This window comes from Paenibacillus sp. 7516, assembly GCF_002272715.1.
Lineage (GTDB): Bacteria > Bacillota > Bacilli > Paenibacillales > Paenibacillaceae > Paenibacillus > Paenibacillus illinoisensis_A.
Genome location: NZ_NPBI01000006.1, coordinates 115,344 through 346,029, shown reverse-complemented (window position 1 = coordinate 346,029; position 230,686 = coordinate 115,344). Strand labels below are relative to the sequence as shown.

Below are 230,686 nucleotides of genomic sequence, written 5' to 3'. Positions count from 1 at the left end.
TTAACCATTTGATTGTAGAGACTCAGCAAGTGTACATTTGCGTTTTTTTTATGACAAGCAAGTTTGCAGAGTATTCGACATAGAATCAGCTATCCCAACTAATGAGGTGATGGTTTGTTTTTTAATATCAAAGAATTGCAGTATCATGCGAAACCGGATCGTCCGGACCCCGTATTCGCGAGAAAACTTCAGGAAGTCCTTGGGGGACAGTTTGGTGAGATCACTGTTGCTATGCAGTATTTATTCCAGGGCTGGAATGTACGCGGGGATGGAAAATATAAAGATTTACTTATGGACACGGGGACAGAAGAACTCGCCCATGTGGAGATGCTCGCTACAATGATTGCGCGTTTGTTGGATAATGCACCTCTGGCAACATTGGAGGAAGCCGCTAAAGATCCTGTCATCAACGCAATCCTCGGGGGGAGCAATCCCCAACATGCCATTGTGACTGGATTGGGAGCAGCACCAACAGATAGCAACGGTTATCCATGGAACGCCAAATATACAATTGCAAGCGGTAATCTGCTTGCTGACTTCAGACATAATCTGGCTGCGGAGTCTCAAGGGAGGTTGCAGGTTGCCAGACTGTATGGAATGACCAATGATCGCGGGGTCAGAGATATGCTATCCTGGTTACTTGCACGAGACACGATGCATCAAAATCAATGGATCGCAGCTATTCAGGAGCTGGAAGAAAAAGAGGGTGTTGTTGTTCCCACAACCTTCCCGAGAGAATTGGAGAAACAAGAGGTATCCTACGTGCTATTTAATTTCTCGCGAGGAGACGCAAGTGCAACTGGACGCTGGGCTCATGGACCAAGCATGGATGGCCAAGGTGTGTTTCAATATGTACAGCATCCCCAGCCGCTCGCAGCTGCACCCAAATTGCCTCCTGCACCTCCATACATTTATAATACACCGCCATATGCTCTCAGGAAGGAGAATGCGGAGAGCTTGCCGCCCATGGTTTAGCCGGTACCATTGAATGGTTAGTATGTATTCGGAACATGAACAGCGAGCAGGCATTCGAATTCCCCGAAAGCCTGCTCATCGTTGTAGGGTTCATGGTTATAGCGATATTGCTTTGTTTGCCATGGCTACATCGTTCGCCAGCAGCTTCGGAAGATCATAGGAAGGGTAGAATCCCTGTTCAAGCATAAAGTAAAACACTTTACCATGCAGTTGAATGGCGCCGTTTAATTGTTTTTGTAACGTTTCCCGCAGTTGGGGAGTAGCCGTCTCGGTGATTCCAATGGCATAGCTCCGAACGGACGTCTTAGCGAATCCGAGCAACTGGCCCGCGTAGAACGCGGTCATGTCCTGATCATTTCCGCTATTTCTGTTTCCTTGGGGGGCTAGCGGGAAATACTGAAGGAGCTCCTTCAGGTTCTGTTCGATGCTCATGATGGCTTCCTTGTACAAGGCTTGCAAAGTCGGGTTCTTCACATCGTTAATTACCATTTTGAAATGAGTCAACTGGTTGCTCTGAAATGCAGTTAATTCGTGGAGCTCGAGTGTCTCGTGCCATGCCAGATGCTGTTGCCGGTTAGCTTCATAAGTATACAACTAAAATCCCTCCTAAACGGTATGCATTAGCCTATGCAGGACATTAGCAAGGGTTACTGATCCGTTGAAATGCATAAAAAATTTAAACAACCTTCTGCATATCCTTGGTCCATAAAATCAATAATAAACTTCGGACTGCGCCCAAAAGCAGACAAATATGAGGAGGTAATTCTACATGCAATTGCAAAATCATCAAAACATTGAAACAGGAACGATCCCACCACAACTCAACCATGGCGGACATGAGATGTTTGATGTCCATGAGGTGCTTGCAGGAGCCATCAATACGTTAAATACCTATACGATGCTGAGTCAACATGTCCAAGATCCGGAACTGCGCGATATTTTGTTGCGTCAAAAGCAATTCATGTCCGAAGAGTACAACATTACGCTGGAATGCTTCAGAACAGGACAAGACCCATCCAAACCGACGCAAAGTTATAAGATGTCACAGGGCAACGACTTCACGTATGGCATGAAACCAAGCCAACCGAAGAAGCCAATGCTCTCTGCAACTGAAATTTGTGACCAAAGCATCTCTCTGAGCATGTTGAATGCAGTAAAATCGGGAGCAGTAATGAAAACAACGGCTGCGCTTGAATCAACAAACCCGGTGGTACGTCGTGTGCTGGCAGATTCACTGCCGAACTGTATCGAGATGGCGTATGAGATCTCCATTTATCAAAATAAAAATGGTTTCTATCAGGTGCCGCAACTGCCTCAGCAGGATATGCAGCAAATGCTGAACGGGTATGCGCCATCCATGATTGCATCACAAACAGCTGGAAACTTGCCACACTAATCTTTAACGTGTAGAACCAGACCCCATAGAGGACATCATTCATGTCTACTATGGGGTTTGTCATGCGCTTGTTCGTGTACATAAATATTAAATATTTTACTTAAGTAATATCCGATCAGAATTGAGCAATAAAAAAGAAACACCGGGCTGAACGTCCGATGTTCCTTTGAAGGGTTAGCTATTAAAGTTACAAAAAGATAAGCAATAAGGTTCCGGCAATAAAACAGTAGTACGAGAAATATTTCAAGTTCCCTTTAGCCATAATGCCCATGAACCATCTCATTGAGAAATACGTGACTACGAGTGTTGTTATGAAGGCAATCAGATAAGGAATGGCAAGCTCTGATCGATTGGGATCGTTTGCGATGTCGGATGCTCCCATGACCAGTCCACCCAAGCTTATCGGGATATAGAGCATAAAGGAAAATCTCAGGGCCGTTTCCTGTTTCATGCCGACCGCTATGGAAGCTATTACAGTTGCTCCGGAACGACTGATCCCGGGAATCAGCGCTACGGCTTGAGCCAGTCCAACCAGAATCGCATCTTTGGTAGACAAATCTCCATCACGTTTACGGCCGCGCAGATTACGAATGAGCCATAGGGCAACACCGGTTACTAATAGAGCAATGGAAACGGTATGTACGGAAGCGAAAACTTCTTCAATTCGATCCTTGAAAAACACTGCAGCGAGCGCTGCAGGAATTGTGCCAATAATGATGTATACCACAAACATAAATTCTGCCCTGTATTGTTGGTCCCGTGTACGAAGGTATTGAACTGCGCCAACAATCAGCTTTTTGATATCTTCACGAAAGATAAAAACAATAGCTATTAGCGAAGCTGTGTTGGTTAGAATTTCAAACGATAATCCATTTTGTTTCATGCCCATCAGCCGCTGTGCAATGATCAGGTGTCCGCTAGAAGAAACAGGGATTGGTTCTGTTGCTCCTTGGACCACACCCAAAAAGAAATACTTCAACCACAAAATAATGTCTTCCATCTTCTCCTCCTTGACGTTATTTCAAGAAAATATACATAGGTTTTCATTCTATCATGATCATAGCTTTTTCCCTTGTTGAGTTGCAAGTTTTAATATAACATGCACGAATTTACTTGAAATCATTGGTTGATTTTAAGGAAGGCCAAAGGCTATACTAGACCATATCTTTTGAATTGAGGTGAAATGAATGTCTTATCGTATCGTTCGAAGTAACTAGTTTTCGGGCCGGATCAAAACGCGTACCGGCTATCAAGGGGTTCGTCTGCCCATTTGATCGTATGAAACTGGAGACTTTGGATGGTGCCCAGGCAATCATTTTGTTCGCAGGCCAGGACACATCAGATCTATGGAACCTACAATGACCTTCTCATAGAGAAGGACTTGCACAGTTCCTTGACTGAATTTGTGCTGGCCTTTTTCTCATTTTAAAAGATAAAGGGGCAGGAGAACGGTGTTAAAACAATGTTTATTTCAATTAAAATGGTGGATTTTCCTATACATTGCCTTAGGCTGGGGCATTCAACTATTCAGCAGCCTAGGGATTTTCTTCTTCCAGAAGATATTGGATACGGCGATACAGGTTAATCGGATGGACGATATGATCCATATGATCATGATCTACGGAGCATTTCTGCTGGGGACGGTCATTCTGAACTACGTGGATGAGTACCCAAGCGTTTATCTGTCCAAGCGGTTGACCGAGCAATTAAAGATCATGGCACTGGCCAAAATAGCAAAAATCGATTATCAGGCATATCAAAACGTGGGAACTGGACAAATGATCAAAGTCATCGAAAATGGTGCAGAAGCAGGGAATGAGATCATTTATGGTTTTTACCTTAAAACATTGCATGAACTGCTGCCAACGATTTTGTTCAGTCTGCTGTTTATCAGCTTTTACGATCCACGGATTATGATCATTATTGCGGCTGGATATATCGTCGTTTTTGGAGTAACGAACCTGATCTTGAAATTTCTGTACCGAATGAAATCAACGATATTGAACGAACAGGAGTCCATCTCCAGATACTCTATACGCGGATTCATGGAACTGGTCGTATTTCGGACAAACAAGCGATATGAGAAGGAAATGGCGAAACTCAGCGCATCAGCACGGCTAATGATTAACAAAAGCGCACAGCTGCGGATGATTCATGAAGCTTTTTTTGCCATATTTGAGGTGTTTATCACCGTCATTAAGCTTGTAATCCTGTTCTTTGGGGTTAAGAGCGTTATTACAGGAGACTCCTCCATTGGTGTGATTGTGGCATTGTTTCTTTTCATAGAAAAGATTTACACACCTATCGCCATTTTCAATGTGCTGTTCGTGGATTATCGGTTGAATCAAGTGACCTATAAGCGGTTTGAAGCATTCATTCAAGCTCCGGAGGACCGCAACCTGGATCGTGGTCATGAAGTGATGGGGCTCAAGGGGAAGATGGAGTTTCGCGACGTATCATTCGGTTATGGAGGGGATAGTATCTTACATGATATCTCGCTGACCATTCCCCAAGGTTCCTCCGTTGCACTGGTTGGCATGAGTGGGAGCGGAAAATCAACGTTGATCAAGCTGTTAACCGGCCTGTTAAAAAAGAACACCGGCAAGCTGCTGGTGGATGGCGTTGATATCGACGAACTGAAGCTGAATAGCTACTATGACCATATCTCATATTTGTCACAGGAGACGCCAATCTTCGATGCGACCATCCGGGACAATGTTTGCTTTGATCAATCGATTTCGGATGAAGCTATCTACGAATTGTTGGATAAAGTTCATCTTAAAAATACCATTCTGAAATGGCCGGAGGGATTAAACACACTTGTTGGCGAGAAAGGGTTAAAGTTATCCGGCGGGGAACGTCAGCGGCTTGCCTTTGCCCGAATCCTGTTACAGCGCAGAAACGTGTTGATTCTGGACGAACCGGTGTCGGCTCTGGACAATATTACGGAGAAAAGCATCATGGAAACGATTCTGAAAGAGTTCAGTGGCAAAACGGTCATTATCGTCGCACATCGATTGAACTTCATCCGGCAGGTCGACCAGATCGTGGTTATGGACCAAGGAAAAATTGTCGGTCATGGACCTTTCGACAAATTGATTCAGAACTGCGAACCATTCCGTGAGCTGTGGCTAAGAAAGGACGTGGAGCAAGCTTTGCAGCCGATTGAATGAGGGTGATCGGAAGATCCATTTCATGTATAGCTCGTATAGTTTCAGAACAGATGAGAAGATACAAACAACAAAAAAAGGATTTCCGTCATTGGACGGAAGTCCTTTTTTATTTTACTGCTTAATCCATATCCTGGAAATGTCCATAAAACCGAAGTCCGATGTCTGCAGACCTGAAAGGCTCTGATTGAGCTGAGCCCTTTTGTTCACATGAGCCCCATGCAATAACCAGTAATTACGGCGTAGTAAATCCTCAGCTTCATCCAGCAGGCTTATTCGAGCAGGTTCATCCAGCTGTGCAAAAGGCTCCAGCTTATCATCCAATAGGGACATCTGCTCATGTGACATGCAGACATTGAACTGATTGGACGACGTCTTGAAATAGTGAATCATGCCGTATTGCCAATCCTGCTCCAGAATCTCCTCGGCCATGATCAAATCCGCAAATGATGTCTCTTCAGGTTGGAGGTTGTCGATGGAAGCAGCCACCTCAATGTGCAGTCCAATTGCTGCTGCACGTTGCTGTATCCAATGCGCAACACGCATATCCTTGTTAACGGTACAAGACAGAATCAAGGTCTCGCCATGATAACCGCTGCTGTCCAGCAATTCACGTGCATGGTCAAGCGATGCTTCCGACCAATGCTGCTGTGCACTTCTCCATGGAAGGAAGCTGCTAGCGGGGGTAATCAGATTATCGCCCAGTTCAGCGACCAGAGCTGCAGAGTCATACACCATTCTCAGTGCTTGCCGAAAATGGGGATGATGGTGGATGCCAGGCTTCTGGAAGTTAAACAACAAATACTGGCATCCGAGTGCAGGATAATCAATATCTTTCGTCGCTTCATCATTTGAAGGTTTATTCAAGCGTTCGGTTCCTTGCAATTCGTAATGTCGGTATTGGCTCCCCAAGTCCGGTACAAACCAGATATATACCTGATCGAGGAGGGGACGAAGTCCATAATAGCTGTCAAATGCACGAAGTACGAGCACTTCATTATTTAGTTCACTAATCTGGAATGGACCTGTACCGATCAGTTGATTGGAACTGTCAACATCATAGGGGAGAATTGTCATGGGAATGCAGCTGAACAGGTGCAGAAAAAAACGATTGGGTCGATGGAGATAAAAACGAATGCAGTAGTCACCCTCTAATTCGGTGTGCTCGATATCCCGGTACAGCCATAGCGAAGGACTTTGGACATCATGCAGACGCTGCCACGTTGACTGCACATCTGCTGAAGTCATGACGCGTCCGTGATGGAACCTGACACCCTTACGCAGATAAAAGACCCATATCTTGTGATCCTCACTGCATTCCCACGCGTGTGCAAGGCTTGGCTGAAATGTCCCGGACTGAGCATCGAAGGTAAGTAATGTGTTGCATATCTGCCCAAGCAGATAAGTCTCAAAAGCCGTATAGACTGAAGCCGGATCCAGGTCCCCCAGACGGCGCGAACGCATCATTCGAAGTACATCCTGACCCGAGCTTGTTTCCGTATGGCTGTGAAAACCCATCTCCTGGTTCAACAAATGCAGCAATCTTTGCCTGATCACACCATTCATATCCCAAGATTCCAACGTACCGATGAGTTCGACAGCTTCATTCATTTTGCCATTGCTTATTAAGCCAAAAAAGTGATCCTCCATTACTTCGTCCATACTCTTTAGAAGTGTCAATTTGGAATGATGTCCCCTGCCGATCCCCGGCTGCCAACGAATGAAGCCGGCAGCCTCCAGCTTACGCAATATAAATTTGACATTCCGTGGAGTACAAAATAGCGCGTTCGAGAGGATTTCTATGGTTATCGCAGCAGGTTCATTCACTTTAAGGGACAGCTGCTCTGATGTGACAAGCCGAAGGTAGTGTGTGATGGATGTATCCATAGGTCTGCTCCTTTATAAAAGGTGAAATGTAAAATGAATTGCTTACACTTTTATTTCCCCCTTTGATCCTTACAATTATAACTAATGAAAGTGACATGCGCAGTCCTTTTTTAATCACCCGGAATAGGAGATATACCTTATGAAGCAGCTTCTTCGGCAAATACACCCTTTGGCGTGGACCATCATTATCGGTACCATGTTCGGACGTCTGGTGACATCCATGAGCATTCCGTTCTTATCCATCTATCTAACTCGCGTATTGGAGGCTTCACCGACAGAAACGGGCCTAACCGTTGCAGTAAGCTCTCTGGCTGGCGTACTCATTAGCTTCTACGGAGGATACATCTCGGATCGGATAGGTCGTCCAATTGTCATGCTGGTCTCGGTGTTTAGCTGGGCAGGCGTTTTTTTCATCTTTTCATCGGCGCAGCATTTATGGGTATTTTTCATTGCCAACACACTAAATGGCTTATGCCGTGCTTTTTTTGAGCCGACTTCACGCGCTTTATTGTCGGATATTACTCCTTCACAGCACAAGCTGCTCGTTTATAATCTGCGCTATGCCGCGATTAATCTTGGTGTTGTTTTTGGCCCAATAATCGGACTTTACCTTGGATCGGCTGAATCGACATTTCCGTTTATCCTAGCAGGCATGGTATATGTGATGTACGGCATGGTCTTGTTGTTTCAGTTTAGAGTTAGGCGTACCGATCTCCCTAAGCCAGTCCACACTCTTGCACCAAGCCTGAGAGCCGCTCTGAGTACAACCACCAGAGACCGGGTATTCCTGATGGTCCTCATTGGAACCACCTTTTGTGAACTGGGCTTTGGACATTTTGGTTCAACATTAGCTCAGTATCTGACCTTGAATCCGAATATAGAGGACGGAAGCCGAATTTTCTCCTACATGTTCTCCCTTAACGCCATGACCGTGCTCCTCGTCCAATACCCGATTGTGCGGATGGCCAGGCACTATTCACCAATTGCCTCGCTTATTCTTGGTAATATGCTTATCGCCGGAAGCTTGCTGATGTTCGGATGGGCGGACGGTCTGGTGCTGCTATTCATTAGCGTTATCCTATTTACCATTGGAGAAGTGCTGCTGTTTACCATGATGGACTTGTTCATTGACCGGATTGCTAAACCGGAGAATAAAGGGATCTATTTTGGAACCATTGGCTTTAATCATTTGGGCAGTGTGATAGCACCTGTGTTTGGAGGTCTGCTTCTTGGCCATTTTGGGGCAGCGAATGGGGTGCTCGTCTTTGTTCCGCTGGCACTTGCAACAGCGCTGGGTCTCCCTTTTCTATGGAAGGCACGTCAACATCAAATTTCGAGGGAACGTCAAGAAAAAGTGTTTCAAGCGAGTGCTTAATAAGGTAATGGAAGGTGCGCCTGTTGACAGTTATAAGTACATGGTTGAGACGAAACATTTTTGATTGAAAGAGGGATTATTGTAAATGATAAACATATTCCGGATGAATCCCGTAAGAAAAAACACAAATTCATCACTCACCAAAAATTGGTCGGGTAGTGGAATGAACGAAAGGACGAGTGCGCTTTACAACGCTAAATAAAGAGTGAATGCGAAAAGAACCTTCATCAGTTACACGGGAAGCATCCTATTGGAAAAGAAATCGATACTTAAAATTTAAAATGTTTATTTTCACAAAAACAATATGACTGTATAATGAGCAATACGTCTGAAAAAAGTGTAACACAGTTAACGTAGTAGACCGAGAAGGGGAGGACATATGAAAACAACAAAGGTCTCGTTTTTTGTACTTTCGCTAGTGCTGCTCTTGGTAACCGGACTATCCGGTTGGGCGGGGGCTGCTGATGCAGAGTCCAACACCAGCAAAACCTATGTCATCGGCACAGACATTACCTTTGCTCCGTTTGAATTTCAGGATGTGAATGGTAATTTTGTCGGAATCGACATGGATTTGCTCGATGCCATTGCCAAAGATCAAAATTTTAAGTATGAAATTAAAGCTCTCGGATTCAACGCCGCCGTGCAGGCACTTGAGGCAAATCAGGTCGATGGTGTTATTGCGGGAATGAGTATTACCGATGAGAGAAAGCAAAAGTTTGATTTTTCTGAATCATATTTCGAATCAGGCGTGGTTATGGGCGTTAGTGCCAATAACGATACCGTAAAAAGTTACGAGGACCTCAGAGGTAAAAAAGTTGCTGTGAAAACGGGAACAGAGGGATACACTTTTGCAGAGTCTGTGGCCTCGAAGTATGGCTTCACAATTGTTCCATTTGATGATTCCTCACAAATGTATGATGATGTAAAAACCGGTAACTCTGTCGCCTGTTTTGAAGATTTTCCCGTACTTGCTTATGGGGTGAAACAGAATAATGGCTTGAAGATTGTTACCGAAAAAGAAGAAGGAGGTTCCTATGGGTTCGCCGTAAGCAAAGGCAAGAATCAGGAACTTCTGCAAATGTTCAATGATGGACTAACAAATATCAAGGCAAACGGAGAGTATAAACGCATTACTGAGACATATATTGGTGAAAATGCTTCGACAACTGCCGATATGGGGCGCTGGGAGTTGGTTCAGAAATCCCTGCCATCCCTGATCAAAGGTCTAGGTAACACGCTCTTATACACCATTGTTTCATTGTTTTTTGCCTTTATTCTGGGTTTGGTCTTCGGATTTATGAAAGTGGGACATAATAAATTCCTTCGCGGTGTTGCCACCGTATTTGTGGATGTATTCCGCGGTGTTCCGTTGATTGTCCTGGCTTTCTTTATCTACTTCGGGATTCCGCAGGCGCTGGGCTTTACTATGCCTCTGTTCCTGGCAGCCATTCTGACGCTAAGTTTGAATGCCGGAGCATATGTTACCGAAATTATTCGCGGGGGGATTCAATCGATTGATCGTGGACAGATGGAAGCTGCCCGTTCACTGGGTCTGCCTTACCGCAAAGCGATGATGAAGATCGTTATCCCTCAGGCCATCCGGATTATGATTCCTTCATTCATCAATCAGATGGTCATTACACTGAAGGATACGTCGATCTTGTCTGTCATTGGTCTGGTGGAGTTGACGCAATCGGGTAAAATTGTCATCGCAAGAACGTTCGCCTCTTTTGACATCTGGTTAACTGTTGCGATCATGTATCTGATTGTCATCATTGCATTGACTAAAATCGCTGACCATCTGGAGGTGAGAGTTCGCCGTGGGTAAAATTAAGGTTGAAGGATTGAAGAAAAGTTTTGGCTCGAATCAGGTTCTAAAAGGTATTGATATGACGGTCTCCGAGGGTGAAGTGGTCTGTGTCATCGGCCCGTCCGGTTCGGGGAAAAGTACGTTTCTGCGCTGTATAAACCAATTGGAAGAGATCACTGCAGGCCGGGTTATCGTTGATGACCAGGATCTGAATGATCCGAAAACCAATATCAATAAAGCTCGTGAAAATATTGGCATGGTATTTCAGCACTTTAACTTGTTTCCACATTTCAACGTGCTCAAAAATATCATGTTCGCACCAAGAGAGCTTGGTAAGTTGAACGAGCAGCAAGCTCGGGAAACCGCGCTGCGCTTGCTTGAGCGGGTAGGCTTGTCGGATAAGGCGGACAGTTACCCTAACAAGCTTTCGGGTGGTCAAAAACAACGGGTCGCCATTGCTCGCGCGCTTGCGATGAATCCAGACGTCATGTTATTTGATGAACCGACTTCCGCGCTGGATCCCGAGATGGTTGGTGAGGTTCTGGGTGTAATGAAGGACCTCGCAAGCGAGGGAATGACGATGATGATCGTAACCCACGAGATGGGATTTGCCCGTGAAGTTGCAGATCGGGTGATCTTCATGGATGGCGGATATATCATCGAGCAGGGTACACCTGCAGAAATCTTCGGTAATCCGAAGCATGAACGCACCATCAGCTTTTTGGAAAAAGTACTTTAATATTTGGCGGAAAAACCTTCAAGACACGGTGCTTGAAGGTTTTTTTGTTATATATAAATCAGAAAATGGGAGGTTAAATATGGTAATGTTAGTATAGTTTTATTTTTCTAATAAGTTGTTTTAAATAACAAGGGGGTTCGGAGATAATGAAACTTCAAATAAAAAGACGGATTGGGATACCTTTAGTTGTGATTATTCTCTTGATCTCCTCATTTTTATCTTATGTCTATCTTAACGATAGACCGGGTGGATTTTCAGATCAACGGATGTCTAGATTGCTGGGAATGGATGAGACCATACATATCCCTACTGGGATAACTCCGGAAATAGCGATTCAAAAGTATAGAACAGAACAGTTACCATCACAAATTATCCATGAAGAGCCAGTGGAAGGCGGTATGATTGTATTTACACAAAGAGCAAGCTCGGAATCCAGCAACCTTCAGATAGAATATGTACGAAAGAGGATTTTCGGTTGGAAATGGGGATGGGGTGGAGGATACGGGATTAGTAAATCTTCTTCAAATTTACCCGCAATGGACTATATGAGTATGCCTCGCTTGGAGCATATCGAATCTCCTTTTCCCATCATATTCGGAAATGTACTGAACCCTGCAATCAAGCGGATAACGGTCGAAACGAAGGGAAATGGAGCACAGATTTCTACTGAAGCTAAATTGGTTGAGGTGGGGGCTGAAAGAAACATATGGTTTGTATTGCTTCCCTCGACTGCAAGCACTCCACTCAACATAAAGGCATTGAACGAGGAAGGAATTCTTATTGCAAGTAAGGAGATTGAGGATCCAAACGACATCGGATCTCTACTGATGGAAGACTGATTACACTCAGCCTGTTAAGAAATGCAACTCAAACAAAAGCATAACTGCTGCGTATCTTAGGTCGCCTCATATGGCGGCCTTTTTGATGATTATACCCGTACCAACCGATTCTCCACCGAATGAACCGATCCTGCAAAAGCTTGCTGTGTAAGCGATTGGTTCATGATTTGGCCGATTGCACGATTGTTGATCATGCTGCTCGCCCATATGATGTGAACAGAGGATCCTGCTCATCATTCACACTATTAACTGCTAAAGGGGGCCCAAGATCGTATGGCTGAGCTCACGGAAACACCTGCACGGCAACCCGGAGTTACAGTGGGCAAACGAGTCAAAAAAGGGTATTTGCGAAACATGAGGAAACATTGGATGCTGTATGTCATGATCTTACCCGGTATTTTGTTTTACATTATTTTTAAGTATATCCCTTTGGGAGGAAGCGTCATTGCATTTCAGAATTTTCAGATCATGAAAGGGATCTGGAGCAGCCCATGGGTGGGCCTGGATAACTTTAAGTTTATTTTTACGTATCAGGACTTCTATAATGTACTTCGAAACACAGCTCTGATTGCGTTCTACAAGCTGGTCGTCGGATTTCCAGCTCCCATCCTGCTTGCGCTGCTGTTTAATGAGGTACGGAAGATGCTGGCCAAACGTTTCCTGCAAAGTCTGTTTTATTTACCACATTTCCTCTCTTGGGTCGTTGTAGGTGGAATCGTCTTTGAAGTTCTTGCCTCGGGTGGTTTTGTGAACGCTGTCCGTGGATGGTTTGGCTTCGAGCCCATTCTGTATATGCAGCAGGAGCAATATTTCCGGCCCATTGTTGTCTTGTCTTCCATATGGAAGGAAGTCGGGTGGGGGACCATTATTTATCTTGCAGCCATCAGCGGCGTTGATCCAACCCAATATGAAGCTGCCGTCATGGACGGAGCTAATAAGTGGAAACAGGCGATTTATATTACGCTGCCCGCGTTGTTCCCAACCATCCTGATTCTGTTCCTGCTGAATATCGGCAATTTCCTGGAGCTTGGTTTCGATCAGGTGTATAACCTGTTGACCCCAATGACCTATTCGGTAGGGGATATTATTGAGACATACGTATACCGCTCTGGTGTGCTGCAGGGGCAGTATAGTGTCACGACAGCCATTGGACTGTTCCAATCCGTCATCGGGTTTATCCTGCTCTGGGTCTTCAATCGATTGGCCAAAAAGACAGGGGAGGGGTTGTGGTGATGAAACAAACCTTTGGTGAAAAATGCTTTCAAGTCGCCAACTATGTGTTCTTGACAGCTGCAGCCTTAACCATGATCCTGCCATTGCTACATCTGCTCGCGGTATCCCTGAGTTCGCCGGTTGCCGCCGATTCCAAGGAAGTTTTTCTGTGGCCGGTCGGCTTTACGATGGCTTCCTGGAAACATATTTTACAGAGTTCGGGACTTTGGCAATCGTTTGGTGTAACCGTATTCATAACGGTAGCAGGGACAGCGCTGAGTATGCTCTTTTCCGTGCTGACCGCCTTTCCGTTATCACGCAAAGAATTTCTAATCCGCAAACAGGTCATGCTCGGAATTGTCATCACGATGATCTTCAATGCACCGATGATTCCCTTCTTCCTGACGGTCAGAGAGCTGGGTATGATGAACTCCATATGGGCACTGATTATTCCGGGGGTCATCGGTACGTTCAACATGGTCATTTTGCGCACGTTCTTCATGAACTTGCCGAAGGAATTGGATGATACTGCCCGGATTGATGGCTGCCACGATTTTCGAATCCTGTTCCAGATCTATCTGCCGCTGTCCAAACCGGTTCTTGCCACAGTCAGCCTGTTCTATGCCGTAGGATACTGGAATACGTTCCAACGCGCCGTACTCTTCGTTCGGGATCCTGATCTATGGCCGCTTCAAATGAAGCTGCGTGCCTATTTGACCAGTCCGGAAGAACTGGCTCAGGTCAATATGTTCCTTGATGATTACGACTTCAACACCACCACATTGAAAGCAGCAACGATTCTTTTTGCAAGCGTTCCCATTATATTGGTGTATCCTTATTTACAGAAATATTTTGTCAAAGGTTCGCTGCTTGGATCGCTGAAAGAATAAATCATGATCAAGGGGATGATTCAATGAGAAGACGACTGACCCAAAAGTTTGTACCGATTGTGCTCAGTATGGCCATGCTGGTAGTCGCCGGCTGCAGTTCCAATACCAGCGATTCAGGGAGTGGTTCTTCTGAAGGTGGTTCCGGTATCCCAATCGTGAAAGTATTCAAGAGTCATATGGGCATGGGGAGCATGCCTGCAGCTGATGATCCACACGTGAAATATGTAGCTGAGAAGACGGGCGTTCAATATGAGCTGATTACGACGCCTCCCGGATCAGAACCCTCGGAATATCTGAACCTGATGATCGCTTCCGATGAGCTGCCGGATATTCTGCGCCCGATCGGAGGCGTAGAACAAACGTTGATCCAACAAGGCGGAGCGCTGCCGCTGGATGATCTGCTCCCTGAGTACGCTCCGCATGTCTGGGAAAGTATTCCTCAAGAAGCCTGGGATATTGTTCGCTCAGCTTCTCCTGACGGCAAAATTTATTATGTACCTAAAGTATTCCTTGTCCCGGAACGGGCACCTTTGATTCGAAAAGATTGGCTGGATAAGGTAGGCATGGAAATGCCAGCAACCGTTGACGAATATGTTGAAATGCTCAAAGCCTTCCGTGACAAGGACCCGAACGGCAATGGCAAAGCAGATGAACTGCCCACAAGCGGAAGAGAATTCGGAAGGTGGATGGACCATCTATTTGCCATGTACGGAGTCGCCATGTGGGAAGGATATCCGGAATGGGATGAATACAACGGCAAGATTCAGTATGCCGGGACAACGGATAACATGAGAGAAGCAATTAAATTCATCCGGATGTTATATGAAGAAAAACTGCTTGATAATGAAACGTTTTTGAACAAAGGGGAAGTATGGCAAGCCAAAATTAACAATAACCTGGTGGGCAGCTGGTACCACTTGCCGGCGAATGTACGCGATCGTCTTAACGCCATGCTGACACAGGCACCGGATGCTTATATCGCAGCGATGCCGCTGCCTAAAGTCGAAGGCTTCGAAGCGTTCGTGACGCAGAAGAGCATGGGTGAGCCGGAATGGATGATTCCGGCCGTGAAGCAAGATAATGCGCCTAATGCATTGAAGCTGCTTGATTTCTTTTACAACCCTGAAAATGATGAATTTGTCCGTTTCGGCCTAAAAGGGGAGCAGCATGAAGTCAAAGACGGACGCAAAGTCATTCTTCCACCTGCCGACAACAAACCGCTTGCCTTGGGTATGAAGAACCTGACTACTGCAGAGGACATGAACAAACGTATTGAAGAGACTTATCCGGAGGACCAACAGCAGATGGTGAAAGACATGTTCGTTGTGAGCACAGCCGATGCCCGGCAAATTGCGGGTGATGGTCTCCCGGCTTCCGTGTATGAAGGGTTTCCTGATATCCAGTCACACAAACTGTTTCAGGAAGTATTGACCAAGATCGTTATCGGAGAGCTTCCTCTGGAGGCTTATGATGAATACGTGAAGAAATGGAATGCCTCTGGAGGCGAAGTGGTCACCCAGCGGGTCCAGGAATGGTATGAGAAGGTGAAGAAGTGAAAAAAAGATATGCTATATGCGGAGTGAGCGGCAGAGCTTTGGGGCAGTTCGCCAAGCCTATACATGAGCTATTCACTCACAATTCGGAGATCGTGGCATTGCTGGATACGGATCCCGCGCGTTTCGAAGCTTATCGTGCGCGCTTTCCGCATCACTCCGAAGTTCCTGTGTATGGAGCTTCTGATTTTGCTTCCATGGTGGAGCATACCAAGCCAGACTGCATTATTGTCGCCGGCAGGGATGATACCCATGTCCACTATATAACCGCAGCGCTGAAGCGGGATTTGGACGTAATTACCGAGAAACCAATGGCGACAACCGGAGCGGACGCCAGGCGAATATTGGATGCTGAAGCGGTGAGTAAAGGTAAAGTCATTGTAACATTTAACTACCGATATATGCCCATTCACATGCGGATCAAGGAAATGATACAGGAAGGCAAGATTGGCCGAGTCACTTCCATTGATCTCAACTGGTATATTGATACGCATCACGGGTCCAGCTATTTCAAGCGCTGGAATCGTGAGCGGGCTTATTCGGGTGGACTGTCCGTTCACAAAAGTACCCATCATTTTGACCTGGTCCAGTGGTGGATTAACCAAAAGCCTGTGGAAGTTTTTGCTTATGGAGCGCTCAATTATTATGGTGCAGATGGGGAGTGGAATCCGGCACGGGAAGATGGGCGGCATTGTCATACGTGCAATGTCTCGGAAGACTGTGCGTACTACTCCCGTTGGACACCGCGCAGTCGGCAGATCCGCGTTCCGGATGATCATCTGAACCTGCTGGGTTCGGCCACCACGGATTTCCCATACACAGCATATCGTCCGGATCAATGCATTTTTGATTCCACTATCGAGATCGAAGATACGTATACAGCATCTGTGAGATATAGTGGCGGGGCACTCATGAGTTATTCGGTCAATTTTTCCCTTCCCTATGAAGGCTATCGGCTGGCTGTGAACGGTACGAAGGGGCGCCTGGAGACACTTGAATACCATATGCCTGCACGTACTCCTTTTCCGACTCCGGTTCAAACCATCGACTATTTCCCCCTGTTTGGTTCCAAAGAGACCATACATGTCGTACATCGGGAAGGCGGACATAGTGGAGGGGATCCATTACTTCTAGAGGATATCTTTCTTGGAGAAGATCAACATCGTCCTTTCCGGATTCTCTCCGGAGCCGTGGATGGAGCTTACTCCGTCGCAGCAGGCGAAGCCGTATGGCGTTCTATCTCCGAGCATCGTCCCATAACCATAGAAGCGGTGCTAGGAGGCTGGGGGAATAAGGTGTCTGTGCAGAATTCGAGAAGTGAGTGAACATTTAATTACATTAAATGATGGTGAATAACAGCCAAAACAGCGGGCAAGTGTGAGATCGAGATGCTTGAAGAAGTCAAAATAGGCTGTTAGGCCGGGTCGCACCGGGCAGGGGTAAACTGTATAATTGCGGTATATTGCACATAAGGTGGGAGATATCTGTGACCCTTTCCTTTTTGAAGTGGTTAAAATTCAATTTCACCAATACCCAGACCCGGCTGCTGCTTATTTTGACCATTGTTGTCTTCACGATTATTATTGCAGTAGGCATGACAACGTATTATTCGGCCAAGTCGGTATTACAACAGGAGCTCAGTGAACCGCAGCACCAGATGCTGCGGATCAGCATGAATGATATTGATGAAGTCATTCGGGAAAGCGACCAGATTGCTGTAAAAATTGCACTGAATAATCATGTGTATAAATTTCTCACGAGTGAGGTACAGGGGTCATACCGCAATGTCACCGAATTGGTACAGTTTCTTGAAACCTTGACTAGCAGTACTCCATTTATTAAAAGCGCTTACATTTATGATGTGGAAAGGGAGAGCATGGTCGCTTTTCCTCAGGGATATAGTTCAAGCAAAGTCAATTTTCCCGATTCGGGCTGGGTGGGTGTGGCTGCTGAATTAGATGACCGCCCCATGCTGGTGAAGCGGAGGGAGATTGCTGCAGGTTCAGGAGTTCCTGCCTCCCAGATTACACTTTATCGCAAGATTATGCTGGCGGGTCAACTTAAAGGGATCATTGCCATCAATTTCAAAACAGATCAAATGTTCAAGCACATGCTTCTCTCTTCTGTCTCTGATCTCGATAATCATCGTTTCATTCTGGATGCCGACAATAAACTATTATATGATCTTGGAAATTATCCAGTAGGAGAGGAAGCGGTGGACCAGGTCCTCTCGACTCTGGAAGGAGAAAAGCTTGGTGAGTTCAAGCACGAGGGGCAATTGCTGCTCGCTTCACAGACGATGTCCCCGTATACAGGTTGGCGCTATCTTTCAATTATTTCCCAGGAAAGTTTACTGTCCAATGCCCAGAAGATTAGAAACATTGTGTTCATCGTTTCACTGTTGGCACTTGCCGCAGGCGCCGCTACGATTGCTTTTTATAACAGAGCAGCCTTTAAACCGGTGAAACGGATGAGACAACTGCTTAGCGGATATGACCGTCACCGTATCAGTCCAGAGTTGATTGATCTCGAGAAAATAACAGGGCAACTGCTGACAGACCATGCACAGCAAGCCATTAATCTCAGACAAACACTTCCTGAAGCATCCTCCAAATTTCTGACCGATATCTATGCGGGACACATAACGGGTTATCGGGAAATTGGTGAAAAGTGGAATCGATACTTCAAGGAATGGAGTGATAGTCCGCTGACCATTGCTATGTTGTCTATTGATAATTATCACGCATGGTGCGAAAGGTTTAAGAAGTCGGATCAATCCCTTCTGAAGTTTGCCATTGCCAATATCATTGCAGAACTGCTGTCAGGGGAGTGGCGTCTCATTCCTGCAGATCTGGGCAGGGACCGAGTAATAGTCATGCTGCAACCGCTTGATCCCTGCAGAAATGTGGATGCATCCACTTCAATTGATGAAGTGCTGAAAATGATTCCGAAACTGCTTAAGTTCCAGGTCTCCGCAGGCATAAGCGAGGAGCAGGACGGATTCAAGGAGCTTCAACAGGCGATGCAGCAAGCGGACAGCGCTCTGGGTTTCAGGTTGTACCGCGGATATGAACAAGTGATACGGTTTGAGGACATTTCTGGTCACGAAGAACCTGGACGTGCAGAGGAAAATGAATTCATGTCCCAATTGACTGAAACGATCGAAGCCGGCAGTGGCGAAGATGTAATCAGGCTCATGGATAAAAGATTTAACCGAATGAAGAGTGAACGGTGGCACCCTTCCTCGGCGATATCCTTTCTTGAATCTGTAGCGGAGACGCTGGAACGAATTCGCATGAAACGGGAACCTGAGGCTTGCGGGTTCCGTGTTTCCGGATTGCGGACGATGAATCTGGAGTCTGCGTGGTTACTGCTGCGCAATGAGGCAGAAGGGCTCGCAGCCTGGTATGACAGCATGCAGCTCAGGAAGGATTATATCGTTTGCCAAACGATGATTGCATTCATGAATGACCATCTGGAAGACCCGGTTAGCATCCAGGACATTGCTGAGCATGCGGGTATCGGTTCCAGTTTGGCAAGTCAGCTGTTCAAGCAGGAAATGAACGACACCATTCTTGGTTACTTCACGAAGCTGCGTATGGACCGGGCTTGTGAGCTCCTGAGGGAAACTGACTACAGAATATCTGAAATCGCTTCCATGGTGGGGTATCAGCATGAGAATAGTTTTATCCGTGTATATCGCAAAACCAAGGATATTACACCGGGGAAATACAGAGAGATGATGCGGGCTCGCAGGGATTCCTTGTTTGAATCCTAGTCCCCCATCCCAATAAGAGAAGGAGGAACGGCTTACATGAACCGTAAAGCCATTGTCACTCGAAACCATCCGGTATTGACCCAGCTTGAGCCCAGGTCTCCTTTGTCTGTCGGCAACGGTGAATTTGCGTTCAGTGCTGATTTTACCGGCCTTCAGACCTTTCCGGAGTCATATCAAATACCTCTTGGCACGCAGTCCAATTGGGGGTGGCATTATACCGGAGGGCATGAGGTTTTCGCCGATGAGGATATCGTCTACCAGTCGTTTGAAACGTATGGACGGAAGGTGGCGTATCCCATGAAACCTGAGAACCGGGAAGAGGCTTATCACTGGCTGCGGCAGAATCCGCATCGTCTTCAACTGGGACGCCTCGCGTTTCGGATATTGAAGGAAGATGGAGTAGAAGCAGATACGTCACATGTGAATCCGGTACGACAGGAATTAAATCTGTGGACAGGTACACTTCACAGTGAGTTCACCGTAGATGGGTTCAGGGTTCAGGTAGAGACTGCCTGTGATCCGGAAAAGGATGGCATCGGCCTTCGTGTACATTCCGAATTAATCCGCAAGGGGCGGCTGCATTTGTTCCTTGCTTTCCCCTGTCCGGATATGACACATCGGAGCTGGTCCAAATCTGTTTTTCCTGATTGGGAACAGGACAGCAGGCATCGCACTGAGCTAATGGAGAACGATTCGGTTTCAGCCTCACTGAAACGGATTTTGGATGAAGACGAATATGGAGTGAGGTGGATCTGGGACAAGGGGCGTCTGGAGCAGACCGGAGCACATGAGTTCACGCTTATTCCTGAAGCGTTGCAGCATTCAGATAGCTGGTCTTGCAGTGTTGCTTTTGCTGCGTCAAATCCATCAGTTCAACCAGCTGAGGCCGTATTCCAAGCCAGCTCGGTCCACTGGGAGCAGTTCTGGAACAGTGGAGCAGCCATGGATCTATCCGGCAGTAAAGATCCCCGAGCAGCAGAACTGGAGCGACGAATTGTGCTGTCCCAGTTCCTGTGTGCCGTACACAGTGGTGGCTCCATGCCGCCTCAGGAAACGGGCTATATGTATAATAGCTGGTTCGGTAAAATGCATCTGGAAATGCACTGGTGGCATGCTGCACATTTTCCTCTGTGGGACCGTACAGATCTGCTTCGTCGAAGTATGGATTGGTACATCTCCATTTTGCCCAAGGCTCGTGAACTGGCACGTTCACAGGGATATACTGGTGCGCGCTGGCCCAAAATGGTCGGATATAACGGTGGGCAGAGTCCGTCACCGGTAGCACCAGGGTTAATCTGGCAGCAGCCTCATCCGATGGCACTTGCTGAGATGTGTTATTTGGCCCGGCCTGAGAGGTCTGTATTGGAACGGTATAAGGACATCGTATTCGAGGCAGCTGATTTTATGGTGTCTTTTGCCCACTGGGATGCAGAAAAAGAAGCATATGTACTTGGACCGCCGTTGATTCCGGCTCAAGAGAATCATGCCATGAATGAAAGTCTGAATCCGCCATATGAACTGGAATACTGGAAGTTTGGGCTGGAGATTGCCGCTATGTGGGCGGAGCGGCTGGAGCGGCCAGCGAACCCGGATTGGAAAAAGGTTGCAGCTCATATGGCAAGTCCAGTGCATGAGAATGGTGTTTATCTTGCGCACGAGAATTGTCCTGACACATTTACTGCCAAGAACCATGATCATCCTTCCATGCTCGGAGCGCTCGGCCTGCTTCCTGGAACGCTGATCGACGAAAAAATCATGAAAAATACACTTCTCAAAGTGAAAGAATGCTGGGATTGGGAATCCGCATGGGGGTGGGACTTTCCGATGTGTGCCATGACAGCGGCAAGGCTGGGCGAACCTGAGCTGGCCGTTGACTTTTTATTGATGGATGCCACCAAAAACACCTATTTGCCCAATGGACACAATTATCAAAGGCCAGGATTATGGGCGTATCTGCCGGGGAATGGTGGACTGTTAACTGCAGTAGCGATGATGGCTGCCGGATGGAGCGGTCAGGTAGGTGGGAACAATCCGGGATTTCCGCAGGACGGGAGCTGGTCAGTTCAATGGGAGGGGCTGCACCCCTTGACCTGATCCGATTAAGTGAATCGTTTGTTCACACGTTGAGAAGTCGGGATTGGCTTGAGTAATAGAACGCGAGCGAAAAAGGAGCGATTACGTTGGTTGAAACGTTAACAAAGGTCTCTACTCAGAATCGCAGAATGTCTGCCAAAATTGCGGATACGCTGGTCTCCGAATGCCGGGATGGCAATCACCCCAAAATTGCAGGGAAGTGGGGGTACGTTGCCGGAATGACGCTTCTGGCCCTGAAACGTGCCGCAGAATGGAACAGTGAACCTCGATATAGTGAACTGGTTCTCCATCATATGGATGGCCTGATCGATAAAAATGGCACCATCAGGAACTACAAACTTGAGGATTATAACCTGGACATGATCAATGAAGGTAAAAATCTTTTTTCCATGTGGAAGCAAACTGGGGAAGAGAAATACCAACAAGCCATTTTGCGACTCGTCGCCCAGCTGAAAGGGCAGCCTCGAACCAGTGAGGGCGGATTCTGGCACAAAAAAATATATCCGTTCCAGATGTGGCTTGACGGGATCTATATGTCTTCTCCATTTCTGGCTGAGTATGGCCGTGTGTTCGATCACCCTGAGAGCTTCGATGAAGTCGCGCGTCAGATCCTGCTGATTGAGCGGAAGACCCGTGATCCGCGAACCGGTCTGCTGCACCATGCATGGGATGAGAGCAGGGAACAGCGCTGGTGTGACAAAGACACGGGTCAATCGTTCCATGTCTGGGGCAGGGCGATGGGGTGGTATGCGATGGCGGTAGTGGATGCATTGGAGCATTTTCCAATTGATCATCCTCAGCGCGGCCAGATCATGGGCATCTTCGAGAGGATGGCCTATGCAATCGCCCATGCACAGGATCAGGAGAGCGGACTGTGGTATCAAGTCATGGACCAGAACGGCAGGGAAGGCAACTATTTGGAAGCATCGGCTTCGTGCATGCTGACCTACGCTCTCGCCAAGGGTCAGCGTCTGCATTATTTGGCTGAACTGGATCGCAAAGTTGTTGATCTGGCGTATGCCGGTATACTCAGTCACTTTGTCACGGAGGATGAACAGGGGGTGCACCTGCACCGCATTTGTCATGGGGCTGGTCTCGGAGGCAAGAAATATCGTGACGGTTCTTATGCCTACTATATTAGCGAACAGATCGTCAGCGATGCTCAAATGGGAGTTGCGCCATTCCTGCTGGCCAGTATTGAAATGGAGATGCGGGGAGCAGAAGCGTGAGGAAAACAAACGAATCTCAATCGAGCAGACCCGACAAAAACAAAATGATTCTAAAGTATCCCGCTTCATGGTGGAAGGGGATGTGGAGGGAGGCGCTTCCTTCCGGTAATGGAATAATGGGTGCATCTGTGCGAGGTGGTATACATCAAGAAGTGATTTTACTGCAGCATGGTGAACTATGGCATTGGGGAAGAAAGGATGAACTCCCCAACGTCAGTCACACATTGCAGGAGACCCGGAGACTTATGGATGCTGGGGAATATTCGGAGGCAAGCTGGCATCTGACCCGTGCTGTGCAAGCAGTAGGATATGCTTCCAAACTATCCTCCCGTTTTCCTCTGGCTGAATTGTCGCTCATCATGAATGGTGACTACGCTTTTCACCATTATCGCAGGGAACTGGATATGGAAACGGGAGAAATTCATGTCTGCTGGGAGGAAGGGGAACGAAAGATTTCAAGGAGTCTTTTTGTCTCTCGTGCAGATGATTGTGTGGTGTTCAGAATAAACGCTGAAGTACTGAGCACGAACGATTCGCCGCAGCTTCGGGAAACAGGAAGTACGCCAATGATATCGGGAAGTGTGGGGCTTCAATTTCCGCCTGGTGACCGGGAACGGGGAGATGAAGAGTTTAAAGAACTGATCATGTCCGTCACGGTCAGAACGGATGAAGATGAACAATATATATTTTATGGTGGCAGAAATGACGATGGACAGGATTATGGCGCTGTAATGCGTCTAATCTGTGTGGGAGATGAACCTGGGGCTGGAGTGTTGCCTTCCCGTAGAGCATTACATTTCCCGGGAAAAGGGGTTGCTATTCCAGACAAGGATCAGCGAGATGACAGCGAAAAACAAGCAATTCACGCAGAACTCCCGTTCGAAACGTCGGGCGATGTGCTCGTTCTCGTTAAAATGTTTGTTACAGGCAAGCGAGAAGAGGAATGGGCACGACTGAAGCAGGAGTTGGCAGGGTTAGAGGCTGATTATAATTCAATACTATCCAGACATACAGAGCTGCATCAGCCCCTGTTTCAATCCGCAGAGCTTGATCTGGATGATGCGGCTGATGACAGACTCAGCAATGAAGAGCTTCTGCTAGATGCCTATGAAGGCGAAGCTCCCTTGGGGTTAATTCGCAAGATGTGGGCATATGGTCGATATTTATTCATTAGCGGAACCTCTGAGGGAGGCAATATACCTTTTGGGCTTTACGGGCTGTGGGGAGGAGATTACCGATTAATCTGGGGTCATCACATGGCGAATGAAAATGTTCAGATGATGTATTGGCATTCGGCGGTTGGTGGTTTATCCTGCATGAACCTGTCTTTGTTTCGGTATTACACCGGTTTATTGGATGTCTTCAAGGAAAATGCACGCAAGCTCTATGGCTGTCGCGGAATTTATATCCCCGCTGGAACTATGCCAGGCATAGGCATTCCTAATCAGATTGTTCCTGTAATCATGAACTGGACTGGAGCAGCCGGGTGGCTGGCCAGACATTATTATGAGTATTTTTGGTACACCGGTGATATGCAATTTCTGCGTGAGCAGGCGCTGCCCTTTATGAGAGAGGCATTACAGTTTTATGAAGATTTTCTGGTGCTGGACGATGAGGGCTTGTATATGATATACCCATCCGTTTCACCCGAGAACACACCGCAGAATTTCATGCCAAAGGATGGTAAACAGCTCGCACATCCCATGCCTACAGCCATTAATGCCACAATGGACGTCGCTATCATCAAGGAATTATTGACACATACCATACAAGCGAGTCGGATAATCGGTGCTAACACCAGCAAATTACCAGAGTGGGAAGCCATGCTTACACGTCTGCCTTCCTACATGTTGAATGAGGAGGGGGCTGTCAAGGAATGGCTCCATCCTGCGTTTGAGGATCGGCAAGATCATCGTCATCTGTCCCATCTATACCCTGTTTTTCCAGGACAGGAAGTCAGTAGGGAAGAGGACCCGCTACTATTCGAAGCCTTCGAGAAAGCAGTAAACCAGCGGAAACTTGGAGCACAGAGTGGATGGTCCCTGGCTCACATGTCATCGATCTATGCCCGGCTGGGCGACGGAGAACGGGCTCTGGACAGCCTGGATCATCTTGCCCGCTCCTGTGTTCTATCGAACGGATTCACACTCCATAACGATTGGCGCAATATGGGAATTTGCCTGACGTTAGATGCAGCTCCAGTTCAGCTGGATGCCAATATGGGCTGGGTTAATGCCGTACAAGAAATGCTGCTTCAGGTCTCGCCTCAACGGATCAAGCTGCTCCCGGCACTTCCTGCCAGAATGCTGCGTGGAGAGCTGCAGAATTGGCGTATACCCGGTGGCGCTCTGTCTCTTGCATGGGACCGCAAGTCAGGGATATTTCAAGCCGAGTTAGCCGCCACTCGGCGAATATCCTCGAAAGTTCAGCTCCCAGACTGGGTCGATATCTCTTTATGTAAACAGCACGGAGATAAAAAATTCAAATCAATCTCCATGGAAAACGGTGCATTCCAACTTCATTTAGAAGAGGGGGAAAGGTGGTCCGTGGAACTGGACACGGTGTAATATAAGACGCTTCAGAAGTCGCCCAAATGGCGGCTTCTTTTATTTTGTTAATAGACCATAAAATCTATGGAGGATTTGTAAAAGTTAATATTATTAATATATTTTCGCTGTTTGTATTAAGAAAATAAATTGAAAAACGGTTAAAACTTTATATTGTTAACTTTCGGATTGTCTGTTATACTTCGGTTCATAACAAGTTAACTAATATGACATGGGAAGATGACAGGAGGAGTTATGAATGGGAAATCGATTGAAATGGAAGGTTTTCGCTGCTTTATCCATTGGTTCACTGCTAATACCAGCTGTGAATGTAGTTAATGCTGACATTGATCAAGTGTCGCTCAAGCCAAAGACGCATGTCCTGAAGGCAAATTCTGAAAATGTCCGGTGGGGTAACATCGGCAAGGGTGAAGCAGTACTAACCGTCAACTCCGGAGATATCGTTACGGTGGATGCGATTACTCACCATTCCGGCGACGATTATGAACGAATGATCAAAGGTGACGCAGGTGTCGAAGATATTTTTCATTGGACCGAATCCGAGAAGACGGAAGCAGATCGTGGTCCGGGAGTACATATCATGACAGGCCCAATCGCGGTAGAAGGAGCCGAACCGGGAGATGTACTGGAAGTGAAGATTTTGGATATGAAACTTCGTCCTAATGGTAACGGCGAATATGCAGGCAAAACATATGGTTCCAACGTGGCTGCAAACTGGGGGTTTCTATATGGAGAGATGGAAGAAGAACCGGTGACACGTGAGGTTGTGACGATTTACGAAATGGATTCAGAAGGCGGTACGGACTACGCTAAGGCACTATATAGCTACAGATGGACTCCTCAAACCGATCCGGATGGAAATGTGCATCCTACAATAGATTATCCAGGTGTGGTTGTCGACCATACAACGGTGGAGGAAAATCACAATGTCCTGAAAGACGTTCGAGTGCCTGTTCGGCTCCATTTCGGTACCATGAGCGTAGCGCCGAAGGAAGCGGATATCGTTGATTCGGTTCCGCCTTCCTATTATGGCGGAAATATCGATGACTGGCGTGTTACCGAAGGAGCAACCATGTACTATCCGGTTTCCGTCCCGGGAGCGCTGCTGTCGATCGGTGATCCGCACGCAGGGCAAGGAGACTCTGAATTGAATGGAACAGCCATTGAAACTTCTGTTACCGGAGATGTTCAGATTATTCTTCATAAAAAGGATAAGCTGGATAACAAATTAAAGGCGTTAAACTTCCCGCTGCTGGAAAATGAGAACGAGTGGGTAGTCCATGGTTTTAGCTACGCGAACCATCTTGAAGAACTGGGTGAGGATGCCCAGAAGGAAATCTTCGAAAAATCTTCCCTCGACAAGGCGATGAAAGATGCAGCGCATAAAACCAAGGCGTTTCTAATGAGAGGCATGGAACTAACCGAAGACGAGGCTTACTCTTTAATGTCGGTAACCACCGATTTTGGAGTTACACAGGTAGTCGATGGGAACTGGGGAGTTCATGCGATTATTGACAAAAAGTTGTTTGGGGACGCTGAGCGGAGTATGACACCATTGCGCAGCAGCTTTGAACAATTCGGTGCCAAGATCGAATGGGAGCCGAATACGAAAATGGTTTCAATCCTGTATAATGGCAATACACTGTCAGCGAAAATTGGAGAAACGAAGGCTGCATTCAATGGAGAAACCGTTAGACTGATTGCTCCTATTCAATTAAATGCCCAGAAGTCAGCGGAGGTAAGCGAGTACTTCGTCGATTTCTATCAAGCCAAGCTTTCCAAGACAAACTAACTCATTTCATAAAGCAATAATACCTTCATATTCATAACAAGAACCGTTGGTCTTTATGCCTGACGGTTCTTGTTTTTTAAATATTCAATCCATCTTGATTTTTGTGTCGTTTCATCAGAATCTGTGTTTCAGCGCGGACGATACCTCTCAGCGAGTATATGGATTCGTTCATGAATTGTTCCATCTCTTCAATACTCTCGACAAGAATATGTATATGGAGGATGCATGGGCCAGTCATTTCGTATAACACAGCAACTTTATCGTTTTGTTTCAACGCCTCTATGATCTCATTCAAATGTGCAGGCTCCACTTCAAGCTCCAAATAGGCAGATATCTTTTTGCCGAGCTTTTCAGCGCTAATTACAATGGAAAACTGTTCAATGATTCCTTGATTGACAAGCCGGTCTATACGCTCTTTGACGGCAACACCAGACAATCCAACCTCTTTAGCCAAATCAGTATAGGATATCCGGCTGTTTTGAGCCAGTCTCCGTAAAATATGACTATCAATTGAATCTAACATGAGTTTCACTCCTTTCCGCTTCATATTGTAACAGAAAAAAAGACAGCCCGCCCGTGCGAGGTACATAATCCCTGAAATTTGGAACACACTAACAACCGTATTAGGATGAAGTGTTTCCGTTGAGTTGCTTCAATATTTCCGATTAATATTACTCAGAATGTAAACTAGCAAATATATAGTAACTTGACAATGCTCATTAACAGGAGTACGATTAATTGTGTCAAATAAACGACAAAACTTACGTCATGACGATATCATATGATTATGGTTACATATAAAATCGCGTTAGTTTTGTCTAAAATACAACAATTACTGGAGGAATCACCATGACCAATCTTAAAGACAAAGTAGCGATCATTACAGGCGGAGCTTCCGGAATTGGTTTGGCTACAGTAAAAGCCTTCTTGGCTAAAGGATCGAAGGTTGTTATTGCAGATTATAATGAAGAGCACGGCAAAGCTGCCGAGCAGGAATTGAAATCAACATATAATGATAATGTAGTGTTCATCAAAGTTAATGTTGCCGACGAAAAACAAGTCGAAAACCTGGTAGCCGAGACAGTGAAGCAGTTTGGTAAACTGGATGTCATTTTCAATAATGCAGGCATTGGTGTTCAAAAGCCTTCGCACGAATTGACTGACGAAGAATACAAACGTGTCATTGCAATCAACCAGGACGGCGTATTCTACGGCGCGAAATATGCGATCCGCGAAATGCTGAAAACGGGCGGAGGATCTGTAATCAGCACTTCTTCGATCCTAGGCTCCGTTGGTGAACCAACATCCATGCCTTATGCGGCTAGTAAAGGTGCAGTCAACCAAATTACGAAATCACTCGCTCTGGAGTATGCTGACCGTAACATCCGTGTCAACGCAGTTGCTCCTGGATTTGTAGAAAGTGGCATGGTAAACAAAGAAGCTCTTGGTGAATTCTATGATGGCCTGGTTGCCAAACATCCACTTGGACGTCTGGGCAAACCGGAAGAAATTGCACATGCAGTCGTATTCCTGGCTGAAAATGATTTCGTTACAGGAACAACGGTCTTCGTAGACGGCGGATATCTTGCTAAATAAATATGGATTCGAATATGAAGGAGGTTCCCTTAAAGGGAGCCCTTTTTTAATTTTTATTTTGTTTTGTTGTCATTTTAAATAGGTGCTCACATTATTTCGAAATTCTCTGGGTGTAATTCCATACATGGCTTGAAAAACGCGATTAAATGTCCGCTGGCTTTCGAAGCCTGCACTGCTGCTTACAGTGGTTAAGGATACATTCGTAGTTCGGATTAATTTTGCTGCATATTCGACCCGCAACATGGAGAGGTAATTGCGAAAATTCATCTGTATCCGTGTGGAAAAGATGTGGGATATATAATATTTACTCACATTGAACTCGGCAGCAAGTGTGTCCAGCGAGAGGGGCTCCGTAAAATGATTAGCCATGTATTCCATAATTTTATGAGGCATATCCAGTACAGGAGTTCGTTGACGCTGTTCCAGCTGGGTGTTAGACAGCAAATGCGACAAGATAATATGGGCCCAACCAAGCTTGATGGCATAGTCATCTTCTTTTTTTACCTTCCTAAATGCATACACCGCATCTTTATGTACATATTTCTTCAAAACAAAGGGAGTTACAGGCTGAAGCTGATTGAAATCGGGGAAAATGCCCTCAAATACTTTGGGATTAATAATAAGCAGAATGGCATTTGCAGTTTGTTGACCACTTTTAACATATCGGTGAATGATATCCGGAAAAATGACAGCTGCGTCACCTGGTTGCAATTCATAAGAAACGTCGCTAATCTCGACAGACTGTGTGCCTGAGAAGACGTATAATACCTCAATTGCACTGTGCATATGTGTGGGAAAAGCGATTTGTCTGGCATTGCGGATAATTGCAAAATCATCTTTGCGAATCTCGTAAAATGGCAGCATGATTCAATCACTCCTGTGCAATATTTGGCTAATTTCTAATACGTTATGTCTAAACTCATATCATTTGCTGTGTTAAAATTCAAGTGAATATTACCAAATGGAGGGAGAAAACGAGAATTTCTTCTCTTTTATTTGTAATCGCTTACACTAAAAAACTCATTATATCTTCGGTATTTGTATGCCGTTGGATAATCAGTGAATAACGCCACAATGTTGGAAGGAGGGAACTATAATTTGAGAAAAAGTAAAACGTTTTACAATATTTTTATTCCGGTTCTGCTCCTCAGTGTTGGTATTGTTATCAGCTTTGGAAGTTACATCTATATTTCTACCACCAATTCAGTCGTGGACCGGGTTGGGGACGGCCAACAGAGCCTCATCACACAGATTCGTAATACGCTGGAGCAGAAAATCCAAACCATAGAATATGCGTTTGCTACCTATAGCACGACTCCGTCATTTCGATCAGTCATCAATAGCCCGATGACGGAACAGGAATTTGAAGCGTACCGGGAATTGAAGTCCCAACTGGGCTATATTGCTACCATGGGCCTTGAGGGTGTTCAATACACGTTAGTCAGCTTGCAGCAGAAGTGGAGTTTGTCCAACGGTACGGTGTTCCGATTGACTTCTGAAGAGACACAGGAGTATCAGAATCAGTTCGCAGAGCAGGAAGGCAGCGGCTTATATTGGACGAAAACGGCAGATGGTATCCGGCTTCTGCAAGGACTTCCTGTACATTCCAAGAAAAAACAGGCCATTGCCTTGTCAGATCTCTCCCTTCAGACGCTTAATCGTTCGCTTTTGGTTAAGCCGAATACATCCATCTATATTTTAAACAAACAAGGGGAGGCCCTGTACACAACGAAGTCGGATCAAGAGCACTTATCCAACCAGCAAATGAAACTCATCAGCGAGCGTACCGTCAATCAATCACAGACTGGGCAATTGGAACTGCCAGGCACATCGGGGGATAAAATCATCGCCCTATACGCACGTTCAGATTACAATGGCTGGACGTATGTTACGCTGCTTGACCCCAAAGAAGTCAGCGGCGCCTTAACGCCAATCCGAATAGGTCTTATTGTGATGGGGATCGTGATCATGGGGCTCATGGTCATTATAGCCTACATCATTTCCATCTATCTCACCAAGCCTTTTCGCAAAATTCAAAAGAGTCTGGCAGACACTTCCAAGCCAATGGTCAAGGATGAAGTCGATTGGATTATTCAGTCGATCGATTCAATCGTATCCGAGAAAAAGGATCTGGAACAACTCATTCAGCTTGAAAAACCTAAACTCGAATCCCAATTTGTTCTTAATTTACTACAGAACCGCCTGACAAGAGAAGAAGTAGAGAAGAATCTGGAGCGATTCGGATATAACATCGACAGCAGTACGGTCTTCATCACGATGCTCATCCAAGTGGATCGATGCGGTGAAGGGTCACTGTCGGACAAAGATGTTCTTTTACTTACAGTAAACCAATTGGTACAAGAGATTATTCCGGCGACAGAACGCATGCTTCCCGTCGTATTGAACGAGCGCACTCAAGCGACGTTATTGTTTTGCAGTTCTGACAAGGTAGCTGAGATGCGGAACCTGATCTCGCAATATGCGAAGAAGTTGATCATCTCTTCTAGAGATTATTGGAATGCCTCGGTGAGTGTGGGTGTTAGTGCACCTTATGAGGATCTAATGAACAGCCGTGAAGCATGTGCAATGAGTCTTGAAGCGTTATATCAGCGTTTGAAACTGGGTAAGGAATCCGTCATCTTTTATGAAGATATCTCTAGAGGGAACACCGGACCAACGTTACTTCATTACCCCAAGGAGCTGGAATCCCAGCTGTTTGATGCCATTCGGCTTGGAGACAAGGATGAAGCAACACGAACGCTGTATCCTCTTCTCGCCGACATGATGAAGCATAGTCAGAATCCAATGAACCTGGAGATCACACTGATTCGATTCGTGAACAACCTGATCCATCTGGAGCAGCTGATCGGAGCAGAAGTTTTGTTAACTCAGAGCAATGCCACGCTGTACCAGAGACTTCTGAATACGCTTAACCCGGAGGAAATCGAACATATTCTGGTTCATGAAGTCATCTATCCAATGGTTGTTAGTATGCAGGAAAAGGCGAACCACCAATTTCGTTCGGTCGCTGATCAGATCGCTGCTATTGTGCGTACGGAATATGATCAAGATCTTTCACTCGAATCCATTAGCGAACGGCTGCATTATACCCCCAATTATCTCAGCAGCATATTCCGCAAAGAGTACGGGATGACCTTCAGCGATTATTTGATGGGGTTCCGGCTTGAAGTGGCAAGGAAATGGCTGGTTGATACAGACATGCCAATCAAGGACATCGCAGAACGTCTCGGCTATCAGAATTCGCAGAACTTTATTCGTTCGTTCCGCAAAAAAGAGCATGTCACGCCAGGCGCCTATCGAAAAATGAAGCTTGAGCTGTAAAGGTAAGGGAGTTATTCCAACATGGCGATAACGTTTGGAGTAATGTAAGCAAACCAATCCCCTTAGGTCATTGGCCTAAGGGGATTGGTTTTATATTCAAAAGCAGCATATTGATCAACCTTTCACTGATCCGAGTAAAGCTCCTTTTGTGAAATGTTTCTGTACAAAAGGATAGGCGATGAGCATGGGGACGGTTGCAACGACGATTACACTCATCTTAATGGTCTGTGACGGAGGTACAATATCAACCGCAGAACTATTGCCTTCCATTCCACTCGATACAATGACGATTTGACGAAGAAGTACCTGCAGCGGCCACATTTTCGATTCATTGAGATACAGAATGGCGTTCATATAAGTATTCCAGTAGGACACACCGTAAAAAAGAGATAATGTGGCAATCGATGGCAGAGCTAGTGGAAGCATGATCTGCCACAATATGCGGAAGTCATTTGCACCATCAATTTTGGCGGATTCCTCCAGGCTGTCCGGTAGGGCTTGGAAAAAGTTGCGCATGATAATCAGGTTAAACGCGTTAATTGCTGTAGGAATTATCATGGACCAGTAGGAGTCGATCAACCCGGCTGCTTTTACGATTAAAAAGGTGGGGATCATGCCACCGCTGAACAACATGGAAAATACAACGATAAAGTTGATGACGTTTCTCCCCAGAAGATAGCGTCGGGATAATCCGTATGCCATAAGTGCTGTAAGTGTCATGCTGACAGCCGTACCAACGAGGGTGATGAAGATGGAAACACCGAGTCCTTTGAAGATGGTTGGAGTGGACAGGATATACCGATAGGCGTCGAGCGAATATGACGTTGGAAACAAAATGAATTTCTTCTGCACAATCTCCTGGGTTGAGGCAAATGAGCTTGCAACCACATTAATGAAAGGCAAGAGACAGGCAAGGGCAAAAAGGAGAAGAAGTGTATAGTTCACTACGTTAAATATGACGCTTCCGAGCGTTTCCTTCTTGAGTACGGCTTTTGACATGTCGATAGGTTCCTCCTTAGGAATTGATCTCTTCCCACCATATCAAGGGTTATGGATAACGTATATAATCATATCCTAAGACCTTGCTGCGGCCGGTTTGAGAGGGGAGTTCGAGGGGAATCAGCGTGATAATCATTAACCGAGTTAATAATCATAAGCTACAATCCACACGGGAAAAAGCCTTGTCACAAGCCCTTATATCACGATTAACGGAAGCATGATAGCTAATGATTATGTACGGAATGAATCTGAGCGGATATGCTTGACTTCGAACACATGTTAACCGATCAAGGAGGTCAGCGAGCAGTGAAAGATTCCAATTCCTCAGTTGTTTCGTTACAAGGCAAACTGCATCGAAAAACGGGAATCGGTCATCAATTAAGAAGTGTTGCCGCCAACAAACTTCTATACCTGATGATTCTTCCGGGGTTTGTCTACTTTGTTATCTTCAAGTATTTTCCGATGGGTGGACTGATCATTTCATTCCAGGACTATCAGCCGTATCTCGGTATTAAGGATAGCCCGTGGGTCGGATTCAAGCATTTCATTCGGCTGTTTACCGAACCAACCTTTGCCATGCTGCTCAGCAACACACTAATATTGTTTGCACTTGAATTGATTATTTTTTTTCCGATTCCCATTATTCTTGCGCTGATGCTAAATGAAGTCAGACATAAGATGTTCAAAAATTCAATTCAGACGATTGTGTACATTCCACACTTCATGTCCTGGGTCATCATCGTATCCATTACCTATGTATTTCTGAGTGTGGATGGCGGGGTTGTTAACGAGATGATTGCTGCTTTTGGCGGAAACAAAATCAGCTTCCTTACCTCGCCAGAATGGCTTCGTCCCATGTACATTCTGCAAATTATCTGGAAAGAGGCCGGATGGTCCACCATCATTTATCTTGCAGCGATTACCGTAGTAGACACGCAACTTTATGAAGCAGCAGATATGGACGGCGCGAGCCGGTTACGTAAAATGTGGCATGTGACCTTGCCGGCCATTCGGCCCGTTATTATTACGTTGTTAATTCTGAAAATCGGCAATACGCTTGAGCTTGGCTTTGAACATATGTATTTGCTTCTTAATTCACTCAATCGGGAAGTTGGAGAGATCTTCGATACGTACATCTTCACGGCCGGCTTGAAGAACGGACAATTAAGCTTTAGTACCACGGTTGGCTTGTTCAAAGGCTTGGTTGGACTGATTCTGGTGATCATAGCCAATAAGCTCGCCAAAAAGTTTGGTGAAGATGGGGTCTATTAACTCGCTTAGAATAGCTGAAATAGATAACAACAAAACTTAAAACATGTAAAGGGGATAGGTACATGAAATTCCGTTACGCCAAGTTGATAGCGCTTTCGATTTGTGGCAGTCTACTGCTCAGTGCCTGCGGGGGAGAGAATGCAGAGCCGCAAACGAATGCAGATGGAAGGCCTATTATTAGCTGGTTGAACATACTGCATTCTGCTTCGCCGCCAACGGATACCGTGTTGAACAAAATTGAGGAACTGACGAATACGGATATTCAATTTTCCTGGATTCCGGATGCCTCGAAGGAGGAGCGTTTGAACACCTCTTTAGCCTCTGGCTCACTGGCTGATATTGTTTCACTCACGATTCTGGAGAATTCATCGGTTCGAAATGCACTGAAGGCCGGTGTCTTCTGGGAAGTGGGGCCTTATCTGGACGAATTCCCGAATCTGAAAGAGATCTCTGCGGATATGAGAAGCTCAGCTTCGATTGATGGGAAGTTGTATGGGATACCCATGCAGAAACAGGTTTCCCGTAACGGTGTCATCATTCGCAAAGACTGGCTCGATAACGTGGGATTACCTGTACCCAAAACGACTGCAGAGCTGATGGAAGTTGCCAAAGCATTTACCGAACAGGACCCTGATGGTAATGGCATCAAAGATACGACCGGTTTCATTGATCGCAGCGATCTTGTATTCGGTGCTTTCAAGACACTGGGTTCATACTTTGGGACTCCGAGCGGATGGGCGGTCAGCGAGGATGGCAAGGTAACGCCAGAGTTTGAATCCGAAGGTTACGTTAAAGCCATGGATTATATGAAGGAGCTGTACAACAATGGCTATATCAACCAGGACTTTGCAGTAACGGCCAAAAAAGATCAGCAGGAGGGCTTTGCTCAGGGTAAAGCGGGAATCTATGTTGGTGCGCTGTTTGATAGCAAAAACCTGCTTAACCTGGCCAAAGGTGTACAGGATGACATGGATTTGATCATGGTGAACGACATTACTTCAACGGGTAAAGAAAGTGATCGTGCCATCTGGTCCACGTCCAATGGTGTAGGCGGATTGCTGGCATTCCCCAAATCGGAAGTGAAGGACGAGGCGGAGTTAAAGCAGGTCTTGAAATTCATGGACGATCTGATGAGCGAAGAAATATATACATTAATGACTTTTGGTATTAAGGATGTACACTACAGCCTGGAGGGCAATGCGGCAACAATTACCGATACCAAGCTCTGGGAACAGGAAGTGCAGCCGTTCTCTTCATCACGTCCGAATGAAAATGGGTATGATATTCATGATTCAGATCCATTACGGGTGGAATCCGATCGTTTAATTCAGGAGAACACGAAATTTGCAGTACTTAATCCGATGTACTCTATGGAATCTGCGACGTTCTCGGAGCAAGGATCGGAACTGCAAAAAATCATCACGGATGCCACGTACAAATACATTCTCGGCAAACTGGATTTGCAAGGATTCCAGGATGCAGTACAGACCTGGAGAAAGTCCGGCGGTGACAAGATAATTACGGAATATGAGGCTGCATATCAAGCTGTGCAGAACAAATAAAATCATGACTCATTGAAGGAGGAAGAGAAGCCATGATTCAGATTCAGTCTCCGTGCCTGTGGGCAATGCATACCGCAGATACCATTATGGAGCGTACGCCCAGACTGTATGAGGCAAACGGATATCATGGAAAATGGTCGTATGATTATGGGGTTATTCTGAAGGGATTCGAGCTGCTGTGGAAAGTGACCGGCGAAAGCAAGTATGCAGAGTACATTCGGGACAACATGGATTACTTCATACAACGTGATGGAACAATCCGCGGGTACCGCCAGGATGAGCATAATATTGATCATCTGAATAACGGCAAGCTGTTGTTTGGATTGGTTCAGATGACTGGCGAAGAGAAATACCAAGTGGCTGCCTCTCTTCTAAGAGAGCAGCTTCGTAGTCACCCGCGTACGTCAGAAGGGGCATTCTGGCATAAGCAAGTGTATCCTTATCAGATTTGGCTGGATGGATTATATATGGGCGCACCGTTTTATCTTGAATATATGCTTCAGTTCGAACAGGAAGATGAGCAGGATCTGGATGATGTGACAAGGCAATTTATTCTCTGCGCACAACACAACCGTGACGGGAAGACAGGTCTGCTCTACCATGCCTGGGATGAGAAGCGTACGCAGCCTTGGAGTGATCCGAATACCGGACAATCGCCCAACTTCTGGGGCCGGTCCATGGGTTGGTTCGTCATGGCGCTGGTTGATGTACTGGAATTGCTTCCGGACACTCATCAGGACCGCACGAAGCTGATTGAGATTCTGAATGATACGATGTCAGCACTGCGAAGTTTCCAGGACTCTTCTTCCGGGGTGTGGTACCAGGTAATTAATGAAGGAACTCGAAAAGGAAATTATCTGGAAGCTTCTGCGTCCAGCATGATCGTGTATGCCATGGCCAAAGGCATTCGACTCGGTTGGTTACAGGACGAAAACTGGGTGAACTCGCTGGACCATGCCTACGCCGGCTTAATTTCAGAATTTGTCATGGAAACCAAAGAAGGCTGGGTCAATCTGTACAAAAACTGTCAGGTTGCAGGTCTTGGAGGAGAACCGAGACGGGACGGTACCTATGCTTATTATATAAGTGAACCGATTATTACCAACGATCAAAAGGGGCTGGGAGCTTTCTTGCTGGCCTGCACCGAATATGAATATATGTTAAATCGAAAGGGATAGTTCATTCTACCTGTAAATGCCCGTATCCGTTAAATGGATCAAAACGATACGGGCATAACATACTCCTTACACCTTTTTTGTTCACGGGACAATACGGGTTATTCAATTTGATTAATTGTGATAACGCTTACATCGAATAAAGGAGGTGATTGGATCTGCTGAAAGGTTAATAGCCTCTCAGTGCTGCGTTTGGCCATTGGAGTATACGAAATCGGAGGAGGAAGATTTTATTGAAAAGGATTGTGTCACTCATCTTGATCGTATCGATGCTGTTCAGTGTTTTGCCGGGAATGGCTGCTGCGGAAGAAACAGGAGATTCAGGTATGCTGCCTGCTTTTCCTGGAGCTGAGGGCGGTGGGATGTATACGACTGGCGGCAGGGGAGGTGCAGTTTACGAAGTAACTACCCTGGCTGACTCGGGCCCCGGCTCTCTTCGCGAAGCCGTTAGTCAAAATGATACAACCGTCGTATTCAAAGTGGGTGGAACCATTCATCTGGAATCTCCTCTGGCAATAACGGGTTCCAATATTACGCTGGCAGGACAGACTGCGCCTGGAGAAGGGATTACCGTCTCCGATTACTGGACCACATTTCAGGCAGACAATATTATTGTAAGACACATGCGGTTCAGGCTTGGAGACAAACATCCAAGTGAGGATGACGTATTTGGAGGACGCTATCACAAAAACATTATTATAGATCACAGCTCATTCACCTGGTCTGTGGATGAAGTCCTCAGCATGTATGCCAACGAAAACACCACGGTGCAATGGTCCGTCATTGCCGAGAGCATGCTGATGACGACCCATCAAAAGGGCAGGCATGGATATGCCGGCATTTGGGGCGGAAACAATACCTCATTCCATCATAATATCATCGCCCACAATGTAAGCCGTAATCCGAGATTTGCCGGGTCTCCCGGATTTAATATCGAATCATACAACAATGTCGTATACAACTGGGGGTTTTTCTCTGCCTATGGCGGTGAGGAAGGCAACTACAATTTGATGAACAATTATTACAAATACGGCCCTAATACGTATCGTTCCGTACGGGATCAGCTTTTCCTTGATGTAGGAGCCAATACCCGTCTTCATGTTAGCGGCAATATTGTAGACGGATATCCGGAGATTACTGCGGATAACTGGCTTGGGGTCGGGACTCTGGCGAATCCGGAATCGAAGCTTGAATCTCCGGTTGTCATGGCCAATCCATCACCAATGGATGATGCGGAAACGGCGTATGATCGTGTCCTTGCCGAAGCTGGAGCTGTTTTACCGAGAAGGGATGCGATTGACGCAAGAATCGTTAATGATGTTAAAAATCGTTCCGGTCAGCATATCAATTCCCAAAAAGAAGTGGGAGGATATGTGGAGTTTGAAGAAGTGTTATCCACACTGGCAGATGATGATCATGATGGAATGCCGAATGATTGGGAAATCGCTCAAGGGTTGAATCCAAACGATGCCTCTGACCGAAATGAAATTCATGAATCGGGTTATACCCATCTTGAAATGTATCTGAACAGCATAACAGGTAATGGGTCAGCGAACCCTGTTACTTCAATTGATTCTCCTGCCAACGATACGATTGCGACAGAGGGTTCTTCCATTGAAATTGTGGCCTCTGCCTCTGATCCGGATGGCACAATCTCCAAGGTGGAATTTTATCAAAACGATATTAAGTTGGGTGAAGATGATACGGCTCCATATACTTGGAGCTGGGACAATGTAAAAGATGGTACACATTATCTCACGGTTCGAGCCATTGACGATACCGGAACGGCAACCCAATCGAATAATGTCTCCGTACATGTGAATAAGGAAGGCAGTATTGCACCATGGGCTTCAACAGACATTGGAGCACCTGGCATTGCCGGCTATACACAGCTTGGTGCCTTAGAAACGGATGTAACTGTAAAATCATCAGGTGACATTGCCGGCACTTCGGATCATTTTCACTATGCCTACCAGACACTGGAGGGTAATGGTGAGATCGTCGCTAGAGTCGATCACGTAACGGCCACGGATGATGGAGCAGAAGCAGGTGTAATGATCCGCGAGAGTCTGGACGCTTCCTCTCCATTTGTCGCCCTAATGACGTCATACGTCAAAGGCGGGCAAAAGGCGATTCATTTGACGCGTGAAACCGAAGGGGCGGATGTCTCCGTTCAGGAACCAGAGACGTTTATCACGCTTCCATACTGGGTGAAGCTGGTCAGGCTCGGTGATCAAGTTACATCTCTCGTCTCCAAAGACGGAGCAGACTGGTCCGTCGTGAATGCTGTAGACTTCCCCGTAAGCAGCACCGTTTACGTCGGACTTGCGGCGGATGCTTCCAAACCGGACGACGAAGTGGATAAACTGAATACATCTGTATTTTCTGGTGCAGCTGTTCAGCAGCTGGATGCAGATTTCCCTGCGGCACCTACACAACTAATAGTAGAAGCAGGACCCAAATCGATCACATTATCCTGGGATGAGGTGAACAATGCTGCCTCGTATTCCGTTTTTCGTGCCGAAATTTCCGGAGGGCCATACACGGAGCTCCAGAGCGGAATAACATCTGCTTCCTATACGGATCCGGACCTGACTGTCGGGAAGACGTACTATTACGTCGTCAAAGCAGTAAATGACAAAGGAACGAGCTTCTCCTCTAAAGAAGCGTACGCCGTTCCCGAAGGTGAGCTTGAAACCATCGATTATATTCATGATGACTATGAAGGACTTGAGGTTAACCAAACACCATCCGGGTATGTCGTGCTCCCTGATCCTCAAGATGCGGACCATCGGGTTGAGGTGGCGGAAGTACCTTCTGGAACCACCGGTAATACGTCGACAAAGTCTTTAAAACTGTATGATAATGCCCCAGGCACAACACAATTTACACGTGCATTTCAACCTCAGCTCGGCAGCTTTGTGTTGGAAACGGATCTCATGTCACCTTCCTGGCCTGGAACAGCCTATGTATTGCAGCTGCAGAATAACGCAGGGACCCGCACGCCTCTTTCGATTGAAATTCGCAAACCGGCTGCTCCCACAGCAGAAGACACCTATACGCTGGTTTATAAGAAAGACGGTGTGGATCATAAACTGATAGACGCCCCTGCAAACAATCAATGGTACAACCTGAAGATTACTGGCAATGTAGCTATGCAAAAAGCGGATATCTATATCGACAATGTACGAGTAGCGGATAACATTCCGTTCCAGGCGGATGTGCTCTCCGATGGAATTGGTCGCATTCTGGCCAAAACCCCTGGTACAGGTAAAGGAACCATATATTATGATAACCTTCGTCTCTACGTTGAACCTGTGGCAGCACCTAAAGGGCTCACTGCTCAGCCCGGAAACGGAATGGTTAGACTCAACTGGGACGAAGCCGAAGGAGCATCAACCTACAATATTAAACGAAGCACAGGAGGAGAGTCAGCTTACGAACCAATTGCTTCTGAAGTGGCAGACACCAGCTATATCGACGACACTGTTGTAAATGGTACAACATACCATTATGTCGTCACTGCACTGGGTACTTCAGGAGAAAGCGGACCCTCCAACCAAGTGGAAGTCACACCTTCAGAGGATGCCGTGAAACCCGAAGCACCAGAGAAACTGGAGGGGAAATCCAGAAATGCACAGGCAGAATTGGCATGGCAGCCCATCGAACAGGCGAGCCATTACACGGTTAAACGCAGCGTTCAGGCAGATGGCCCATTTACTTCTGTAGGAGCTAAACTGACCCAACCTTCCTTCCGGGATGGCGGGCTGGATAACGGGGTCACCTATTATTATGTAGTCTCGGCAACTGGCATTGGTGGTGAAGGAGTAGATTCAGCGCCTGTTGCTGTTACACCGTCCAGAGCGTTGTCTACACCTGAGCCTGTCGTAAAACCTCAGCCTAATTCAATCGAGGTGGAGTGGCAGCCGATTGAAGGAGCGGCAACCTATCAGATCAAGCGCTCAACCGATTTAAACGGAACATATGAAGTGGTAGCTGAAGCGCAGTCCCAAACTTCATACACAGATACAGGACTCATGAACGGTGTACCTTACTATTACAAAATTATTGCTGTAAACGGAGATACGCATAGTCTTGAGTCTGCCCCAACAGGAGCAAGACCGTCCGCTGATGACGGAACTCTCATGTCTCCAACAGGATTGCATGCAGAGCCGCAAGATGGCGGCATCACTTTAACCTGGGAAGGCGTGCAGGGAGCAGACAGCTATGCTGTAAAACGCAGTGATTCCGCCGATGGGTCTTACGCATCGGTTGCTGCGGAGGTGACCGAAACATCTTATACCGATTCGGGTCTAACCAACGGGAAGACTTACTATTATTTGGTTACAGCAAATAACGATGCGGGAGAGGGGATGTCATCTGTTTCAGTTTTTGAAACTCCGGCAGTCACTTTAACCGTTGCTTCCGATGGTAGTGGGGAATTCGAGCGAGTGCAGGAAGCTATTGATGCAAGTCCTGACAACGCGACTATACCTACCATTATCCGAATCAAAGATGGGGTCTATCGTGAAAAATTAAATGTGCCATCGAGTAAAACCCACCTGCGGATGATCGGAGAGAGCCGTGAAGGGACCATTTTGGTCTATGGAGATTCGGCTAGCACACTAGACGGGAATGGCAATCCGCTCGGTACATCGAACAGCTACAGCTTCAGGGTTCAAACGAATGATTTTACAGCTGAACATCTGACAATACAGAATGATGCGGGTGATCATGCCGGGCAAGCGGTAGCGCTATTGGCACGTGGGGATCGCCTTGTGTTTCGGGATGTCAGTCTGAAAGGCTGGCAGGATACGTTATATGTCAATGACGGCAGACAATACTATGTTGACAGTTACATCGAAGGCGATGTCGACTTCATATTTGGTAATGCCGCTGCTCTCTTTGAGAACAGCATCATCCATAGTCTGAGTAACGGCTATGTGACTGCGGCCTCCACAGCCGAAGGCAAGCCAGGGTATGTTTTTCTAAACAGCCGAATTACTGCCGAATCTGGACTGACAGGCAATGTGGCTCTTGGCAGACCGTGGCGGCCGAACGCAAGTGTTGTCTACATTAACAGTTATTTGGATGATCATATCAGTCCTGCAGGTTGGAATAATTGGAGCAATGCTGATAATGAAAAGACCGCCCGTTTCGCTGAGTATGCCAGTTATGGACCCGGTGCCAATGCCAAAGGAAGAAGTAACTGGTCCACTCAGTTAACTGCGGAAGAAGCGGAAAAATACCTTCCGGCCAAGCATTTTTCAGGATCAGACGCATGGAATCCATCATTAGGGGGTTCTTTGGTTCATGCGAATCGGGATCTGGCCAGTTTGTCCGTGAATGGTAAACCCCTGTCGGGATTTAACTCGTCTCAGAAGAACTATGAGGTTGAAGTTATAGCGGGCAGCGCCCTGCCTCTTGTTTCAGCGGATGCTGTATCCGGCGGCAGATCTGTTGTTGAAGTGAAGCAAGCTGCGGCTGTACCAGGTCAGGCTGTGGTGAAGGTTACGGGGCAAGACGGTGGCGTGAAATCCTATATCATCAACTTCTCGGCGGAAACCGCTAGAGATACCACGCCACCTGTGCTGCAGCTCAAAGTGAATAAACCCGTTCTGAAAGAAAATGCAAACAAAATGGAGACCATCCGTGTTACAGCGGATGCCACCGATCAAGGAACAGGGGTAGCCTCTGTCAAACTGATATCCATTACAAGCAACCAACCGGATAAAGGCAAGGGACATGGTAACAAATCACCTGACATCCAGGGAGCAGCGTACGGCACTCCTGATTTTGAATTTAAGCTTCGTGCCGAACGTACAGGAAAGGGTAAAGGTCAGGATCGTGTCTACACGATTACTTATGAGGCAGCAGATCAAGCAGGGAATACTTCACGATCATCGGTTAAAGTCGTTGTAAAAAAGTAATCCATACTGAATTGACCTGGAACGGTTTGAGTAAGTAGAGCTTAAAGGTTAGTTTTCTAGAAGAAAAAGAATTCAGTCAGTCACAATAAAGGACGCCAGTATTGGCGCCCTTTTTGTGTTGTTATTGAGGAATAAGCTTCAAGAAAGCCTTGTTATCAAAATCGTCAGCTTGTATTTATCAGTCTTAATACTTAGTTAGGGCCACTGCCAGTTCGATTGGCTTTGACATATTTAAGCTGGGCGACAATGATGACGCTAATGATCACGAGCAGGAACCACGAGCTGATTTTGCTGAAACTAACCAATTGCCAGGCATCGTGCTGGTCAGGGTATTTCCAGCCATTAAAGAATGTAGCAATATTCTCGGCAGCCCAGATGAAGAAACCTACAATGACAAAAGCAAGCGATAAAGGCATTCGATATGTCTTGGTCCGTACCCGGTAGATGATCCATGTTTTCCAAAAAACGATGAAGACCAGAGCCGTGAGCCACCAACGGAAATCAGGAATGAAATGGTGGGTGAAGAAGTTGAGATAGATGGCTCCTCCGAGCAGAAAGGAGGGTGCAAAACCAGGCCATCCTGTCATGTCCATGCGTAACCTGCGCCAGATTTGACACATAAAGCTTGCCACACTCGCATACATGAAGCCGCTGTACAGCGGCACTCCAAATATTTTGGTGAATCCAGGCTCTGGATAGGACCATGAACCCATGCTTACTTTGTACAGTTCAAGTACCAGTCCAATAATATGAAACACACATATGACTTTAATTTCATCCTGGGTCTCCAACCCACTACGGTACATGAGATACTGGACGCCAAGCAAGATCAGTAGAATGGCATCGTAGCGATGAAAGAACGGAACCTCGATCACGCTGGTGATGGCTAGGGTGCCGAAGATGGCCACAGGGAAAATGCAGCTCATCGCCTGATGATAGCCGAAATGCAGCAATTGAATAAAAGATTTCAAATCGGGAAATCTCCTTCCGGTACTTGTTCTAAAAATATTCTGGGATTCATGTTTGTCTTCTATAAGTACATATGTAGAGCTATCGTTAATCATACAGAGACGAAACCGAAGAAAAAAGAGAAATTAAATGATGAATCTCTTCTTGTTTTCGTTTATGCATATACGTGTCAAAAGACCTAAAATGGTTTAAATCTATATACAAAAGTTTCTTCATGAGAGAAAATTAGGATTTCTACATATGAGAGAGAGGAAGATTAGGTTTGAAGAAATGGCACTACACTTTATTAACATTCATGCTTTTCGGATTTCTTGTGGCTTGTGGGGGGCAAACGGGGATAACCCCGGAAGTGTACAAACAAATTCAGGAAGGCATGAGCCAGCAAGAAGTAGAAGAACTGGCGGGTCAGCCCGCTGAGAAAGAAACTAATAATCCCTATGATGTATGGATTTATGATGGACAAGATGGAATTGAACGAGGCGCAACGGTGCGCATTGAATTTTCCAAAGAGGAACAGGTTCTCTTTAAATCTCAGAAAAAGCTGTTTGAGGCGCCCAAGGCCGAAGAGAAAAAATACACTCCGGAAGGAGAGCTGAAGGAGTTCATCACCGCATTCAACAAGCTTGTCAGTCAAAATGAAGACGTGGAGTTCCTTCAGCCGATTTCGACGGAAGGCCTGGATTTCAAGAGAACAACCTTTTACGATGGACAAGGCACGATCATTACGGTATCCGATCCAGCAATGATTAATGATGCCAATCAATATACGAACAAGATGCATTTTGAAATCGAAGAAGATGGGACTTTAAACGAAATCTATTATATTGGTTCAGATCTTGAATATCCTGTTCTGGTATTACATGCCCTGAACGTTAGTGAGGAAACCATTGATCAAATCCTGACAAGTTATAAGGACATTGATATGGAGACCCTGGAAAGTAAAAGCTTTAACTTTAATGAAGAGCCTTACTCAATTTCCATAAAGAATGGATCACCTAAAACTTTAGTCGTTACCAAGAATGATAGCGAGTAAAAGTGTCCAGCGTACTGTCAGACCCGGCAACTTTTGTTGTCGGGTTTTAGTTGTTGAATAAAACTTAGGTGATCATTCAAGTCATAAACCGTAGGTACGGATCACGGTAAGTTATGATACAATATATTGGATTCTCAAGTGTGAATATATAGCGTGATAGACTAAAAATGATCGTGGAGCCATTATGAAAATCAAATCACTGATTTTACTAAGTTTCAAAATTATCCTTATATTCCTGATCGGTTATACCATTTCGCACTTCCTACGGGAGTGGATTAATGAGGTTTGTTATTCCCTAGGAGTAGCTAACGAAGTGCGTATTATCGTATCCAGATTTAGTGTGATCGCATACATAGTTCCTTTCCTTATGATTAATGTGCGCAGCATTTTTTCTGCTGAAGTTCTTCGAGTAGGAAACTTCCGGGCAAGCATTTCCTTTCCATTGATATGGCGAGGAAAAGAAGACCCGGTGTGGAGATTTCTTGGCATTTTTGCAGTTGTGATGGTGATCGGAACAAGTTATTTTATCTACTCCTATGCAAGTGATTTGAATAGTAACGAATTCAGGCTGCTGTTGTATTATGGACTGATATTTTCTCTCGTAAACTCCATTTTAGAGGAGTGGGTCTGGAGGGGCGTCGCACTTAGCCAATATATAAAATGGTCTGGTAGCGTTTATGGATTAATTGTTACAAGTCTGCTTTTTGGGATGTCCCATTATGACTTGGGTTTCTCCATTTGGGTATGCATTGCCTTTTCAATCGGCGGGTTCTTTATGGGGGGAGTCGCCATTCGATCTAAGGGAATCGTTGCTTCCATTCTGATGCACATCTATATGAATATCATTTTTACGATGACGGGTATGATCTTTAGTTGAACCAGGAATCTGGATTGCAAAAAAGTACAACTATCATACGGCAGAAACACTTGAGAAAATCAGTAAAGTAACCGATGAGGAAGATCCTGCTAAGGTGCAGAAACTCATCGAACTGGCCAAGAACCAAGCAGAAGAAACTGATTACTACCTTCGAACACTTATTGAGTTTAGTGATAATTATGTAAATGACATTGATCCTCAATTCATGGTTAATCAAACGGTTATGACTTCGAAGAAGCAGGAGGATCTGTATATCCTTGCGCACGAGTTCAAGGAAATGGCTGTTTACACTATTGAGTGGGGAGAATTTTCAACCTAAGAGCAGATTAAGGATCTCACTCAGAGAGCCATTAAGCCTCATTTGGAGAAACTAATCAAAATGAAGAGCGAGTTTGGAGGATAATCCAGTTATGCTACAGAAAGACGTATAATGTTCCATAAGTAAAATAGATCCCAGGATAGACGATATAAGTCGCCGTTTTATGGCGGCTTCTTTTCGATTACGTCGACAGTTTCGTGTTTTTTCCATAATAGATGTGACGTATGAATATATATCCTTTATAGTAGAAAATAAAAGCAAGATCCGAGGAGTCCTTATATGAACAAACAAGCAGTACCGTTAAATTCGTTGACCAGTGTCACGGACGGAGGCCATATCATTTATTTGTTCGAGGATTTCGATCGTTATGTTGATAATGCAGTATCGTATATTCTAACGGGTATAGACCAAGGTCATCACATCTTATTGATAGAAGAAGCAGACACATATCTTGATATTTATAACAAGCTCAACGATGTTATCTCTGGTGACCAGCTTCAGTATCTTCATTATGCTAACAACGTGGATTATTACGGATCACAGGGGGATTTTAGTTTTCAGCATATTCTCACTCATTTTCATCAGGTAATGGGGATCGTACAAGAGAATAACATGTCCATTCGAACGTGGGCCAATGTAATGACGTGGGGGGAGCATAGCGAAGACAAGATCCAGGGGAATTTGGTCAATTATGAGCGACAAACTTGCAATGTAGTCCGTGAATACGGGATGGTATCCGTATGCGCATATAACGCGACTGCCATTTCTTCGTCATTGCAGCTTAAGATGATGAGAGAGCATGAGTACATGATGACTGACGTTGAATTTGTGAAATCACCCTTATATAGTCATCTGCCTTCGGAAGAGGTCATCTTCCCTTCACTTTCAGTACAGAGAAGATTGCTGAACGAACAGAAGCATCTCTTAATCGAGAAGGAAGCCATGGAAATGGCCAACCAGGTGAAGAGCGAGTTTATAACCACCATGAATCACGAGATTCGGACCCCGATGAATGGCGTGATGGGAATCACGGATTTGTTGGCTGCAACCGATCTTACCGACAAGCAGAAGGAATATGTGGTCACACTGCAAAAAAGCGGGAAGTCTCTGCTGCGTATTGTCAATGATATTCTGGATTATAGCAAATTGGATTCAAATCATGAACAGCTCCTGAAGGAAGCCTTTAGCATCAGGGAAGCCATAACGGATACGCTGGACATTCTTAAGGTTGGAATTCTGAATAAGAAACTGCAAGTCCACGTTTCCATTGATCCGGATATTCCAGAGATTCTGATTGGGGATGATGGAAGATTCAGGCAGGTGATTCTTAATTTGCTGGGAAACGCAGTGAAATTCACGGATGAAGGTGATATTTCCTTGGTGGCCAGACTGCTCTACACAGATGCGGGTAAGGTCCGTCTTCAGTTTACGGTCAGAGATACAGGGATCGGAATTCCTCAGGATAAACGGAGTCAGTTGTTTATTCCATTTCACCGAGTGGATAACAGTGTTACTCGCCGGACGGAAGGTACAGGTCTCGGATTAGCGATATGTCATCGAATTGTACAGTTAATGAATGGTGAAATTGCTATTGAAGCGGAAGATCCGACGGTGTGCGGAACCACAATTACCTTCACAGTGGAATTTGGTACGTATACAGCATAATGAATGCAATAAACCTAACCACTTAGAGGCTCATTGAGGGAACATACTAGTGCTCACCGATGGATTGTAAACGGTTAGGTGATTACGAATTGTTATTTCTCCATGAACATATGGTAAAATGAATGAAGTATTTATCTTTCAGACCACATAAGGAGATTACTATGCAACTTATACAACCTCAAGATGTCCAAGCCCGGCTCAATGGTTTCATTGATCAGGATCTATACTTACACCTTGAAATGACGACAGGTGCGTACGCCAATCACTACGATAGTACTCGTCACCCTGCCTCGGCTTTCATTTCCAATGCGGCTATTCGATACACACAGGGATCAATTTCAGGCACGAATCCATACCGGGTTGGCTTAAAAACGACGACGGGTTGGGTTTATGCGGAAGGCCTTACCCATATTGATGAAAATGAAAAGGATCGACTGATTTTGGCGGGTCACGACAGCCAGGGTAAATTGGTTGTGGCCTTTCAACTTAGTCGGGAGAGTTTCTGATGGAAGCGGAGGATCGAAACAGCATGAACAATAAGTCATACGAAAATGAACGTATTTTAGTGATATATCCCCACCCTGACGACGAGGCTTTTTCCGTTGCCGGAACACTCGCAAAATATATTGATGGCGGTGCTTACGTTACGTATGCCTGCCTGACCTTAGGTGAGATGGGACGCAATATGGGCATTCCGCCATTTGCGAACAGGGTCACTCTGCCTGCCATCCGCAAGGTGGAGCTCGAAGAGTCTGCTCAGGCAATTGGTATTCAGGATTTGAGAATGCTTGGTTTTCACGACAAGATGATCGAATTCGAGGACGCTCATCTGCTCGATAGCCGCATCATGGATTTGATAGAGGAGCTTAAACCTACCATCGTCTTTACCTTTTATCCAGGTTATAGCGTGCATCCCGACCACGATGCTACGGGTGCTGCAGTCATACGGACTATTTCCCGGCTGCCGGCAGAAGAGAGACCCATCGTATATTGTGTAGCCTTCTCCAAAAACCATGAGCAGGCCATCGGAAAGCCAGATGTACATGTTGATGTAAGGGGATATCTGGAGCAAAAAATGGGAGCCATTCAGGCTCACCGTTCGCAATTTCAGGCTGCAGAGCTTGTCGGCAACCGGAAATTGGATGACGAAGAAATCCAGCGCAGATTCGGCAGAGAAGCATTCTGGACGTATCGCTTTGAGTAAAATGTCTTAACACTTATCAACCAAAGAACAGCGGAGCCGCCTTCATGGCGGCTTTTTCATTTTTAACAGAGAAGGACGTACGGATCAGAAAACATTAGATTGACAAAGGTTCAAATTAGGGATATTCTTCTTAAAGAATATTAATAGGCTATGCTAGTATTTCAGGGAGGGCTTACCTGATGTCGACTCATCAAGAGAAAGATCCCATTGGATTGTTACTATCCAGAACGTACTTTGTCCACAAAAAAAGAGTTACCCATCTACTGCAGGATTACGGCATAACACCTGAACAATATGGGATGCTCGAACAACTTTATCAGAACGAAGGCATTACACAGAAGAAGTTATCCGAACTCCACGGTAAAGATCAGACGAGTGTCGGCAAGACATTGGAGCGCTTGGAACATAAAGATCTTATTATTCGAAGCACCGATCCTGTTGATCGGCGAGCCATCCTGCTGCGGCTTTCCGAGGAAGGGAAAGAGCTTTATTTACAGGTAGTTCCTCTGATGAATGAAATGGATCAGTCATTAAGGGAGTTAATTACCCCGGAAGGGGCAGAACAACTTGCCGTACTGCTCAACAAAATTTATGAAGGAATATCCAGCTGATGCGTCAGCTGACTTTTTTTGCAGAGATACATGCATAGCCTATTATATGCTAGCCTATTAATTTGCATCTGGAGCTTTTCCAAGAAGGAGAGAAATTCATGTCTGTTTTTTCAGTATTAAAAGATTTTTTGAAGATTCTACAAACCAAGATCGGGTTGGTCTTTGCTTTGGTCGTCCCACTGATATTCACCATTGTCTGGTTAACGGGATACAACGGAGCAACTGAACGAGTGGATCAACTTAAAATAGGTATTATTAACTCGGACGGAGCGAATGGACAGAAAATAGAAAAGATCATTCAGGAAACAGTCCCTTTCAAAACAGAAAGCTATGCATCTCTTGAGGAAGCTGAGCAAGTCATGAATGATGGGGATATTGGCATGATCGTAAGCATTCCTGCCCAGTTCGCTGCGAACCTGGACAAAGGGGAAGGGCAATTAACGTATTATGTCAATCAGGCAGCATCGGAAGTTTCGAGATCCATATTGGAGGGTTCGGCTGAAGGGATATCTACCAGCGTAGGCGCTCAGCTATCAGGAATCGTTCAAAAAGAAGTGGTCACGACAAATGTGGTCAAGTCTAACAACATCACCAATTTTGCACTCAGCATGCTGCCCATGATCCTTGGGTTTATCACATATATCGCAGTGATGACCATGAATATTCAATTGAATCTGTCGACCATGATGCTTAGTCGCAAGTACGACCGATGGAAAATTTTCTGGGCCAGACAGCTTCTGTTATTGATGGTGTGTATCGTAGCACCTCTCATTATAACGACTGTAGCCATGTTGTTTGTCACACCTGTCGCTTCCTTCTGGGAAATGTGGGGATTCCATATTCTCGTATACATTGCCTGCGTATGCCTGACTCAAATGTCATTTGTATTATTTGGTGGAGTGGGCGCACTGTTTAACGTAGCCATGATTCCTTTCCAGCTCATGACAGCAGGCAACATTATCGCAACCGAAATGCTCACACCATTCTATCGTCACATCGGGGATTTCCTGCCTGCATCCAACGCTGTTCTGGGATACGTCCGACTCATCTATAGCGGAGCACCAGTAACTTCAATCGTAATTAATCTTATTTTGATTGCCCTGGTTACATGGGGAATAACCTGTGCACGTGTGGCCTTGCATAGAGCACCAGCACCTGGCGTAGCAACCACTAACGCTCATTAAACATGACAAGCATTATACGCACAGAAAATAGAAATATGTTTGCATGATAAGTCGCCTAGCAGGCGGCTTTTTTTGCTAGAATGACAGGTGTCATTTCGAAGGTTTTTTGCTGTATTCAGTTCAAATGGCATACTCCATCTAATTCTTGGGTACGATTGACAATTAACGTTTGCACATGTAACCTTTAAATAGTAACAAACAAAAATATAATAACTAACGGAGGGATTTTCCTTGGCTAAAGTAAATGTAGGCGAAGAGAATGCACAACCAATCGAACTGTACTATGAAGATCATGGCGCGGGAAAACCCATCATCCTTATTCATGGATGGCCTTTGAGCGGGCGTTCCTGGGAGAAGCAAGTACCTGCCCTGATCGAAGCAGGCTACCGTGTTATTACGTATGACCGTCGTGGCTTTGGTCAGTCTTCCCAACCTTGGGATGGTTATGACTATGATACCTTTGCTTCGGATTTACATAAATTGATTCTGCAACTTGATCTGCGCGATGTTACACTGGTCGGGTTCTCCATGGGAGGCGGCGAGGTAGCTCGCTATGTCGGAACTTACGGAACCGAACGTGTTTCCAAAGCCGTATTTGCGGGAGCAGTTCCTCCTTATCTCTATATAACAGAAGACAATCCTCAAGGTGGATTGGATGATGCAACGATTGCAGAATTCCAAAATGGCGTAAAAGGGGATCGTCTCGCATTCCTGGATGGTTTCACAACTAACTTTTTCACTGCAGGAGACCGTACGGACCTCGTGAGCGAACCGTTCCGTATTTATAACCGGGATATTGCAGCTCTGGCTTCCCCTAAAGGAACATTGGATTGTATTGCTGCCTTTGGCCTTACCGATTTCCGTCAGGATCTGGAGAAATTTAATATTCCGACACTGGTTATCCATGGTGATTCAGATGCCATCGTTCCGCTGGAAGTGAGTGGACAACGTACTCATCAATCCATCCCTGGCAGCCGTCTGGTGGTTGTAGAAGGTGGACCACACGGATTTAATGCGACGCACCCTGAACAATTTAATGCAGCATTGATTGATTTTTTACAGGGTTAAGGTTAACTGAACTGATAACATTAGAAAAAAATTAGAAATGAAAAAGAGCAGGACACCCCATATGAAGGAGGGGCGTCCTGCTCTTTTTTAATTTATACGGCTTGGATGGCATGATGTTGTTCGCGAGCAATTTGGGTTGCTTCAACCATGTTACGCAAGGAGGCGATCGTTTCTTCGCGTCCACGGGTTTTCAGGCCGCAATCGGGATTAATCCAGAACAGCTTGGGATCCAGCACACGCAAGGCGCGCTCAATCATGGTTGTCATTTCTTCCACGCTCGGGATACGAGGGCTATGGATATCGTACACACCCAGCCCGATGCCGAGTTTGTACGTATTTAATTCAAAGCTGTGAATGAGCTCTCCGTGACTTCGTGATGTTTCTATGGAGATGACATCAGCATCCATGGCTTCAATAGAATCGATCATGTCATGGAATTCACAGTAACACATATGGGTATGAATTTGCGTTGTTTCTTGTACCGTACATGTAGAGATGCGGAATGCTTTGACTGCCCAGGCCAAATAATCTGCTTGCTCATTTTGTTTGAGTGGAAGGCCTTCACGAACAGCAGGTTCATCCACCTGGATCATGCCAATACCCGCCTGTTCAAGAGCTTCCACTTCCTGTCTGAGTGCATAAGCCAGCTGATAAGCAATGTGCTCGCGCGGAATATCATCCCGGACAAACGACCAATTCATAATGGTTATCGGTCCGGTCAGCATGCCTTTTACCGGACGCTGGGTCTTCGACTGGGCGTACTTGGTTTCTTCGACCGTCATTGCCTGAACAAAGGCTACGTCACCGAAAATGATCGGTGGTTTTACACACCGGGAACCGTAGGATTGTACCCAGCCATACTGAGTAAAGGCAAATCCTGCGAGTTTCTCACCGAAGAATTCCACCATATCTGTGCGCTCAAACTCCCCGTGAACGAGGACATCCAGTCCGATCTCTTCCTGAATTTGAATCCAGGCATCAATTTGCTCCCGAATAAACTGGGTATATTGCTCGTTGCTCAACTCACTCTTGCGCCATAGTTGCCGAGTCTTGCGTACTTCTGCAGATTGAGGAAAACTGCCGATCGTAGTTGTCGGAAAAAGAGGCAGCTTCCATTTTTTCTGCTGAGCATTATGACGTTTAGCGAACGGAAGTGAACGCGCAGGCTCTTGTAATCGGAGTGCTGTAACAGCCTGCTGCACATCGAGGCGATTACGTTCTTGTGACTGCTTAAGAGGCAGCAGCGCCTGATCTGCTTTATCAATCGCATCCAGAATGTCGGCATGTCTTGATGTGCATGCTTTTGTCAGAAGAGCAATTTCCTTCAGCTTCTCATCTGCAAAGGCGAGCGAGCTCTTGAGCGCAGGGTCGAGGTTCGACTCGCGTTCTGTTGTAACAGGTACATGCAGCAGACTGCAAGACGATTGTACGATTATGCTCTCAGGTGCAACCTGTTCGATCAGCTCATCAAGCAGTGACAGTTTCTCTTGAAGTGACTCCTTCCAGATTCCACGACCGTCAATAATGCCTGCGCCCAAAATCTTGTCAGCCGGGAAGCCATTTGTCTTAATGGATTGCAGATTGCCCGAGAGCCCTTGGACGAAATCCAGTCCAATTCCTTGTACGGGAAGGGTAATGATGTCGCTATAATTCTCCACGGATTCAAAGTAAGTTTGCAATAAAATGTTTAAATTAGGGACTGCGTCTGCAAACGTCTTATAGATGTTCTGGAGCAATTGTAGGTCATCCTTGCTTAACTGGGTAACCAGAACGGGTTCATCAATCTGAACCCACTGTACGCCTTCTTCTGCAAGTTCCCGAAGCACCTGTGTGTAGAGTGGAAGCAAGCGTTCCAGCCAGGCTTCCGTCTCGGATTTGTCGTAACCTTTGGAGAGCTTCAGGAAGGTTAAGGGTCCGACGATCACCGGCTTGCCTTCAATCCCGAGCTTCTTTTTGGCTTCGCGGTAAGCGATAAGAGGTTTATTCTCGGTAAGTGTGGGTGTTACATCATTCAGCTCCGGGACGATGTAATGATAGTTGGTGTTGAACCATTTTGTCATTTCGCTGGCTGCAGCATCCTTCGTACCTCGTGCGATGCCATAATACACAGATAAAGGAACGGCCCCGCCGTCATATGTAAATCGTTTGGGAACAATACCGAACATCACGGCCGTATCAAGAATGTGATCATAATAACTGAAGTCGTTGACCGGAATGAGATCGATTCCTTGATCATGCAGCTTGCGCAAATGGTTTAATCGGATCTCCTGTAAACGGGTGTGAAACGTGTCTTCATCCAGTTTGCCCGACCAGAAGGCTTCGAGTGCTTTTTTCCATTCCCGATCAGCGCCAATTCGCGGGTAACCTAATACACTGCTTTTTGTCATCAACATAACCCCTCTTCAAATGTGTTACAGAAAAGTTATCACAGATGTGAAGTTATAATGTAATTCCATTAAATTATATCTAGCTATAGCTTGAAACTATATCAAAAGAGCGGAGATTGGTGGAAAAAGAATTGGAAGTTTACTCCATATGGCATGATTACCTAGATGCATACACAAACATTGACTCTGTTAAGAATAAGTCATCGATCTAAACCATTGGAGGGGAAATGATGAAGAACAAAGATCAAGAAACTCCCGAGATGATGAGAGAGCGACTACAGCGAGAAGAGCAGCGTGATCATGCTGGGGGTACGTTCAAGAATGGATTGGACCGTGCGCAATTTGGTAATCTGGGGGAACTGGCAAGCAGTCTGGGATGGATCGGTATAGGAGTGGTTATCGTATTAATAATAGCTGGTTTTGTATGGTTAAAATAATTCACTTCCTTATACAAAAGATCTATCGATGGAGCAATTGACGCTGCGATCAACTAATGTTATTTTATACACATCCGTAATACCAATAAAACCAATAAAGTAAAGGGGGATTGACATATGTCGTTGGTTGTACAAGCGGCTGCTGAGGACGTACGCAGTGAGGATTCTGTACAGTTGATCCGGGAATTAAGCAGTGAGCTGGGCTTGTTATACGGCGGGGATGGAACCGCAGGCTTTCAACCATCAGATGTCGAAACGCCTCGTGCTGCTTTTATTGTAGCCAGACTGGATGGGCATCCGGTAGGGTGCGGAGCTATTAGGCCGCTGGATGATCAATCCGTTGAGGTGAAACGTATGTACACAAGGCCCGGTTATCGTCGTAAAGGCGTTGCTCAGGCCATACTTGGGGAAGCTGAACGTCTTGCTGTGGAATTTGGTTATACCAATCTGAAGCTTCAGACGGGTCCACTTCAGCCAGAAGCTGCAGCGCTTTATGAGAGGGTAGGGTATTACAGCATTCCGATTTTCAGTGGAGACTGGGACAGGGTTCTTGCCTTTCAGAAAGACCTGGTGCATCAGCGAGTGAATTGAAATGGTTGAAGTAATGAACAAACATAATCTGTGAACACGTTATAAATAATTGAATGGATTAGATATGTTTAACAGAGTACGAAAATTGCAGAAATAAAGCACTCTCAAGGCTTTTTATTTGTCGTATGACAAGTAGAGGCCAAGAAAGTGCTTTATTTTGGTTTGATCGCTGCTAATAAGATTCAACAAATCATGTGCTTATAACGTAGGAGATGAGTCCAGTTTTGTCGCAACAGACAGGTGAAATCTGATCCTAATTATCTTACTGTTTTTCCTTTGCATTCAGTTCAGCGATGAGCTTGTCACCTTCCACATCGAGGTTAGGAAGCGAGCGATCCAGCCATTTTGGCAGCCACCAGGCTTTATCTCCAAAGAGAGACATAACTGCAGGAACCAGCGCCATCCGAACAACGAATGCATCAATCAAAATACCCAAGGCCAAGGCGAATCCAATCTGTTTAATCATAATATCATGTGTGAAAATAAAGCCTGCAAATACGGATACCATGATAATGGCAGCTGCAACCACAACGCGGCTGGCCATCTGATAGCCATTCATAACGCTTTGGTTACCACGATTTCCGTGTACATAGGATTCTCTCATCGAAGAAACAAGGAAGACCTGATAATCCATAGCCAGACCGTAAAGAATTCCTGTTACCATGATTGGAATGAAACTGAGCAGAGGACCGCCCGTGTCAAAATCAAACAACGCCTTCGCCCAACCCCACTGGAATACGGCAGTGGTCAGACCGAATGTAGCCAGAATACTAAGCAGGAATCCAATCGTTGCCTTGATCGGAACCAGGATGGAGCGGAAGACCAGAAGCAGGATGACCAGAGACAGGACAACGATAATTCCGATATATACCGGGAAGACTTCAGCCAATTTGGCTGACATATCAATATTGACCGCTGTAAGTCCGGTAACGCCAAGCTTCATATCGTGATTGGTTGCAATGGTAGAGTCGGGAGAACGCAATTGTTCAACCAGCTGTTTGGTTGCTGCGTCGGTTGGACCCGAATCTGGAATGAGACTCAGAATAGCCATTTTGCCATCTTCACTCACACCTGCTGGTGTAACGACAGAGACATGTTCAAATTGTTGCAGATCCTGGGCGATGGCGCCCAATGTTTGTAATGATACGGTTTGGGAAGCGTCAGTAGGTTCAGCAACAATGAGCAGGGGACCGTTGAATCCTTCACCAAAACCTTTTGAAATGGCATCGTAACTTTGCCGTGCAGTAGTATCCAGGTTAGCGGTAGCGCCAGAAGGCATGCCCAGTTCCATTTTGGCTACCGGGATTGCAGCCGTACCCAGAACGACAATAACAGCGACAATGACAAGCCAGCGGAATTTAACGACACCAGAGATCCAGCGATTTGCAAACCCATTTGATTTTTTGTGTGCGTTGGCCTGATTTTTCTCTCTTGCTTTACGAGAGCAGATGCGCTCACCCAGTAGACCCAGCAATGCAGGGAGAAGAGTAAGGGCAATCAGTACGCTGAACAGTACGGTAACCGATGCAACGATAGCCATCATGCTCAGGAAGGTGATACCAATAACCAGCATTCCACAAAGTGCAATGATTACCGTTAATCCAGCAAAGAACACGGCACTTCCTGCTGTTCCTACAGCTCTGCTGGCCGCTTCGCGGGCATTCAGGTTCTGGTCGAAAATCAGTCTCCGCTGACGATTGACGATGAATAATGCATAGTCAATACCAACGGCAAGTCCGATCATGAGAGCGAGTACAGGCGTAAAGGATGTCATGCTGACAAAGTTGGAGACAGCAAATGCTCCACCAACACCAGCCGCAACCCCGAACAGGGCAATGACAATCGGCAAACCTGCGGCAACAACGGATCCCAGTGTCATGAACAACACAATTGCCGCAATGACCAATCCGTAGATTTCGTTGGTTCCAATCGGTATGCCCACTTCTTTCAGGGAATCACTTGGCAAAACCGAGATGTTTGTACCTTGTTCGGCTTCGCTTACTGCATTCACAACCGAATCCGTGACACCTTTAGGCAGGGAGTTTTGCTGCACTGTGAATTGGAACTGGAACAGCGCAACATCTCCAGCGTTTGAGATCAACACGCCAGGTACTGGCATTCCTTCAATCATGAGTGGTCCATAAGGAGGCAGGTTACTTGGATCCGCACTTTGCTCGCCTGCTCCAGCAGCACTCTGACTGGCCTGTTCCTGCATAGCTGAGGCATCGGCGCCACTGGCAGCAGCGAGCTCAGCAGGGTTAATAACATAATCCAGTTTGTAAACTTCACTTACTGCCTTACTGATGGCTGCCAAATTCTCAGGCGTATCCAAACGCTCGCCTTCAGGGATATTAAATATTACGCTGCCCTGACCACCAGAGGCTTGAGGAAGCTCCTTTTCCAATTTGTCCAAGACGTTCTGGGATGCTGTTCCTTCGAGTTTGATGTCTGAGGAAACGTGCACTCCGTTTATGCCAAGTGCCGTTCCTACAATGCCGAGCACCAAAATCCAACCCATAATGAAATACCACGGTTTATCGTAAGCCGTTTTCCCCAGCCTGTAGAGTAATTTTGACATCGAATTGATTTCTCTCCTTCTATCTCTAAAGTTCGCCTCTTCTAAAATCCATCTCGCAAATACGTAAACATAGAATCTATATACTCATCGAATGAAATAGATTCTTCCTTATCTCCTGAAGGAAGCCCAGGAAGTTGTACGTGTACACTCCCATCCAGCATAGGGATAATTGCCGCACAAACAGCGCCAGCAAGAAAGTGATTATACCCCGCCGGGTAACGATCACCGAATAGTTCACTTAACATCAATTTAGCACCGTTTTGCAAGCGATTCAGCAGGGTTAGCGTATGAGGCATTAAGCTTGGATAAATCTTTGAAAGTTCCAAAATCTGATAAATACGACGAAGGACTTCTTCAGTCAATTGCATCTTAATGAACTGATACATCACCTCCAGTGGTGTTGTATCCTCAGGCAGCTGACTGATCATTTCGAAGTATTCCTCCATTCTGTGAAAGTGTTCACCAGCCATAACCACGGCTTCTTCCTTACAGGAAAAATGATTAGCGAACGTTCTTCGCGAGTATCCGGCACGCTGCACAACATCCTCAACCACAAATCCGTCCATTCCATGCTCTAATGCAAGTTGGAATGCAGCTTCAGATAGGGCACTTGCAGTCGCTTCCTTTTTAATGGCTCGCAAACTCTGTTTCAAATAGTCTCACCTCCAGTTCCTCAATGGATTTGCGAATGGTTCTATCATATCAATTCATTGCCCATTGTGCAATTTTACCCAAAGGGTAATTTTGCTCAAAAGGAATTTAATCATTTTATTAAGACTATGCTTGCGGAAATCTGTGGACAGTGTTGTGAAAATCAATTATGTTAATACTTAACGAAAGTATTTTCATAAGTGTGAGAGGTGAGAAGAATTACAAAAGGACCCATTACGAACAACACCATGCGAGTGAAGAAGATGAATGAGGAATTGGTGCGGCAAACATTAAGGACAATGAGACAAGGTACCAAATCCATGGTTGCACAAGCAACAGGGTTAAGTGTCGCTACCTGCCGCAGCATATTAATCGATCTGTTGAATGCAGGTGAACTGGTGGAACTGGATATGGAGCAATCGAGTGGGGGCAGGCCCGCTCAGATTTATAAGTACAACGAAAACTATGCCTACATCGTGTGTCTCATCGTGAAGGCAGGAATCAGTCATCACTCTATCACTTATGGCGTGGTTAATCTGGCAGGGGAAACTGTGGAAAAAGGGGAACTGAATACGGAAACGGATCAAATGAATGAAGGCTTCATCATTCAGCTTATGGATAGCCTCATCGATAACCATCCGCAGATCCGAGCTGTGGGTATCGGTGTTCCAGGTGCTGTTCATCAAGGCATCATTAATGTGTCGGATATCCCCAACCTGGTCAATGTTCCACTGGCGGATTCCATCCGAAAAAGACATGGGGTCGAGGTTATTGTAGAGAACGACATGAACCTGATGGTGTACGGTCTATATCAGAAACAGGAATACGAAGATGAGGAGTCTATTATTGTCGCGACCTTCATTGAAGGCTCCTTACCAGGTGCAGGAATCATGATTGATGGGCATATTCACAGGGGGAATACCCAGTTTGCCGGGGAGATCGCCTTTTTGCCATTCGGTCTCTCCCACGATGAGCAGTTCAGATTACTACATAATCGGAATACATTCCATTCGATTGCTGCACGTGCCGTATCAAGTCTGATTGCTGTGATGAACCCCGAGACCCTTGCATTGACTGGCACGTTGGTACAGCCGGAGGATGTAGAGATTATCTGGAATGAATGCTTGAAGTACATACCAGAGATGCATATGCCTCAGATGAGACTATTGAATGACCCAGATGAGAATTATATGTTTGGATTAATATCAATGACTCTGGAAAGCCTCTCATATTCGCTGCAGCTTGTGGAAAAACGGAGGTAACGTGAACTATTACAATACGGAGAGGGATGTTAGATATATGGATACAAAGACGGAAAAACAGAAGATGCTCGCTGGAGAGCTCTATAAAGCTTGGGACCCTGAACTGACGCGTGATCGAGCGTACGCAAGACGAATGACTCGTATGTATAATCAGAGTACCGAAACGGATGAGGAACTTCGAACAGATATCCTGAAAAAATTGCTGGGCTCAACGGGTGAGCATCTGAGCATGGAGCCTAATATCCGGTTTGATTATGGCTACAATATCCATGTGGGTGATCACTTCTACACCAATTTCGATTGCACCATCTTGGATGTGTGTGAGGTGAGGATCGGCAGTCACTGCTTGTTTGGGCCAGGAGTTCATATTTATACGGCGACACACCCGATTGATCCTTTGGAGAGAAATGAAGGCCCTGAATATGGTAAGCCGGTAACAATCGGAGATAACGTGTGGGTAGGTGGACGAGCGATCATCAATCCTGGAGTCACCATTGGCAATAATGTAGTCATTGCATCCGGAGCCGTGGTAACCAAGGACGTTCCGGACAACGTGGTTGTTGGGGGAAATCCAGCCAAGGTGATCAAGAACATTGAATTTTCGCAGTAACCTCCTATGCTGTAATGAAAGCTGAGAACGCATATCTTTGTAACAGGTTTTTGTTATGAGATTCGTGGAAGACAGCTAAATCTGCATGATGGGATGATAAAATTAAATCGAAGCCGATATGGAGAGCGTTCCATATTGGCTTTTTTGCATCTGGGCAATTGAATCCATCTTGTGTTAACATGTGCACTAACTAATCCTATACCATGCTTATAAAGGGGAACCCATGTCCATTCGAATAAAGATGCTGCTGTCCTTCACGGGCATGCTCGTGATAAGTCTGCTGTTTATCCTGCTTACGGCAAGTCTGTATACGATTGCGGCAACAGGAGATCTGCAGAGTTTTCGTGATATTTATAAGGTGCATTATCAGATCAACCCACTGACTGAACAGGGAGAATCGATCTTTCAAGAGATGAAGTTTATGGCCAAAAATGAACCGGATGAGCTGCAAAACAAAGATTTGCTGCGTGAATACGACATGAAACTTCGAGCCGAGAAGTCAGGTCTCTATGTCAGACGTGAGGACAGTCAGATCTTCGAATCGCTGACCTTCAATCAGCCTGAACTGAAGCAGGCACTGCCTGCTTATGATCTGAACAACTATCAGATACGCAGCACGTTTAATATTGGTGAACGCTTCTATGCCTATGCCAAATTTGACTTTAAGTATACGGACGGGGAACGGGGAAGCATTTTCGTCATTCGTGAACGGAGTCCTTTTGCCGAACTGACCCGTAAGCTGCTGCCCGTGATGTCAATCCTGCTTATCGGGGTGCTCATTATTGCCAATCTGCTGCTGTTCCGCTGGATTACTCGCAGCTTCATTAAACCGCTGAATCAGCTGAAGAACTCTGCAGAGCAGATTAAGGAAGGCAATCTCTCCTTCAAGCTCCAGCTTCATTCCAATGACGAGGTTGGCCAGCTCAGCGAAGCGTTTGAGAGCATGCGGAACCAACTGCAGCGTTCCAATGAACTAAGGCAGCAGGACGAAGCCAATCGCAAAGAGCTCATCTCCAACATTTCGCACGATCTCCGGACACCGATCACCAACATTAAAGGCTATATTGAGGGGATTCGCGATGGGGTGGCGAACACTCCGGAGAAAATGGAGACCTACGTCAATATCATTCACTCGAAGGCAGTCAGCATGGATAAGTTGGTTGACGAGTTGTTCCTCTATTCCAAGCTGGATTTAAATCAGGAGCCTTTCCTGTTCAAAGTTGTAGACCTTGTTGATTTCCTTGAAGACAGCATTGAAGAGCTGAGATATGATCTGGAGGATAACGGGGTCGCGCTCGATTGGGATAACCAGGCGTCAGGTCCAGTTATGGCTTCAGTGGATCTCGACAAACTAAAACGTACTGTCGTCAATGTAGTCGATAATGCACTGAAGTACATGGAGAATGAACACAAACGATTCGGCATTACACTTCAAGCAGATAACGAATGGATTACGATGGCGTTTAAGGATAACGGCAAGGGGATACCGGAAGAGGCGCTGCCTCACATCTTCGAGCGTTTCTATCGGGCAGAGCAATCTCGCAATTCCTCGACAGGGGGAAGCGGACTAGGACTTGCGATCGCTCGTCAGATTATCGATGGACACGGAGGATTCATTTGGGCAGACAGTATGGCTGGTGAAGGTACAACGATTTTTATTCAATTGAAAAGGCTCATGGACAAGGGGGAGTAGCGGCAGTGACAAGCATATTAATCATTGAGGACGAAACAACAATTGCCGAATTGGAACGGGATTATTTTGAGCTTAACGGATTTACTGTGGAGCTCTGTCATAACGGAGAGGAAGGCCTGAAGCTCGCTCTGGAGGGAGATTACAGCTTGATCATTGTTGACCTGATGCTTCCGGGGCTTGACGGCTTCGAATGCTGCAGGCGTATTCGTGAGGTGAAGGAAGTACCGATTCTTGTTGTCTCCGCAAAAAAAGAGGAGATAGACAAGATCAGGACCTTTAATTTGGGGGTCGATGATTTTATTACAAAACCGTTCAGCCCAAGTGAGCTGGTTGCTAGAGCAAAGGCTCATCTAACCCGCTACGAGAGACTGCTGGGCATGAGCAAACCGGTTGAGCAGGATGAGATTCACATTCGTGGACTTCATATCGATAAAGGATCACGCCGCGTTTTCTTGAACGGGGAAGAGGTCGCGATTACAACCAAGGAATTCGATCTGCTCGTATTTTTGGCGAGTCATCCGAACCGTGTGTTCAGTAAATCCGATCTGTTCGAGCGGATCTGGGGCATGGATTCCAGCGGAGACATAGCAACAGTTACGGTTCATATTCGCAAGCTGCGCGGTAAGCTGGAGACCAATCCTAAAAATCCGGATTACATTGAAACCGTATGGGGTGCGGGCTACCGCTTTACCGTTTAAGTTTCGAGAAAAATTAGCTTCAGTTTATATTTTGTTAATCATTTTGACCTTGGGAGTTTCTTTTTGTCCTCTATTCTATAGATACAGGCAAGACCAACCTATAGAGGAGGAATTCAACCATGAATCCGACAACCCGAAAAATCGCTGCATTTCTGACCATAACTGCATTAGGTACAGCCGTATTCCCGCTTGCTGCGAACCAAGTACATGCAGCTACATACGTTACAAACGCTAACGCAACAACGGCACAGCTTAGCAGTCAGCAGATCGACGCTGCCATTAAGGAATTGAACAGCCTGGGGATCATGAACGGATATGCCGATCAATCCATGGGTGAACAAAGAGCCATTACCCGTGCAGAACTAGCTTCACTGGTGTACAAAACCTTCAGTCTGGAAGACAAGAGTGGAGAAAGCGTAGAACTAACGGACGTTAATCCGGCTGCATGGTATGCTCCTTATGCAACGAAGCTCGTTGAACTGGGCGTCATGGAGGCAAATGAGGGTCAATTCAATCCGCAAAGCCAAGTATCCGATGCAGAACTTGAACAGGTTGTATCCAAAGCGATGCAGCGTGACGTGAAATCCGTTCACCATTGGATGAGCACATTCTATGCCGAGAATGGGTCGTCTACTCGCGGCGAAACAGCGGTGCTGCTGAATACGGCCCGCCAAGCCATTCCTTCCGAGCAGGCTCAGATTGAGAGTGTCAGATCGCTGAATGCCATTACGTTAATCGTGACTTTTGATAAACCACTCACGGCAGCAGATGAAGTCTTTGCCAAAGCACAAACGGATTTCGCGCTAAGTGGCGGATTGACGTTAACCAATATGCCTCGCCTGAAAACAGGATCCATTGCAACATACATCGTTCCTACGTCTGTTCAAAAAGCTGGTGAGGTATATAACCTTACTTATAAAGGGCAACAGGCTGGTTCCTTCGAAGGCAGTGGAACAAAATTAAATATGACGAAAGTTAGTCAAGTAACGAACGATACGTTCGAGATTGAAGCGTTGCAGGAAAACGGTGTAGTTGATTACGGTTATATCATCTCAGCTTACAGCGGTGGTCGAGGGGCAAATGCGTTCGTGCTGGACAACCAGGAACAAGCTGGAGGACAAACGTATCAGATTATCTCTTCCATGCAAGCAAGACAAGTCATGATTACGCCGGAAGGCGGAGAACCGATCGTTGCCAGATATGTTCCGTTTACGCAATCAACAGATGGCAAACAAGAACCAAAGTTCAGATTACCTGATGGACAGACCCTGCAATCCGGTGTCCAATATACGGTATCTTCGGATTGGGCGAACATCGATAATGCGACATTCACCGCACGATCGTTTGATGCGCTACAAGTTGCAAGTGCACAGGCGGTGAGTGAAACATCCATTGAAGTTACACTTGCACAAGATCCTGGGGATGAGCTTTTTTCGGGCCGAAGTGTAACGTTAACCTCCCCGAGCGGTGATACCCTGACGGCGACATATAAATATTCAAGCCGGAAAGGTGCAACAGGAGTTTTCGATCTAGTTAACGATGGCAAGTTAAGTCCAGACACGACCTATGAAGTCAGCCCAGTGGGGGATTGGAGTGTCGCTTCGGAGGTAACCGTAACGCTACAGTAAGGAGGCAGTATGAGCAAGTCAATATTGATAGCTATTCTAATCAGCACGGTGTTCGTCGTCCAAGGCTGTGCTCCGGCAGTAAATAACAACTCCAGAGTGGAGGAGCAGGCAGCTTCCCTGAATGAACAGCTTCTAGAGGCAGCGGAGGATTCAGACCCTGAGAGGATCGAAAGACTAATCCAAGAGGGGACCAATATCAATGCTCAAGATAATAGCGGAAGAACAGCTGCGATGATTGCGACCTACAACAATGATCTCGCATCGGCTCAAATCCTGATTGAAGCTGGTGCAGATGTTAACATACAGGATGATATGAAGAACAATCCGTTTCTGTACGCTGGTGCTGAAGGGTACTTGGATATTTTAAAGCTCACAATTGATGCTGGAGCCGATCCATCGATGACGAATCGATATGGAGGAACAGCACTGATTCCCGCTCAGAGCACGGATATGTGGATGTGATACGGGAGCTTCTGAATGAAACTTCAGTAGATGTGAATCATGTCAATCAATTAGGCTGGACGGCACTGCTTGAAGCGATCCTATTGAACGATGGGAATATACGGCAGCAGGAAACGATCCAGCTGCTCATAGACCATGGAGCAGATGTGAATCTTGCGGATGGAGATGGTGTATCGCCTCTGAGTCATGCCAAGAAGAAGGGCTTCAAGGAAATCGAGGAGATTCTGCTTCAGGCAGGTGCGAAATAGAGTATTTGGGAAGGTCGATAATATGAAAAGAAACAGTATTGCAACGTAGCATGTGGATTATCTATTTTGCATATGATTGTAGAAGAAGTCGCCGATATGGCGGCTTTCTTTGTTTAGACATAGAAATTTGAAGGTTGAAATGAATACAGGCCAAATTACTTCGTTTCACGAATTCGGAATCTAAATGTCAGCGCTGAGACGGTTACTTATTCCGTTTCATTTATAAAAATATATCTTTATTGGTGTAATATGGGTTATCATTTGAGAAGATTAAATCTTGCGGTGTGAATTTTAGGCGGAAAGGAACGGGAAGGTGGAGAGAACATTTAAAACATTTTATCCAAGCGCAAAACGGAATTTAATATCCATGTCCATGTTGGGAATTTTTTTGTTTGTTAGTTTCAACAGGAGCGATGACCGATGGTCTACGATTTTTCTCGCGTTTTTGACCATATACGTTTTGACTTATATCATTGTGCTGTTAAAAATGTTATTTACGAAACTAACGTTTACGTTTGGAACAGATTACGTTGTTTCCCCTAAGGCAAACAAATACGATACTTCTCAAATCAAGTGTATCTACATGAATAACCAGAGAATTGGTTTCAAACTGCATGGCCGGTGGTTAGTGCCAATGGAATTATGTTTCTTTTTTGATAAGAATGAAGAACGCGAAGGGTTACAGCAGCTTCACCAATGGGCAGAGCACAATAAGTTAGAAGTGAAAAGGAGATTCTTTCAGACATGGACGTAGTATTCAGTTCAATAAGATCCGTAAGGGATCAATCGTGATTACGCTCAGAAAGATTACATTGGATAACCGACGTACGATCTTTAACTTGGAGGTTGCAGAAGATCAGCAAAAATATGTGGCATCCTAATCTTTCAAGTGTAGCTTCGTGTTATGTTTTAGCGACCAATGGGGGTTCGTCTTTTCCATTTGCAATCTATGCTGATGAACAACCAGTTGGGTTTGTAATGATTACGTATGGAATTATCGGTTATGATCTCCCCAAAATCGCTGAGAATAACTACTGTATATTACGACTCATGATAGACAAGCAACACCAAAATGAAGGATATGGCCGTCAAGCAATGCTGGAGGTAATTGAATTCATACGCACTTTTCCGGCGGGTCCAGCCAAACTTTGTTGGATTCCCTATAGCCCAGATAACCTGGCTGCGAAGAAGTTATATGAGAGCTTAGGCTTCAACGAGAACGGTGAAGTGTGTCATGGCGAGCTTGTATCGGTATTAGAACTCTGAATTATTTATAAAAATAAAACCATGACAGTCCTGATGTCATGGTTTTTCTCATGGTATGAGGAAGATATTAATCCCCTGACAGGTAAAAATCAGTTTCTAATGAAACGTTACCTATATCCCAAACAATAGGATACCTATAATTATTCATATGAGGAACATGACCAAATTAACGAATGAAAAGGAGTAAAGAACAAATGAAAGACTTTTTTCGCTATGACACGATGGAAGAAAGAGAATCTCTGCTGGCTAGGGCCAGAAATGTGGCACTAACAGCATTACAGCAGTATGATCTGGCGTGGGAACGCATTCAGTTCATACACGTATCCGATACGATCACTTACAAAGTTGAAACAAGTACACCCGATTCTTATTTGCTTCGGATTCACTCCGATCGTTGGAGCAAGGAAGAAATACAATCAGAACTTCTATTTCTTCAATTCTTGGATGCGGTGGATGACATTCATGTCCCAGTGGGAATCGCTTCTCTTACAGGCGCTCATGTAATAGAGATGGATACGATTGAGGGTTATAGACGACCGTATGTTACGGTGATGAAGTGGGTGGAAGGAGAGCATGTAAAGGGCGAAATTACGGGAGCTATTGTTTCTAGAATGGGAGCGATGATGGGGAGGCTTCATGAAGCTGTTTCGGGCTTTAACTTACCTCCCAACTTTGTACGCCCTGTCTGGGGAGCAGACTCTTTTAGAACGGAGTTGGCGAAGCTTGAACGTTATTATACACGGTTTTTGTCGGATCAAGCCTGGACGGAATATCAACACGCTGTCGAGAAAATATTAAGTAGACTTGCTGATATGGACAAAAATGAACAAAACTATGGAATGATTCATGCTGATTTGCACGCCGATAACATCGTTTTCAAGGATGGTTTACCGTATCCAATCGATTTTGGAAGATGTGGCTTTGGCTATTTTCTATATGATCTGGCAGGCAGTTTAATTGGACTTTATCCCAGAGAACGAATGACCTTTATCCAAGGTTACGAGAACGTGAGAAAACTGGGAACAGATTATATTCGAGACTTGGAATGTTTCTTCATTATGTTCATGATTGAGAACTACTGTCATCACGCCTCTAATCCAGAAGAAACGTCAAATTTATTGGGTGAACAACCCTATGCTCAAGCATTAATCAGAGAATTTTTAAACGGAAACCCGTTTTTGTTTGTTCCGATTGAACCAGTGGACGTGGGTAAGGTTCAACAGTGAATTGCAAACAATGAAATCATTGAATCGCTAAATACGAGTTATGGTTGATTCTTTACTCCCCATTCACATAACTCTTCCATAATCGGCAGCAAGCTCTCTGCTTTGGCGGTGAGACTGTACTCGACCTTGGGTGGAACTTGCGGGTACTCCTTCCGGTTCACCAGACCATCCGCTTCCAATTCTTTGAGTTGTGAACTTAACATTTTATAGGTTATCGCTCCAATCTGCCTCTTCAAGTCATTGAATCGAACGGTTTGACCTTCAGCCAAAAGGTAGAGGATCACCATCTTCCATTTACCCCCGATGACAGACACCGTATAACCAAAAGGGGTATCCTGGATGTTCTTCACTTTACCTTTAAATTCAGTCATGCTCATACCTACACTATCCTTCCGGGTAGTACCTATCATTAAAGTGCGTACTACGATTATATTTTCGTTCAGTTTATACTTTCCTTACTTCCAAGTAAAGGAGAGTATCACATGTCTACAAAAACAATACGCTTGCTCATGCCGCAATGGCAGGGGGGCAACAATCCTAACTATTCTTTTGGAGCCGAACTTCTAGCTTGGCTCGCGCCAGATAATGATCAACCGCTAATTAAGGTTCCTGTTCATGCTTATGATGGAACGCCACTTGTGAACGAGAATGGAATGAATGGAAGAACACAACTGCTTGAACAGCTGGAGGCTGCCGGGCATATCATTCAGGCTCACAAGCCGGATCGTATTGTTATGTTTGGTGGCGACTGTTTGGTCGAACAAGCTCCATTTGCCTATCTTAACGAACGATATGGAGGGGACCTTGGGTTAATTTGGATTGATGCACATAGTGATCTGGTTCGATATGTTGGCTATGATAACGGACATACGCTGCCACTCGGGAATCTTCTGGGTGAGGGAGACGAGGAGTTCTCGAGACATGTGAAGGTTCCTTTGAAGCCCGAAAATATCTTTATGGCGGGATTGGCAGTTCCTACAGAACAAGAGATGGAAGTGATTTCGGAAGCATTTGAAAGAATGGGTGTATACGCTGAGGAATCAGATACAGAAGTCATTCAAAGACTGGGAATCAAGACAGCCGGAACAGAAGAGCTCTCCGATAGCACAGAAGTGATTAAGAAATGGATCAGAGAAAGTGGAATCAAACATCTTGCCATTCACGTGGATCTGGATGTGCTGGACCCCCAAAAATTCCGTTCTCTATTATTTGCTAACCCTGACGAACCGTATGTTTTCTCACCTGCCGGAACCATGCAGTTACCTCAACTTCTGCATTTGCTTAAGGAGCTGTCGGAAGAAACAGAGGTCGTTGGACTGGGTATAACCGAGCATATGCCATGGGACGCGATTCATATGAGAGATCTGCTTAGCGAGATTCCGATATTAAATACGTAAAGATGCAAAGATTTGATCAAAGGTGTGGCTAACATTCTATCGGAATATTTGATACGATGTAGGGAGTCTGAATTAATTGGATAGAGAGCTAAGAAAGGCAGGCTAACCATGAATCTTATCTTTCCGAAAGTTATTACACCCGAAGAAATCGCTGAGCTGTCCCGATTGGCCGCCGAGATTTGGCAGGAATACTACGTATCCATCATCACGCTTGAACAGATCGATTACATGATTCAACAATACCAATCGGTATCAGCTGTTACAGAACAAATCCATGAGCAGGGCTATGAATATTATTTCATTCAACGTGACGATGCGCCTGTAGGATATATATCTGTAAAAGTAGAGGAAGACAGAATGTTCCTGAGTAAGTTTTACATCGGCAAGAAACATAGAGGCCAAGGCTACGCCAGCCTGGCGTTCGCTTTTCTGGAGCAGCAATGTATAGAACGAGGCATTAACCTGATCTGGTTGACTGTCAATCGTCATAACGAATCAAGTATTGCTGTCTATGAGAAAAAAGGATTCCGGACTGTCCGGGAACAGGTTGCGGATATCGGCAATGGATTTGTGATGGATGATTTTGTTATGGAAAAGGCAATCCACATATCCTAAAAGAGGCTTTCAGGTCAGTTAAACAGGATGAGTCAGATGATGAATGATTTATTAATCATCATAAGAGGAGAAGTCGCTTAAATAGCGGCTTTTTTTATTTAATAAAACACGGATCTGAAAATACGCATATTAATGAAAGCCCTTTCTTCATTCTATGATATACTACGTTGTAACTGACAACCCATGAATAACGAAGAGATATTTCTGCTGGTTATCCTCTCACTTTCACGCGCAAAGGAGATGTCTGGATGTTTAATGTTCTTGTTGTGGATGATGAGTGTGTTCAAAGAGAAGGAATCAAGGATCTAATCGCCCTGTATGGATTTCCTTTTCACATCATGGAAGCGGAGAACGGAAAGAAAGCAGAGCAGCTATTGATACGAAATGCAATTGATATTTTGATTACCGATGTCAAAATGCCGCTTATGGACGGACTGGAGCTTAGCAGGATCGCACGCAAAACACAGCAAAATATCGATATCGTTATTTGCAGCGGATACGATGAGTTTGAATACGCACGCAGTGCCCTAAGGCTGGGTGTCGTCAATTATTTGCTCAAACCGCTTATGAAGGAAGAGTTTTTGCAGGTGATGGTGGATATTACGAAGATGAGTCCGTACGCTGGGAAGCCTGAGCCTGAAACGCTGGAAATGAAGGTGATCCGGCAGGTGAAGGACTATGTGAAGGATCATTATCAGAAAGATATCTCCCTAACAGAAGCAGCTCACGACGTGTACTTGTCTCCAGGATACTTAAGCATTCTGTTTAAGAAAGAAACCGGAGAGAACTTTTCCAAATATTTGACGGATTACCGGTTGAACCGTGCAAGCCATCTGCTCGTTCACTCCAATATGAAAATTAATGATGTTGCGGTGGCTGTCGGCATCGACAACCATTCATATTTTGCCAAGCTGTTCAAAAACAAGTTCGGCGTTAGTCCGTTACAGTTCAGAGAGTGCGGGGTGCTTCATGATCGGGTGGATCAAGAGCAGGTTCAATGATATCAGGTTCCGCAACAAATTATTGCTGTCTCATCTGGTCATTGCCCTCATTCCCATTCTTCTGCTTGGACTGCTCTCCTTCATTCAATCCTATCGTATTCAGATGAAAGAGCTGCGAAGCGAAGCTGAAGCAAGCCTGGAGCAGGTAGCCAGCATTATGGATTACAAAATCAATCGTTACAATACGCTTAGTGAGTTTATGGTACTTAATCGAGATTTCTCACAGATTTTTACCAAAGATTACGATGAAAATTATTATCAGATGTACCTGGATTTTCGTGACATTATGGAGCCGATGATCTCGAACATCAAAATGATGGACGATGATATTGAAGGGATCACCTTCTACACATCGGGAGAACTGCTCGGAATTCGCAATAACATTTTGCCCATAGGGGAGCTCAGGAGCAAGGCGTGGTACGATGGCTTCCGGGGTAGACGCTGGATTGTGGACGGAGAGAAGCTCTACCTGGTTCAGGAACTGATCAGCAATCCAAAAGACAGCAACTTTATGGTCATATCCATACAGCATGGCAGCATATTTGGAGATCTGGATAATCTGTCTGAGCACGTATCCGTTCATATGGAAGATCCGGATCAACATATCATTTTTCAGGAAAACAGAAAGCGAAGTGCTTCAGTCGATTTGGAGAAAAGGGAAATGACAGACCTGAGCTTAAGCCGAACCCTTGCCAGCAATGGCTGGACGATCTATTACAATTTGCTGAATACCAATGCCTACGCAAATGCAATGAGCATTTTTAAAATTACGCTATTCGTCATTATCCTCAGTCTGATCATTACCTTTCTGCTGATATATATCATTTCCACTAACTTTACACGCCGAATTCTTCGCCTCAAGACCAAAGTCGATAAGGTGGAACGAAACAATCTGGATGTGATCATTCAGAGTTCATCCCGTGATGAATTTGGTGAGCTGACGAATGGGATCGGTAAGATGCTCAGAAGGATCAACAGTCTGATCTCACAGGTCTATCACGCCGAGATCGCCAAGAAGGAAAGTGAATATAACAGGCTGATCAGTCAGATTAATCCTCATTTTCTGTATAATACACTCTCATTTATCAGATGGAGGGCCGAGAAGAAGGCAGATATGGAAACAAGTTATATGGTATCTGCGTTAGCACGTTTCTACAGAACAACGTTGAATCAAGGAAGGCATATGACCACAATTGAGGCTGAGATTCAGCATATTAAGGCATATCTGGATTTGCAGCTCATTATGAATGATGGTCTGTTTGACGTGGATTATGATGTTGACGAAACGGTACAGCTGGAACAAGTCATTCATTTTGTGCTGCAGCCGATTGTGGAAAATGCCATTAAGCATGGTTTTGTAGAGGCAGCAGCGAAGGAATACTGCATTCAGATTACGGTCCTGCGAGTGAGCGAAGGCATCAGATTAGCTGTTACGGATAATGGCGTAGGCATGACCTCAGAACAGATCACACAGTTGTTAACCAGTGAAAATGGGGGATGCGGCGTACGTAACGTAAATGATCGAATGAAGCTCTATTACGGGCAGGATTATGGTCTCGTTATTCGGAGTGAACCCGGTTCCGGCACAGAAGTATCCATGGTGATTCCGGCATCTTCACCGTAAGCAGAAGGAATACTCCAAATAAAATGCTAAGAAATGAAGGCGGTTGCTGCGGCAGCCGCTTATTTGGTTTCCGTGTTAGAAATTAGAAGGCCCACAAGATAGTTGAGGTCATGAAAAAAGTGATACATATCCGAAAAAAATTGCATATACGCGAAAAATGAAAACGCATACAATTTGATTATTCAAGTCAATCAAATTAAGGGGATGACAGGATGCACAAACGCAGCAAGATCGCTTCACTGCTGATGGCCTGTATGGTGCTGGTTGTATTCAGTGGCTGCAGCGGGGGGAACAGTGACAACGCTCAGCCGCAGATATCGGAGCAGGACTACGAACCTTACGGCAAATATGAGACACCAGTCGAGTTCACGATCGGTCGTAATACCAATCATGTGAACAACCTGCCGCCTGGTGATACCATTGAGGACAATTTGGCCACACGATATGTAGAAGATCTGGTGAATGTCAAAGCGAAGGTGGCTTGGGAAACGGACGACATGGATCAGAAGCTGTCCTTATCCATGACCACGGGTGAATTGCCTGACGTCATGTTAGTCAGCCGGGAGATATTTAATCAGTTGGTAGATAATGATCTGATTGCCGATATGACTGAGGTATATGAGAAGACAGCATCCGAAGGTGTGAAGAACATCTATAGCTCCTACGGCGATTTGCTGCTCGATCAGGTGAAGGTGGATGGCAAAATTATGGGGCTTCCGATGACGAACATCGGTAATCAACACCAGTTGCTGTGGATTCGGAAGGATTGGGTAGATAAGGTGGGTGCCAAGCTGCCGGAAACGGCCGAAGATGTGTGGAATCTTGCCAGAACATTTGTGGAAAAGGACGTATCTGGCACAGGCAAGACGGTGGGCATGGTAATGGATTCAAATGCGATGAATTTTAGCCCAATGTTCGCTACGCATGGTGCCTTTCCAACGAATTGGATCGAGAAAGATGGTCAGGTGGTATACGGATCCGTTCAGCCTGAGATGAAGCAGGCACTTGCTGAAGTTAGCTCCATGTACAAAGAAGGTTTGATTGATAAACAATTTGCAGTCCGGTCGAGTGAAGAGAAGGAAGCGCTGGTGATCAACGGACAGGCGGGAATCGTTTTTAATCCATGGTGGATCGGCTATACCAATTACAAGGATTCCATCAAGCAAAATCCTGAAGCCGTATGGGTCGCGGTATCGGCACCACTGGATCAGAATGGCAAGTTCAGAACAATTCGTCAGGATCCTGTAGGGGGAGGAATTGTTGTCGTGAACAAGAATTTTGCCCATCCTGAAGCCATAATGAAATCGGTCAATCTGACTACGGATTTTCTGTATTCCTTAACGGATGATGCGATCAACTACAAGAAGGAACATCCCGATGAGATGTTGACTGATGCGAGCCGCTGGAATAACGATCCTACTCAGATTCCAATGCAGGTCGATTATGACGATGTACTGAAGCGCTATTACGAAGATCTCATGAAAGCCGATGAGTCCGGAGATGCTTCCGCCGTTCAGGAAGACCGGGTTGTCTCGTTCAAGGCTTATCAGGAATTCAAAGAGAAAGGCAATGACGTTGACGTCAACACCTATGGCGAATATCTATCTCGAATTGAAGGGCAACGAGAAGCGAATAATCCCAATCTGGAAGTGACTCCTGCAGGCTTCTACGGGACGACAGAGACGATGAAGCTGAAATGGGCGAACCTGCAAAAGCTGGAAGAGGAAACAATTCTCAAGATCATTATGGGGCAAGCGCCCATTGATGAATTTGATACGTTTGTCGATACATGGAAGCGTACAGGCGGAGATGAGATTACGGAGGAAGTCAACGAGATGGCTCAAAGGTAATACAGACTGTGTGAAGCAGGACCATAGCATAGCGGAAGCCTGATACCAGACTTCCGCACCTTCCTTTAGCGATATGAGCTGCCTATAGATATAGCAAGATGGAGGTGAGAAGGCAATGGCGCAAGCAGAAACGACGATACCACCCAAAAGGGAACTACGCTCAGTCCAGAAGAAACGTAAGCGATTTGACGAAATGACCTATCATTTTATGCTGCTGCCTGGCATGGTGATGCTGTTTATTTTCTCAATTGTGCCCATGTTTGGCGTAATCATGGCGTTCCAGAAGTTCATTCCTGCCAAAGGCATATTCGGTTCCAAATGGGCGGGGCTTAGCAACTTTACCTATATGTTTCAACTGCCGGACGCGAAGCAGATTTTTATCAATACACTGGTGATTGCCGTTGGGAAAATTGTGCTGGGATTGATAGTCCCTATTGTATTTGCCCTTCTGCTTAATGAGGTGCGTCTGAAAGTGTTCAAGAGTTCGATTCAAACGATTGTGTACTTACCGCACTTTATGTCATGGGTTGTCTTGGGCACGATGCTGACCATGATATTTTCTTTTGACGGCATGATTAACAATTTCCTTGAACTTCTTGGTTTGGAACGCATTATGTTTCTGGCGAGCAACGATTGGTTCAGACCGCTGCTGATTGTAACGGATACCTGGAAGGAGTTCGGTTACGGAACCATAGTCTATCTGGCGGCATTAACGGCAATTAACCCTGCCTTGTATGAGTCCGCTGCAATGGACGGTGCGAATCGCTGGAAGCAGACGCTCCACATTACACTGCCAGGCATGTTCCCAACCATTATCCTACTGGGTACATTGAGCCTTGGAAACGTACTTAATGCCGGATTCGATCAGGTCTTCAACCTGTATAATCCGCTCGTATATGAAACGGGTGATATCATTGATACCTTTGTGTACCGCATGGGTCTGATCAATATGCAGTATTCGTTCGCAACAGCCATTGGTTTGATGAAATCGGTAATCAGCTTTGTTCTGATTGTCATTTCGTATAAACTGGCTTCCAAGTATGCGGGGTACAGAATTTTCTAGGAGGGTTAGCATGATTCAATCCAAAACACTCGGTTCCAGGCTATCCCGACTATTAATTATGTTCACGTTGATCCTGATTACATTCATGTCCCTGGCCCCGATTGTAAATACGATTATGGTTTCCATCAGCAGCAGTACGGCAGTGAATGCAGGCCGGGTTTATTTTCTTCCGGTGGAGCTGAACTTCTCGTCCTACGCACAGATTTTGAACGATACGAAGTTCTGGAATGCGTTTCTGATCTCGGTTGAACGGGTGGTGCTTGGCGGTGCGATCAATATGATTTTGACCATTCTTATGGCCTATCCATTGTCACGCAGTATTTCACAGTTCAGATCCCGGAACACATACATGTGGATTATCGTGTTTACGATGTTATTCAGCGGAGGTATTGTTCCTTGGTACATGGTGATTAGCAAGCTAGGGCTGATTAACAGCATCTGGGCGCTGGTTTTACCGGGTGCGGTACCCGTATTCAATGTGATCCTACTCATGAACTTCTTCAAAGGCATACCCAAGGAACTCGAAGAGGCTGCCTTTATTGACGGAGCGGGTCCGATCAAAATTCTGCTTAACATCTTCATCCCGATTTCCATGCCGAGTTTGGCGACCATTATGTTATTTGTCATCGTTGGACATTGGAATAACTTCTTTGACGGAATCATTCTCATTAACGACAGCTCCAAAATACCACTACAGACTTACCTGCAGCGGCTTAGTCTCACGCGAGACCAAATGCAGAATCTCTCTGTAGAACAACTGCAGCAGTACAATAAAATTTCGAACACGACATTGAATTCTGCCAAAATTCTGGTCTCGATGATTCCCATACTATTAATTTATCCTTTTCTGCAGCGTTATTTGATCCACGGTATCGTTCTCGGGGCAGTGAAGGAATAATCTGATGACTTTAAGAAAGGAAGGGATATCCGAATGCAAAAGAAGAAAATCGTAAGTCTGACGGTGGTTCTCAGTATTATTTTGGTTACTACGATGGGTGCAAGTGGTGGAGGGAAAAAGCACTATGCCAGTCAAGCACAGTGGGCGCAAGAGAAACTGCATGAATATTACTGGAACGATGAAGCACAAATGATGAATAACGCTTATCCATCGACACCGGAAGGTGAAGAGCCTCTGAATTATTGGTGGAAGGCTCATGCGGTTGATGCACTGGTAGACGGATACGAACGAACAGGAGACGAAGCGTATACGGAACGTGCGGAAGCACTGGTGCGCAGTATTATAGAACGGAATGGTTCGCTTCATAATGAATTTTATGATGATATGGAATGGCTGGCTCTTGCTGCTCTACGCCTTTACGATGCCACAGGCAGTGAAGAAATGAAAGATTACGTGCTTGAACTCTGGGCAGATATCAAGACAGCCTGGTGGGAAGATGACCTTGGCGGTATGGCTTGGAAGAAGGACCAGCGATATAACCGTAATGCGTGTTCAAGTGGTCCTGCTTCCATTTTGGCAGCAAGGCTATATGAGCGTTTTGGCGATGCTCAGGATCTGGAATGGGCTCAAAAAATATACGAATGGGAGAAACGGTATCTCGTAAACCCGCAAACAGGACTCGTCGCAGATGGCTTGGTACTGCGTGACGATGGCACGCTTGATGTGAATGAAGCCTGGATCTTCACCTATAACCAGGGCACGTTCATAGGTGCCGGAGTGGAGCTCTACCGGATTACGGGAGATCAGATGTATTTGCAGGATGCAGAGAAGACAGCAGCAGGCTCCTTGAAGTCCTTGACGAATGAGAAAACGGGAATTTTCTTAGAGGATGGGGATGGAGATGGTGCTTTGTTCAAAGGCATATTGATCCGTTACATGGTGGAGCTGTATGAAGCCGGGCATAATAAAACTCTGAAGCAAGCGATCTTCCGGAATGCAGATGCGTTATGGAAAGGCAGCCGAAAAAACGGATTATTCGGTCAGGCCTGGGGTCAACCCGCCCAGAATCCGCTCCATCTTACGGCCCAGCTAAGCGGAGTTTTTCTGCTGGAGGCAGCTGCTAAACTGGAGACAGGTAAACGTTCCAAGCCATGAAAACAAAATGGATAGTAACAGAAATAGCAACAGTTAGAAAATTGTTGGTTGAAACCTTTTGAGCATGAGCAATTCGGGTTGTCGCACTACGGAAAAGAAGCATCGTAGCCCTATTGAGGGTTACGATGCTTTTAAGCGTTGGGATACTATGCCGTATGAAGGTTGAAGACTATTTGATAGCAGGCAATTGCTTACTTTCTCGAATGAGGGAGAAATAGTCATCCGCTCGAACCACTTCAAATTCTCCTCCCAGCTCTTCGGTAAGTGCAAGTGCATCGGACGGAGTCATGCTCCAGGCAAGCAGTCCAAGAGAAACGAATAACGGCGACTTCCCATCCCAGTTCGCTTTTGCTTCATTGAGGACCTGTAACCCATCCTGGGCCGTACTTATCCCACGAATCGTAGATACCGGCAGACTATTGCCAACAATCTCAACGCCATAGTTATCTTCATAACTAATGAATAGACCTGGCGAATGATAGTCTTTCTCGTAAGCGTTTGCTTTAAATGGGGTGAGTGGTATATTTTCGCTGTCTTCCCGGTTCAAAACATACGAGATCGTCATGCTAGTCTTTTTGAGATATTTTTCGGTTTGTTGCAAAAATTGCCGGAAGCTCGAGTCTGGCCATGCCCCCGGATAGAAATATCCCGCACCGGAAGGTCCGGCAATCAGCAGATCATTGGCAGTCGCCGTATTCACATAATGATTCAATATCGCTGGTGCGCCCTCATAGAGAAGCGGGCTTGACGTCCAGTTGAGTGGAACCTTGCCTCGCGCCGGATCGTCCCACATCACGCGCATGCGATGCTGGTTGTACTGAAAATTATCGCCTTCAGTAAAGGTATACGTTACATAAATTTTGTTTTCCAACTGGGGACGTGGAGATTTTTTGACAGGCTTGAACTTCGGCTCGGTTCCCGAGAATACAGTCAGATTACTGAACCAGTCGGCAGCGAGTACGTAAACGCCATAACGGGAGGCAATCTCAACGGAGCTGAATTCACCTTCCACATCATTGCTGAACCAGCCAAGGTAGGGAGTTCCCGATTTTACATCAGACATGATTTTTTCAAAAAGAGCTTTTTGCTCAGGTACATTGGAGTCAAGCCAAAACACCATCGCTTTGTTGGCGACCGCATAGTCCCGTAAATAACCATAGGGTTCACGCTGTTCTGCAGAGAGAGGACGGATATTCCCAGCGGATACCTTATACTGGTTCCACATGTCCACTTCAGCCGTCAGTTCTTTCGTTCCGGCAGGAGGACTGAATTCATACACAAAATAATTGCCATTATCGGCGAATCGATGACCGCCCTGACCCTCAGCAACCTTGGAATTCTGTCTGTCATACAGAAATGCTTCTTCTTCGGGGGTGCCTGCAACAAAGTTTGCAATGACTTTGCCATCTGCCTTCACTGTAACTTCATGTACCGCTGGTCCCCAGCCATCCTGGGTAACGGCGTCATCAAACCGAAGGTATACCTCGGACTTGCCAAGTAGGGAAGAAAGGTCGAGGGAGTATGTGTCTCGGTTGCTGGCATCACGTATGGGCTGCTCTTCCTCAGCAATGGTCACAAAGGACTCTGGAAGGCCAGATGGGATCCGAATCGCTGTATCCGGACCAAGTCCGACTAACATCTGGTGGGTCGTTTTCTTCCACAAATTCTCATATTGCCAGGTATAAGCATCAAGCCGGCTGCTGAATTTGCCCTGCAGATCATCAAGGATCTTCAGTTTATATGGGGCTTTGGACAATCGGGCGGCAAGCTCTGGACTGGCAACAACCGCATCTTTCAGACCGGCAAGCGTGGTGGCCACATTAATTGAATCAGGCAACTTCGGGTCATACACAATCATGCCTTTGACCTCATTACGGTATGCCGAGAACACTGTCCAGTAATCCTGATGAAGCGTATAGGGCACATTGAGATCATTGAGCCAGGTCATTTTTCCTTCTTCCTGGGACTCGATCAGATAAATCCGCGGCTGTTTCCTGTTAACGATCCCCTGCAACGTTGCAAAGAGCAATTTGATATCACCTGGCGCATCATAGATATCAGCTGTATCCAGATGTTTCGGCTTCTTGAAACTGGGTAGTTCCCGGTTAGCTTTGGAATCCACAGGCTTAGTGGTTTGAACAACGGTTTCCGAAGCAGACGCCGCTCCAGCAGTTAAGGAAAAAGCACACAGGAAGGCTAAACAGAACATCTTGAATTTACGAGCCATGGCGATCTCACTCCTTGTTTGTAGTCAGAAATTAGAGCATGTGTATCCCTCAGTTATCTCGTCCTCCTTTTGCGGCCAAAAGCCAGACACACATCTCATTTCAAGATATATTAAATATATTCATATATGTTATTGCAAGGGTTTCGACAAAACTTCCCATTTAATTAAGGAAAAGTGACATTCCAATCCCGATATTTATCTGGAAGAGTTATATTATACTGCGGTTAAGTTCAGCTTGTTTATTGCGCTTGCTTGTGAAAGGATATATTATATATCTCAAATATTACGAATGAATTGGTGATGTGATCCGAATGAGTACAAACGAACGAATTCCGTTGTATCAGCAAATCCAGGACTATGTCAGACATATTATAACTACAGAAAAGATGAAACCCGGCGATCGCATACCGACAGAAAAGGAACTGATGGACCAGTTCCAGGTCAGCAAAATCACCGTGGCCAATGCCTTGACCGGATTAGCGAATGAAAAGTTGATCGACAGGGTGCCTGGCAAGGGGAGTTTTGTGGCTGAAGAAAACGATATCGTAGCTGCGCCGCGAGCAACGGCGATCGCATTGAAGGGAAGAGAAAGTAAACTGGCAACCGGGATGGTCGGTGTGGTTATGCCTTCAATCCATGATTACTTTGCCATCAGACTTGTTGAGGGAATTGAACAGGCCCTTAGCGAAAAAGGTTATCGCAGCATGGTCATGTTTACACAAGGCAGGCTGGATAAAGAGAAGGATGCCATCAAGGAACTGAAGGCACTCGGCGCTGAAGGCCTGTTAATTTTTCCTGTCGATGAGGAAAACTATAACGAGGAGATCCTTGGCATGAAGCTTTCCGGTTTTCCTTTTGTTCTGATCGACCGCTATTTGCCTGGTGTCGAGACACACTATATTGCGGCGGATGGACGACGCGGTACAAAGCTTGCCGTAGAGCATCTGTGGGAGCTTGGGCACCGCAATATCGCCATCTGTTCGGATTCGCCACTGCAAACCGTCACGGTTCAGGAGCGGATCGAAGGTTATATTGAGGCATTGAAAGGCAAAGGATCGTTAATTAATCCGGCCCATATGATTACAGATTTCCAACCCTTACGTGTGCTTAAAGATGCGGAAACCCATCCCTTGTACAGGTATATTGTGAACCGAATGGTCACGGCATACGTTTCGCTCAACGGAAGGCTTGGTGTGCAGATTTATCAAATGGCGAAGCAAGCAGGGCTTCGGGTGCCTGAAGATGTATCCATTGTAAGCTTTGACGATCCCACATCGATTGTGGAGGAATTCAGCATTTTTACCCATGTGAATCAGTTTGAACGAGATATGGGATACCAGGCTGCGGTTAAATTACTTGAAGTGCTGCATGGTCATGAAGAAACGAAAAGTTATAGTAAAATACTGATTGAACCTGAACTTATGATACGCCAGACCACTGGCAAAGCTCCTCAAACCTGATATGGATGCACATGAAAACCTTCTCCGTCAACGACGGAAAGGTTTTTTATTTTATTAAAAAACATATTGAATATATTCAACCCATATATTATAGTCTAGAAAATGATGGATAATCATACAACACAGTCCAAACCACATTTCACAAGGGGGTTAGAATGTGTCACGAGACCGAAAGGAAGAGCGGACCGGATTTCAGGAGTCTGCTCCGTATCATCCCGACTATGATTTGCAGACTGACTTTGTAATGGTTTATGGCATCGACGAATCCATGCCGGAACGCATCAAGCAATGGAATGACAAAGGATATATTGTGCATCTCATGACCGGGGTTGCCTGGGGAGAATACAACGATTACCTTGATGGCGAGATAGATGGCATCCCCCACTGGGATGAGGCTCAGATGGATCGTCAACAGCAGATGATTCTTCATGGAAATAAACCGGTTATCCCGTACATGGTACCAACCATTTCGTTTGGACGTTATCTAGCCGAGCGTATTCGAATCGCTGTAGATGCCGGCGTTGAGGCTATCCATCTGGAAGAGCCTGAATTTTGGGTGAATGGTGGATATTCTGAAGCATTTAAGAGGGAATGGCAGCTGTATTACAAGGAATCCTGGATTCCGCCGCATGCTTCGCCTGATGCCCAATATCGTGCTTCCAAATTAAAGGCCTACTTATACACCAGGGCCCTTGATCGGTTGTGTGCGGAGATGAAGGATTATGCACTGCAGCGATATGGCCGTGTCCTCCGCTTCTACGTTCCAACGCACAGTCTGATCAATTACACGCAGTGGCGAATCGTCAGTCCGCAATCCCAACTTGTTGAGCTGGCTTCCATCGATGGATACATAGCACAGATCTGGACAGGGACATCGCGTACAGCCAATGTGTATGAAGGGGTTCGCAAGGAACGCACATTTGAAACCGCTTACCTTGAATACGGCGTGATGCAGGAACTGGTACGCGGAACCGACAGACGCATGTGGTTTCTGCATGATCCGATCGAGGATAACCCGAATTACACCTGGGCGGATTACAAACAGAACTATCTAAAGACCGTTGTCGCCTCGCTTCTGCATCCTGGGGTTGCCCATTACGAAGTCGCGCCATGGCCGCGAAGGATCTTTCAAGGGACTTACCCAACGGAAGAAGGTTCCGGCAAGGAGAGAATCCCCGCAGACTATGCAACAACGCTGCTTCAGGTCATGCATACGCTGGGTAACCTGGACCAGAATGTGAGCGAAGTCGATAAGAATCCGCTGCAAGTTGGTGTTCTTATTGCCGATTCTGCTATGTTTCAGCGAATGAAGCCGGATCCAGAGGCGCCTAATCCAGGAAAGTATGATGGAACAGATCCTGAAGGGTTTCAAGAAGAGGGGGATACCGAACTGCTCGATTTCTCTCCTTTTTATGGTCTTGCGCTTCCACTGCTAAAACACGGCGTACCCGTTCGTCCCGTTTTACTGGATAATGTGCGGCGTTATCCGGGTTATCTGGCGCCCTACCATGTACTTGTCCTGAGCTACGAGTTTATCAAGCCACAGTATCCGGATGTTCATTACGTGCTGGCACAGTGGGTGCAGGATGGCGGGGCGCTGATCTATGTTGGCGATGATAGTGACCCCTATCATGATATTCGCGCGTGGTGGAATCTGGATCAGGAAGAGGGAAGGTCTGGAACCAAGTATCATTCTCCGCGTGAGCATTTGTTCGAGCAACTTGGTCTGAAGGAGAAAGCGGGCGGCGCCCACCGGATAGGAAAGGGAGGGGTTGTCTGGCTGAACGAACACCCAGCAGAATTTACACGATCCAGGGCAGGAGCTGATCGCCTTCGTCAATCGGTTCAAGATATCATTGCCGCGCTCAACCCACCAGCTATTCAGTGGGAACCGAGACCGTATTTCAAAATTAGACGCGGCCCTTACATTATCGGTTCTGCTTTGAATGAGTCGGTAAGCGAAGAACCCTTGGTTATATCGGGCCCGGTGGTGGATTTGTTCGATTCGAAGCTCTCTGTACTAAGCCAGGTGGTTCTGAAACCTGGAGAACAGGCGCTGCTCTATGATGTTGTGTCAGGACGTCCAGCGACTGGAGAAGTTTCCCTCATCGCGGCTTCCTCCCGAATCGAATCTTTGTCCGAATCGGGTACAGGTTTTCAATTTTTGGCGAAAGGACCTGCCCGTCTGCAAGCAACCGCGCGGCTGTACAGCAAGGTGAAGCCTGTATCGGCCCATTACATTGTTCAAGGTCAAGCGGTATCCGCAGCTTGGGAATGGGATTCGGATTCACAGACCGTGCTTGTTCAATACGAGCATGGAAATGAAAACAATGCGGAGGTACATGTGAGATGGTCTTCCTGATTTCTTAGCCCAATCACCGTAACAGAGAGGAGCAACGAACATGCCATACGAACCGATCAGGCCGGAACGATTAAAACAGATGTTAAACAAACTTCGAGAAGCCATATATAAGCCGATTACCGAGCTGGAAGTAAAGGCGTGGGTTACGCCAGAGCCCGTATCCTATGAATCCCGGATGTCGGGAACGGAAGTTACGCTCCATCCAGGAGAACGCTGGGGAGAGCTGTGGGACTGTGCCTGGTTCCGTTTCACAGGTAAAACTCCAGCCCTTAAAGTCAGCAGTCATGAGAGCATCGTTCTCTTGTTGGACGTCAGTGGCGAACTATGCCTGGTTGACCACGAAGGAACGCCTGTTCAGGGGTTGACGACGATTAACTCCGAATTTGACTTCTCCTTGGGCTTGCCTGGCAAGCGAGTCGTTCAGCTCCGTGAGGCATGTATCAGAGGAGATGAAATCGAAGTATGGGCAGAAGCGGGCAATAACGATTTGTTTGGCAAGTATCAGGGCGGTTCTCTGAGAGAGGCTGTTATCGCAGTCTGCCGAGAAGACATTCGCAGTTTGTACTACGACACCGAGGTTCTGCTGGAGACGGCGGAACATCTCCCAGCGGGAACAGCGCGCAAGGAAAGGATCTACCAGACACTCTATGACGTCTCCTTGCAGCTAACCGAATTCTCGGAAGAGTGTATTCGACTGGCGAAGAGACAAACGCATGAACAGCTCAGTCTTCAAGGGGGAGACCCGGTCTTATCCCTTAGTGCTGTAGGTCATGCGCATATCGATTTGGCCTGGTTATGGCCGATCCGTGAAACGATCCGTAAAGGGGCTAGAACGTTCTCGACCGTGCTTCGCATGATGGAACGTTATCCGGACTATGTTTTTGGAGCGAGTCAGCCCCAGCTGTACGATTGGATGAAGCAGCATTATCCCAAGTTATATGAGCAGATCAAGGAACGAGTACGGGAAGGAAGATGGGAGCCGCAGGGAGCCATGTGGGTGGAGTCGGATACGAATGTGCCGGGCGGAGAATCCCTTGTACGGCAGATACTGTATGGCAAACGTTATTTTCAACAAGAGTTCGGGTTGGAGATGAAATCACTTTGGATGCCTGACGTATTTGGTTACTCGGCAAGCTTGCCCCAATTATTGAAGAAATCCGGAGTCGATTATATGATGACCCAGAAACTTTCCTGGAGTGAGTACAATCGGCATCCCCATCATTCATTTATGTGGGAAGGAATTGATGGCTCAGCGGTATTAACGCATATGCCTCCCGAGGATACGTACAACAGCCCGGCAGCACCACGTTCCATTGCCAAGGCTGAGCAGGAATATCTGGACAAAAATGTATCTGGACACGCGCTGATGCTCTTCGGGATAGGGGATGGGGGAGGAGGACCGGGTGAAGAGCATCTGGAACGGCTCGAACGGACCAAGAACCTGCTCGGCTTGTCTCCCGTTATACAGGAGCCTTCATGGACATTTTTTGAAAAGCTCAATGAAGAACGAGAGAAATTGCAGACGTGGCGCGGGGAGCTGTATCTGGAAAAGCATCAGGGTACCTTGACGAGTCAGGCGCGAAGCAAGCGGTATAACCGGAAAATGGAGAAAGCGCTGCGTGAATTGGAATTTGCATCCGTTCTGGCAGCAGCCCAGTTAGGTCACTCTTATCCCTCTGATCTACTTGAAACCATCTGGAAGGAAGTCTTGTTGTACCAATTTCATGATATCCTTCCGGGATCATCGATCAAGCGGGTATACGATGAATCGCTAATCAGGTATGAAGAGCTGTTCATCCAAACAGAGAACATGATTGCAGATACCTACAGCCGTTTGGCAGATCAGATGGCACCAAGCGAGAAGTCACCATCCGCATCTGCAGTGGTGTTTAATTCATTACCTTGGGAGCGACAGGAATGGATTCATATTCAAGGCCGGTGGAAGAAGGTTCAGGTTCCCTCCATGGGATACACGGTTGTACCTGAATATTCTAATCAGAGCAGCATAGATGAGTCCGGAGCCTGCATTGAACAGGAACCAGAGGTACTGGATTCAGAGTTACATGTAAATGTGGAAGAACGCTTCATCGAAAGCAACTCCTTCTTCGTGAAATTTGATCCGAATGGTGCCATTCTCTCTATCCTGGATAAAGCAGAAGCACGAGAAGTCATTCCACAGGGACATCAGGGAAATAAACTCCGTGTGTATCATGATGAAGGAGATGCATGGGATTTCAGCCATGATTATTCAGAGAAGGCCGCTGTGCCGCTAACATTGCATGAAATTCGTGAACTTCGCGAAGGGCCTAGGATTGGACTGATCTTCCAATACAACTATGGCGAATCCGAGTTGACTCAGAGCGTTATTCTTACTCAGGGCAGCCGGAGAATCGATTTTGTAACCAAGGTGGATTGGCGAGAAAACGCCAAGATGCTGCGTACGTCTTTCCCGGTGCATGTTCGCACAGATCAGGTGCATTGTGAGATCCAGTTCGGCAGTCTGTCCAGACCGACCCATCGCAATACCATGTGGGATTTTGCGAAGGATGAGGTCTGCGCACATCAGTGGATAGATATATCTGAGCCCGATTACGGTGTGGCATTACTCAATGATTGCAAGTATGGTCACAGAGCCTATGATAACGTGCTTGACCTGAACCTGCTGCGCAGCAGCTCGTATCCTGATCCGGATGCAGATCGTGCTGAACACGAATTTACTTACTCGTTATATCCACATCAAGGGAATCACGTTCAAGCCGAGATCTATCGAAGAGGCAATGAGCTGAACGTCCCTTTGCGTGTAGTGGCGTTACCCACGGTAGGCGATAAACAGGATGGAAATCTGCCTTTCACAAAATCATTTCTGCAACCCGACCATACACATGTCATGGTTGAGTCCATCAAAAAGGCTGAAGATGGTGACGAGATCATCGTTCGGCTGTATGAAACTTCAGGAACACATGCTCAAACGGTCATTCACCTTGGATTCGAAACCGCTGAGGCTTGGGAAGCTGATCTGATGGAGAACATCATATCGCCACTTCCGATGACAGATCCATCCCAAATATCGCTATCATTTACGCCATTTGAAATCATTACTTTGCGTTTGAAGTTGTTGCAGGTACAGCAAAGGTAGCGTATGTCCTTCATTTTGAGAAAGGAGAGGTGGGAATGTGATCAAGTCAAGAGCAACCAACAATCAATTGATGAAGCGAATCTGGCAGCATAAACTTTTTTATTTGTTCATGCTGCCAGGTATTGTCTGGTTTTTTCTTTTCTGTTATGTCCCATTGTACGGAATCCAGGTTGCCTTCCGGGACTACAACTTTATGGGTGGGTTTACCGGAAGCCCATGGGCGGGTTTTAAGTATTTTGAACAGTTCTTCAACTACTATCAATCCGGTGACATCATCCGCAATACGATCCTCATCAGTCTTATGAAACTGCTGATCGGTTTTCCGATGCCCATTATTCTTGCACTCCTGTTAAATGAAGTCCGCATGATCCGGTTTAAGAAGACGGTTCAGACGTTATCCTACTTGCCTTATTTCGTATCCTGGATCGTAGTGGTCACGCTGATGCAGAGGCTGCTGACACCCTATGGCGGACCAGTCAATGATTTAATGGGAACGATGGGGGCAGAATCAATCCAGTTTCTGAACAATCCAACCTGGTTCTATCAACTGATTGTTGGATCGGACATCTGGAAGAACATCGGCTGGAACTCCATTATCTTCATGGCTGCCATCGCAGGGATCGATCAGCAGCTCTATGAGGCTGCCAAGATTGATGGTGCTGGACGTTTCAGGCAGATGTGGCATGTGACCCTTCCCGGCATTCGCAGTGTGGCGATCCTCTTGTTCATTCTTGCCGTAGGCAGCTTGATGAGTGCAGGATACGAACAGCTGCTTCTTCTGAATGGACCTGCTACCGCGAGCATGGGGAGCGTACTGGATGTTCATGCCATCAACTCCGGGATTCGCGAAGGGCGCCTCAGTTATGCCGCAGCTGTTGGGTTATTCCAAAGCATTATAGGACTTATTCTGGTACTGACCGTCAATCGCATTGCCCGCAAAGTCAGTGATGTATCCCTGTTCTAAGGAGGTGACGATATGGAACGAAAATGGTCTGTATTCTCAGTGTTCAACTATACTTTTCTTGCGTTGGTCGGTTTCTCCATGATCTACCCGTTTATTTATATTTTGGCCTACTCATTAAATGAAGGTAAGGACTCGATGCAGGGGGCAATTTATTTTTTACCCCGAAAATTCACTTTGGAGAACTATGCCGAGGTATTTGATAATGCACGCATCTGGAAGGCATACCAAATTACCCTCATGCGCACCGTGCTGGGTACGTTCCTGCATGTGATATTGTGTACCCTGATGGCTTATGCACTTTCCAAAAAAACATTGCCTGGCCGTTCCTTTTTTACCTTTTACATCTTTTTGCCCACGATTTTCAGTGCGGGTTTCATTCCGTTCTTCATTACACTTCAAAAACTGCATCTGATCAATACCTTTTGGGTGTACGTTTTGCCTCTGTTATTCAATTTCATGCACATCATCATTATTCGTACGTTTCTGCAAGGCATACCGGAGGAATTGGAGGAGTCTGCCCGTATTGACGGCTATGGAGATTTCCAGATCTTTTTGAGAATCATCCTGCCTCTTTCAGGGCCTGTGCTCGCAACCATTTCGCTATTTATCGGAGTAGCTCATTGGAATGACTGGTTCTCTGGTGCCTACTACGTATCCAACAAAAATCTGATCCCGGTGCAGACCTTGCTGCAAGAAATGCTGACGGAAGCAGAAGCATTATCCAATTCCATGCAGCGGGCAGCGCAGCAAGGTGGCCAGACGGTAGGTGGAGTCGGAGGGGCAGGAGCAACACCGGAATCCATGCGCATGGCCCTGCTTGTTATTACGGTTTTTCCAATCTTGTGTATTTATCCGTTTCTTCAACGCTATTTTGTCAAAGGAGTCATGATCGGCTCGGTGAAAGGTTAATCATATCGGTTCTAATCTATCAGGCTTAACCTTGATTCATTGATATCCATATCCAGGAGGCGATTGGTGTGAATAGGATTTGGTCGAAAGGCATGTCCGTATTACTCGTATCCATTATGACTGGAAGTTTGCTGAGTGGTTGTATGAATTCATCAGGGAACGGGGAAGGCGATGGAGAGGGTGGCGGAAACACGCTAAAAATATTGCATAATTGGAATGGTTCGGGCGGATCGGATAATGGAATCACCCCTATAGAGGAAGTCATTAAGGAAAAGACCGGAGTGACCCTGGAATGGGAATATACCAAAGGCAGTGAGACCGAGAAGGTGAATCAGATCTTTGCCACACAGGATTTGCCTGATATATATACCGGACCGGCTTGGGGAGGAGAGCTTGATGGGATCATCAAAGCCGCCAAAGAAGGTCAGTTAGTCGACATATCCGATAAGTTGGACAATTATCCCAACCTGGCCAAGTCGATCGCGGAAGAAAACGTGCCGCCAGCATTATATGAAAAAGCGATCAATGCATATGACGGCAAAAAGTATCTGCTTCTGCAGAATCAGCCCGCTACAAACGAAGACGGTATTGATTGGCTCTACGGGTTCTATGTACGCAAAGACATTGCCGAAAAGGTAGGTGTGGATCCGCAATCGGTGGTAACGAAAGAGGATTTTTATGCATTTCTCAAAAAAATAAAAGACGCCAACCTGCAGGAAAACGGGCAGCCCGTATTTCCACTGGGCGGATTCAGTAACGGTTGGGCAGTAGGTATTGGCAATACGATGTTCTATTCTGGAGCAAGTTACGTAGACAAAGGCGATGGTTCGTTAGAGCACAGCTTCTTCACTCCAGGTTATGAAGAATACATGCTGTTCTATCGTAAACTGTTGGCAGAAGGGCTGCTCGATCCGGATGTATTTACCCAAACAGATCCCATCGCCAAAGAAAAGATTAATCAAGGACGTATTGCCATCCTCGCCGCACATTATCCGGCCATCCTGGATGCTTCGAAGGAATATGTCACCTCTCATCCCGGAAGCGATTACATTCCGGTTGGTCCATTAGAGCGTGCTGATGTGGATCCGAGTCGCCCCGTGGACCTTGGCATTCAGGGCAACAACGTAACGGTTATCACCAAAAGCTGCCAAGGTGCATGTGTGGATGCAGCACTTAAGTTTCTGGACTACATGGCTTCTGACGAAGGCTTTATGCTGGCCAGATATGGGGTGCAAGGCGTTCACTGGGATATGAAGGATGGCAAACCTGCAGCCAATCAGGAATGGTTTGAAAAATTCGCAGCGGATCAATCCGGTAAAGTTCGCAAGAGTGTAGGTATTGGCATTGGTTTGGAATCGCTAACCGGACTTGATCGCATCAACTCATATGCCGGCGGAGATATCTGGGCAGATCAGGACAGACTGGATGCCATGGAGCATGCTCGTAAAATACTTCGTCCAAACGGTATTCAGGTTATTACCGCTTATAATCCGGGGGATGTCATCACGAACGCACCTGAATGGGAAATGTTGAAGCCTTCCATGGACCGGATGGGAGATGCCTGGAAGGAAGCTGTTTTTGCAAAATCGGATGAAGCTGCCTTGAGCATTATTAACGAATTGAGGGATCAGCTGAGGAACACCGGATACGATCAAGCGATGCAGTTTACCAATGAAAATCTGAAAGGAAAAGACGTGGTGACCGTCCAGATGCCGAACTGATTTTCCTAACGCGTAAATCATGAGAGAATCCATGGGCTTTGTAATCCCTTGTCAGGAAGGCAAACGAAGCCCTTATGGATGAGTAGAGCAACGACCTGTAGAAGTTTAAAGTGCGTATACATTTTAATATTCAGAAAAGACAATAAATCATATGAAGGAGCTGTAGCGTCATGACAACAGGTTTCAGGCCGCCAGCGGTGCCGCTTGTAACGGTCGACCCGTATTTTAGCGTATGGTCAACAGCCGATCATCTCTATGAAGAACACACTCGGCACTGGACCAACAAAACTCAAGGCATGGTAGGCATGGCAGTGATCGATGGGAAAGTCAGAAGATTTATGGGGAAAATGGATTCACTCGATCGTTCTGCAGATGTAGAGGAAAATGCCCCACTTGTACAGACGAATCTGACAGTCGAACCTGTGACAACTCGTTACACGTTTGAAGGAGAAGGCATTGAGCTTCGGGTTGAATTTACCACGCCGCTACTACTGGATGATCTTGAGGTCTTATCCAGACCCGTGACGTATGTTACATTTCTTGCTCGTGCGATCGATGGCCTAGAACACCAATTGAAGATTTATTTTGACGTAACAGGAGAATGGTGTGTGAACACACCAGAGCAGCAAGTGACCTGGTCTTCTTCTGTAATCAACCAACAATTGCATGCATTGACTATGGGAACGGTTGAACAGCCCATTTTGAAGCTTGCTGGCGATGATACAAGGATAGACTGGGGATATATGTATCTGGCGGTCCCCCTGTCCCCCCAAAGCCAATCGGTTGTTCACTCGGTATCAGGTCGTGAACAATATGCTCGAACTGGGGAATTGAAAGTAGAGGAGGATGACCATAAGCCAAGGACAGTATCTGATAATATGCCTGTCATGGCAACCGAGATGGATATGGGTCTCGTCCATGAAGAAACGGTTTCCGGTTATCTGATGTTAGCATATGATGACATTCACTCGATTGAATATTTTCATCAGCCATTGAACGCCTATTGGAGAAAAGATGGAATGACCTTTCATGACATGCTAATTATGGCAGCACAACAGTATGAAGAGATTAGGAAGAGATGCGACAGCTTTAATCGTGAACTCCTGCAGGAAAGTCAGGAGGCAGGCGGCGCTTCTTATCGAGACATTCTGGCGCTCACTTATCGTCAAGCCATTGCTGCGCATAAGCTGGTTGTTAATGAAGCGGGCGAAGTCTTATTTTTCTCCAAGGAAAACTTCAGCAATGGCTGCATTGCCACGGTGGATGTAAGCTACCCGTCGATTCCGCTGTTTCTGAAATATAATCCTGAATTGGTCAAAGGCATGATGCGTCCCATCTATAAATATGCCAAGAGCAGTGAGTGGTCGTTTGATTTTGCGCCCCATGACGTCGGGACTTACCCCAAAGCGAACGGGCAAGTATACGGGGAGAACAAGTTGGAGTACCAGATGCCGATCGAAGAATGTGGCAACATGCTTTTAATGGCGGCGGCGGTTAGCAAATATGAGAAGCATGCTGAATTTGCCCGTGAGCATTGGGAGCTTCTGACGAAATGGGCGTCTTATCTGCTGCAGCATGGTCTGGATCCGGACAATCAGCTGTGCACCGATGACTTCGCAGGCCATCTAGCACATAACGCCAATCTTTCCATCAAAGCGATATTGGGCATTGCTGCCTACGCATATATGTGTGATCTGCTCGAGATGCAGAAAGAAGGAGCCGTATACCGCAAAGCGGCTGCAAAGATGGCAAAGGAGTGGGTGTCCATGGCGGATGCCGATGATCACTATAAGCTGACGTTTGACAGCTCCAACGAATCATGGAGCATGAAGTACAATTTGGTGTGGGATCGTCTGTTAGGCTTCAATCTGTTCCCAAAAGAAATTGCTGTGAAAGAACTCAATTATTATGCACGTCAACAAAATCGATATGGAACGCCTCTGGATAGCCGGGATACGTATACCAAATCCGATTGGCTTGTATGGTGTGCCTCCATGAGCGAAACACAAGAACAGTTTGAACAAATGATTTTGCCAATTTGGCAATTCATGAATGAGACAACAAGTCGTGTGCCAGTAACCGACTGGTACGATACCCTAACCGGTAAACAGCTGAACTTTCAGAATCGATCCGTTGTTGGGGGATTTTTTATTTATCTGTTAATATAATTCCATTTTCACAGACCTACGCTCTCTCAAGGTAAAGTTAAAAAGGATTGACGTATCCTCATCTGGGAACTAATGTAATAATGTAATGAACCGGAATCCCCGAGGAGGCATTATGAAATTACGTTCCCTTTCTTTTTTGTGGAAGCTATTGTTATTCTCTATTGTCATAGGAACTCTCCCGGTAATTGTTCTTGGTACCTTTTCCTACTATAATTCCTCCTTGACCGTCCAGGAAAAGGTGAATGAAGGCAATAAATTGCTGCTGCAGCAAACGCAGATGGGTGTAGAGCAAATGCTGAGAACCGTAGATAACTCGGCGACGCAGTTCTTGCAGTCTCCGATCGTTAGACAGGCATTCAGCAAGCCGATTACAAATGAGGATTTCGAAATGGTTCATGAGCTGTATAAAGGTATTGCTACGATTCAAACGTACGAGCTGGGGATTAAGGAGATCTATTTGTACAGTTTGAACAAGAAATGGCTGGTCACAAGTACCGGTGTGAATGAATACAGCACCCCTGAATTCAAGTCACAACTCGAAATGTTTTCTCGTGAACAGACCGGATCTTTCTGGAGCAGAGGGCAGGATAATCTGCCGGATTCGTCGGAGTCTGTCTATTTCGTCAAAAAATATCCCTTTAACGCTGCGAATCCCAAAGGCCTGATTAGTGTAGCGCTATCTCCTGACGTGATAAGGAGAACGTTATCCGTTCAAAACGGGAAAATGGCAAACGCTTTCATATTGGATCGCGATTTAAAGCTTATTCATCGAAGTGATGAAGGTGCGTCACCAGGAAGCAACATGTCGGGGGAGTCCTATCTTCAACAGCTTCAAGAAACCGAATCCACCACCGGGCAGTACATATCCAAGCATGAGGGGGAGACGGTAACCGTCACCTATCGTAAATCTTCCTACAATGGATGGGTGTATGTTTCGGTAGCCTCTAACGAACAAGTGAACCAACAGAATCAGATCATTGGCTGGATTACCTTACTCGTTTGCTTTTTGATATTGTTAATTACTCTAATTCTGGCGTGGTTTGGTTCGAAGAGAATGTACAGCCCGATTCGATCCATCTATTCAACCCTTGCAGCTGTAGCCTCCCCGCAAGCAGGTAGGGAGCAAGCTGCGGGAGAACTGCAAGTTATTGGAGAACGGGTAAATGATCTGATCCGCAATCATTCTGTTGTTATGAACGAGCTCCAGGGTCAACAATCACAACTGAAAGAGTTTTTCATGCATAAATTGTTGAAGGGTGAGATTGGTCATACCGATTTCGAAGAGAAATTGGGACTGTATGGCGTTCATCAGACATGGTCGTCCATGAGCCTGCTGGCGATCCAGATGGATACCCTTATAGGGACCCGCTATGAAGAGAGGAATCGGGACTTATTATTGTTTGCAATTAGTAATATGGTCGGTGAACTGATACCAAGTGATAACAGGTTGGTACCGGTGGTGACTACTGATTACCAAGTTACCCTGATCGGCTCATCCAACGAGGGTGCAGAGCTTAAGGAAGAGTTGTTCATGTTATCTGTGGACGTCCAGAAGGCAATTGCCAAATATCTCGGGATCCGGGTTAGTATCGGAATCAGCCGCCCATTTCACTTTTTTGACCAGGCAAGGAATGCACTGCATGAAGCTATGACATCACTGAAATTTAGTGTGGGACTTGGGCAAGAGTCGATTCTGTTTATAGAGGACGTGCAGCCTCAGAAAAATGATCCGGGCAGGTTTCCACATAACCGAGAGCAGGCGCTGTTCGATGCCATACGAGCAGGAGATCTGGCCCAATCCGAGATCGAATTGGAGCATTTTATGGAGGAACTGTTTCCTGCTCGAACACCATTTCAGCACTATCATTTATCACTCTTGAGGCTGCTGGTTAATTTTCTCAAATTCGGTCATGAGCTTTCTATTCCAATGGAAGGCATTGAGGGAGATGAGTCCGCTTTAATTGATACATTATTTAAGCTGCGGAACGTTACGGAGATGAAGTCCTGGTTTTGGACATTATTTGTTGTGCCATACGCCAAGGAACTGGAGCATCGCCGTGAAACGCAGTTTAAACATATATCGGAAGCCATTGTCGACATGATTCAACGGGAATTCGATTCGGAGTTAACCTTGGAAAGTTGCTCAGCTCGAATCAATTATCACCCTCATTATGTGAGCCGGGTATTTCGACAGGAGACGGGGGTAAACTTCGGAGAGTACCTGACAATGTACCGGATGGATATGGCCAAGAAATGGCTTAAGGAGACGGATATGAGAATTGCTGAAATTGCAGAGCGTCTGCAGTACAATAACTCGGCCAATTTTATTCGCTCCTTCCGAAAAATTGCAGGAACGACTCCCGGAAAGTACAGGGAAGAACAATGACTTGCTGCCATACTTCTCTTAGACAAAATTAGCCCCTAGGTCATGAGATAAAAATCATCGTCCTGGGGGCTATTTATGAATTGATGAGATGATATCCGATATTACTTATTCGCAGATTTGGCGTAATCTGCATTAATCTCTTCAATGATCTTGCTTCCGCCACCTTGCAGCCACTTATCTACCGCCTGATTCCAATCCTCTTCGCTGGCGGTACCCATAATGTATTTGACTGTGGCATCCTGTATGATTTTATTGAGTTCATTGCCGAGCTCAATGGCGGTATTAGAGATATAAGGAGAGGCTGGATTCTGAATGGCAAAATTGGCGTTGTCTTTGAATAATTCTGTGCTGAGCTTCTCCAGTTCGGTACCGAAGTTCTCCACCTGATCCTGCAATATCATAAACTGGTTGCTATCCGTCATTTCTGACCGCAACTTGGGATCCGGGTTTTGCTTGTATTCTCCATTTTCAACGGTGTATTGCTTACCTTCAACGCCATATTTCAAAAGGTTTTGCATGTCCTTCTCCGATACCTTATCGAAGTAAGCAAGAATTTGCTTCAATTCATCTTCCGTTTTGACACTCGTTTTCGGAATCATGTACATTCCCAAATAACCTGTGCCTGCCCGCGTGGCGTCTCCGTTCGGGCCAGAGATCCGGTTAATCAGATCGATTTTGGCATCGGGAGCGACCTTCTTGATATTTTCTTCAATATTTTTTCCATCGACCATGTTGTCAATCCACAATCCTGCCTTACCTTTATACATCACCGATCGACCGTCCTGAACGAGCGCAAAATCCTGATTGATAAGCTTCTCATCATATAGTTTCTTGTAAAACTTCAAGGTATCCATATACGCAGGGGTCATGTGAGCCGGGATTAACTGTCCGTCTTTCAGTTCCCATTCATTTGGGCCTCCCAGATAGACCAAGATGTCTTTGAATCCAGCGATATTATTTCCCTGCATCCCTACCGCAAGACCGACGGTATCCTGTCTGCCGTTTTGATCCGGATCTTTTGTGGCAAACGCTTTCAAAACGTCATAAAGTTCATCCACATTTTTCGGAGCTTCCAAACCCAGATTGTTCAGCCAATCCTGTCGAATCATCAGACCGAAACGGGCAATATCCCGTTCGCGATACAGGCCATAGATTTTGTTGTCAATGGATGAGTTGCTTAATACAACATCAGACATCTTGCTCAGATTTGGATAACTGTCGAGATAAGGTCCCAATTCCCAGAACATGCCTGACCGGGCAGCATTGATGATAAAAGAAGCTTTTGGCTCCAAAGCAACGAACGTTTTGGGCAGCTCGCCGGAGGCAACGGTAGCACTTAATTTATCCGTGTAGGAAGAGGAAGGGACCCAGGACACGGTTAGATCCGTGTTCGTTTTCTCCTCAAGCAAAGTCAAAATGGAGCTGCTCGCATTCATCTGTTCGGCACTGTATGTTGGCAGCATCATGGTCAAGGAGAGAGTGCCTTGTGCACCGCCCGTACCTGTAGCCTCGTTGGAATTGTTACTGGCACATGCTGTTATCATTAAGCTTAATGAAGCGATGAGAGCTCCAGTGCGAATCAACGACTTCCGATATGATTTCTTCATATTAAAATCCCCCTAATCGTGATTTCATGATTTAAGTTACGATCAGCCTTTCACAGAACCAAGTAATACGCCTTTGGCGAAATGCTTTTGCAAAAATGGATACACGAGCAGGATCGGTAGAGTGGATACAACAATGACAGCCATCTTGATGGATTGCTCCGGCGGGGAAACATAGTCTGATTCCATTGCCGTGGAGTCTCCAATTCCGCCAGAAGCCAAAATAACGAACTGCCTTAATAGCACTTGAATTGGCCATTTGGTGTTATCGTTAATATAGAGCACAGCACTAAAGTAAGTATTCCAATGCCCTACTGCGTAAAACAGGGAGAAGGTAGCGATTGCCGGCATGGAAAGAGGCAGCACGATGCGAAAAAATACGCTTAAATCATTGCATCCATCAATCTTGGCCGACTCTTCCAAGCTCTCGGGAAGCTGCTGAAAGAAATTGCGGATAATGATCAAGTTAAAAGCACTTATGGCTCCAGGTATAAGCAAGGACCAGTACGTGTTGATCATACCTAACTGTTTGACCACAAGAAACGTTGGAATCATGCCGCCACTGAATAACATTGTAAAAACGATCAGCATGAGAATCGGTTTACGGAAGTCCATGTCCCTTCGAGCCAATGGATAGGCCATTAAACAGGTCAAAAATATGTTGATCAGCGTGCCGAACACGGTAATGTAGATGGTAACAAGCAAGCTTTTGACAAGAGTGGGGGTTGAGAAGATGTACTTGTATGCATCCAGTGTAAACTCTGTTGGAAATAAAATGAACCCACGTAATAATAATTCCTTCTGAGTGGCGAAGGAGCCGGCAATAACATATACGAAGGGGAGTACCGTGAGCAGAGCAAATACAGTCAACAATGTTATGTTCAGTACATCGAAAATTCGACTTCCCACGCTAGGTTTGATAGGCATTCCATGATGAGCTCCTTCCTTAATAAATTCCTTCCTCACCGAACCTCTTGGCCAGATGATTGGCTACAACCACGAGCACCAATCCAATTAGAGATTTGAACAAACCGACTGCAGTACTGAAGCTGTATTGCCCTTGGCTAATCCCCACGGAGTATACGTAAGTATCAAATACTTCCCCGACTTCACGGTTCATGGCGTTAAGCATTAGGAAGATCTGTTCGAAACCGGTATCCAGGAAGTTCCCTAGACGAAGAATCAACAGAATGATGATGGTGCTGCGAATGGCAGGCAAGGTAATATGCCAGAGCTGGCGAAGCCTGTTCGCTCCATCCATCCGCGCTGCTTCATACAACTGTGGATCGACCCCTGAAAGCGCGGCAAGAAAAATGATCGTTCCCCAGCCAGTTTCTTTCCAGATCACCTCAGCAGTAACGATAGTTCGAAACCACTCATTGCTCGCCAGAAAATTAATCTTATCCCAGCCAAAGTACACCAGGAGATCATTGACGATACCGCCTTCTGTAGTTAAGAAAATGTAAGCAATCCCCACGACAACTACCCATGACATAAAATGCGGAATATACACCAGTGTCTGAATGGTTCGCTTAAACAAGTGGTGGCGAAGTTCATTTAGCATGAGTGCAATAACGATGGGTAAAGGGAAGAAAAACAGAATGTTGAGCATGGCAAGCATGAGCGTATTCCGGAAAAGAACGATAAAGTTGGGATCATTAAATAAGCGTTCAAAATGTTTGAGCCCTACAAAAGGGCTATCCCAGAAGCCAAGGAATGGCTGGTAATCCTTGAAGGCGATGAGTATTCCATACATCGGCCAGTACTTAAATAAAAGAAAGTACAGCAGGCCGGGCAGAAGCATGAAGTACAACCATCGATTTCTAACCAATCTGCCTAATAATGTCGGTGCTCTGGAGGCGGGGAACATAAGTGTTGTAGCTTTTGTATTTCTTTGCATCTGACTTCATTCCTTTCCTCAAGGGTTCATATGGGATGTAAGCATAGCTGTATCATAGTGGAGGGATGAAATTACCGTCGATAGTCCTTGATTGTGGAGATGGTGCTTAGAGTGCGGAATAGCGAGCTGTTACAGCGAGTAGTCATCCGTTGCACCGGTATTCATTACTTGCTTTTTGCCCTGTAAACAGCGATATAGCGCCATCAGGAAGCACATGTCTATAAAGAGACAACAAAAAAGGAACCCGCAAAAACGGGCTCCTGATCTATCTCGTCATTCTTTAGGATTTGGAGGGTTGTCCGATCAACAATGGCAATCACTGAATATTGTCCATAGAGAAAGTACGAATTCATACAAAAAATAAAACGAAAACCCGAGCAGAAGTATGCCTGCTGCAATGGAAACCCAATGGATCATTCTCCGGCTCATCACTTTTCGTGTAATAGAAACCAGAGAGACCAGACCCAGGTCGTGGAGCAGAATACCGCACAGCACACCACAAGCCGCAATAGCGAAGCTTTCCTTACCGGCTGAACGATAGGAATCAGACAGCACGGCTCCGAATACGGAAACCCAAAAGATCAGATTACCTGGGGAGATGGCTACAAGCAGGCCTTTAAGGTACGTTTTCCAAAATGATTTCTTCACCTTCTCGTCGGCTGGTGTAATATCCTGGTCTGCATTTCGAATTGAATCATAGCCGAGATAGGCAAGAAAACCGGCTCCAACAAGCCAGAGAGGAATCTGGACATAAGGCAGGGAAAGGATGGAGGCGAATCCAAAATACATTGCAAGGATCAGTGTTGCATCTAGTGTCATTCCACCCAAACCAACAGCCCAGCCGTGAATGAAGCCATTCTTCAAGCCCTGTTTGGTCATCTCTACGGTGATTGCTCCGACTGGCATGGCGATAGCTAGTCCAATCAGAACATATTTGATATACAGTTCCATGTCCATTATTATTTCCCTTTCCTGAATCCGGTTAATGAGACGCTCCTCCTAATATCTGCAGAGTACAGCTTATTCGAAGGAGGCCTCTTTTAGGACAAGGAGGGGTAAACTTCTATTCCTGAATCTTCTCCACTTGAAGAGCACGAAGAAAAGGACAACGAGAAGGGGAGGTATCATCATCTCTAAGAAAGTACTGCTTATATTCGAGATTCCCCTGCGATCCATATTGTTTTAATTCAGGATGAGCGGGGACAGCATCGTATTCGGCAAGTCGTTCACGAATCTTGGGGCCAATGGCAGCAGCTTTCTTGGGGTGAGCATTCCACTGTTCAAGTACCCAGCGAGGTGTCATAGCGAGCATAAAATAAGGGAAACTTCTGCTCTGCCTGTTGGTGTGAGCAGGGGTCCCGCAATAGACGAAATAACGCTCATCGTCATAACAAAACTCCCATAAGGGATTCTCCGGGTTCTCCGGTATATCTTCCGGCCATGGCGTTACATCCAAATCACTGACCTGGCTTAACAGCTCCCAAAAAAACGCTTCATACTCCAAAACCGTTCTCATCGTATCCCTTAATTCAAGAAATAGAATCAGTGAAGAATATTCACCAAAAGAACGCGATGCCCGGCCGTATTCCGAAATGATCTCAGCGAGTTTACGATCAGCGGGTTGGTGATCTGAGCCAGAAACAAAACCATACCGGAGATGCCCCATGGCGAAAGCCTGCGTCGCCGGAATACAAGGGAAACGTGCTTCCCGATCACTCATTTTGGAGGCAAACAAGCGGTAGGCATCCTTTTTCCATTCTTCCAGAGGAGCATCGTCGTTCTCCAGTTCAGAATGTTGATACAAAAGCGACATGAACAGTCCTCCTTTTACCTATAGGATATCGTCCAGAGGCAAAATGGTGACTGTCCCATATCACTTCGATATGATAGGCAAGTGAATATCATTCAGTAATTTAGAAGGCGCCCACCGTCATGCCATTGACCGTACATTTTGTTATCTCGTGTGTGTGTAATGAATTTATCCAATCTGTGATTAAACGCTGCGGGTTGATTCTTAACGCTCTGGATCGTGTCGATGCGTACTCTTGTATATAAAGCGGGAAAAGCCATGAAGTTCTCATAAGTCTGTGTATCCTCTTTAAGCCTGATCTCAATATCCTCTGGAATTTGAAAAGAATCGATTTCCATGTTCGGCAGCACGCGTCTTCCTTCATCTCTCATGAATCCCAGCTTTTCAAGACGTCTTACCCGTTCTTTATTCAATTCAGTCCAGGAACTGTTATGGCTTCGGGGTGACAGTCTCTGTGCAAGCTCTGCATTAGAAATTTTCTTCTTCAGCCCATCAATCCAACCAAAGCAAAGGGATTCTTCCACGACGTCCAAATAAAATAGCGTACCCGGCTTTGGAGTCATGCTTACAATAACCCAGCAGGAAGTTTCAGTTCTGCAGTTGGTCTGCAACCACAATCTTAAGTCTTCTCTTGAGTTTACAAAGAGTAAATTCTGAATTTCCATTGTTCGACTGCTCCAATCCTGATGATCCTGATTCGTTGTTGTTTTAATTGGACTGTACGGGTTGTTGATACCAATACAGACAATAGTCGTTCATGGTGGATGCATGCCCCATTTGACGCAGCATTGTAGATACATTGCCCCTGTGGTAGGTGCCGTGATTCACCACATGCAGCAGCATGTTGGACAACGTTGTTTCGCAGATGCCGGCGTATGGATTATCAAGTATGATCGTTTGCTCCAAATCGGTTTGACGCTGTATCCATTCATTGTACCGTTCTGCCAATTCGGCATAGGTGTCCATGTACTCTTCGACGGTAAGGAATGTTTTTTCATTTAATGCCATGCACTCTTGCAGCGCTTCACGCATTGCCATACCTGATAAAACGAGATACCACATCTGATCGACTGCGTAGATATGGCTTAGGGCATGGGCAATGGTGGGGAAAGAGCTGTTCAATTCCTGACTTAGTACAGATGAGGGCAATTCCTTGATTCTGCCCAGGATCGTTTGGTTGGCCCACGTGTGGTAATTCAGCATCTCCATTGAAACATTTGTCATTTAAAATATCTCCTTTTGTAATACAATGATTTTTGTTTTTGAATCTGTTGTGATTATAAAAAAAGAAGTATGACAACAGAGTGTCATACTTCTTCGTATAGCAGGATTGCTTGTTGCAGTTGTTCTTTCAAAATCCCTCGAAGTTCTCGCGGCTTCATCACTTCGACTCCACTGCCCAATCCCAGCAGAAATGATCGAAGCCATCTTGCCTGTAGGGGTTGGTAAACGGAAATTTGCATGGTCATGCTTCCGTCCTCGTTAAATTGCTTCTCTGCCTGATGAAAATGGTCCAGCGCTTCAGCTAGTACCTCAGGTGCAACCCGAAAGACAACGTCACTTATCTGATTTTGCCATTCCTCGTTTCGCAAAGAACGCTCTTTTGGCACCTCACTATGGGGTAGGAATGAGTCTTGGGTCAGCGAAAGATTCATCATTCGAGATAGACGAAATTCCCGGTAATCCTGACGTACTCGACAGAATCCATATACGTACCAATTTCGATATTTAAAATAAAGCATCACGGGTTCCAACTCACGGGTTGTGCGTTCATTCCGGTTGTTAATGTAATCGAAGCGGACAACGATATGCTTCGTGATCCCCGACCGTAGCTCGCGAAGCGTATAATGATCCGTACGGTGAGTTTCCAAGTCAACCGCCAGGGTCGGAGGTTGTTGCTCAGAGCCAACCGTTTGCAGTCTTTCAATCGTGCCCTGTGCACGCTCATCCTCAAATACAGTGGAGAGACTGCGCAGAACCGTAATCAGTGACTGAACATCGTACGACCCGAGCAGGCTTTTGTCCATCTTGTATCCGTCCATCATGCCATACCCGCCGTTCATTCCCTGATAGGAAACCACAGGAAAGCCGGCGGCACAGATCACGTCGATGTCCCGATATATGGTTCTTGGGGATACCTGAAACTCTTCGGCCAGCATGGAAGCAGAGACAACTTCGTTGTTCAGCAGTTTATAGATCATAGAGATTAATCGTTCCAATTTCATGAGTAAGGACCGCCTTGTCCACCGTTTTTATTCATTATCATTGGTCGTTATTATATCACAAGTGATTGCTTATCAATAATAAAACAATAAAAATCAATAATTATTTATTGTAAAACGATAAATGATGTGATAAATTTAAATCACTTAAAACAAGTGAGGTGCTTTTTGTGAAACGAGGTTCAACAATCTTTTTGAAAATGGCTGTTCTGCTTATTGGGCTTCCCGTTCTGGCGTTGTGCATCTTCGGCATACCTTGGTTAGCGAATCATCCGGTGAATCCGATTTATGCCGGTTCGCTATATCCTATTGTGATCATTATGTATATCTCTGTCATACCGTTTATCATTGCGCTGTTCCAGTCATTCCGTCTTCTGAGCTATATCGATAAGAACGAAGCCTTTTCTTCATTCTCAGTCAGATCTTTAAAAATCATAAAATATTGTGCTATTGTAATTAGTAGCCTATATTTCGTGATGCTGCCGTTCGTTTTTCTTGTAGCAGATAAAGATGATGCTCCAGGGCTTATTATTGTCGGAATGGTTCCCATCTTTGCTTCGCTGGTCATTGCAGTGTTTTCCGCTGTTCTCCAAAGACTTTTACAGCAAGCCATTGATATTAAATCCGAAAATGACCTAGTGGTTTGAGGTGAAGACATGGCTATTATAATCAATATTGATGTGATGCTGGCTAAGCGGAAAATGACAGTTACCGAACTTGCGGAGAGAGTTGAAATCACGATCGCCAATATTTCCATATTGAAGAACGGGAAGGCGAAAGCGATACGTTTGTCCACATTGGAGGCAATCTGCAAAGCGCTGGATTGTCAGCCGGGAGATCTTTTAGAATATAGAGCGGACGAAGACGAAGACGGCATTGAGTAGTCTTGACATACGCTGCCTAATACCAGTTACTTTCAGGAACATTATTTAAGACTGAAGTAAATATGTCAGTAAAGATTTGTTTATATTTGGGGATAGAACAATTGAATAAATCTTCTCATAGATAAGTCAGCAAAAACGAACTTATTCCTGTTAGGGAGTAAGTTCGTTTTTGGTTTCTAATGAATGAGTTCAAACCATTGAGCCAATCATGATTACATCTCCTTATTGGTTGGAGGAGTGGTATAGCTGATCCTCTGCAGTGGCTGTCTGTAGAGACAAACGCCAAAAGAGTCTGTAATGTTTATAATGAAATAAAAATTCAGTGCAGAGAATAGGACATCGTAATTACTTCTTCTCTCTGTTCTTATCTGACAATGAAATAGTGGCTATCCAAGAAGCAATAAAAACGACGATTAATATGGTATTAGACGGTACCGTTTTAACGATGTAATCTTGAACCAGTAGAATAATGATGGATAAGGCTAAGATAGCTCTCATGACTCGAGCTGATGAGCGGTCCGGATCCTTGGAATGTTGGGATATAAGATACATAACATACCACAGCCCAAGAAATAAGAATATAGAATCTGTAATGACCATTGCAAACATGTAAGAAACACCTTTCAAAGAGCGATTTCGCTAAACGATTCGTTCAGATGACTGATTAAAATCAGATGCTTATCGATTCCTTTGTTGAGATTGCTCTTTCTATGGCCAGAGACAAGTGTACATCCTTGAGAGCTTCCGTCAGGGGATAAAAAGAGATATTCTCTCTTACGAAAGCAGACATGCGTGTCAAAATTTCAAACATGGACAGCTCTTCATCGGAAAACGGGGCAGAAGAGAAGGGATTACGGTACAGGCACTCTTGTCCAGCGCGAAGCTCACGAAGGGAGAGCGGTCCCAGACTTCCTTCCATGCCGCTTTGAATTCGGTGGATGGAGTATGTATCATACGCATCGGTACCCAAGCTGATCGTGACTTCGTTATCCCGGATCTCCCCATGGGACCCGCGAATCAGAACCCGGTTTTGCCGGAGTGGCGAAAAGTATTGAGAACGAGTAAAGTCCAGAACAGCACTCTTGCCGTTACGGAAAGACAACATGGCGATCTCTTGAACTTCATTCTCGATTCGATCCTGGACTTGTCGACCCCGGTAAGGTACTTCCTGAATCGGAAGCTCAAAGCGGCGGCCGACAATTTCACAGCTGATATCCGTGAGCGACAGCCAGTTACGTATCAGACTGATCCCGTGATAACCGTGTGCTATCGATGCTTGAACATGATGAACCTGACCCAGTTTCCCTGACTGGATCAGGGACATTCGAGCGAGCTGATGCGGCAGCAGGGGATACTGTTCTGCAATCTGAATCTGACCGTTTTTCTCGGCAAAAGAGGACATTGTCTTGAAGCTTTCTTCATCAAAAGCCGGCGGTGTTTCAACCAAGAGAGGAAGCTGTAATGAAACAAGTTTTTCAAGGACGGCAGGAACGGATGTTTTGGACACAGCAACCAAAAGAAAATCACAATGACGGGCCATTTCATACGATGACTCGTAAAGGGTGACGTCCCAACGTTTGGCAGCCTCCACATATTTGGCTGGATTACGTACAACTACGCCGCTGATATTGAATATATGGGGGAGCTGCTTCGCGATCCTTAGATAAGCTTCTGCTCTCCAGCCGAATCCTATAATTCCAAAGCGAATTGGTTTACTCAAAAAAATCCCCTCACTTCTCATGCTTCTTCTAAAAGAATTATGTATGTGTATTCCCTGTATTTTCTACTCAAGGATACCACGTAGCTAAGCATTTTCAACGAAAGAATTGGAAAAAGCACGTGTAACACAAATATCTATAAGAATCTGAACGGACATTTAATCCATCTTATTTTCGGAGTTAACCTACACAGCTATATGACAAAAAGCCCTGAATTGTTCGATCTGAACAAATTCAGGACTTTAGATTATCTTAACTGGAGAATGGGACGGATAGTTGTCCAATCGCAGCAGCAGTTTTAACCGGATACAACGCGACTTGATATTGCGGAATGGCTTCAATGCGGCGGAATTCGGCAATCTCGATTCCCTCAAAGCGCTCAATTTGTGCCTGATTGACAAAGGTATGGACCGTTCCTCTGCGCTGCGGCGTTATGGATAAGTGCAATTCAGAGAATTCAAGCTGAGTATAGAATTCTTTTAAACCTATGGACCAGGTCTTGCCGTAAGAAATATGATCCGTTATGAGCCGGCCATTCAGGAACGCTTCGGCCACATCACCTTCATAATCGATCTCAAGCCACACATCATGAACATGTGCCGGCCATTCTCCGGCAAATTGCAGCAAGGCCGATTTGTCCGCTGGTTTCTTCACCAACACCTCTGGTGTATATTCAGGCAGGTCTATTGTATAGGTTGTGAAAAGAGTGGATCCCCCGTTTTGACAATGAACAGTGCTAGAACTTTGGGTTTGCAAATCTTGCTCTGGCTTGGGATACAGCGAAATAGCAATATGGGAAGATCCTGTCGATGTGCAGATAAGCTGATGATTACTGACCGTTACGGGGCAATCGCTGATAACCAGCGTTGGTTGTCCCCATAGTTCAAAGGTGTATGCTTTTTGCGCTTCTTCTCTGGAAAGCAGCACAAAACGTACGGAATTTCCATCTGTGGTTAGGAAGTTAACTGAATTATTTTTGTCCACGCTTGGTTGAATCACATAATATGATCCGTGGTCCAATATTACACTTCCGCTGCACTGCACATCCTTTAGATTCGTTTTGGAAACGACGTATTCCGGTGTCATTCCTTCATGTGCATAGAAGAAAACCGTTTTGTCTTGATTTGTATCGATCATGGTGAGCAGTGGAGCCGTTGCGCTAAGTAGGGACACGCCATGAAGTTCCAGATTAAACGGCAGCATCAATCCGATTCCTTCAGGAAGCTCAAGTTCACCTTCAGCAGGGAAGGCAACGCTGCCTTTGGATGTTTCCAATTCGATTCGTATTTTACGGCGGGGCAGGTCGACCTGGTCCTGAAAATTATTCAGGAAAACAAAGCCTGAGCCGTCTTGATGTCTGACACACCAGCGTAATGTCTCAGTATCGGTCGGATCGATGGCAGACTGTCCCTCTGGGAGAACCGTTTTCATCGGAGCAAGGAGCGATCCGAAAGACTCAAGAAACAAGGAGATGGCGCGGATGCGGTCATAGGATGCACCGACTCTGCCGAATTCACCCAAGGGAGACTGGTAGTCATACGTAATTTTCGGCAGGAACTGCTCATTGAGGTAACTCTTCTTGCCGACGGGGTTGGAGCCGCCGTGATACATGTAATAACCCAGCAGATTGCTGCCGCTGGCCAGTTTGACAAGGGTCATGGCCTCGATGCTGTTTGCCGGAACGAATGGCCTCACATTATAACTGACCTGCATACCGCCAGCCATTTCACAATACGCAACGGGATATTCGGGCGTATCGAAATGAACGGGCTCTGCCGGAGTAATATGAAGATCACGATACACAAATTCCTTGCTTGGAGGCTGGTCAGGCAGCCAGGACGTATAAGCATAACCTGCAAGCATGGGCAAAAAGCCTTCCTCGGGAACGGCAGCTCCGCCCCAAGCGGTAGCCGTGAAGAACAGAGGACGAATGCCTGCATCCTCGGCAATGCAGCGCAGCTCGGCCAGATGAGCTGTACCTCCGGTTCCCGAGGACAGAAACTTACCGGTCTTGTAACCCCAGGCATCATTCGGTGCTCCGGCGTGCATGAATTCATTTTCCAACTGCACGGCTATCACGGGTCCTCCGTCCTGATACAGGCTTCCTTTCATTTGACTAGCGATTTCCCGATACAGTCTGCGTGTCAGCTTCAGATATCCGGGATCATTGGAGCGGATCTCAATAGGCTTGGAAACTACCCAATCCGGAATTCCTCCATTGCGAACTTCGCCGTGGCAGAATGGACCGATACGAAGGATGAGGGGCTGATCCAGTTTGGCACACAGATCGATGAAATGGCGCAGGTTCCGATTTCCACCCCATTCAAAAATCCCTTCTTCTTCCTCATGGAAATTCCAAAATACATATGTGGCGACGATGTGAATTCCACCGGCCTTCATTTTCAGCAGTTCTTCTTCCCAGTACAAGTATGAAAACCTGGAGAAGTGAAATTCACCTACGATCGGGATGAAGGGCTCACCGTTACGAGTCATATAATAATTGGTAAATCCAAAGGCATCTCCTTTGGGATTAGCTCCACCATGCATGCCCAATTTTCCCGGATGGATTTTTTTACAGTCTGCATCTATCAATGATAATTTTGAAATGTGGCTCATTGCTGGGAGGACCTCCTTGTGATATGTTCTTTACGATGAATTCTACTGTGTTCAAAAATAAAAGAAATATCGATACAGCTACATTTTATATGGAATAGATCATAGTGAGGTAGTGTGATAATGGCTGAAAAACATGCGGATTATGCTATAGTTGGACACAGACCTTTTGGAATATTGATCGCAGGTCATTACAAGGAGTTGAACGGATATGAGATCCATCGACCCACAGGGAGCATCGACTGGTTATTAATGTATACGCTTTCCGGTGAAGGGGAAATACAGCATGGCAAGAATTCGATAACCTGCACAGCTGGGGATGTGGCGATTCTTATGCCAGGGCTTCCGCACCATTATAGAACGAAGCAGGAACATTGGGAATTTATATGGGTGCACTTCATACCCGATCCCCACTGGAGTACTTGGTTGAAGCTTCCCGAAACGTCAGCTCGATTCATCTACCAGCGGATTGTTTCGGAAGAGGTACAGCACGATATGCAGAATGCACTTCGAAGATTGGTGCGTCACGGATTTTCGGAAGGCCGTTCGGAACAATATCGCCGATTATCCGAGCTGGCCCTGGAGGAGACGTTGATTCACATTCAACACACCTATCCACCGAATGTTCCGGCGACGATGGATCCCCGAATTGCGGAGATCATGCGGAATCTGCAGATGCATCCTGCGCAGAAGATAAGCATACCGGAACTTGCGAACCGATGCTGTTTATCCACCTCACGCCTCTCTCACTTATTTAAGGAGCAGGTAGGGGATACGATTCTAAATACAGTTCACAAGTTTAGGTTGGAGAAGGCAGCGCAGCTTCTCGCTGGAACGAACCGGCAAATCGCAGAGATCGCTGCGGATGTCGGATTCGACTGCGGTATACATTTTACAAGAAAATTCCGTGAAGCCTTTGGGGAGACACCATCGGCATTTCGTAAACGAAAAAATAACCTTCAAGCTTGATTGTTAGAGGAGGACAAGTGCAGCATGAACCTTTTTCACATCGAATCCACCATACACGGAACTGATCGAACTGCAGCCTTCCTGGAAGATAACTTTATTGGGATCGATTGGCCAGCTACAGGGGATTTGGAACAACTGCCGGATGAAGAATGGAAAGAGCAAATCAGGCAGCATTACGCAATACCTGAATCGGAACTGAGCGGAGTAATAGCTAACCTACAGACATTTGTAAACATCATGCAGGATGGAGATCATGTCTTAATTCATGACGATGAGTGGATATATGTTGGGGATGTGGGTGACTATTTTTACGATGATTCCGTTAGCACTGGAGAAGATTCGATATGTCATCGGCGAGGCGTAACGTGGTTGGGGCGAATTCCACTGACAGAGATAAACGATAAGGTGCGTGCTCTGATTTCGAATGATTCCATCATTTCAGCATTCGAGTATCCACTTTCACAGGCTCAATTGGATCCGTGGCTTTCAAGTACTCCCGAAACGGAAACGACAGTTCAACATCCGGTTTGCGTAGATGACGGGACAGTACAGGAAGCTCTCGATGTACTAAAGAATGCATTACAGAGCGAAGACGAGGAACTTCGTATTCGTGCGGCGACGGCCATTTTACAATATGCCAAAAAATAAAAAGAACATGAACAGATAAGCAGTAACGAAAATGGTATTAGCACACGTACGCACTCACTTTCAATGCACATTACCCCTTATGTCTTTACAGAGTGAAGCACGCAAAGCCCTTAAGAAAAGAGTGAGCTTTGCGTGCTTTCGTACATATTATGATGTTTTTATGGATTGCATGCAGGCTGATTTGATGGTGTGTTCGATCAGCGTAGCGATGGTTACGGGACCCACCCCACCAGGGACGGGTGTAATGGCAGATGACGGAGTCAAGCAGGATGAATAGTCCACATCACCGATATTGCCTTTATTGTAGCCTGCATCAACGACAACTGCACCAGGTTTAATCCAGCTTCCTTGTACAAAACAGGGTTTGCCAACGGCAGCAATCACGATATCTCCCGACTTCACGATTTCTTCCAGATTGACGGTTTTGGAGTGACAGGTAGTTACCGTTGCATTTCGGTTAAGCAGCATGGCTGAAACGGGCTTACCCAGAATTGGACTTCTTCCTATGACCACAGCATGCTTGCCTTCAATTGGAACGTTATAGAAATCCAGAATACGGATAATCGCTTGTGGTGTGCAGGATGGAAAAGCGGCGACTCCAAAGGCATTTAACGCAAATCCTAGGGTGGTAACGCCATCCACGTCTTTCTCTATGCTAATTGCATCAAAAGCGGCTCTTTCATCGATATGCTGCGGTACCGGGTGCTGCAATAGAATGCCATGTACGGATACATCTTCATTTAATTTGGTTATCTCCTGAATCAATTGTTCCGTTGTAGTCTCTGCAGGCAAAACCACTTTAATGGAATGTACACCTATTCGGGCACATGCATTGCCTTTCATTCGTACATATGTTTCTGAAGAGGGGTCATCACCGACCAAAATAGTAGCTAGACAAGGCGTGATTCCTTTCTCCTTCAACATGGCAACCTTCGCAGTCATCTCTTCCTTCATGAAGTCCGCTACCGTTTGTCCACTCAACATTAGCTTCTCTGTACTCATGCTCATCATCGCCCTTTCCAAATAAAAAGAGGCAAGGAAATAAAACTTCCTTACCTCTGCCCAGGCGTACGGCTTGATTAGACATCATATGCTCCCTCACGGTTCACCGTGTTCGCCAGTTACATATGACCATAACAATATTAAATTGATAGTACTTCATTTTGAAATTGACTTCAATCCTTTTAACATTTAGCTATACTTGGAACTGTGTCTAGATTGGTATATACTTTTTTGAGTTAAGAAGATTAAAAGGAGATTATAAGCAGTGTATATTAAAAAATGGTTAGGTGCTGTACTCATTATTCTTGCGACGATGCTGTTCGCAGGCTGTTCGCTTGAATCGCTATCTGTAGATGATTCGACCCAGACTCAAGCTGTCTTGAACCAATTTGACGAAGTCGCCAATTATCTTGCCGAGCATCAGGAACTTCCGGATAATTATATTACCAAGAAGGAGGCCAGAGCTTTAGGCTGGGAACCAAGTGAAGGAAATCTGCAAGATGTGGCCCCTGGCAAGAGTATCGGCGGCGATATTTTTCAGAATCGGGAAAGCTTGTTACCCAAGAAAAAGGGAAGAACGTGGTACGAGGCAGATATCAATTATTCCGGTGGAACCCGGGGAAGTGACCGAATCCTCTATTCCAGTGATGGCTTAATATACAAGACAACCGATCATTATCGCACGTTTGAACAAATCAAATGACCAAAGGTAGGATGGTATGAAGACAGTAATCATTGATGGAAATGATGTTCATGGAAAAGAAGAGCTGCATGATATTCTTCAGGCGAAGCTGGGGTTAAATGAATCTTACGGGCGGAATCTCGATGCGTTATGGGATGTCATTACAGGCTTCATTTCAATTCCACTAACCATTCAATGGGTTAATTTTGAGGCCAGCAGGGCTGTGCTTGGAGAATACGCTGATCAGCTAGTGGAATTAATGCGTGACGCAGAAGAAGAGCTGGATCAGTTTCAATTGGATCTGAAAATGTAAAAATCGAACGGGCAGTCCGCTGAGGACTGCTTTTTTTATTGTGCAACATGTTCCTTGAGATTTCCGTTAATGAGTTTAGGAATCCATAGGAGGTGAGGGTCATCCCCAGGAAGTTGTTGTACTTCATTTATGTTCTATCACTGGTTAGTCTGACAACATCTTGTTCGAGCATGTCTACGAATGCAGATGCTGATAACAGTCTAAGCAGACTATACATTGCAGCATTGGAAGAGGTCATATGGACGGATTCAGCTCTTAACAGATCAATGGAGTATATATCAATAGACTCTGATCAGACTCCTGCATTAAGTGATTCGGATGGACAACATATAATGGAATTCTTACGAACGAAATATAAGGTGGACGTTTATAACCTAACTTATGAACAATTGCTTAAGCAGGGTTTATATGAAGGTAATCCAAGCAATCTCCGAGGAATTTTACTGCGGATTGAAAAGGTTGAGCTGGCAGACGAGAAGAATGAGGCCACACTTGTGGTAAGTAAATATCGTTCGAATGAGGGTTTCATCTCTGTAAAACTAACGTTGCAATATAGGGATAACAATTGGATGGTAGTTGATCATGGTACCTTGAGAGAGAGCTAATACTGGATAAGGTAGCGAGACTATAAAGTTGTCGAAAACAAAACAATCTGTCTTAAAAGTCGCCCATGGCGGCTTTTTTTTGATCCTGGAATGGAAATCTGTCTACGGGGTGAAACATTAATATATTTACATTTTACAAAGAGAATTAGAATTAGCTTGTCAAATAGACTGCATCATGATAAAGTGATAACGATTATCAATATCAATTAAAAAAAGGGTGGGTTTACATTGTTGAGACGATCTAATTCGATCTTGCTTATACTGGCACTAACCGTGCTGCTGGTACTAAGTGCATGCGGTCAAACCGCGACGACGAGTACAGCGACCGATGCAAGTGCAAACACGGCAGAGCAGACAACTGACTCAGCATCAGCAGCTGAACCAGCAACAACTGACGAAGGGGAGACAGTTACATACCAATCGGATGCGGGAGAAGTCGAGGTACCCAAAACACCGCAGCGTATCATTGATTTGACGGCGTTTACGACAGGATACTTTATAGCACTGGATGTTCCCGTGGTAGGAGCTCTCTCTGGAGCAATGGGCAATAAGTATATTAAGGATCAATTGATAAGTGAAGGAACAACTGATCTGGGTGAGCAGCCTACAGCGGAACAGCTGGTAAGCCTCAAACCGGATCTGATCATCGCTTATACGGGCACAGAGGGCCTTGATCAATTGTCTCAGATTGCCCCTGTGGTGCAGATCCAGTATGGTAAACTAAACTATAAAGATCTTATGCTTGAATTAGGCAAGCTAACGAATAGGGAAGATGCAGCGAAAGCCTGGGTTACAAACTGGGAAGCGCAGATTAACGAATGGAAACCCAAAGTAGAAGCCGCAGTCGGTGACCGTACTGTCTCCATTCTGAATCCATACGCGAAGGGATTGTACGTATTCGGCCATAACTATGGTCGTGGCGGTGAAATCCTCTATGGTGAATTTGGCTTGAAGGCCCCGATCAAGGCTCAGGCAGAAGCGATTGACAGCGGAACAGGCTTTGCTTCGATCTCCATGGAAGTGCTGCCGGAATATGCAGGTGACATCATCTTTACCAGCCCATGGTCGGGCGATACAAGTGATGCCGAAGTCGTATACAGCAACACATTGTGGGAGAATCTTCCTGCTGTTAAAGAAGGACATGTCTTCCAGCTGGATAACACTTCGGACACATATAACGATCCGATCACTTTGGAAGGACAACTGAAATTTATTACGGACAGCTTGCTTTCAGTGAAGTAAGCAGCAGAAGAACACTCCTGACCGTCACGAAGTGACGGAGGAGTGTTCCTTTTTTTATAGCTGAATTAAATTACGTAGGATTCTCCATCCTCAGGAACAGCAATGTTACTGGTGATCCCTTTATCTTTCAAAAAGCTTCTTAAGTCTTCTCTGGAAAGACCCCAATGGTTAACTGCTTCCATGTGGACTACAATGATTGTCGCGTCTGGTGCAGCTTGGTATACTTTATAGATATCTTCTATGCCCATAACCAAGGAACCACCCTCCAGAAACTGATTATCTCCTCCATTAACAACAAGAACTTCAGGTTTGTGAGTGTGGATCACTTCTTGAACAGATTCGACCCAAACGGTGTCCCCTGCTACATATAAAGTCTGCTCACTAGTGTGTTTAAAGACTACACCACATACTTCGCCAGCAAGCTTCAAGACTTCTCCTCTCCCATGCTCCCCTTTTGTTTTAAACAGTTGAATTCCATGAAATACCGAATCTTCATGAAGAATCTCTACGTTGTTAAAGCCAGCATTTTTAACTTCAGACGCATCAGCTTCGTTCTGTACAAACATTTTGATGTCTTTGGGCAGCGCTTCTTTTGCCGCATCATCAAAGTGGTCCAAATGAAGATGAGTAACGATCACCGCGTCGATACCACGGATTATATTTTCAACAGAAGTCGGAAGGTCGACCAATGGATTCTTCTGATCCTGTCTCGCGGAATTTGGGAATGGAGGGTATACGCCCTTGTCAGCCAGGAATGGATCAATTAAAAAGTGTTTTCCTGCATATTCAACGATAATCGTAGCATTTCGGATTTGAGTTATTTTCATTGTAATTCTCCTTTGATCATGAATATATAAATAGCTTACACGCTCCGCATGTTTGCGTACATGCATAGAATCAAGTCTTTCTTCTCATTTGCTTGAATAATGAAAGTATTTCTTTTCATGATGGGTTTATATGTAGAATAGAGTAAGCTTTACTTATCTCATGAATTGGGTTTTCATTGGTGATGATACTAAAATTAAAAGGGGTAGGATAACGAGTGCTCGATCACATAGATGAATTAATTATTAAAGAGCTGTCCGAGAACAGTCGAATTACGATGAAAAAGCTGGGGGAGAAGGTTCATCTCACTGGCCAAGCAGCTGCTTCGAGAGTGTTGAAGCTGGAGGAAAACGGAATTATTGAAAAATACACCGTCCAAGTAAATCAAGTCAAATTAAACTGTTTAATCCATGCGTTTATCACGATCAAACTGACGAATCCACATCATCAGTCATTCCTGTCCTTTGTTAAAAAAGAGAATGATTTTGTACTAAATAATTATAAAGTGAGCGGAAACGGATGTTACATTCTGGAGGCCAGATTTCCATCCAATGAGGTGTTGGATCAATTCCTTGTTCGTTTAAACGAACATGCGAACTATAGTGTTTCCATTGTCATTAACAAGCAAAATTGAATAGGAAACAAGAATAAGGACGCCTTATCCCTCCAGCTCTAGCCATCGGAGAGCACTGGATTGGATCGAGCATCCTTATTATTAGTCTATACGTACGAGACATGATAGCGTTATTTTGTCCGAACCATCAACTTAGTCATCGGAATACACCGTTGCGTTGAAACTTTCGGGTCCGAGCCGGACATTACTTACGCCGGTATCCGGACCATAGGAGAATGTCGCATAGACAGAATAGACGAGCTGTCCATTTCCCGGCGGAGCCACATTATAATCGGAACCCGTAAAACTGAGCACACACGGGCTGAAGAAAGGGTTCCCGAGGACAGTCTTTTCTGCGCGGTACACAAGCTGCTGCGAGGCTCCCAGACCACGATACACCTCAATGGCAAGAGAACCGTTGTTAAATAACTGATTGGCGGTTACCGTTACTATTCCTGAGAAAAGTGTGCGGATGATTGGACCCGGATTACTTACTTGCAGCCCAACTTGGGCGAACAACAATGGAACGCCGTTTGTGAAACTGGGAGTGAGAACGCCCTGACCTTTAGATCCTTGAGAAGTTCTTGCATCTAATGTCTTAACCATTTGAAGTCCTCCTTTCTTCGAAGCTAAGGAGTAATCGAAACGTAGAGTTAATCGTCGCTGTAAGCGACCGCATTGAAGCATTCCGGTCCAAGCCGGGTGGCTTGTTCTGAAGCGGATACAGGGACGAACGTTGCAAAGCAGGAGTAGACGAGCTGCCCATTGGCTGGTGCTGGCACATTGTAATCCGAACCTTCAAAGCTCGCCAGAATTGTACTGTCGTTAGGAAACACAGGCTGGGAAACCAAATAGATCGGTTGGCCTGTATAAGTTGCCCCTCTGAATATCTCGAAACGAATAGAAGAAGGCAAGGAAGACACATTGGACACGGAGATCCGATAGGTCCCATTGAATTGCGTTCGAATAATCGGCCCCGGATTGAAAATATTGAGTCCAACAATCCCGAGCAGGGTAGGTGTATTTGCGCCAAGCGGGACGTTGAGCGGGGTAATGCCTGCTGACCCCAGTGACGTACGGGCGTCAAGTGTACGAACCATAGCAATTCCTCCAATCTATCATTTTGCCATATGATATGTTGCTCAGTGGAAGGAGTTGTCCGCTTAGCGGCAAGAACTTTGAGCTGCTCCAGAGAGATACAGCATGAATCAAACGAATTCTTATTTAGAGACTTGAAATGAACGTGTATACTTGAGGAAAAGAGTAAGTTGCCAATTAAACAAACGGACTAAACTATATTCTATATAGGAGGAATTTACTTGAAAGAATTTGAGGATTTTCTGACACGGATGGATAACCCGGAACAGCGTGCTCGAGTCGAAGAAGTGCTGAATTGGGTGGCTACGAAATTTCCTAACCTAAAGGCCAAGATTGCATGGAATCAGCCCATGTTTACGGACCATGAGACCTTCATTATTGGATTCAGCGTTGCCAAACAGCATATGGCGATTGCTCCCGAGAAGGCAGGCATTCTTCAGTTTTCAGACGAGATTGTGGAGGCTGGCTATGATCATACGAAGGAATTGATTCGAATCAAATGGAGCCAACCCGTGGATTTCTCTCTGCTGGAGAGAATTATTGCTTTTAATATTACAGACAAGGCAGACTGCTCGACTTTTTGGCGGAAGTAAAAGCAAAGCATGATATAACGGCGTTTCGCGAATGACAATGGTTATGTAAAGTTTAAATAGAGAGGTGTGAGCCAGATGGGGCAACATACTGGTAATCAAACTAAAGATGATTTTGAAGAGACATCTGCTGAAGAGACTGCAGGATATGGCTTGAGCGATACACCGGATTCATTAATGGAAGCGTTCATGGAGGCGGAGTATATCGTTGGCGGTCATGGCAGCCGCAAAATCAAGGTTCTCCAGGAAGCATTTCAGCACATTGACGGTGAGATGGACAGCGATCATTACGGGAGTGGAGAAACCATTGAACATTTCCAGCGGCAGATGGCTGAAGTACTGGGCAAGGAGGCGGCCATCTTTTTCCCAAGTGGTACCATGTCACAGCAGATAGCGTTGCGGATTTACTGTGATCTAAAGGGACTGAAGCGTGTAGCTTATCATCCCCTGTGTCACATTGAAATTCATGAAGAGAATACGTTGAAGGAGCTTCATCAGATTGAAGCGGTTCTGCTTGGTGACAAGGACCGATTGATACGATTGGAAGATGTACAAGCTATCGAAGGCGACATAGCCTGTCTATTGCTTGAATTGCCCCAGCGGGAGATTGGCGGCCAACTGCCTCCATATGAAGAACTCGAAGCCATCTCGGCTTATTGCCGTGAACGGGGAATCAAGCTGCATTTGGACGGAGCCAGACTGTTTGAGATCACACCTTATTATCAGAAGTCGGCAGCAGAGATCTGCAGCTTGTTTGATAGTGTGTATGTATCTTTTTACAAAGGCATTGGCGGTATTGCAGGAGCCATACTGGCTGGAGATACGGATATGATAAAGGAGTCCCGAGTTTGGAAACGCCGGTTTGGTGGGGATCTGATCGGTCTGTATCCTTATATTCTAAGTGCCCAATATTATTATGATCAACGCATCAATAAAATGGGAATCTATTATGAACAAGCGAAGCAGCTCGCTTCTTTGCTGAATCAATGTCATGGAGTACGCACGCTGCCCGAAGTACCCGTGTCGAATATGTTTCATGTGTACATCGAACGAACTCCAGCTGAGGCTGAACCCATTCTCAGCAGAATGACGCAGCAGTTTGGAATAGGGTTAACTTCGTATCTAAACGAAAACAGCGAGACCGGGCATTGTTCATTTGAACTTTCTCTGGGAGACCGATATGAAACCATACCGAAAGATAGGCTGCAATCTGCTCTGATATGGCTGGATGAACAGCTGCGTTCGCATGGTCCGAAGCGCTGAGTTGGACTTCATTGTTAATGGTAAATTCATGGAAATCGTCCGAATTGGAAAAATCAGTCTTTAGTCGGAGGCGCGGGAAGATGATGTCCGTATAATTATGATTTGAAGGGAGACGTCAGATCATTAAAGTATGGACATCTTTATGACAAATGGAGGTTGAGGGGATTGAATAGGCAAGTCCAAGGCACTAATGCACCAAGCCTGTTTCGCAATCGGTTTCTTCAGACAATCTTGTTATCCAGCGTTCTCCTACAGATCGGCATCTGGGTTCGGAATTTTGCAATTCTACTATATGTGGCAGAGACAACGAATAATGATCCATACGCCATTTCACTCATTAGTGTGGCCGAGTTTGCCCCGATTTTTGTGTTTTCGTTCATCGGAGGTACCTTTGCTGATCGCTGGCGGCCAAAACGAACGATGATATGGTGTGATGTATTATCTGCCGTATCGGTATTTGCCGTTCTCCTGACCATACATTACGGCTCATGGCATTCGGTCTACCTTGTTGCATTTATTTCGGCAATTCTGTCACAGTTCTCCCAACCTTCAAGCATGCGATTGTTTAAGTATCATGTTGCAGAAGAACAGCTGCAGCAGGGCATGGCTCTATTCCAATCGCTGATGGCCATCTTTATGGTGCTTGGTCCGATGCTTGGCACCTTCGTATACAGCACGTTTGGCCTGGAAATATCCATCGCTGTTATGGGCATCGTTTTCCTGCTGTCCGCACTCGTTCTTGTTCGTCTGCCCGAGGATCAGATGCAGACACAAACGGCTGCGGTTAAAGGGCAGTTCCGAAAAGAATTCGTGGAAGGGTTTCGTTACGTTTGGCAAAGTCAGGTCCTCCGGATGCTCGGGCTGGCGTTTATCCTTGCGGGTCTCTCCGTTGGCGTAGCGCAAGCGCTCAACCTGTTCATTGTTACGGAGCAGCTTGGCAGGAGCAAGGAATTCCTGCAATATCTTCTGATGGTGAATGGTGCAGCCATGCTAATTGGTGGGGGAATAGTAGCCACATTTGCGAAGAGGGTTCCACCGCAAATTCTGCTGGCCATTGGAATGGTAGCGGGTGCGGTATGTACAGCCATCGTGGGTTATTCAACAAGTGTTCCCGTCACGCTGACCGTTCAATTTCTGAATGGACTGGTGTTCCCTTGCATTCATATAGGGATTAGCACCATGATTCTAAAATGGTCGGAGGCTTCCATTGTGGGCCGCGTGAATGGCGTTTTGAATCCGATGTTCGTAGGCATGATGGTCATTTCCATGTCCTTCGCTGGTGCGTTAAAAGATGCCTTTTCGCTGAGCACGATCTATAGCGGAGCAGGGTTTTTATTTCTCATTGGCGCATTGGCCATGATTCCAATCATGAATCACAAAGCACCGGATAAATTACCACAAGTTGCCCAAGAGGTGTAGTACAGCAATAACTTCATATGTGCAATACATAGGAATCGGCATGAAGTGCCGGTTCTTTTTTTTCATTCACGCTGAACTAAACTTGCATATAACCAGCGGTTCATACAAAATGGGATGGAAGGATTTCTATAATGGAGGAAAACAGATCATGACGTTGGAAGAATTAACGGAATACTGCTTGTCGTATCCCAGTTCATATGAAGATCATCCATTTGGAGAAGGATGGACGGCGATACGCCACCAAGGAAACCAAAAATTATTTGCACTCATATTGCACAACTACAACGGACATGTCAGTGTAAATCTGAAGTGTGATCCGGAACGTTCAGATTTCCTGCGAAACGCATTCCCGGAGGTGATTCCCGGTTACCATATGAACAAGGAACACTGGAACACGGTTAATGTGGAAGGTAATCTGCCTGTGGAGGATGTGCAAGGGATGATTAAGCACAGTTATGAATTGACAAAGCCCAAGCGGGTAAAAAAGAAGAGCGAAGCTTAGTGCAGGATATTATATCCTATTAAGTTCAAGTTAAAAGGTAAAAGACAAAAACCCACCTTGTTAGATGGGTTTCTTTGGGTTTAATTAAACATCGTGTGCTCCGGTTGTAGAGCTGATTAGCCTTTGACGGCTCCAGCCGTGAGGCCGCTTACGATGTATTTCTGGCCGAATAAGTACAGGATGAATACAGGCAGCGAAGTCAGTACAAGATTGGCAAAAATCAAATTCCAGTCCCGGCTGTACTTGCCGTAAAAATTGTAGATCGAAAGTGGCATCGTCCACGTGGAGCTGTCTGTCAGGAAGTAAACCGGAATCGTGATGTCATTCCATACCGACATGAACACCATGATGGCTACCGTCGCGTTAACCGGCAGAATCAGCGGCGTGACGATCCGGAAGAATACGCCGAACACGCTTGCACCTTCCAGAAACGCAACTTCGTCGAGCGCTCTTGGAATGGTTTTGATAAAACCACTGTACAAGAATACACTGAATGCCGTATTAAGAGCGGCATAGATCAGGATAACGCTTGTAATGCTTCCGTAGAAGCCCAAGCCCTGTACTACCCGTATCGTTGTAATGATCGACATTGGAGCGATGAGTCCCATGAAGAAATACATATAGATCGCTCCGGAGACTTTCGTTTCTCTGCGTGCAAGAATGAATGATGCAGCCGACGATGCCACGATATTGATTACCGAGGATACGCCAGTAATCCAAATACTGTTGAGAAAAGCCCTGGATAGGCCGCCTTCTTCGAAGACCCGTACGTAGTTCGAGAACTGCCATGTATCAGGTAAACTAAGAGAGAAGCTGAGTACCTCGGCGCTTGTTTTGAATGAACCGAAGATCAGAATCACGAGCGGCAGGAGAACAATCAGGGAGGCCAGAATTAGAAATCCTTCCACAATGTAATTGCGGATGGCAAGTTTGCGAGTATAGCCCATGTTATTCGGTAACCTCCTTACGACGCATGAAAATCAGCAGCGGAATGGCGATAATGGTGACAACGACGAACAGCAGTGTGTTGACTGCGGTACCGAGTCCCCAGTTGCCTTCACCGAAGGAGCGCAAAATAATGGTACCCACAACCTGAGATGCGTTGCCCGGACCACCGCCGGTCATGACGTAGACTTCCGAAAATACTTTGAGTCCACCGATTAGGGTCAGCATCAGGTTGATATTAATGGCTGGCAGCAGCAGTGGCAGCGTGATTTTAAAGAAGCTTTTCCATGAGCTGGCCCCGTCAATGGTAGCAGCTTCGTAATATTCCTGGGAAATGGATTGCAGCCCGGCCAGATAGATGGCCATTTGAAATCCGGCACTTTGCCAAATGGAGACGATGGCGATGGTCCAGATGACGATGGACGGATTGGTTAACCAAGCCTGGCTTAATGAGTGCAAGCCTACAGCTTCGAGCAAGTTGTTAATCGTGCCTTCGGTTCGCAGCATCGGTGTAAACAAAATACTGATGACGAGAATGCTCAGAATGGAAGGGGAGTAGAAGATGGCACGCAGCAGATTTTTGGTTCTTAATCTCATGTTAAGTCCCACGGCCAGCAATAGACCGATGACATTTTTGCCAACGACAGTGACAATCGCGAAGATCGCCGTGTTTTGCAGTGCCAGAATCAGCGTTTTGTCAGAGAAGATCTTCTTGAAATTGTCCCAGCCGATGAACTGAAGTTCCAGTCGATCCAGCCGCCAATCCGTAAATGAATAGTAGAATCCTGCGATGGCAGGGATAACGAAAAAGATGGAGTAGATCAGCAATGCCGGATAGATCATGTAGTACGAATACAGATTTTTAGCCCTTTTCATGTCTCACGCTCCGTTATAGCTCGGGCAGCATAGATAACAAGATTCTATGCTGCCCGGTTTTTTATCTTCTTAGAAACCGGCCACACCTTTGTCTTGCATCAGCTGGCTAAACTTCTCGTCCCACGCCTTCAGTACTTCTTCCGGTGTTAATCCGCCTGCGAATTGATCCTGCAGCAATCTGTACAGTTCACTGCGGTCAACGAGCATATAAGCATCAGTAGTTAGCACCGTTTTCTTAGGCGTAATGTAATTGTCTACAATATCCTGTTTATAGGCAGGCAGCTCAGGCGTTGTTACGTCACTGAAATTGGATACATAACCTTTCGAATCAACGATCTGCTGAGCAACTTCCTTCGAAGCAATAAAGTCCAGGAACTGTTTGGCTTCTTCCAGATGTTTGGATTTCTTCGGAATGAACAGTTGCCCGCCGAGTGGACTCGCGCCCAGACTCGCATCCTGGGAAGACGGAATAGGGAATACGCCGAGTTCCATGCTAGGGTCCTGTTCGGCCACACCTTCGATCAACCAGTCCCCCATAAACATCATGGCGACTTCCTTGTTCAGGAATTTACCCACGGCCATATCGTAGCTGTCACTAAGCACGTCTGTGTTGGTGTAGCCTTTGGTGTACACTTCGTACTGCTGCTCCAGGAAGGTTTTGAACTCCGGAATATCGGACCATTTTTTCTTATTGCTGTTCAGGTCATCAAAGAACGTAGGATCATTCTTGGCTGCAAAGTCGGCAAAAGCTGCTGCAGGCCAGATGTTGGCTGCCCAGGCATCTTTGTAAGGCATAAACACGGGCGTGATGCCGCTTGCCTTGATCTTTTCGCATATAGCCAAAAACTCCTCGTAGTTTGTCGGAATGGATAACCCAAGGTCTGCAAAGATCTGTTTGTTGTAAACAACACCTTGCATACCGGTATCCTGGCTGACATGGAAACTGTAGAGATGACCGCCGGAAGAAAGGACGTCCTTGTTCACAATTCTGCTTGCCCAAGGCTCGTTATCCAGAATTTCAAAATTGCGTTCCAGGTTCAGATCCGTCACAGCGCTCGCCAGGTTGTATTGAATGATATCAGGCGTTTCATCAACAGCCAGCTTGGTTTGCAGCACGGTCGTGGTTTGTTCTGCTGGAATAAGCTGCAGATTCACACGTACATTCGTCTGTTTTTCAAACTCATCCAGAATGTCCTGCTGAATAAAGGCAGAGTCCTGCGAGCTTTTGGAGATGGCGAGTTCCAGTGTGACTTTGGAACCTTTGCTGTCTCCGCCAGCAGTTGTTCCGGAATCACTCCCCCCAGATCCGCATGCGGTTAATGATATGGATAATAAACTGGCCAAAACAATGGATGCTGCTTTTTTTCTTGTATGATTCTTCAATGCAAATCCCCCTCTAAAACGTTTAATGAATCCGTTTACAATCTCGATTATAAATTTTTATCTGTTCCCGGTACATGTCTGTGCTTGAACGTTCATGTGTAATATTCTGAACTTGAAATCGCTATCATTTCAATCGTTCACATGATACAGTAGGACATAAATGATTGAGAGACGCATCATGATGGGGGAACAGGAGGACATTTAGAAGGATGATAAAGCTGATACATCGGACAACGCAATTCAGTTTGCAAACGAAGGTATTCCTGACATTTCTGGCCCTGCTGATGTTCGTGCTGGGCTGTTTTATCGTTTATGTAAACATTATCGTTATCCGCCCGCTCAAACAAAAAACGGAGCAGGATATGCTGGTGACAGCGACTAAGGTCAGAGAGCAGGTTGATCTCTATGTCGAGCAGCAGAACCAGTTGTCCCAGCGAATTTTGGCAAGCAAGGATATCTTCGCAACGATGGAGAAGAGTTCCGCGGCTCACAGTAATTACGAGAGGCTGAATCAGATCCGGAAGCTGAAAGACATCATGTTTCAGGCCATCGGACCCAGTATGAATATGAAGGACATGACGATCTATGACAAGGAAGGGGTGCTGCTCACCTCGTACCTGGGAAGTGGAGATCTTCCCGCCATGCTCAGCAATATGGTAGCTACCAGCGGCGATGGACGAGAGTGGGAAGGGAACGGATTCATTCTGGTGCGTCAAGAGGATACGATCTCCTTCGTCCGCACGATCAATGATCAGAACGGGAAGGTGTACGGTTACCTGAGTATTCAAATGGATCAGGCGTATATCCAAAAACTCACTGAGGGAATTGCTGCAGGCGAAGTGTATATTCTGAACCAGCAAGGTAATCAAATGACCGGATCGGAATCGGGAACCACTTTGTTAGAATGGACCAAACCGTTATCCGACGAGGGATTGGACGTGGACAAACAGAACAACTACGTCACGCATTCGACTTCCCCCAGCACCGGATGGATTACTTATATCGTTACACCCAAACAGTCGGTATTAGGCTCAATCCATTCGGTACAGAGCATGTCGATCCTACTGATTACAGCCTTGATGCTGGTGTCTTTTGTATACATCCTCTTGACCACACGCAATTTGCTGCTTCCGATCCGCAAGCTTCGCAGTCAGATCTGGCGTATCAATTACAGCAACATGAGTCTGAAGGTCGACGAGAGACCGAAGAACAATGACTTGCTGCTGCTGAATGAAGCTTTTCAGGATTTGATGGAACGATTACAGCAATCCATAGACCGGGAAAAGGCAGCACTACATGAAGAAGTCATGGCACGCAATTCGGCTTTGCAAGCTCAAATTGCTCCTCATTTTATACACAACGTCCTGTATCTCATCAGTATCGCAGCACAGGAGGGAAAGACCAAGGTTGTATCGGATATGTGCAAACATCTCTCGGAAAGTCTGCGCTATATTGTCTCCTCGCCTTACGCACATGTGACTTTGGCTGATGAGCTGGAGCATACCAGACATTACTTGTCACTTGTACAGCAAAAGTATGAAGAGGATTTGGAGTGGGAGATTCATGCCGACGCATTAGCTAGCGAGATTCGACTTCCGAGGCTGGTCATTCAACCTTTTGTAGAGAATTGCATTGAACATGCCTTTTCCAATACGGCACCGCCTTGGCGTATTCAGATTACGGTGAAACAATATAACGGACTATGGGCTCTGGAGATTAAAGATAACGGAGAAGGCTTCCCACTTGATAAAATGCAGGAGATCCTCGCGAAGGTTCAGGAATCCTCTGCTGGAGAGAACCATCTCATCAATCATCCAACGTCCCTTGGTAATATGGGGATGCTCAACAGCATCAACAGGCTTAAACTCATGTATAGCAATCGGCTTTTTTTCAACATTTTCAACAATCACGCACATGGCGAAAACGGAGCCACCATTCAAATCATTGGCTCGCTGACAAAGGATTTTTACTAGGCAAAGGGGAGACATGTGATGTATAACATCATGATTGTAGAGGATAGCAAACCAATACTGCGTAATATAAAAATGCTTTTGGATGCGCTTACCCTGCCCATTCATGTGGTGGCTACGGCAACGAATGGAGAGGATGCCCTGGCTGCTATTCAGCTTGAGCCCGTTGATCTGCTGCTAACCGATATTCGGATGCCGAAGATGGACGGCTTATCGTTGATTGAGCAGGCGAAGAAGGCGAATCCGAACTTGAAAGTGATTCTGATTAGTGGCTATAGCGACTTTGAATATACACGAAAAGCGCTCAACCTGCAGGTGTTCGACTATTTGCTGAAACCGGTGGAGCAAGAAGCGTTAGAAGAGGTCATGAGACGGGTGATTGACCAGCTTGATGAACAGAAATCCAAAAATTCGAATGACTTGCAAGAGATTGTCGACCCTCATTGTTATGCTGAAGTGCAAAAGGGTGAGGATTTATCGCTATTATCTCAGATGATGATCATTTTGCGTAAACAGCCATTTACACCAGGGAATGAACAATGGACACAGCAGACGCTTCTTGGCGCCGTGGAGGTTCTTTTTGCTCCGCAGCCTTGTCGTGTGTTACAGAGTCAAACGCCGAATCAATATATCGTTTTCGTAAACAAGGGAGCGCTTGCTGCTTATTCCTCCATGCATGAATGTCTGGAATCATTACGGCGTCATTTGATTACGTATCAAATGGATACGATGATTGGAGGGCAACTGCTGTCCTCAGATTCGGGACATGTGCCTGAAGTCTATCATCAAATAACGTCGATATTGTCTGCACAGCAGCGTTTGAACCAAGGATTAGCACTCGATACCGGAAATCCGGTTTCGACGGCCAGGCTGGAATCAGGATGTCTGAATTCCGCCTTGGAATCCACATTTGTGCAGATGATACAGGCTTATCAGAAAGATCGGTTCGTTCTGAAGCTGTCCGAGCTGCTGGACCGATGGGCAAAGGAGCATGTGCATGTGAGAGAGGTGGAACGTTTCATTGGGTTATTGGTGGATACATTCGCTCATTTGTACGAAGAACAAGGATCGGGAATCAGGCTTGGTCTTGAGCATCGGGCCAAACAGCTCTTGGAAGCACCGACATATGCCGACTTCTGCCAGGAACTACAGGAATGGACAGGGCAGTGTTTTGATATGCTGCAGTCGCATGTCCGAAAAAGCAAGGAGCTTTTATTCGAGCAGATGGACGAGTATATCAAGCTTAATAAATATTCCCATTTATCCATCAACGATATTGCTTTGAAGTTTCACGTCAGTCCATCTTATGTTAGCAGGGTGATCAAAAATGTAACGCAAGCTACTTTTGTTCAGTATTATACCCGGCTGAAAATTCAGGAAGCCTGCAGGCTGATGGAACAGCAACCTGATATGAAGTTTAAGGAATTATCGGACCTTCTATCCTTCAGTGATCAGCATTATTTCTCTAAGGTGTTCAAGGAGTATACAGGATACAGCCCTACGGAATATAAGGAATCGATGCCTGATATTTAGAATAATTTGTAATAATCCTTCTTGGGTAATAGTTAGATAGAAGGGGGGATTTGTATTAGAGCATTCAAAGGTTCGTTAATGGGTTGTGTAGTTGTTATGTTATTTTTGTTGGTTGCTTGTGGGGCTGATGATATTAAACACAGCAAGACGGATCATTGGGATGTTTCGTTTCAGCGATCCACAGGTTCATATGGAATTGTCTATATCGGGGATGAGACAAAAATTAGCGATTTCAAATATGATGTTTCCGGAACCAACATCTCTCAGCAAGGCAGTGCTTTAAGTGAGCAAACCACACCCTTTAATATGTCCGGAACGGTGACGGACTCTGAAAAGAACAGTGATCCCATTCAATTTGTGATTAGCTGGAACAATCAAATTGAATCCGTTACCTTTCAGTAAGAAACACCAAAAAAACCTAGATCTAAATGGATTCTAGGTTTTTGGTGTTTCTTTAATTCGTCACTGATTGACCCATTTTATTCTTTTTATGGATATCTTCCGTTCCTGCAGCGATGGCAGTTTTATAATAGGCGCATTTGTGTTCAATGACTTCCATGGTCTTTCTCAGTTCTTCCATTTGTGCTTCCACACTGGCCTTACGTTCAATGAACATGTCGTATCTCTCCTGCAGCGTGGAGTCGCCTTCGGAACACCATTCAATGAAATCCTTGATATCCTTAATCGGCATACCAGTGAGTTTCAGGCATTGAATAATTTTCAGAAAATCAATGTCGGATTCTTTAAACTTGCGCACTCCGCTAGGGGTACGTTCGACAAAAGGCATAAGCCCTTCTTTATCATAATAACGCAATGTATATACGGTGAGATTCAATTCTTTGGCAACTTCGCTGATCGAATATGTCATACAGATCTCCTTTTCTTACGGCATAGACTTCGAGTTAACTCTAGCTTCTGTGGGGAATCTTATCACGGTATATACAGGATGTCAAAGTCAGCAATGACAATAAGGGAGCTTAGAACTATCTTTAACTATTACTATAAAAAAATTTAGAAAAGATATTTGACCTAGAGTTAACTAGAGGGATTAAGATGATTTTGCGAGAGAAAAAGAAGGAATGATTGGTCAATGTATCAATCGTGATTCTTGCCCCTGAATGGGTGTATTCTCTTGGAAAATGACATCTTAGGAGGTTTCAATGATGATAACTGCTAAAGCACGTGCTGTGGACGGACCGGATCAATCGTTCCGGTCAGCTGAAATCAAACGACGCGATCTGGACACACATGATGTCCTGATTGAGATCAAATATGCCGGCATTTGTCACTCTGACATTCATACGGCTCACGGTGAATGGGGCCCTGTGAATTATCCGCTGGTTCCTGGTCATGAAATTGCAGGTATTGTCACAGAAGTAGGAACTGAAGTTTCTAAATATAAAGTGGGTGACCGAGTAGGCGTTGGATGTATGGTTGACTCCTGTGGGGAATGTGAAAATTGCCGCCGCGGAGAAGAACAGTACTGCCTTAAAGGGAATATTCCTACGTATGCTGGCGTTGATAAATACGGTGAACCCACACAAGGTGGATATTCGACTCATATCGTTGTAACGGAAGATTTCGTAGTCCGGATTCCGGATAACATTGCGCTGGATGCCGCTGCACCGTTACTCTGCGCAGGGATCACGACATACTCGCCGCTCCATCACTGGGGAGCAGCTCCAGGGAAGAAAGTAGCGATTGTAGGGATGGGCGGGCTTGGTCATATGGCTGTCAAAATTGCACATGCCATGGGTGCCGAAGTAACTGTGCTGTCTCAATCCCTGAATAAAAAGGAAGATGGTTTGCAGTTTGGTGCAAACCATTATTACGCCACAAGTGAAGCTGAAACGTTCGAGAAGCTTGCGGGTTCCTTCGATCTGATCATTAACACGGTAAGTGCCAATATCGACATTAACGCTTATTTCGGATTGCTTACGCTGGATGGTACACTTGTAAATGTAGGTGCACCTGGTGAGCCGCTCGCAGTTAACGTCATGTCTCTCATCGGTCACCGTCGTTCATTTGCAGGCTCCATGATCGGTGGCATCCGTGAGACTCAGGAAATGCTGGACTTCTGTGCGAAACATGACATTACACCTCAGATTGAAGTCATCTCGGCTGATCAAATCGACGAAGCTTATAAACGCGTTCTTGCTTCGGATGTGAAGTACAGATTCGTCATTGATACAAGCACAATGTAAGTGCTGAATTAAAATTAAACCTAGTTCTAGTTTGATAAGACTGCGAGGATGTCTCCAAAGTGTTCACTTTGAGGACATCCTCGCTTTTTTACTGGCAGTTAGTCAAAAGTTAGAAATGTAAATCTCTATTGTTTAACTTGTTGACCTGCTTTTATATATAGTCGCACTTGAATTCAGAGAATTCTGCCTGAGCCCCTTCGCCATAGGCATATAAACCGATGACTACCCCTGTAAACCCGCCGGCTACCTCAGAGGATAGGTATTTCGTATGTGCGCTGCCTAATTCAATCTCCTGGCCCTGGGTATCCAAGCTAAAGGTATAACGATCATTGGTTGCCCGGATCTTCAATGTGGCTTGGTTACGGCTTCCGAGATGCACTTCTTTTTCAACCGATTTGATATCTCCGATATTAAGGCGCTCGATAACCTTATAACCTTCAGCGTCTTTTCGTATAGCCAGGTCATAATGGTGGTGCTCATCCATATACAGGGTGATGCCCGCTTCTCCGTCTGTAAGGTTAACATCACAGGAAATGATGGCATTGAAGTCCTTTTGTCGTATACCGATGAAGGTAGGCGTGCCCGGTTGATCCAGCGAGACGTCTGTTCCTTTAAGCGTTAGCTTGTTGGATTGCAGCATATAATTCTGGGGATGAGGATGTCTGAGATAACACCAGTCCTTGTCCCATTCCGTGTTGTCAAAAGTAAATGACTTCTTCTCCACCTGAACGACAGATTCGGATATCCGGTCTGTTTCAAATGTTAATAAAGTCGTTCCATTGTGACCTGCTGTAAACCAGCCGTCTTCATCGAATGTTACAGGTGCTACAAAAACTTCGCGGCCTAGATGGTGAAACGTCTGCCATTGTCCGATCTGCCGGAATCCCAAGTGGAAGAGCCACCAATTTCCCTCTACATCCTGAACCAGATCGCCATGACCAACACCCTGCAGCTCATAACCGCCAAGGTTACGGTTGGTTAACACCGGATTGTGAGGATAAGCTTCGAAAGGTCCTGATACAGAGGATCCGCGTGCGTACGTTTCCATGTGACCGTATTCGGTGCCTCCTTCAGCAGCCAGCAGATAATAAAGGCCGTTGATCTTATACATATGAGGGCTTTCCAGGTAACGTCCCCCAGTACCTTGCCATATTGTCCGGCTGGGCGTAAGCTTTTTGCCCGTTTCAATTTCAATCTCACATTGTACGATCCCCGAGACACCGAAATCGTCAGAACCGTTACTCATAAAGTAAGCTTTTTGGTCTTCAAAATATAAGTCCGGATCGATCCCGCCCTGATCCACGAATATGGGTTCTGACCACTCGCCATAGATATCGTCTGTCCACACATAGAAGTTCTGGCGGGTCGTATCATTCGTGGTTGTCATGTAGAATCGCCCGTTATGATACCGAAGGGTAGGAGCGAATACGCCTCCTGAACTGTTCACATGTGCGAGCTGTACCTGACTCGTTTTTGTTAGACAATGACCAATCTGTTCCCAGTTAATCATATCTTTGCTTTCAAAAATCGGTACTCCGGGGAAGAATTGAAATGAACTGCAAATCAGGTAATACGTATCGTCTACTCTGCATACGCTTGGATCTGGATAGAACCCTTTGATGACGGGATTATTAAACTTCATTCGTTCTTTCACCTCGATGATAAATTCATAAAAATAAGAATTCTAATAATAGGAAGCTACTGAAATTAAACACCAACCCACTGTCTATTTCAATAGAAGGGACTTGTCATTTCAATTAATATTCTTTAAATTTATATAAATGTGATTTCATAGAGTGATCAGGAGAGTGTGAAAAAATGATTCAATCGAACGGGGAGTCCCGGTTTATGCCTTTATACGATGCGCTGGCCAGTGAAGTTCGCTGGCGGATTATGGAGTTGATCGCCGATCAGGAGATGAGTGTCAAGGATATTGCCGCACAGATCAAACTTAGCCCGTCCATTGTCACAATGCACATTCGAAAACTGGAACAAGCCGAATTAATCGGAAGCCGCAGAGTCCGGCGTAATGGAGGAACACACAAAATGTGTTTTCTCAAACAAAAAAAGATCGAAATTGAGCTGCCCGCAGCCAGCAGAGTTACCAACATGAGGGAACAGACCATTTCGGTTGGTCATTATACTGCGTTTGATATTCATCCCACTTGCGGTTTGGGTACGAGGGAAAAGGAAATTGGGGTATGGGACGATCCTCGCTACTTCCTGGATCCTGAACGTGTCCAAGCTTCCATCCTGTGGTTCGGGAGAGGTTATGTGGAGTATAAAACGCCTAATTATCTATATCCCAATCCCAGTGCGGATGCTATAGAAATATCCATGGAGTTGGCTTCTGAAGCACCAGGTCTAAGAGATGATTGGCCATCAGATATTACCTTCACCTTTAATGGCATTGAGCTGGGAACGTGGACAAGTCCGGCGGATTTCGGCAGGGCGGCACGAGGCAAATATACACCGGAATGGTGGCATCGCAACGTGAATCAATATGGACTATTGAAGACAATTCGAGTCGATTCTTCGGGGACAACAATAGATGGAGAGTGGATGTCAGACGTGACGCTGAATGATGTGAAGCTGGGTGAACCGTTCTGGACACTCAGGTTTGCGGTTGAAGAACAGTCGGATCATGTAGGTGGATTAACGTTGTATGGATCTGGTTTTGGTAACCATGATCAGGACATTGTGATCCGAGTATATGTTGATGACAAACCAAATTATGGTTAACATACCCGTTCTATCTATGCTATAATACAAAACAAATAAGGCTTGTTACTGATTTTTATCAGGCAATACCTGTGTATATGTATGCTCAACGTTTCTTTGAGCATGTATATATATGGGTTTTTTTGCGTTTACATACTTCCATACATTGAGCACCAGGGTGCTCTCATCAATGAAATAACGTCGTTTACAAAGCAATATTAGCTATTAATAAAATAAAATATATACCATTAATTAAATTATTTACTAGATATACCGATATATAGTTTTGTTCTTAATTTTAGATGAGAGGGAGATCCATTTGAACGAAAAAAAGAAAAAGAGAAAAGTGTCATTTATGAAGAGACTAGCATCTGTTTCACATTTAATGAGCACCAGGCTCATTGCAGCTTTTCTAACAGTTCTTATCATTCCAACAGCACTTATCGGATATTTCTCTTATCACAGTGCACAGGATCAGGTCCAAAAAAGCATGACAGATCCGATGAATACCATATTAACAATGGCAGGACAGCATATTAATAATCTGGTTGGGACAAAAGCAGAACTGTTAAGTTATATAGATCGGTTGTTAAGTGATGATGCCAGTCAGGTGAACATTGAAGCAGTGCAAGCAGAATTAAACCAGTTAGCAGATACATATCCTGATATTCTAGCGATTACTGTAGGTAACGATCAGGGCAGCTTTATTGCTTCTCCAGAGATCGGAGAGACCACATATGATCCACGCAGTACAGATTGGTACACCAATGGTAAAAATAATAATGGATCGGTCTATTTTTCTAACATTATGAAAGATTCGGATTCCGGGGAGATTTATGTGGAGATAGCCAAGGCTCTATCAAGTGGACAAGGCGTAGCAAGCATAAAACTTGATCTGGCACCATTAGCAGAAGAGATATCCTACGTGGATGTTGGGGGGAACGGAAGTTTGATTATAGTCGACTCCAATCGAACCATCGCCGCCTGGGCTGGTGCGATTGTTGAAGGGGGTGGAGGAGAGCTTGGTGGGGCGCTTATTGACGGTATACCTGTCCATCCCAATACAGCATCTAGTCCTAATGAACCCATGGCATTCTCCCAATTTGTCCGAACGGACCTGGAATATGACTTAGAGGTTTACAACGGCGTTAATGCGTTAACAGGCTGGAATGTCATCGCTTTGATGGGGCATGAAGATTTCATTGCAGCTGCGAAACCAATATTGGTCACTAGTCTTACCGTAATTATTATTTCTACATTGCTGGCTGGCATTATCATATTCTTTATTTTGAGATCCTTCATGGTTCCTATGCAAAAATTAAGAACGGCAACCCGTCGTGTTCGCGAAGGAAATTTGACAGAACGGGTTGATCTTAGGAATAAAGATGAGTTCGGCATATTGGCCAATGATTTTGACCAAATGACCATTTCACTTCAATCTGTCGTTACAGAACTTAATCAGACATCGTCGCTTCTGAACCATACCTCACAAATGATACAAGAAAGCACCGAACAAACAAACAACTCTGTTCAACATGTTGCTGAAACGATTCAGCAGACCGCTGAAAGGGCAGTCGCTGGTGCAGAACGTTCTGAACAAACAGCGAACGCAGTGGAAGAGATGGCCAGAGGGATTGGTACCATAGCTGAATCTGCCAGTGCCATTGTAGATTCGGCTGAAGAGACAGAGCGTGCTGTCGCGAACGGTGGGAAAACCATCAACCAGGTTGGCGACCAAATGGAGCACATCCTAGTGGCTGTCCAGGAAACCTCAGCATTGATTAACGAGCTGTCTAATCTATCAGCTGAAGCGAGTAGAATGAACGAGGCGATTGCGGATATCTCTCGCCAAACGAATCTTCTATCACTTAATGCTTCAATTGAAGCAGCGAGAGCAGGAGAGCATGGAAAAGGTTTTGCCGTCGTTGCAGGTGAAGTACGCATGCTGTCCTTGCAATCCAAACAAAGCGCGGAGGAAATTAGCGCAACCATCGGTAAAATGTTCGACCTGATTGAGAAATCCACATCACTAATGAATGATAACGTTCGAAATCAAGTCGGCGAAGGGATGCGCATTAGCCGCGAGGCTTCAGCTACCATCTCGAACATAGAACAATATACGGCTCATATCGTGGATCAGATCCAGGATGTGTCTGCTGTATCAGAGCAGCTGGCAGCAAGTACGGAGCAAGTCTCTGCTTCTGTGGCAGAAATGGCCAATATCTCCAAAGTGTCTGCTGACAGTGCCCAGACCACTTCGGCAGCAGCCCAAGAGCAAATGGCGGCCATGGAGGAGATTGCTGCATCATCCGTGCAATTATCCAAAACGGCTGAAAATATGCAAAACTTGGTCCGTCGATTCACGCTCTAAGTTAAATATAAGTTTAGGTTTGAATGACAAAGGCGCTCCTTATGAGGAGCGTCTTGTTGCATGTTATCTTAGTAGCCGTGATGGTGTGTTGAGGATGGACCAGATCAGGGAGATATCTCTTTTATGAATGGGAGGCAGTATCCCCAAACATATCTTTTTGATTTCGCTTGCGAAAGCTTCGCGGGGATTCACCGACCGTTTTGGTAAAAAGAATAGTGAAGTAATTGGGGTTATCATACCCAACCAGCTTGGCAATTTCCCATATTTTCTTCTTGGTCGAGACTAACAATCGGGTTGCTTCACCCATTCGTCGTTGGATCAAGTAATGATAAGGGGAGGTGCCATAACGATTTTTGTACATATGAATCAGGTAATAAAAGTCGATATGAAACTGTTCAGCAAGTTCCTTCAGTTTAATGTTTTGTCGGTAGTTCGTATCCAGGTAGTCCTTAATACTCTCAGCAAGCGTGTTGCTACGTATAATCTGTCCAGAAGATTGTTGATGGCGGGACATGCGTTCGATGATCAGTAGTACGGCTTTCAACACATGCTGAGAGATGCGCTCGTATCCATCCTCACGAATGGAGAATTCACTGAATAAGGTCTGCATTAACGAATGCAGCTCTTCCGAATACCGGTTTGCGCGAATGATTGGTTCACTACCTGGAGGTACGACCCAATCGGCATCACTATGGATATCCTCTCTGAAACGAAAGCCACAATAAAAGGTGGATAAGGGATATTCGGGGTCAGACTTTTCTTCGTGAAGTGTTCCTCTATTGTATATGAGCAGGTCTCCCTTTTGGGCCAAGTGCTTCGCACCATCAATGGTGAATGATCCTTTGCCTTCATTAACATAAATAATCTCGTGCAAATCGTCATGCTTATGCGTCGGAAAACTCCACTGGGGATTGCCGGCCAGCTTCCCGACATAAATAATGATACAATCCTGATCTTCATATAGTTTGTCGGGTTCGTGGCGTGTATCCATCTATGTCTTCCCTTCGAGGTTCTATGATGAAAAATGACAACATACATCATGTTTTGAATCAAATCCACAACAACCTTTATTGTCGTCTGACAAGTCTGACAGTACAATTTCACTATCCAATATGTACTATATATCGAAATCGAAGGGATGGGAAAGCAGAAAATACATAGAGTAGGAGCTGTCCTAGGAATTGAAGCGCTTGCAACATTAGAAAGGATTAGTGAAATTAAATTGATGACCAGAACTAGAGAAAATCTACTTATTTTAACGCTTACGCTCGTCAGCTTTGTACTGGGAACAACCGAGTATGTCATTGTGGGAGTGTTGAAAGAAATTGAGAGTTATATGAAAGTATCTCTTGCTGCTGCAGGTGCCCTAGTGTCCGGATTCGCTATTGCTTATGCAGTGGGGACACCATTCGCGGTGGCTTCCTTGGCCAATATTTCCAGAAGAAGCTCCATCTTAATTGGATTCGCCATTGTACTTGTGCTGAATGTATTAACCGTGTTCTCAACAACGTTCCCTTCCTTGATGGCTATTCGCATCGTTTCAGCCGTTGCTTGCGGACTTACGATATCGCTTTCGATCTCAATTGCAAGCGACGCCGTTCATCGGGATCGGAGAGGGGAAGCTATCGCCTGGATTTTAGGTGGATTTTCCATCGCAAATGTACTAGGTGTGCCGCTCGGTACATTTATTGGACAGCATCTGAACTGGTCGATGACATTCGTTGTTACTGCATGCATCGGTGTTGTTCCGTTTGTATTCATGTTCCGAATCCTTCCACGCCGCACGACTACCGTTACAGGTTCGTTTGGCGATCAGATGGCTCTCTTTATGAAGCCTCGCATATTGTTAGCCTGCCTAATCCCCGTGCTGGGTAACAGCTGTATCTTCGTCACTTTCACTTATATTACACCGCTTCTCAGCGAGTCTATGGGGGTGCCCGTACGTTGGATTAGCGCTATACTCCTGATCTATGGGGCATGCAGCATTCTGAGCAATTGGATCGGTGCCAAAATAGCCAAGGGTGATTTTCTACCCAAACTTAAGTGGCTTTTCGTCATCCAAGCGGTTATTTTCCTCGGACTGAGTTTCGCTGTGTCCAATCTGTGGCTAGGTTTGACGTTCCTGCTCCTGATCGGCTGTCTGTCGTCGTCAATGAGCGCAGCATCCCAGTTATATCTGTTTGATGTATCTGGAACGATTGCGCCGGAATCCAAAGCTTTTGCATCCACACTGCTGCCTGTGGCGGCCAATGTGGGCATTGCTCTCGGCTCTGGAGTCGGTGGACTTGCCGTTAATCTTGGCGGTGTGGCATGGGTGCCTCCGGTAGCCGTGGCATTAGCTTTGCTGGCTTTTGTAATTACAAGAGTATGCCAGCGTACCATTCAGTTGAATGCGGATGAAGCGACCACTTCTAACGCTGCGTAGATAAATGAGTACTAAAAAAGACCAGGTATATGGGCTTACCATGTACCTGGTCTTTATATTTATAATGGACCAAAGGTTGATTGAATTAACCTTTACCATTTCTGCTTTTCGGTATGATATATAGTTCTCCGTCGTCACCATATTCGGCATAGGCGATATCCTTTATATTGTCATAGCCCTGCTTTTGAATTTCTACCCTGACCATCTCCATATCGATATTTTTACCTTTCATGGACTTCTTAAGCAGCTCTCCTTTATCAATTACGGTTACCGCAAAACGATCAGGTGATGTCTCCATACCCATATCTTCTGCGGTAGGTGGCTCGTACTCGGGCTTGCGAAGCACGGATAACGATCCATCCGTTTCCAGGATGGCATATTTCACTTCCTGAATAGAAAATACATTCTGTTTACGAAGCATGGAAAGCAGCTGCTTAAATTCAATATCGTATTTTTTTAACAAGCCTTGATTGACTTCTCCATTATCAATTAAGAGTACGACTCGCCCTTCCGCGACATATCCGAACTTCACAAATCGCGTTGTGGCTTTCTCGAATAGGTAAGAAAGTGCAGTCCAGAGTGCTAATGCGAATAATAGTTGAGATACCTTGACCTCATCATCATACAGCGTATTTCCCACAATCTCACTGAGCACCAACGAGGATAGGAAATCGAGCGGTGTAAGTTGGCTTAGCGTTTTTCTGCCGGTAATGAACGCAATGGCCCATAGGCCGAAAAAGCTAATGACTAGTTTGATGCTTAACTCCAGGAACATACCTATCCCTCCCAAGTTCGGAATCTTGATTAATCATTACCCGGGATATTCTATAAATAACATATTGGATTATTTACCAGTGAAGCTAAATCTATAAAAGGCATGCAGGATTAAGATAGGCAAAGGGTAGGAAAATGCAATAATTTGGTGAGTTTGTATATCAGGAGAAATGATAAAATGAATGAAAAGATTTCCGTTTTCTCACAAAGCGATTAACATGAAAATGACCCCATTAGGAGGTAAACCAATGAAGAAGCCCATGATCGGAGTCCTGCCGCTGTATGATTCCAACAAAAAAAGTTACTGGATGCTTCCAGATTATATGAACGCAATCGAGAGTGCGGGTGGAATTCCAGTGATGCTGCCGTTGACAACGAATCTCGAAATCATTGTAGCTTTGGCGAATGAGTTTGACGGGTTCTTGTTCACGGGCGGACATGACATTAATCCGGAGCTTTATCATGAAAATGCAGAAGAAACCTGCGGGGAGTTATGCATTGAACGTGATATAATAGAGTCCTTGCTATTTCAGAAAGTAGTTGAGCTCGATAAGCCTGCCTTCGGCATATGCCGGGGATTACAGCTGTTTAACGTGATACTGGGTGGATCTTTGTATCAGGATATTCCTACACAGCTTCAAGTAAGCAATACCGTTAATCATAAGCAAAGCCCGCCTTATACGAATCTGGTACACGATGTACATATTGAAAAAGGTAATTTGCTGCATGACATTATTCAAGCAGATACGATTAAAGTGAACAGTTACCATCATCAAGGGATCAAAATACTTTCGAATAAGTTACAAGCAGCTGCAGTCGCTGAGGATGGAATTGTTGAATCTGTGGTTATGCCGAACCAAAAATTTGTACTGGCAGTGCAATGGCATCCGGAATACAGCTACACAGTAGATTCATATAGCCAAAAGTTGTTTTCAGCCTTTGTTCGTTCTTGTACATTCGTTGGTTATGATATCGATATTGACGAGATAACAGCATAAAATAGTAGAAGCAGTCGATCCGTGCGATTGACTGCTTTTATTTATTTTATAGGCTCACCTAGGTACATACATTGTGGAATATATTACTCATGATTCTGGATAATTTTGAGAAAAGTGTATGTTACAATGAAATAAGTGCGTTAAACTTTGATCTTCATTCGGATTGGAGGTGAAAAATTTGCGATTAAGACGTTACATAATTATCTTCTTGTTTGTACTAACAGGCTGTTCGGCAGAAAGCGCAGAGGCTATTAAACCTGACCAATCGATAACTGACAGCATCACATTAACTCCGGTGGATCTGGCTCAAGGAGAAACGGCAAAATTACTACCTTTCCTCGGCACCATGTCCGGTGCATTTAAGTTAAGATACGAGGGAGTGAAACCGAGCGCAACTTTGCATATGGATATCTGGGAGAATGGAGTGAAGGTAGATTCTGCAGGATCTATAGGGGACCTGTTCTTCAGTCCGGAAGAGCAGGTGAATAACAGTAATGAAATTGAAGTCATTATATCCATTGATACGATAAAAACAGAAGAAGACAAAGAAGTATGCATTGTTAAAATCAGTACAGGGTCAGGCTTAGCTACGTTTACGCTTCCTTGGAATTCGGAGCTGAAAGGACGAGCGTTGATTCAAAACACCGAAACTTTAACGTTTACACCAGATCATCCAGTTCATACATTCGCTATGAATGCAACAAGTTCAAACCAGTTATTTGCAGGAGACTTATCAGAGGAAAGTTTAAGCAAAACCGAATGGGCTCTTGTGTTCACTTTGCGCTTTGACGAATAGAAGATTGTGATAAGGTAGCGTCTGAATATAAATTATTTGAATAGATTAAAGTTTATTTTCGGACATGAAGCAGCTGCAGTGGCAGCTGCTTCATGTTTTTGTTCAAAATTAAATGCTTCTGATCAAGTGCTAATCTAATCAATATTTTCGATAAGCCAATTGCCTTCTTTGTTCTTTGTGAAGAAATACGTTATAGCTGTATTCTCAATACTTCCATCCTCATGTTTTTTGGCATATCGAACGCCAATCCGAATTTGATCACGGCCATCAAGGGTTATCTTTTCTAGAAGGTCCAGATCATTAAACATAAACTGAGCGTTTTTTTCATCGAAGAAGAGTGGTTCTTTCCGTGAGCCTTCATAGAGATGGACTTTGAATTTCTCTTTATCATTTTCAACAATACCTTCAAGATTGCCTTTGAACTTTGAAATGATGTCATCATTAAAAAAGTCTTTTTTGTACCGTTCAAAATCAATGAATACGCCTTTTTTAAAATCTTCCACTCCAATTTCCTTGAATTCCAATCCTTCGGGGTCAATTAGTCTCTCCGATTCGGTTAAGACATTAGTTGAAGTAGGTGTTTGACTCACAGGTGTTTTGCTGCTTGAATGATTTGTTTGGTTAATTTCATTCATCGAATCTCCACCGGATGCTGCACAAGCAGATTGAAGCAAGAGCACAGCCAATACAACAGAGAAAATACCATAATACCGTTTATTCATTAAAGAAATCCTCCAATTCCCAAAGATAAGTAAAAGGTTAAATTTGTATCTATTTATAATATTTAAACATATGAAAAATTCACAATAATAAAAACATGCCCCGTACTTTGCTTCTATCTACCTATGCATTCATATATACTCACCCTCATTGTTTAAAAAAGTTCACGTTCCTTAAGAAAAATACAAGCACTTTTTCTATTATGAATGATTCGCAGTTGAATCCTCCAAAATAGAAAAAGAAAGAACCCCTGGTTGCACTCAACCAAAGGGTTATTAATGAAGCTCGTTCGATATGATCGATTACAAGCTGCGCTGCGGTTCTACTGAATTCAACGGATCATACTCCATTTTCATTCCATCAAGGAAGGTTAACAATTCTTCGTTGAATTTCTCCGGTTCATCGAATAGCATGGCATGACCACTATCTTCAAATCTCACGATGCGGGAACCCGCAATGCTCTGTGAGGTTAGTTCTCCCAACTCAGGCTCCACAATTTTGTCTTTTTGTCCGTGGAACACAACCGTTGGAATTTGTATTGCAGCCAGGTCTTCACGAAGATCCTCATCTCGTAATGAAGCAGCAGCTTTGATCGTACCATGGTGTGATGCCTGATAACAGAGCGATTCCAGCCACACCAGCATACCCGGATTTGATTTTGTTTTGGTAAATTTCAAACCGAATTTGTTGAGCATGGCAGGTCTGTTCTCATAGGTAGCATGTATTAACTGCGCTGTTACTTGGTCAGGCTCCATCCCATACTAGATACCAGGCCGACGGGTAAAAACGGGAGTAGCTGCTCCTGCCAAAAGAAGTCTCTTAATACCGTGGCCGTTATGACGTGACATATACCGAGATGCTATGGCTCCACCCATAGAGAATCCGACTAAAGCTGCGTTCTCCAGCTGAAGTTCATCAATAACTGCACGCAGATCATCTGCCATACGGTCATATGAATAACTTTCCCAAGGCGCATCAGATTTACCGAAGCCGCGAATATCCATTCCGATGCAGCGGTAACCGTGAGAGGCCAGCAAAGTATACTGATATTCAAACATAAGATGGTTGGCTGGCCAGCCGTGCAGGAAGATGACCGGAACACCTTGACCGATATCTTCGATATAAATTTTAACGTTGTCCTCAACTTGTACATATTGTCCCATGTAAAATTCCTCCTACCCATTTATAGAAAGTCTATTTCCTAATACAGTTGGCTCTGCTACAACCTGAATAGTACGGTCATGTTGATCACTATTAAACGTATGTCTGATTGGGCAAACAACAAAGTATCATCTTCATGAATGCTAATAAGCAGCAAATAATTAGATTTTGAATCAGGGTGATTAATCTATAAATGGCTTGAAAAGACAGGGGGAATAACTGTAAACTAAATTTGAGAACGATCGGTAAAAATAATTCTTTACTGATCGTTCTCAATCTGTTAGGATGATTTTACAGGGAAAACAAACCTAAGAGCATCTGAAGAATATTCTTTAAAACGTTATAAACACATTACAATTGGTGAAGGGAGGGAACCTGAGATGGCGAGAAGCAAAGAATTTGAGGAAAACGAAGTTTTAGATAAAGCCATGAAGCTGTTCTGGGAGCAGGGGTATGAGAAAACGTCGATGAGTGATCTCGTTGAACACATGGGTATTCATCGCAGAAGCATTTATGATACGTTCACCGATAAACGTACCTTGTTCTTCAAAGCAATGGAACGGTTCGGTAATCGTACTGATGCCAAATTGGCTGCAGGCGTCAAGCAAGCGAAAACGGCCAAGGAAGCTCTTCATTTTATCTTTGAGTATATGAGCAGCACTGAAGAGGGTGAGCCACCTGGATGCATGTTTGTGAATTCTGCAGTGGAAATGGCTTGCCGGGATGAAGTTGTAGATGCCAAAGCGGTTGGGGCCTTTGAAAAAGTGGAGCATCTTCTTGTGGAGATCGTCACCTGGGGGCAAGAAAATGGGGAGTTCTCAAGCCAGTATGGCGCACAAGAATTAGCGGAGTACCTGCATAATGCTTTAATTGGGATAAGGGTAATGGCCCGGACATCAGTGCCTAAGGAAAAGCTGGAGCGTATTTCCACAACGAGCATGCTGTTGTTAGAAAAATAAGATGAAGTAGTTTCGTCTTGTCGGGATATTAGAATGGTCATACTCAATAAAAGCAACGGCGGATGGTTAAGTGCAGGAGCGAGCTCTTGCCTTAACCAAATACAGAGCATTCTTTTTGCGCTATTTTTAGAACGATCATTCTCATATAAAAATTAAGGAGTGTTTAAACATGAAAACATTAATTATTGTAGCTCACCCGGATTTACAAAATTCACGGATTAACCGGGCATTGGCTGATACCATGAGGGAGCAGCCGGATACGACCGTACATGTGCTGGATGAGTTTTATCAAGATAAATCAATCGATGTGACCCATGAGCAAGGACTGCTGGAACGTCATGACCGGATTATTTTCCAATACCCTTTATATTGGTACAGCACACCCCCACTCTTGAAGCAGTGGTTCGACGAGGTGCTCGCATACGGCTGGGCATTCGGCCCGGGAGGGGAGCATCTGAAAGGAAAAGAGATCGGCATCGCAATTTCAACAGCAGGCACTGCAGCTTCATATCAGCCCGGTGGATACAATCTGTTTACAATTCGGGATATTGCAAAACCAATGGAGGCGCTCGCCAACTATGTCGGGGCCCATTATCTGCCGCCATTTGCTATCCATAACGCCAATCATATCACTGATGAGCAGATCGCCATTAGCCAAGAGGCTTACGTGGATCATCTAAGAAGTGTAAGACATGTGCAAACATCGGGTTTGGTCACCATTAACAAATAATAATAATCGTAAAATTTCAGAGGAGGAACAAAAAAATGACAAACAATAAAATTGCATTGGTAACTGGAGCGAACAAAGGAATTGGGTATGAGGTTGCAAGACAGCTCGGGGAATTAGGCATTACGGTTTTGGTAGCCGCACGCAACCAAGCAACAGCTGATGAAACAGCAAACGAATTAAGCAAGGAAGGCATCGAAGCCGTGGGTGTACAGCTGAATGTGACGGATTCGGAGCATATTGCGAAGGTAACCAGATGGATTAGTGACACGTATGGTCGGTTGGATATCCTGATTAATAATGCAGGGGTATGGGCTGAAAAAGAGGATTACGAAGGCGATGCACTGCGTGATACCTTTGAGGTCAATACATTTGGTCCTTATTATCTCACAGAATCATTAATGCCTCTGCTTCTGAAAAGTGAGGCTGGTCGAATCGTCAACCAGAGCAGTGCTCTCGGTTCCATACAATTTCTGCTGACCAATGAGCTTGCACAGCGGATTGCCACACCTGCATATTCTGCATCCAAGGCAGCATTGAACATGCTGACAGCATATTGGGCTCAGAAAGCGCAAGGAACGAATCTTAAAGTGAATTCCGTACATCCCGGTTTGGTTAAAACACAGATGGGTGGTGAAAAGGCAGAGCTATCCCCAGAGGAAGGTGCCAAAACGGCTGTGCGTCTGGCTACCTTGTCTGAAGACGGTCCAACAGGCAGCTTTTACTATATGGATAGTCAGCTTCCTTGGTAAATCATTAAAGCCGCATATTGCGGCTTTTTTTGTTGATGGATGTTAGATGAAGAAGCAACAAACGTTTTAATCCAAACGTCTAATATAGTTAGGTAGCTGTATTATGAGGAGGAATACCATTGAGAAAATCGGTCATAGGTGTGACGCTACTCGTTCTTCTATGTACACTTAGTGGATGCCAAGTATTCTCAACAAGTGAAGTAGGGGATTACATTCTTCAGAAGGAAGAGGATCGAATTCTGGTAGCGGAAAATATATCTAGAGAAGATGCGGATCAACCTTTTGGCGATCTTAGAGAAAAACAGGTTACCCTAATCTATTATATTGTTAAAGATTCTGAGCTCCTTGAGCAGCTTGAAGTAGGGGACAAAGTTAAAATTACCCCCAAAGTGAATAAGGAAGGGTTCTATCATGTTATGCAATCTGATCCACCTCAGATTATCGCAGGCAGGATTGAGAGAGAGGAATAATCCATAAACTTCAATAATTTTTATAGTAAATAAGTACAAAGAAAAGGGAGAACAATGTAAATGGGTAAAGGTGTAAATTTTCAATAACTTTAGTAACTATACTAATGTCTGTTGATAAACTTGATTCCATAAATAACTTATTGTATCCGGGAATGCATTAAGGACTTGCATTTCTTGCGAAAATGGTTCGTGACCTTATCAAAATGTTCTTTCTTAAGTAATAAAGATGATCACTCATAGGTTACTGTTACATTGTGCAAACTACAAGTATGCATCGGAGCAGAAGAGAAACCATAATGAATGTCATTAACCCAACTCGGAAAGCTAAACGGAAAAGGCATAGCTGATAAAAAGAATGTTTGGACCAGAATGAGGAAAAAAGTTTTTTTGAGTTATCCCTTGATTTTTTTAAAAGTGTTTGTTATTGTTTAACCTGTGATTTTGGAAAGCAGTTATATCAATTGGAACGAGCACTTTCCAGCAGATAATTTTGACCACTTCCATGAGGGAGTCAAGGCCATACGGACAGCCGGGTCAAACGCCGATTGGCAACTTATGTTGCCTTATTGATTGAGTTAAAAGCTCAAATTTTATAAGTTGGTTACTTTACAACCAGTGCAATTGCACATCAACTTGTGAAACGGTCAATAAGAGTGGTAAAGGCGAATTATTTGCTATATAGACTCTGATCTGATATTGATATACATGAGGGAGCTTTCCACCAGAGGAGTTCTTTGAACTTTTTTGGTTATGGAGACTTTACGTTTTTTCACGATGTATATCGACAAGCAAGTGTGATGATGCGCGGATTACGGCATTTATTCACCTTGCTTTTTTTGTTGTCAGAAATTGACGGAAGTTGAACAATGAGAAGACCTTGAAACGGACATTTGAATCAAAAAACAAAAAAAATCTACATATGGGATAGGAGAATGTAAAAATGGGAAAAGCACTAATCATCGGCGCCGGCGGCGTGGCTTCTGTGGCAGTACACAAATGCGTTCAAAATAGCGAAGTTTTTGAGGAAATCTGTATTGCGAGTCGTACCAAATCCAAATGTGATGATCTCAAAGCGAAGCTGGACGGTGGCAAAACAAAAATTACTACAGCACAAGTAGACGCGGATAATGTAGACGAATTGATTGCTCTGATCAACGAAGTTAAACCGGATATCGTCATGAACCTGGCTTTGCCTTATCAAGATCTGACGATCATGGATGCGTGCCTTGCAACCAAAACGCATTACATGGATACGGCAAACTATGAGCCAGAAGATACGGCAAAATTCGAATACAGCTGGCAATGGGATTACAAAGAGCGTTTTGAAAAAGCAGGAATTACTGCACTGCTCGGCAGTGGTTTTGACCCAGGCGTAACTGGCGTATTCTCAGCCTATGCCCTGAAGCACTACTTTGACGAAATCGAGTACATCGACATCCTTGACTGCAACGGTGGCGATCACGGCTATCCGTTCGCAACCAACTTCAACCCGGAAATCAACATCCGTGAAGTTTCAGCAAACGGAAGATACTGGGAAAATGGTGAATGGATCGAAACCAAACCGATGGAAATCAAACGTGTCTACGACTTCAAGGAAGTTGGCGAAAAAGACATGTACCTGTTGTACCATGAAGAGCTGGAATCCTTGGCGAAAAACATTCCTGGCTTGAAACGGATTCGTTTCTTCATGACATTTGGCCAAAGCTACCTGACTCACCTGAAAGCACTTGAAAATGTGGGCATGACTTCCATTGAACCTATCGAATTCGAAGGCAAACAAATCATCCCGCTGCAATTCCTGAAGGCGGTACTGCCTGACCCGGCATCCCTTGGACCACGTACTGTGGGCAAAACGAACATCGGCTGCATTTTCAAAGGCAAAAAAGACGGCAAGGACAAAACGTACTACGTTTACAACATCTGTGATCACCAAGAGTGCTACAAAGAGGTTGGTTCCCAAGCCATCTCGTATACTACAGGCGTTCCAGCAATGATCGGTGCAGCTATGGTCATGACAGGCAAATGGAACAAACCGGGCGTATACAACGTGGAAGAGTTCAACCCGGATCCGTTCATGGAAGAGCTGAACAAATGGGGACTTCCATGGGTAGAAGACTTCAACCCGGTTCTTGTTGACGAACTGCCAGAAGAAGCGAAAGAATCGGAGCTCGTTCGTTAAGATGCGGTTTGAGCAATTACCGACACCATGCTTTGTTGTTGATGAGGCGCTTATTGAGAAAAATGTGAAGATCCTTAACGGTGTCATGCAGCGTACTGGTGCAAAAATCGTGCTGGCTCAAAAGGCATTTTCCATGACAGCGATGTATCCACTAATCGGACAATATTTGAGCGGGGCAACGGCAAGCGGGTTGTATGAAGCCCGTCTGGGCCACGAGGAAATGGGCAAAGAGAATCATGTATTTGCACCGGCCTACCGCGAAGACGAGATCGATGAGATTATTTCAATCTGCGATCACATTATTTTCAACTCTTTTTCGCAGCTTGCGAAATTTAAGGATAAAGCACTTCAGGCTGGCCGCAAGATTGGCTTGCGTATCAATCCTGAATGTTCAACCCAGGAAGGGCACGAGATTTACGATCCGTGCTCACCGGGTTCACGTTTCGGTGCCAAACAGGAGGATTTCCGTGCAGAGCTGCTGGAAGGCGTCTCCGGTTTGCATTTCCATACATTATGCCAACAAAATTCCGACGATCTGGAAACAACGCTGAACGCGGTTGAAGAGAAGTTCGGACAATGGCTGCCTCAAATGGAGTGGATTAACTTCGGTGGTGGACACCACATTACGCGTGAGGATTATGACATTCCAAGACTGGAGGCATGCATTAAACGCATGCAGGACAAATATGGCCTGGAAGTTTATCTGGAGCCAGGGGAAGCTGTTGCGCTTAACGCGGGTTATCTGGTGACTTCTGTGCTGGATTTCCACAAAAACGGAATGGACATTGCCATTCTGGATACATCAGCCACTTGTCACATGCCAGACGTACTGGAAATGCCATATCGTCCGCCACTTGTTGGCTCCGGAGAAGCAGGAGAGAAGCCTCACCTGTACCGTCTAGGCGGTCAAACTTGCCTGTCTGGTGATGTCATTGGAGATTATTCGTTTGATGAGCCTTTGAAAGAGGGCGATCGTCTGGTCTTTGAAGATATGGCGATCTATTCCATGGTCAAAACGAATACATTTAACGGAATGCCATTACCAGCCATCGCTGTCAAACGCAAAGATGGCGATTGTGAAGTTGTCCGTGAATTCGGATATCAGGATTTCAAAATGAGACTGGCATAATTAGCTATTATAAATATTATCAATAACAAAAACCGGATTCCACTACAAGGAATCCGGTTTTTGTTATCTTAGATGCACTACAAGGACTATAGGGACTATAGTGATTTATAATTTCGGATGATCACATCGATAACCCGTTTTCCCCAGTTGCATGACTCCGAACCTGGTTCATTCCAGGCATAGGTGATTAGTGCTTTCCATAATGCCCATCCACGTGCACGGTTAATCATATCTTGGTCAGCATTCATTCGGCGGAGGAAAATATCACGACTCATATCATCAAAAAAGTTCCATGCCATCACCAGGTCGCTGGAAGGATCACCTACGCCCATCGTTCCGAAATCAATGACACCGCACAATCGACCGCCTTGAACGAGCAGATTTCCTACAGCAACGTCACCGTGCAGCCAGAGCGGTGCAGCTTCATATTTTGTGGCAAGGGCAAGCTCCCATATTTCCAATAACAGCGTAGGATCGTACGGACTGGGTAAAACGTCTATGACGGATCTGGTGTCCTGGTCATAAACAGCCAGGTTTCCGCCGCGATGAAAATTTTGAATGCCAGCAGGAATACCTTGGCTTGCATCAATCGCTTCCAGTTCAATTAGAAAACCAGCGAGATCCTCAGCAAATGTGTTCAGATCCGTTATATTTTCAACTGTGACTGTGCTGCCTTCAATCCATTGGTTAACAGACCAGGGAAGAGGATATTCTGCCGTAGGCTCACCTTTTGCAATCGGTGCCGGAATCGGCAAGGAAAGATAAGACTTGAAAACGGGCAGCCAAGTCAATTCTTTCTGAACAGCAGAGGCATATCGTTCATGACTCGGTAAACGAACAGTCATCTCATTTCCTAATCGATAGGTCCGATTATCGTGTCCACTTTTGTCTACGGGTGCTATGGTGAGGTGTTTCCACTCAGGAAATTGACTCTGGATCAGTTGACGTACCAGTTCAGTCGTAATTTCAATCATTTCACTCGCCCCCTGCGGAAGTCGTTAGGTGTTCGTTGATGCTGTTTTTTGAAAGACTGAATAAAGTGATTCACATGATTGAAGCCCACTCTATGGGCTATCTCCGTTATGGTATAGTCGGTCGAACTTAATAACTCGCAGCTTTTTTTAATTCGATACTTAATCAAGTAGGCGTAAGGGGTCATATGAATTGTACGCTTAAAACCTCGGGTGCATTCCGATACACTTAGATGTGCTGCATCCGCGATCTCCTGTAATGTGATCGGATCTGCATAATGACGGTGGATGAAACTGATCATGAAATGAAGTCTCTCCTGTTGCCGCTTCACGTTCGCTGATGCTTCCTCTGTCGAGAGCGAGAAATTGGAGATTATGGTCAGCCACAGCTGTACCGTCTGAATGGAAACCTCGTACTCCCAGCCCCATTGTTTGGTCATCTCAAATTTTGTTTTCATATTCTGCAACATTTCCAATACTTGAATTTCCCATGTAACTTCGCCTTTGATTAGAAGGGATACGAAGGACGAGTTGGTATAGGGGAGGACATAGTTTTTCTCCATGGCACTATCAGAGTAGAATGCCAGCAGTTTCTCCGGAAAATTAAAACTGACATACTGTCCGTTATGCGTCAAATGGGTCGTCACATGAAGAATGCTTTTATTGATCAGAATGGCCTGACCAGTATGTAATTCATGATCCATCCCGTTAACCTGGATCACCAGTGTTCCTTTGGTAACCAATGTGATCTGTAGATCTTCATGCCAATGCAGGTCGTTAAACCCTCTTCCTTCAGGGATGCTATCGTGGACCGTATGCGTGTACATGATATAGGGGAATGAAGTATCAGGATATTGGATGGTCTCATGCAAGGGTTTCTCCATGACGTTAATTCCTCTCGAATGACGATATTTCAATATAAATGAAAGATATAATTGCACTAATGAACGATAAGCGGTGATATTATTATATCAGATCTTAAGGTTATCAATACAATCCTGTGCACAGACGATTGGATAAAACATCCTGGAGGCCTTACATGTGAAAATCAAACCATCGTCATTACCGCTGCATCCGTATATATTGCTTTTAATCAGCATCCTGTCTGTTTCGATCTCATCCATTATGATCAAATCATCAGATACGGCAACCGCTGTGGCTGGAATGTACAGATTGTACATATCCGTAATTATTATGCTTCCTTTAGTACCCTGGAAAGCCCTTCGAATCTCTGAGATGACCAAAAAAGATTGGGTTACCGTAGTGGTAGCAGGGCTATTTCTCGGATTACACTTTTTATTTTGGATGAAATCCTTGGTCCATACTTCGGTGGCGAGTTCCATGGTCATCTTGTCATTACAGCCTTTATTCGTAATGATCGGTTCCTATTTTATGTTCAGAGAACGAAACAGCATGCTAACAATCTTTTGTTTAATTGCGGCCCTCATTGGTTCAATCATCATAGCTTGGGGGGATCTGGGGATTTCGCGAGAGGCGATCTTAGGAGACGGACTATCCTTGATGGGAACCATTTTGGTTTCTGCTTATATGCTTGCAGGGCAGAAGGTTAGCCGTAAAATAGACTCGAATTTATACAGTATCCTTGTTTTTTTCCTGGGCGGGACCGTGATGCTGGTTTATTGCTTGTTCAATCAAATCCCTTTGGTGGGTTACAGTTCTTCGGATTGGACTTATTTCTTGTTGCTCGCCGTAATTCCAACCATTTTTGGTCAGAATATTTTTAACCTGTTGTTAAAAACGATCGGTGCAACGACGGTTTCTGTAGGGATTATTGGAGAGCCTGTTCTGGCAATTATTCTCGCGTATCTATTTTTGGGAGAAACGATAACTAACTTTCAATTAACAGGTGGATTAATTACGTTGTTAGGCATGGGCATGTACTTTTGGATCCGATCCTCAAGTCATATCGTAGCTAAACAAAAATGGATTTAGTGTATTATATTTGAATTAAACAAAAGATGAGGAGATTATATACATGGCAACCATTGATGATTTTATGAAGCTGGATATCCGGATTGGAACAATAATTCATGCTGAGTTTTTTGCAGAGGCAAAAATGCCGGCGATCAAGCTGGAGATTGATTTTGGAGAAGAGATTGGTATCAAGAAATCGAGTGCACAAATTACGAAAAGATATGAAGCGGAAGTGCTCATAGGGAAACAAGTCATTGGTGTTGTTAATTTCCCTCCGCGCCGGATAGCCGGATTCAAGTCGGAGGTATTGGTTCTAGGAGGTGTGCCCGAAAAAGGGGATGTCGTGTTGTTAAAACCGGACATTGAATTACCACCAGGAACACCTATAGCGTAAAAGATTTTCGGGTTAGCTCGAACTAAAAATCATACGATGTAGAAGCGTCAATTAACGACGTAATATAGAGACTATTTCCAGACATGCCATCTGTCTGTGAAATAGTCTTTTTATTTTTCATAGATAAAAAGCTATATAAACGGTTGTTATATTGTCATGTTAAGCGTGATTGGATCATAAGATGGGGAAATAAACTGGACAAGCGAGTAGGAGTGAGGAAGTCTTGAGTGTTCAACTTCTGATCAGTTATATTTTCCTTGGTTTGACGCTTGCTGCTCCCATTGGGCCAGTCAATTCCGCCCGATTGGACAAAGGCATCAAAAATGGTTTTTGGCATGCCTGGATGGTCGGAGCAGGTTCCATGATCGCCGATGCTGCCTTTATGCTCTTGATTTATATGGGCTTGGTTCAATTCCTCAACATCCCCTGGGTACAAATTCTCCTCTGGCTCGTTGGCGGGTTCACGCTAACCTATACTGGCATCGAGAGTATTCTGCAAATGAACAAATTAAAGCTGCATTCGGCCAAAAATCGTAAGGATTCCCTCTTTCACTGCTTCATGCTGGGATTTTTCATGTCGATTACCAGCCCGATGTCCATCATTTTCTGGTTAGGGATATATGGATCCATTCTGGCCAAAACGGCAGTATCATTTGGGACAAGTCATCTGCTGATATACAGCAGCATGATCTTCATCGGATTGACGCTCTGGGATTTGTTTGTGGCGGGGTTAACTACAGGAATGCGGCGTTATCTCAATCAAAGAAGCCTCTCCATCATATCCGTTGTATCCGGTTTGTCTCTGGTGGGGTTCGGCGTTTATTTTGCGCTTCAAGGGCTGCGTGCATTGTTCTCGTAGAGGATGGGCGTACACCCAAATGCTTCAATTCTGGAGTGGGACAACGCGACACCGCCATGATAGGCACATAGACTGCTCTCATCAGTTATGCAGAAAACTGCATGATAATTAAACTGAAGGGACGATGTACTTTCATGCTGCGAACGATTGTTGTACCGAACAAGTACAAACCGAAGCTGAACCTAAGGGAAACTGCCGAGGCCATACATTTTTCAAAAAAGAGGTTTCAGGAACGATTGGAGCAGAATTTAAATCTCATCCAGGTACCCTCACCTGTTCTTTTGCAAGAAGGTACAGGAATTAACGATAATCTGAACGGGGTAGAGCGTATCGTTTCTTTCGATGCATTGGATATGGAAGAGGGACAGATTGAAGTTGTTCAATCCCTTGCGAAGTGGAAACGGATAGCTCTGAAGACATATGGCTTTCAGGTGGGTGAAGGATTATACACCAATATGAATGCAATCAGACGGGATGAGTGGATGGATAATCTGCATTCCATCTATGTGGATCAATGGGACTGGGAGAAGGTCATTGCTGAAGATCAACGCAACCTAGAGACCCTGAAGGAAGAAGTAAGCAAGATCTATCGTTCGATTCAAGCAACAGAGCAAGAACTCTATACTCAATACTCATGCCTAGAGCCCATTCTGCCCGATCAGATTTTCTTCATTACAACACAAGAGTTGGAGAACCGATATCCGGATCTTACTCCAAAAGAGCGCGAAAATGAGATTACACGCCAATACGGTGCTGTTTTTATCATGCAGGTAGGTGGGCTGTTGAATTCAGGGATTGTGCATGATGGTCGCTCACCGGATTATGATGATTGGACGTTAAACGGAGATATTTTATTATGGTTTCCTGTGCTGGAGCAGGCCTTGGAAGTCTCATCCATGGGAATACGTGTTGATGCCGCTGCACTTGAAAAGCAATTGAATCTGAGTCAAGCGAACGAACGGGCCGCTCTTGATTTTCATCAATCTGTCTTGAACGGAGTACTTCCTTTCACAATTGGTGGCGGGATTGGTCAATCCAGATTATGTATGTTTTTGTTGCGAAAAGCGCATGTTGGAGAAGTGCAGACGTCGGTGTGGAATGACAGAACGTGGCGGGAATGCGAAGAGGGAAATATTCCTCTATTATAGATAGCGTTTGTAACAGGAAGAGGATATCCTTCGCGGGATATCCTCTTTTTTTTGCTACGCCTTGACCTTATGATTTTTCCACCATCTTGTCATGATCCAGGTGACCAGAGCTATAACAAAAATCATGATCAGACTTACATAAAAGCCTACCCGGATGTCCGGTTTCATTAGCGTCCCACTTACCGCGCCCAATAACAGCACTAGACCGGAAATGCCGAGTATGACATCCCTGGCGCGGATCTGAAGTATTTTGAAGGCAGCGATAATGATAAAGGACCAGTTATACATCTGCAATATACCGGCTGCGGTAGTGATGTACTCATATATCTTTCCTGGAAGCAGCAGGGCTGTCACGATGGAGGCGCATAAGCCAACCGCAGCAAGCACAAGGGAAGGTAGAGGAAGTTGTTTGAATTTTAATTTCGCTTTGAACAGCTTAGGCGCGTCTCCATCCTTTGACATGGTCACCAGAAGGTTGACGACAGCAAACAACGAAGCGCTCATGGCCGAAAAACCGGCCAAGATGATGGCGCCATTGAATACATGAGGAAAGAACTCCAAATGATACGACGATAGAGCCGTAACAAACGGGCTTTCCTTTTCATTCATCTTCGTATAGTGCACCATGAACACGGCCATGCCAATCGATAACATATAAAGGATGGAAAGGCCGGTTAACATCACCTTTCCGGCTTTTGGGGCGTCCTTTTTATCCTGTAACTGGATGGACATGAGTCCAATGGTCTCTACACCGCCATATGCGTAAAACGCGTAGAGAAGTGACGACCAGAAGGCTGGAAACTTACCCGGGAACAGTTCTACAGCAGAACTTGGCATGCCAGGCCGTTCATTGCTTCCCCCATGTATCCACCCGAAGAGTGCTGCTGCAGCCAGCAGAATAAACATGACAATAGCTGCGGTTTTGACTACAGCGAGAACATTCTCAATCTTGTCAAACCATTGTGTCCCAAGTAGGACAACAAAAATGGAGAGTAAGGCGTAACCCGCCGCAAAAACCCAGAGGGGAACATTAGGAAACCAAAATCGGGAGAGAATGGACAAGGCCGTTAACTGGCTTCCCATAATCAAAATTTTGGTACTCCAGTAGTTCCATCCACAGCCAAAGCGGGCCCAACGCCCAAAAGCTTTGCCTGCGTAATAACAGAACGAACCTTCCTGAGGATCTGCAGTCGTCATTTTAGCCAGGAAGTGAAACACAATGTAGGTACCCAGAGCGGCGATCAAAAAGGATAACACCATTGAAGGTCCGGTCTGTTTGATACCTATTCCCGAACCCAGAAAGTATCCGGTACCAATCGTACAGCCGATGCCAAGCAGGGATAGCTGCCACCATTTTAAGTTTCCCTTCTCCTTACCTTCAGTTGAAGAGGAAGCATCTTGTGCAGCGCAACTTAAATCCGTCAAAGTAGGTACACCTCTCCTTCTCAGATAAGGTGAACCAATAGAAGATAAAATATGCCTCCACTTGTTACTTACGTTTTACAGGGTAAAAATATAGGATCGTTGACACGGCTCTGAATGGTGTCTTACAATCTAAACATTATTTAGAGACGAGCCGACAACAGGTTTTCTTATGTCGGGTCTAATGACTGCTTACTTAAATGGAACAGAAACATACTTACGGAGGTTTACTTTTATGTTGATCAGAGAGATTGAAGAAAGAGATAATCAACAGGTGGAACATCTGATCAGAACGTGTTTGATCGAATTTGGTGCGAATAAACCTGGGACAGCCTGGACAGATCCACATTTGGGAGATTTCTATCATCTGTACCAGAATGCGGGGTCTAAATATTGGGTAGTTGAGCAAGATTCTACGGTCGTAGCGGGCTGTGGTATTGGTCCGATTGACGGTTATCCTCAAATTTGTGAGCTGCAAAAAATGTATGCATTCCAAGAAACCAGAGGTACAGGTATTTCAAGCGAATTATTGCACGTTGTCCTTGATTATGCAAAAGATCATTATGAGCAATGTTACCTGGAAACCTTGAGCAATATGACGGCAGCCAACAAGTTCTATGCCAAAAATGGATTTATTGCATTAGACAAGCCCTTGAATGGATCTGAACATTATGCATGTGACACTTGGTATTTAAAAACATTATAAGTGATCTGATTTTCTTGAACATGTGCGTTACCGATAGACTCTGAGAGAGGGGTTTATCGGTTTTTCTTTTTTATGAACACTGGAGAGGCCAACAGTAGCTAACTGCATGCATTTACCTTTTTATGTATAATCAGAGTGTGAAATGGTTTATCCATGAGCTTGTAACTAATAATTAAGGATTTAATGGAGGAGGGAATATATGCTCGCTATCATCTTGATTTTGGGTTTGCTCTTTATTGTTGTTTACTTGCGTGCGATCTATATGAAGCTTGAAAGAATAGTTGAGGTCTTGGATCAAAAAAATGAATCCTGAGAACAGATTGCCATGGGACTGCAATTATTATCAAGAAGAGGGTACTCATCTTAGAAGTGTTACATAATAGAGAACGATAAAGAGGAGCTGCAGCGGGCAGCTGCTCTTTTTCATGTTGAAGCACGATTTTGATCTACTTGAGCTTAAATATGCATGTATATGATTAGTGGTTTCGGATAAAGGTGACTCTGCTCTGTCTTCACGTAGTTCTTAAATTTATAGCATATGAAGCTTAAAAAACTGCATACAGACATTTCAAGACGAGTGGTATTCTAAATTCGATATGTGGTCCAGATTGGCAAAGACAACTTCTCAAGAAGAAAGAAGGACTGATGTATGCTTACATTAGACGACAAAACGGTATGGGTAAATCACGTTGTAGACAAAATCACGGCAAAAATGGATTGGGTCAGTGTTAAATCCAAAAACAAAATCCCATATACGACCATTGATGGTGAACATGATGACAGATCAGTCCATAATCCAACTCATTCAGCTGACGACGGAATATGTTGGTGGACGAATGGATTCTGGGGAGGCATGATGTGGCAGTTGTTTAATGCAACCGGAGAACCAAAATACAAACAAATTGCTGAAATCTCTGAAGTGAAATTAGATAGCTGCTTCCTGAAGTTTGATGGGCTGCACCATGACGTAGGATTTATGTGGCTGCCGACGAGTGTCGCCAATTATAAACTTACCGGGAATCCGGATTCGCGCAATAGGGCCATGCATGCCGCCAATCTACTTGCTGGCCGGTACAATCCGGCAGGGGAATTCATCCGAGCCTGGAATGACATTGAGGGTGAAGACACAAGGGGATGGGCGATCATTGACTGTATGCTTAACATACCACTCTTATATTGGGCCTCCAAGGAAACAGGAGATCCGCGTTTTCAGCACATTGCGATGAAACATGCGGATACCACCATGAATAGCTTTGTAAGACCAGACGGTTCGGTTAACCATATTGTTGAATTGGATCCGGTGGTCGGTGGGGTCATCAATACCTATGGGGGACAGGGATACGAGGATGGTTCTTCTTGGACGCGGGGACAGAGCTGGGCATTGTACGGTTTTATGATGAGCTATAACTGGACGCAAAAAGAGGAGTATCTGAATACGGCTAAACGAGTAGCTCACTATTTTATCGCGAACATCCCTGAACACGGAATCATTCCTATTGATTTTAGGCAGCCTAAAGGGCCTGTACTGGAGGATTCAACAGCAGCGGCCATCGCTGCCTGTGGCTTGATTGAGATCGCCAAAGTTGTTGGAACTTACGAGAAACAGTTATATCTGAATGCAGCGTTGAAGCTGCTTCAAGCCCTGGATCAGTTACGGACCGATTGGAGTCCCGGCTGCGATTGTATTCTCCAAAACGGTTCGGCAGCTTATCACGCCAAAAGCCACCATCAGTCTATCATCTATGGAGATTATTTTTTTATTGAAGCGATATTTAAACTAAAAGGTACGGATTTATATATTTGGTAGATTGATAACGATAATGAAGAGAAACAACCCACTACCGATCAAGTCGTGGGTTGTTTCATATGACTGAAACACATCGTTGTAAAATCGACGAGTGAAAATTGTGGAGCACAAATTCTAAAAAAAACGTACAATGAGAGGCAATAAGATCATCTCTCCTTTTATGTGCTTATGTTCATTTTGGGTATAGATGCGAAGTTTAGGTTGGACCCTATGTTCTCTATGAAGAGTTCAGTTGTTCATTTTCGGCTTAGTTAAGGAAGGTGAATGTATGGAATACATAAAATTATTACTCGCAGATGATGAACCCATCATATTGCGCGGGTTAAAAAAATTGATATCCTGGGAGCAGCTTGGAATCCGGATTGTGGCTGAAGCTAATGATGGGATTGAACTTCGAGATCTGATAGCCAGACATAATCCTCAACTTATTATTAGCGATATCAGTATGCCAGGTGGAAGTGGGATAGATGTGATTACGGAGTTGAATGAACAAGGGTACAGCGGCAAGGTTATATTTATTAGTGCTTTTCAAGAGTTTGGATATGCACGTCAAGCGATTCAGTTAGGGGCACTGGATTATCTGGTAAAGCCAATAAATAAAATTCAGCTGGAGAGGGTAGTTGGGAAAGCCGTATCCATGATCCGCGAAACCTCGGACGGTGAACGAAACAAAAAGATGTTAAATTACTATGAGGGAAAAAATCGAGTTAATACCATTGAGCAGCTTCTTGACGGATTACTGGACGGTGATACGAATACCCTAGCTGACTTGACACAATTGGGTGTGATCGTAGTTAGCCGATGGATTACCGTTTGTGTTTTGGAAATGGACGATTATGCTGCCACCTCCCGGTGGGAAGAGCGCGAGCGTTACTTGGTCAATTTTGCAGTGTCCAACATTATCCGAGAGACATTGGATCAGGAATCCATGAAGGGAAAGGGTTTGCTAATTCAAAAGGAAGGATTATTTACGATCCTGGTTCAGCATGAGGAGAAGGATTACCCTCTTCAATTGGTACAAGACCTTCGTCATAAGATTCAGCAATATTTGAAGCTAAGTGTCTCGTGCGGAGTTGGTACGAGCATGGCAGGCATGGAGAAAGCAGAAGAAACATACCGCGAGGCGTTGAAAGCGCTTCATAGTAAATTTTTTATGGGAACAAATCAAGTTATTCGTTATGGGGAGACACTCACGGAAGCGAATAATGAGAACAGGCCGATTACCGTTCTTCAATCCAATTTAGTAAAAGCATTAACCACCATGGAACGAGAAAAAATCGAACCGCTGATTAAGGAACTCCTTGAACAAATCAGGATACAAGCGGGAAACAACAAAAACCTCGCGCTTACAGGAGTATATAATGCAGTTTTGACGTTGATTCAGGAATTGGAGAAGTTCGGTGGAGAGTTAGAGAGGTACCAAGGAGGCTTGCTTGAAAGATGGAATGACTGTCTCTCTTATGCAGATGTTGCTCAAGAAGTCGTAGCAATCTTAACGGAAATGCAGCAGAAACTTGCGAGTAAGGCGCCAGGAAAAGAAAGAGCGCTGCTTACGAAAGTCAAATCGCATATTGAAGAAAACTATGACAGCAACATCACACTGGAATCCATGGCGGCCCTGGTCTATATGAACTCCTACTATTTCAGCAGTTTCTTCAAAAAGCACACCGGCCAAAATTTCAAAAACTACGTTACAGAAGTGCGCATGAGCCACGCGCTAAAGCTGCTAATGGAGACGGAACTCATGGTTTATGAGATTGCCGACCGTGTGGGCTACAACAATGTAAGGCATTTTAGTGATATGTTCAAGAAAAAATATGGAAAGGTGCCGCAAGACTATAGGCAGTCCTTCCGCCAGTTTGAAACATAACCGATAAAGAAGGTGTTTCCTTCATGCGCTTCTTGACCAAAAGCATATTCGTCAAATTCTCAGCTTCGTTTATTTTGGTGGGGCTAATCCCACTCTTTGCGCTAAGCTATTTCTCTGTGCAAATATTCTCAAGCTACGTTGAACGGTACACAACGAGTAATCAACAACAAATGATTATGTATATGAGTTACAATCTGAACTCCGCATTTCAGCAATATAATGATATTTCCAAGCTCATGTATAACGTACGCTACGAGGGGTTAGCCGAAAACATAAATCAAAATCAGACGTTCAATGTCAATGAGCTGGAGCAGATCAATTCAATTCCCATCGACTCGTTTCTGAAGACATTAGTGTTTAGCGACAATTATATATCAGCTGCTTATTTTATGAGATCGTCAGACGGCAAAATCTACTCTCAAGAAAGAGAGAATAGAGGCCTGACAGAGGATGCACTTCCGGTTCATGAATGGAAAGAAACGATGAGAAGCCAGCCTTCCAAAGCGGCGCTATTCCCGACGCATAAGGATGATTACTTTACTGGTTCCAAACGCGAAGTATTTACGCTTGCACGCAATCTGATTGATACCTCCGGACGTCTTACAAGGGAACCTAAAGTGGTTGGTACGCTCTTCCTGGACGTCGATACCACCATGTTCCAGCAATTCCTGAATGAGCTTTCTCTCGGTACTCAGGATGAATTAGTTCTGCTCAATGATCAGGATGAGATGTATTTCAGCAATCAAAAGGATAGGACACTGGATGAATTCATCTCCAAAAGTAAGGATACCGAAATGCTGGTCCTCCGGGAAGACATCCCTTTTATTGAAGGTCAATTGGTTGCAATTATTCATCGAGCCGGGTTGTTTGAACAGCTTTTCTCCGCCAGGGCTACCGTATATCTGGCCATCCTCATTTGCTCCATTGTATTAATTGTTATGGGGGCATGGTTTTCACGGCGACTCGCAGCACCCATTCGCAAGCTGATCCAACAAATGGCTGTAGTGGAGTCTGGGAAGCTGAATGCCAGACTCCCTGTTACCAGCAACGATGAAATAGGCAGACTGACCCATGGATTCAATCGAATGGTTGAGCGGTTACAAGTCCACATTGATGAAGCTTATGTCGCTCAGATCAAACAAAAGCAAACTGAACTTAACGCACTTAAAAGTCAAATCAGACCCCACTATCTGTATAACACGCTTGAAGTGATTCGCATGAATGCAGTAGATAAAGATGCGGACGAAGTCGCTGACATGATTCATTCCTTGTCCAATCAATTGAAATATGTCATTGACTACGGCGAAGATCGTGTAAGTCTATGGAGAGAAGTTGAACATCTGCATGATTATTTCTACATCATCTCCATTCGTTATGAAAACAGATATGTACTGCAATGTGACATTGCTCCTGACGTGCAGATGGAATGGCCGATCTTGAAATTATGTTTGCAGCCTGTCGTCGAAAATGCCATTCAGCATGGACTTCGTCAAAGGAAAAAGGGAACCGTAGGGATAACGATAGAGAAGCAAGAGCAGAACCTGGTCATTGTTATTTATGATAATGGTATAGGCATAAGCGAGGAGAAGCTGAAAAGCATTAATGAAGGTCTGTACACGGCCACTCCGCATAATAGATCCGTGGGACTGAAAAATGTACATGAAAGAATCCGATCGATGTATGGAGAAAATTATGGTCTCTCTGTGAGCAGTCAGGAAAATATCGGAACGTCTGTGCAGCTCAGCTTTCCTGTTCCTGAATAGGTCCCTTGAAGAGCGAATGAACTTGTCCGCTCTTTTTTTATTCTTAAATTTACTGCACATGAGGCTTTAAAAAGTTCATACAAACAAAAACCAGGCAGTGCTATTCTAAATACGAAAACGCTTACCTGCAAGGAAAGCTGATTTGAACTTTGTTGATTATGAAGGGAGTTATGTACGTTATGCTGAAATCAAAATTCAAGTTATCGGCTTTGCTGCTTGCAGTGACAATGACCTTAGGTGCTTGCAGCACAGGCAGTAGTCCGAATTCCGATGAAAACGGGTCAACAAGCAGCAGTGACAACGTAAGTTTCACCATTGGTTATGCTTCAGGTGATCCTGCTGCCAAAAAAGCGATCGCTGATTCCATCAAAAGATTCACGGAGGCTAATCCGAGTATTGAAATTAAGGATATGAGCGAGAACACAAGCAATTCCTACCTGGACTGGTTGAAAACAAAGGATGCGGTCGGCGAATTCCCTGACCTTGTTGAGATGAGGGATACAGAGGTCTTTGCCGACGCAGGTAAAATCGTGGAACTTCCTTCTGACCTGATTGAGCTGTTTGATTCCCCACCTGAGGTTGACGGAAAGATTTGGAATGCTCCTATAGCCAATAATGTGCCCCAAGGAATCATATACAGCAAAAAGGCATATGCCGATGCTGGGATTACTGAGCTTCCCAAAACGTATGACGAATTCATTGCTATCCAGGAAAAACTGAAGGCCACTGGTATAACTCCGATCGTTGTTGGAGGCAAAGATATTTTTCATATGGGGTTCTGGGTGAACAAGTTTCTCATTGATGAGGTATATGCGAAAGATCCGGATTGGAATTCTAAAAAGACAGAGCAGTCTGTCAGCTTCGCAGATGAAAACGTCGTGCAGGCAATGACGGATTATAAAGTGTTGTTCCAAAATTATGTAGACAAGGGTTGGCTAAGTACTCCTGATAACCAAACAGCTTCTTTTCTAATCACAGGAAAGGCGGCACAACTATACTCGGGTACTTGGATGTTCTCACAGATCGAAGAAGCAGATCCAAGTTTTGAATACGGTTTCTATGCAGTTCCGGACCGGGAGGGTCAAGTGAATGTGATCGGACTTCCATCACCTGCCGGATGGACACTTTCTGCTGAGGCAGCTAAGGATCCGAAGAAGACGGAAGCCATCAAGAAGTTCATTCGTTTCTTCTTCGAGCCAGAGCAGTATTCCCAGTATCTTGCAAGTGTTAACGGAATCCCATCTACGCAAGCAGAAGTGACATATGAAACCGGAGAAGCGATGCAGACGGCCCTTGATCTGATGTCAGATCCGAATGTCACGAAGTCCTTGGCGATTAACAATTGGTGGGGAGAGAACTTAATACCGCCACAATTCCGAAACTGGTTCTATAAAAAGCTGCAGGAAATGGTCCTGAATGATGGTGACGTGAAAACATATATGGAACAGGTTGATGCTGAATACGATAACCAGGTCAAGGCGAATTCGATGTAAAACTAATTCGCGGGGGACCGCTACGGGGTGGTTCCTCCTTGGATAAGGAAGGAGTATATGAAATGGGAATACCTGCATCAACGGAGAAAGCAACACTGACAGCTGCATCCGCTCGAAAACGGAAGAAAAAGCATCATCCTTTTGCTGTTGTTTTTATACTTCCGTCGTTAATTTTGTACACGCTATTTGTGATTGTGCCTACTCTGGGGAGCGCATATCTAAGCTTTACCTCCTGGGATGGCATAAGTGAAGATATCCGTTATATTGGCTTTGCTAATTTTGCTGAGATATGGAGCAGCCCAAGGGTTCATAATGCCCTCAAAAATACGCTTATCATGACGGTGAGTCTGGTTGTACTGGAAAATATCGCTGCGATCGCCATGGCCCTCATGGTGGACAAAGTCCGTTGGTTCAAAAATTTGTTTCGTAGCATATTTTACTTTCCTACCTTACTAAGCGGAATTGTAATGGGCTTCGTTTGGGCGATGATCCTGAATTACAACTTTGGTGTGGTGAATCAAATTCTGAACCATATTGGCCTCGGAAACTGGACAATGGATTGGTTGGGTGATCCCAAATACGCTATGCTGTCCGTGATCCTGTCTACCGTTTGGAAGGGGGCAGGTTACTATATGATCATTTATTTGGCCGGACTTCAGAGCATTCCCGCAGAACTGTCCGAAGCAGCCAATATAGATGGTGCAAATGGCTGGCAGCAATTTCGATTCATTACCTTCCCACTGCTTGCCGGGTCTGTTACCGTATGTATGGTTCTTTCGATGATTAGTGCGCTAAAAATATTTGATCAAATTGCGGTAATGACCGATGGAGGACCAGGTTTCGCAACAGAAACATTGACTTATATCATCTATAAAGTTGGATTCGGGGAATTAAGACAGGGCTTCGGGACAGCTCTTGCCATGGTGTTATTTGTGATTATTCTTGTTATCACCGTGATTCAAGTGAAAATCCTCCGCAAGCGGGAGGTGCAGTATTAACATGAGTATGCAGACACGCAAAAAAACAACGGATGTCATGCTCTTCGTCGTTATTCTGATATTCGCTATCCTGTTCTTTTTTCCCATCTTCTTTAATTTGATGTCTGCCTTCAAAAGCAATGGTGAAATCATGCGAAATGCGCTCTCATTACCAACTTCGTTGTATCTTGAGAATTTCAAGTATCTGTTGACCGAGACAGAGTTCCCGAGGGCGATTCTGAATAGTCTGATCCTGACCGTAGTCTCCATTGTGATGCAGATATTGATCATCCCTATGGCTGGTTATGCCATTGAGCGGAGAAATGCCAGATGGACGAATTTTGTATTCCTCTACTTCCTTGCAGGGATGATGATTCCATTTCAGGCATACATGATTCCATTATTTAAAGAATTGAAAATGCTGGGCCTCTATGGCAGTCTCGCTGGGCCAATATTGGTTTATATCGCAGGAGCTATTGGATTTGGTTGCCTGTTATACACCAGCTTTGTTAAAGGGATACCGAAGGAAATAGAAGAAGCGGCGGAAATTGACGGATGCAGTCGCTACAGCATTTTCTGGAGAATTGTATTCCCGCTGCTCGGACCGGTTACAGCCAGTATGATTATTTTAAACGGTTTGGGCATTTGGAACGATTTTCTCATGCCAATGCTCGTTCTTCCTTCAGGTGAGCCCAAAACCATGGTCGTTGAAATTTACCGCTATATCGGTGAGTTCTCCTCCAGATGGGATATGATATTTGCTGGAACTGCCTTGTCGGTGGTACCCGTGCTAATCGTTTTTGTTGCTCTGCAAAGATACTTTGTGAAGGGGATCTCTGCTGGGGCGACCAAAGGATAAAGATCAATATACTTCTTATAACAACTGAATAACTAAGTATATGATAACAAAAACTGATTAAAATACGAAATGAGCCAGTCGCCAAAATATTTCAGGCGACTGGCTCATTTCGTTATCGGAGTTGCTCTAAATCAGGTAACCCAGGATCAATAGAATCGATAGAGTCGTACGCCGTGCGAAGGAATATTCGTCTGTAGAACGTCTCCTGTAAGTTCGGCTGGCGTTTCATTCCACAGCTCGGTGCCCGAGGTGAAGCCCGTAAGACCGATGTCATCAACAGACAGACTTACCGGGAGCTCAGAATCACCTACATTGAATAATGCTGCATAACGGGATTGATCAGAGGCTTCTGCTGTCCATACAATGAGATTGTCTTGGCGCAGCGTTTCCTTGGCTCCATGGCTATCCTGATTCATGCGCAGCACTTCCTTGTTCGTCAACAGGGATAAGGTCCATTCGTCACAGTCGCGAAGCTCACCGCCGAATATGAGCGGAGAGCGGAAGATGCTCCAGAGCGACATCATGGTCAGCTGCTCATCCCGTGTGAAGCGAGTCCAGCGATCCGCCCCGCCTCCGTCAACGGACCGGATTCCGATATGGCCGAGCGGGAGCATGTCGCAGTCCGGCCAGCAGCCCGCCTCCGGGATACCTTGCCAGGTTCGGCAGCGATCAAACATATCCAGCAGGAGCGGCCATTGATCCCAGAAGTCATCCGTGACCCGCCACATATTGGCATGTTCAGCGAAGAACGCGGAGTATTCCACAGGAGCGGGACCAGGAGAGAGACTCAGTACCATAGGCCGGCCGCAGCGTTCGATGGCTTTGGAGATTAGCTCGATCTCTGGCTGATGGGTATCATACAGCCTGGATGCAGCGATGTCGTCTACCTTGACCAAGTCCACGCCCCACTCGGCGTAGAGTTCAAAAAGAGAGTCGTAATAGGCTTGCGCACCTTCCTTCGATGCGTCAACGCCATACATGTCCGTATTCCATGGACAGATGGAATTGGTATGTGCAATATCACGTGCTGTAACGGTGGTATTCAGAATAGGGGTAGCTGCATGTGCAGCCTGCCTTGGAATCCCGCGCATAATGTGAATGCCGAATTTTAATCCAAGACTATGTACGTAATCGGCTAATGGCTTGAATCCTTGGCCACCTTCAGCAGACGGAAAGCGATTCTCGGCAGGCATAAGCCGGGAATATTCGTCCATCACCAAAGGAACAAAAGCCCGGTATTGAGAGGAATTTGCATAAGGTTCATACCACTGGATGTCGACGGTAATGTAGTTCCAGCCGAAGGGTTTGAGATGTTCAGCCATGTATTCCGCGTTCCCGCGAATTTCTTCTTCCGTTACGGCCGCACCGTAACAATCCCAGCTGTTCCAACCAAGCGGTGGTGTGGGGGCTGCATGCTTGTGATTCATGGGAATTCTCCTTTACTGATTAATTATTGCTCTGGTTAAGTTCATATTAATCAAGGAGATTAGCAATATCTATAGTAATCTTGGAAGGTGAATAGTACTATATTGCTGTTAATCAAAGAACAGTTTGCGATAAGCAAGGCTCTCGCCTCCACTGCGGAACTCCCCTGGTGTAAGTCCGGTGATGGTACGAAATGCTTTAATAAAATAACTTCCGCTGGAATACCCGATAAGCTCGGCAATCATGTCAATGCTATGTTCGGTTCCCCGAAGCAGTTCCATGGCTTTATCCATGCGAATGCGAGTTAAATAAGCAACGGGAGTAAGTCCTGTGCTGGCAGAGAAACGCCGAATCAGATGATATTTGGACAATGAGACATGTTCGGCTAATTGGTCGATACTAATCATTTGTGAATAATGCTGCTCTATAAATTCAGCTGCACGCTTGACCTTATCCGGCCAAGTATGCTTGTTCCGCAGAGTCGTAACCTGTAATCTGGCCAGTTCCGTCATGAATTGATATACCGAAGAGGATGCGATCAAGGGATCGGAGATTCGGCCTGCTGCTGCATCATTTACAATCATTCGCAACAACTTAACTGGTGCACAGTCTGCTGGGAGATAGGGGACTTCCCCTGCTTCGCGCAAAAATTTACGCCAGTGGGGCAGAATGAGATTCGGCCGGAACAGCAAAAACAGAAATTCCCATGGCTCACTGGATTCAGGGTGATAGTAATAGCGATGGGGTCCAGGGATTTCGGCAAGAAAAGCCTGTCCGGCAGAGACACGGTGCAGCTGTTCTCCTGATTCGTATATTCCTTGGCCAGAAAGCGTGTACTGGAAAAGGAGGAGAGGCCCATCGTTTCGTGTCAACCCGTCCCAATGATAGGAAGGATTGCTGATGGTATCGGAGCCTGCCGCATACAATATACATAGCTGCAGTTCCGGATCTTCAGCGAATCGAAAGCCATATGTACCTTTGGGTATGTCCATGAATATCTCCTTATGGTTCTAAGAATATATGCGATTTAGCAAGTGGAATAAGTATGATTATAATGGAAATAGTGGCCGTTTGTTATGTTTACTGTTCGCACGGGAGTATTTCATAAATCTGACCATGAGCTGGACTGATGGATGAAACGTTCCAAAATTCTTTTGATCAACGGCATGAAGATATTTAATATGAATCCGCCTAAACAAACAGTTAGGATCGTTCCCATTCCGATGGGTCCTTTTAGGATCAACGCTAATCCAAGGAAAATAAGATAAATGCACGTTCTGGCTACAAAGAGATTCGTTCGCATAAGTTCCTGTACAATTAATGTTAATCGGTCCAAAGGGATCGGTGCAAAATGGGTCAATAAGTATGTGGCCGTTCCTAACCCGATGAGGATCAGGCCGATGACCATGTATGCCCATTTAGTTAGCCATAACTCAGGTACAGTCCAGCTATGCAATAGAAAAAGCCAAATATCGATTCCGATTCCCGTAACTAATGCGGTCAACAATCCTAAAACTTCCGGTTTCCTTCTCAATATGAGCGAATTACAACATAACAGAAGTAACGCTATGATAATCTCCCAGCTGCCTACAGAGAGCCCCACCTGAACGGATAAACCTACCAAAAGAGCGTCAAAAGGGGATGTTCCGAGATCGGAATGGATTGTGAGTGAGATACCAAGAGTCAATATCAAGATTCCAACGCAAAAAAATACATATTTCAATTTAATCTACCTCTTTTTTTGTGTTTATGTTGCAAATACAACATGTTTGAAGTAGATTTAATATAACCACTTTTTATTGCATTTGCAACAAAAAAGTGAGGGTTCAAAAGCAGAAATAGGACGACGAAAACCGTTTATTTCATAAAGGGGCGATATCTTAACATGACAATAAAAATTACAAAGTGCAGCCGTGAAGATCTGCAGACACTCCTAAAAATCAGTATAGACACGTTTCATGATACATTCAAAGATCAGAATACGCCTGAGAATATGCAGGCATATTTGGCAAAAGCATTTCACTCGGAACAGCTGGAAAGGGAGTTAGCTAATCCATCTTCAGACATTTATTTCGTATATTTCAACGATGAAGTAGCTGGCTATTTAAAGGTCAATGTCAATGATGCACAATCCGAGAAAATGGGGGAAGAGTTTCTTGAGATTGAGAGGATATATATTAGAAACCAGTTCCAAAACCATGGGCTGGGTAAGCATTTATTGAATAAAGCAATCGAAATAGCGATGCACAAGAACAAAAGCAAAGTATGGCTAGGGGTATGGGAGAAAAACAGGAAGGCAATTGCTTTTTATAACAAGATGGGATTTATCCAGACAGGAGCCCATACCTTTTATATGGGTGATGAAGAGCAAACCGATTTTATTATGAGTAAAACTCTTGTATAGCTAAGCAAAACTTCATAGTTTCTGCATTGTGAAATCAAAATATGAGTATCGTAAAAAAGAACCTGAATACTGCATTCAGGTTCTTTTTTAGGGTACACACATGGGCAGATAACTCACGAATGAATGATTGATTCCACTCACATGGCCTCTTCAATCTCTGGCAACGCCTTGGGCACTGAAGAGGATCTCATTCGTTGATTCACATACAGAACGAGGCCAAGAGCGATCCAGCCCGTACCAAGAAGCAAAGAGGAAGCTTCAAGTTGAGTGATGAGATATAGAATGAACAATGCGCCTAACAAGGGAAAGATCATTCTCACAATCCAGTCCTGCACACTGCGTTTTTTCTCGCGAATGATGTAATGACAGATGACGGAAAGATTAACGAACAGGAAGGCCGTTAGCGCACCGAAACTGACAAACATGATGGCTGTCTCCAGACTAATGAATAAGGCAGCCAGGGAAATGACGCTGACCAGCACAATGTTGAACACAGGTGTACGGAATTTGGGGTGAACAGAACTGAATTTCCGAGGAAGCAAGGAGGATCTACCCATGACGAACAACAGCCTTGAAACAGTTGTCATGGAGGACATGCCCTGTGCGAGCACGGAGAAAATAACGACAAAAGTAAATATGGATGCAAGCGTTCCTCCGCCAATAACCTGCATTAATTCGAATCCTGCAGCGTCCATGTGTGTAAAAGTGAACGAAGGATACATTTGTTGAATTAAATATGCCGTTGCAAAATACATGATCCCGGCGACGCTAACGATAATCAGGATGGCCCGAGGTATCGTTTTTTCGGGTTTTCGTGTTTCTTCCGCCATCGTTGTAATGGAGTCAAAACCAAGGAAAGAGAAACAGACAAGAGATGCGCCTGCCATTACTGCGGAGAAAGGAACTCCTTCCACGGAATGAAGAGGATTAAATCCTGCAGACACCCCTTGTGTCACAGCTTTGTATACAAGAAAGGCACAGAAACTAGCTATAAAAATGATCTGCATCAGAACAAAGATTTTGTTGACGTTCGCTGATGTTTTGATGCCGATAATGTTGATGGTCATCACAATTAGGGTTAGAAGCACAATCCAGACAGGAGAAGGGATGGAGGGAAACTGAGCATGTAGATTAATGCCAAACATGAGTACAGCTACAATGCAGGAAAACAGATAGTCAAGCAGAATCACCCAGCCTACCAGAAAACCGATAAATGGATTCATAGCCTGGCTTACATAGGTATACGCCGAACCTGACACTGGGAAAGCTTTGGCCATCTGCCCGTAACTGCCAGCTGTAAATAAAATGGCTACAAAAGCAAGGACATAGGCTGCCAGGAGCATGCCTTGTGAACCCTCATGCAGCACGCCGAAACTTGTGAAAAAAATCATGGGAGACATCCAGGCGAGTCCCATGGTCACCACATGGCTCAAGGAGAGATTTCTTTTTAGTGTTATATTTTGTGACATTGTAGGACCTCCTTCAGAATCGAGAATGATACATCTCTATGCTATGTCATGACACTTCACATTTTTACAGGGGTTTTATTAAAAATCAAGTTATTTTTTTAGAGATATACGAACATTAGTGCATTTTCTATAGTAGGTATTTCGTTATTTTGAGGAGTCCAAGAAAAAAGTGCAAATATATCTGGTTTTTTATCGTATATTTTTAAAAAAGTATTGTGAAATGTAATTTTACGTGTTAGTATTCATAACATCAATTAAATAAAATGTTTTCTAGGGTTCCGAGCCACCCACTGGCTGACTGGTCCGAGAGAAAACGCATTGGGAGATTAAACCTGATGTACACGGCGGGATAAAAGCCCGGGAGAATCGATCAAAGAGCAATCTTTGATGTTTCTCCCGGGCTTTTTTCTATACTTTTCTACTGGAGGAATGAACAATGACAGCCCTATTTACAATGACGATGCAGCCTGGAAGCAAATGGTCTGCTCATGTAGGAAGAGGAAAATCAATTACTTTAAAGGCAACAGGGAATCGTGCTAATGTATCCGCATTGTTCTTTCATGCCCATGATCCAGCGGAAAGGTACAACATGCCTGATACGCTTAAAGCCCAACATACCGCTTTTTTGACAAGCGGCAATATATTGATGACGGATCAGGGAAAGGCGCTTGCTTCCATTACGGAGGATTCGGTGGGCTGGCATGATCCTTTATCCGGGTATACAACCCGAGAGGGTACGGATAAAAAGTATGGGAAGACCACATATCAGGAGCAGCGCAATGACTGGCTGAGAAGCGGGGAAGAGAACTTCAAGGTTGAACTGTTCCGGAACAATCTGTCACCACGCGACATCGGGGTTCCGGTCAACTTTTTCTCCAAAGTCATTTGTGAGCTGGACGGAACCATGAAGTACGCGCTACAGGAAACGTCAGCACGCTCGGTGACCATCCGCACAGAAATGGATATGCTGCTCGTGTTATCGAACACACCTCATCCACTTGATCCTTCTGGACAATACCCGGACGCATCGATTGTTGTTTCCGTTGCAGATGCCGAACCTGCTTCTGAGATGGACCCCTGCGTACTGCACTGTGATGAGAATCGGAGAGCCTTTGAAAATACGTGGAATGCATATGCTTTGCTGAAGGGAGCCAACTAATATGAGTACATTTCAACCTAGACAGAGTCCATTGTTGACGGAAAAAGCCATGTATGAACAAGTTATACCAGCCGGTGATGGCTGGATACATGATTTGCTCCCAGGCCAGGTTCTTCGCATTGTTGATATGGAAGGCAATCAAGCTGTTGATACGCTGTTTTATTCCACGGAGGATCCGTCAGATCATTATAGCGCAGTAAGAACGATTACCCGCCAGGGAAATCTGTATTTGACAACAGGTTCGACTCTGCTCGCCGAATCCGGCCGAGAGTTGTTGCAGATTACAGCGGATACCTGCGGAAGGCATGACACCATCGGTGGCGCCTGCTCCGCTCAGAGCAATACCGTTCGCTATGCGCATGATAAATTGCCCATGCATAACTGTCGTGACACTTTTATGTTAATGCTGTCTCAGCGAGATGAATATTCCAAGCGGGATCTCGCCCCGAACGTCAACTTTTTCATGAACGTGCCAGTGACACCGGAAGGAGAGTTAACATTCGCTGATGGTTTATCTGCACCAGGTCGCTATGTTGAGCTCCTTGCTATGGCACCGGTAACCGTGCTGATCAGTAACTGCCCACAGTTGAACAATCCATGCAATGCCTACAACCCAACACCAGCCAAAGTCCTTATATGGGATGCAGAAGGAGTGAGCGCCAATGTTTAATAAGGTATTAATTGCGAATCGGGGTGCCATTGCGGTACGCATTATTCGGACTTTGCGTAAGATGGGTATCTCCAGTGTAGCTATCTACACTAAGGCAGACCGAGACAGCCTTCATGTTGAGCTTGCCGACGAAGCAGTACTGATCGGAGAAGGCCCCGCCAGAGAGAGTTACGTCAACGCCGAATTGGTACTCCAGACAGCAGCAGAGACAGGGGCAGATGCGATTCATCCCGGGTACGGATTTCTGAGTGAGAACGCGGCATTTGCCAGAGCGTGTGCTGAGCGAGGTATTACGTTTATCGGTCCCTCACCTGAACATATTGAGCTCTTCGGCTTGAAGCACACGGCACGAGCAATGGCTGCAGAAGCTGGCGTACCCTTACTGCCGGGAACAAGCCTGATACAATCGCTGGATGATGCGGTTCAACAAGCGGGAATCATCGGTTATCCTGTAATGTTGAAATCCACTGCCGGTGGTGGTGGAATCGGCATGCGGGTCTGTGAACACGAGGATGTGCTTAGGGAGGCATTTGAATCCGTAACACGTTTGGCATCCGCCAATTTTAATGACGGGGGCGTGTTCATTGAAAAGTATATTGCACGTGCACGTCATGTCGAGGTTCAGATTTTTGGCACAGGTAACGGTGAAGCAGTCGCTTTGGGAGAGCGTGATTGTTCGGTGCAACGGCGTAATCAGAAAATTATCGAAGAAACCCCTGCGCCATCCCTGCCGGATGTGATCCGGCAAGAGATGCATGATTGTGCCCGCAGACTGGCAATATCGGCAGGTTACCGTAACGCGGGGACGGTGGAGTTTCTGTACGACCCTGATGAACAGCAGTTCTACTTTCTTGAGGTAAACACCAGACTTCAAGTGGAGCATGGAGTGACAGAAGAGGTGCTTGGCATTGATTTGGTGGAATGGATGGTCAAGGAGGCAGCTCAGGGGAGCGATTCATTGAACGTTACGGTTCCCGAACCAACAGGACACAGTCTCCAGGTACGTCTGTATGCTGAGGATTGCATGAATGATTTTCGTCCAAGCGATGGACGCATTGATGCCATTCACTGGCCAGATGACGTGCGAGTTGAAAGCTGGATTCAGCCTGGATTGAATGTAACTACCTTGTATGATCCGATGCTGGCCAAAATAATTGTGCACGCGAGCACACGCATGGAAGCTATAAACAAAATGAAGAGCGCCCTTCGTGAACTCCGGGTATACGGTGTCACCACCAATCAGGCTTATATCGAGGCATTTCTGGATAACGATGCATTCGCTGATGGAGAAGTATATACCCGAATGCTTTCGGACTTTAAACCAATAGAGCGTGCGATCGAAGTTCTGGACGGAGGCGTTCAGACGACTGTACAGGATAGTCCCGGCAGAATCGGCTACTGGGATATCGGCGTACCGCCGTCCGGCCCGATGGATCAGCTTGCTTTCCGCATTGGTAACAGATTGCTTGGCAATGACGCACAAGCGGCCGGACTGGAAATGACGCTGCGTGGGGGAACTTATCGCTTCAGGGACGAAATGACCTTCTGCCTGACAGGAGCAGATATGAAAGCCGAACTGGATGGCGTTCACGTGGAACCCTACACACCGACAATTGCATCTCCTGGTGCAGTGCTAACTCTGGGTGAAGCCAAACAGGGAATGCGAACATACCTGCTTGTATCCGGGGGTCTCGACATGCCGATCACACTTGGCAGCTCAGCCACCTTTACATTGGGAGGATTCGGTGGGCACCGGGGGAGTGCACTGCGAACGGGTGCAGTTCTCCGCGTACATGAGAGAGGAGCAAATGCTCCGGTTCTTCTTGCTCCGCTCCGTACAGAACGCAGACCACAATACAACAATGAATGGACGATTGGCGTGATACCGGGACCTCATTGTACGGACGAATATGTTCTTCCGGCTTATCTGAATCAGCTGACGGAGACGATATGGGAAGTGCATTTCAACAGTTCCCGAACAGGTGTCCGATTGATTGGTCCGGCCCCGCTGTGGGCAAGAACCGACGGTGGAGATGCAGGACTGCACCCTTCCAACATTCATGACAACGCCTATGCCGTCGGTGCACTGGATTTGACAGGCGATATGCCGATCCTGCTTGGTCCGGATGGTCCCAGTCTTGGTGGTTTTGTCTGTCCGGTGACAACGGCCACCGCTGAATTATGGAAGCTGGGTCAACTCAGCCCTGGTGATAAAGTCCGTTTCAGACTCATTACCGTTGAGGAAGCCGAGCAGTTAAGAGCTGAACAAGAGTTGTGCCTGCGGGAACTGGACGTTCCGCATGAATTGCCGGTTTTACCCGAAACATCAACTGGAGAGTATATGCCGATTCTGGCCCAAGCGGTGGAAGGCAGACGTTTCTCCATTACGGTACGCTGCTCTGGTGATGAAAATATTCTGGTCGAATACGGAGAACGCGAGTTGAACCTGTTATACCGATTCCAGGCATACGTACTTATGGAAGCAATCAAGGAGAATGGAAACATACCTTATATCGAACTGACACCAGGCATTCGCTCTCTGCAGATCCACCTGGATGCTACCCGTATGACGGTAAAAGAAGCGGCAGCACGAGTCATGGAGCTGGACCTGCAGCTTCCTGAGCTGGAAACGATTGAAGTACCTTCGCGAATTGTCAAATTACCCTTGTCGTGGGATGACCCAGCGACGCAGCTCGCTATTGAGCGATACCAGCAAAACGTTAGACCTGATGCACCTTGGTGTCCCAGCAACCTGGAGTTTATCCGGCGTATGAATGGACTCGGTTCGCTGGAAGAGGTAGCCGAAATTGTATTCAACGCCTCATATCTCGTCATGGGACTTGGTGACGTGTACCTGGGAGCACCTGTTGCCGTACCACTGGATCCGCGCCACAGGCTCGTGACCACCAAATATAATCCGGCACGGACATGGACTCCGGAAAATGCCGTAGGCATAGGCGGTGCGTACCTCTGCGTGTATGGCATGGAAGGCCCGGGTGGATATCAATTTGTGGGTCGTACAGTGCAAATGTGGAACTCGTTCAGGGAAACAAGCAATTTCGAGCCAGGAAAACCTTGGCTGCTGCAGTTCTTTGATCAGCTTCAATTTTATCCTGTTTCGGAAGCTGAACTGCTGAATATGCGTGAAGAATTCCCGCGAGGAGGATTTGAACTTCAAGTAGAGGAAACCACATTCCATCTGGGGTCCTATCTGAACTGGTTGAAAACGATTGAGAACGAGTCTGGAACTTTTCGTCAGCAGCAGCAGAGTGCATTCCAGGCTGAACGAAATTACTGGAAGGAACTCGGTATTGCGGAGTATGTATCCGAACCTGAAGCAGCGGCAGCGCTGGAAGAAGTGGAGATGCCGGAAGGGAGTCTGGGCATGAGCAGTTCAATGTCGGGCAGTGTATGGAAGGTGCTGGTTGAGCCTGGCCAGGAAGTGCGAAAGGGAGACACCATTATAATAGAAGAAAGTATGAAAATGGAGTTTCCGCAGCTTGCTCCAACCGATGGAGTTATTGCTTCCATTTACGTCTCGCCGGGTGATCAGATCAAGTCGGGAGACTGGATTGCTGCCATCCTTCCAACGATTAAGGAGGAGGTTGCACGATGACGGTAAATGCCATTCCTGAATTGATGTCGATCAGTGCTCTGCGTACAGGATATCTACGAGGAAGCTTCACACCAGCGGAAGTGGTGGAGAGCATCATCGAGCGGGCAAAGGATACGGAGGATTACCATGTCTGGATCACGCCGCCGTCTAGGGAACGAATTACGCCGTACCTGGAGAAACTTCAACACTTGTCCATTACCGAATATCCGCTGTGGGGCATTCCTTTTGCCATCAAAGACAACATTGAGGTTCAAGGTTGGCCGGTAACGGCTGGTTGTCCTGAGTTCTCATTCGTTTCGGAACAACATGCCATTGTTGTTGAACGACTTATTGCTGCAGGTGCCATACCTGTCGGGAAAACCAATCTGGACCAATTCGCCACAGGACTGGTCGGTACGAGAAGTCCTTATGGAGAGACGTGTAACGCATTGCGGCCAGAACTGCTCAGTGGAGGATCCAGTTCAGGCTCGGCAGTAGCAGTGGCACTTGGGCAAGCAGCGTTCTCACTTGGGACAGATACCGCCGGGTCAGGCAGAATTCCGGCTGCACTGCATGGCCTGGTTGGTTACAAACCTGCAGTAGGCGCATGGCCTTCCGCTGGTTTGGTGCCTGCATGCCGCAGCATTGATTGCATTACCGTGTTTACCCGTGACCTCGAAGATGCTGTTTCCGTTGACCGGATCGTACGAGGCCCGCATGCAGAAGATGCTTTCTCCAAAACCCGCCCTTTGGGACCAACCCGTGCACCTGCCAAATGGTTGTTACCTAAGGGAGAGTTAACTTTCTTTGGTCCCTTCGCAGAAGCATACGAGACGGCTTGGCAAGCCGCCAAACAAGCCTTGCTGCAGTCAGGAGTACATGCCGAAGAGGTCGATATATCCATGCTTCAAGAGGCTTCAGCACTTCTGTATGAAGGACCGCTTGTTGCTGAACGATGGGCGGATCTGGAGATGTTCGCCCAGCAGCATCCAGGAGCATTGTTTCCCGTAACGGAGAAAGTGCTCCGAACAGGCAGCAAGGAAACATTTACGGCTGCAGCACTATTCCGGGCACAGCACCGATTAGCCGAAATTCGCCGAAGCACAGCAGAATGGCTGCATAACGCCGTCCTTGTATTGCCAACCTGCGGTGGAACATGGACAAGAGAACAAGTGCAGCAGGATCCGATTCAAACCAACAGCTACATGGGATTGTACACGAATCATTGCAATTTGCTCGATTTGAGCGCCATTGCTGTTCCGGCAGGCAAGGCTGCAGAGGATATGCCTTTTGGAATAACCTTGTTCACATTGCCTGAGCAGGAAGCTTGCATGGTTGAAGCGGCAAGAATACTTGAGCAGCACCACAAACGTCTTTTGGTTGCTGTCTGCGGACTGCATATGAGAGGTATGTCACTGGAACCCCAGATGACCGGGTTAGGAGCCTTTTTTGTGGAGGAAACCCGAACCGCTCCAGAATATCGTCTGTACAAACTGAACACAAGTCCTGCAAAGCCGGGTCTAGTGCACTCCCTTGAAGAGGGGATATCCATTGATCTGGAATTGTGGAGCATGCCGCTATCCTCCTTTGGTTCATTCACTGCAGCCATTCCTGCTCCATTAGGTATAGGTAAAATCAAGCTTCAGGACGGCAGGGTGGTATCGGGATTCATATGTGAAGCTTCGGCTGCTCAGGATGCGGCAGATATGTCTCATCTGGGAAGCTGGAGAAACATCGTTTCAGGTGATATAGTAGGCAGGAAGTAGTTGTTGTGGTTAACGTAGACATGTAAAGCTTAAATGTGAATTAACCCTCTATCTATCACAATTTCACATTAAAGTCGCTATTTTTAGCGGCTTTTTTAGTATGGCTTTCATTTTAGTTTGAACTTTATAGGAATATAGGAAGACGAGTGTTACTCACTGGAAGCATATCTTCAAGCCTTAAAGTATTCATAATATATATTATGTAAACCTAAATAGTCATATCGGTGACTGCGTTTGAAATGTCGATAAGATGAGAAGGACTTTTGGCGTAATCCGATACCGGGATTCTGCCGGGGAGAAGTTTATTATTCGGAATAGTACCAATACTACATATCCAAGGGGATGGTGAAAATGGAGTTACAACACGAATTTTCCAAGCAAATTTACCAAAATATAGATCTCATATGTGACTTCATGGGGAATAGTTCAGATTTTGTTGTTCGCGAGATCACCGTTGGTAGCTACCACGCGGCCCTTTTTTATTTGGACGGTATGACAGACCTGCAGAAGATACAGGATAACGTAATTCGTCCGTTGCAGGAGACTTCAGCAGAAGAGATAAGTTTATCTTTCTTAAAAGATAGCGTTCTTGACGTTGGTGAAGCAAGTTTCACTGACAGCATGGAAGATGCGTTGGATCAGATTCTATCAGGTGGACTGCTCCTGTTAATCGACGGGATGGGGGACGGATTGGTCGTTTCCATACCTGGATGGGAAGAACGCAGTATAACGGAATCGAAGACGCAGCCTGTGATCCGAGGTCCTCAAGAATCGTTTACGGAGAATCTGCGTACGAATACAACGATGGTCCGTCGTAGAGTGAAGGACACCCGAGTTCGACTAACAAACGTCAAGGTTGGCGAAAAAACAAAGACAGACATATCAGTCATGTATATGAATGGAGTTGCCGATGATGAATTGGTACTAGACTTGATATCCAGACTGAAAAAGATGAATGTGGATCGCGTGCTTGAAGGGGAGTACCTCGAAGAGAGTTTAGTCGAGAAAAAGCAAATGACCATTTTCCCGATCTTTTATAATTCGGATCGCCCAGACTCTATTGCAGCAGGTGTGATGGAAGGGAAAATTGCCATATTTATCGACGGAACTCCCTTTGTCATCCTTGCGCCTGCAGTATTTGTTGACTTCATTCAATCCGCGGAGGATTATTATCAATCTTTTATTTACAGCAGCATCATTCGAGTCTTAAGGTACATCTCCCTGGCAATATGTATGCTGGCTCCAGCAATATATGTGGCACTAACTACATTTCATCAGGACATGATTCCAACCGTTCTATTACTGAGTTTATCTGCGCAACGTGAAGGTGTACCATTTCCTGCATTTGTTGAGGCGATGATTATGGAGGTCATATTCGAAATCCTGAGAGAAGCAGGTCTACGAATGCCGCGGACGGTCGGTCAGGCCGTTTCGATTGTTGGATCCATTGTCATCGGCCAGGCGGCTGTAGAAGCTAACATTGTTTCGCCCGTCATGGTCATTGTTGTTGCGATTACAGCGATTTCAAGTTTTGTCATCCCGTCCTACACCATGGCTATTCCCATCCGGATATTACGGTTTGCTTTTATTGGAATGGCCGCCATGTTTGGCGTATACGGATTGACGGTGGGCATGCTTATACTCCTTGTGCATTTGAATAGTCTTCATTCGTTCGGTGTGCCGTATATGAGCCCCATAGCCAATTTTCAATCGTCGAAACACAGCGATGCCGTACTCCGGTTTCCATTTAAGAACAAAACAAATCAAAACAACAAATCAAAGGAGTAAGCTAATGAACTCGTACCGATCCACCATGTCTACATTGCTAGTGTGCATCTTGCTTATGGTCATTGTTACGGGTTGTTGGAATAGTAAGGAGTTAAACGAAATATCCGTCGTGATGGCTATGGGTATTGATACCGTGGATGATCAGTATGAGATCAGTCTGCAAGTGGTTGATCCGTCTCAAATGTCACGTAATCGGGCGATGGAACGGTCACCTACAATCGTTTTTTCCAGCCGTGCAAACACGCTGTTTGAAGCTCTCCGAAAACTCACGACGGAATCATCAAGGAAGATGTATCTGTCTCATCTAAAGTTTGTAATCTTTGACGAAGATACAGCAAAAAAAGGAATTAAGAAGCTGCTGGATTTTCTGTTCCGTGATCATGAAGTGCGGCCTGATTTTCATTTGGCTGTTGTCAGAGGCAGTTCGGCTAAGGATGCGGTTACGTTTGTGGCTCCAACCGAGGTTTTGCCTGCAATGGATATGTATAAAGCTCTAAATGTGTCTGAAAAGACATGGGCGCCCACTTCCGCGGTCAATGTCAAAGACCTTTTGCAGCGTTTAAAGAAAGATGGCATTGAGCCGGTCTTGACAGGCATTCGACTGAACAATCTGGACCAAGGATTGAACGTGGATAATGTGACCAAGTCACCACAACATGCGAATTATTTATTTACCGGCATTGGTGTCTTTAAGGGAGATCGTCTGATCGGTTGGATAGAAGAATCTAAAAGCAAGGCGTTTACCTACATATCAAACCGTGTTTCCAGTTCTGTAGCCTCCATCGGATGCCCAAACTCAGAAGGGAAATTTGCCTTTGAAATCATACGTAACAACGTCAAGATTAATCCGGAAATAAAAGAGAATGAACCGAGTATCTCTCTTGTCGTGGAAACAGAAGCGAACATTGGAGAGGTTGGATGTGATGCTGATCTGAAGGATGAGAAGACATTTAATGAGTTTCAGGCAGCAGCCAGAGAAGAACAAGAACAGATCCTGAAGGAAGGTATTGAGAAGGCGCAGCAGATCGGATCCGACATATTCGGATTCGGGGAAGCCTTTCATCAAAGGTTCCCTCGTGAGTGGCATCAATGGAGAGGGGATTGGAAGCAGAAATTTCAAAAGCTTGAGGTAAAGCTGGATATCCGTTTCCATTTAAACCGGGTTGGGAAAATTACCAATCCCATCAACTCTGAACCGCAACATTAGGAGTGAATGTATATGCTGTATGCGGTACTTATCATCTCGATCCTGACCATGTTTTATGAGTTTCGTCAATTGAAGGAGAAGCATCATGTGCGTGAAATGGTGGTTAGCTCCATATTGTTCACCGCAGGGGTGACATTGATCGTTCTGAAGATCGTACACGTTGAACTGCCGAGTCCGTTAGCGGGTATCCGGTGGATTTTCCAACCGGTAAGCCAGTACTTTGCACGTATTTTATCTTAAAGGGGGGACGGGTGTGGGTAGCAAGTTAACTGTTCGACAAGCCATCACATGGTTTGTGCTGTATCAGATCGGAAGTGCGTATTTGGTGCTTCCAGCTGCAATAACTTCTGTTGCTAAACAGGATGCTTGGCTTTCCGTTCCGATTTCCCTGGCTTTTCATTTGCTTTTGATACCGTTATATACTTCCATCGTCAGGCAAATGAAAGGCAGAACCTTCGTTGCATATCTCCGAAATGTATTTGGTCCCTTGGGCGGGACCATAAGCATAATTTTTATATTTGCCTTTCCCTTTCTGGAGTGCATCATGACACTTCGAAATCTGGGAGACTTTGTCACAACCTCAATAATGCCCGAAACTCCTTATGATGCCATATATTTTATTATGCTCCTAGCTGTCTATTTTGCCGTTCGCTCGGGTCCGGTTGTCATCGGGCGTTGTGCGGAGATTCTTATCTTTTTTCTTCTAGCCCTATACTTGTTGGTTAGGATCACACTCTTTTCGGATGCAGATTTCAAAAACATTCTTCCTGTTTTGGAAAACGGACTGAAGCCTGTTGTTCTCGCATCCATTAATCTCTTTGCTTTTCCTTATCTGGAGGCGGTTTTGTTTCTTTTCTTTGCACATCACTTTCCTGATCCGAAAAAGTGGAAAAAATCGATGATCGTAAGTGCTCTGATTAGCGGAGCCATGTACTTTTTCATGGTTATGCAGATCATCGCTGTGATCAGCGCTGGTGTCGTGGCGGACTTGACGTTTCCTACTTTTTTTATTGATCGGACTATTAGTATTGGTGAGTTTCTTCAGCGATTTGAAATCATCCTTGCCATTGTTTGGTTCGTTACAATTTTCTTTCGTCTTGCATTGCTTCTATATGTTTCAGCAGAAGGACTTGCAGAAGCTTTTCGTCTTCGAAGCATGAATTCCCTATTCGTTCCTTTGATACTGATGATGTTGGCCATGGCTGATTTTATCTGGCCGAACGTTTCATATATCATTGAAATAAATCAGATTTGGCCTTACTACGCCATGATCTTCGGGATTGGGTTCCCAATCGTGCTCTGGTCGATTAGTAAAATGAAGGGTCCATTGGAGTCTATCAACAAGCAGCAAGACCCAGGATTCAAGAAAATGAAATGAGATGGATTTGTTTGGTTGAGTTACAAGGGAAATCTCAATAATCTGGATTCAATGTAAAACACCCTGATTGTGCAGATAACCACAATCAGGGGGTTTAAGTATTAGAAACAGCTGAATGAGCTGATCCGCTGCAAGTCAATGCCACTGTACACCCAGAAGAATCCAGTCCAACGGAAGCCAGCTACCGAATTTCTGCCGACAAATACGGGGTACAACCAGAAGCCAGGACCTTGATTCGGCCAAATATACGTGTAACGGAACAGACAACCGGATATTGCTCTTGGATCTACAGCGTACAATGAAGGCGACTGCTGTGGAACGAATGAAGGCGGCGGTCCGGGAGGGGGCTGCACGCCTTGCGGTGCACCGCCTCCACCTCCGGGGAACGAAGGAGGACCTGATGGTCCTCCAGGTCCTCCAGGACCACCCGGTCCGAAAATTCCACCAGGACCGCCTGGTCCACCAAACCCGCCACCCGGTCCAAAGGGAGGTAAAAATGTCATACATCATCACTCCTGTTCATTAGTCTAGGGTATTGTATGTAGGCATTTAAACAGGGGAATGGGTTGAAGCCCATGGATGCCGAAATTTTGTAGGCTGTTCGTTTTATGAATACAAAAGAATGTAAGAGTATAATAGATGGGAGAGAACATCATAAGAGAGAGGAAATCATCATGCACCAATATTATCAAACACTTCAGTTATTGGCTTCACAAGCTTCTGTATCTACAACGGAGTGGGACTGGTTTGTGAATGCAACCACAGTTAAGCATATCCCAAGTGGAGTCACGATTGTCCAATCAGATCATGAAGTATCTCATGCCTATTTCTGTACCAATGGGTTGTTTCGTCTGTATTACACATTACCTGATGGAAGAGAATATAATGTTGCCTTCACGCTGGAAAATGACTTTGCAACTTCGTACGGAGCAATGATAAGTGGATCAACATCCATGTATACCATTCAAGCAATGGAAGATTCCACAGTGATCGAGATTCCCTATTCAGCACTACAGGTGCTTATGGATCGAAGCCATAACTGGGAACGGTTTGTTAGAACAGCTGTAGAACGACTATATATCCGTAAGGAAGAACGTGAGAGAGAATTGTTATATCTGACTGCGCTGGAGCGCTATCAAGCTTTTTTAGTCAAATATCCAGGGCTGGAGAAAAGAATTCCCCAATATCACATTGCGTCCTATCTAGGTATCTCACCTGTGTCACTAAGTCGAATATTGCATTAGTGTGATTAACCTATGTTAATGCCAACCTGTTTCAGGCGCGTTAAAATGGAATCACAACAACCATTACTCATACGAGGTGACAGGATTATGCGGCAAATGATGATTGTACTATTGGAATTTTACCCTTCTTGGTTAGCACTACCGCGTGAAGAACGCAGAAACTATGCGTCTTCATTACAGGAAATATTCAATAAGTATAGTTCAGAAATTAGTGTTCGCTTTTTTGATGCGGAGGCTCTACCAGGTAAAGACTATACTGATTTTGTAGTATGCGAGACCGATGATATCAAGCAGTATCACTTTATGTGGGAGGAAATCCGCGATTCGGAGCCGTATACCAAGGGATATATGAAAATCAAGGATGTCATTATGGGTTTGGAAAATGCCTTTCAATCCTATGAGACAGAGGCATTACGCATGCCCGCTGAATGAGACATTTTAGGATCTGTTCAAATCAGATTGGGATTTTCTGGTTCATAAAAAAACTACTGGCTAACTGAGAAAACGTAAAAAACACCTCGTACGAGGTGTTTTTTTATCTAAGATTTGCTGTTAGCAGAGAAAGAAGTCTCTCCACAGACTAATTTTAAAATGTGTTGACACGACACCATTTGGTGTCATATAATCAATCCGACACCAAATGGTGTCAGTTTAAAGCAATCACTAAAATATAAAGTGACATTAAAAACAAATCCTCCGTATCATCCATGTTCCGATACAGCAGATTGGAGGGAAGTGGTGTGAGTGAGAACCAAAGATCACGTGATGTATTTGATGCCATTGCAGATCCAACCAGGCGCCGGTTGATGCAGATGTTAACCGAAGCAGAGGAGGTACCGCTTCATGAATTAACCTCACAATTTGAAATGGGGCGGACAGCGGTATCCAAGCATCTGACCATTCTTAAAGAGGCGAATCTGGTCGTTGACCGAAAAGTCGGCAGGGAAACGAGGTATAGGCTCAATGCTTCACCATTACAAGAAGTTCAAGATTGGGTGGCTTTCTACAGCAAGTTCTGGAGTGTAAACATGATACGCTTGGACCAACTATTAAAGGAGGAAGAAGAATGAGTTTAACATTGGAATTGGATTATCAGTACACGACTTCGGTCGAGAAGCTCTGGTCAGCGTTAACGGATTCAAGCAAGCTTGCCAAGTGGGTAGCCAACATTCACACCGGTCAAGGGATGGAGAATGATTTCAAACCAGTCGTTGGATACCGTTTTCAATTTCGAACGCAGGCAACGGAGTACTGGGACGGAATTATTAAAGGAGAAGTCCTGATCGTAGAAGAACCACATCGCCTGTCCTATACATGGGAAAGCGGAGAGAAACATAAGGTTACGTGGACATTACAAGATTTAGGAAACGGTAAAGTAAATCTTCACCTTGAACAAACCGGAATTTCCAATCCTCAAGCACTGGCTGGTGCTAAGTATGGCTGGAGTAAATGGTGCGATGAGCTTAAGAAGCTTTTGGCATAATCTAAGGAGGACAGCGATGTTAAAAGGTGAACGAAATACAAAAATGGATCCCTATTTCAACAAGCTGAAGAATTGGAAAGAAGAATTCGAGCTGCTGCGGGAGATCGTTCTGGATTGCGGACTGACTGAAGATTTTAAGTGGATGCATCCCTGTTACACATTGGACGGTAAAAATATCGTTCTCATCCATGGTTTTAAGGAGTATTGTGCTCTGTTGTTTCACAAAGGGGCGCTGCTAAAAGACCCTCATGGAATCCTGATTCAGCAAACGGAGAATGTGCAGGCAGCACGTCAGCTGCGGTTCACCAATGCTCAGACGATTCAAGAAATGCAGCTGATCATTCAAGATTATATTGAGGAAGCCGTTCAGATTGAGAAAGCGGGTTTGCAAGTTGAACTTAAAAAGCATGACGAGTATACCCTGCCTGAGGAATTAGCCAACAAATTTGTTGAAATACCTGATCTGAAAACAGCTTTCGAAGGACTTACACCAGGACGCCAGAGAGCATATATCATGCATTTTTCTTCACCCAAACAATCCAAGACCCGAGAGTCGAGAGTCGAAAAGTACATCCCGCATATCCTTGATGGGAAAGGGCTTAATGACAAGTAAATGAGTGATTGTGGGTATAAAAAATACGTCACACCTTAAGTCGCTGATATAGCGGCTTTTTTTGTGTCTTTTTTATTCTTGCAGGGCTGTGCTTTTAAGGTTTGTCAGGGGATACAACGGGTAACAAGAACGAAAAAAAGCAATACTAACAGTCATAATGGATGTGAAAAATTTGTCAAGTTGGTGATCATTCATATAAACTATATTTTATGAGTTCTTATCCAAGGAGGAAATTGAATGCATCAAAGAAAGAAACCAAAATCGAATAAGGCAAGAATTTTTTCAAAAGTATTATTGATCATCATCGGGGCTTTTATTACGGCATACGGTCTTGAAGCTATTTTGATCCCCAACAATGTCTCGGACGGTGGTGTGACGGGTCTGAGTATCGTTGGTTCACAATTGTTTGGATTGCCACTAGGGATGCTGATTGGAATAATCAATATTCCTTTTGTGTGGCTGGGATATAAGCAAATAGGTAAAAGCTTCGCTCTCTATTCCATTATCGGTATTGCTTCACTCGCAGTAAGTACCAGTCTGATGCACCATGTACCTACCATTATTGAAGGGGACACACTGCTGGTTACCGTTGTCGGTGGGATTATCATCGGTTTCGGTATGGGTCTGGCACTTCGTAACGGCGGGGCTTTGGACGGGATAGATATGCTCGCAGTACTGCTTTCACGAAAAGTTCCTTTTGGCACCAGTGATCTAATCTTGTTCCTAAACATGTTTGTATTTATCGTCGTATCATCTGTATTTGGTCTGCAAGGGGCCATCTTGTCAGGGCTAGCTTATTTCATCGCTTCCAAAGTGATTCATATCGTTGAAGAAGGCTTGAGCGGTTCCAAAACGTTTAAAATCATCACCAATCAACCCGAAATCATGGTCGAAACCATTCGTGACCGATTAGGTCGTGGAGCAACCTATACGGATGCTTATGGCGGATACTCCAATGAACAGTTCAAAGAAATCACTTGTGTAATCAACCGTATGGAAGAGAGCAAAATTAAAGAGATCATTCATGAAATTGACCCGAATGCTTTTGTAGTTGTGTATGATGTAGCAGAAGTGAAGGGCGGCAGCTTCAAAAAGAAAGATATTCACTAATACTTAAGCATGATGAAAAATCATAAGCATAGATACAGCAAAAGGTCGCTAAATATAGCGGCCTTTTTTAATGCTCTTTAATTTTTTTTTACTCTCAAACGACGATCAAAGGCTTCCGATTCACTTCAAAGGGAAATAAGGTCTGAACAGCCTCAATAAAGGCATTTACCGCAAGGGTACGTTCATTCTCAGGACTCGCTGCAACATGAATATCCCGATAGGCTTCAGGTGACAGGCGCTTCAGACAAATGCCCGGCGGCAAATCCAGGAGGGACAACTCGGACATGACAGCCAATCCTTCGCCAGCAAGAATCATCTGAAGTGACGTTCTGTAGTTGTAAAGGATGTATTCGACTTTTGGTGTGACACCGGCACTTTCAAAACACTTCAGGACAGGCGGCTCATACCCGGCTTTCCAGAGAAGCATGGGCTCCTCCCGTAGGTCTTCAGGGTGAATGATGTCTTTCGCTGTTAAAGGATGATCATCTCTCATGACAGCATATATGCCTTCACGATACAGAGGGAACGAATCTGTCGTCTCTTCGGAAGGAATGAGCAGGCCCACATCAATCTGGCGATTATCCAACCAATCCTGCACCTCCGCAATCGTGCCTTCCACGATACTGAACTCCAGGTTGGGGTATTTCTGCTTCATGTAATGGATCAGTTTTGGGACAAAGTAGGACGAAGCTACCGGGAAGGCACCAATCCGGACAGAGCCAATCTCCAACCCTTTTTCACTCGAAATTTCCTGATCGATCTTCTCATAACCTTGCAGGATTTCCCGGAAAATCCGGACGATACGTTCACCGATCGGTGTGAGTGCAACACCGCGACGACGGTCACGGATAAGAAGCGTAATGCCGAGATCCCGCTCCAGAGTTGTGACTGCACGGCTGACTGCGGGCTGTGTCATATTCATTTTTTCACTGGCGAGTGTAAAACTGCGGGTCTCCGATATCGTGACGATTAACTGCAGAAGAGATTTGTTCATATCAAATTTGGTAACTCCCTCATAAGTTATATTCATTTTATTTATATTTGTGTGTATTGTATCATGTTTATAGCAAAGCAGAAAAGAGAAGCAGTAACTAAACGTAGCGGATTCCACTGACACACCACGGTAAAGATTGGGAATCTGGAATACAAGTGGATAGGAGGAAGATGACATGAAAGCAAGAGCCTGGTTGTTTTTGATTTTGGCTAATTTATTTTGGGCAGGAAACCTGATGTTTGGAAAGGCCGTAACATCTGATTTTCCGCCGGTCTGGGCGTCTTTTCTAAGATGGGTGATTGCGGCTATTGTGTTGATTCCGCTCGCGCAGCTGGTGGAGAAACCAAACTGGCTGAAAGTATGGAAGAATAACTGGGGCATTCTGCTATTCTTATCCCTGGTAGGCGTTGTGTCCTACACACTTCTCACATATACGGCATTACAGCACACATCGTCTACAAACGGCAGCTTGATTAACAGTCTAACTCCAGCCGTGATGATCGTGTTGTCGCTGGTTTTCCTGAAAGAAAAAATAACAGGATGGCAGGGCGCAGGATTGGTATTATCGTTCCTCGGTGTCCTGACTGTGCTAACGAAAGGCCATTTACTTGGGTTATTCAGTACGCATTATAACCAAGGAGACGGGATTATGCTGGTGGCCGTATTTTTATGGGCGATCTATTCGATAGTGGGCAAAAGAGGACAGCATCTCCCGCCAATTACGTTCGTTGCTTTTACAGCATGTATTGGTGTTATATGTATGATTCCGTTGTTATTCTTCCAACCGCTGCATATGGAGAACATAACGACTTTCGGTATAAGCGGAATTATATATTTGGGATTATTCCCTTCCATCGGCTCATTTCTGTTCTGGAACCAGGGCGTCAAGGAGCTAGGGCCGGGTAAAGCCAGTATTACAATGAATTTGATGCCCATTTTCACTGCCATTCTATCCGTTATGATTGGTCAGGAACTGCTGATATCCCAAATCGTTGGCGGTATTATCGTCATTACGGGAATGTTGTTATCAGCAAACTTGATGCGCCGGAAAGCAACGTCCAGCGCATTTTGGAAACGTACAGGAAGGACCGCTTAATATCGTCATGGTTTACCTTCTTCAGACAAAAAAAATAGAGAAGACAGAGACTGTTGTCCCTGTCTTCTTTGCGTTTAACCTATTTTGCTGCCAAATTCATCTCGACGCACATTAGTATGAAGGCCCCGGCCCCGTGCAGATCGTTTTCACTGGTTGGCCGAGCGATATAGTGATCATAGTCGCCGATTCCCGTGCCAATACAGATATTACCGATGATAACGTTCCCGTTTTCGTCAAACTGTAGTGTATCAATAACGCCTTGGTAACCTTTCCATGCATACTGCAAATATTTAGGGTCCAGATAGCCGAATCGAACGGCTTTGGCAATGGCATGTGCAAAGAGAGCCGTACAGGAATTCTCATGCCAGTTATCCGGATGATCCCCTTTGTCGATGACTTGATACCATAATCCGGTGGCAGGATCCTGGTAATTTGTCAGAGCGATCAGCAGATCCTGTACGATCGTTACGAGTTTATCTTTGTCCGGATGATCCTCAGGCATGAATTCGAACATTTCAAGTAGTGCTACCGGGTACCAGCCAATGGCCCGGCCCCAGAATTCCGGAGCGAGGCCCGTAACAGGATCAGCCCATTTGGCTTCTTTTGTCTCATCCCATCCGTGGTAGAGCAGGCCAGTGACAGGGTCTTTAGTATGCTTCTCCATAAGCAGCGCCTGATAGGTCATCATATCAATGTAATCGCTCTCACCGAATATTTTGGCGAATTGCACCGCGATAGGCCCAGCCATATATAAACCGTCCAACCACATTTGGTTCGGATAATGTCCCTTATGCCAGAATCCACCGGAAGCATTTGTCGGCCAGGATTTCAGCAGAGGAACTAAGGTGTGAAGCGCCTTTTTGTACCGTTCATCTCCCGTCTGCTCGTAGAGAGTGAAGAGAAGTACACCGGGCTGGATGTCGTCGAGTTCGTCAGACTTATACTTTTTGATGCTGCCATCCTCCAGGATCTGACTATCGACCCAGCCTTTCATGTAATTATAGAGCTTTTGTTCACCGGTTTGTCGCCAACATTTCTCCATCCCGGATAAAAAGACACCCTGATGATAATGGAATCGGTCTGGCGGGAGATGTTCCGGCTCGAATGTATCCATAATTGCTTCACAGGCTTTTAACGCCCATTGAATTGGCGTCATGGTAGATGAAGTGGTTTGCATGTATCCTTCCTCCTTGGTTGGTTGTACTCCCATTTTACCAACAGATTATGTACATGATTTGCGGAATCTGCCTATTTCTTCTTATTTCTTGCGATATAATATAAACATCCAGGACGGAACGGAAGGGAGCACACACTTTAATGGGGAATCTTTACTTTGAAAATTCGGAGAGTACATTTCTGGTATCCCACCGAAAAGCATTAAGTCATCATATGCCGGTAAGCCATTTTCACAGCACATATGAAATCTATGTGTTGATGTCGGGGCAGCGGGAGTTTTTCATTCAGGACCGGACCATTACCATCGCGGAAGGTGACGTGGTTATTATTTCTCCGAACGTTCTGCATCGCACGACCAATGCGGAACGGCCAAAGCATGAGCGGCTTATTATTAATATGCATGCACAGTATTTTTCGGTGGACGGTTCCCATGAAGGAGTTCTTCAACCTTTACTTCAGCGGGATTATTTGATTTTGAAAGGTTCCCTGCGCAGTAGAGAGCTGATTGAAATGCAGACAAGAGCCATTATGCAGGAGATGAAGGAGCGCGGAAGCGGCTTCGAATTGTATGCCCAGACACTTGCTGTGCAGCTGCTTATCATGTGTTGTAGACAATTCAGGCAGCATGATGCGGAACCGCTGGCATCGCCAAGTCCCATGCATGAGCGTATTTCAGAAATTGTCCGTTATATTAACGACCATTACATGGAGGAACTGTCGCTTCATTTGCTGGCAGATAAATTCTATATCAGTCCTTATTATTTGAGTCGATCGTTCAAAGAAGCGACAGGATTCGCTTTTGTAGAATACGTCAATAGTGTACGAATCAAGGAGGCCAAAAAGCAGCTTGAGAGCTCAAAGCTCAAGGTCAATTTGATTGCGAGGAAGGTTGGATTCGGGAGTGTAACCCATTTCGGTCGGGTATTCAAAGCGGTCACAGGCCATTCGCCATTGCATTATCGAAGGAAAGGAGACTGAATTTCATGCATAAGCTTCGCTCTCTTATGGAACACTTCTGTAGTGCGAATAAACAGCACTGATTCCATTTTTGGGGAGGTGAGTTGTATGAGCAAACCGGATAACCGTGAAGACAACGTGCAGCATTTGCAAAATGCGGTTCAAAACACGATCGAAAATTACCGTGAAGCAGAGGATTATCTCGAAGAATTCGGTGATGAAATTCCGGCTCGGGAAAAAGGTCAGATTGAGGAAAAAAATGAGCGCCGTAAACATAGCATTTCCGGATTCCGTAAAGAAATTCAAGATGAATCCAAGCATCAGCAAAACTCATAATGTGGAGACTATTTCGTGTTGTAGGAGGGTTAGCAGATGACGTATCAGGATCCACAAGAACTTCTTAAACAAAAACACGAGCTGGACGAGCATAAAAGGCAGTTCACCAATTTTGCCCGAAGCGTTTCAGGTCAAGGCGAAGTAGAAGCCGGACAAGAATTCAGTCATGACCGGCAGGATGACGATCAAAACCGCATGAAATCTGTTGAGAACAAACGCGCTTAACGGATGAAACAAGCAAATAAGCTGATCCTTTATCGGATCGGCTTATTTGTTTCTTTACCTTTTTTAATCCCGGCTGTGACTCTCACCTGGATTTCCGTCAAGAATTGATCGGAAACGATGGTATCCCGATTATCAATTTCATAAATTTCAAAAGGATCTCCAGATATGCTCAGTCCTTGTTCGCTTGCATACGTAATCACGTCCAGCATTTTCTCGTGACTTTGATGATAATGACCCCGATAGTAGAGTGACAAATAATTACCAGCAGGCAGCGAATAATCAGGTTCAATCCGTTCTGCTTCATCCGAATTAAATATAAAGAACACGGAATTAAATACATCTTTAACACCGTGCTTCAAGTCTTCAAGAGAAACCGATGCCCCGTATAACTGATTTCCAAAATCCAACACGTGACTTTTATGTTTCTTGTGCAGCTTCTTAACCGCATAATCCATCTCCTCATCCCTGGTGATCCGTGTATTCAATTGAAGACAAGGTCTATCGGGGTAGGTTTTGATGGTAAAAACACCTGACTTGATCTGTCTCGCTTCGGTCAGTACCTTGATTCGGCTCTGAATGATCTGCTGGTTCATTTCAAGCTTGGCAACCTGCGCCTGGATCAGCTCTTGTTCCTTGAACAACAATTCAAGCGTATTTTCAACACTTTGATCATCCAGATACGCTTTGATCTGCTGCATGGTGAAGTCCAGCTGACGAAGGTCACGGATGATGTTCAGTTTATACATATCTTGAAGACGATAGAGGCGATAGCCGTTGCTATCCCGCGCAGGAGACAGTAATCCCAATTTCTCATAATAACGCAGCGCATCAACACCTATACCGTAGAGCTTTGCGATTTCATTAATTTTATAATCGTTTTTCATGGTTTTCCCTTCTATCTGCACTTATCTATTGAATGCGTACGCGTAAGAGTCGGAGACGCCGTACACTTCCTTATACAATACGTTTCGAACCATTTCAAACTCACTTGAATTCAAAGGGGCCGGATAACTCATGATCTGAAGAGGCAAGGCACGATGCCCTTCACGGAGAGCCGGCTGAACATACACATGATCTTCCAAGTGGAATCCCAGTCGTTTATAGAAACCGATTCTTCTGCGTTTCAGATCATCCTCAGGCAATTCAACTTCCAATACAACGGGTTTGTCCGACTTCTTAATGAAGCGTTCCATCATCCGTCTGCCTATGCCGCCACCGCGAATGGTTGGAGAGACGGCTATATTCTCAATATACCTGAATTTTTCGAACTCCCATCCTGCGAGGAAGCCAATCACTACATTCTGCTCGTTCTTCTCAGTAATTAGTCGATAACGTGGATTAGCCAGCAATCTCTTCTGGTGAGCGTATTCCCTGTACTCTGATTCGGGAAAAGACTGCTTCATAATTGCAAATACTTGATCAAATGGATTGATAAACATTATTATTCCCCCTGTTCGTGAAAAACCATATCTGCTATGGATCACGATAAACCCTGGTACAATACCAGAGTCAAGCCAGCTGGATTATCTGTTCTAAAGGGTATAATTCAAATCTATACATTAAATCGGCATCTGCATCCTCAAAATGAAACGACACTTTTTTTCGAGCGTATCAGTTGTTTGAAGGCGAAACACATTGTCTATCGAATGGAGAATGCCCATGAGCGAGATAAGGATGACTGACACTGGAAAATCCCCAAAAATGAATGCAACAGTAATGAAAGCGGTGGTCTACGATACCTATGGAATGCCAGAGGTCCTGCGAGTAGAAGAGGTAGATATTCCGACGCCGAAAGACAATGAAGTATTAATCGAGGTTCATGCGACTTCGGTTAATTCCTGGGATTGGGATCTCCTTCGCGGGAAACCATTTATGAACCGCATAGGTGCGTTTCGTCACCCGCGTTACCCGATTCTTGGTGCAGACATTGCAGGGAGGGTTATCATGGCTGGACCCGCTGCCAAACGATTCAAACCGGGCGATGAGGTGTTCGGAGATCTGTCCGGCTGTGGCTGGGGAGGATTCGCGGAGTATGTGTGTGCGAATGAGGAGGCGCTGACTCCCAAGCCAGCGGGAATCACTTATGTGCAGGCAGCATCCATTCCCCAAGCGGCCGTTCTAGCTCTGCAAGGAATTAGGAATCATAGGAAACTGTTAAAGGGAGAACATGTTCTAATTAATGGAGCTGGGGGCGGAGTTGGGACGTTCGCCATTCAATATGCCAAATTGCAGGGAGCAGAAGTAACCGCGGTTGATCGTGGTGATAAGCTGGATATGCTGCTTGAATTAGGCGCCGATCACGTCGTGGATTATACCAAAGAGGACTTCACAGCGGGTGGAGCAAGATATGATTTGATTCTTGATGTTGTCGGCAACCGTTCTGCCTTCGCGTTGAAGCGAGCGTTAGCGAAGGGAGGCACCTATGTCATGATCGGGGGCCCTATGCCGCATATCTTGCTTAACTTAGTATGGAGCCCGTTCGTTTCCTGGCTGGAAAAGAAGAAATTAACTCTTCTTATTCATAAACCGAACCATGAAGACCAGACCATCTGGAAGGAACTTGTTGAATCAGGACAGGTTACTCCACGTATTGGTCGGGAATATGCTTTGAGTGAAACATCTCAGGCCCTTCGTGACCTGGGAGAAGGTAAGGTAAACGGAAAAGCTGTTGTCTGCTTGAAGAAAATTAAAAATGATGATTAATGATGGCAGTATGCTGTCACAACGTTTTTTCAAAAGACAGGAAACACGCATTTTATGTTATTAGAAATTTTTCATCATAGTTAATAGCAGAGTAAGATGACCAAGTCGCGATTTCTGCGGCTTTTTTTAATTCTGAGGTACTGGTTTCGAATGTTTGAACGTGTACAAACAAATAAAAATTTGTATGTTGGGAGGATTTTAGCTGTATGGACAGGTTCATAGGGCTAAGCTGCTCTGGAGGAAACTTACCTGTTGCTAAAATGGCATTCTATTGTACAATATTTTCGCAACGATTAGTTTGAAGTTAAAGGTAAGTCTTGTATCTCAGGAGAGGTTGATGAAGTTTGATCAAACGAATTCAATTCGAACCCGGAACGTTCAGTCGGTGGCTGCACGGCATCTCATTTAAACAAAGAGTTCGATTCGCCTTCATAATTATGATAACGCTTGCAATAGGTTCGGTAGGCATGACGACGTATTGGATTGCTTCCAAGGAAATTCAAAAAAACGCATTTGAATCCAGCCAAGAGACGGTAAACAAAACGAACCAGATCTTGGACGATAAGCTGTCGGGAATCTCCAACTCGGTTCGTTCTCTTATGTTTAGTTATGCTTTTAAGGACATGATGCTGGATGTTCAGAGCAACGATATATCGAACTATTATGTGCACTTGTCCGAACTTCAGTATGTGTTCTCCCAAGTTTCCTTTAATGAACCACTAATCGACAGCATCCTCATTGCTACACCCATCGGAGACTTTTATCCAATATCGCAGCGGCGTACGCAAAACCATTCCTTCTATGAGTCCAGCATGTATTACGATGTAAAGGAAAACTACGGGGGGATATGGATTAAGGGGCACATTGACAAGTTTTTTACCGGAAACAATCGCGCACTATCCTTTGTAACGAAGGGAACACTAGATAACAATTCCAATACGAATGTGTTTATCGTCGTAAACGTGAACGAGAGCGGATTGATTGGTACGGTCAACAAACATTCCTTGAATGATGACAGTGACTATTTTGTCATTGATTCAAAAGGGGAGGAAGTAATTCGGACCGCTTGGTCCTCCAGCCATAATCTGATGAAGGACAGCATGCTTTTGATGAATTTATCCGAAGACACACAAGGTTCCTTTTTTCATGCATTCGACAATACCGATTATCTGGTGAATTATACCCGTTCTTCCATTATGGATGACTGGAGTTTGTTCGGTATTCAGCAAAAGGATAAACTGCTTGAGCAAATGAATAATGTCAAGCGAACCACCTTTTTTATTATGCTTTTCTTTTTACTTTTTACCTGGTTTTTATCCACCCGATTGACGGCACTCCTGTTAAATCCACTCTATAAGCTGCAGCGCCTCATGAAAGAGGTAGAAGATAATCGCTTAAATGTCCGCTTCAATAGCCGTTCTACGGATGAAGTAGCTCAAGTGGGTTACCAATTTAACCGAATGCTGGATGAGATCAATCGTCTCATCGACGATGTCAGACTCAGTGAATCCGGGAAAAGGAAGGCGGAGATGCGAGCGCTAACCGCGCAGATGGAACCTCACTTTTTATACAACACCCTTAACACCATATATTGCAAATCCATACTAGGTGAAAATGATGAGGTCAGCGAAATGATTATGTCCTTGTCCCACATGTTCCAGTTAGGTTTAAGCGGAGGGAAAGACTGGAACACACTTGAGGAAGAACTGCTTCATGTGAAACAATACTGCCTCCTTCAGCAAAAATGCTACGAGGGGATGTTTGACTTTGAAGTTACGGTGAATCACGATTCGCTATTAACGTCGCTCTTGCCGAAGATTTTGCTGCAACCCATTGTGGAAAACAGCATTCAACATGGCTTTAAGGATATAAGCTCAGGTGGCCGGATTCAAATGCATGTCACTCTCCAGGATCGTTTATTACATCTAATCATAGAGGATAACGGAACAGGAATGGATGTTGAGCAAGTAAGCAGGAGGATGCGGGAACCTCGGATCACCAACAAAGGATATGCCCTGAACAACATTGTGAACCGACTCAACCTTTTTTATGGAGAAAAAGCCGGAATTAAACTGACCAGTCTTCCTGGAAAAGGATCAAGAACGGAAATTTGGATGCCCATTCTAGACGGGGAGGTAGAAGCATGATCCTTGAACAGCAAATGGTAAAGCTCTGCATCATTGATGACATTCGAAGCGTGGTCGATATGATCGCACGAAAGCCTCCTTGGGAGGAGCATTCCATTGAGGTGGTTGGTACAGCACTGGATGGTGAGGAAGGGATTCGCCTTGTTCAGGAAAAGAGGCCCGAAATTGTGCTAACCGATATCCGTATGCCCAAAAAGGATGGTTTAGCCATGACTCAAGAAATTCTCGAAAAGTCTCCTTCGACCAAGATCGTTATCCTAAGTGCATATACGGATTTTTCATTTACGAGACAGGCCATTCGTTTAGGTGCATTTGACTTCGTGAAGAAGCCATTCTCGATCGACGAGATTGTCCAAGTCGTATTAAAGGCGAAGAAGGCTTATTTGGAGGAATGGCAGGAACATAGCAAAGTGTTGGAACTGAAGCAAAATATGATGCAAAGCCTGCCCGCTCTGCAGCAAGAGCACCTGTCTCTCTTGATTCATCATCGAACCAATGCAACGACTGCCTATCTCCGATGGCAAACTCTCGGCATTCAGCTTGATTCTAGGGACTTCAATCTCTTTATCGTGGAATTGGATCGTTTCATGGACAAATATAAACAGCAGCCTGCGCGGGAAGTAGAGCTCATCCGCTTCAGTCTGCGAAATGTTCTGGAGGAAACGATTCGAGGTTTCACGCGTGGTGTCGTTTTTGGCGAGGCATTAAACCGTTTTGTATGTCTTATCAATTGCAGGGACATCGAGCTGGCAGAACGGATATCGGAAGCGTGCCGAACAAACATGTATCAATTCACACATTCAACGATTTCCATTGGGGTTGGAACCTGTGTGGATGCGATTGATGAACTGCCTGATTCGTATCAAAAGGCATTAAATACGCTGGAGTATCAATTCTATACCCATGGCATGAATAGTTATATAAGCACTTCGGAGGAAGAGAAAACGCTCTTGAATTATACGGTTTCGACGGAACAGGAATTGCTATTCTCCTTGCGCTCCGGGCATCGCGAAAAGTGCCGGCTCATATTGGAGCGGATTTTTAATGATATATTACAGCGGGATCCCCTGCCCAAACCACAGCAAGTCGAAAACATATGCTATGAGCTATCCTCCAAAATCTGTAGGGTGATGTCGGAGCACTATCCACCGGATCGGGTAAAAAAGCTTGAAGATCAATGGAATGCAGTAAGGCGTTCAGGTCATGTTTCATTTCAATTGATGAGGGAGACGGTAAAGGGAATATGTCTTGAAGCTTGTTCATGGATTGAACATGAACGATCCGACGAATCCACGAAACTGATCTATCAGGCAAAAGAATATATTTGTGCACATCTGCATACGAACTTATCCCTTGATGTTTGTGCCAAGGAGTTTAATATCAGCCCCGGATATTTTTCGAATCTATTCAAAAAAGTACTGAATATATCCTTTCAACAATTCGTTGTTCACCAGCGGATGGAGAGAGCCAAAGAGATGCTGATCGACGATTATCAGGTTCAGGAGATCGCTCAAAGCCTTGGTTACGAGCATCGCCGTTATTTCAGTGAAATGTTTAAGAAGCATACCAATATGACTCCATCTGAGTTCAAACTGTATAGTACAGGGAAAATCAGTACGCCTGCCGACCTGGTCTAGAGTTGCTCATTATAGAATAAGCCTTGTTTCCGAACGATATTTGGATGCAGGGCTTGTTTTTTTGAATGATGGCACATTGATGAAGAAACCTGCCCTCGATGTGTGGTTACCCGCATTATGTAAGTGAAGAGCACCCCCTATACTAAAAGAGAAAGAACGAGATTGCAGATATGATGAGGAGGTTAGGTAGATGAAAATAAGCAAAAAAATTCTCATCTCGGCGATGTTTTTGGTGCTTACAGGCAGTTTGGCAGCTTGCAGCAGCCCAAAACCTTCGGAACAAGGATCGGGAACAGAAGCGGATGCCAAGACAAAAATCACATACTGGACGGGAGATCGCCATGATTCCGAGTATGTCAAAGAAACGATCAATACATTTAACCAAACGAATAAGGACAACATCGAGGTTGAGCTGGTCATCAAGGGAGATGATTTCGATCAGGCACTGGATATGTCCTACCAGACCTCAGAGCCGCCGGATATTATCCGCGTGAAGGAAAATACCATCCAGACGTTTTATAAAAAAGGATTTCTTGCCCCAATTGATGAGTTTTTGACGGACGAGATGAAGGAAAAGTTCCCGGTCATGGAGGACTTGAACAGTTTTGAAGGTAAACGCTATAGCCTGCCAAACTATGGCACGACGATGCGATTGATCTATAACAAAGAACTTTTTGACAAAGCAGGCATTAAGCAACCCCCCACCACTTTGGAGGAACTGGTCGAAACAGCTAAGAAAATAACCGAAGTGGGGAAGGCCAGTGGAGCCTATGGATTCGCTCAGAATTTCAAGAGTCCTTCGAGTGCATTTGGTCGCTCCGCGCGAGTGATCGCAGAGGTTAGCGGGTACGGGGGATTTGGATATGATTTTAAGACCGCACGCTACGATTTCAGCAGTTTTAAGCCCATTATAGAGGGTTTCAAAAAAATCAAAGATGATGGCAGCATGCTGCCGGGTGTGGAGTCGCTGGATATTGATCCACTGCGCGCACAATTCGCAGAAGGTAAAATTGGCATGTATTTATCCTTTTCCGCAGAGGCAGGAGTCTACCAATCGCAATTCCCGGCGAAGATTGACTGGGCCGCAGCACCCGTACCATCCATTAATGGACAATTCAATGGCGCCTCTGGTTTCTTGGGTGGGCAGTGGTTGGCCATTAGCTCTCAGTCTGAACATAAAGAAGCTGCCTGGAAATTTCTCACGTACATGTACGACGAATCCATCCTGAAACAGTACCAGGAAAAAGGATTTGGCATATCCATGGTTCCTTCCGTTAGTGCGGTTGCCGCCAAGCCGGAAGTGAAAGGAATTGACGGATTCCTTCCAAACCAATACGACGGTGTCTGGCCAGTATATCCGTCTGTAGCAGTTCAAGGCATGAAGTCGGATGATGCGTTTTTCAGTTATATGCTGAGTGGTGGCGATTTGGATTCCATCATTAGCGATTTGAACACTCGTTATAACGCCGCCTTGGATGCTGCCATCGCAAGCGGGGATGTGAAGGCGGAACCAATAGCAGATTTTAATCCTCTTGATCTTGCGGGGCAATATGCGAAGTAGAAGCAGACCGGGGATGGTGCTAATACCATCCTTATCTTTAAAAAAAAGCGAAGAAATACAGGGAGTTGAGAGGATATGAATAAAGCGAAGAATGCTGCCTTCTCATACAGTTTTCTTTTGCCTAGCTTTATTCTGACCATGGTTTTAGGCATTTACCCGATGGTATGGGCGCTGAGATATATGTTCTACGACTACAAAGGATTTGGCACTGAGCGATTTGTAGGTTTGGCCAACTTCAAACGCATTATGGGAGATCAGCAGTTCTGGGAGTCCGTTGCCAATACGTTCATATACGCCGGAGGCAAACTTCTGCTATCGATTCCGCTTGCCTTGATCCTGGCTGTGATTCTGAACTGGAATATCAAAGGAAAAAATCTGCTTAGAGCCATTTTCTTCATGCCGACGATTATAAGTACGGCGGTCATGGCAGTCGTTTTTTTTACAATCTTCAACTCGTATAATGGCATTCTGAATCAATTTCTGATGAAGTATCTTTTTATTCAAAATGCTGTCGACTGGCTCGGCGTGGATTATGCGATGCTGACCGTTATTCTTGTGGCGGTATGGGGAGCGATTGGAAATTACATGCTTTTATTTCTGGCGGGTCTCCAAAACATTCCCCAAGATGTGTACGAGAGCTCTGCACTAGATGGGGCTAACAAATTCCAGCAGTTCAGATACATCACCATTCCAATGCTTGGTCCTGTCATGCAGATGATTATCATGCTCGCCATCATTAATGCACTCAAAGGTTATGAAAGCATCATGGTCATGACCGATGGAGGTCCCATCGGGAAAACGAATGTCATGTTCCTCTACGTGTACAAATTGTTTTTCCCGCCGGCTGGCGGGGCTGCGGCAACGCAAATTCAGGAGTTTGGGTATGGGAGCGCCGTAGCCTTTGTTACGGCCGTGATTGTCGGCATGATTACAATACTTTATTTCTACGGCTCTCGTAGAATGAGTCAGAACGATTAAGGAGGAACGTTCATGAAGATCGCCTGGAATACCGCACTATGGACGTTTCTGATCGTCGTTGCATTCCTGACCCTGTTCCCTGTGGCAATCACCTTTCTCGGTTCTTTCAAAACCAATGCCGAGCTAACGGCCGGGGCCACATTTCTGCCGGCTGATTGGCAGTTTTCCAACTACCTTGAAGCATGGAAACAGGCGAATTTTTCAACGTATACGCTGAATAGCCTCTTCGTTGCAAGCGCCTCGACGCTCGGTACATTGCTCGTGGCTTCCATGGCAGCATACGTTGTGAACCGCATGGATTTTATCGGTAAAAAGATCTACGTCAGTCTTCAGGCATTTACGATGTTTGTGGCTATCGGCGCTGTCGTGCTTCGACCTCAATTTGACCTCATGGTTAAGCTCAATCTGCATGAGTCCCTGTGGGGAGTCATTCTGATTCTGATTAGCGCCCATGCTTCAGCCTTTTTTATTCTGCTTAGTTTCATGAACGGCATTCCCAGGGAGCTGGACGAAGCAGCTCGGATCGACGGCTGCTCACCGGGAAGGACTTTTTGGAGAATCATCATTCCCTTGCTAACGCCGGGGCTTGGTGTATGTGCGTTGTTTGCCTTCCGTGGGGCGTGGAACGAGTATCTGCTCCCGTTTGTATTTACGCTTAGCAAACCTGAATTGCAGACGTTGACCGTCGGTTTGGCCAATCTGAAATACGGGGTCGCCGCCGCTTCACAGACACACTTCATGATGGCTGGGGCGTGCCTCTCTATTCTGCCGATTCTAATCGCGTATATTTTTGCTAACAAATCCTTTATGCAAATGACCGCCGGTTCCTTGAAGGGCTAGCAGGAATCGATATAACCAGGAGGCATATGCCATGAATTCACTTCATATCGGAGATTTGACCTCAAGTTCTGTCATTCAACGTTATCCGGATAATCCGGTTCTGGATGCATCCCGGGTTCCATACCCGACTGCACTTGTATTTAATGCAGGCGTAACCAAATTCAACGGGACGTATGTGATGGTGTTTCGGAACGATTATGGCTCCACCGAACAGAAGACACTTGAACCACATCATACCACGGACCTTGGAGTCGCTTTCAGTACAGACGGTATCCATTGGGAAGTACGGCCTAAGCCTTGTTTTAAGCTGTACGATCAAGAGATCATTCGGGCATATGACCCGAGACTTACGGTACTAGACGGTCGTTGTTATATGTGTTTCGCCGTGGATACGAAGCATGGTATTCGTGGTGGGGTTGCTGTTACGGATGATTTTGAGAACTTCGAAATTTTGAGTCTATCCACGCCGGATTTGCGCAACATGGTATTATTTCCCGAGAAAATCGGTGGAAACTACGTGAGACTTGAACGCCCATTCACCGTGTACAGCCGAGGAGGAATGGATCGGTTTGATATGTGGATATCCGAATCTCCGGATTTGAAATATTGGGGCAACTCCGACTTGCTGCTGGCGGTTGAAGACGTCGCTTTTGCCAATGACAAGATCGGACCTGCCGCTCCACCAATCAAGACTAAGCATGGCTGGCTTACCACATTCCATGCCGTAGATATTGATCCAGCAAGGGGGAAGAATGGATGGGAATCATCCTGGAAGAAGCGGTATACGGCTGGCTTGATGCTGCTTGACTTGAATAATCCGAAGAAAATCATTGGCAGGGCCAAGGAACCCTTAATGGCGCCTGAAGTAAGTTACGAGATTGAGGGAGGGTTCCGAAATAACGTGATCTTTCCTGGCGGGATGATCCTTGAATCTGATGGTGAAGTGAAAATCTATTACGGCTCAGCAGATACGGTGGAATGTTTGGCCACGGCACATATCGATGATCTGATCAAGCTATGCCTAAACGATTAAAACGAGGTGGATAAACAATGACAATATGGAACCTGCTAAAGGATCCGCCTGCCCGTTATCGAACAAAACCATTCTGGTCATGGAATGACGATCTGAATAAGAACGAGCTTTTAAGGCAGATCGAAGAAATGCATGAGGCAGGCATTGGTGGTTTTTTTATTCACGCCCGAGGAGGCTTAACGGTACCATACATGGGTGAGGAGTGGATGGATTTAAACCAATTCTGTATCGAGAAATGCCAAGAACTCGGGATGGAGGTGTGGCTGTATGATGAAAATGGCTGGCCCAGCGGTTACGCAGATGGAAAGCTGCCTGCCCTCGGTCATCCCTATCAGCAAAAGCGTCTGTCATACGAGTGGGCACCCTTTAATCAAGAAGAAAATATGACGATTGCCAGCTATATTCAGATTGAAGATCGGCTGCATCTCCTTGATCAAGATGATCCACGCAGACCTGACTTTCGCGTGTATTACGAGGTCAATCCGTATTATATTGATACGCTAAGCAAGCATGTAGTGAGCACATTTATTGAGATGATTTACGATGCTTACTGGCTAAGGCTTGGGCCAAAATATGGTTCTGCAATCAAGGGAATATTCACGGATGAACCGCAGTTTGGTCGAGGTGATCTTCCGTGGTCACTGGAGCTTACGAATGTATTTGAGAGCCGTTACGGTTATTCGCTCCTTGAAGCTCTTCCAGGACTGTTTCTGGATACGGATAACTGTCGCAAAATGAGATATGATTATTGGTCTTGCGTTACCACAATGTTCACAGAAGCCTATGCCAAGCAGGTGGGTGCATGGTGCGGGGAGAGGGGCTGGATGTCTGTTGGTCACGTTGTAGACGAACAAACACTTATGAGTCAAGTTACCTCGGTAGGCGATCCTCTTTGCTTTTATGAGTATCTGCATATTCCTGGCTGTGACTGGCTGGGCCGAACTGTTGGCGAAGATCCGCTGGTTCCCAAGCAGGTCAGCTCTGTTGTGCGTCAACTCGGCCAAAAACAGGCCATCACTGAAAGTTACGGCTGTACGGGGTGGAATATCAGCTTTCGGGATCTGAAACGAATCGGAGAGTGGCAATTTGTTCATGGAATAAATCTCATGTGCCAGCACTTGCAGGCATATTCGCTAAGAGGTCTGCGAAAGCGGGATTATCCGCCTTCTCTTTTCTATCAGCAGCCCTGGTGGGAACACTATCATCGCTTTAACGATTACTTTGCCCGGTTATCGATGCTTCTGGTGGAAGGCTCCAGGCAAGCGGAGGTATTGCTGCTGCATCCTATCACAACCGCCTGGGTAGAACAACAGGGTTCAGATCCAGCAGGGATAGAGCCGTATCATCAATCGTTTGCGCAGCTGTCTCGCTGGTTGTGTCAATCGTTCATTGAACATGATTACGGAAGTGAAGGGATGTTGGAGCGACATGGAAATGTCGATGGTGGACAGTTCGTTGTAGGGGGAGCCCGCTACTCGGTTGTAGTCATACCTCCATGCGCCACATTAAGCAGCAGGACAGTCCGTTTGCTTCATCAGTTTATCCTCCAAGGAGGGATGTTAATTGCACTTGAGCCTTATCCGCATTTGATTGATGGACAACAGAATGAAGAGATCGATCGTTTGATCCATGCTGCCCTCAAACCCGCCCATACCCGTTTATCCATAGCCAAAATGATATCCGGTCAGGTTGCGCCGTCGATCTCAGTACATGACAGGTTGGGAAATCCTATTGTATCCGATATGGTTAACGTCCAGATACTTAAGCTTGACGACGCTTACCTTTACTATTTGGTGAATTCAGGTGACGAGTCATATTCGGATATTGAACTAACCATTCATCAAAAGGGGAAGCTTTGTCTTATTGATTTGGAAAGCGGTGACCTCAAATCAGTGAACCAAAGAACAGTTGATGGCGGCACGCGTGTTGCATTGACGCTGTATCCTGCTCAATCCTATATGTTCCGGCTTACACAGCGTGATGTGAAAAGTCATTCGGATCCAATAAATCTGCTTCAAACGGATCTAAGCAATAGTCATATTTATCATCTGGATAACCAGTGGAAAATCGAGCAAATCGATGTGAATAGCATCACGCTGGATACCTGCAGGTATCGCGTGAAGAATGGAGAATGGTCTGCGGAAATGCCCCTTATTTTTATTCAGGAAAAGCTGCTGCAGATCGGTACCCCCGTTCATATCGAGTTGGAATTCAGCATTAACCTTGCATTCGAACCTGCTGACGGACAAGAGATGTATTTAGTCGTGGAAAACCCGGAGAAATTGCAAATTGTTGTGAATGAAATAGATGTTGAATCAACCAGCTCCGGTTGGTGGAGAGATATCTCTTTCCAAAAGATAAATATCGGGGGATGCCTTGTTAAAGGACATAACAAGATCAGGTTCAGCCTGTACTTCTGGAATACACCTGAAACGTATGCGGCGATGGCCCGGGCAAACCAATTTGAATCCGAAGCGAATAAACTTACATTGGATACGGAACTTGAAAGCATATATATTATCGGTGATTTTGCTGTCATTTCCCAATCTGGTTATGTAGGTCATGAACATGGAGTGAGATGTACGGAGAGACCGTTTATACTCGCCGATTCTCAGCAAACATGCTCGCTCGAAGACGATTTGGTAAGTCAGGGGTTACCGTTCTTCGCAGGAAGCATTAGAGTTGCGCAGACGATCCAAATACAATTCGATGATGGAGATTCCTGGCTTTGGGATTTTGGTTCACAACCAAATGCTACAGTCACCAGGTTAAGGATAAATGGTGTAGAGATTCGTGTTTTCTTATGGGAGCCTTTTGTTTCCAATATCACCGAATTTCTTAGACCAGGAGAAAATCACATTGAGCTCGAATTGACCGGAAGCTGCAGGAACTTGCTCGGGCCACATCATCATATTAAAGGGGAGCCAATTAAAGTAGGTCCAGACAGCTTTAAGGATAAGCCGGGATGGACGGATAAGGATCTGGATCCGAACACTTTCATTTACCAGGAGCGTTATGCTTTTGTGCCCTTTGGACTCTCTTCCACTCCCAGATTGGTTCGTATTCCTGGATGATTAGAACGAGGGGAATTTTGCTGAAGAACTATTGTATACGCTTTCTAAGGTGATGAAATGACTGGAGGCGATATGAAATGGCATGGGTTAGAACGCATTTTCGTGCAACCATTATGCTTACTATTGTTTTTGCTTTACTGCTGACACCCTATTCGAATTCTCACATTAATGCATTGGAGAGTGGAGAACAGCATCTTCAGGGGAGTCCAGCGACAATTACAACCTACGAGCCATCGGTCCGGTATGCACGTTCCGTGAATTACACGCTTAAGGCAAACGGAGTGCCTGTTCCTGTAGTGAAGGGGTTTAGCGATTATGACTATGCGCATTTTTCGATGTCAGAAGGCCCTGTCACTTACGAATTAACAATCCTGAACACGGACAAGGTGCATGAATATTCGATTAGTCCGAAGAAACTCGGAATTCAAGCCGACAAGATCGAGGGCAGAACCATCACTTTCACGACTCAATCTGACGAATACCTTATCGTAATGATGAATAATCGCAAGACCCGCATGGTGATCGCTGCAGATCCACTCGAAACGGATGTCCCTGCTTCAAGTGGCGAGGGAATCTTTAATATCGGAGCGGCGCCGTATCATGTGGCATCCTCAGGTTCGTCAGCCACTGGAGTTTCAGCAAGGACTCAGGCCATTCAACAGGCCATCGAAGATGCCAGCCATTACGGAACTTTAAAAGGCGGAGGGGCCCAAGGGATAGTTTATGTACCTGCAGGAACTTATTCGATTGGCAACCTGGTCTTAAAAAGTAATACGGCGATCTATATGGCACCCGGGGCCACCTTGGTAGGCACGGGCAAAACTTCAGATTATACGGAGCACTGGTTCAAGGATTCGATGGGGCGACCGGCAACCTGGTGGATCTCCACAGCCTTCCAATCCGAGAACATTAAAATATATGGACGAGGTACAATTGACGGCAATGGGCAAGCGCTGCATGATGACAAAAGTACCAACGGAAAAGGAATGATTAATAACCTGGTTGTTCCAATCGATACGACCCACTTTGAGATGGAAGGCATTGTCGTCCGAGAGTCGGCGGGATGGGCTGTGGTTACGGTGCGTTCAGATGATCTTGTCTTCCGAAATCTAAAGCTTTTTAACAGTTTGGGCATGGGTGAGAACGATGGTATCGATATTTGTGAATCTCAAGATGTCATTGTACAGAATGCCATTGGTATCTCGCTTGATGATCCCTTCTCTACAAAATCATGGAAATCGGATACGGATATCGCTTCCGGAAGAGTGCCATGGCCGGGTAATCCTGAGCCTGTTCGCAATGTGCTATTCGAGGACACGATTGCTTGGACGTTGTGCTATGGATATAAGGTTGGTCAAGGCGTTATGCAAAATCAGTCCAATATCGTATTTCGCAATGGCGTTGTTTATAAAGCAGCAGTCGGGTTCGCAATCCATCACAAGTACGGCACCGGTACGGTGAGCGATGTTCGATTTGAATCCATGGATGTGGAAGACATTAGCGGGAAGAACGAAGACAATAGTGCCTGGATGACCCTATTTACGGTGAATGCTGGAAATAACGGTGTTGGGCCCATCAGTGATATCAAGATTAAGGATATCTCGGTACGTGACGCTGGCGAAAGTTTTGCGAAAATGAAAGGCATGGAAGGTGCCAAGATCACGGATGTGACCTTTGAAAATATATATATGCCCGGAGCAAGTCAGCCGGCCACTACACTTCACGAGATGAACTTTTTGAGCAAGGAACATTACGATGATATTACAATCAGGCCTGTTCAAGATGAGGAACCACTGCCCAGAATTAACTTGGCGCTTCATCGTCCCGCAGTAGCTTCATCTCGTGATGGAGTTGAAGATACCGCCCCATACGTAAATGATGGGAATTTTACTACCCGCTTTGGGTCAAAACGGGGAGTGGATCCAGGTTGGGTATATGTGGATTTAGGCGAGAGTAAAACGATAGATGAAGTGAGGTTGTATTGGGAAACTGCTTATGGCAAGAGTTATCGAATACAGGTTACCGAAGATCCGAGTCAAGAGGGGAATTGGCGAGATGTATACAGTACCACAACAGGTCAGGGTGGTATAGAGACTATAACCTTTGACGAAGTTCAAGCACGGTATGTTCGAATGTATGGAACCGTTCGGGCAACCATATACGGATATTCGATCTGGGAGTTTGAGGTTTACGGTCCCGAGTAGATCCACTAGCATTTGCGGCAGTCTCTATCATTGAATCGATGCATTCAGAGACTGCCGCTTTTTATATATTATTTTGAGATGTGATCTTTTTCCAATCAGAGTTACGACGAAAAAAGTGCTTCCGTTGCAACAGGCCGATGGATCGGCAGAGGCTGAAGGGCGGTTGTCTGATCAATATGGACAAACGCATCATAACGATCTGCCATGCTGGAAGGTACATAATTGCCAAACCGTTCAAGCTTCGGATCATATACCACACCGATGGCGCGGTGACCAATGACTTTATGCAGTAACGAGGACGCTTCGGAGAGCATGACCATGCCATTACGGCCTCCTCCTGCCTGATGCATGTATTCCTCCCAGCTTCCAGGCTGCCCGGGTGGCACGACCATCTTCTCAACAGGCTCTCCCCAGGCTCTTCCCGCAAGGACTTCTCCTTCATAGGTTCCGAAGCCAACGGCAAACACCTGATGTTGTGCATCCTCACGCAGCAGCTGACCAACATTCACCATGCCATCTTCCAGCATGTCTGTTGCTCGCGCATCTCCAATGTGTGTATTATGCTCCCAGACAATGGCTTTGGCAGAGGACCCGTAATAGGACATGATACGCTTAAGTGATTCCACCATATGCCTGTCACGTACATTCCAGGAATCCGGGCCACCGCGGACCATCGTTCGATAATAGGCTTCTGAGCTGGAAGTTACCAGCATATTAACCTCTGCATTCAATTCTTCTTCACTACCCGGGTGAACCATACGCTGTTTCTGCATCTGATTTAACAGTTCGACCACTTCATTCTCGCAGCTCTCGGAGAGTAATCCTGCTGCAATACCATAACTCTGATGATCCTTGTTGTATGGATCGAAGCAGGCATAGGTGCGGCGGGCCTGTTCCAACTGAGGAGACTTCGTTCTCTCCAAATATCCAATAATAGCCTCCATCGATTCCCATAAGGAGTACATATCGATCCCATAAAACCCAATCTTAGAACGTTCACTGCTACCGCTGATTTCAGCTGCATTATATTCTTTTAGCCACTCGGCAAAATCACGAATTTCTGTATTCGCCCACATCCAGGTCGGCCAGCGAGTAAAATCACCCAGTGCGTCTGCTGCCGAGGAATCGGCACCCGGTGCTCCTTTTATATACCGATTCAACCGATAAGCTGCCGGCCAATCCCCTTCAACACCGATGATGTTGAATCCCTTCCTTGAAATCAGCTTTTTCGAAAGTTCAGCCCTGTATCGATAGAAGTCAGCTGTCCCATGACTTGATTCACCCAGGAGCACAATATCTGCATCCCCGATCGCATCAACCATTCGGTCCAGATTCTCCATTTCGTCCAAAGGGATAAATAAGGCACCCAGTTCTTTTAAATAAGCGTCTTTCTCTGATTGAGAGTTGAAATTCATGAAGTTCTCCCTTCCTATAAGCGGTATGAGCAAATTATTTCCGAATTGTTCACTGAATAACCGAATCAAGCCGAGTAGGTGGGAAGCATAAGGAAGTAATATGATTGAAAATCGTACTTATCATCATTTAAAATGATAGGTGATTGGTATGAAATGACTTGAGAACTTTCAAAACGGTTGCGGAACGGGGAAGCATAAGACGTCACTAACATATTACTGAAAAAGGTCTGAGAGGGGGCACATGGGGAAGGAAATGAAGAAGACGGAACAATTACAAGTACATAATAAACCAGCAGTACCTCGACTGAAAGATGTAGCTATAGGTTATGTGTCCTTGTTGTTCATATGCTCTGCGGTACTATTCGTATTCGTTCATATGGATTTTGTCTCCATGCAGCGTCTGTTAGCTTTTGAGAAGCCTTTGCTTATGGTCCTTCTTGCCCTGGGATGCTCGCTTGGCCTGATCTTATTTGGTGTTTTGATGACGTATCTGGTACCTGAGGAGTATATTCATGAGTCCAATAAGGAGTATGCCAATCAGACCCTTTGTTACATTTTTATTTTTATGAGTTTGGCAGGTTTCTTTGAAGAGCTGCTGTTTAGAGGGATCATCCAAAATTTATTTTATATCGTATTCGATGAGAAGTGGGTCGCAATTCTTGCTTCTTCGGCATTGTTTGTAGCTTTTCACTTTTCCTATTTCAAAACGCCTATCATGCTGCTCAATATAGTGATACCAAGCCTTTTATTTGGCTCATTGTATGGGGCAACTGATAATTTAATTGTCCCTGTAATTGTTCACGTAGCGATGAATGTGGGTGTGACACTGTTATTCAAGTATAAAGTCATCGTTCTTAAAAAAGATAAGTAAGACAAGGGCAAGGGAGCTGATCATTATAACCCATAACACCTGGATAAATTGAACGAAATACCAAAAAAAAGACCAGACATTTAGTCAGGTCCTTTTTTAATTATTGCATATAAAGTAACACGATGGTATGATCAGTTCGCAAGTATTTTTATGTATTTTCGCATAGAAAGTCTATCTTATATTTTTATTGTAGCATGCCGTTAAAATCTTGTCAAAGGATTTTTTTTCTCATTTTGATGATTAGGAGAGATGTGAATGAGCTCTATGGTTCTAAGTTTCCAGGAGATCGAAAAGACACAGCTTTGGCTTGTGGGTGGGAAGGGTTTGAATCTGGGAGAATTATCCAAGAGGGGAGGGGTTCAAGTTCCTGAGGGATTCTGCGTGACAACGTTGGGATTCCAGCAAGCCATGGAACAGAACAAAACATACCACTCTTTGCTCAGTCGACTAACGATGCTTCATGTAGAAGAACGAGATCAAATTGGTGAAATCAGCAGAGAGATTCGGCAGATCATTATGAATTCAGAAATTCCTTACGATGTTGTCGAGGCAGTAAGCCGCTACCTCAGCCAGTATGGAGATGAACATGCATATGCGGTGCGTTCCAGTGCAACTGCCGAGGATTTGCCGCATGCTTCTTTTGCAGGTCAGCAGGATACTTATTTGAACATCATCGGCAAGGAAGCCATACTGGAGCATATTCGCAAATGTTGGGCGTCCCTTTTCACGGATCGTGCTGTGATCTACCGTATGCAGAACGGATTCGATCATAGCCAGGTATCCTTGGCTGTTATTATTCAGAAGATGATTTTCCCGCAGGCTTCAGGAATTTTATTTACTGCCGATCCCATGACGTCCAGCCGAAAACTTCTATCGATCGATGCCAGCTATGGTTTGGGAGAAGCACTGGTTTCCGGCTTGGTAAACGCGGATTGTTATAAGGTACGGGAAGAAGAAATTGTAGATAAAAGAATGGCAACCAAAAAACTCGCAATCTATGCTCGAAAAGAGGGCGGGACTGAGACGCGGACAATTCCATCTAATCAGCAACAAGCTCAAACACTCACGGATCATCACATTTTGGAGTTAGCTCGGATAGGAAGACAGATTGAAGAATACTTTGGTTGCCCCCAGGATATTGAGTGGTGCTTGTCTGAGGGCACGTTCTACATTGTCCAGAGCCGACCCATTACAACGTTATTTCCGATCCCTGAAGTGAATGATCAAGAAAATCATGTGTATGTTTCTGTTGCCCATCAACAAATGATGACTGATCCCATCAAACCACTCGGACTGTCATTTTATCTCATGACAACTCCTGCACCCATGCGTGTAGCGGGCGGGAGGTTGTTTGTGGATGTAACGCCTATGCTAGCCTCACCTGTCACCAGAGATAATATGGTGAATGCCCTTGGGAAATCCGATCCGCTTATCAAAGACGCTTTAATGACTGTAATTGAGCGAGGAGATTTTGTGAAAACATTACCGAACGACAATCAAGCTGAGAATTCCGGTAGAGGCAATAGAGGTTTGCACCCAGCAGGCTCTCAAACACCAATCAATGAACAAGATCCGTCCATCGTTACGGATTTGATCAAGAACAATGAAGCATCTATAGAAGAATTGAAACAAAAGATTCAAACAAAATCAGGATCTGACTTGATTGATTTTATTCAGGAAGATATTCAGGAACTTAGAAAGATATTATTTGACCCGCGAAGTTCAGCTGTAATAACAACGGGTATGAACGCTTCATTCTGGCTCAATGACAAGATGAACGAATGGTTAGGTGAAAAAAATGCAGCAGATGCGATCTCCCAGTCTGTTCCAAACAATATCACGTCCGAAATGGGCCTTGCGTTATTGGATGTCGCAGATGTGATTCGTCCTTATCCTGAGGTCGTTCAATACTTACAACATGTACAAAAGGATCAATTCCTGGATGATCTTGTTCAATTCACTGGTGGCCAGGAAGTACAAGAAGCGATCCATGCCTATCTTGAGCGATATGGAATGCGCTGTGCCGGAGAGATTGATCTAACCCGAACACGCTGGATTGAAAAACCATTGACACTTGTTCCCCTGATTCTGGGTAATATCAAAAACTTTGAACCTAATGAAGGGAGCCGCAAGTTTGAGCAAGGGCGACAGGAGGCTTTGAGAAAAGAAGAGGAATTATTGAAGCGATTGAAGCAGCTGCCTGATGGAGAGCAAAAAGCACAAGAAACAAAAGAAAAGATCGACATCATTCGAAATTTGAGCGGGTACAGAGAGTACCCCAAATACGGCATGGTTCATCGTTATTTCATTTATAAGCAAGCATTGCTCAAGGAAGCTGAGCGACTAGTTCAGGCGGGTGTTTTGCGAGAGAAAGAAGATATATATGATCTTACTTTTGAAGAACTTCGTGAAGTGGTGAATACCTGTAAAGTAGATGACCAGATGATCCGCAGGCGAAAAGATGAATACAAGCTATATGAAAAATTGACCCCACCACGTGTGATCACGTCAGATGGCGAAATCATTACAGGTAAGTATAAAAGAGATAACCTCCCAGCTGAAGCATTAGTGGGTCTCGCTGTCTCTTCCGGTGTTATCGAAGGACGTGCACGTGTGATTCTGAACATGGAGGAAGCTGAGCTGGAAGATGGAGATATTCTCGTTACTGCTTTTACAGACCCTAGCTGGACACCGCTATTTGTCTCCATCAAAGGGCTAGTCACCGAAGTAGGTGGACTGATGACCCATGGAGCCGTTATTGCACGTGAGTACGGCTTGCCTGCAGTGGTTGGCGTGGAGAATGCAACGAAACGTATAAAAGACGGGCAGCGAATTCGTGTGCATGGGACAGAAGGGTATGTTGAAATCTTGTCGTTGTAGTTACAACTTCAAAAGGGCAGCATGAGATTGAGTTTAAGACTAAGTTAGTTGCAGTTAGAGACATGTATGTTACCTTCAAGCCGCTAGTTTAGCGGCTTTTTTTGTTTTAGTGGAACAAGTTATTTCGGATGGTAGTCAACGCTTACAAATGGTCGTATAGTAGTAATATGTGATTCGTGGCGTGACCATGGTTCACAGTGTGCAATAATAAAAGATTCTACATAGAAGGACGGATAAATATGGAATTTAAACCGCTTGCTTCATTTATTGATCGCATCACATCCTGGAGAATTCCATGGGCAGAAGTGATGGTCATCCATCAAAATGACACCGTTTTCCACTATCGTAACGGTTACGCTAATCTGGAGGAGAACACACCAATCACCGATGGGGCCATCTTCAATCTCTATTCCATGACCAAAATCATGACCTGCGTTGCAGCACTTCAACTTGTTGAAAGAGGGCATATGCTGCTCAGTGATCCAGTGTCCGACTATCTGCCGGAGTTTGCAGAGATGAATGTGAAGAAAATCATGCCGAATGGTGAGATCAGACTGGAGAAAGCAACAAGAGCCATTACGGTACGCGATTTGTTTACAATGACGGCGGGCTTCTCGTATGATGTTGGTGCGCCATCCATCAAAGAGGCCGTGGAGAGCACCAATGGAAAACTGCCGACACGCGAGTTTGCGAAAGCACTCGCGAAGGAACCGCTTTTGTTTGAGCCGGGCACGCATTGGAACTATAGCATGTGTCACGATGTGCTGGGAGCATTGATCGAGGTCGTAAGCGGCAGACGATTTGGAACATATCTGCAGGAAGAGATCACTGGTCCACTCGGCATGAGCGATACAGCTTTTGATCTGAACGACGAGCAGCAGTCACGTCTGATTCCACAGTACGCATACAATGATGAACTCGAAAAAGCCATCCGCATGGACGGTAACGGGTTCCGTGTTGGTACGGAATTGGAGAGCGGGGGCGCGGGACTGCTATCTTCCGTACGTGATTATGCATTGTTCCTGAACGCACTTACTGGTCACGGTACCAGTCCTGAAGGTGTTCGGATTTTGTCAAAGGCATCCGTGGAATTGATGCGGACGGATCATCTGAATGAGATGACGCGCCCTGATTACTCTTGGGATCATATGGGCGGGTATGGTTTTGGACTCGGTGTCCGTACGCATATATCCAAGTCAGAGAGCGGTTCTCTAAGCCCTCATGGCGAATTTGGCTGGAGCGGCGCTGCCGGTTGCATGGCGATTATTGATCCCGACTCCGGGCTCACCGTCATGTATGCACAGCATCTGCTTAATAGCCAAGAGCCTTACATTCAGAGACGTTTGCGCAATGTTGTGTACTCCTGCATATAAGTTGAAGACGAAGGCAGAGCATCAGGTAAGCAAACCAAGTTTGCTGGAAAGTTTAATTTTACTAGATCATCATAAATTAGATATATTTTTAAAACGAAAGAAACAGGGACGCGTGTTATGACGTGTCCCTGTTTCTTATTTTTTCGTGTATTTTGTTCCTCTGAGTTTGTATCTCACTGGAATTGAGACTAACCATGTGGAGTCTGAAGCGACTTATACATGGATGGATTCAGTTTCATTTAAGCTACCTGTTTTATAGTTGATTTGTGCTCAAGGAGAGCTTCATCAAGTTCATTGAGTCAATCGTTTTAACTTGCTTAATTGAGCAAATACATCATACAGCGTACATCGTACATAAGGAGAAATGCACATGAAATTCAGAAAATTAAGATCGGTCAGAACAAGGCTTGCTGTTTCGCTGCTCGTCATGTTATTGCTCCCTAGCTTGGTCATCGGCGGATTTTCGTACTTCACGGCCAAGAATCAGGTGGATACACAGCTTGCCAATATGGCGGATACAGACATTTCATTAGTAAGCAGCATGGTTGATCAATACATACAAAACAAAATAGCAGATGTGGGGCAGCTGTTCGAGTCCATTTCATTTGCGGAAAATCCGGATATGCTGTTAAATGCCTATACCAAAAACCATCCGGAAGTGGAAGCCGCAGTATTTGTCGCGGAGGATGGTCAATTTTCATATAGCTCAAATAACCAGAACGAACCAAGCAATTACAATCCAAAGGATCATGAGTTTTATGCCAAAGCGGTCGCTAGCCCTGAAAAAGTCGTATTGTCTGAGCCTTACACCTCTGAACAGTCCGGCCAAACTAGTGTAGACGTGGCACAAGCGTCAAGTGACGGAAAATCCGTCGTTGCCATTGTACTGGACTTAAGTACACTTCAGGAAACCGTAGGAGATATTCAAATTGGCGATAATGGCTTCGTCGTTATTTTTAGTGCTAATGGTTCCATGATTGTGTCACCATCTTGGGGAACGGAGGGTTCCGGCACGGTAGGAGGAGCACCGGAATTGGGTGATACGCCGCAGGACGTTTCCTCGAATCTCGAACAGGGAGTTCCTCAAGAGGGTGAAGGGTCCCCAGCATCCATGCTGGATGAAGACTCCGGGCAGATCGAACAAACATCACCGGAAGGAGAAACGCGTGAATTAGTGTACATCACCAACGAGTTGACAGGATGGAAGATTGCTGGGGATCGCTCTCCCATTGAGGTCGTACAGGCAGCTAAACCCATTTGGAACAATACACTGCTGGTCATCCTTGTCTTTGTTCTGCTTGGCTTTGGACTCACTGTGGTCATCGTACGTTCCATTACCAAGCCATTACGAACGTTGAATGAGTTTTCCATTGAAGTAGGCCAAGGGGACTTGAGCCGTAATACATCGATTGCTTCGCGAGACGAATTTGGTGATTTGGGAGAAGCCTATAATCAAATGGTAGGATCCTTGAATGGGATTGTATCTGAAGTTGCAGATTCATCCAGTCATCTTGCCGCGGCTTCTGAGCAGTTATCTGCGAATGCTGAACAAAGTGCAATGTCAACTGGGCATATTACACAAATCATTGAACAGATGGCGGAAGGTGCTGATCGCCAGGTGCTACTCGTTGAACAAAGCCTGCTTACCATACAGGATGTTGCCGGGAACATGGGTCATATTGCAGACAACGCCTCTACTACGGCTGTAGCAACAGCTCGCGTTGCCCAAAAATCGAAAGAAGGCGGGGAAGCCATTCAGGGAGCCGTGTCGCAAATGAGCACCATCCATCAGTCCGTCAACCACGTGTCGGATGGCATCAATCATCTGGTTCAGATCTCGCAGGAGATTGGACAGATCATTAAGGTGATCTCAGACATCTCAAAGCAAACGAATTTGCTTGCATTGAATGCATCCATTGAAGCGGCCCGAGCAGGCGAACATGGTAGAGGATTTGCAGTCGTAGCCAGGGAAGTGGGAACGCTGGCTGAGCAGGCAGCTCAATCTGCCGAACAGGTAAACGGACTGATTGAATCCATTCATGAAGGAATCAAGCAAGCAGAAGGTTCCATGGGGGCAGCAATGGGTGAGGTTTCAACGGGGATGGTCATCATGGATCATGCGGGACGTCTGTTTGAAGAAATTAACCTCTCCGTGGACACTGTTAATGGCAAAGTAGGTGAAGTGTCTACGATGGCGGAACATATTGTGAAGGAGACTTCCAATGTTGTAGCTTCAATTGAGGACATCTCTCATCTGTCCCACGAAACAGCAGCAGGAGCCCAAACTGTATCCGCAGCTACCGAGGAGCAACTCGCCTCTATGCAAGAGATCAGTTCATCTTCGACTTACCTGGCACGTATGGCAGCAAGACTGCAGGAGTTGACGGAGAAATTCAAAGTCTAAATGGCACGCTAGTTTTCTCATAAATGAGCCTTAGCTAATATTAGGGTGTATTTGTAATGATCTTGAAATGATTCGTTGAAGATTGCTCAATTAAACATATATAGGATCTATGTCTAGCAGCCGTTATCCGAGATTGCATCGGGTGACGGTTGTTTATTTTTGTAATTAAGCCCGACTATAGAATTGATATACTGGATGTAGATTTTTCTCCATAATTTTTTGTGAATTTGAAACCATACGTTCATGTTAACCATCTAACATTCGTCTACGTGGAAGGAGGGGAACTTTTGGACGTACCAAAAGAAGTAAGAAGAGCTCAAAGAGGCAACGTTCAAGCTTTTGAAAACCTGATACAAGCACATAAAGTCGTTATGTACCAAGTGGCCAAAACCATTCTTGCACAAGATGCGGATTGTAGGGATGCCATGCAAGAGTCAATTCTAAAGGCGTTCGAAAAGATCAAGACACTACGAGAGCCTGTTTTTTTCAAAACTTGGCTGCTCCGAATTGTCATTAACGAATGTAACCTGATTCATCGACAAAATAAAAAAGTTACGGACCTAGGTGATTTTTCTGTTCCTCCTACATATGAGAATGGTTACGAACAGATTGAATTGGAACAGTTACTCGAGATGTTACCTAGTGAAGACAGGCGAATTCTTGAGCTGTATCACATTAAAGATATCTCCATCAAGGATTTAGCTGAGATCTATCAGAAATCCGAAAACACGATCAAAACGAGGTTACGCCGCGCACGTGAAAGTGCAAGACATATCTTGGGGAAGCAGGAGGGCTATGCATGGAAAAATGGGAGCAGCAACTAAAGGAACAAGTGAATCGTCCAATTCCCGAAAATATGGATATATTCATGACCCAAACGCTTAATGAACTGACAACACAACACAAATATAAAAAATCCCGTAAACGTCTGTTCTATACATCAACAGCAATAGCTGCTTCACTAGCTTTTACGGTTGGCATGGCGTCTTTGTCTCCCGCATTTGCAGACGCTGTGAAATCCATTCCGATCATTGGATCTGTCTTTGAGTTAATAGGGGAGGATGGAGTGAAGAGAGGAAGCAAGCTAGGATTATCACATAAACTTAATCAGAAGGTACGAATTGGTGATCATAACGTTACATTAACAGAGATTATATACGATGGTTCAAATATAAATCTGGGCTGGATTGCTTCAGATTATGATAGAAATATCTATGAGTTTATGAATAACATCGGTTTTACAGTGAACGGTAAGTTCATTTCAGATTACACTGCGAATGCTCCTGCACTTAAGTTGGAAAATGGCACTTATGGTGGATTGCTTCAGATTAGCCCCAAAGATAAGCTGCCAGACAAATTCACCCTGGGTATGGTGTCGCGTGATAAGAAAACGACCTACGTTGAAATCCCGGTTCAGCGTCAGGGAAGTTATCTAACGCTACCCATTAACAAATCGGGAATTTGGAACAACATTGCACTGAATTATGAAAGACTATCTCTGTATCCAACAACAACCGAGCTAACGCTTCGTCTGAAAGATAGAGTTAATGTGATTGGAATATTGAAATTTCAGGTGAGAGATGAAGATGGATTTGTTCTGAGGACTACTGGTAACCAAGTGGCGAGTGATGAAAACAGTAGTGAATACAAGTACCTTTTTGAACCCTTCTACTCTGTGCCCACCAAAGTGACAATCACGCCATATATAAGCTCAGTCTATACAACCTCAAAAACAAACTTGGAGTGGAAGGGGAGACCTATCACGGTTTCCCAAGGAGAAGTAGGGTCTATTATAGTATTGGATCAGCAATGGGAGAATGATCAACTGACTATTACATTTGACGTCGCAGGAGAACGGATTAATGAACAAGTAAGTGATATTTGGCTTTACGATCGAATAGGTAATCCATTTCCAAGAGTCAGCCCGCCGATTCGGATTGAGGGTGGTGATAAGTATGAGGTCACTTTTTCTAATGTCAACAGCACGGAGTCTATCCAGATCGCCACGCCTGTATTCAATCCAACAAAATATCTCCGGGATCTTGAAGTCACTGTTCATTTGGAAAAACCAAACTGAAGTAACATATTTATTTATATATCACTTCAAATGAATCAAACAAAGTAAAATAATGTTACACAATTACAAGTCGCTATGTTTAGCGGCTTTTTCTATCCCGTGCCCAGTTTGATGTCGAAGTGGATCTTCGAATGGTTGCCACCGGCGCAGTAGAGTAATCTAACAATAACTCACTAGTGCTCGGTTAGTATCCACTATAAGTAACGTTCTGATTTAGAGGATTAACATGTTTCAGGTCAGGCTTGCTGCACAGCGAAATCTGATAATGAGAACCCTCATTCAAGAGGGTTGGTATTTACACAGCATATTTTTGCTCTCGCTAACGATGAATCAAACTATTCCTATGTTTATGGAATACCGTAATATTTGCTCGTTCCTCTGGTGCTTAGGTGATTGGGATGGAGATGAAAGCCGACTTACAAAAGAACAACTAAACGTAATCGATAATGCCGTTAAGCTCATTGGACGAGATGTACCTTTTGACGGATGTGACATTCAAATTTAAGAATTTCACGTTTTATTACGTAATAAATATTATGTAAACTAGTTAGGTGCGAAAATGGATAACCTGAATAGGTGTGAGCGATTCGGATCTGAAAATTGAACAAACATGCATAACGCAATTTTATTGTTACCATAAAATTGAACACACAACTAACTCCGTGATCTCTTGATATTCTCAATTGGTCACGGAGTTAGTTCGTTGTTCTTTTTCTATTTCTTAGACAGGGAAAAGAGGGTTTCCATTCATTCCGATCCACAGTCCGGATGCTTCCAACTGGCCAGCCAGATGGAGCAGCCAGTCTTCACGCCCTTTGGTTGCCATAACTTGCACGCCCATCGGCAAGCCTTCAGCTGTGAGGTGCAGCGGAACACTCATCGCAGGCTGGCCTGTCAGGTTGGCGAGTTGAGTGAAGGGGGTGTAGGTAAGACTTGGTTCAAACATTTCATAGATCAATTGCTGCTGATGCATCTTGTCCAATTCGCTAATCTGCATCAGATACTGAATTTGCTCCTCATGAGGAGTTAGCTCTCCAACCTTTGGTGCAGGAAAGGCATTAACGGGTGTGATATAAAAGTCGTATCGCTCGAAGAGTGTAGACATCTGCGCGGCAGCCACGTCCCATTCGGCAAGGCTGTGAACGAATTCCGCAGCCGATACCTTTTTGCCTGCCTCAGCCAGCACCCAGGATTCAATCTCCATATCGCTCGAAGTTAAAGATCGGCCCATAGCATGCTCCATGGAGGCGATCATCGCCGCCATTTCACCGCTGTTCATCATATAATAGTTCTCCATCAACCGAACACCGTTGACCGGACTCAATTTTTCCTCCACGTGATGACCTTGTTCCTCCAGCCACCGAACCAGCTTGTACACTGCTTCCTTCGCATCCTCGCTAACAGGGGTGCCTACCGGTGAATCCGTGGTATAAGCGACCTTTAGTTTGCGCTGGTGCGGATAGTTCATATCGGCCAAGTAACTGCCCGGAAAGAGCGGGGCATGAAACGCGGCTTCAGGCTGAATGACCTGCAGGGTATCCAGTAAGGCGGCACTGTCTCGCACAGTCCGGGACAGCGCGAAGTCGATGGATGCACCTTGCCATTGACGGCCTACACCTGGTCCAACAGGAGTCCGTCCCCGAGTAGGTTTTAGTCCGAATAGTCCGCTGAAGGAGGCTGGAATCCGGATCGAACCCCCGCCATCACTGGCTCCGGCCATGGGTACGATACCCGAAGCAACAGCTGCAGCTGAACCGCCGCTTGAACCCCCTGGTGAATGATTCGTATTCCATGGATTGCGACTCGGACCATGAAGACGTGGCTCAGTAATATTTTTGAGGCCAAATTCCGGTGTGTTCGTATGTCCGATAATAACGAAGCCTGCATCCCGGAGTCTGGATACAAAGTTAGAATTACGCAAAGCTCGATGATCCTTCAGAAGGCGGGAACCGGAAGTCAGAATTTCCCCCTCCAGCGATTGCGAGATGTCTTTGAGGAGCAATGGAACGCCTGCAAAAGGCTGTTCACCAGGACGAACATACCCGGCTTCCTCGCGTGCGCGTGTTTCATATGTACGAATGACCGCATTAAGCTGCGGATTAACTTCTTCTAGGCGAGCGTAAGCCGCTTCCAGTAATTCAACGGGGGAAACTTCCCGTGAGCGAACCAGTTCAGCCAGACCTATGGCATCATAGGACGTATATGAAAATGAAGACATGACGATCGTTCCTCTCCGTAAATATGAAATAGAATAAGTACCTTTCCATATGTCATCGTACCACTGGAATTATAAAAATACAAAAGGCACTGCAGATCCCGAGGGATGTGTCAGTGCCTTTAAGATATAGATAAGATCTTCATTACTCCGTCCGAAGCTTAGGAGCTGCGTCTGCAGCTGTGATAGATCGTTCCTGCTGTTTGGATATAGCGAACAAAGCAATCCAGATGAGAATAAATCCAAGCAGCTGTTCCCATGTGATGAGCGTCCGGAATGCAATCCAGTTCACAAGCACACCCGCCATGGGGAAGCTCAGCTCAGCCAGTGTGGCCACGGAAGCTTTGGTGGACGAGAGACCTTTATAGTATAACAATAGACTCAGTAAACCTGGCAATAGCGCCTGCCCCAGAATGTTGAGCGCAACAGCTGCCTGTTCTCCTGCACCGGAAGGCAAGGTCCACGCTGCACCCTCGTTCCAGGTCATGAAGATTAGCAAGGGCAGAGCTACGACGAAGCGGAGGGAGGTGACCGTCTCATAACGGGTTTGCCCCAGCATCAGTCGGCCCATCACCGTAGAGCCGCCCCATAAGGCAGCAGCGCCAAGTGACAACAGGCTGCCCGCATGAATCCAGTTGTTCCAGTTTCCAAGCGGAAGTGTAAACCCGAACGTAAGCAGATAAGTTCCGATAAGAGCAACAACGAATAACCAGCCGAAGCGGCGCGGCAGTGTTTCCTTCAATAAGAACTTCGCTAAAACAATCGCGAAGATCGGCTGCATTTTTTGCAGCAACAAGACGGTATTCGGATCATTATGTGTCAGTGCGAGCGTGAATAAAACGGTTGCCAGTGCAGAGCCGCCCCATGAGATAAAGATAACGGCGATCCAGTGACGGGCTCGAAGCTGTTTCAGGTCGGCGCGGAATTTCCATAAGACGGGTATAGCGACTAAGCTCACGATAATATGCTCCACCAGTACAATTTGAGTAGAGGTCATGGTTTGCAGCAAAATGATGCGGAACAATGGATCTACGCCCCATAGGGCAGCACCGAGAACAACGAGCCAAAATCCGGTATTGCTTCGTTCCTTGCGATAAACCGTTGATGCATGCTGTGTCTTTTCCATATTCAGGACTCCTTCGTCAGAACACGGAATCTTCAGTTGGCAAAATCGACAAAAGCCCCCGTTTTGGCATACACCAAATAAACGGGGGCTCATCCATGAACATATCGTCAGGAAAGAAACCTTCCCATAGGCGGTATGTCATGTGTTGATCTTCTCTCATCCGGACTGTACCGTCGGCCTTGGAGTCACACCAAGTCAGTCGCTGTTGTCCTAAGAAGTCAACAGCGAGTCGCGGGCTGGTTCCGATTGGAACATCACCGCCGGTTGGGAATTGCACCCTACCCCGAAGATCCTATTCAATTTATAGGTTATCGTACAAGTTGTAACATTAATAATTTCATCTTATTCCTGTAAGCGCTAGCAGTTCAAGCATTTTTTTAGAAAATGATGTTCCAGCTTCCTTGCTGCCTGCGCAGAAGCACAATCTGACCCGAGTGGTAAGCGTCGTGAAGAACCCAGCGGGCAAGCGTTTGAGCCCAGTTTTGTTCGGAATCCAAATAGGCTTCTTCAAGTCTGGAATCCTGTAACGTAACCAGGTTATTGTGCAACTGCTCTGCCAGCTCAGTAGTTCGCTCCACAAGTTGGCTCCAGCCAGCTTGGTCCAAGGGGTCACCGGGACTGCCAAACGTAGCTTCATTCGATTCGGCAGCGGGTACAGGTGGAGCCTGACCTTGAAGACGCTTTAAGATCCGCTCGTTGTAATAGTACATATGATTGACCAGCTGCCATATGCTCAGTCCTCCTGAAGGAGGGATCCAAGCTGCTTGCTCTGCGGTCAGCCCTTCAAGCGCCTTCGACAATGGGACGATCCAGTTACATTGATCCCAGGTATCTTCTTTTTGAATAACCAACACATCTAATGCAGTTGTAACAGACGTCATTTTTAAAGTTCATTCCTCTCTAGTGGAACTCATCTCATGACTTGCGTCTTCATGCTTGTAACTAGCTAATATGGTTTGAAATGGTTACAATTAATATAACACAATTCAAAAGAATGTAACCATCTTTTTTCGATGTAGATAGTTACAGTGGCGGAGGTATAGATGGATAGGTTATGGACAGATTTTGTGAATAGTGACTATCATGATTGGCGCGGCGGGGATCGATCTGAAGACAGACTGGGAAAAGCAAGCTGGCAGCAGGATTTCTTGAATCGTTGGCAATTAGAAGCAAAAGTGCCGGCATCGACTGAAGAGGAATCCACCATGAGAAGCTTTAGGGATGAGTTACAGTCTCTGGCTATCCGTCTGTCAGCGGGAACGCCCCTAATGGAGAAGGATCAAGCATGGTTAAATGACTTTATGCGGAGTGGTGGGGTGATCAGACGACTAATCTCACAGGATCAAGGACTGGATGTTAAGCTGGTTCCCATCCATGCCCATTGGTTTCAGGTGATGGCAGAGGTTGCTGCTGACTTTGCCATGACACTGGTGGAGGGTGAAGGAAAGAGAATTCGATGCTGTGACAACCCGGACTGCCGCTGGGTCTTCTATGACGATACTCGCAGTAGGACACAGAAATATTGTGATGATAAAATGTGCGGCAATCTAATGAAGGTGAGACGTTTTCGAGCGAAACGTAAGCAGGAATCCAGCGGAGAAAAGAATGAAGTTTAACAATGGTAGAACAGTCATCACCATAGATAGGAGTTTGGTGTCCAGAATTGATAAATATTAACAATCGGTATATAATGGTTATATACTAGCGAAAATATAGTCACAAATCATATGTAAGGAAAAGCAATGCGGATCAGATCATTTTACAAACCATTACGATTGGAGAGGTGTCTCATGGGGACAGGTTATCTATTGAAAAACGGTTGTGTATTATCGATGGATGCTCGTATTGGTCAGTTTAACAGGGCAGATGTACTTATTAGCGACTCTTTGATTGCAGCCGTTCAACCGAATATCGAGGTGTCCGATGCAGATGTTGAGGTGATCGACGCATCAGACATGATCGTCATGCCTGGACTGGTGGATACACACCGGCATATGTGGGAATCTCTTGTGAAAACAGCTGGGACGAACTGGTCGCTTCCCGTGTATCTGCAAAATCTGTACTATGGTGCCATGGGAAGCAAGCTTCGACCACAGGACAGCTACATTGCCAATCTTCTTGGTTCTTTGGAAGCGCTTAACGCGGGTGTGACGACGGTACTTGATTGGAGCATGCCATATTCACCTGATCATACCGATGGACTAATTCGTGGGCTGCAGGATGCAGGGATCCGGGCTGTCTTTGCTCACGGTGTTCCAGGGGAAACCGCCTATTGGAATCGGGAAAGTACCCTTTCATACCCGGAGAATATCAGAGGGGTGAAGGAGCGTTATTTCTCCTCTAGTGACCAATTGGTCACGTATGGACTAGCTATTCGCGGCCCTGAGTTTAGCCACTGGGATACAACGGTGCAGGACATTCAGCTCGCAGAAGAACTGGACGCAATTTGTTCTATGCATGTCGGGTTTGGCAGCTGGGGATCTGCAGACCGTTCCATTAGCCGAATGTACGAGGCAGGACTGCTTACCCCGCGAATTAATGTCGTTCACGGCAATACGATGGGCATGGATGAATTCAAAATGCTGGCAGACACGGGAGCCTCTTTGTCAGTTACGCCTGAAGTAGAGATGATGATGGGACATGGCTATCCGGCTACAGGATATTTTCTGGAACATGGTGGCACGCCAACGCTTGGAGTGGATGTGGTGACTTCGACAGGTGGAGATATGTTTTCACAGATGAAATTTGCGCTGCAAGCTGAGCGCTCCAGAACGAACGAGTTATTGCTGGCGCAAGGTGAAATGCCGGGAGAGCTGAGTTTGCAAGCGAGTCAGGTACTGCGGTTTGCAACTTCGGCCGGTGCACAGGCTTTAGGGCTGGAGCGGAAAACAGGTTCAGTCACACCGGGAAAAGAAGCGGATTTGATTATGATTCGTACAACCGATCTGAATTTGTTCCCCGTTCACGATCCGATCGGTGCTGTTGTGCAATTCGCCAATCCATCCAATGTGGACACGGTCTTTGTTGCAGGAAAACTTGTGAAGCAAAATGGTAAGCTGCTGCATGTGAACCTGGACGACATTCGAAGCAAGGCGATGGAAAGTAAGGAATATTTATTAACACAGTATCCGATGTCTGATGCGGATCGGATTGTATTTTCCTAAAGGATTGGGCAGAAGTAAAGTAAAAGAGCCGTTACTTAGGCACGGCTCTTTTTTGTTGAATCCATTTCGTCGTATTTACAAAACCAATCGGTGTTAATGCAAGGGTTGTTGACAAATATAACGCTTTCCACTAAGATAGCCATATAAGTTAATAATGAATTTAATCAGGATTGTTACTGATCAGCAGGCAAGACCGATTGATGATGCAAACATGCAGAATTGTTCTTCATGTATGCATAATTAATGGTCTTTTTTTGTTGTCAAATTTTGTTAACGTTTCATGTTAAAAGGAGATTCCTATGAAGATCACACGAATTATTAACAATAATGTCGTCTGTGCAGTGAATGAAAGACGCCAGGAGATGATGCTTTTAGGCAGTGGCATTGGTTTTCAGAAGAAAAAGGGAGACGATGTGGACACAGTCAAGATTGAAAAAGAATTTTTTCTGAAATCCAAAAATGTATCAGGCAAACTATATGCCCTGCTGGCACAAATCCCGATGGAATATATTCGTGTGTCCGACAGTATTATTCAATACGCCAAGCAGTCCTTAGACAAGGAGCTCAATGAAAATATATATCTGACGTTAACGGATCATATTAATTTTGCTGTGGCACGTTATAATCAGGGAATGAATTTTAATAATGCATTGTTGTCCGAAATTAAAGCGTTTTATTCCAATGAATTTCGTGTAGCCATGAAAGCTCGGGATATGATTAATGAGGAATTCAATATCTCGTTGCCCGAAGATGAGGCTGGATTCATTGCGCTTCATATTGTTAATGCTGAACTGGGTTCTGAAATGGAAGAAACCATGAAGATTACGCAGTTTATTCATAAAGTCTTAAACATTATTCGATATCAGTTTAATGTTCATTTTAATGAAAGCTCGCTCCATTATTCCAGACTTGTCACTCATTTGAAGTTTTTCGCCTATCGCTTGTTTAATAATACCGTTGTCAAAAGTGGCGATAGTGATTTTCTCCATATTATTAAAGAAAAATACGTGCAAGAATATCAATGCAGTCTCCGTATTGCACAGCTGATTCGAGTTGACTACGGAAAAGAACTGACGGAAGATGAATTGGTATATTTAACGGTTCATATCAAAAGGGTCATCGATGAAGAGAAGGATTGAATCACGGGCCCCAAATAATGATTATACTAGGATTGTTACTGGTGAGGCAGGCAAGACCTAGAGTTCCATCGTGTATAGAGCTTATCTATATTCGATAGAATTCTAGGTCTTTTTTTATACCAAAAATAGTTTAAGGGGGAGCAGTACATGAAACATGAAAGCACAGCCGCCGAGATTTTAAAGCTGGTTGGCGGAGAAAAAAATGTAGACAGTGTAACGCACTGTGCTACTAGGCTGCGATTTAATCTGAAGGACGAGAAGGTCGCGGATAATGAAGCATTGAAAAATGTACAAGGTGTTGTAGGTGTTGCCAGCAGCGGTGGGCAGTATCAGGTGATTATCGGTAACGAGGTAAACAATGTGTATAAAGCGTTGACCCAGCTGGGGAACTTCGCAAGCAAAAATGATGCTCCATCTGTGAAAAAAGGGAAACTGACTACGCTTCTGGACACCATCTCCGGGATCTTTACGCCCATCCTGCCAGCCATGATTGGTTGCGCTATGATCAAAGCCGTTCTTCTTATCTTAAAAACGTTTGATCTCGTTGATCTGGATGGACAGTTTAATACCATCATGACCTTTATCGGTGATGCAGCTTATTACTTCTTGCCGATGCTGCTTGCCTGGAGTGCGGCAGTTAAGCTTAAGGCTAACGTAGGATTTGCGTTAACGATCGCAGGTGTGCTGCTGCATCCCACCTTTGCAGCGTTGATGACTGCAGGTGAGCCAATCTCGTTCTTGGGGTTGCCGGTCACTTCTGCGACGTACACTTCGTCGGTCATACCCATTATTCTAGCGGTTTGGATTTTGTCCTATGTCGAACGTTTTGCCGAAAAGTATTCTCCTTCGGTCATTAAATCCATTCTTAAACCATTGATCGTGATTCTGGTTATGGCGCCACTAACGCTGATCGTGCTCGGTCCGATCGGTGCAATCGCGGGTAACTATCTTGCGTCAGCTGTTTCATTTGTCAATACACATGCAGGATGGTTAGTTTCTGGTATTATCGGCGGAGCCTTCCCTTTCCTGATTATGACAGGTATGCATTATAGCTTGGGACCTGTGGTGCTCACTGCGTATGCACAGACTAAGACGGATAGTATCGTTGGCCCAGGTATGCTTGTACACAATATTTCTCAGGGTGCAGCTGCCCTTGCAGTCGCTTTGAGAACGAAAAATAAAGCGTTTAAACAGGTAGCATATTCTACCAGCATAACTTCATTACTCGGAATTACCGAGCCCGCCTTGTTTGGTGTAAATTTACGCTTGAAAAAGCCATTGATCGCTGTAATCGTTGGTGGCGCTGTAGCCGGTATATATGTTGGATTGTTCGGTGTAGCTCGATCGGCTCTCGGAATTGCAGGTATAGCTACGCTGCCGGCATTTATCACGGATCATCCATGGAACCTGGTTCATGCGGCCATTGGTTGTGTGATTGCATTTGTAGTTACATTCTTAATGACTCTTATCTTGGGATTTGAAGATGTACCTGAGGATGGAAAGACTCAAGATACACAAGAAAAATCTCCTACAACTAATCGTGTGACTATTGCAGACGTTTCGGAACGTGTTCTTAATGCACCATTAACAGGGAAAGTTTTAGAGTTATCAACGATAAAAGATGAAGCATTTGCATCGGGGGCGATGGGGAAAGGTGTTGCCATTGAGCCTACGGTTGGAAAACTTGTGGCACCTGCCGATGGCGTCGTATCAGCAGTGTTTCCTACTTCCCATGCAATCGGTATTAGTACTAATAATGGTGCTGAACTTCTGATTCATATTGGTATGAATACCGTGAAGCTGAAAGGGGAGCATTTCAAGGTTCATGTCCAAGAAGGTGATGAAGTAAAAACTGGAGATTTACTCATTGAATTTGATACAAATGCGATTGCATCTAAAGGATACGATCTGACTACACCGATTATTGTTACGAATTCAGATGATTTTGTAGATGTGATCAGCACAGATAAAACATCAATTACGATTGGTGAGAAACTCATCAAGATTATTTAAGGAGGAATTGTTTTCATGAACAATAAAAATGGTTTCCCGGACTCATTTATGTGGGGCGGTGCAACAGCGGCAAATCAATATGAAGGCGCTTGGAATCTTGATGGTAAAAAGGCGAGTACCGCCGATATGATGACGGGCGGAACCCATACGGTTCCCCGTCGCATTACCATAACTACTGAAGAGGGAGTTCATTATCCTTCTCATGAAGCGGTAGATTTTTACCATCATTACAAGGAAGATATTCGTATGTTCGCAGAGATGGGGTTCCGCTGCTATAGAATGTCCATTGCATGGTCCAGAATCTTCCCTAACGGAGACGATGCGACCCCAAATGAAGCAGGTCTCCAATTTTACGACAATGTGTTTAATGAACTGAAAAAGTATAACATTGAACCGATCGTTACGATTTCCCATTATGAAGCACCGTTTGCCTTAACCGAGAAATTTAATGCGTGGGCTTCCAGGGAAATGATCGATTGTTACGTGAAGTATTGCGACGCAATCTTTAATCGTTACCAAGATGTAGTGAAGTATTGGATCACATTTAACGAGATCAATAGTCTGATTGTTCCGGCAGGTGCCTACTTGGCAGGAGGACTTCTGGTTGATAAAAAAGGCGGCGTATTTAACAATACAGCAGTGGACAGCACGCAGTTAAGATTTCAAGCGCTGCACCATCAATTCGTGGCAAGTGCCAAAGCTGTCAAGCTTGCACATGAAATCAATCCAGACTTCAAACTTGGCTGCATGATCAATTACAGTCATGGTTACGGAAGTACATGTAAACCTGAGGATATGTTACAAGCGCTAAGAATGGATCAAATCAACAATATGATGAGCAGTGATGTACAAGTTAGAGGGGAATACCCTGACTTTGCGAAGCGATATTTTGAAGAGAAAAATATTCACATACAAATGGCTGAAGACGATGAAGAAGTTCTTAAACAAGGCTGTGTAGATTTCTACAGCTTTAGCTACTACAAATCTCACGTGGTGGGTACCCGACCAGAGGGTGATGAGACTCAAGGTAACGTCTTCGGTGGATACAAAAATCCATATCTGAAAGCCACAGACTGGGGTTGGCAGATCGATCCGGTTGGACTCCGGTACGTGCTGAACCATGTATATGATCGGTATCGCATCCCGATGATGGTTGTGGAGAATGGGCTGGGTGCGGTTGATGTCGTTGAAGAGGATGGCACCATTAACGATACGTACCGAATTGAGTTTTTGCGGGCTCACATTGAACAAATGAGAGAGGCTGTTCGTGACGGCGTTAACCTGATCGGTTACACAGCCTGGGGCTGCATCGATATAGTTAGTGCTTCCACGGGTGAAATGGCCAAGCGCTACGGATTGATTTACGTGGACAAGGATAATGAGGGGAAGGGTACGTTGAAGAGAAGCAAGAAGAACAGCTTTTACTGGTATAAAAAAGTGATTGAAACCAATGGACAGGATTTGAGCTGGGAGTAAAGATCGTATAAATCTTTGGTCAAAATCATTTGTCGTGAGACACCTGTATGATACAAGAATATATTGCATTGAAAGGAGCCGCTAAATGTAGCGGCTTTTTTCTGTATCTAAACAATAGGAAGTCAACTATCGACGAGAGTAGGGGTGAAGAGTAGCCCTCAGATGAATTATGGCGCGAAGTGACAGCAGAAAAAGACGAAAAAGCCCTTTATTTATGAAAATGCTTATAACAACCAGTTAAAGTGGATTATGCCTTTGTAAAAGCACTCAAAAAACTGCGCATAATATAAATTATACGCAGTTTTGATTTAGATCGATTTTTATTTTGCGACCTATCCATCAGTTCATGATATTATTCGCCTCAAAAGCACAAAATAGTGCAGTAATCAAAAATAAATTTAGCATAGCAACGCGACAACGTGTAGAATACGATAGATTTTTGTAGGTGATCGGTAATATAGAACAAACGACTTTTTATAGAACAGATCGAGATGAAGCAGCTAGGAAGGTATACTTCAATCTACGTTTGTCATGAGAGGAACATGTCTATGTCAGAGAATCAGAAACGATCTTCGCTGCTTCGGAAAAAGCCCATTGCCTTCGGAGAAGAAAATAGTGCATTAAAAAGGGCGCTAGGTCCTTTGGACTTAACAACGCTTGGAGTAGGAGCAATTATCGGTACAGGGATTTTTGTATTAACAGGAGTCGCAGCGGCAAATTATGCAGGTCCTGGATTAGTGCTCTCTTTTTTGCTTGCAGGCATCATCTGTGCATTCGCTGCCCTATGCTATTCCGAATTCGCATCCAGCGTACCTGCTTCAGGGAGTGCATACACGTATAGTTACACTGCCTTTGGTGAAGTCATTGCCTGGATTCTAGGATGGGATCTGATTCTGGAGTATGGATTTGCCAGCGCGGCAGTAGCCAGCGGTTGGTCCGGTTATTTTCAGTCGCTGCTGTCAGGCTTCGGATTGCAACTGCCGCATGCACTCAGCAGTGCATACAATCCTGAAAAGGGGACCTATTTCGATGTTACTGCAGCTGCCATCACGTTACTGATCACCTTCCTGCTCACCCGTGGCGTCAAGGAGGCAGCCCGTGCTAATGGCATAATGGTCGCGATCAAAATTATAGTCGTGCTGATTTTTATCGGAGTGGGTGTGTTTTATGTACAGCCTTCCAATTGGCAGCCGTTTTTGCCGTTTGGCATCTCAGGAGTAACCGCTGGTGCGGCGACAGTCTTTTTTGCCTATATTGGATTTGATGCAGTTTCCACGGCAGCGGAGGAAGTGAAACGACCTCAGCGCGACTTGCCGATAGGCATTATTGCTTCCTTGGCGATCTGCACTGTGCTGTATATCGTTGTATCCTTGATTTTGACAGGCATCGTACCTTTCCACATGCTGAATGTTAGCGATCCGGTTGCTTTTGCGTTTGAATTCGTGAATCTGCATGGTCTGTCCTGGATTGTGGCTCTTGGTGCAATCACCGGGATAACAACCGTTCTGCTCGTTATGATGTATGGGCAGACCCGTCTATTGTATTCCATGTCACGGGATGGATTACTATCCCCGGTATTCTCCAAAATCAGTGGTAAAAGTCAAACGCCGGCGACAGGTACATGGGTGGCAGGTATCATCATTGCGCTATTCTCAGGGTTCATCTCACTCGGTCATCTGGCTGAGCTTACCAACATCGGTACATTGTTTGCATTCGCAGTCGTAAGTCTGGGCATTATCGTTCTGCGAAAAAACAACCCTGATCTCAAACGCGGCTTCAAGGTGCCTCTTGTTCCATGGATTCCTATACTGAGTGCGATTGGTTGTGTATATCTAATGACACGTCTAGCTGCTCTGACATGGATCACATTTTTCGCTTGGTTGGTTATCGGTTTGATTATTTATTTCATGTATGGCCGTCACTACAGTCACCTGAATCCACTGCGGCGAGGATCGATAGCCGTAGATCAACAGCCGGTGGAGTCAGAGGGAAATAAATAATAAAATATAATGGCTGTGTATCACTAGATATTCCTCTGCATTCACTACCCCATACTGCCTAGCTTACACTAGAGCAATATGGGGTTTTCTGTTATGCAGCAAAGAGAGAAGTAAGAAAAAGAAAGTTGGCTTTAGACCTATATTCGGGTATCTATTAAAGTACATGTCCATACACGAACATATCCAGCTCGGGGTTGCGGCCAGTTCAAATATGACATATATTGAGGAATGTGACATGTCATCAGACATAGGAGAGGGGATGCATCATGAACACACCAATACATAGGAATCAGCTTCACCTGAATCCGAATTTCGGGTTTGCACTTGCAGACTCTGTCGTACTCGCAGAGGCAAAAGTGAATATCTCACATCCTGAGGGGAAGAATGCCTCGCAGCTGGAAATTGACCCGGATCGCAAGTTAAAAGATGGACGCAAAGTATCCGTTATTGCACAGCAGCTTGATGCACCCATTCACCGGGATGACGCTGCGATCATATATGGTCAGGAACTGGGTTCGGTTCAATATCCTGTTTCTTTGAAACCTGAAAGCACGATTTCCTTAGACTCCATAGAAGGGATCCAGCAGCCAATACAGTGGGGATGGGCAGATTTTGCAGAAGGTGATTACGAGCTTCGGATTTCATTGCACCTGAAGACGCCCCGGATTGCCGAAGGTTCTCTGGAACCTGAACAAGAAGCTATGGTAAAATACGCGCAGGTCGTTACGGTATTAATGAATTTGTTTCCAGCAGAAGCGAATCAAGATCAATCTGCTTTTTCATCCACATGGAGCAGAGATCATCATGTATTTGACGGGTATGGCAGTGGTGGTTTTATATTGGCGGATCTGCCCCGCATGTCGAAACGAGTGGAAGAGCTGATTGGTTCTGGTAATCATAATTTGATTGAACAATTCGGAGAGGGTGACCTCTCGGACACTTTATTGGAGGAAGGGCTCATGGCTATTGCGTGGGGCGTATCTCCGTGGTGTTACTCAATCTACTCCGCACCTGACAAGCAGGCGGCTTCCACACTTGCAGTGGACAAGCTTGGTGAGGATCCTCAGTTCAGAGGTGTTTACCGGATTGCACCAGCTGTACAGCGGTTAAGCATCGTACCTGCTCATGAACTGGCCAACTGGCCGTCCTGTTCCACGAAGGATTGGCCCGTGATCGATGTATCAGGGGAAGGGGAGACTTTGCATATGGACCTGTATGTACAGATCTGCGAATCGATTAACGGTTTGTACGAAAATCCTCTGCCATCCTTTGTGCTAACGCGCAGCGAAGGTCGTCCGAAGGAGATCAGCCCACTCATTGATGTCGTCATTGTTGATTAAATGAAACGAAGTTTGTTTCAGGAGCATAAAGTGAGCAGTAATGGCTCGCCTTACTTATACACTAGAATGAATCGTGGTGACGAATACCGATGATAAGCGAGGAAATTCAGGAGCAATACGCTGATGAGCTTGAAGCTTTTCACATATGGATGAAAGACGCCGGTTACACGGGACACACTGTAAAATCATACACGGGTGACGTCGCCGAATTTCTCTCTTCGATACAAGGAAAGTCGCTGGAGCAGGTGAAGAAGCTGCATGTCTTGTCATTTCTCTCACGTGCCCGCGAACGTGGAGTTAGTGATGCGACGAGAAAT

At 45.3% G+C, this 230,686-nt stretch carries 188 protein-coding genes, 1 pseudogene and 3 riboswitches (1 of these 192 running past the window's edge); of the genes and pseudogenes, 137 read left to right on the top strand and 52 right to left on the bottom strand.

What is annotated here, in order from left to right; translation table 11 throughout:
• Nucleotides 1–114 precede the first annotated feature (114 nt).
• Complete coding sequence (locus CHI14_RS04935) at nt 115–975, top strand: manganese catalase (RefSeq protein WP_095287300.1); 861 nt, start codon at nt 115–117, stop codon at nt 973–975.
• Between the two features lie 96 nt (nt 976–1,071).
• Here CHI14_RS04935 and CHI14_RS04930 read toward each other — a convergent pair whose 3' ends face one another.
• Nucleotides 1,072–1,569 (bottom strand): spore coat protein, encoded by a 498-nt coding sequence (locus CHI14_RS04930; RefSeq protein WP_249281001.1) that lies wholly within the window; start codon nt 1,567–1,569, stop codon nt 1,072–1,074.
• 175 nt (nt 1,570–1,744) lie between these two features.
• Here CHI14_RS04930 and CHI14_RS04925 point away from each other — a divergent pair, with 175 nt between their 5' ends.
• Complete coding sequence (locus CHI14_RS04925; RefSeq protein WP_095287299.1) at nt 1,745–2,371, top strand: spore coat protein; 627 nt, start codon at nt 1,745–1,747, stop codon at nt 2,369–2,371.
• Nucleotides 2,372–2,558: 187 nt separating this feature from the next.
• On the opposite strand, the gene CHI14_RS04920 is transcribed toward CHI14_RS04925, so the two are convergent.
• Nucleotides 2,559–3,371, bottom strand: coding sequence for an undecaprenyl-diphosphate phosphatase (locus tag CHI14_RS04920; RefSeq protein WP_095287298.1), 813 nt, complete (start codon nt 3,369–3,371; stop codon nt 2,559–2,561).
• 451 nt (nt 3,372–3,822) lie between these two features.
• On the opposite strand from CHI14_RS04920, the gene CHI14_RS04915 reads away from it, so the two are divergent.
• Nucleotides 3,823–5,544, top strand: coding sequence for an ABC transporter ATP-binding protein (locus tag CHI14_RS04915; protein WP_095287297.1), 1,722 nt, complete (start codon nt 3,823–3,825; stop codon nt 5,542–5,544).
• Between the two features lie 111 nt (nt 5,545–5,655).
• On the opposite strand, the gene CHI14_RS04910 is transcribed toward CHI14_RS04915, so the two are convergent.
• On the bottom strand, nt 5,656–7,428 hold the full coding sequence (locus CHI14_RS04910; RefSeq protein ID WP_095287296.1) for an ABC transporter substrate-binding protein: 1,773 nt from the start codon (nt 7,426–7,428) through the stop codon (nt 5,656–5,658).
• A 139-nt stretch (nt 7,429–7,567) separates the two neighbouring features.
• Here CHI14_RS04910 and CHI14_RS04905 point away from each other — a divergent pair, with 139 nt between their 5' ends.
• The 13 genes from CHI14_RS04905 (at nt 7,568) to CHI14_RS04845 (ending at nt 27,306) form a co-directional block, all read left to right on the top strand.
• Nucleotides 7,568–8,803 carry an MDR family MFS transporter gene (locus CHI14_RS04905; RefSeq protein WP_095287295.1) on the top strand — a complete coding sequence of 412 codons (1,236 nt, stop codon included), beginning with the start codon at nt 7,568–7,570 and terminating at the stop codon, nt 8,801–8,803.
• 379 nt (nt 8,804–9,182) lie between these two features.
• Entirely contained in the window at nt 9,183–10,631 is a 1,449-nt protein-coding gene (locus CHI14_RS04900) for an amino acid ABC transporter substrate-binding protein/permease (protein WP_095287294.1), read from the top strand.
• On the top strand, nt 10,624–11,352 hold the full coding sequence (locus CHI14_RS04895; RefSeq protein WP_095287293.1) for an amino acid ABC transporter ATP-binding protein: 729 nt from the start codon (nt 10,624–10,626) through the stop codon (nt 11,350–11,352). Before CHI14_RS04900 ends, CHI14_RS04895 begins: the two co-directional genes overlap by 8 nt.
• 146 nt (nt 11,353–11,498) lie before the next feature.
• Nucleotides 11,499–12,191: a hypothetical protein gene (locus CHI14_RS04890; RefSeq protein ID WP_095287292.1), complete on the top strand. Its 693-nt coding sequence runs from the start codon at nt 11,499–11,501 to the stop codon at nt 12,189–12,191.
• A gap of 273 nt (nt 12,192–12,464) precedes the next feature.
• Entirely contained in the window at nt 12,465–13,424 is a 960-nt protein-coding gene (locus tag CHI14_RS04885; protein WP_095287291.1) for an ABC transporter permease, read from the top strand.
• The gene (locus tag CHI14_RS04880) at nt 13,424–14,293 is read left to right on the top strand and encodes a carbohydrate ABC transporter permease (protein WP_095287290.1); all 870 of its coding nucleotides are present in this window, start codon (nt 13,424–13,426) and stop codon (nt 14,291–14,293) included. The genes CHI14_RS04885 and CHI14_RS04880 overlap by 1 nt, the downstream gene beginning before the upstream one ends.
• 23 nt (nt 14,294–14,316) lie before the next feature.
• Nucleotides 14,317–15,849, top strand: coding sequence for an extracellular solute-binding protein (locus tag CHI14_RS04875; protein ID WP_095287289.1), 1,533 nt, complete (start codon nt 14,317–14,319; stop codon nt 15,847–15,849).
• The gene (locus tag CHI14_RS04870; RefSeq protein ID WP_095287288.1) at nt 15,846–17,171 is read left to right on the top strand and encodes a Gfo/Idh/MocA family protein; all 1,326 of its coding nucleotides are present in this window, start codon (nt 15,846–15,848) and stop codon (nt 17,169–17,171) included. The genes CHI14_RS04875 and CHI14_RS04870 overlap by 4 nt, the downstream gene beginning before the upstream one ends.
• Nucleotides 17,172–17,332: 161 nt before the next feature.
• Nucleotides 17,333–19,624 carry a helix-turn-helix domain-containing protein gene (locus tag CHI14_RS04865; RefSeq protein ID WP_095287287.1) on the top strand — a complete coding sequence of 764 codons (2,292 nt, stop codon included), beginning with the start codon at nt 17,333–17,335 and terminating at the stop codon, nt 19,622–19,624.
• Between the two features lie 36 nt (nt 19,625–19,660).
• Nucleotides 19,661–21,718, top strand: coding sequence for a glycoside hydrolase family 65 (locus tag CHI14_RS04860; protein ID WP_095287286.1), 2,058 nt, complete (start codon nt 19,661–19,663; stop codon nt 21,716–21,718).
• Nucleotides 21,719–21,846: 128 nt separating this feature from the next.
• Complete coding sequence (locus tag CHI14_RS04855) at nt 21,847–22,947, top strand: glycoside hydrolase family 88/105 protein (RefSeq protein WP_095287749.1); 1,101 nt, start codon at nt 21,847–21,849, stop codon at nt 22,945–22,947.
• Complete coding sequence (locus CHI14_RS04850) at nt 22,944–25,514, top strand: glycosyl hydrolase family 95 catalytic domain-containing protein (protein ID WP_249281000.1); 2,571 nt, start codon at nt 22,944–22,946, stop codon at nt 25,512–25,514. Before CHI14_RS04855 ends, CHI14_RS04850 begins: the two co-directional genes overlap by 4 nt.
• 238 nt (nt 25,515–25,752) lie before the next feature.
• Nucleotides 25,753–27,306 (top strand): acetamidase/formamidase family protein, encoded by a 1,554-nt coding sequence (locus CHI14_RS04845; RefSeq protein WP_095287285.1) that lies wholly within the window; start codon nt 25,753–25,755, stop codon nt 27,304–27,306.
• Between the two features lie 76 nt (nt 27,307–27,382).
• On the opposite strand, the gene CHI14_RS04840 is transcribed toward CHI14_RS04845, so the two are convergent.
• A complete protein-coding gene (locus tag CHI14_RS04840; RefSeq protein ID WP_095287284.1) occupies nt 27,383–27,829 on the bottom strand; it encodes an Lrp/AsnC family transcriptional regulator in 447 nt (148 codons plus the stop codon).
• A gap of 326 nt (nt 27,830–28,155) precedes the next feature.
• Between CHI14_RS04840 and CHI14_RS04835 the strand changes: the two genes are divergently transcribed.
• The gene (locus CHI14_RS04835) at nt 28,156–28,902 is read left to right on the top strand and encodes an SDR family NAD(P)-dependent oxidoreductase (RefSeq protein ID WP_095287283.1); all 747 of its coding nucleotides are present in this window, start codon (nt 28,156–28,158) and stop codon (nt 28,900–28,902) included.
• Nucleotides 28,903–28,971: 69 nt separating this feature from the next.
• Here the strand turns inward: CHI14_RS04835 and CHI14_RS04830 are convergent, their stop codons facing one another.
• Nucleotides 28,972–29,766 carry a helix-turn-helix transcriptional regulator gene (locus CHI14_RS04830; protein WP_095287282.1) on the bottom strand — a complete coding sequence of 265 codons (795 nt, stop codon included), beginning with the start codon at nt 29,764–29,766 and terminating at the stop codon, nt 28,972–28,974.
• Nucleotides 29,767–30,000: 234 nt separating this feature from the next.
• Here CHI14_RS04830 and CHI14_RS04825 point away from each other — a divergent pair, with 234 nt between their 5' ends.
• Nucleotides 30,001–32,244, top strand: coding sequence for a helix-turn-helix domain-containing protein (locus tag CHI14_RS04825; protein WP_095287281.1), 2,244 nt, complete (start codon nt 30,001–30,003; stop codon nt 32,242–32,244).
• A 114-nt stretch (nt 32,245–32,358) separates the two neighbouring features.
• On the opposite strand, the gene CHI14_RS04820 is transcribed toward CHI14_RS04825, so the two are convergent.
• Nucleotides 32,359–33,243 (bottom strand): carbohydrate ABC transporter permease, encoded by an 885-nt coding sequence (locus CHI14_RS04820; RefSeq protein WP_095287280.1) that lies wholly within the window; start codon nt 33,241–33,243, stop codon nt 32,359–32,361.
• A gap of 414 nt (nt 33,244–33,657) precedes the next feature.
• Here CHI14_RS04820 and CHI14_RS04815 point away from each other — a divergent pair, with 414 nt between their 5' ends.
• The 4 genes from CHI14_RS04815 (at nt 33,658) to CHI14_RS04800 (ending at nt 43,182) form a co-directional block, all read left to right on the top strand.
• On the top strand, nt 33,658–34,515 hold the full coding sequence (locus tag CHI14_RS04815) for an ABC transporter permease (protein WP_239299265.1): 858 nt from the start codon (nt 33,658–33,660) through the stop codon (nt 34,513–34,515).
• A gap of 62 nt (nt 34,516–34,577) precedes the next feature.
• Nucleotides 34,578–36,077: an extracellular solute-binding protein gene (locus CHI14_RS04810; RefSeq protein ID WP_095287279.1), complete on the top strand. Its 1,500-nt coding sequence runs from the start codon at nt 34,578–34,580 to the stop codon at nt 36,075–36,077.
• A gap of 32 nt (nt 36,078–36,109) precedes the next feature.
• Nucleotides 36,110–37,255, top strand: coding sequence for a glycoside hydrolase family 88/105 protein (locus CHI14_RS04805; protein ID WP_249280999.1), 1,146 nt, complete (start codon nt 36,110–36,112; stop codon nt 37,253–37,255).
• A 230-nt stretch (nt 37,256–37,485) separates the two neighbouring features.
• Nucleotides 37,486–43,182, top strand: coding sequence for a pectinesterase family protein (locus CHI14_RS04800; RefSeq protein WP_095287278.1), 5,697 nt, complete (start codon nt 37,486–37,488; stop codon nt 43,180–43,182).
• A 191-nt stretch (nt 43,183–43,373) separates the two neighbouring features.
• Here CHI14_RS04800 and CHI14_RS04795 read toward each other — a convergent pair whose 3' ends face one another.
• Nucleotides 43,374–44,153: a DUF817 domain-containing protein gene (locus CHI14_RS04795; protein WP_095287277.1), complete on the bottom strand. Its 780-nt coding sequence runs from the start codon at nt 44,151–44,153 to the stop codon at nt 43,374–43,376.
• Nucleotides 44,154–44,413: 260 nt separating this feature from the next.
• Here CHI14_RS04795 and bamE point away from each other — a divergent pair, with 260 nt between their 5' ends.
• From bamE to CHI14_RS04750, 9 genes are all read left to right on the top strand, one after another.
• Nucleotides 44,414–45,184, top strand: coding sequence for an outer membrane protein assembly factor BamE domain-containing protein (bamE, locus tag CHI14_RS04790; protein WP_095287276.1), 771 nt, complete (start codon nt 44,414–44,416; stop codon nt 45,182–45,184).
• 184 nt (nt 45,185–45,368) lie between these two features.
• Nucleotides 45,369–46,061 (top strand): CPBP family intramembrane glutamic endopeptidase, encoded by a 693-nt coding sequence (locus CHI14_RS04785; protein ID WP_095287275.1) that lies wholly within the window; start codon nt 45,369–45,371, stop codon nt 46,059–46,061.
• A 94-nt stretch (nt 46,062–46,155) separates the two neighbouring features.
• Nucleotides 46,156–46,380 (top strand): hypothetical protein, encoded by a 225-nt coding sequence (locus CHI14_RS04780; protein ID WP_095287274.1) that lies wholly within the window; start codon nt 46,156–46,158, stop codon nt 46,378–46,380.
• 279 nt (nt 46,381–46,659) lie between these two features.
• Complete coding sequence (locus CHI14_RS04775; protein WP_095287273.1) at nt 46,660–48,045, top strand: MEDS domain-containing protein; 1,386 nt, start codon at nt 46,660–46,662, stop codon at nt 48,043–48,045.
• A 161-nt stretch (nt 48,046–48,206) separates the two neighbouring features.
• Complete coding sequence (locus tag CHI14_RS04770) at nt 48,207–48,551, top strand: YojF family protein (RefSeq protein ID WP_095287272.1); 345 nt, start codon at nt 48,207–48,209, stop codon at nt 48,549–48,551.
• Nucleotides 48,552–48,574: 23 nt separating this feature from the next.
• Nucleotides 48,575–49,249: a bacillithiol biosynthesis deacetylase BshB2 gene (gene bshB2 / locus CHI14_RS04765; RefSeq protein WP_095287745.1), complete on the top strand. Its 675-nt coding sequence runs from the start codon at nt 48,575–48,577 to the stop codon at nt 49,247–49,249.
• A 179-nt stretch (nt 49,250–49,428) separates the two neighbouring features.
• A complete protein-coding gene (locus CHI14_RS04760; RefSeq protein WP_095287271.1) occupies nt 49,429–49,860 on the top strand; it encodes a MarR family winged helix-turn-helix transcriptional regulator in 432 nt (143 codons plus the stop codon).
• Nucleotides 49,861–49,958: 98 nt separating this feature from the next.
• Nucleotides 49,959–51,044, top strand: a complete 1,086-nt coding sequence (locus tag CHI14_RS04755) for a YhgE/Pip domain-containing protein (protein WP_095287270.1) — start codon at nt 49,959–49,961, stop codon at nt 51,042–51,044.
• A 231-nt stretch (nt 51,045–51,275) separates the two neighbouring features.
• Nucleotides 51,276–52,112 carry an alpha/beta fold hydrolase gene (locus CHI14_RS04750; RefSeq protein ID WP_095287269.1) on the top strand — a complete coding sequence of 279 codons (837 nt, stop codon included), beginning with the start codon at nt 51,276–51,278 and terminating at the stop codon, nt 52,110–52,112.
• Nucleotides 52,113–52,204: 92 nt separating this feature from the next.
• Here CHI14_RS04750 and metE read toward each other — a convergent pair whose 3' ends face one another.
• Nucleotides 52,205–54,499 (bottom strand): 5-methyltetrahydropteroyltriglutamate--homocysteine S-methyltransferase, encoded by a 2,295-nt coding sequence (metE, locus tag CHI14_RS04745; protein WP_095287268.1) that lies wholly within the window; start codon nt 54,497–54,499, stop codon nt 52,205–52,207.
• A 230-nt stretch (nt 54,500–54,729) separates the two neighbouring features.
• Between metE and CHI14_RS04740 the strand changes: the two genes are divergently transcribed.
• On the top strand, nt 54,730–54,936 hold the full coding sequence (locus tag CHI14_RS04740) for a DUF6366 family protein (RefSeq protein WP_095287267.1): 207 nt from the start codon (nt 54,730–54,732) through the stop codon (nt 54,934–54,936).
• A 117-nt stretch (nt 54,937–55,053) separates the two neighbouring features.
• Nucleotides 55,054–55,527: a GNAT family N-acetyltransferase gene (locus CHI14_RS04735; protein WP_095287266.1), complete on the top strand. Its 474-nt coding sequence runs from the start codon at nt 55,054–55,056 to the stop codon at nt 55,525–55,527.
• A 262-nt stretch (nt 55,528–55,789) separates the two neighbouring features.
• Here CHI14_RS04735 and CHI14_RS04730 read toward each other — a convergent pair whose 3' ends face one another.
• Together CHI14_RS04730 and CHI14_RS04725 are read right to left on the bottom strand one after the other, a co-directional pair.
• Nucleotides 55,790–58,105, bottom strand: coding sequence for an MMPL family transporter (locus tag CHI14_RS04730; protein WP_095287265.1), 2,316 nt, complete (start codon nt 58,103–58,105; stop codon nt 55,790–55,792).
• A 41-nt stretch (nt 58,106–58,146) separates the two neighbouring features.
• On the bottom strand, nt 58,147–58,758 hold the full coding sequence (locus CHI14_RS04725) for a TetR/AcrR family transcriptional regulator (protein WP_249280998.1): 612 nt from the start codon (nt 58,756–58,758) through the stop codon (nt 58,147–58,149).
• A gap of 297 nt (nt 58,759–59,055) precedes the next feature.
• Between CHI14_RS04725 and CHI14_RS04720 the strand changes: the two genes are divergently transcribed.
• The 8 genes and pseudogenes from CHI14_RS04720 (at nt 59,056) to CHI14_RS04680 (ending at nt 67,849) form a co-directional block, all read left to right on the top strand.
• The gene (locus CHI14_RS04720; RefSeq protein ID WP_249280997.1) at nt 59,056–60,018 is read left to right on the top strand and encodes an ROK family protein; all 963 of its coding nucleotides are present in this window, start codon (nt 59,056–59,058) and stop codon (nt 60,016–60,018) included.
• Between the two features lie 37 nt (nt 60,019–60,055).
• On the top strand, nt 60,056–60,628 hold the full coding sequence (locus tag CHI14_RS04715; protein ID WP_095287263.1) for a sugar O-acetyltransferase: 573 nt from the start codon (nt 60,056–60,058) through the stop codon (nt 60,626–60,628).
• A gap of 223 nt (nt 60,629–60,851) precedes the next feature.
• Nucleotides 60,852–62,321: a sensor histidine kinase gene (locus tag CHI14_RS04710; protein WP_095287262.1), complete on the top strand. Its 1,470-nt coding sequence runs from the start codon at nt 60,852–60,854 to the stop codon at nt 62,319–62,321.
• 5 nt (nt 62,322–62,326) lie between these two features.
• The gene (locus tag CHI14_RS04705; RefSeq protein WP_095287261.1) at nt 62,327–63,019 is read left to right on the top strand and encodes a response regulator transcription factor; all 693 of its coding nucleotides are present in this window, start codon (nt 62,327–62,329) and stop codon (nt 63,017–63,019) included.
• A 119-nt stretch (nt 63,020–63,138) separates the two neighbouring features.
• Complete coding sequence (locus CHI14_RS04700) at nt 63,139–64,647, top strand: S-layer homology domain-containing protein (RefSeq protein WP_095287260.1); 1,509 nt, start codon at nt 63,139–63,141, stop codon at nt 64,645–64,647.
• A gap of 9 nt (nt 64,648–64,656) precedes the next feature.
• Nucleotides 64,657–65,357 (top strand): annotated as a pseudogene (locus tag CHI14_RS04695) (ankyrin repeat domain-containing protein).
• An 846-nt stretch (nt 65,358–66,203) separates the two neighbouring features.
• The gene (locus CHI14_RS04685) at nt 66,204–66,623 is read left to right on the top strand and encodes a GNAT family N-acetyltransferase (RefSeq protein ID WP_481856386.1); all 420 of its coding nucleotides are present in this window, start codon (nt 66,204–66,206) and stop codon (nt 66,621–66,623) included.
• A gap of 194 nt (nt 66,624–66,817) precedes the next feature.
• Complete coding sequence (locus tag CHI14_RS04680; RefSeq protein ID WP_095287258.1) at nt 66,818–67,849, top strand: phosphotransferase enzyme family protein; 1,032 nt, start codon at nt 66,818–66,820, stop codon at nt 67,847–67,849.
• A 38-nt stretch (nt 67,850–67,887) separates the two neighbouring features.
• Here CHI14_RS04680 and CHI14_RS04675 read toward each other — a convergent pair whose 3' ends face one another.
• Nucleotides 67,888–68,226: a winged helix-turn-helix transcriptional regulator gene (locus tag CHI14_RS04675; RefSeq protein WP_095287257.1), complete on the bottom strand. Its 339-nt coding sequence runs from the start codon at nt 68,224–68,226 to the stop codon at nt 67,888–67,890.
• 105 nt (nt 68,227–68,331) lie between these two features.
• Between CHI14_RS04675 and CHI14_RS04670 the strand changes: the two genes are divergently transcribed.
• The 8 genes from CHI14_RS04670 to CHI14_RS04635 all read left to right on the top strand — a co-directional run bounded on the left by CHI14_RS04670 (nt 68,332) and on the right by CHI14_RS04635 (nt 77,452).
• Nucleotides 68,332–69,246 carry an arginase family protein gene (locus tag CHI14_RS04670; protein ID WP_095287256.1) on the top strand — a complete coding sequence of 305 codons (915 nt, stop codon included), beginning with the start codon at nt 68,332–68,334 and terminating at the stop codon, nt 69,244–69,246.
• A gap of 108 nt (nt 69,247–69,354) precedes the next feature.
• Nucleotides 69,355–69,861 carry a GNAT family N-acetyltransferase gene (locus CHI14_RS04665; RefSeq protein ID WP_095287255.1) on the top strand — a complete coding sequence of 169 codons (507 nt, stop codon included), beginning with the start codon at nt 69,355–69,357 and terminating at the stop codon, nt 69,859–69,861.
• A 248-nt stretch (nt 69,862–70,109) separates the two neighbouring features.
• The gene (locus CHI14_RS04660) at nt 70,110–70,862 is read left to right on the top strand and encodes a response regulator transcription factor (protein ID WP_095287254.1); all 753 of its coding nucleotides are present in this window, start codon (nt 70,110–70,112) and stop codon (nt 70,860–70,862) included.
• The gene (locus CHI14_RS04655; protein ID WP_095287253.1) at nt 70,831–72,486 is read left to right on the top strand and encodes a sensor histidine kinase; all 1,656 of its coding nucleotides are present in this window, start codon (nt 70,831–70,833) and stop codon (nt 72,484–72,486) included. The genes CHI14_RS04660 and CHI14_RS04655 overlap by 32 nt, the downstream gene beginning before the upstream one ends.
• 212 nt (nt 72,487–72,698) lie before the next feature.
• Nucleotides 72,699–74,336 carry an extracellular solute-binding protein gene (locus CHI14_RS04650; RefSeq protein WP_095287252.1) on the top strand — a complete coding sequence of 546 codons (1,638 nt, stop codon included), beginning with the start codon at nt 72,699–72,701 and terminating at the stop codon, nt 74,334–74,336.
• A 115-nt stretch (nt 74,337–74,451) separates the two neighbouring features.
• The gene (locus CHI14_RS04645) at nt 74,452–75,399 is read left to right on the top strand and encodes an ABC transporter permease (RefSeq protein ID WP_095287251.1); all 948 of its coding nucleotides are present in this window, start codon (nt 74,452–74,454) and stop codon (nt 75,397–75,399) included.
• Nucleotides 75,400–75,409: 10 nt separating this feature from the next.
• Entirely contained in the window at nt 75,410–76,297 is an 888-nt protein-coding gene (locus CHI14_RS04640) for a carbohydrate ABC transporter permease (RefSeq protein WP_095287250.1), read from the top strand.
• Nucleotides 76,298–76,330: 33 nt separating this feature from the next.
• Nucleotides 76,331–77,452 (top strand): glycoside hydrolase family 76 protein, encoded by a 1,122-nt coding sequence (locus CHI14_RS04635; RefSeq protein WP_095287249.1) that lies wholly within the window; start codon nt 76,331–76,333, stop codon nt 77,450–77,452.
• 169 nt (nt 77,453–77,621) lie between these two features.
• On the opposite strand, the gene CHI14_RS04630 is transcribed toward CHI14_RS04635, so the two are convergent.
• Nucleotides 77,622–79,679, bottom strand: a complete 2,058-nt coding sequence (locus CHI14_RS04630) for a GxGYxYP domain-containing protein (protein WP_095287248.1) — start codon at nt 79,677–79,679, stop codon at nt 77,622–77,624.
• 311 nt (nt 79,680–79,990) lie between these two features.
• Between CHI14_RS04630 and CHI14_RS04625 the strand changes: the two genes are divergently transcribed.
• The 8 genes from CHI14_RS04625 (at nt 79,991) to CHI14_RS04590 (ending at nt 94,785) form a co-directional block, all read left to right on the top strand.
• Complete coding sequence (locus CHI14_RS04625; protein WP_095287247.1) at nt 79,991–81,139, top strand: GntR family transcriptional regulator; 1,149 nt, start codon at nt 79,991–79,993, stop codon at nt 81,137–81,139.
• A gap of 157 nt (nt 81,140–81,296) precedes the next feature.
• Nucleotides 81,297–83,501: a hypothetical protein gene (locus tag CHI14_RS04620; protein WP_095287246.1), complete on the top strand. Its 2,205-nt coding sequence runs from the start codon at nt 81,297–81,299 to the stop codon at nt 83,499–83,501.
• Nucleotides 83,502–83,541: 40 nt separating this feature from the next.
• A complete protein-coding gene (locus tag CHI14_RS04615) occupies nt 83,542–86,637 on the top strand; it encodes an alpha-mannosidase (RefSeq protein ID WP_095287245.1) in 3,096 nt (1,031 codons plus the stop codon).
• A gap of 37 nt (nt 86,638–86,674) precedes the next feature.
• A complete protein-coding gene (locus CHI14_RS04610; protein WP_095287244.1) occupies nt 86,675–87,601 on the top strand; it encodes an ABC transporter permease in 927 nt (308 codons plus the stop codon).
• A gap of 12 nt (nt 87,602–87,613) precedes the next feature.
• Nucleotides 87,614–88,510 (top strand): carbohydrate ABC transporter permease, encoded by an 897-nt coding sequence (locus CHI14_RS04605; RefSeq protein WP_095287243.1) that lies wholly within the window; start codon nt 87,614–87,616, stop codon nt 88,508–88,510.
• 68 nt (nt 88,511–88,578) lie between these two features.
• Nucleotides 88,579–90,231 (top strand): extracellular solute-binding protein, encoded by a 1,653-nt coding sequence (locus CHI14_RS04600; protein ID WP_095287242.1) that lies wholly within the window; start codon nt 88,579–88,581, stop codon nt 90,229–90,231.
• A 170-nt stretch (nt 90,232–90,401) separates the two neighbouring features.
• Nucleotides 90,402–92,399, top strand: a complete 1,998-nt coding sequence (locus CHI14_RS04595) for a glutaminase family protein (RefSeq protein WP_095287241.1) — start codon at nt 90,402–90,404, stop codon at nt 92,397–92,399.
• Nucleotides 92,400–92,511: 112 nt separating this feature from the next.
• The gene (locus CHI14_RS04590) at nt 92,512–94,785 is read left to right on the top strand and encodes a helix-turn-helix domain-containing protein (protein WP_095287240.1); all 2,274 of its coding nucleotides are present in this window, start codon (nt 92,512–92,514) and stop codon (nt 94,783–94,785) included.
• Nucleotides 94,786–94,886: 101 nt separating this feature from the next.
• Here CHI14_RS04590 and CHI14_RS04585 read toward each other — a convergent pair whose 3' ends face one another.
• From CHI14_RS04585 to CHI14_RS04550, 8 genes are all read right to left on the bottom strand, one after another.
• On the bottom strand, nt 94,887–96,392 hold the full coding sequence (locus CHI14_RS04585; protein ID WP_095287239.1) for an extracellular solute-binding protein: 1,506 nt from the start codon (nt 96,390–96,392) through the stop codon (nt 94,887–94,889).
• 42 nt (nt 96,393–96,434) lie between these two features.
• Nucleotides 96,435–97,316 carry a carbohydrate ABC transporter permease gene (locus CHI14_RS04580; protein ID WP_095287743.1) on the bottom strand — a complete coding sequence of 294 codons (882 nt, stop codon included), beginning with the start codon at nt 97,314–97,316 and terminating at the stop codon, nt 96,435–96,437.
• A gap of 19 nt (nt 97,317–97,335) precedes the next feature.
• Nucleotides 97,336–98,259 carry an ABC transporter permease gene (locus tag CHI14_RS04575; protein WP_095287742.1) on the bottom strand — a complete coding sequence of 308 codons (924 nt, stop codon included), beginning with the start codon at nt 98,257–98,259 and terminating at the stop codon, nt 97,336–97,338.
• Nucleotides 98,260–98,592: 333 nt separating this feature from the next.
• A complete protein-coding gene (locus CHI14_RS04570; protein WP_095287741.1) occupies nt 98,593–99,240 on the bottom strand; it encodes a LysE family translocator in 648 nt (215 codons plus the stop codon).
• Between the two features lie 112 nt (nt 99,241–99,352).
• Nucleotides 99,353–100,102: a YqcI/YcgG family protein gene (locus CHI14_RS04565; RefSeq protein ID WP_095287238.1), complete on the bottom strand. Its 750-nt coding sequence runs from the start codon at nt 100,100–100,102 to the stop codon at nt 99,353–99,355.
• A gap of 92 nt (nt 100,103–100,194) precedes the next feature.
• Nucleotides 100,195–100,764, bottom strand: coding sequence for a YdeI/OmpD-associated family protein (locus CHI14_RS04560; RefSeq protein WP_095287237.1), 570 nt, complete (start codon nt 100,762–100,764; stop codon nt 100,195–100,197).
• 43 nt (nt 100,765–100,807) lie between these two features.
• The gene (locus tag CHI14_RS04555; RefSeq protein WP_095287236.1) at nt 100,808–101,323 is read right to left on the bottom strand and encodes a DinB family protein; all 516 of its coding nucleotides are present in this window, start codon (nt 101,321–101,323) and stop codon (nt 100,808–100,810) included.
• Nucleotides 101,324–101,406: 83 nt separating this feature from the next.
• On the bottom strand, nt 101,407–102,324 hold the full coding sequence (locus CHI14_RS04550; RefSeq protein ID WP_095287235.1) for a helix-turn-helix transcriptional regulator: 918 nt from the start codon (nt 102,322–102,324) through the stop codon (nt 101,407–101,409).
• 167 nt (nt 102,325–102,491) lie between these two features.
• Between CHI14_RS04550 and CHI14_RS04545 the strand changes: the two genes are divergently transcribed.
• Both CHI14_RS04545 and CHI14_RS04540 read left to right on the top strand, forming a co-directional pair.
• Nucleotides 102,492–102,968, top strand: coding sequence for a DUF2975 domain-containing protein (locus tag CHI14_RS04545; protein WP_095287234.1), 477 nt, complete (start codon nt 102,492–102,494; stop codon nt 102,966–102,968).
• Nucleotides 102,969–102,977: 9 nt separating this feature from the next.
• Entirely contained in the window at nt 102,978–103,205 is a 228-nt protein-coding gene (locus tag CHI14_RS04540; RefSeq protein ID WP_095287233.1) for a helix-turn-helix domain-containing protein, read from the top strand.
• A gap of 670 nt (nt 103,206–103,875) precedes the next feature.
• On the opposite strand, the gene CHI14_RS04530 is transcribed toward CHI14_RS04540, so the two are convergent.
• On the bottom strand, nt 103,876–104,925 hold the full coding sequence (locus CHI14_RS04530) for a Gfo/Idh/MocA family protein (protein WP_170948018.1): 1,050 nt from the start codon (nt 104,923–104,925) through the stop codon (nt 103,876–103,878).
• Nucleotides 104,926–105,175: 250 nt separating this feature from the next.
• Nucleotides 105,176–107,539, bottom strand: coding sequence for a beta-galactosidase (locus CHI14_RS04525; RefSeq protein WP_095287230.1), 2,364 nt, complete (start codon nt 107,537–107,539; stop codon nt 105,176–105,178).
• 120 nt (nt 107,540–107,659) lie between these two features.
• Between CHI14_RS04525 and CHI14_RS04520 the strand changes: the two genes are divergently transcribed.
• Nucleotides 107,660–108,505, top strand: a complete 846-nt coding sequence (locus tag CHI14_RS04520) for a helix-turn-helix domain-containing protein (protein WP_095287229.1) — start codon at nt 107,660–107,662, stop codon at nt 108,503–108,505.
• A 24-nt stretch (nt 108,506–108,529) separates the two neighbouring features.
• Nucleotides 108,530–109,153 (top strand): hypothetical protein, encoded by a 624-nt coding sequence (locus CHI14_RS04515; RefSeq protein WP_095287228.1) that lies wholly within the window; start codon nt 108,530–108,532, stop codon nt 109,151–109,153.
• 147 nt (nt 109,154–109,300) lie between these two features.
• On the opposite strand, the gene CHI14_RS04510 is transcribed toward CHI14_RS04515, so the two are convergent.
• On the bottom strand, nt 109,301–110,155 hold the full coding sequence (locus tag CHI14_RS04510) for a bifunctional 5,10-methylenetetrahydrofolate dehydrogenase/5,10-methenyltetrahydrofolate cyclohydrolase (protein ID WP_095287740.1): 855 nt from the start codon (nt 110,153–110,155) through the stop codon (nt 109,301–109,303).
• A 51-nt stretch (nt 110,156–110,206) separates the two neighbouring features.
• Nucleotides 110,207–110,288: riboswitch (ZMP/ZTP riboswitch) on the bottom strand.
• Nucleotides 110,289–110,468: 180 nt separating this feature from the next.
• On the opposite strand from CHI14_RS04510, the gene CHI14_RS04505 reads away from it, so the two are divergent.
• The 3 genes from CHI14_RS04505 (at nt 110,469) to CHI14_RS04490 (ending at nt 112,997) form a co-directional block, all read left to right on the top strand.
• Nucleotides 110,469–110,858, top strand: coding sequence for a ribonuclease domain-containing protein (locus CHI14_RS04505; RefSeq protein ID WP_095287739.1), 390 nt, complete (start codon nt 110,469–110,471; stop codon nt 110,856–110,858).
• Between the two features lie 16 nt (nt 110,859–110,874).
• Complete coding sequence (locus CHI14_RS04500; RefSeq protein ID WP_095287227.1) at nt 110,875–111,150, top strand: barstar family protein; 276 nt, start codon at nt 110,875–110,877, stop codon at nt 111,148–111,150.
• Nucleotides 111,151–111,983: 833 nt separating this feature from the next.
• Nucleotides 111,984–112,997 (top strand): ABC transporter substrate-binding protein, encoded by a 1,014-nt coding sequence (locus CHI14_RS04490; protein WP_095287225.1) that lies wholly within the window; start codon nt 111,984–111,986, stop codon nt 112,995–112,997.
• A gap of 65 nt (nt 112,998–113,062) precedes the next feature.
• On the opposite strand, the gene CHI14_RS04485 is transcribed toward CHI14_RS04490, so the two are convergent.
• Entirely contained in the window at nt 113,063–113,824 is a 762-nt protein-coding gene (locus CHI14_RS04485) for an MBL fold metallo-hydrolase (protein WP_095287224.1), read from the bottom strand.
• A 215-nt stretch (nt 113,825–114,039) separates the two neighbouring features.
• Here CHI14_RS04485 and CHI14_RS04480 point away from each other — a divergent pair, with 215 nt between their 5' ends.
• Nucleotides 114,040–114,456, top strand: a complete 417-nt coding sequence (locus tag CHI14_RS04480) for an Lrp/AsnC family transcriptional regulator (protein ID WP_095287223.1) — start codon at nt 114,040–114,042, stop codon at nt 114,454–114,456.
• 132 nt (nt 114,457–114,588) lie between these two features.
• Here CHI14_RS04480 and CHI14_RS04475 read toward each other — a convergent pair whose 3' ends face one another.
• On the bottom strand, nt 114,589–115,041 hold the full coding sequence (locus CHI14_RS04475) for a hypothetical protein (RefSeq protein WP_095287222.1): 453 nt from the start codon (nt 115,039–115,041) through the stop codon (nt 114,589–114,591).
• 47 nt (nt 115,042–115,088) lie between these two features.
• Nucleotides 115,089–115,535, bottom strand: coding sequence for a hypothetical protein (locus tag CHI14_RS04470; RefSeq protein WP_095287221.1), 447 nt, complete (start codon nt 115,533–115,535; stop codon nt 115,089–115,091).
• Between the two features lie 249 nt (nt 115,536–115,784).
• Here CHI14_RS04470 and CHI14_RS04465 point away from each other — a divergent pair, with 249 nt between their 5' ends.
• From CHI14_RS04465 to CHI14_RS04450, 4 genes are all read left to right on the top strand, one after another.
• A complete protein-coding gene (locus tag CHI14_RS04465; RefSeq protein ID WP_481856391.1) occupies nt 115,785–116,126 on the top strand; it encodes an iron chaperone in 342 nt (113 codons plus the stop codon).
• Nucleotides 116,127–116,276: 150 nt separating this feature from the next.
• The gene (locus tag CHI14_RS04460) at nt 116,277–117,386 is read left to right on the top strand and encodes a threonine aldolase family protein (RefSeq protein ID WP_481856390.1); all 1,110 of its coding nucleotides are present in this window, start codon (nt 116,277–116,279) and stop codon (nt 117,384–117,386) included.
• A 165-nt stretch (nt 117,387–117,551) separates the two neighbouring features.
• Nucleotides 117,552–118,805 (top strand): MFS transporter, encoded by a 1,254-nt coding sequence (locus tag CHI14_RS04455; RefSeq protein WP_095287218.1) that lies wholly within the window; start codon nt 117,552–117,554, stop codon nt 118,803–118,805.
• 148 nt (nt 118,806–118,953) lie between these two features.
• Entirely contained in the window at nt 118,954–119,307 is a 354-nt protein-coding gene (locus CHI14_RS04450; protein ID WP_095287217.1) for an MmcQ/YjbR family DNA-binding protein, read from the top strand.
• A 116-nt stretch (nt 119,308–119,423) separates the two neighbouring features.
• On the opposite strand, the gene CHI14_RS04445 is transcribed toward CHI14_RS04450, so the two are convergent.
• The 3 genes from CHI14_RS04445 to CHI14_RS04435 all read right to left on the bottom strand — a co-directional run bounded on the left by CHI14_RS04445 (nt 119,424) and on the right by CHI14_RS04435 (nt 122,511).
• A complete protein-coding gene (locus CHI14_RS04445) occupies nt 119,424–120,254 on the bottom strand; it encodes a carbohydrate ABC transporter permease (protein WP_095287216.1) in 831 nt (276 codons plus the stop codon).
• Nucleotide 120,255: 1 nt separating this feature from the next.
• Complete coding sequence (locus tag CHI14_RS04440; RefSeq protein WP_095287215.1) at nt 120,256–121,128, bottom strand: carbohydrate ABC transporter permease; 873 nt, start codon at nt 121,126–121,128, stop codon at nt 120,256–120,258.
• Between the two features lie 69 nt (nt 121,129–121,197).
• A complete protein-coding gene (locus CHI14_RS04435; RefSeq protein WP_095287214.1) occupies nt 121,198–122,511 on the bottom strand; it encodes an ABC transporter substrate-binding protein in 1,314 nt (437 codons plus the stop codon).
• Between the two features lie 209 nt (nt 122,512–122,720).
• Between CHI14_RS04435 and CHI14_RS04430 the strand changes: the two genes are divergently transcribed.
• The 3 genes from CHI14_RS04430 to CHI14_RS04420 all read left to right on the top strand — a co-directional run bounded on the left by CHI14_RS04430 (nt 122,721) and on the right by CHI14_RS04420 (nt 126,416).
• Nucleotides 122,721–124,484 carry a cache domain-containing sensor histidine kinase gene (locus CHI14_RS04430; protein WP_095287213.1) on the top strand — a complete coding sequence of 588 codons (1,764 nt, stop codon included), beginning with the start codon at nt 122,721–122,723 and terminating at the stop codon, nt 124,482–124,484.
• Nucleotides 124,485–124,502: 18 nt separating this feature from the next.
• Nucleotides 124,503–126,014, top strand: coding sequence for a response regulator (locus CHI14_RS04425; RefSeq protein ID WP_095287212.1), 1,512 nt, complete (start codon nt 124,503–124,505; stop codon nt 126,012–126,014).
• A 78-nt stretch (nt 126,015–126,092) separates the two neighbouring features.
• On the top strand, nt 126,093–126,416 hold the full coding sequence (locus CHI14_RS04420; protein WP_095287211.1) for a hypothetical protein: 324 nt from the start codon (nt 126,093–126,095) through the stop codon (nt 126,414–126,416).
• 52 nt (nt 126,417–126,468) lie between these two features.
• Here CHI14_RS04420 and CHI14_RS04415 read toward each other — a convergent pair whose 3' ends face one another.
• The gene (locus CHI14_RS04415; RefSeq protein WP_095287210.1) at nt 126,469–126,882 is read right to left on the bottom strand and encodes a MerR family transcriptional regulator; all 414 of its coding nucleotides are present in this window, start codon (nt 126,880–126,882) and stop codon (nt 126,469–126,471) included.
• Between the two features lie 295 nt (nt 126,883–127,177).
• On the opposite strand from CHI14_RS04415, the gene CHI14_RS04410 reads away from it, so the two are divergent.
• Nucleotides 127,178–128,218 carry an NAD(P)-dependent alcohol dehydrogenase gene (locus tag CHI14_RS04410; RefSeq protein WP_095287209.1) on the top strand — a complete coding sequence of 347 codons (1,041 nt, stop codon included), beginning with the start codon at nt 127,178–127,180 and terminating at the stop codon, nt 128,216–128,218.
• A gap of 151 nt (nt 128,219–128,369) precedes the next feature.
• Here the strand turns inward: CHI14_RS04410 and CHI14_RS04405 are convergent, their stop codons facing one another.
• Entirely contained in the window at nt 128,370–129,860 is a 1,491-nt protein-coding gene (locus tag CHI14_RS04405) for a glycoside hydrolase family 43 protein (protein ID WP_095287208.1), read from the bottom strand.
• Nucleotides 129,861–130,036: 176 nt separating this feature from the next.
• Between CHI14_RS04405 and CHI14_RS04400 the strand changes: the two genes are divergently transcribed.
• Complete coding sequence (locus CHI14_RS04400; protein ID WP_095287207.1) at nt 130,037–130,960, top strand: ArsR/SmtB family transcription factor; 924 nt, start codon at nt 130,037–130,039, stop codon at nt 130,958–130,960.
• Nucleotides 130,961–131,324: 364 nt separating this feature from the next.
• Nucleotides 131,325–133,310, top strand: coding sequence for a methyl-accepting chemotaxis protein (locus CHI14_RS04395; protein WP_249280995.1), 1,986 nt, complete (start codon nt 131,325–131,327; stop codon nt 133,308–133,310).
• Between the two features lie 121 nt (nt 133,311–133,431).
• Here CHI14_RS04395 and CHI14_RS04390 read toward each other — a convergent pair whose 3' ends face one another.
• On the bottom strand, nt 133,432–134,301 hold the full coding sequence (locus CHI14_RS04390; protein ID WP_095287205.1) for a helix-turn-helix domain-containing protein: 870 nt from the start codon (nt 134,299–134,301) through the stop codon (nt 133,432–133,434).
• Nucleotides 134,302–134,535: 234 nt separating this feature from the next.
• On the opposite strand from CHI14_RS04390, the gene CHI14_RS04385 reads away from it, so the two are divergent.
• Nucleotides 134,536–135,735, top strand: coding sequence for an MFS transporter (locus tag CHI14_RS04385; protein ID WP_170948017.1), 1,200 nt, complete (start codon nt 134,536–134,538; stop codon nt 135,733–135,735).
• A gap of 85 nt (nt 135,736–135,820) precedes the next feature.
• On the opposite strand, the gene CHI14_RS04380 is transcribed toward CHI14_RS04385, so the two are convergent.
• The gene (locus tag CHI14_RS04380; RefSeq protein ID WP_249280994.1) at nt 135,821–136,510 is read right to left on the bottom strand and encodes a DUF421 domain-containing protein; all 690 of its coding nucleotides are present in this window, start codon (nt 136,508–136,510) and stop codon (nt 135,821–135,823) included.
• A gap of 247 nt (nt 136,511–136,757) precedes the next feature.
• Here CHI14_RS04380 and CHI14_RS04375 point away from each other — a divergent pair, with 247 nt between their 5' ends.
• Both CHI14_RS04375 and CHI14_RS04370 read left to right on the top strand, forming a co-directional pair.
• The gene (locus CHI14_RS04375; protein ID WP_095287203.1) at nt 136,758–137,507 is read left to right on the top strand and encodes a gamma-glutamyl-gamma-aminobutyrate hydrolase family protein; all 750 of its coding nucleotides are present in this window, start codon (nt 136,758–136,760) and stop codon (nt 137,505–137,507) included.
• A 169-nt stretch (nt 137,508–137,676) separates the two neighbouring features.
• Nucleotides 137,677–138,303 carry a hypothetical protein gene (locus tag CHI14_RS04370; protein ID WP_141236633.1) on the top strand — a complete coding sequence of 209 codons (627 nt, stop codon included), beginning with the start codon at nt 137,677–137,679 and terminating at the stop codon, nt 138,301–138,303.
• A gap of 134 nt (nt 138,304–138,437) precedes the next feature.
• On the opposite strand, the gene CHI14_RS04365 is transcribed toward CHI14_RS04370, so the two are convergent.
• The 3 genes from CHI14_RS04365 to CHI14_RS30735 form a co-directional block, all read right to left on the bottom strand.
• The gene (locus tag CHI14_RS04365) at nt 138,438–139,025 is read right to left on the bottom strand and encodes a hypothetical protein (protein WP_095287201.1); all 588 of its coding nucleotides are present in this window, start codon (nt 139,023–139,025) and stop codon (nt 138,438–138,440) included.
• 300 nt (nt 139,026–139,325) lie between these two features.
• Nucleotides 139,326–139,778: an alpha/beta fold hydrolase gene (locus CHI14_RS30740; protein WP_349290352.1), complete on the bottom strand. Its 453-nt coding sequence runs from the start codon at nt 139,776–139,778 to the stop codon at nt 139,326–139,328.
• A gap of 6 nt (nt 139,779–139,784) precedes the next feature.
• Nucleotides 139,785–140,186, bottom strand: a complete 402-nt coding sequence (locus CHI14_RS30735; protein WP_349290351.1) for an alpha/beta fold hydrolase — start codon at nt 140,184–140,186, stop codon at nt 139,785–139,787.
• Nucleotides 140,187–140,564: 378 nt separating this feature from the next.
• On the opposite strand from CHI14_RS30735, the gene CHI14_RS04355 reads away from it, so the two are divergent.
• The 6 genes from CHI14_RS04355 (at nt 140,565) to nspC (ending at nt 146,400) form a co-directional block, all read left to right on the top strand.
• Complete coding sequence (locus CHI14_RS04355; RefSeq protein ID WP_095287200.1) at nt 140,565–141,143, top strand: TetR/AcrR family transcriptional regulator; 579 nt, start codon at nt 140,565–140,567, stop codon at nt 141,141–141,143.
• A gap of 169 nt (nt 141,144–141,312) precedes the next feature.
• Nucleotides 141,313–141,873, top strand: coding sequence for an NAD(P)H-dependent oxidoreductase (locus CHI14_RS04350; protein WP_095287199.1), 561 nt, complete (start codon nt 141,313–141,315; stop codon nt 141,871–141,873).
• 35 nt (nt 141,874–141,908) lie between these two features.
• The gene (locus CHI14_RS04345) at nt 141,909–142,622 is read left to right on the top strand and encodes an SDR family oxidoreductase (protein ID WP_095287198.1); all 714 of its coding nucleotides are present in this window, start codon (nt 141,909–141,911) and stop codon (nt 142,620–142,622) included.
• A gap of 119 nt (nt 142,623–142,741) precedes the next feature.
• Complete coding sequence (locus CHI14_RS04340) at nt 142,742–143,092, top strand: DUF3221 domain-containing protein (RefSeq protein WP_170948016.1); 351 nt, start codon at nt 142,742–142,744, stop codon at nt 143,090–143,092.
• 940 nt (nt 143,093–144,032) lie between these two features.
• Nucleotides 144,033–145,271 (top strand): saccharopine dehydrogenase family protein, encoded by a 1,239-nt coding sequence (locus CHI14_RS04335; protein ID WP_095287196.1) that lies wholly within the window; start codon nt 144,033–144,035, stop codon nt 145,269–145,271.
• A 1-nt stretch (nt 145,272) separates the two neighbouring features.
• Complete coding sequence (gene nspC, locus CHI14_RS04330; protein ID WP_095287195.1) at nt 145,273–146,400, top strand: carboxynorspermidine decarboxylase; 1,128 nt, start codon at nt 145,273–145,275, stop codon at nt 146,398–146,400.
• 95 nt (nt 146,401–146,495) lie between these two features.
• On the opposite strand, the gene CHI14_RS04325 is transcribed toward nspC, so the two are convergent.
• Together CHI14_RS04325 and CHI14_RS04320 are read right to left on the bottom strand one after the other, a co-directional pair.
• A complete protein-coding gene (locus tag CHI14_RS04325) occupies nt 146,496–147,374 on the bottom strand; it encodes an aminoglycoside phosphotransferase family protein (RefSeq protein WP_095287194.1) in 879 nt (292 codons plus the stop codon).
• Nucleotides 147,371–148,255 (bottom strand): AraC family transcriptional regulator, encoded by an 885-nt coding sequence (locus tag CHI14_RS04320; protein ID WP_095287193.1) that lies wholly within the window; start codon nt 148,253–148,255, stop codon nt 147,371–147,373. The genes CHI14_RS04325 and CHI14_RS04320 overlap by 4 nt, the downstream gene beginning before the upstream one ends.
• A 157-nt stretch (nt 148,256–148,412) precedes the next feature.
• Between CHI14_RS04320 and CHI14_RS04315 the strand changes: the two genes are divergently transcribed.
• From CHI14_RS04315 to asnA, 4 genes are all read left to right on the top strand, one after another.
• Complete coding sequence (locus CHI14_RS04315) at nt 148,413–149,324, top strand: DMT family transporter (RefSeq protein WP_095287192.1); 912 nt, start codon at nt 148,413–148,415, stop codon at nt 149,322–149,324.
• A 43-nt stretch (nt 149,325–149,367) separates the two neighbouring features.
• On the top strand, nt 149,368–149,700 hold the full coding sequence (gene csaA, locus CHI14_RS04310; RefSeq protein WP_095287191.1) for a chaperone CsaA: 333 nt from the start codon (nt 149,368–149,370) through the stop codon (nt 149,698–149,700).
• Nucleotides 149,701–149,923: 223 nt separating this feature from the next.
• Nucleotides 149,924–150,559, top strand: a complete 636-nt coding sequence (locus CHI14_RS04305) for a LysE family transporter (protein ID WP_095287190.1) — start codon at nt 149,924–149,926, stop codon at nt 150,557–150,559.
• Between the two features lie 134 nt (nt 150,560–150,693).
• Complete coding sequence (gene asnA, locus CHI14_RS04300; protein ID WP_095287189.1) at nt 150,694–151,707, top strand: aspartate--ammonia ligase; 1,014 nt, start codon at nt 150,694–150,696, stop codon at nt 151,705–151,707.
• A gap of 54 nt (nt 151,708–151,761) precedes the next feature.
• Here asnA and CHI14_RS04295 read toward each other — a convergent pair whose 3' ends face one another.
• Nucleotides 151,762–153,132: an amino acid permease gene (locus CHI14_RS04295; RefSeq protein ID WP_095287188.1), complete on the bottom strand. Its 1,371-nt coding sequence runs from the start codon at nt 153,130–153,132 to the stop codon at nt 151,762–151,764.
• Nucleotides 153,133–153,364: 232 nt separating this feature from the next.
• Between CHI14_RS04295 and CHI14_RS04290 the strand changes: the two genes are divergently transcribed.
• The 7 genes from CHI14_RS04290 (at nt 153,365) to CHI14_RS04260 (ending at nt 162,604) form a co-directional block, all read left to right on the top strand.
• On the top strand, nt 153,365–153,835 hold the full coding sequence (locus CHI14_RS04290; protein WP_095287187.1) for a GNAT family N-acetyltransferase: 471 nt from the start codon (nt 153,365–153,367) through the stop codon (nt 153,833–153,835).
• Between the two features lie 649 nt (nt 153,836–154,484).
• A complete protein-coding gene (locus CHI14_RS04285) occupies nt 154,485–155,642 on the top strand; it encodes a glycoside hydrolase family protein (protein ID WP_095287186.1) in 1,158 nt (385 codons plus the stop codon).
• 268 nt (nt 155,643–155,910) lie between these two features.
• Nucleotides 155,911–157,512, top strand: coding sequence for a response regulator (locus CHI14_RS04280; RefSeq protein ID WP_095287185.1), 1,602 nt, complete (start codon nt 155,911–155,913; stop codon nt 157,510–157,512).
• Between the two features lie 23 nt (nt 157,513–157,535).
• Nucleotides 157,536–159,275: a cache domain-containing sensor histidine kinase gene (locus tag CHI14_RS04275; protein ID WP_095287184.1), complete on the top strand. Its 1,740-nt coding sequence runs from the start codon at nt 157,536–157,538 to the stop codon at nt 159,273–159,275.
• Between the two features lie 179 nt (nt 159,276–159,454).
• Nucleotides 159,455–160,768, top strand: coding sequence for an ABC transporter substrate-binding protein (locus CHI14_RS04270; protein ID WP_095287183.1), 1,314 nt, complete (start codon nt 159,455–159,457; stop codon nt 160,766–160,768).
• Between the two features lie 62 nt (nt 160,769–160,830).
• Complete coding sequence (locus CHI14_RS04265; protein ID WP_095287182.1) at nt 160,831–161,766, top strand: carbohydrate ABC transporter permease; 936 nt, start codon at nt 160,831–160,833, stop codon at nt 161,764–161,766.
• 1 nt (nt 161,767) lies between these two features.
• The gene (locus CHI14_RS04260; RefSeq protein ID WP_170948015.1) at nt 161,768–162,604 is read left to right on the top strand and encodes a carbohydrate ABC transporter permease; all 837 of its coding nucleotides are present in this window, start codon (nt 161,768–161,770) and stop codon (nt 162,602–162,604) included.
• A gap of 146 nt (nt 162,605–162,750) precedes the next feature.
• Here the strand turns inward: CHI14_RS04260 and CHI14_RS04255 are convergent, their stop codons facing one another.
• The 3 genes from CHI14_RS04255 to CHI14_RS30415 form a co-directional block, all read right to left on the bottom strand.
• A complete protein-coding gene (locus CHI14_RS04255; protein WP_095287181.1) occupies nt 162,751–164,031 on the bottom strand; it encodes a glycoside hydrolase family 27 protein in 1,281 nt (426 codons plus the stop codon).
• Nucleotides 164,032–164,139: 108 nt separating this feature from the next.
• Entirely contained in the window at nt 164,140–165,021 is an 882-nt protein-coding gene (locus CHI14_RS04250) for a helix-turn-helix domain-containing protein (RefSeq protein ID WP_095287180.1), read from the bottom strand.
• A gap of 110 nt (nt 165,022–165,131) precedes the next feature.
• Complete coding sequence (locus tag CHI14_RS30415; RefSeq protein ID WP_095287179.1) at nt 165,132–165,752, bottom strand: YczE/YyaS/YitT family protein; 621 nt, start codon at nt 165,750–165,752, stop codon at nt 165,132–165,134.
• A 162-nt stretch (nt 165,753–165,914) separates the two neighbouring features.
• Here CHI14_RS30415 and paiA point away from each other — a divergent pair, with 162 nt between their 5' ends.
• Nucleotides 165,915–166,433 carry a spermidine/spermine N(1)-acetyltransferase gene (gene paiA, locus CHI14_RS04240; protein ID WP_095287178.1) on the top strand — a complete coding sequence of 173 codons (519 nt, stop codon included), beginning with the start codon at nt 165,915–165,917 and terminating at the stop codon, nt 166,431–166,433.
• A 137-nt stretch (nt 166,434–166,570) separates the two neighbouring features.
• On the opposite strand, the gene CHI14_RS04235 is transcribed toward paiA, so the two are convergent.
• The gene (locus CHI14_RS04235; protein WP_095287177.1) at nt 166,571–167,902 is read right to left on the bottom strand and encodes an APC family permease; all 1,332 of its coding nucleotides are present in this window, start codon (nt 167,900–167,902) and stop codon (nt 166,571–166,573) included.
• 259 nt (nt 167,903–168,161) lie between these two features.
• Nucleotides 168,162–168,268, top strand: a riboswitch (guanidine-I (ykkC/yxkD leader).
• 70 nt (nt 168,269–168,338) lie between these two features.
• Between CHI14_RS04235 and CHI14_RS04230 the strand changes: the two genes are divergently transcribed.
• From CHI14_RS04230 to CHI14_RS04195, 8 genes are all read left to right on the top strand, one after another.
• The gene (locus tag CHI14_RS04230) at nt 168,339–169,061 is read left to right on the top strand and encodes an urea amidolyase associated protein UAAP1 (protein ID WP_095287176.1); all 723 of its coding nucleotides are present in this window, start codon (nt 168,339–168,341) and stop codon (nt 169,059–169,061) included.
• A 1-nt stretch (nt 169,062) separates the two neighbouring features.
• Nucleotides 169,063–169,731 (top strand): urea amidolyase associated protein UAAP2, encoded by a 669-nt coding sequence (locus CHI14_RS04225; RefSeq protein WP_095287175.1) that lies wholly within the window; start codon nt 169,063–169,065, stop codon nt 169,729–169,731.
• Nucleotides 169,724–173,347, top strand: a complete 3,624-nt coding sequence (uca, locus tag CHI14_RS04220; protein ID WP_095287174.1) for an urea carboxylase — start codon at nt 169,724–169,726, stop codon at nt 173,345–173,347. Before CHI14_RS04225 ends, uca begins: the two co-directional genes overlap by 8 nt.
• Nucleotides 173,344–175,092 carry an allophanate hydrolase gene (locus CHI14_RS04215; protein WP_095287173.1) on the top strand — a complete coding sequence of 583 codons (1,749 nt, stop codon included), beginning with the start codon at nt 173,344–173,346 and terminating at the stop codon, nt 175,090–175,092. The genes uca and CHI14_RS04215 overlap by 4 nt, the downstream gene beginning before the upstream one ends.
• A 351-nt stretch (nt 175,093–175,443) precedes the next feature.
• A complete protein-coding gene (locus CHI14_RS04210; RefSeq protein ID WP_095287172.1) occupies nt 175,444–176,880 on the top strand; it encodes a spore germination protein in 1,437 nt (478 codons plus the stop codon).
• 4 nt (nt 176,881–176,884) lie between these two features.
• Nucleotides 176,885–178,087: a Ger(x)C family spore germination protein gene (locus CHI14_RS04205; protein ID WP_095287171.1), complete on the top strand. Its 1,203-nt coding sequence runs from the start codon at nt 176,885–176,887 to the stop codon at nt 178,085–178,087.
• 12 nt (nt 178,088–178,099) lie between these two features.
• Nucleotides 178,100–178,327 carry a hypothetical protein gene (locus CHI14_RS04200; protein ID WP_095287170.1) on the top strand — a complete coding sequence of 76 codons (228 nt, stop codon included), beginning with the start codon at nt 178,100–178,102 and terminating at the stop codon, nt 178,325–178,327.
• 13 nt (nt 178,328–178,340) lie between these two features.
• The gene (locus CHI14_RS04195) at nt 178,341–179,465 is read left to right on the top strand and encodes a GerAB/ArcD/ProY family transporter (protein WP_095287169.1); all 1,125 of its coding nucleotides are present in this window, start codon (nt 178,341–178,343) and stop codon (nt 179,463–179,465) included.
• 101 nt (nt 179,466–179,566) lie between these two features.
• Here the strand turns inward: CHI14_RS04195 and CHI14_RS04190 are convergent, their stop codons facing one another.
• Entirely contained in the window at nt 179,567–179,968 is a 402-nt protein-coding gene (locus tag CHI14_RS04190; RefSeq protein WP_095287168.1) for a transporter, read from the bottom strand.
• Nucleotides 179,969–180,139: 171 nt separating this feature from the next.
• On the opposite strand from CHI14_RS04190, the gene CHI14_RS04185 reads away from it, so the two are divergent.
• The 6 genes from CHI14_RS04185 to CHI14_RS04160 all read left to right on the top strand — a co-directional run bounded on the left by CHI14_RS04185 (nt 180,140) and on the right by CHI14_RS04160 (nt 183,915).
• Nucleotides 180,140–180,709 (top strand): Crp/Fnr family transcriptional regulator, encoded by a 570-nt coding sequence (locus CHI14_RS04185; RefSeq protein ID WP_095287167.1) that lies wholly within the window; start codon nt 180,140–180,142, stop codon nt 180,707–180,709.
• 87 nt (nt 180,710–180,796) lie between these two features.
• The gene (locus CHI14_RS04180) at nt 180,797–181,141 is read left to right on the top strand and encodes a darcynin family protein (RefSeq protein WP_095287166.1); all 345 of its coding nucleotides are present in this window, start codon (nt 180,797–180,799) and stop codon (nt 181,139–181,141) included.
• Nucleotides 181,142–181,449: 308 nt separating this feature from the next.
• Nucleotides 181,450–181,779 carry an ArsR/SmtB family transcription factor gene (locus CHI14_RS04175; RefSeq protein ID WP_095287165.1) on the top strand — a complete coding sequence of 110 codons (330 nt, stop codon included), beginning with the start codon at nt 181,450–181,452 and terminating at the stop codon, nt 181,777–181,779.
• On the top strand, nt 181,776–182,192 hold the full coding sequence (locus CHI14_RS04170) for an SRPBCC family protein (protein WP_095287164.1): 417 nt from the start codon (nt 181,776–181,778) through the stop codon (nt 182,190–182,192). Before CHI14_RS04175 ends, CHI14_RS04170 begins: the two co-directional genes overlap by 4 nt.
• A gap of 16 nt (nt 182,193–182,208) precedes the next feature.
• Complete coding sequence (locus CHI14_RS04165) at nt 182,209–182,805, top strand: YdeI/OmpD-associated family protein (protein ID WP_095287163.1); 597 nt, start codon at nt 182,209–182,211, stop codon at nt 182,803–182,805.
• Between the two features lie 237 nt (nt 182,806–183,042).
• Nucleotides 183,043–183,915, top strand: coding sequence for a YitT family protein (locus CHI14_RS04160; protein ID WP_095287162.1), 873 nt, complete (start codon nt 183,043–183,045; stop codon nt 183,913–183,915).
• A gap of 94 nt (nt 183,916–184,009) precedes the next feature.
• On the opposite strand, the gene CHI14_RS04155 is transcribed toward CHI14_RS04160, so the two are convergent.
• On the bottom strand, nt 184,010–184,909 hold the full coding sequence (locus CHI14_RS04155) for a LysR family transcriptional regulator (protein ID WP_095287161.1): 900 nt from the start codon (nt 184,907–184,909) through the stop codon (nt 184,010–184,012).
• A 175-nt stretch (nt 184,910–185,084) separates the two neighbouring features.
• Between CHI14_RS04155 and CHI14_RS04150 the strand changes: the two genes are divergently transcribed.
• Nucleotides 185,085–186,005: a DMT family transporter gene (locus CHI14_RS04150; protein WP_095287160.1), complete on the top strand. Its 921-nt coding sequence runs from the start codon at nt 185,085–185,087 to the stop codon at nt 186,003–186,005.
• Nucleotides 186,006–186,084: 79 nt separating this feature from the next.
• Here the strand turns inward: CHI14_RS04150 and CHI14_RS04145 are convergent, their stop codons facing one another.
• Nucleotides 186,085–187,182, bottom strand: a complete 1,098-nt coding sequence (locus tag CHI14_RS04145; protein WP_095287159.1) for a glycoside hydrolase family 88/105 protein — start codon at nt 187,180–187,182, stop codon at nt 186,085–186,087.
• A 140-nt stretch (nt 187,183–187,322) separates the two neighbouring features.
• On the opposite strand from CHI14_RS04145, the gene CHI14_RS04140 reads away from it, so the two are divergent.
• The 3 genes from CHI14_RS04140 (at nt 187,323) to CHI14_RS04130 (ending at nt 188,699) form a co-directional block, all read left to right on the top strand.
• The gene (locus tag CHI14_RS04140) at nt 187,323–188,159 is read left to right on the top strand and encodes an AraC family transcriptional regulator (RefSeq protein ID WP_095287158.1); all 837 of its coding nucleotides are present in this window, start codon (nt 187,323–187,325) and stop codon (nt 188,157–188,159) included.
• 87 nt (nt 188,160–188,246) lie between these two features.
• Nucleotides 188,247–188,474, top strand: a complete 228-nt coding sequence (gene tlp, locus CHI14_RS04135) for a small acid-soluble spore protein Tlp (protein WP_095287157.1) — start codon at nt 188,247–188,249, stop codon at nt 188,472–188,474.
• A 36-nt stretch (nt 188,475–188,510) separates the two neighbouring features.
• The gene (locus tag CHI14_RS04130; RefSeq protein ID WP_095287156.1) at nt 188,511–188,699 is read left to right on the top strand and encodes a hypothetical protein; all 189 of its coding nucleotides are present in this window, start codon (nt 188,511–188,513) and stop codon (nt 188,697–188,699) included.
• Between the two features lie 29 nt (nt 188,700–188,728).
• Here the strand turns inward: CHI14_RS04130 and CHI14_RS04125 are convergent, their stop codons facing one another.
• Both CHI14_RS04125 and CHI14_RS04120 read right to left on the bottom strand, forming a co-directional pair.
• Nucleotides 188,729–189,583: a MerR family transcriptional regulator gene (locus CHI14_RS04125; protein ID WP_095287155.1), complete on the bottom strand. Its 855-nt coding sequence runs from the start codon at nt 189,581–189,583 to the stop codon at nt 188,729–188,731.
• 21 nt (nt 189,584–189,604) lie between these two features.
• Nucleotides 189,605–190,138, bottom strand: coding sequence for a GNAT family N-acetyltransferase (locus CHI14_RS04120; protein ID WP_095287154.1), 534 nt, complete (start codon nt 190,136–190,138; stop codon nt 189,605–189,607).
• Between the two features lie 220 nt (nt 190,139–190,358).
• Between CHI14_RS04120 and CHI14_RS04115 the strand changes: the two genes are divergently transcribed.
• From CHI14_RS04115 to CHI14_RS04075, 9 genes are all read left to right on the top strand, one after another.
• Nucleotides 190,359–191,402 (top strand): NAD(P)-dependent alcohol dehydrogenase, encoded by a 1,044-nt coding sequence (locus CHI14_RS04115; RefSeq protein ID WP_249280993.1) that lies wholly within the window; start codon nt 190,359–190,361, stop codon nt 191,400–191,402.
• 344 nt (nt 191,403–191,746) lie between these two features.
• A complete protein-coding gene (locus CHI14_RS04110) occupies nt 191,747–193,549 on the top strand; it encodes a sensor histidine kinase (RefSeq protein WP_095287153.1) in 1,803 nt (600 codons plus the stop codon).
• A complete protein-coding gene (locus CHI14_RS04105) occupies nt 193,546–195,186 on the top strand; it encodes a response regulator transcription factor (protein WP_095287152.1) in 1,641 nt (546 codons plus the stop codon). Before CHI14_RS04110 ends, CHI14_RS04105 begins: the two co-directional genes overlap by 4 nt.
• Before the next feature lie 190 nt (nt 195,187–195,376).
• Complete coding sequence (locus tag CHI14_RS04100) at nt 195,377–196,747, top strand: ABC transporter substrate-binding protein (protein WP_095287151.1); 1,371 nt, start codon at nt 195,377–195,379, stop codon at nt 196,745–196,747.
• A gap of 75 nt (nt 196,748–196,822) precedes the next feature.
• A complete protein-coding gene (locus tag CHI14_RS04095) occupies nt 196,823–197,725 on the top strand; it encodes a carbohydrate ABC transporter permease (protein ID WP_095287150.1) in 903 nt (300 codons plus the stop codon).
• A gap of 12 nt (nt 197,726–197,737) precedes the next feature.
• Nucleotides 197,738–198,565, top strand: a complete 828-nt coding sequence (locus tag CHI14_RS04090) for a carbohydrate ABC transporter permease (protein ID WP_095287149.1) — start codon at nt 197,738–197,740, stop codon at nt 198,563–198,565.
• Nucleotides 198,566–198,596: 31 nt separating this feature from the next.
• Nucleotides 198,597–199,598, top strand: coding sequence for a glycoside hydrolase family 130 protein (locus CHI14_RS04085; protein ID WP_095287148.1), 1,002 nt, complete (start codon nt 198,597–198,599; stop codon nt 199,596–199,598).
• Nucleotides 199,599–199,615: 17 nt separating this feature from the next.
• Entirely contained in the window at nt 199,616–202,672 is a 3,057-nt protein-coding gene (locus tag CHI14_RS04080) for a glycosyl hydrolase (RefSeq protein ID WP_095287147.1), read from the top strand.
• A 77-nt stretch (nt 202,673–202,749) separates the two neighbouring features.
• On the top strand, nt 202,750–204,876 hold the full coding sequence (locus CHI14_RS04075) for a galactose-binding domain-containing protein (protein WP_095287146.1): 2,127 nt from the start codon (nt 202,750–202,752) through the stop codon (nt 204,874–204,876).
• A 101-nt stretch (nt 204,877–204,977) separates the two neighbouring features.
• On the opposite strand, the gene CHI14_RS04070 is transcribed toward CHI14_RS04075, so the two are convergent.
• The gene (locus CHI14_RS04070) at nt 204,978–206,291 is read right to left on the bottom strand and encodes an erythromycin esterase family protein (protein ID WP_095287145.1); all 1,314 of its coding nucleotides are present in this window, start codon (nt 206,289–206,291) and stop codon (nt 204,978–204,980) included.
• A gap of 253 nt (nt 206,292–206,544) precedes the next feature.
• Here CHI14_RS04070 and CHI14_RS04065 point away from each other — a divergent pair, with 253 nt between their 5' ends.
• From CHI14_RS04065 to CHI14_RS04040, 6 genes are all read left to right on the top strand, one after another.
• Entirely contained in the window at nt 206,545–207,162 is a 618-nt protein-coding gene (locus tag CHI14_RS04065; RefSeq protein ID WP_212676975.1) for a CPBP family intramembrane glutamic endopeptidase, read from the top strand.
• 255 nt (nt 207,163–207,417) lie between these two features.
• The gene (gene ppsA, locus CHI14_RS04060) at nt 207,418–210,042 is read left to right on the top strand and encodes a phosphoenolpyruvate synthase (RefSeq protein WP_095287143.1); all 2,625 of its coding nucleotides are present in this window, start codon (nt 207,418–207,420) and stop codon (nt 210,040–210,042) included.
• A gap of 239 nt (nt 210,043–210,281) precedes the next feature.
• Nucleotides 210,282–211,415 (top strand): serine hydrolase domain-containing protein, encoded by a 1,134-nt coding sequence (locus tag CHI14_RS04055; RefSeq protein ID WP_095287142.1) that lies wholly within the window; start codon nt 210,282–210,284, stop codon nt 211,413–211,415.
• Nucleotides 211,416–211,785: 370 nt separating this feature from the next.
• Nucleotides 211,786–213,819 carry a methyl-accepting chemotaxis protein gene (locus tag CHI14_RS04050; RefSeq protein ID WP_095287141.1) on the top strand — a complete coding sequence of 678 codons (2,034 nt, stop codon included), beginning with the start codon at nt 211,786–211,788 and terminating at the stop codon, nt 213,817–213,819.
• 287 nt (nt 213,820–214,106) lie between these two features.
• Complete coding sequence (locus tag CHI14_RS04045; protein ID WP_095287140.1) at nt 214,107–214,643, top strand: RNA polymerase sigma factor; 537 nt, start codon at nt 214,107–214,109, stop codon at nt 214,641–214,643.
• On the top strand, nt 214,619–215,896 hold the full coding sequence (locus CHI14_RS04040; RefSeq protein WP_095287139.1) for a DUF4179 domain-containing protein: 1,278 nt from the start codon (nt 214,619–214,621) through the stop codon (nt 215,894–215,896). The genes CHI14_RS04045 and CHI14_RS04040 overlap by 25 nt, the downstream gene beginning before the upstream one ends.
• A 721-nt stretch (nt 215,897–216,617) precedes the next feature.
• Here the strand turns inward: CHI14_RS04040 and CHI14_RS04030 are convergent.
• From CHI14_RS04030 to CHI14_RS04020, 3 genes are all read right to left on the bottom strand, one after another.
• Nucleotides 216,618–218,114, bottom strand: coding sequence for an amidase (locus CHI14_RS04030; RefSeq protein ID WP_095287137.1), 1,497 nt, complete (start codon nt 218,112–218,114; stop codon nt 216,618–216,620).
• Between the two features lie 142 nt (nt 218,115–218,256).
• Nucleotides 218,257–219,237 (bottom strand): DMT family transporter, encoded by a 981-nt coding sequence (locus tag CHI14_RS04025; RefSeq protein WP_095287136.1) that lies wholly within the window; start codon nt 219,235–219,237, stop codon nt 218,257–218,259.
• A gap of 144 nt (nt 219,238–219,381) precedes the next feature.
• A riboswitch (FMN riboswitch) is annotated at nt 219,382–219,532 on the bottom strand.
• Between the two features lie 82 nt (nt 219,533–219,614).
• On the bottom strand, nt 219,615–220,118 hold the full coding sequence (locus tag CHI14_RS04020) for a DinB family protein (protein ID WP_095287135.1): 504 nt from the start codon (nt 220,116–220,118) through the stop codon (nt 219,615–219,617).
• Nucleotides 220,119–220,280: 162 nt separating this feature from the next.
• On the opposite strand from CHI14_RS04020, the gene CHI14_RS04015 reads away from it, so the two are divergent.
• The 8 genes from CHI14_RS04015 to CHI14_RS03980 all read left to right on the top strand — a co-directional run.
• Nucleotides 220,281–220,853 (top strand): CGNR zinc finger domain-containing protein, encoded by a 573-nt coding sequence (locus tag CHI14_RS04015; protein ID WP_095287134.1) that lies wholly within the window; start codon nt 220,281–220,283, stop codon nt 220,851–220,853.
• Nucleotides 220,854–221,027: 174 nt separating this feature from the next.
• Nucleotides 221,028–222,401 (top strand): amidohydrolase family protein, encoded by a 1,374-nt coding sequence (locus CHI14_RS04010; RefSeq protein ID WP_095287133.1) that lies wholly within the window; start codon nt 221,028–221,030, stop codon nt 222,399–222,401.
• Between the two features lie 299 nt (nt 222,402–222,700).
• Nucleotides 222,701–223,540, top strand: coding sequence for a BglG family transcription antiterminator LicT (gene licT / locus CHI14_RS04005; RefSeq protein WP_095287132.1), 840 nt, complete (start codon nt 222,701–222,703; stop codon nt 223,538–223,540).
• Nucleotides 223,541–223,687: 147 nt separating this feature from the next.
• Nucleotides 223,688–225,553 carry a beta-glucoside-specific PTS transporter subunit IIABC gene (locus CHI14_RS04000; protein ID WP_095287131.1) on the top strand — a complete coding sequence of 622 codons (1,866 nt, stop codon included), beginning with the start codon at nt 223,688–223,690 and terminating at the stop codon, nt 225,551–225,553.
• A 15-nt stretch (nt 225,554–225,568) separates the two neighbouring features.
• A complete protein-coding gene (locus CHI14_RS03995; protein ID WP_095287130.1) occupies nt 225,569–227,029 on the top strand; it encodes a glycoside hydrolase family 1 protein in 1,461 nt (486 codons plus the stop codon).
• 548 nt (nt 227,030–227,577) lie between these two features.
• Nucleotides 227,578–229,029, top strand: coding sequence for a branched-chain amino acid transporter BcaP (gene bcaP, locus CHI14_RS03990; RefSeq protein ID WP_095287129.1), 1,452 nt, complete (start codon nt 227,578–227,580; stop codon nt 229,027–229,029).
• A gap of 266 nt (nt 229,030–229,295) precedes the next feature.
• Nucleotides 229,296–230,369 (top strand): hypothetical protein, encoded by a 1,074-nt coding sequence (locus tag CHI14_RS03985; RefSeq protein ID WP_095287128.1) that lies wholly within the window; start codon nt 229,296–229,298, stop codon nt 230,367–230,369.
• An 89-nt stretch (nt 230,370–230,458) separates the two neighbouring features.
• Nucleotides 230,459–230,686, top strand: the 5' end (the start) of a protein-coding gene (locus tag CHI14_RS03980; RefSeq protein ID WP_095287127.1) for a tyrosine-type recombinase/integrase. 717 nt of this gene lie beyond the right edge of the window; only the first 228 of its 945 coding nucleotides appear in the window; its start codon is at nt 230,459–230,461; the stop codon falls past the right edge of the window.

What these genes read in the sequence shown, in the direction of transcription:
- CHI14_RS04910 (WP_095287296.1), bottom strand. Translation starts at nt 7,428, where the DNA reads ATGGATACATCCATCACACACTACCTTCGGCTTGTCACATCAGAGCAG.
- licT (WP_095287132.1), top strand. Translation starts at nt 222,701, where the DNA reads ATGAAGATCACACGAATTATTAACAATAATGTCGTCTGTGCAGTGAAT.
- CHI14_RS04785 (WP_095287275.1), top strand. Translation starts at nt 45,369, where the DNA reads ATGAAAATCAAATCACTGATTTTACTAAGTTTCAAAATTATCCTTATA.
- CHI14_RS04655 (WP_095287253.1), top strand. Translation starts at nt 70,831, where the DNA reads ATGATCGGGTGGATCAAGAGCAGGTTCAATGATATCAGGTTCCGCAAC.
- CHI14_RS04515 (WP_095287228.1), top strand. Translation starts at nt 108,530, where the DNA reads ATGAACCTTTTTCACATCGAATCCACCATACACGGAACTGATCGAACT.
- CHI14_RS04120 (WP_095287154.1), bottom strand. Translation starts at nt 190,138, where the DNA reads ATGTTTATCAATCCATTTGATCAAGTATTTGCAATTATGAAGCAGTCT.
- CHI14_RS04890 (WP_095287292.1), top strand. Translation starts at nt 11,499, where the DNA reads ATGAAACTTCAAATAAAAAGACGGATTGGGATACCTTTAGTTGTGATT.
- CHI14_RS04065 (WP_212676975.1), top strand. Translation starts at nt 206,545, where the DNA reads ATGAAGAAGACGGAACAATTACAAGTACATAATAAACCAGCAGTACCT.
- CHI14_RS04270 (WP_095287183.1), top strand. Translation starts at nt 159,455, where the DNA reads ATGCTGAAATCAAAATTCAAGTTATCGGCTTTGCTGCTTGCAGTGACA.
- CHI14_RS04885 (WP_095287291.1), top strand. Translation starts at nt 12,465, where the DNA reads ATGGCTGAGCTCACGGAAACACCTGCACGGCAACCCGGAGTTACAGTG.
- CHI14_RS04510 (WP_095287740.1), bottom strand. Translation starts at nt 110,155, where the DNA reads ATGAGTACAGAGAAGCTAATGTTGAGTGGACAAACGGTAGCGGACTTC.
- CHI14_RS04040 (WP_095287139.1), top strand. Translation starts at nt 214,619, where the DNA reads ATGGAAAAATGGGAGCAGCAACTAAAGGAACAAGTGAATCGTCCAATT.
- CHI14_RS04425 (WP_095287212.1), top strand. Translation starts at nt 124,503, where the DNA reads ATGTATAACATCATGATTGTAGAGGATAGCAAACCAATACTGCGTAAT.
- ppsA (WP_095287143.1), top strand. Translation starts at nt 207,418, where the DNA reads ATGAGCTCTATGGTTCTAAGTTTCCAGGAGATCGAAAAGACACAGCTT.
- CHI14_RS04665 (WP_095287255.1), top strand. Translation starts at nt 69,355, where the DNA reads ATGAATCTTATCTTTCCGAAAGTTATTACACCCGAAGAAATCGCTGAG.
- CHI14_RS04505 (WP_095287739.1), top strand. Translation starts at nt 110,469, where the DNA reads ATGCTGTTCGCAGGCTGTTCGCTTGAATCGCTATCTGTAGATGATTCG.
- CHI14_RS04165 (WP_095287163.1), top strand. Translation starts at nt 182,209, where the DNA reads ATGTTAAAAGGTGAACGAAATACAAAAATGGATCCCTATTTCAACAAG.
- CHI14_RS04285 (WP_095287186.1), top strand. Translation starts at nt 154,485, where the DNA reads ATGCTTACATTAGACGACAAAACGGTATGGGTAAATCACGTTGTAGAC.
- CHI14_RS04335 (WP_095287196.1), top strand. Translation starts at nt 144,033, where the DNA reads ATGGGAAAAGCACTAATCATCGGCGCCGGCGGCGTGGCTTCTGTGGCA.
- CHI14_RS04880 (WP_095287290.1), top strand. Translation starts at nt 13,424, where the DNA reads ATGAAACAAACCTTTGGTGAAAAATGCTTTCAAGTCGCCAACTATGTG.
- CHI14_RS04755 (WP_095287270.1), top strand. Translation starts at nt 49,959, where the DNA reads ATGTCTGTTTTTTCAGTATTAAAAGATTTTTTGAAGATTCTACAAACC.
- CHI14_RS04645 (WP_095287251.1), top strand. Translation starts at nt 74,452, where the DNA reads ATGGCGCAAGCAGAAACGACGATACCACCCAAAAGGGAACTACGCTCA.
- CHI14_RS04650 (WP_095287252.1), top strand. Translation starts at nt 72,699, where the DNA reads ATGCACAAACGCAGCAAGATCGCTTCACTGCTGATGGCCTGTATGGTG.
- CHI14_RS04670 (WP_095287256.1), top strand. Translation starts at nt 68,332, where the DNA reads ATGTCTACAAAAACAATACGCTTGCTCATGCCGCAATGGCAGGGGGGC.
- CHI14_RS04050 (WP_095287141.1), top strand. Translation starts at nt 211,786, where the DNA reads ATGAAATTCAGAAAATTAAGATCGGTCAGAACAAGGCTTGCTGTTTCG.
- CHI14_RS04250 (WP_095287180.1), bottom strand. Translation starts at nt 165,021, where the DNA reads ATGGACATACCCAAAGGTACATATGGCTTTCGATTCGCTGAAGATCCG.
- CHI14_RS04630 (WP_095287248.1), bottom strand. Translation starts at nt 79,679, where the DNA reads ATGGCTCGTAAATTCAAGATGTTCTGTTTAGCCTTCCTGTGTGCTTTT.
- CHI14_RS04255 (WP_095287181.1), bottom strand. Translation starts at nt 164,031, where the DNA reads ATGAATCACAAGCATGCAGCCCCCACACCACCGCTTGGTTGGAACAGC.
- bcaP (WP_095287129.1), top strand. Translation starts at nt 227,578, where the DNA reads ATGTCAGAGAATCAGAAACGATCTTCGCTGCTTCGGAAAAAGCCCATT.
- CHI14_RS04740 (WP_095287267.1), top strand. Translation starts at nt 54,730, where the DNA reads ATGAAGAACAAAGATCAAGAAACTCCCGAGATGATGAGAGAGCGACTA.
- CHI14_RS04605 (WP_095287243.1), top strand. Translation starts at nt 87,614, where the DNA reads ATGGAACGAAAATGGTCTGTATTCTCAGTGTTCAACTATACTTTTCTT.
- CHI14_RS04570 (WP_095287741.1), bottom strand. Translation starts at nt 99,240, where the DNA reads ATGGAACTGTATATCAAATATGTTCTGATTGGACTAGCTATCGCCATG.
- CHI14_RS04210 (WP_095287172.1), top strand. Translation starts at nt 175,444, where the DNA reads ATGGAGTTACAACACGAATTTTCCAAGCAAATTTACCAAAATATAGAT.
- CHI14_RS04450 (WP_095287217.1), top strand. Translation starts at nt 118,954, where the DNA reads ATGACGTTGGAAGAATTAACGGAATACTGCTTGTCGTATCCCAGTTCA.
- CHI14_RS04640 (WP_095287250.1), top strand. Translation starts at nt 75,410, where the DNA reads ATGATTCAATCCAAAACACTCGGTTCCAGGCTATCCCGACTATTAATT.
- CHI14_RS04235 (WP_095287177.1), bottom strand. Translation starts at nt 167,902, where the DNA reads ATGTCACAAAATATAACACTAAAAAGAAATCTCTCCTTGAGCCATGTG.
- CHI14_RS04445 (WP_095287216.1), bottom strand. Translation starts at nt 120,254, where the DNA reads ATGGGCTATACTCGCAAACTTGCCATCCGCAATTACATTGTGGAAGGA.
- CHI14_RS04735 (WP_095287266.1), top strand. Translation starts at nt 55,054, where the DNA reads ATGTCGTTGGTTGTACAAGCGGCTGCTGAGGACGTACGCAGTGAGGAT.
- CHI14_RS04275 (WP_095287184.1), top strand. Translation starts at nt 157,536, where the DNA reads ATGCGCTTCTTGACCAAAAGCATATTCGTCAAATTCTCAGCTTCGTTT.
- CHI14_RS04180 (WP_095287166.1), top strand. Translation starts at nt 180,797, where the DNA reads ATGCGGCAAATGATGATTGTACTATTGGAATTTTACCCTTCTTGGTTA.
- CHI14_RS04500 (WP_095287227.1), top strand. Translation starts at nt 110,875, where the DNA reads ATGAAGACAGTAATCATTGATGGAAATGATGTTCATGGAAAAGAAGAG.
- CHI14_RS04055 (WP_095287142.1), top strand. Translation starts at nt 210,282, where the DNA reads ATGGAATTTAAACCGCTTGCTTCATTTATTGATCGCATCACATCCTGG.
- CHI14_RS04920 (WP_095287298.1), bottom strand. Translation starts at nt 3,371, where the DNA reads ATGGAAGACATTATTTTGTGGTTGAAGTATTTCTTTTTGGGTGTGGTC.
- CHI14_RS04190 (WP_095287168.1), bottom strand. Translation starts at nt 179,968, where the DNA reads ATGACATTTTTACCTCCCTTTGGACCGGGTGGCGGGTTTGGTGGACCA.
- CHI14_RS04805 (WP_249280999.1), top strand. Translation starts at nt 36,110, where the DNA reads ATGATTCAGATTCAGTCTCCGTGCCTGTGGGCAATGCATACCGCAGAT.
- CHI14_RS04420 (WP_095287211.1), top strand. Translation starts at nt 126,093, where the DNA reads ATGGGTTGTGTAGTTGTTATGTTATTTTTGTTGGTTGCTTGTGGGGCT.
- CHI14_RS04365 (WP_095287201.1), bottom strand. Translation starts at nt 139,025, where the DNA reads ATGAATAAACGGTATTATGGTATTTTCTCTGTTGTATTGGCTGTGCTC.
- CHI14_RS04860 (WP_095287286.1), top strand. Translation starts at nt 19,661, where the DNA reads ATGAACCGTAAAGCCATTGTCACTCGAAACCATCCGGTATTGACCCAG.
- CHI14_RS04675 (WP_095287257.1), bottom strand. Translation starts at nt 68,226, where the DNA reads ATGAGCATGACTGAATTTAAAGGTAAAGTGAAGAACATCCAGGATACC.
- CHI14_RS04875 (WP_095287289.1), top strand. Translation starts at nt 14,317, where the DNA reads ATGAGAAGACGACTGACCCAAAAGTTTGTACCGATTGTGCTCAGTATG.
- CHI14_RS03995 (WP_095287130.1), top strand. Translation starts at nt 225,569, where the DNA reads ATGAACAATAAAAATGGTTTCCCGGACTCATTTATGTGGGGCGGTGCA.
- CHI14_RS04485 (WP_095287224.1), bottom strand. Translation starts at nt 113,824, where the DNA reads ATGAAAATAACTCAAATCCGAAATGCTACGATTATCGTTGAATATGCA.
- nspC (WP_095287195.1), top strand. Translation starts at nt 145,273, where the DNA reads ATGCGGTTTGAGCAATTACCGACACCATGCTTTGTTGTTGATGAGGCG.
- CHI14_RS04395 (WP_249280995.1), top strand. Translation starts at nt 131,325, where the DNA reads ATGAGCACCAGGCTCATTGCAGCTTTTCTAACAGTTCTTATCATTCCA.
- asnA (WP_095287189.1), top strand. Translation starts at nt 150,694, where the DNA reads ATGCTGCGAACGATTGTTGTACCGAACAAGTACAAACCGAAGCTGAAC.
- CHI14_RS04085 (WP_095287148.1), top strand. Translation starts at nt 198,597, where the DNA reads ATGAATTCACTTCATATCGGAGATTTGACCTCAAGTTCTGTCATTCAA.
- CHI14_RS04775 (WP_095287273.1), top strand. Translation starts at nt 46,660, where the DNA reads ATGAACAAACAAGCAGTACCGTTAAATTCGTTGACCAGTGTCACGGAC.
- CHI14_RS04855 (WP_095287749.1), top strand. Translation starts at nt 21,847, where the DNA reads ATGTCTGCCAAAATTGCGGATACGCTGGTCTCCGAATGCCGGGATGGC.
- CHI14_RS04925 (WP_095287299.1), top strand. Translation starts at nt 1,745, where the DNA reads ATGCAATTGCAAAATCATCAAAACATTGAAACAGGAACGATCCCACCA.
- CHI14_RS04350 (WP_095287199.1), top strand. Translation starts at nt 141,313, where the DNA reads ATGAAAACATTAATTATTGTAGCTCACCCGGATTTACAAAATTCACGG.
- CHI14_RS04550 (WP_095287235.1), bottom strand. Translation starts at nt 102,324, where the DNA reads ATGAAATTGGAACGATTAATCTCTATGATCTATAAACTGCTGAACAAC.
- CHI14_RS04070 (WP_095287145.1), bottom strand. Translation starts at nt 206,291, where the DNA reads ATGAATTTCAACTCTCAATCAGAGAAAGACGCTTATTTAAAAGAACTG.
- CHI14_RS04225 (WP_095287175.1), top strand. Translation starts at nt 169,063, where the DNA reads ATGAGTACATTTCAACCTAGACAGAGTCCATTGTTGACGGAAAAAGCC.
- CHI14_RS04265 (WP_095287182.1), top strand. Translation starts at nt 160,831, where the DNA reads ATGGGAATACCTGCATCAACGGAGAAAGCAACACTGACAGCTGCATCC.
- CHI14_RS04820 (WP_095287280.1), bottom strand. Translation starts at nt 33,243, where the DNA reads ATGTCAAAAGCCGTACTCAAGAAGGAAACGCTCGGAAGCGTCATATTT.
- csaA (WP_095287191.1), top strand. Translation starts at nt 149,368, where the DNA reads ATGGCAACCATTGATGATTTTATGAAGCTGGATATCCGGATTGGAACA.
- CHI14_RS04230 (WP_095287176.1), top strand. Translation starts at nt 168,339, where the DNA reads ATGACAGCCCTATTTACAATGACGATGCAGCCTGGAAGCAAATGGTCT.
- CHI14_RS04720 (WP_249280997.1), top strand. Translation starts at nt 59,056, where the DNA reads ATGAGACAAGGTACCAAATCCATGGTTGCACAAGCAACAGGGTTAAGT.
- CHI14_RS04130 (WP_095287156.1), top strand. Translation starts at nt 188,511, where the DNA reads ATGACGTATCAGGATCCACAAGAACTTCTTAAACAAAAACACGAGCTG.
- CHI14_RS04560 (WP_095287237.1), bottom strand. Translation starts at nt 100,764, where the DNA reads ATGGAAATTCAGAATTTACTCTTTGTAAACTCAAGAGAAGACTTAAGA.
- paiA (WP_095287178.1), top strand. Translation starts at nt 165,915, where the DNA reads ATGACAATAAAAATTACAAAGTGCAGCCGTGAAGATCTGCAGACACTC.
- CHI14_RS04390 (WP_095287205.1), bottom strand. Translation starts at nt 134,301, where the DNA reads ATGGATACACGCCACGAACCCGACAAACTATATGAAGATCAGGATTGT.
- CHI14_RS04345 (WP_095287198.1), top strand. Translation starts at nt 141,909, where the DNA reads ATGACAAACAATAAAATTGCATTGGTAACTGGAGCGAACAAAGGAATT.
- CHI14_RS04660 (WP_095287254.1), top strand. Translation starts at nt 70,110, where the DNA reads ATGTTTAATGTTCTTGTTGTGGATGATGAGTGTGTTCAAAGAGAAGGA.
- CHI14_RS04715 (WP_095287263.1), top strand. Translation starts at nt 60,056, where the DNA reads ATGGATACAAAGACGGAAAAACAGAAGATGCTCGCTGGAGAGCTCTAT.
- CHI14_RS04205 (WP_095287171.1), top strand. Translation starts at nt 176,885, where the DNA reads ATGAACTCGTACCGATCCACCATGTCTACATTGCTAGTGTGCATCTTG.
- CHI14_RS04380 (WP_249280994.1), bottom strand. Translation starts at nt 136,510, where the DNA reads ATGTTCCTGGAGTTAAGCATCAAACTAGTCATTAGCTTTTTCGGCCTA.
- CHI14_RS04115 (WP_249280993.1), top strand. Translation starts at nt 190,359, where the DNA reads ATGAGCGAGATAAGGATGACTGACACTGGAAAATCCCCAAAAATGAAT.
- CHI14_RS04015 (WP_095287134.1), top strand. Translation starts at nt 220,281, where the DNA reads ATGGATAGGTTATGGACAGATTTTGTGAATAGTGACTATCATGATTGG.
- CHI14_RS04475 (WP_095287222.1), bottom strand. Translation starts at nt 115,041, where the DNA reads ATGGTTAAGACATTAGATGCAAGAACTTCTCAAGGATCTAAAGGTCAG.
- CHI14_RS04905 (WP_095287295.1), top strand. Translation starts at nt 7,568, where the DNA reads ATGAAGCAGCTTCTTCGGCAAATACACCCTTTGGCGTGGACCATCATT.
- CHI14_RS04815 (WP_239299265.1), top strand. Translation starts at nt 33,658, where the DNA reads ATGATTCTTCCGGGGTTTGTCTACTTTGTTATCTTCAAGTATTTTCCG.
- CHI14_RS04155 (WP_095287161.1), bottom strand. Translation starts at nt 184,909, where the DNA reads ATGAACAAATCTCTTCTGCAGTTAATCGTCACGATATCGGAGACCCGC.
- CHI14_RS04095 (WP_095287150.1), top strand. Translation starts at nt 196,823, where the DNA reads ATGAATAAAGCGAAGAATGCTGCCTTCTCATACAGTTTTCTTTTGCCT.
- CHI14_RS04470 (WP_095287221.1), bottom strand. Translation starts at nt 115,535, where the DNA reads ATGGTTCGTACACTTGACGCCCGTACGTCACTGGGGTCAGCAGGCATT.
- CHI14_RS30740 (WP_349290352.1), bottom strand. Translation starts at nt 139,778, where the DNA reads ATGGAGCCTGACCAAGTAACAGCGCAGTTAATACATGCTACCTATGAG.
- CHI14_RS04440 (WP_095287215.1), bottom strand. Translation starts at nt 121,128, where the DNA reads ATGAAAAGGGCTAAAAATCTGTATTCGTACTACATGATCTATCCGGCA.
- CHI14_RS04410 (WP_095287209.1), top strand. Translation starts at nt 127,178, where the DNA reads ATGATAACTGCTAAAGCACGTGCTGTGGACGGACCGGATCAATCGTTC.
- metE (WP_095287268.1), bottom strand. Translation starts at nt 54,499, where the DNA reads ATGACAAAAAGCAGTGTATTAGGTTACCCGCGAATTGGCGCTGATCGG.
- CHI14_RS04585 (WP_095287239.1), bottom strand. Translation starts at nt 96,392, where the DNA reads ATGAAGAAATCATATCGGAAGTCGTTGATTCGCACTGGAGCTCTCATC.
- CHI14_RS04125 (WP_095287155.1), bottom strand. Translation starts at nt 189,583, where the DNA reads ATGAAAAACGATTATAAAATTAATGAAATCGCAAAGCTCTACGGTATA.
- CHI14_RS04700 (WP_095287260.1), top strand. Translation starts at nt 63,139, where the DNA reads ATGAATCCGACAACCCGAAAAATCGCTGCATTTCTGACCATAACTGCA.
- CHI14_RS04615 (WP_095287245.1), top strand. Translation starts at nt 83,542, where the DNA reads ATGCCATACGAACCGATCAGGCCGGAACGATTAAAACAGATGTTAAAC.
- CHI14_RS04160 (WP_095287162.1), top strand. Translation starts at nt 183,043, where the DNA reads ATGCATCAAAGAAAGAAACCAAAATCGAATAAGGCAAGAATTTTTTCA.
- CHI14_RS04280 (WP_095287185.1), top strand. Translation starts at nt 155,911, where the DNA reads ATGGAATACATAAAATTATTACTCGCAGATGATGAACCCATCATATTG.
- CHI14_RS04215 (WP_095287173.1), top strand. Translation starts at nt 173,344, where the DNA reads ATGACGGTAAATGCCATTCCTGAATTGATGTCGATCAGTGCTCTGCGT.
- CHI14_RS04845 (WP_095287285.1), top strand. Translation starts at nt 25,753, where the DNA reads ATGGGAAATCGATTGAAATGGAAGGTTTTCGCTGCTTTATCCATTGGT.
- CHI14_RS04590 (WP_095287240.1), top strand. Translation starts at nt 92,512, where the DNA reads ATGAAATTACGTTCCCTTTCTTTTTTGTGGAAGCTATTGTTATTCTCT.
- CHI14_RS04415 (WP_095287210.1), bottom strand. Translation starts at nt 126,882, where the DNA reads ATGACATATTCGATCAGCGAAGTTGCCAAAGAATTGAATCTCACCGTA.
- CHI14_RS04090 (WP_095287149.1), top strand. Translation starts at nt 197,738, where the DNA reads ATGAAGATCGCCTGGAATACCGCACTATGGACGTTTCTGATCGTCGTT.
- CHI14_RS04465 (WP_481856391.1), top strand. Translation starts at nt 115,785, where the DNA reads ATGGATAACCCGGAACAGCGTGCTCGAGTCGAAGAAGTGCTGAATTGG.
- CHI14_RS04680 (WP_095287258.1), top strand. Translation starts at nt 66,818, where the DNA reads ATGAAAGACTTTTTTCGCTATGACACGATGGAAGAAAGAGAATCTCTG.
- CHI14_RS04565 (WP_095287238.1), bottom strand. Translation starts at nt 100,102, where the DNA reads ATGTCGCTTTTGTATCAACATTCTGAACTGGAGAACGACGATGCTCCT.
- CHI14_RS04830 (WP_095287282.1), bottom strand. Translation starts at nt 29,766, where the DNA reads ATGCTGCCATTTTACGAGATTCGCAAAGATGATTTTGCAATTATCCGC.
- CHI14_RS04840 (WP_095287284.1), bottom strand. Translation starts at nt 27,829, where the DNA reads ATGTTAGATTCAATTGATAGTCATATTTTACGGAGACTGGCTCAAAAC.
- CHI14_RS04325 (WP_095287194.1), bottom strand. Translation starts at nt 147,374, where the DNA reads ATGATTGAAATTACGACTGAACTGGTACGTCAACTGATCCAGAGTCAA.
- CHI14_RS04540 (WP_095287233.1), top strand. Translation starts at nt 102,978, where the DNA reads ATGGCTATTATAATCAATATTGATGTGATGCTGGCTAAGCGGAAAATG.
- CHI14_RS04375 (WP_095287203.1), top strand. Translation starts at nt 136,758, where the DNA reads ATGAAGAAGCCCATGATCGGAGTCCTGCCGCTGTATGATTCCAACAAA.
- CHI14_RS04150 (WP_095287160.1), top strand. Translation starts at nt 185,085, where the DNA reads ATGAAAGCAAGAGCCTGGTTGTTTTTGATTTTGGCTAATTTATTTTGG.
- CHI14_RS04355 (WP_095287200.1), top strand. Translation starts at nt 140,565, where the DNA reads ATGGCGAGAAGCAAAGAATTTGAGGAAAACGAAGTTTTAGATAAAGCC.
- tlp (WP_095287157.1), top strand. Translation starts at nt 188,247, where the DNA reads ATGAGCAAACCGGATAACCGTGAAGACAACGTGCAGCATTTGCAAAAT.
- CHI14_RS04730 (WP_095287265.1), bottom strand. Translation starts at nt 58,105, where the DNA reads ATGTCAAAATTACTCTACAGGCTGGGGAAAACGGCTTACGATAAACCG.
- CHI14_RS04200 (WP_095287170.1), top strand. Translation starts at nt 178,100, where the DNA reads ATGCTGTATGCGGTACTTATCATCTCGATCCTGACCATGTTTTATGAG.
- CHI14_RS03985 (WP_095287128.1), top strand. Translation starts at nt 229,296, where the DNA reads ATGAACACACCAATACATAGGAATCAGCTTCACCTGAATCCGAATTTC.
- CHI14_RS04835 (WP_095287283.1), top strand. Translation starts at nt 28,156, where the DNA reads ATGACCAATCTTAAAGACAAAGTAGCGATCATTACAGGCGGAGCTTCC.
- CHI14_RS04385 (WP_170948017.1), top strand. Translation starts at nt 134,536, where the DNA reads ATGACCAGAACTAGAGAAAATCTACTTATTTTAACGCTTACGCTCGTC.
- CHI14_RS04170 (WP_095287164.1), top strand. Translation starts at nt 181,776, where the DNA reads ATGAGTTTAACATTGGAATTGGATTATCAGTACACGACTTCGGTCGAG.
- CHI14_RS04100 (WP_095287151.1), top strand. Translation starts at nt 195,377, where the DNA reads ATGAAAATAAGCAAAAAAATTCTCATCTCGGCGATGTTTTTGGTGCTT.
- CHI14_RS04710 (WP_095287262.1), top strand. Translation starts at nt 60,852, where the DNA reads ATGTCCATTCGAATAAAGATGCTGCTGTCCTTCACGGGCATGCTCGTG.
- CHI14_RS04900 (WP_095287294.1), top strand. Translation starts at nt 9,183, where the DNA reads ATGAAAACAACAAAGGTCTCGTTTTTTGTACTTTCGCTAGTGCTGCTC.
- CHI14_RS04575 (WP_095287742.1), bottom strand. Translation starts at nt 98,259, where the DNA reads ATGTTCCCCGCCTCCAGAGCACCGACATTATTAGGCAGATTGGTTAGA.
- CHI14_RS04525 (WP_095287230.1), bottom strand. Translation starts at nt 107,539, where the DNA reads ATGAGCCACATTTCAAAATTATCATTGATAGATGCAGACTGTAAAAAA.
- CHI14_RS04555 (WP_095287236.1), bottom strand. Translation starts at nt 101,323, where the DNA reads ATGACAAATGTTTCAATGGAGATGCTGAATTACCACACGTGGGCCAAC.
- CHI14_RS04400 (WP_095287207.1), top strand. Translation starts at nt 130,037, where the DNA reads ATGATTCAATCGAACGGGGAGTCCCGGTTTATGCCTTTATACGATGCG.
- CHI14_RS04770 (WP_095287272.1), top strand. Translation starts at nt 48,207, where the DNA reads ATGCAACTTATACAACCTCAAGATGTCCAAGCCCGGCTCAATGGTTTC.
- CHI14_RS04760 (WP_095287271.1), top strand. Translation starts at nt 49,429, where the DNA reads ATGTCGACTCATCAAGAGAAAGATCCCATTGGATTGTTACTATCCAGA.
- CHI14_RS04520 (WP_095287229.1), top strand. Translation starts at nt 107,660, where the DNA reads ATGGCTGAAAAACATGCGGATTATGCTATAGTTGGACACAGACCTTTT.
- CHI14_RS04185 (WP_095287167.1), top strand. Translation starts at nt 180,140, where the DNA reads ATGCACCAATATTATCAAACACTTCAGTTATTGGCTTCACAAGCTTCT.
- CHI14_RS04080 (WP_095287147.1), top strand. Translation starts at nt 199,616, where the DNA reads ATGACAATATGGAACCTGCTAAAGGATCCGCCTGCCCGTTATCGAACA.
- CHI14_RS04580 (WP_095287743.1), bottom strand. Translation starts at nt 97,316, where the DNA reads ATGCCTATCAAACCTAGCGTGGGAAGTCGAATTTTCGATGTACTGAAC.
- CHI14_RS04430 (WP_095287213.1), top strand. Translation starts at nt 122,721, where the DNA reads ATGATAAAGCTGATACATCGGACAACGCAATTCAGTTTGCAAACGAAG.
- uca (WP_095287174.1), top strand. Translation starts at nt 169,724, where the DNA reads ATGTTTAATAAGGTATTAATTGCGAATCGGGGTGCCATTGCGGTACGC.
- CHI14_RS04075 (WP_095287146.1), top strand. Translation starts at nt 202,750, where the DNA reads ATGGCATGGGTTAGAACGCATTTTCGTGCAACCATTATGCTTACTATT.
- CHI14_RS04000 (WP_095287131.1), top strand. Translation starts at nt 223,688, where the DNA reads ATGAAACATGAAAGCACAGCCGCCGAGATTTTAAAGCTGGTTGGCGGA.
- CHI14_RS04260 (WP_170948015.1), top strand. Translation starts at nt 161,768, where the DNA reads ATGAGTATGCAGACACGCAAAAAAACAACGGATGTCATGCTCTTCGTC.
- CHI14_RS04405 (WP_095287208.1), bottom strand. Translation starts at nt 129,860, where the DNA reads ATGAAGTTTAATAATCCCGTCATCAAAGGGTTCTATCCAGATCCAAGC.
- CHI14_RS04625 (WP_095287247.1), top strand. Translation starts at nt 79,991, where the DNA reads ATGAGTACAAACGAACGAATTCCGTTGTATCAGCAAATCCAGGACTAT.
- CHI14_RS04320 (WP_095287193.1), bottom strand. Translation starts at nt 148,255, where the DNA reads ATGGAGAAACCCTTGCATGAGACCATCCAATATCCTGATACTTCATTC.
- CHI14_RS04810 (WP_095287279.1), top strand. Translation starts at nt 34,578, where the DNA reads ATGAAATTCCGTTACGCCAAGTTGATAGCGCTTTCGATTTGTGGCAGT.
- CHI14_RS04635 (WP_095287249.1), top strand. Translation starts at nt 76,331, where the DNA reads ATGCAAAAGAAGAAAATCGTAAGTCTGACGGTGGTTCTCAGTATTATT.
- CHI14_RS04595 (WP_095287241.1), top strand. Translation starts at nt 90,402, where the DNA reads ATGACAACAGGTTTCAGGCCGCCAGCGGTGCCGCTTGTAACGGTCGAC.
- CHI14_RS04020 (WP_095287135.1), bottom strand. Translation starts at nt 220,118, where the DNA reads ATGACGTCTGTTACAACTGCATTAGATGTGTTGGTTATTCAAAAAGAA.
- CHI14_RS04010 (WP_095287133.1), top strand. Translation starts at nt 221,028, where the DNA reads ATGGGGACAGGTTATCTATTGAAAAACGGTTGTGTATTATCGATGGAT.
- CHI14_RS04105 (WP_095287152.1), top strand. Translation starts at nt 193,546, where the DNA reads ATGATCCTTGAACAGCAAATGGTAAAGCTCTGCATCATTGATGACATT.
- CHI14_RS04290 (WP_095287187.1), top strand. Translation starts at nt 153,365, where the DNA reads ATGTTGATCAGAGAGATTGAAGAAAGAGATAATCAACAGGTGGAACAT.
- CHI14_RS04030 (WP_095287137.1), bottom strand. Translation starts at nt 218,114, where the DNA reads ATGTCTTCATTTTCATATACGTCCTATGATGCCATAGGTCTGGCTGAA.
- CHI14_RS30735 (WP_349290351.1), bottom strand. Translation starts at nt 140,186, where the DNA reads ATGGGACAATATGTACAAGTTGAGGACAACGTTAAAATTTATATCGAA.
- CHI14_RS04145 (WP_095287159.1), bottom strand. Translation starts at nt 187,182, where the DNA reads ATGCAAACCACTTCATCTACCATGACGCCAATTCAATGGGCGTTAAAA.
- CHI14_RS04140 (WP_095287158.1), top strand. Translation starts at nt 187,323, where the DNA reads ATGGGGAATCTTTACTTTGAAAATTCGGAGAGTACATTTCTGGTATCC.
- bshB2 (WP_095287745.1), top strand. Translation starts at nt 48,575, where the DNA reads ATGAACAATAAGTCATACGAAAATGAACGTATTTTAGTGATATATCCC.
- CHI14_RS04025 (WP_095287136.1), bottom strand. Translation starts at nt 219,237, where the DNA reads ATGGAAAAGACACAGCATGCATCAACGGTTTATCGCAAGGAACGAAGC.